This is a genomic window from Klebsiella sp. PK01 (assembly GCF_057624675.1).
On the sequence record NZ_JBYEZM010000002.1, the window covers coordinates 280,394 to 511,079 of the forward strand.

The window sequence follows — 230,686 nt, forward strand, 5'->3', positions numbered from 1 at the left end:
TAAATGATGGTTTCCATGTTCGCGTCTTCATCACCGCCGACGCCGCGCGCGATGGCGCGGTTCAAGGTGTCGCGAGTCATGTTATTGGACAACGCTTTATCTACAGCCGCGCGCAGACGCGGGTTGGATGCCGGATCGCCGCCGCCCAGACGCGCAGCGGTGACCAGCTCGCGGATGATTTTAGTAAAGATCTTACCGCGCTTGGCATCTTGTGCCGCTTTGCGGTGTTTGGTGTTGGCCCATTTACTATGACCTGCCATAAAAAACTCTCCAAAAAAGCCGTCTTCCCGCGACAAACGCCGCGGGAAGTTATCCGGCGTTAATTACAAATTCTTCAATCGCCTGCCGGTTGCTCCACGATTTGGTTAGCGCGGCGGCATCCGACGCGCTAACCCAGCGGTAATCCAGATGTTCAGTGAAAACAATCTGGCGCTCATGGGGCAGCGCAAGACGGAACCAGAATTCCGTATTGCGCTCGACGCCCGGCGCATAGCGATGACGTAAGTGAGAAAATATCTCGAACTCCACCGTACGCTGACAGTCAATTAAGGCCAGTTGCTCGCGAGCAACGTCAATGGCGACCTCTTCCTTTACTTCGCGCGCGGCGGCCTGCAACGCGGTTTCCCCCTCTTCCAGGCTGCCGGTAACCGACTGCCAGAAAGCGGGATCGTCGCGTCGCTGCAACATCAGCACCCGCTTCGTATCTTCGGCGTAAATTACCACCAGAACGGAGACGGGCAGCTTGAATGACATCTTAGTTGTTCTCCGGAGACTCTTTTGCCTCTTTCGCCACAACCTGAATCCCCAGTTCGCCTAACGCGGCAGGATTCGCGAAGCTCGGCGCTTCGGTCATCAGGCACGCGGCAGCCGTCGTTTTCGGGAAGGCGATAACGTCACGGATGTTATCGGTACCGGTCAGCAGCATGGTCAGGCGATCGAGGCCAAACGCCAGGCCGGCATGCGGCGGCGTGCCGTACTTCAGCGCATCCAGCAGGAAGCCGAATTTTTCACGCTGTTCTTGTTCGTTAATGCCCAGAATGCCAAACACGGTTTGCTGCATTTCACCACTGTGGATACGCACCGAACCACCGCCGACTTCGTAGCCGTTGATGACCATATCGTAGGCGTTAGCCACAGCGTCTTCCGGAGCGGCTTTCAGCTCGGCGGCAGTCATATCTTTCGGCGAGGTGAACGGATGGTGCATCGCGGTCAGGCCGCCTTCGCCGTCGTCTTCGAACATCGGGAAGTCGATAACCCACAGCGGCGCCCATTTGTTCTCGTCGGTGAGATTCAGGTCTTTGCCCAGCTTCAGACGCAGCGCGCCGAGGGCATCGGCAACCACTTTCTTGTTGTCAGCGCCGAAGAAGATCATGTCGCCGTCCTGCGCGCCCGTGCGCTCAAGAATAGCTTCGACGATTTCGGCGTTGAGGAATTTCGCCACCGGGCTATTGATGCCTTCAAGGCCCTTCGCACGCTCGGTCACTTTAATATAGGCCAACCCTTTCGCACCGTAGATCTGTACGAATTTGCCGTATTCATCAATCTGTTTACGGGTCAGCGCCGCACCGCCCGGCACGCGTAAGGCAGCAACGCGGCCTTTGGCGTCGTTAGCCGGGCCGGAGAAGACGGCGAATTCGACCGCTTTCACCAGATCGGCTACGTCTACCAGCTCCATCGGGTTACGCAGGTCCGGCTTATCGGAACCGTAACGACGCTCCGCTTCGGCAAAGGTCATCACCGGGAATTGACCGAGGTCTACGCCCTTCACGTCCTGCCACAGCTTACGAACCAGATCTTCCATCACTTCACGCACCTGCGGCGCGGTCATGAACGAGGTTTCAACATCAATCTGAGTAAATTCAGGCTGACGGTCGGCACGCAGGTCTTCGTCGCGGAAGCATTTGACTATCTGATAGTAACGATCGAAACCGGACATCATCAGTAGCTGTTTGAACAGCTGCGGAGATTGCGGCAGCGCGTAGAATTTACCTTTATGAACGCGCGACGGCACGAGGTAGTCACGCGCGCCTTCCGGTGTGGCTTTAGTCAGCATCGGGGTTTCGATATCGAGGAACCCGTGATCGTCCATGAAGCGGCGCACGAAGCTGGTGATTTTGGCGCGGGTTTTCAGGCGCTGAGCCATTTCCGGACGACGCAGGTCCAGATAGCGGTATTTCAGGCGCGCTTCTTCGGTGTTGACGTGGTTGGAGTCCAGCGGCAGCGCTTCCGCGCGGTTGATGATGGTCAGGTCAGACGCCAGCACTTCGATTTCGCCGGTGGCCATCTCGCGGTTGACGTTGCGCTCTTCACGCGCACGCACGGTGCCGGTGATTTGGATGCAGAACTCATTACGCAGTTCGGAAGCCAGTTTTAATGCATCCGCACGATCCGGATCGAAAAACACCTGCACGATGCCTTCACGGTCGCGCATATCGATGAAGATAAGGCTACCGAGATCACGACGACGGTTGACCCAACCACACAGGGTCACTTGCTGCCCCACGTGGGACTGACGTAGCTGTCCGCAATATTCTGTACGCATGAGATATCCCTTAACTTAGCCGCAGGCGGATGTTGCCTGCCATGCAGGCGACGAGGTCGCAGCTTTGCTGAATGTCACTACTGAATGAAAAAAGGCGGCTATTATACTGGAAATTCTGTCTGACGATAAGCCCGACGCAGTTTGTACGCTGCTTTGCTGCGCGCTTATTGCTTGTGCTCACATAAATTAACAAAATTTGTTACCCTTGAGCCGAATTAGCAACGGTATTGTAGCGGCCTGACAAGAGAACAAGATACGGGGATACCATGTTAGAACTCAATGCGAAAAAAACCGCGCTGGTCGTTATTGACCTGCAAGAAGGCATTTTACCCTTTGCCGGCGGCCCGCATCGCGCCGACGAGGTGGTGACGCGCGCGGCAAAGCTGGCTGAAAAATGTCGTCAACAGGGTTCGCCCGTCATCATGGTTCGCGTCGGCTGGTCCGCCGATTTCGCTGAAGCGTTAAAACAGCTGGTAGATGCCCAGGCTGGCGCCGCGAAGCTGCCTGAAAACTGGTGGGTCTATCCGCCGGCGCTTGGCAAGCAGGATAGCGATCTTGAAGTGACGAAACGTCAGTGGGGCGCGTTCTACGGTACCGATCTTGAACTGCAGCTGCGCCGCCGCGGTATCGACACCATTATCCTTTGCGGTATCTCCACCAATATCGGCGTGGAATCCACCGCTCGCAATGCCTGGGAACTCGGTTTCAATCTGATCATCGCCGAGGATGCGTGCAGCGCTGCCTCCGCCGATCAGCATCAGGGCAGTATGACGCATATCTTCCCGCGCATCGCCCGCGTGCGCAGTACTGAGGGCATTCTCGCCGCCTTATGATTTATATCGGGCTCCCGCAATGGTCGCACCCTAAATGGGTGCGCCTTGGCATCACCGGCCTTGAAGAGTATGCCCGCCATTTTAACTGCGTGGAGGGTAATACCACCCTGTATGCCTTACCAAAGGCCGAGATAGTCGATCGCTGGTATCAACAAACTCACGATGATTTTCGGTTCTGTTTCAAATTCCCGGCCACGATTTCGCATCAGGCGGCACTGCGCGACTGCGACGATTTAAGCCACGAATTTTTTACCCGTCTGGCGCCGCTGGAATCGCGCATCGGCCAGTACTGGTTGCAGTTGCCCGCCACCTTCGGGCCACGAGACCTCCCTGCCCTGTGGCATTTTCTCGATACGCTACCGAAAAACTTCACCTACGGCGTTGAAGTTCGCCATCCCGAGTTTTTCGCCAAAGGCGATGCCGAACAGCAGCTTAATCGCGGGCTACACCAGCGCAACGCCAATCGAGTTATCCTCGATAGCCGCCCGGTGCATAGCGCCGTCGCGCGTAATCCGGCGATGATCGACGCGCAGAAAAAGAAACCCAAAGTCCCGGTTCACGCGGTCATGACCGCGGAGCAGCCGATGGTGCGCTTTATCGGCAGCGATGATATGGCGCAGAATCGCGAATTGTTTCGCGTCTGGCTACAGACGCTGCCAAAATGGCATCAGTCGGCCACGCCGTGGCTGTTTTTGCATACCCCGGATATCGCCCAGGCGCCTGAACTGGTAGATACCTTATGGGAAGACCTACGCGCGGTGCTGCCGCAAGTCGGCGCCGCACCGTCAATTCCGCAGCAATCCTCGCTTTTCTGATATCCTGCTATGATAGTCGGAGCCACCTGACATAATTAAAGGGAGTTTTGGGTATGGTCAGCGCGCTGTATGCGGTTTTGGGTGCGTTATTGTTAATCAAGTTTTCCTTCGACGTGGTACGTCTGCGCATGCAGTATCGCGTCGGCTATGGCGACGGTGGTTTTAGCGAACTACAGGTCGCCATTCGCGTTCATGGCAATGCCGTGGAATACGTCCCCATTGGGCTTATCTTGCTGCTGTTTATGGAAATGAACGGCGCGCTAACCTGGATGGTGCACGTTTGCGGTATTTTGCTGATTGCCGGGCGCCTGATGCACTCGTACGGTTTCCATCATCGCCTGTTCCGCTGGCGGCGTTCCGGAATGAGCGCCACCTGGTGCTCGCTGTTGCTGATGGTGCTGGCTAACCTGTGGTATATGCCCTGGGAGTTGGTTTTCTCCCTGCGTTAGCGCACAATACGCCGTTTTCGTTTTTTCGGGTTTAACGTTATGTCTCACCGCGATACGCTTTTTTCCGCGCCGATTGCCAGTCTCGGCGACTGGACCTTTGATGAACGGGTAGCCGAAGTCTTCCCGGATATGATCCAGCGCTCTGTTCCTGGTTATTCCAATATTATTTCGATGATCGGCATGCTGGCTGAGCGTTTTGTTCAGCCAAACACTCAGGTTTACGATCTTGGCTGTTCGCTCGGCGCCGCGACGCTTTCCGTGCGCCGCAATATTGCGCACCCGGGGTGCAAAATTATCGCCATTGATAACTCCCCGGCGATGGTAGAACGTTGCCGTCGTCATATTGATGCCTATAAAGCGCCAACGCCGGTTGAGGTTATTGAGGGCGATATTCGCCATATCGCCATTGAAAATGCCTCGATGGTCGTGCTGAACTTCACTATTCAGTTCCTCGAACCGAGCGAACGTCAGGCGATCCTTGATAAAGTATATCAAGGGCTCAATCCGGGCGGCGCGCTGGTGCTTTCCGAAAAATTCAGCTTTGAAGATGCCAACGTCGGCGAACTGCTGTTCAACATGCACCATGACTTCAAGCGCGCCAATGGCTATAGCGAACTGGAAATCAGCCAGAAACGCAGCATGCTGGAAAACGTCATGCTGACCGATTCGGTTGAAACCCATAAAGCGCGCCTTCGTCAGGCCGGATTTGAACATGCCGAACTGTGGTTCCAGTGCTTTAATTTTGGTTCGTTGGTGGCGGTTAAATCCGAGGAACGGGCATGATCGACTTCAGTAATTTTTATCAGTTGATCGCGAAAGGACCGCTCTCCCACTGGCTGGAAACCCTGCCCGCTCAGGTCGCGGCCTGGCAACGCGAAGCGCTGCACGGTAAGTTTCGCGAATGGGAACGCGCCGTTGAGTTTCTGCCCGAGCTGGCGCCCTGGCGTCTCGATCTATTGCATAGCGTCACGGCGGAAAGCGAAACGCCACTCAGCGAAGGCCACCAGCTGCGAATTGAAAATCTGCTGCGAAACCTGATGCCGTGGCGTAAAGGCCCTTATTCGCTGTATGGCATTAATATCGATACCGAATGGCGCTCCGACCTGAAATGGGAACGCGTGCTGCCGCATCTTTCCGATCTCACCGGTCGTACTATTCTTGATGTCGGCTGCGGCAGTGGTTATCACATGTGGCGAATGATTGGCGCCGGCGCGCATCTGGCGGTCGGTATCGATCCAACCCAGCTGTTCTTATGCCAGTTTGAAGCGGTACGCAAACTCATCGGCAACGATCAGCGCGCGCACCTACTGCCGCTAGGCATCGAACAACTGCCGGCGCTGGAAGCTTTTGATACCGTCTTTTCGATGGGAGTGCTGTATCACCGCCGTTCCCCGCTGGATCATCTGTGGCAGCTCAAAGATCAGTTAGCCCCCGGCGGCGAACTGGTACTGGAGACGCTGGTCGTTGAAGGTGATGAGAACACCGTGCTGGTGCCAGGCGACCGCTACGCGCAAATGCGTAACGTTTATTTCATTCCTTCCGCCGCCGCGCTAAAACAGTGGCTGGAGAAGTGCGGATTCATCGATGTGCGCATTGTTGATACCTGCGTCACCACCAGTGAAGAGCAGCGCCGCACCGAATGGATGACGACGGAATCACTCGCCGACTTCCTCGACCCGCATGACAGCAGCAAAACGCTGGAAGGTTACCCCGCGCCGCTGCGCGCGGTGATCGTCGCCACTAAACCAGAGACGCAACAGTCGCTGGCGAAAAAAGCGGCCGCGGCCAGGGCGTAATTCACCTCAGCCGAACACTGGCGCTCGTGGGATAAAAAAAGGCCCCTGTTGAAATTGCAGGGGCCTGGTACGGGCAATCATCATATTGGGCGACATGATGTGCAGCAAAAAACGGTTAGCTTCGCGGGCTAATCCCGCGCGGCAGAAATAATCTGTTTCATTTCCGCTACCGCTTCGCCGTTAACGGCATAGCGGCAATATTCATCGGCATCTGCGTCGGTGGACATTGATAACCCCGGATTACGAAAGCGCATCGGCGATGGCAACCACTGCCCCGCTGAGCTATGCACCTCTTTGAGGCCTGCCTGCAGAAACTTTTGCAGATTGGCAGCCCGCACTCCCGCTCCGGCCATAATGATTGGAGTATCGCCCAGCGCAATTAGTTCCATAATTTTTGCAAGACCTTGTTCCGCCGTTGGCCGTTGACCGGAAGTAAGGATGCGAGCAACGCCAAGTTCAGCAAGCGAATGCCAGGCCTGACGCGGGTCGGCGCACATATCAAAGGCCCGATGGAAGGTCACCGCCAGCGGACCCGCCGCCGCCATAATTTTTCGCATACGGGGGATATCCACCTGGCCGTCAGCATCGAGTACGCCAATCACCAGACCAGCAAAACCCAGATCTCTGACCGTCGCCACATCATCCAGCATGGCGGCAAATTCACCCTCGGTGTAACAAAAATCGCCGCCGCGCGGACGGATAATCGGATGAACCGGAATCGAGATATTGTCTCGCACCGAACGCAGCACGCCCAACGACGGCGTTAACCCGCCCTCCTGCGGCGCGGCGCAAAGTTCAATGCGATCGGCGCCGCAGCGCTGCGCCTCCAGCGCGCATTCCATGCTATAGCAGCAAACTTCCAGCAACATCGATTCCTTCTCCATTTTCATCACGGGCAGCACAGCATGTCACGATTTTTCCCCGCAGACGCCGCGCGGCTTCACACTGTTAAGTATCGGTTCGCTCGCTGGCGACGATTTGCTCGATCGACCAGGGATGGAATTTGATGGTCACTTTGCCGTCCGTGACCGCAAGCGTCGGGTTCGGCAAGCGTTCACGCTCCCCTTTCGGCGAGCTGGTTTTTACGAAAATTCCCGGCTGGCTGAGCCCGTCATCGGAAAGCAAGGCCAGCGCGCGAGCGTTGAGGGTTTCCGGCTCGCCCGGCAGAACGATTTCGATATGTTCCCAGCCTTCGTGCGGATAGCGTTTTTCCCCCGGCCATGGCAACTCCACAACCGTAAAGCGCCAGTGGGCGACACAAATAGGTTCGGCAAGCTTAAATAAGCAAATGGGGCGGCCATTAATGATATTTTCCGATAGCAGCGCGCCGCAACGCTCCAGCCCCTGCCGCCAGCGTTCCGCCGTGGTATTTTGATGACAGCGCAGCGAGATATGGTCGGCGTCCAGCGGCGCAAGCTCCAACCCCAACCGTTCGGCCAGCGCTTGCAGCGCATCGCTAAAACGCGGTAAATCCGCCGAAATATCTTTCAGTTCATCAATTTGCTGCCAGTTCGCCATCTTGCGCCTCGGTCATTGCTAAAAAGGCTAATTTATCCTGTTTCGCCGCCCCGACCAACCGCCAATCCGCGCGCCTGAACAACGAATGGTTATTCATTAAGCGTGCCGCTTTACAACTTGCGCGCGGTGCTGACGGCTGGGCGCAAATGCAGTATACTCCCGCCTTAATTTGTCCATGTTCCGGCGCCGCCCCACAGGGGTTCTCGCGCCTTAAAAGTAAGGTATTCCGGTGAATATTCAGGCTCTTCTCTCAGAAAAAGTCAGCCAGGCCCTGATCGCGGCAGGCGCGCCTGCCGATTGCGAACCTCAGGTCCGCCAGTCAGCAAAAGTTCAGTTCGGCGACTATCAGGCCAATGGCGTGATGGCTGTGGCCAAAAAACTGGGCATGGCGCCGCGACAACTTGCAGAGCAGGTACTGTCTCATCTCGATCTGAACGGCATTGCCAATAAAGTCGAAATCGCCGGGCCGGGCTTTATCAATATTTTCCTCGATCCGGCCTTCCTGGCGGAAAACGTCAATCTCGCGCTGCAGTCCGAGCGCCTGGGCGTGGCGAAACCACAGTCGCAGACCATCGTTGTTGACTACTCCGCGCCGAACGTGGCGAAAGAGATGCACGTCGGCCATCTGCGTTCAACCATCATCGGCGATGCCTCGGTACGTACTCTGGAATTCCTCGGCCATCGCGTTATCCGCGCCAACCACGTCGGTGACTGGGGTACCCAGTTCGGGATGCTGATCGCTTATCTGGAAAAGCAGCAGCAGGAAAACGCCGGCGAAATGGCGCTGGCCGACCTCGAAGGTTTCTACCGCGAAGCGAAAAAGCACTATGACGAAGACGAAGCGTTCGCCGAGCGCGCGCGTAGCTACGTGGTTAAGCTGCAGGGCGGCGACGAGTACTTCCTGCAGATGTGGCGTAAACTGGTCGACATCACCATGTCGCAAAACCAGATCACCTACGATCGCCTGAATGTCACCCTGACTCGCGATGATGTGATGGGTGAAAGCCTGTACAATCCGATGCTGCCGGGGATCGTTGCCGATCTGAAAGCAAAAGGTATGGCCGTCGAGAGCGAAGGCGCGACCGTGGTCTTCCTTGATGAATACAAAAACAAAGAAGGCGAACCGATGGGCGTCATCATCCAGAAAAAGGATGGCGGCTACCTCTACACCACTACCGATATCGCCTGCGCAAAATACCGTTATGAAACGCTGCATGCCGACCGCGTGCTCTACTACATCGACTCTCGTCAGCATCAGCACCTGATGCAGGCATGGACCATTGTCCGTAAAGCCGGCTATGTACCTGAATCCGTACCGCTGGAACACCACATGTTCGGCATGATGCTCGGGAAAGATGGTAAACCGTTTAAAACCCGCGCCGGCGGTACCGTCAAACTGGCCGATCTGCTGGACGAAGCGCTGGAGCGCGCACGCCGCCTGGTGGCCGAGAAGAACCCGGATATGCCTGCCGATGAGCTGGAAAAACTGGCCAATGCGGTGGGTATCGGCGCGGTGAAATATGCCGATCTGTCGAAAAACCGTACTACCGATTACATTTTCGACTGGGATAACATGCTGGCGTTCGAAGGTAATACCGCGCCTTACATGCAGTATGCCTATACCCGCGTGCTGTCGGTGTTCCGTAAAGCCGGTATCGACGAAAGCGCGCTGGCTGCCGCGCCGGTGGTTATTAGCGAAGATCGCGAAGCGCAGTTGGCTGCCCGCCTGCTGCAGTTCGAAGAAACGCTGGCCGTCGTCGCCCGTGAAGGTACTCCGCACGTGATGTGCGCCTATCTGTACGATCTGGCCGGGCTGTTCTCTGGTTTCTACGAACACTGCCCAATCCTCAGCGCCGAAAGCGAAGAGGCCCGTAATAGCCGCCTGAAACTGGCGCAGCTGACGGCGAAGACGCTGAAGCTGGGTCTTGATACTCTGGGTATTGAGACCGTAGAGCGGATGTAAAAACAAACCCGGTGAAAGCCGGGTTTGTATTATCAGGAGCCCCGGTACGCGCGGCGTGGCCGGGGAATCTATGCCGCTATCAGAAATATTTGCGCAGATATTCCGTCAGACAAAGAATCGCCATCGCCTGGCCGTACGGCATCGACGTCAGCGGAATTTGCCGATAAAAATCGAGATCGGTGCCCATCCCGGTACCAAACGAAGTTTGCAGCAGTTCCCCCTCTGGTGAAATATTACGCACAATCCCGCGTATCGCCTTTTCGGCAACCTCGGTGTACTCCGCCCCGATATAACGCTTGCGTATCGCTTTCAGGATGCCGTAAGCAAAGCCCGCCGTCGCTGACGCTTCAAGGTAGGAATGCGGATCGTCGAGCAGGGTATGCCAGAGGCCGCTCTCATCCTGACAGTCAGCTAACGCGGCAATTTGCGCATTCAGTACCTGTAGCAGATAGCGGCGCACCGCACTCCCCTCTGGCAAATCCACCAGCTCAAGGAAGTCCGGGATAACGATGGTGAGCCAGCTGTTACCCCGCGCCCAGCGCGCACGCGCAAAGTTGTGCCGACCGTCGTAATTCCAGCCGTGGAACCACAGGCCAGTCTCTTTGTCCATCAGGTTCTGTACATGCAGCAAGAACTGATAGGTTGCTTCTTCAATGTAGTGCGGACGATTTAGTAATTTACCGATTTTGGCTAGCGGCAGCACCGTCATCATCAGCGTGTCATCCCACATCTGCTGATGGTTCTCTTCCGCCAGGGTAATGTGCTGCATGCCTCCCTGCTCGGTGCGCGGCATCTCATGCATCGCCCACTCGGCCCAGCTATCGAGCCACGGGAGATACTCCTGACGCCCGGTCTCTTCATAGCGATAAGCCAGCGTCAAAAACGGCGCCATGGTATTAACGTTTTTGGTGGTTGCCCCTTCGGCGAAGCGGTCGGCGAACCAGCCGTCAATGATATCGCGCATGGCGGTATCGCCGGTTTGTTGATAATACTGGTAGATGCCGTACAGGCCAACGCCGTGGGTCCATTCCCAACCGGCCCAACCTTTGGTATCGATGACTCGCCCGTCGTCCAGCCGCAGTAAAAATTGCCCGCTTTCATCCTTAATATTCACCAGGTTTTGCGTCACATTACGGATCAATGCCTGAAGCTCGCTGCGAGCGATAAAGCGCTCAGGCTGACGCAATAATGGGCTATGTTTGACCGGCCAAACTTTCATGTTCTTAACCTCTGGTATATGTCGAATTCAAAGCACCGCCCTGATTCAGCGCCGGGGCGGCAGGTTTATTGCGATTCAGGTAACCAATATTGTTATTGCCCCACAGGCATTCGTAAGGCATCCCCGCCAGCTGCTCAACCACCGCGCGGTTTTCCGCTGTCGCCCGCTCGGGCTGCGCGTAACCGACATCGCGCATCATTAGCGTCTCGGCGCGCAGCACGCTATGCGTATGCAGATTGAGTTTAAAGCACAGGGAGACCAGGAAGCCGCAAGCCAGCACCACCAACGTACCGACGCTAAGGATCAACAGAATGGTATGACTCACGCCTTCCGGCTGAATTTTTTGCCCGGAGACAAAGCCCGATAGTTGCATGATGATGCCAACCAGCATCACCGCCCCCGCCTGCGACGCTTTGCGGGTCAGCGTCATGATACCGGCGAAAATGCCCTCCCGACGCTGGCCGGTAATGACTTCGTCGACGTCGGCAATATAGGTGTAGGTATTCCACGGCACGTAATTAATGCCGCCGCGCCCCAGACCCGCGATAGCAGAAATGAGCAGTAATAATGAATAGACGTCGCTCAGCCCCGCGTAATAGAGCACGGCATATGAGAGTGAGCTCAAACCGAACAGCACCACTACCATGCGGTATGAAGGCGCCGGGCCAAAGCGGATGCAGAGCGGGATCATGGCGATGACCGCGATAAACTGGAAGATAGCCATCGTGCCGAGTAAGTTAGAGGCGACGGAGGCATCCTGCATCAGCACAAAGACCACATAATAGGTAAACACCGCATTGAAAACGTCCTGCGCGATGTAACCGCCCAGATACATACCAAGATGCTGGCGGAAGATTTTAATGCGCAGCGTAGAGCTAAGCTCAATAAACAGCCGGTTAAGACTCTGCGCGAGGGTTAAATTGCGTTTTTCTTCTTCTGCGCGCAGCGCCGCTTCAGACCACGCTTCCCGAGGGCGCTCCCAGGTAAAAAACCAGACGAAGGTCAGCATCAGGGCGCACAGCACCGAAAAGACCAGGCTTGCGTAAAAAAATGAGCTGGCGTTGTCTTTACCCAGTTGGGTGAGCAGAATCCCCGGTAAAAACGAGGCTAATATCGCCGACATTTGCGCCATGGAAATACGCGCGCCTGAAAATTTGGTCTTCTGTTTGAAATCATCGGTCATCTCCGGCACCAGCGTCTCGTAGGGCACCAGAATCATGGTATAGACAATATCAAACAGCAGATAAGTCGCGAGGTAATACCAGAACCCCATATCGCCTACCCACATCATTGAGTAGCTAAAGACACAGGGAATACCGAGCAAAATAAAAAATTTGCGTCTGCCGAATCGCTTACCCAGCCAGGTAGAGCCAAAGTTATCGGTTAAGAAGCCCATCAGGGGGCTAACGACTGCGTCGAGTACGCGCGCGGTGGCGAAAATGAGCGTCGCCTCAATGGGGGATAGCCCGCAGAAAGTGGTGTAAAAATAGAGTAGCCATGCTGCGGTAAGCGCGGTAGTTCCCGCGCCGAGAAAATCGCCGGAACCATAGGCGAGATAATTAGCCAAACCGATTTTTCGTGTTTTCATCGCCGTAAATCCTGTCTCTTTTTTATTAGATAACTTCGGCCTTACCAGGCTATACCGAAGTTTTGCGGATACATGGCTACAGTAAGATCATGAAAACCGGCTTACCTTTGCATTTTTGCCAGTACTAATCATTCAGTGGCAAAAAAACAAAGGGCCGGGCAACATGCGTCACCGATTTATAAAACAGCGTTTCTTTTAAAGCAAAAGAGAGAATCATTTTTGCGAGTCGGCTGCCAGAATCTGATATTACACGGTTGGAGAAAGGCGTTTTTAACCGCGCGAATACCCCTTGTGGAAAGATGGAATTAGGAGTAAAGAAAGTAGAAAGATCCCGTTGCGTATCTCAAGGAGGCTAGATGCCCTACTCTCATCTGTTAGTCGCCGTCGCCCCAACGCCGGAAAGCCGCATGTTGGTCAATAAAGCGGTGTCTATCGCACGTCCGCTTAATGCGCAGGTTAGCCTGATCACGCTGGCGACAGATCCGGAAATGTATAATCAGTTCGCCGCGCCGATGATGGAGAATTTGCGTGAGATTATGCAGGAGGAGACACGTAGCTTTCTTAATGAACTCGCCGCCCAGGCGGACTATCCCATCAGCAAAATGACCATCGCCAGCGGCGAACTTTGTCATCACGTGAAGGATTTTTGCCGTCAGCATCACGTCGACCTGGTGATCTGCGGCAACCATAACCAGAGCCTGTTTTCCCGCGCAACCTGTTCAGCGAAGAATATCGTCGGCAGCAGCGGAGTCGATGTGCTGTTGGTTTCCCTGGAATAAGCTGATGCCGAAGCATCAGCCATTTTGACTACGCGGAGGGAGTAACTACGGTTGGCTGCTGGCAGCTATCCTCATGCGACTTTACGCGCTTTAGATCGGCAACGAACTGCGCCTGCCAGTTATCAATATCATTATTCTCGATCGCCTTGAGCATTTTGCCATGGCGAATAATTCGCTCCGCAAGCGGCATAGTCAGAGCGCGGTCCAGCGCCGCCGCCACTTCATCGCGATCGTAAGGGTTGACGATGAGCGCGGAAGTCAGTTCATTCGCCGCGCCAGCGAACTGCGATAGCACCAACACCCCAGGGTTTTCAGGGTCCTGCGCGGCGACAAACTCCTTGGCCACGAGGTTCATGCCATCGCGTAGCGGCGTGACCAGCCCCACATCCGAATAACGAAATACCTTCATGAGTAGTTTGCGATCGAAGTGCTGATTCAAATAATACAGCGGCGTCCACCCCAGTTGACCATAGTGGCCGTTGATTCGCCCGGCGGCCGTTTCCAGTTGATGGCGGATATCCTGATAAGCCTGAACATCGCCCCGCGAAGTGGGCGCTATCTGGGTATAGCGAATTTTTCCACGATGCTGCGGGTAGTTTTCCAGCAGCGCCTCGTAAGCCTGAAAACGCTCCGGCAGCCCCTTGGAGTAATCCAGGCGCTCAACGGAAAAAATATTCTTAACTCCTTTTAGTTCAGCTTTCAATTGAGCCAACTTCGGCGGCAGCGGCCCGCTGGCGCTGCGCGCGACTTCCTGAGGTTCGATGCTTATCGGATAGACGGCAGTACGGAACGTCTTACCCCAGGCACGGTATTGCTGGTGACCCACTTCGCACAAGGTCGTTTGTTGGGCGACGCAATCAACAAATGCCTGCCGGTCGTTTTCGGTCTGAAAGCCGAGTAAATCATAATCACAAAGCTGTTCAAGAAGCTCCGCATGTGGAGGTAAAGCGTTGAATATTTCAGGCGTCGGAAACGGAATATGCAGGAAGAAACCGATGCGGTTTTTGACGCCGTTTTTGCGTAATTCACTGGCAAATGGCAATAGGTGATAATCATGAACCCAAATCATATCGTCGTCGGCTAGCAGCGGCAGCAGTTTTTGCGCCACGGCGGCGTTAACGCGCAGATACCCCTCCCACGCCGGACGCTGAAAATTGACTAAGTCGAGACGATAGTGAAACGCGGGCCATAGCACCGCATTGGAAAACTGATTGTAGTAGAGCTCGTGATCTTCTTCGCTAAGGTTGAATGAGGCCCAGGAAATATCCCCTTTACTCACCTTCTTCAACGGCTGGCTATCATCGCCGATCTCCCCACTCCAGCCAAACCACGTGCCGCCGCTCGCCTTCAGCGCACCTAAAATACCCACCGCCAGGCCGCCAGCGCTGGCCTTTTTATCATTCGGCGTTGCAATACGGTTAGATACTACGACTAAACGACCCATGGTCATCCCTCCCGTTAGTGAATACATCCAGGCATTGCGTATTGTCGACGACGTGACGTAACCACTGATGTACGGCGGCAACATTTGCCAGCCGCCAGCGCGCCTGTGTGTCGCCTTGTCCAACTTTTATCGATACTCCGCCTAATTGATTAACCATAGTAAAACCCGCCTCATCAGTCAGGTCATCGCCGATAAATACCGGCTTTCGTCCCGCAAAAGGCGCTTCCCGCATAAACGCGGCAATCGCTTCACCTTTGTTAATCCCGCGCGGTTTGATCTCAACGACACACTTCCCTTGCTGAATGGCCAGAATCGGATAACGCTGCACGATATCCTGCGCCAATGCCAGGATGGCGCTCTGGTGTTGTGGCGCCTGGCGATAGTGCAGCGCAAAAGCGATGCCTTTATCTTCCAGTTCACTGCCAGGCAGCGCCTGTAGCGCCGAAGTTAATGCTTCGCCGACCTCACGGCTCAGCGCCGGCGGTAGTGATACATCATGTCTTTTTCCATTGATATCGCGGCGTTCAGCCCCGTGGACGCCGGCAAGCGGCAATCGCCAGTGACGGGTAAGTGCGTCGAGCTCTGCGAGTGAGCGCCCTGAAATCAATGCCACAGCATCATGTTGCTGCTGTGCCAGTAATCGCAACATCTGAAGGACGTCTTCGGGGATAACAACCTGATCGGGATGAGGTTTGATATCGGCAAGCGTGCCGTCAAGATCCAGAAAAAATGCGTGGTTTCCGGTTAGCTCAGGCGGTACAGATATCTGGTCAGCCACCCTGTATTCCTCCTTATCATGGCCAGCATTACGCTGGTTGTTAACTAATTGTTAGCCATGTAAGTATAGACAGTGTGACCAGCCTCGCCATTTTTGATAGTCACCGCCAGCGCAGCGGGCGCTGGCGGGACATTATGAGTAGACTTAAAAGTTGCGCTCAATTAATGCGAACGTTTCGCTTTTTGCTTGTAACGGTCGAAGATAACCGCCGCCAACAATATCACCCCGCGGACCACATATTGCGAGAATGGCGAGATGTTCAGCAGGTTCATCGCATTCTCTACGGTACCCAGAATCAGGATCCCGGCCACCACATAAGAGATCTTACCGATCCCGCCTTTTAGCGATACGCCACCCAGTACACATGCCGAGATCACAATCAGTTCATAACCAATTGAGGTCATAGGCTGACCACTGGTCATGCGCGAAGCCAAAATGATCCCCGCAGCCGCCGATACCAGACCTGAAAGAACGAAGATGATAATCTTGGTACGAACCACCGGTACCCCTGCCAGACGCGCAGCCTCCTCATTGCCTCCTATTGCCAGAGTATTGCGGCCAAAGGTGGTTTTATTCAGCAGCAGTCCAAAGACGATCAGGCAGGCAACCGTCAGCCAGATAGGCGCCGGCAAACCTAACCAGTTGGCATAGCCCAGGGTGAAGAAACGTTCATCCTCAATGCCAACCGCTTTACCATCGGAAATAATATAGGCTAGCCCGCGGACAATTTGCATGGTGGCCAGGGTCGTGATTAGCGCGTTGATCTTCAAACGTGCAATAACAAAACCATTCACCAGCCCGCTGACCGCCCCTAATAGTAATCCTGCGGCAATACCAATCCACAGGCTTTCGGTGAGATTAATCACCACCGCTGTTGTCACACCGGCGCAGGCAATCACAGAAGCAACTGACAAATCAAAATCGCCTGAAGCCAGGCAGAACAGCATTCCGCAGGCGACCATTCCCGACATGGAAATCGCCAGCCCCAACCCTTTCATGTTGACGAAAGAAGCAAAATTGGGAACAAAGATCACGCAGCCGATGAATAACACGGCGAAGACCACCAGCATACCAAACTGATCCCAGATTCGGCCGAAACTGAAAGAGGATCGGGCAGCGCTGGGTGTAGTTACAGATGACATCATTCACTCCTTACTCAGGCTACGGCCTGGCTGACTTTAGGCATTGCAAGGCTCAGCGCCTGCTGTTCATTCGCGTCTTCATGCAGCAATTCACCGGCCACTTCACCTTCGCGCATGACGACGATGCGGTCGGCGACGCCGAGCACTTCTGGCAGGTCGCTGGAGGCAAAAACGACCGCCACGCCAGAAGCCGCCAGCGCATAGATAACGTTGTAGATTTCATGCTTTGCGCCAACATCAATGCCGCGGGTCGGTTCATCAAGCAGGATGACCTTCATCTCTTCCGACAACCAGCGACCAAGAATAGCCTTCTGCTGATTACCACCGGAGAGATTCATAATTAACTGCTCAGCTCCTGGGGTTTTGATATTGAGCGATTTGATATGTTGTTCGGCATTACTCGCTTCCCAGGCATTGTTAATCAGGCAGCCGGCATGAATATGCTTACGCCGGGCGCTGATATTGATGTTGTCGCGCACCGAATGTACCGGAATGATGCCCTCGGCTTTGCGATCCTCCGGACACAGCATCATTCCCGCCTGAATCGCCTGCGCGGGTTTGCGAATATTTATCGCCTGACCATCGATATAGACCTGACCGCCGGTAATTCTGCTGCCGCCAAACAGCCCCTTCATTAATTCGCTGCGTCCGGCGCCGACCAGACCAAACAGGCCGACAATTTCACCGCTGCGTACCGATAAACTGATTGGCATTCTGACGCCCGGCGCTTTAACCTCTTCGAGCCGCAACCGCTCACTGCCATATTCACGCGCTTTCCAGCCGTAGATATCGCCAAGATTACGACCCACCATCGCTTGCACGAGCGCGTCGTGGTCCACCAGCCGCATGTCATCGAAGGTACGCACGTAGCGGCCATCTTTAAACACGGTAATGGCATCGCTGAGAGCGAAAATTTCCTCCATACGGTGTGAGACATAAATAATCACTCGCCCTTCTTCACGTAGCTCGCGAATGACGCGAAAAAGGTTGTCGATTTCCCGTGCGGAGAGTGAACTGGTAGGCTCATCAAACGCGATGATCTTCGCGTTACGCGCCAGCGCCTTGGCAATTTCCACCATCTGCCACTGGCCGATCGACAAATACTTCAGCGGCGTTTCCGGGTCGATATCCAACCCCAGATGTTCTAACTGCAGCCGCGCTTCATAATTCAATAAAGACCGGTTCACAATGCCGCCTTTATGCGGCAACTGACCAAGATAGATATTTTCGGCAACGGTCATTTCCGGGATAAGATGCAGTTCCTGATAAATAATCGCCACGCCGGCATTTAGCGCCGCGGTGGTATTACTAAATGCCATCTGCTGACCATCAATTTGCAGATACCCGGCAGTCGGAATGTAGTTACCGCTGAGAATTTTTAAGAGGGTGGACTTCCCGGCGCCGTTTTCACCCATCAGCGCGTGGATCTGCCCGCGATAGCAGTCAAAGCTGATATCAGACAGCGCTTTAACGCCCGGGAACGTCATGGTGATGCCGCGAAATGAGAGATAAGGGGTAGATTGTTGCATAACGACTCCGCTCTACTACGCATAACCTCCCGCCAGGGCGGGAGGCGGAATGAACCCGGCCTTACAGCCCTTTCTTCGCCAATTCTTGCTTAAAGTTATCGCGGGTAATCAGCACCACGTCGGTCACGGCGGTAAATTTCGGCGGCTCGGTCCCTTTGGTCACCCAGTTGTAGAGCATCTCACTGGTTTTATAGCCATGAATGTCCGGGCTTGGCAGCAAAGAGCCATAGAACCCCGTCGGCTGGGCTTTCGAAAGTTCGTTCACCGCGTCAACGCCGTTAATGCCGATACCGATAACATCCGGCGCTTTAAAGCCCTGGCCTTCAGTCGCACGTACGCCACCCAACACGGTGTTATCGTTCATGCCAACAATTAACCAGTGTTTGACCTGAGGGTGCTGAACCAACATGGAGTTGCCCGCATCGAAAGCCCCTGGGATATCATTAGATTTGGTTGGCACGCGATAGATCTGTTTTTCCGGGAAACCCGCAGCTTTCAGCGCGTCGATCGAACCGGTAGTACGGCGGCGGGCGGTATCCAGTTCATCGGCGGTAATCGCCATCACGCCGGTATCTTTCACGTCCCAGCCGCGTTTTTGCATCTCTTTATACAATTCCTGCCCCTGACGAGCGCCGATTTCGCTGGCGGCCATCATGACCAGCGGCACGCTCTCCATCGGCTTACCTTTGGCATTAACAAACTGATCGTCGACGGTGATAACTTTCATGTCATAGCCGCGCGCCTTGGCAACAATCGCCGACCCCAGTTTTGGGTCCGGCGTGCAGATGACAAATCCCTTCGCGCCGCTGGCGGCGAGGCTGTCGATCGCATTAAGCGTTTTTTCGCCATCCGGTACCGCGATTTTAATGACATCAAAGCCCAGGTCCTTGCCGGCTTTATCAGCAAATTTCCACTCGGTCTGGAACCAGGGTTCCTCTGGTTGCTTCACCAGAAAACCGAGCTTGAGGTTTTCAGCCATAGCTGATTGTGACATAACCGCCGCGAGGCCAATGGCCGCCAGCGCTTTAGTAAATTTGTGCATGGTAAACTCCAGCTTTATTTCGCTTTTCTGTAGGGAAAAATCGGACTTAAATTTTTTATCGGTCTTAAAACAAGGCATTAGAAAAAACGCAATCAACATTGCCGTTGTTAAAATAGTTTTAACTGGAAATTATTTATCCATACGAGAGCGTCATCACACCGCAGAATTACAGTAATTGCGTACATAAATTCAGCAAAAAATGACATAAAAAAAACGCTAATTGTCAGACAATTAGCGTCATGCGTGACATAATAATCCATATCATCAGCAGACTTATCCTTGTGGCTGCGTCGACGCTATCCCAGGCGACTCTGGCCTTCTATTCTCAGCCAGCATAGACGTTATTCTTCTACCCCTTACAAAAACGATCTATCACAAATTCATTCTCATCTCGCTATTTTCGAATAATGAATAAGCTATGATCGATATATGAAATTATCGTTAAATCAACTTTATTAATACAAATTAACTAGCTCTACGAACAATTAAACATAAGCATTTAAATTCAGATGGTTACAATACAATAATTACAAAAAACCAATTTAAACAATCGCTAAGCTGATGTTGTAACAAATCGTAAATTACCTGTATTGAGAGTTTCCTTATTCAATATACAAGGGTATTCTTAATGTGTCGGCAGAAACAAATAAATGGTTAAGTGCAAATGGAAAGCACCGTATTTATTTCCTGCCCATTGCATTGCGCCTGCTGTATTCGCCTGTGCAAGGCGATGGTAGTGCGTCATACTTCCCTTGCGGATAAATAAGGATATTGTTATGGCAGTTCCAGGAATGGTTCAGAAATTAAATACCCAGATTAATCTTGAGTTTCACGCCTCAAATGTTTATCTACATTTAGGCGAATGGTGCGCGCAGCAGCGCCTGAACGGTACCGCAACCTTCTTACGTACCCGTGCGCAATCCAGCGTGACGTTAATGATGCAGGTTTTTGACTATATGAAAAAGGCCGGGGCCTGGCCAATAGTGAAAGCCGATGAAAGCTATCCCCCACAATGCTCAACGCTTGAAGAAGTGTTTGCCAAAACCCTTGAAGAGTATCAGCAACGTAGCAACATGCTGTCCGGTCTGGCGCAGGAAGCAAAAGCGCAGCACGATGACACAACGTGGCGTTTTTTGACGCTGCTGGAGAAAGAACAGCAGCGAGATGGACTTTTATTGCAAACCGTCCTTGATGAAATACGGACTGCAGATAAAGCCGGGCTCGGTATGGAGCAAACGGACCGTCGACTTCTCAATCTCATCTCGCCTCAACACCACTAATTGAATCCGGCCGTTCCTGACTGGAACGGCCGGGCAATCAACTGCGCAGTGATAAATCTAGTGCGCTTCACCCTGCGGGGTAAACTTCAGCTCAATCAATGCAATTGCTTTTTGTACTGCGCGCAGCGTAACCGGATCCGCCGAAGCAGGGTTGCTCGCAAAATCAATCGCCTTTAACTGGGCCGCCATTTTTTCGCGCACTTCGACCGGGGCGATAACGTCAATCACATCGAGGATTTGTTTGATGACCAGCTGGCATGCAACGACATCAGATACCAGCTCATCTTGTTCAGTGAAAGGTTGAGACATTTTTTACTCCTATTTTCAGGAGCGTAATAGTAACCTAAATCGCACCAGATAAAAAAACATGTGCGGGAGCGGCGAAAAGAAAACGTACCGCAAAGATACTTATTCACTTTGCTATGGCAACGACTCAATGGGTACAACAACAATTACGCCGAAAGCAGGCGCTTTTTCCGCCCCGGCATTATTGGTGGCTGGCGCTTTCTTTATGGAGTTTCTCGATGGCACGGTCATCGCTACCGCCCTGCCTGATATGGCGAAGGATTTTGGCGTAGCGGCGGTCGCGCTCAATATCGGCATCAGCGCCTACCTGATCACCCTCGCGGTGCTGATCCCCGCCAGCGGCTGGATTGCCGACCGCTTCGGCGCGCGAAAAGTGTTTACGCTGGCACTAGCCATTTTTACCCTCGCCTCCGTTTTCTGCGGTTTATCGCGCAACATCGAAAGCTTTGTGACAATGCGCATTCTACAGGGTATCGGCGGCGCGCTAATGGTCCCCGTCGGGCGACTGGCGGTGTTGCGCGCCACGCCCAAAGATCAGCTCATCAAGGCAATAGCCACGCTGACCTGGCCGGCATTGGTCGCATCGATAATCGGCCCGCCGCTCGGGGGCTTTATTACCAGTTACGCCAGCTGGCACTGGATCTTTTTTATAAACGTGCCGCTTGGGCTACTGGCGATGGCGCTCTCGCTACGCATCATTCCCAACATCCGTGAAGAAGAACGCCGCCCCTTCGACCTCCCCGGTTTTGTGGCGACGTCATTGGCAATGATAAGTCTGGTGGCAGCGATGGAACGGCTCGGCGACCAGCAGCCACAAAGTTGGCAAACGCCGGCGCTCCTGGCGACGGGTATGGGATGTATGGCTTTTGCGCTACGTCATTTCCGCCGCGCCGCCTGGCCAATGGTACGGTTGGACGCTCTGCAGGTTCCGACTTTCCGGATAACCATGTACGGCGGTTCACTGTTTCGCGCCTCGATAAGCGCAGTCCCGTTTCTGCTTCCGCTATTATTCCAGGTAGGGTTCGGTATGGATGCTTTTCATTCCGGGCTACTGGTGCTGGCCGTTTTCGTCGGCAATCTCACTATCAAGCCCGCAACCACGCCGCTCATCCGCTGGTTGGGTTTTCGCCGCTTATTGCTGATTAACGGTGCGCTGAATGTCGCCTCGCTACTTGCCTACGCGCTGTTAACGCCGCAAACGCCAGTATGGCTGATAATGTTGATCCTCTATCTTGGCGGGGTGTTCCGTTCCATCCAATTTACCGGCGTCAGTACGCTCGCTTTTGCCGACGTTCCTTCCGCTCAGATGAGTTATGCCAATACGCTGTTCAGCACCGCTTCACAGCTGGCGGTTGGGCTAGGTATCACTCTCGGCGCCATCGGCATCCGCATCGGTGAACAGTTGAGCGAGTGGTTTAACCTGACGACTCTACCGGGAATTGATTTCCGTATGGCGTTTGTCTTTATTGCGCTGATTTGTTTGGTAGGGATGGTTGATACGTTGCACCTTACGCGAGATGCTGGCAGCACGGTATCCAGCAAAGAAAAACCATAGCAAACAGACCTGCACATGGATGCAGGCCTGTTTGAAAAGCCCTATCAACCAATAATCTGGCGGACAAAAGCTTCGATTTCTTTATCCTGGCAGTTTTCGAAGAAGCATTGCTGGAACCGCGGCCCGGAAACGGCGGTTTTTACCAGTTCCGGATCGATCGCCCGCAGGGTATCAAGATAATTTTCTTTCACCACCGCCGCTTTCACTGTGTTGAGGATGCCCGCGTTGCGTACCTGCGGTTCTTTGCGCTCAGGCGGATAACCTTCGCCATTGCGGCCCGTAAAGGCCTTCTCGAAGATAAAGCGCACGTTCAACTCCGCCCCCCAGCCAAAGCCTTTAGCAAAAGGCAGCGACAACGCGTTACCGTTGTTGATTTGGGCAAACAGGAAGGCATCCGCAGGGTCAATACAATAACCACAGACCACCCCTGGATGAATATTCAATGACATCAACGCGCCCTGGCCTGTGCCGCAACCGGTCACCACGAAATCGACCGCTTTAGCGTTCAGCAGGATGCTGGCCATGATCCCCAGATGAATGTAGGTCAGATGATGGTCCTGTTCATCACTCATTCCCACGTTGTAAACCGGAAAGCCTTTCTCATCAGCAACGGTTTTCAACTCCTTGAGAATGATGGCGTTTTTGCTGGCCTGGCTGTTTTCCATCATCAGTGCGATTTTCATGCTTCACTCTCCTGAAAGCTGTGCGGGAGCGGCCCGCGAGTTCGTTAGCGTTATCAGGACTCTACTACTTCATAAATGCATTTTCAAACTATATGAAAAGCCGTTTTATAAATTACGTAGCGCTTCACACTTTAAGATCCGAGGCCCACGTACCGCCACCTTTGCCTCTGCGCCTAACGATGAGTATGTTGTCGTTGGGCTATCACTGACGGAATAATTATTAAATTAAAAGCATTCTCATCCTTTAATATATTGCCAATGCGTTTTATTCCCATTTGCATTTTTAATAATTAAATTTTTTAATTTACTTTTTGCAAATAAATAACTAACAAATTATAGTGGCGCCACACTATGTTTTATTCTTTATTTCCGGAGTGGACGCCATGCTGAAAGCAGAAATGATCGAAAAACTTAATGAGCAAATGAATCTTGAGCTTTATTCTTCTTTGCTTTATCAGCAGATGAGCGCATGGTGCAGCTACCATAGCTTTGAAGGCGCCGCCGCGTTTCTCCGCCGCCACGCGCAGGAAGAAATGACGCACATGCAGCGCCTGTTTGACTATTTGACCGATACCGGTAGCCTGCCGCGCATTAATGCCATTAGCTCGCCGTTTGCCGAATATACTTCACTGGATGAACTGTTCCGCCAGACCTATGAACATGAACAGTTAATTACGCAAAAAATTAATGAACTGGCGCATGCGGCGATGACCAATCAGGATTACCCGACCTTTAATTTCCTGCAATGGTATGTTGCTGAGCAGCATGAAGAAGAGAAATTATTCAAATCTGTTATTGATAAACTGACTCTTGCCGGTAAGAGCGGTGAAGGCTTGTACTTTATCGATAAAGAACTGGCAACCCTCGATACACAAAACTAATTCCCGCTGCGGCGGCTGCTGGCCGCCGCGTGTTCAATGACGGCAGATTTTACTTTCGCTGGTATTGAAGCCCTCTTCCACCGCAATAAATTTACCTTTCCGCTGCAAAAAAGCCACCAGTTGCGCCGCATCCAGACCCTGCGCCGAACAGGTGTGAAAGCGCGCATTAATACCAAATTGCGTCTTAATTGCCGCTTCGAGACTGGCAACGCTGTACGATTCGCCCGATGCGATCATCATCTGTAATACTTCATGACCGTGAATAGATGACATAGCTCCTCCTGTAAAACGTGCAGCATATATCAGCCTGCGCCTGGCGGCTTTGCGCCAGCGCAGTGTTTTCTGCCCGTCAGAAATGTAAAGTTTTAATTACACACAATGTAACCTTCATTTGACGAAATCACTCATTTCACATACTCTGCGCGGCATAATTATTTGTCCATTCATTCACAGATAGAGAAAAGCGTGAAGAACCGCACTCTGGGTAGTATTTTAATCGTTGCCGGCACCACAATTGGCGCCGGTATGTTGGCGATGCCGCTCGCTTCGGCGGGAGTGGGTTTTGGCGTCACCCTGATATTACTGATCGCGCTGTGGGCACTGATGTGCTATACCGCCCTGCTGCTGCTGGAAGTCTATCAACATGTCCCTGCGGATATGGGGTTAGGCTCACTGGCGGCACGCTATCTCGGCCGCTACGGCCAATGGGTCACCGGTTTCTGTATGCTATTTCTGATGTATGCGCTAACAGCGGCCTACATCAGCGGCGCCGGGGAACTACTGGCCTCTAGTCTGAATCAGTGGCTAAACTGGAGCCTGCCGCCTTCTGCTGGCGTATTGCTCTTTACCGGCATTGGCGGCGCGGTGGTGTGCATCGGGACCTCGCTGGTCGATCTGTTTAACCGCTTTTTATTTAGCGCAAAAATTATCTTCCTTGCGGTGATGCTGGTGCTGCTGCTGCCGCATATTCACCAGATAAATCTCCTGACCCTGCCGTTACAGCAAGGCCTGGCGCTGTCCGCTATACCGGTGATTTTCACCTCGTTTGGTTTTCATGGCAGTATTCCAAGCATCGTTAGCTATCTGAATGGCGATATTCGTAAGCTGCGCCGCGTCTTTATCATCGGTAGCTTTATTCCGCTGGTCGCCTATATTTTCTGGCAACTCGCCACGCTTGGCAGCATCGACTCTCCGGCTTTTACCGCCGTGCTGGCGAAGAATTCCGGCCTGAACGGCCTGCTGGCAGCAATCCGCGACGTTGTCGCCTCGCCGCATGTAGAAGTGGCGGTACATCTGTTTGCCGACTTCGCGTTGGCCACGTCTTTCCTCGGCGTCGCATTGGGTTTGTTTGATTACCTGGCAGATTTGTTCCAGCGTAAAAACACGCCTGCAGGACGTATTCAGAGCGGCATCATCACTTTTCTGCCGCCGCTGGCGTTCGCCCTGTTTTATCCGCAAGGTTTCGTGATGGCGCTGGGATACGCCGGCGTGGCGCTCGCCGTACTGGCGCTGATGCTGCCATCATTGCTGGTGATGAAGAGCCGTAGACTGCACCCGAAGGCGACATGGCGTGTACCCGGCGGCTCGATAGCGCTGTGGCTGGTGTTGAGCTGTGGAGTGGCGATTGTGGTCATTCAATTCTGTATTGTGGCGGGATTATTACCCGCAGTCGGATAAACAACAGGGGCCATTTGGCCCCTGTTGTTATTTAGCTAAGCAACACTGCTTATACTTTTTGCCGCTACCGCAGGGACAAGGATCATTACGCCCCACCTTGGTCTCATTTCTTACCGGTTGCTGCACGGCCGTCGGCTGAGCGTTTTCCATCCAGTAATGATATAAAGCCAGCGCCGCGGGCTTAATACTATCAATGCTTTCGACAAATTCGTCAGCCGTCAGCGTATCGAGCGCTTCGAAGCGTTCTTCCGTTCCGTGTAGCGCAATGGCATCAAGCTGCGGCTGCAGTTCAGCGGGTAACGTCGACCAATCACTGAGAGCAACGCCACGCATGTAGCCGAAGCACCACTCTTCAACAATAGTCAGCTCCTGCCCTTCAAACTCACGGGTGCCGAACAGGGGATCAAACTGCTCCGGATAGTCAGCCAGGCGTTCGGCGATGTCGCTCATATGCTGCAGGGTCAGGTTGACGAAACGGTCGCGCTCGCGATCGTTAGCCCAGCGCGGTACGTTATCCGCTCCGCCCCAGATAGCCAGCAGCCACTGCGCTGGTTCGATTTCGCTCGGTCCGGATAAGATAGCCGTCAGCAGACCATCAAGTTCAGAGACATCAAGGATGGCGCCTTCGGTGGCATATTTCGACAGGATCTCATCCAGCCACTCGAGTTCGCTTTCGTTCAGGGGTCCGGTTTTCATTAACAGGCTCATGATGGTAGAAAAATGGCGCTTACAGTAGCGAAAACGGGAGGAGAAAACCACCCGCTCTCACTATCACAGGTGAATTTATTAACGCCGGGCAGGCCCGGCGGCGAATCAGTTACATATCTTTAATGATATTAGCACGCATCACTTCGTATTCACTTGCGCTAATGACGCCGTCATCAAGCATTTTCTTAGCTTGCACCAGCCGATCTCTAACATCATCCGCGGCAGAACTCTTACCCATCGTGTTACCACCGACATTGTCGTCGTTCTGTTCATCGCCAAAGCGGTTGCTGCCAATGGTGCCACGGGTGAAAATCATCCAAATCGACATCACCAATGCGGCCAGGCCGCCCAGCGCAATCACCCATACCCATACTGCGGCTCTACCCTCTTCGACGGTGGCGGCAATACCAATCAGGCCGATTAGCATAATGCCGTACGGCGCCAGCAACCACCAACCGGACTTATTGAGATCGTGCAGACGGCGCACCGCAACCGCGATCCCCGGAATGATAATGATTAACCCGAAGATACCGCCAACGACAGGAATCAATCCCAGGATCGCGGACAAAATAAAGTTAGCAATGGTAAAAACCACATATTCCTGGCGCGCGGAGCGGCCGCGGAACGTAGCGTATTTTCGAAAACAGTTCCCGTAGCTTTCAAGCAACGTGGCCATAAGATCCCTCATATATAATTATCATTGCCATTAAGGCTTCACATACCCAAAAGATATCAATACAGCGTTAACATTAACGCCAGTGATATATTACCTTAAATAGTTTGTGAATTTCCTGATAAAAATAGGTAAGGGAAACGCGGTTAACTTCAGCGTAGACCCAGCTTATCCATAACCGATTTAACTTCGTTAATGGCCTCCGCGGAGAGTGGGACCAAAGGTCGTGGTAAACACTCTACTTCGGTCAGTTCGAGAATAGAGGCGGCGGCGGCAATCACTTTCAGACTGCCGTGCAGTCTAAACAATGCCCATAATGGCTCCAGACGCTCGCTTAATACCGATGCCAGCTGCCGATCGCCGCTCAGCGCTGCCGCGGTAATATTTTGGGCAATTTCCGGGAACAGGCCACCGCAAACTGAATACCACAAGTTACAGCCGGCGTTTAACCCTGCGGCGGCAAAAGCGTCGCCGCTGACGCCAATACTGACTCGCTGCGGCACGAGCTGACGAAGCGTAGCGACTCTGACACCAACCTGATCATCCGGCAAACCGGGGATCTTTATTGATGCAATATTAGCTAACGAGGCAATACGCTCAACAAGCGCATCAGAAAAGATCCTGTGGGTGGTACGCGGGTTATCATAAATGCAAATGGGTACCGACACATGGCGATCAACCGTCTGGAACAGGGTGAACACCTCGTCATCCGCCAGAGGCTGGTAATTCAACACCGGTAGCAGCAACGCGTCCGCCCCCGCCTGCTGAGCATCCTCTGCAAGACGTAAAATAGTATCCGTCGCCATCGCACCTATCCCGACCATCATCGGGATCCCTTGCGTATGCTGCTTTGCCGCCAACACAACCGTTTTGCGCTGCTCGCGGTTCAAATAGGCATAGCTGCCGGTCGAGCCCAGGATGCCCAGAGAATCAACTCGCGCCGAAACCAGACGATCGATAATTTTTATCAGCGCGCGGCTATCTACTTCATTGTCGCGCAGCGGCGTCAGTGGAAAAGCACACAATCCGGTAAACATATTTCCCCTACTCCTGTTGCCTGGTTCGAAAATCCCATTAAGCGTAGCAAGCACCGCAGATTTTGTCATAGGACAAATAACGCTATAGCGCTGTGAGTCTATCTCAGCGGGTGGGGGAGGATGTCAGAAATGATGTCAGGAAATGACGCTTCGGAAATGAAAAAACCACCCGGAGGTGGTTTCACGACACTGCTTATTGCTTTGATTATTCTACTTTATCCCAATGGTACCCGGAGTGGGACTTGAACCCACACAGCGCGAACGCCGAGGGATTTTAAATCCCTTGTGTCTACCGATTCCACCATCCGGGCTCGGGATATAAAGTGGAGGCGCGTTCCGGAGTCGAACCGGACTAGACGGATTTGCAATCCGCTACATAACCGCTTTGCTAACGCGCCTTTAATACTTAAACACCCGCTACTGCCGATGCTTTTAATTTGGAGCGGGAAACGAGACTCGAACTCGCGACCCCGACCTTGGCAAGGTCGTGCTCTACCAACTGAGCTATTCCCGCATCATCAAGTAGATTAGCTAATCACTTGATTTTGTTATCGTCTGGAAGACTGTGCCGCCGTTCGATGCGTTGCATTCTACTTATCTCACGCGGTGAGTCAACGGTATTTTTCGCAACTTCGTCTCGTTTGCTGAAATTTGCGTCGAAACGATCACTGTTCAAGCAAATCGCCACGCGCAGCGTTCAAATATTGTAACATTGACCACAGCGTCAACACCGCAGCAACCATGAACAGAACGATACCAGCCCATTCCACCCACATATTCGGCCGCCACAGCATCCAGACCAGCGCCGCCATCTGGGCTGTCGTTTTCACTTTACCAATCCATGATACGGCTACGCTGCTGCGTTTACCCAGCTCTGCCATCCACTCACGAAGTGCAGAAATAATAATTTCACGTGCGATCATCGTCGCTGCCGGCAATGTCACCCACCAGGTATGATAGTGCTCGGCGACCAGCACCATGGCAATCGCCACCATCACTTTATCCGCGACTGGATCAAGGAAGGCGCCAAAACGCGTGCTTTGGTTCCAGCGACGCGCCAGATAACCATCGAACCAGTCGGTAACGGCAGCAACAAAGAAAATTAACGCGCAGACGAAAGGCGCCCAGCTAAAAGGCAGATAGAACGCCAGCACGAAAAACGGTATCAAAATAACGCGAAACAGAGTGAGCAACGTAGGAATATTAAATTGCATGGTAACAGGTAACTATATGTTGTAAGTGTAAATTAGCCCTATGGTGCTACAGAGCCCCTAATGTTTCAACGAGTAGAAGATCTTTTCTGCCAGTCCGTGAGATATCCCCGGTACTTGCGCAATTTCTTCTACACTGGCTTTCTGCAAACCCTGCAGACCACCCATATATTTCAACAACATCTGTCGGCGTTTCGGACCAACGCCGTCGATCGTTTCAAGAGTACTGGTACTTTTCACTTTTGCCCGTTTTTTGCGGTGCCCAGAGATAGCATGATCGTGCGACTCATCGCGAATGTGCTGGATAACATGTAAAGCAGGAGAATCCGGCGGCAAACTAAACCCCTCGCCTTCAGGTTCAAAGAATAATGTCTCCAGTCCGGCTTTACGATCGCTCCCCTTCGCTACTCCCAGCAGCAGCGGATGATTTTTGTCCCACGGTACATCCAGTTCGGCAAATACGGTTTTGGCCTGGCCAAGCTGGCCTTTACCGCCGTCGATCAGGATGACGTCCGGGATTTTGCTCTCTTCAATGGCTTTACCATAGCGGCGACGCAATACCTGATTCATTGCCGCGTAATCATCGCCAGGCGTAATACCGGTAATATTGTAGCGGCGGTATTCCGCCCGCAGCGGACCATTGCTATCAAACACCACGCAGGAAGCGACGGTTTGCTCCCCCATGGTATGGCTGATATCAAAACACTCCATCCGCTTCACCGCAGGCAGTTTCAGTAACGTCGCCAGGGCCTGCAGACGCTGGCTGACCGTTGATTGCTGCGACAGTCTGGTGGTAAGCGCGACAGCGGCGTTGGTACGCGCCAGCTTCAAATAGCGCGCGCGATCGCCGCGGGGTTTGGTCTGCACATTCACCCGACGACCGGCAAGCTCGGAAAGCGAATCGGCAAGCAGGGTTTTATCGCCAAGGTTGAAATCGAGCAATATTTCCCCCGGCAGTGTTCGCATCTGGCTACCCTGCAGGTAGAACTGGCCTACGAAGGTTTCCACTACCTCCCCCAACTCAGTGCCACCCGGAACTTTCGGGAAATAACTGCGGCTACCGAGTACCTTACCCTGACGAATAAACAGCACATGCACACAGGCCATTCCGGCATCAAACGCCACGCCAATCACATCCAGGTCGTCGCCAGTATTGGAAACAAACTGTTTCTCCGTCACCCGACGTACCGCCTGAATCTGATCGCGGATACGGGCGGCTTCTTCAAATTCAAGCGCCTGACTGGCCTTTTCCATACGGGCAATTAGCTGGGTCAATACCTGATCGTCCTTGCCAGCAAGGAACAGGCGCACATATTCCACCTGCTGTTCGTACTCTTCTTCACTCACCAACCCGGCGACGCATGGCCCTAAACAACGACCAATTTGATATTGCAGACAGGGACGCGAACGGTTGCGATAGACGCTGTTTTCACACTGGCGAATGGGGAAGATTTTTTGCAGCAGCGCGAGCGTCTCGCGGACGGCATAACCGTTAGGGAACGGGCCAAAATATTCGCCTTTGGCGTGTTTAGCGCCGCGGTGCATCGCCAGTCGTGGATGGGTGTCGCCGCTGAGAAAAATAAAAGGATAGGATTTATCGTCGCGCAACAGCACGTTGTAACGTGGCTGGTACAGCTTAATATAGTTATGCTCAAGCAGTAGCGCTTCCGTTTCGGTATGAGTAACGGTTACGTCAATTTGCGCGATCAACGCCACCAGAGCCTCGGTTTTACGCGAAGCCAGGTTGCTGCGAAAATAGCTGCTAAGCCGCTTTTTCAGATCTTTGGCTTTACCAACATAAATGACGGTACCGCCGGCATCATACATACGATAAACGCCCGGTTGGCTGGTAACCGTCTTGAGGAAAGCTTTTGCGTCAAAAACATCACTCACTGACTTGCTAACGACTCCGCATTGCACAGGCCATGGCGAATTGCCAGGTGAGTAAGCTCCACGTCGCCATGAATGTTTAGTTTACTGAACATTCGGTAACGATAGCTATTCACCGTCTTGGGACTCAGGTTTAACTGTTCTGAGATCTCATTGACCTTTTGGCCCTTGGTGATCATCAGCATAATCTGCAATTCGCGTTCAGACAAACTGGCAAACGGCGATTCCGTTTTTTCCGGTTCAATCTGACTGAGCGCCATCTGTTGGGCAATATCGGAAGCGATATAACGCTGACCCGAAGCAACGCACCGAATCGCATTTACCACTTCCTGCGGAGCTGCGCCTTTGCTTAAGTAACCGGCGGCGCCAGCTTGCATAACCTTCGCAGGCAGCGGATTCTCAGTATGCACGGTCAACATGATCACTTTGGTATCGACAATAGAGCGCGCAATTTTACGCGTCGCTTCAAGCCCCCCGATACCCGGCATGTTCATATCCATCAGGACGACGTCCACAGGATTCGCACGGCACCACTTCACGGCATCCTCGCCGCAGCAGGCCTCACCGACAACTTTAATCCCTTTTATATCTTCCAGAATGCGTCGTATCCCTGCGCGCACTAGTTCGTGGTCATCAACAAGAAGTACGTTGATCAAAGGAATAATCTCCAGAATTAGGGATAACGCTACTGATAGTTTATCTCACATATATTACCGGGTTTTATCGTAACTTTAAAAGCCCAAAAAGTGTCCTGGAGAAGATTTCTATCCCATTTATGGCAATTTGTCTCCACACCAGGTGGAAACCTATACAGAACATATAGTTGGATTATGTTTCTTTTTTAACATTCCCCCTACAGAAGGAGCAAAAAAAGCAACAGAACAGCTCGCGGATAAATACGGTTCGAAGGATGTAACAATAATTAACTTCTCCCAAAAACAGCGGCAAAAATTAACGACGACCGTTAAGATGAACAGATATTATTCAGTAAATTTAACCGCTCAGCGCCCGAAACCTGGAACACAAATCACGCGCTCCTTTTTTTTCTACTGCTTGTGGTATACTGCGCCGCCTTAACATTTAGTATTGCGCAACAGCGCCGATAGCAAACGAGGATATCGATGAGCACACCAGATTTTTCCACTGCAGAAAATAATCAACAACTGGCGCAGGAGGTCTCCTGCCTGAAAGCGCTACTGACGCTAATGCTTCAGGCTATGGGCCAGGCGGACGCAGGCCGCGTGATTATTAAAATGGAAAAACAAATCGCGCAGATGGAAGATGAGGCTCAGGCTGCCGTATTCTCCAGCACCGTTAAGCAAATTAAACAAGCTTACCGTCAGTAAGAAAGGACCGGCTGAAAGTTATCACTGACAGCCGGTTTCACGTCTGACACGCAGAACGAACGATTCGCTCAAATTAATCCTGTTGCGACGGCATAACAGGCGATTTGCGTTTTGTTGGGCGCGTTAAATTTGCGCTGCATATTCTTCTGATGAAAATTGACCGTATTTTCTGAAATAGACAATATCATCGCCACCTCGGCGGAAGTTTTCCCTTCTGCGGTCCATTTGAGAATCTCCAGTTCGCGTCGGCTAAACTTCATCTCCGGCGGCATTACCATCTCATCCTCCAGCCGCAACAGCGCCAGCAGGCTGAGTTCGGTGAGCGTTCTCAGGCGCAATTCTAATTCGTCCTCCTGATAAGAACCCGGTTGCGCATTTTTCGCGGAAACCGATAAGAAGCCCAACGCATGATTTGGCAAGGTAAGACACTGCGTCACACCTTTATTTAAACCATGATCGCGCGCGCCATTCCATAATTCCGGCGTATCGCAAAAGAGCTGGTCATTCCACGGCAAATGCCCACGGAGAAAATTTTCTCTGCGCAATACCGGGTCAACAGCAAAATAATTCTCTGCCTGATAATGAGACATCCAGGCCTGCGGATAAGTTGATTGCAGCGTGAGTTTCGGACGCGTAAAAGGCACCGGATGGCGCACACAAAGTGCGTAGTAGTCGTATTCCAGCGCCTCTGTTTGCTGCTGGAGCAGGTTATAAACCGAATCCCCATCATGAGTTGACTGGAATTGTTGCAGCATTTCCCGCCGCCAGCTGAAAAAATCAATGTCCCTCATAACCTACCAAATAACCCCTGATTGATAATCATTATTATAAATACATAAAACTAACACATAAATCTTATTTATATGTATAAAATAACGTAGCCATCGCATTATTCGATTTTCGCTGACGATTATTTATCGAACTCTGGAGGAAAATATGCTCTCGCCGTCCTCGTCTATGCAGCTCTTTTCCCGGATGTGGCAAGACTTTAGCGCAAGCCCTGTCCCGCCAATCGAGTTCCGCCACCCAGGGGCTTTATCTTCTTTTTTTGCTGTCAGTGATTTTGCTGCCGCCTCAATGGGGATCGCCGCCGCTTACCTTACCCGCTTGTGCTCATCATCCGCCACGCCAATAGTGGATCGCCGGCTCGCGTCATATTGGTTTTCAGCCAGCGCCAAGCCGCACAATCGCCCAATACAGCAGCTTTGGGATCCATTAGCGGGAGATTATCAAACGGAAGATGGATGGATCCGACTGCATACGAATGCCGCCCATCACAGAATCGCCGTGGCGCAGATTCTGGGGCAACATGCGACGCGGCAAATGTTGGCTCAACAAGTTCGTCAATGGCGCTCGCATGTGTTGGAACAAGCTGTGGTGGAAAATGGCGGTTGCGCGGCGGCGATGCGCAGCGCGGAAGAGTGGCGAGCCCATCCGCAAGGCATCGCCGTCAGCCGGCAGCCGCTGCTGATAGAAGCAGATTTACCGCCGGGACCGTCGGTTGTTTGGCCTCTCTCCTCCTCCCGTCCTTTGTCAGGAATCAGGATACTGGATTTAACCCGGATTATTGCTGGCCCAGTCGCAACACGTTTTCTCGCGGGATTAGGCGCTGATGTATTACGTATCGATCCGGTCGACTGGCATGAACCCACGCTCGAAGAAGAGATTACGCTGGGTAAGCGCTGCGCCCGATTGAATATAAAAAAACAAATCGATAAGCAACATTTAATCACGTTACTCTCGCAAGCCGACGTCATTGTTCACGGTTACCGCGCTGACGCGTTGGATGCGCTAGGCCTTGATTGTCATACCAGAGCCGCTTTATCGCCGGGAATTGTTGATGTTTCATTGAATGCCTGGGGATGGGAGGGGCCATGGAGAAACCGACGTGGTTTCGACAGTCTGGTGCAAATGGCCTGTGGTATCGCTCATGCCGGTCAACGCTGGCGCGACGCGGATAAACCAATCCCGCTTCCGGTACAAGCCTTAGACCACGCGACGGGGTATCTGATGGCTGCTGCGGTATTAAAAGGGATAGGACAACGCATAGAGAGCGGCAAAGGTTATCGTGCGCGGCTGTCATTGGCGCGCGTCGCCGCCACCCTGATGGAGTGGCCAGGCGCACGGCATGAGATGCCTTTCGCGCCGCTGCAACGTCGTGATTTTCAACCTGCGATGGAATGGTCGACATTTGGTCTGGCTGAACGGCTCACATTTCCCATCCGCCTGTCGGGTACGCCCATTATCTGGTCACGACCGCCCTGCCGTTTAGGGTCGGCCGCGCCAGAATGGTAACATTTACTGCATTAAAAATTTCTCAAGGAACTGACGCGTCCGCGGCTGCTGAGGATTAGCAAATAGCTCTCTGGCCTTACCTTGTTCGACGATACGTCCCTGATCCATGAAAATGGCGCGGTCGGCGACATCACGAGCGAAGCTCATCTCATGGGTCACAATAACCATGGTACGTTTCTCCTGCGCCAGCTGGCGTATGGTGTTGAGCACCTCGCCCACCAACTCAGGATCCAATGCAGAAGTCGGCTCATCAAAAAGGATAACGTCCGGGCGCATTGCTAACGCGCGGGCAATTGCCACACGCTGCTGCTGCCCGCCGGATAAACGACGCGGATAGCTATTCTCTTTTCCCGACAACCCCACCTTTGCCAGCAGCTCACGCGCCAGAGAAATGGCCTCGTTCTTATCTTCGCCTTTTACGATAACCGGCCCTTCAATAATATTTTCCAGCACCGTACGATGCGGAAACAGATTGAAGTTCTGAAACACAAAGCCAACATGCTGACGCAGGCGGCGGATCAACCCTTTTTGCTGGCTAATACTACGCGACGTATCGATAGTCACATCACCCACGCGAATGGTACCGCTTTCGGGGTGCTCAAGCAGGTTAATGCTGCGCAACAGCGTGGTTTTACCGGAGCCGCTAGGGCCGATAATTGCCACCACTTCCCCTTCCTGAACCTCGAGATCGATACCGTGCAGCACGGTCTGCCCGTGGAATTTCTTCACCAGTTTTTTGACTTCAATCGCACTCATTTTGGATCACGCTCCTGGCGATTCAGCTGATTTTCAAAATAATTCTGCAAGGTTGAGAGTACGGTCGCCATCACCCAATAGATCAGCGAGGCGGCCAGATACATCGTAAAGACCTCCAGCGTACGCGAGGTAATTAACTGCGCCTGACGGAACAGTTCCGGTACCTGAATCGTCGCCGCCAGCGAAGTATCTTTGACGAGGCTGATAAAGCTGTTAGAGAGCGGCGGCAGCGCCACGCGGGCAGCCTGGGGTAAAATAGCCCGTCGTAAGGTCTGCCACGGCGTCATACCGATACTCGCTGCCGCTTCCCACTGCCCTTTATCTATAGAGGCAATTGCCGCTCGCAACGTTTCCGCCGCATAGGCCGCGGTATTCAAGGACAGGCCAATCATCGCCGCCGGAATAGGATCCAACTCAATGCCGAACTGCGGCAGGCCGTAATAGATCATAAACAGTTGAGCAATCAACGGAGTTCCGCGGAAAATGGAGATATACATCCGCGCCAGCCATCTGATCGGCCAGATGGACGACATGCGCATCAGTGCGAGGATAAAGCCCAGCAGCAGACCAAAGAACATGCCGCCGATGCTCAGTTGTAACGTAAAAACCGCGCCCTTTAACAGGTATGGTGCGGAATCAATGACCAGTTGGATACTTTCGTGCATTCTATTAATTCTGCATTAGACGTGCGGATGATAAGCAAACAGCGCGGGCGCGCCGCCAGTATGGATAAACAGAATCGGCCCCTCATCCTTAAAGCGATTCTGATTAATGCCGTCAATCAGACCGGCCATGGCCTTTCCGGTGTAGACGGGATCCAGCAGGATACCTTCCAGCTGCGCCAGTAGTTTCACCGCTTCCAGGCCTTCTTCATTGGGCGTACCGTATCCGGGAGCGAAATAATCATCCCACAAGGTAATTTCCGCTTTGGCCTGTAATTCAAGGCTATTCGCAACGGCTTGCTGCAGCGCAACCACTTTCGGCAACTGGTCGGCAACGCTACGTGACACGGTCACCCCAATTAATTCTGCGTTCGGCATTAGCTGTTCCAGGCCAACGGCTAGCCCTGCGTGAGTACCCGCGCTACCGGAGGCGACCACTACCGAGGAGATCTCCACCGCCCCTTCACACTGCTGGGCGATTTCCAGCGCGCTTTCGACATACCCCAACGCGCCAAGGGCGTTAGAACCGCCAACCGGAATGACATAAGGGCGATATCCCTGCGCTTCAATACGAGTCGCCAGCTCCTCAAGCTGCGCGTTAGGATCGGTCAATGCATCGCACATCTCGACCTGAGTATTGAACAGATCCAGCAGCAGGCGGTTACCGTTGGTCAGATAATTTTCAGCACGAGTACCTATCGGATTTTCCAACAGCGCGACGCAGTGCAGTCCCAGTTTCGCGGCGACGGCCGCCGTCTGACGCACATGGTTGGACTGAATGGCTCCAGCGGTAATCAGCGTATCAGCGCCCTCGCGCAGCGCATCAGCGGCAAGAAATTCCAGCTTGCGCAGTTTATTTCCGCCCATCGCCATGGGGGTAACATCATCACGTTTAATAAATATATCCCGCCCGAGATGATCGGACAGGCGCGGTAGATATTCGAGCGGCGTCGGCGCGCCAATAAATTCCAGGCGCGGAAAACGCGTTAAATTTTGTAGTGACATGGCACCTCCAGACTCAGTTATCCTTATTATGCACGCAGTTGCGTGCGAAATAAAAAAAGGCGCCATTATCAGCGCCTTTTTTCATCTGCAGACGTTACTTAGTGACGTCAGCACCAAACCATTTTTCTGAAAGCGCCTTCAGGCTGCCATCTTTCTGCATATCGGCAATGGCGGTGTCCACCGCTTTCAGCAGATCTTCATTACCTTTACGCAGCGCCACGCCGGATTCCTGACGGGAGAATGCTTCACCGGTTACGGCCAGGGTATTGTTGGTTTTCTTCACTAAATCCAACGCTGCCAGGCGATCGACCAGAATAGCGTCAATACGGCCTACGCGCAGGTCCTGATATTTTGTCGGGTCATCATCGTAGGTACGAATATCAACGCCCTGTACATTCTGGCGCAGCCACTCTTCATAATTGGTGCCCAGGCCAACGCCGACTTTTTTGCCTTTCAGGTCCGCTGCGGTTTTAATCACGCCTTCGTTACCCTTTTTCACCAGCGCCTGAATACCAGAAATAGTATACGGGGTGGAGAAGTCGTATTTTTTCTTACGCTGGTCGGAAATAGTGACCTGGTTAATCACCACATCAATTCGTTTGGAATCAAGTGAAGCCAGCATACCGTCCCATTTAGTAGGTTTGAGGTCCGCTTTCACACCGATGTGTTTCGCCAGCTCATTGGCAAACTCAACTTCAAAACCGGTCAGTTTGCCATCATCACCTTGATAACTAAATGGCGGGTATGTGCCCTCCAGGCCAACGCGCAGCGTGCCGCGCTCTTTGACCTGATTAAGCAGATTTTCAGCGGCGAAAGTTTTCACGCTCACACCAGCCATCAATGCTACGGCCATTGCGCCCATCAGCGCCTGACGACCCAGAAGTGCTAGTTTCATAGATACCCCGAATATGATGAGATTTTCGTGTAGTGTAAGGCGTTTAGCAGTAGCCTACCAACATCTATCCGCTACATCTTATGCCAATTTATTATATATGCAGCCATTTAGGGTATAGCGAAAAAGCAACGAAATTATTCATATTTGCCAGTTATCTCCCATACTGCAAAGGTCAGCTTGATGACGCCAGGAGCATGGAAGATGAAAAATCCCACGTTGTTGCAATGTTTTCATTGGTATTACCCGGAAGGTGGCGAGCTATGGCGGGAAGTAGAAGCCCTTGCGCCAAATCTTAACGAAATTGGCATTAATATGATTTGGTTGCCGCCCGCCTATAAGGGTGCCTCCGGCGGTTATTCGGTTGGCTATGATAGCTACGATCTTTTCGACCTCGGGGAATTCGATCAGAAAGGATCGGTTGCCACCAAATATGGCGATAAGGCCCAGTTATTGGCGGCAATTAAGGCGCTAAAAGAGCATCAAATTGCCGTCCTACTTGATGTCGTCGTTAATCATAAGATGGGCGCCGATGAGAAAGAACGCATTCGCGTACAACGCGTTGATGAACAGGACCGCACGCAAATTTCGGAAGAAATCATCGAATGTGAAGCCTGGACTCGCTATACCTTCCCTGCCCGCGGTGGACAATATTCACAATTCATCTGGGACTATAAATGTTTTAGCGGTATCGACCATATCGAAAATCCCGATGAAGATGGCGTATTCAAGGTGGTTAATGACTACACCGGCGACGGCTGGAACGATCAGGTCGACGATGAAATGGGCAACTTCGATTATCTCATGGGCGAAAATATCGATTTCCGCAACCATGCCGTCACCGAGGAGATAAAATACTGGGCCCGCTGGGTCATTGAACAGACTGGCTGCGATGGTTTTCGCCTTGATGCCGTCAAACATATTCCGGCATGGTTTTATAAAGAGTGGATTGAGCACGTACAGAGTTCCAGCGAAAAACCACTCTTTATTGTTGCCGAATACTGGTCGCATGAGGTGGATAAACTACAGCAGTATATCGATCTTGTAGACGGTAATACCATGCTGTTTGATGCACCACTGCAGATGAAATTCCATGAAGCCTCACGTCAGGGGCGCGATTACGACATGAGTCAAATCTTTACCGGCACGCTGGTTGAAGCCGATCCCTTCCATGCGGTTACGTTGGTGACGAATCATGACACTCAACCGCTTCAGGCGTTGGAAGCGCCGGTCGAAGCCTGGTTTAAGCCGCTAGCCTATGCGCTGATTTTACTGCGTGAAAACGGTGTTCCCTCGGTATTTTACGCCGACCTGTTTGGCGCAAGCTATGAAGATACCGGCGGAGATGGCCAGACTTACGCCATCGAGATGCCGGTTATCGAGCAACTTCATGAGCTCATCGACGCCCGTCAGCGTTTCGCCCACGGCGTACAAACGCTGTGGTTCGATCACCCTAACTGTATTGCCTTTAGCCGCAGCGGTACCGATGAGCACCCGGGCTGCGTGGTGGTGCTTTCTAACGGCGATGATGGCGAGAAAACGCTGCCGCTTGGCGAGAATTACGCCAATAAACGCTGGAAGGATTTTCTTAATAATCGCCAGGAGATGATTGAAACCGACGACGAGGGCAATGCCGTATTTACCTGTAACGCTGGTAGCGTCAGCGTCTGGGTCATTGAAGAGGTGCTTTAAAGCACACGGGCCGGCTTAAGCCGGCCCGCCAAAAATCGATTATGGCGCGGTTTTACTCGCCGCCAGGTTCTTTTTCCAGGCCTCTTCGCACTCCGGCGTTAAGCGCTCGACGCGGGTTAACGTCATTCGGTCATATTCCAGCGTATTTCCATCACGTTCAATAGGATAAATATCAAGGCTGCTGGTCACATTGTAGACCTGGTCATCGCGGTTCATTAATTTACCCGGCTCAGCAATCACCCGCTGCCACTGACGGCAATCGAGGGTATCCCCGTCTTTAGTGACGATAAACGTCGCAATCGCCTCAGGGCTTACCATCGCGCTTTGCGGTCCCTTCGATTGCCAGAACCCTTCCAACCCTGCAGGCGCTGGCGCTTTAACCACTGCCTGATAGGTATCAACCTGTACGCATCCGGCCAAAGCAAGCAGCGCGCCAGCCATAACAATCTTTTTCATCATCCATCCCACAAACCGATAAAAAAGTATTGTGGCATTAAAGCGTTAAGGCCGCCACCCCTGCACGATGCGCCCGTTGCTTAACCTCACCGCCAATCCCGGCATTTACTCTTACCGATTATTATTAGTTGTATGAAACATGAATGAAAAATGCATTTTTTGAATACAACACCGATAACATCCATTTAATTGACTGCCGCCTCATAAGGATAATCCGAAAATAAATTGAAATAGTCGCGACGCCATGCCCCAGCGCCGGGCATTATTACTGTCAGGAACTGATTATTCTTTTTCTATGGCTTTACTTTAAGAATATTCCTGGCAAATTATGAGTATTATTAGCAAATAGTTTAGTCTGGCTAATGCTTTCCGCATAAAGTCAGGCGTTATAAAAATGGACTTCATCACACGGCCAGGCGCCAGATGAATTATCGTTACGTGTTGATTGAGGATGGGTCATGTCAACGATTATCATGGATTTGTGCAGCTATACCCGGCTAGGTTTAACCGGATATCTGGCAAGCCGGGGAATAAAGAAGCGCGATATCATTGAGGTGCGTAGTGCACTAAGTTTGAAGGAGCGCTGCGAATCACTGCGTCCGGCGGTTGTGTTTCTCAACGAGGACTGTTTTATACATCACGAAGAGAGCAACCAACTTATCCGCGACATCATTACCACCAACCCCGATACCTTATTTGTTATTTTTATGTCCCTGGCAAACATCCATTTTGACCACTATTTACTTGTGCGCAAGAATCTACTTATCAGTTCAAAATCGTTAACGCCGAAAGACCTTGATAACATTCTGGGTAATTATCTACAAACCGATACCGCCAATCATCTAAACCAATTACGCACCCGCATTCCTACTTTATCACTCAGTCAGGCAGAATCGAATATGCTGCAGATGTGGATGGCCGGGCACGCGACTTCACATATTTCAAGACAGATGAATATCAAAGCAAAAACCGTCTCGTCACATAAAGGTAATATTAAGAAAAAGATCCAGACGCATAATAAACAGGTGATTTATCATATTGTTCGATTGGCTGAAAACATTACTTCCGGCATTTACGTCAATATGCGCTGATGGCAAACTGGCGGGTATCGCCGCCAGTTTCTGAATCGGGCCTACTCAGCTTTCTCAACAAAAATGCCGTCCGGGTGCCCCACTTCATTGAAAAACCAGATCCCCAGCGGGTAGTCTTCCAGCGCCACAAGATACATGGTTCCTTCACTAAACGACTCAATTGCCAGTACTACCCCCGAACGACGTGGGCCACCGTCGGTCTTTACCGTGACACGATCGTTTACCTGCATAACTCGCCTCCTCTCGTTTTGAGCCAGTGTAGAACAAAACCTGCCTTCACGCAGCGTTCAGCCAGCGCAACTGGCGTTTTTATAGACCGTCTATACTTAAAGAGGCCCTGTCAGAGCCGAGCGAGGTAGTGATGATGAAATCCGCTAAAGACCGCGGTGTGACGAATACAGACGGGATTGACGTTAATGTCGATGCCCTGCTGGCGGCGATCAATGAGATAAGCGAAAGCGAAGTACATCGTAGTGAAGATGATCCGCACCATGTCAGTATCGATGGTCGTAACGAACACACCTGGCGCGAGCTGGCTGAAGCTTTTGAGCTTGATATTCATGACTTTAGCGTTACTGAAGCCAATCGCTAAGCACAGGTGAAAAAAATCCCGACTCGCAGGAGTCGGGATCAAACTTGCTAATGCAAGAAGCACTTGAAAATTCGTTACACCGGGAAATCCGATGCATGGAAGACATTATCCTCAATTATTTTGCATGACAAGAAGTATTGATGATGAGAATTATTGAGAAATGCGGCTTATATGTACATCCAATTTAATAACCCAGGCGTGACAAGGCTTGCCCCTTATCGTTCTGTTACGAACGGTGCGCCGAAGCGGTGAGTTTTTTAGGAATTTTCCTATACCAAAGAATATCAACGCGGCAGAAAAGGTGAGCAATTTCACATTATCGAGTCCTATCCAGCCGAACAAACCCGGTTACGTCCATTCTGCTTTGCCAGATACAGGCGATGATCGGCAATCGACTGCAGCTCCTCAAAGTTAAACTCCTCTGATATCTCGCTACTACTAACCCCCAGCGAGGCGCTGATCCGCAGACTAACGCTGTTGTGCAATAATATCTCCCGGCTATGGATACGCAGACGAATACGCTCAGCAATCGCGCGTGCTTGCGACAGTTGCGTGTTGGGTAGAACGATACAGAACTCTTCGCCGCCAACGCGACCGGCAATATCCTCCTCGCGGATCTGCCCCATAATGGTGCTTCCCACCAGCGTTAAAACGCGGTCTCCGGCCTGGTGTCCGTGTTTATCATTAATACCTTTAAAATAATCCAGATCCAGCTGAATGACGGATATGGGCTGATTATTCCGCTGGCAGTTTCGGGCCGCCGCAATCGCCCTCTCAAACAGGGCGCCGCGATTTAACAGCCGTGTTAAAGCATCATGCCAGGCCTGCCATTCAAGCGACGCCTGTAACACGCTCATATTGATGACCATACGGCGGATAACCAACCAGGACACGATCAGCATGAGGGTAAACATTAACCACATCAGGGTCAGGGCGATGGAAATCGTCCCGAAATCACCACGCACGCCCTCCTTCAGGGTATGAATATGCAATAGTAGGCCGTCAAAGTTACGGATCTTTTCCCAACTGATATAGCGGGTTAACTGGCGTATGCCACCATGGTTATCATTGGCCAACGCATAGCGCAGTTTTTCTTGTTCCTCGGGCGAGAGCGGCGTCAGCACATCATCCGGCGCCGAAGAGGCCAGCAAGTTGAGCTGCTTGTCATACAGCTGATACTCGCCCATCTGGCCTCCTTTTACCGCACTGACGAGAAAATTCTGCAGGTCGCGGATGGAAAAATCCATCGCCAGCACGCCCAGCCAGTAGTGCTCATAATCCAGAGGAATCGAGGCCGTAACCACCTGCGGTTGCGTATACCCATCTTCCTGCTGGGTGGTTTGCCAGAGGATCCCTCGCCCCGGATTATCACGCTGGGTTTGCCGCATAAACCATGCTGACCCCGTATCTCGCGAAAACTGCGCCAGCACCTGGCTTGAACTGCGCGGAGCATCGGTGGTGGTGTAAAAGCCGCTGCGAGAAACGTAGGACATGCGCTCGCTGAAGATTCGGTTATTGTTGGTCAAACGCAGAAGATAGCCAAGCTCAAGGGTAGCCATCAATTCATTGCTGGCCTGAGGATTGTTACGCGACAACAGGTCATCTGCGTCGACAAAAGAATCGGAGACTCCGTATACCGTCAGGGTACGCCGGTTATTTAGCTCGACTGACCAGATAGGATCGTGACGTTTACTGATGTACTCCTGCTCGGCCCGGCGCAGAATGGCGAAATCCAGCGGGTTCTCCAGCGCCGATTGCATGCTGTTGCGGAAAAAGAGCAGCCGATTAAGATTAAATTGCAACAGCCCATCCATTTCATGGGCCACGTTCTCAAGATTATTACGTTGATTGGCGACGTAGGCCTCTTCCAGTACCCGGATTTCTCGCCAGATGAGTAACGTAGAAAAGAACAGCACCACGATGAAACAGATATTAACCACACGCCCTGGATTGAAGAGGCGACGGAACTTTTTTGGCCACAGCGGCTTATCCATTATTTACTCGCAGTACGGTCAAAGAAACCAACGACATCAACGCTCCTTGTCCGAACGTAATCAATATAAAAAGCGCCCGCACCAGCGGGCGCTGCACATCTAATTATGCTGCGAACGTTGCCCTTCGCCGCGGACCAGCTCATCTTCACGGAAGGCTTCACGCTGTACGACGTGACCGTCATACCACCGGCACTCCACCATGTCGCCGGCGATGCCGGTGACGACCATTCGCGGCCCGCCGCTTTTCCGTCTGACTTCATCACTGACCAACAAGACCATTTTTGCCTCCGGTATCAGGGAGAAACAGTTTCACCTTAGACGACGCCGGCCCATCTTGCGTAACCGGCGCTGGGATTTATTTCGCGTTCCCGCGCAATGCGGTTATCGCTTTTACGACGCCAAAGACGATAGCGCCAATGATAAATCCTAGCACCAGATTAGCGACCACAGGCATTATGGATGCCAGTATTCCGCTCAGCCCATGGGCAAGATTTTCGATGAAATGATGCAGCGGCGCTACGCCGTGAACCACGATACCGCCGCCAACCAGAAACATCGCCAGGGTACCGACGAAAGTCAGAATTTTCATCAACCGCGGCGCGATGGCCAGGAGAGCTTTTCCTATCCATTGTGCCAGTACGCTTTTTTTCTCTACCAGCCAATAGCCCATGTCATCCAGCTTGACGATGACGCCCACCAGGCCGTAAACCCCAACGGTCACGAGGATGGCGATACCGGATAAAATCAGGATCTGATTAAGCAATGGCGCATCAGCAACAATACCCAGGGTTATCGCGACGATTTCGGCTGATAAGATAAAATCGGTACGGATCGCTCCTTTTACTTTATCGCGTTCAAAGGCCTGCGGATCCTGGGCTGCGAGCGTTTCCAGGCGCTGCTGACGCAGTTTCGGGTCTTCCTTATTCTTACGCGCATGCAGGTTATGCAGCACTTTTTCAAAGCCTTCAAAACAGAGAAAAGCGCCGCCGAGCATCAAAAGCGGCGTAATAGCCCAGGGAATAAATGCGCTGATGAGTAACGCCAGCGGCACCAGAATCACTTTATTCAGAAACGAGCCTTTTGCTACCCCCCATACTACCGGGAGCTCGCGGTTGGCCCTTACGCCAGTGACCTGCTGCGCATTGAGAGAAAGATCATCGCCCAGTACGCCAGCCGTTTTCTTGGCCGCCAGTTTTCCCATGACGGAGATATCGTCCAGCAGCGTGGCAATATCGTCCAATAAGGTTAAAAGACTACTTCCTGCCAAAATGTACTTCCTTCAATTTCTGTTTATGAAACATAGAGTATGAGGCAAAAGCGCCCTCTCGCCCAGAGATGTCACTAGTCAACAAAAAAATAACAAAAAAATCACATTGAAAGCGCTCGCCAGCACGTTAGTTTTCACGTTAACTATATGTCCCCTTTCTATCTTTTTCGTCGTGAGGAAGTATGTCTACCCGTCAACTGTTACCCCTAATCGGCGCGCTGTTTGCGCTGTATATCATTTGGGGTTCAACCTATTTTGCTATCGCGATTGGCGTCGCCAGTTGGCCGCCGTTGATGATGGCCGGGATCCGCTTTCTCTCTGCCGGGGGCGTGTTGCTCATCTATTTGTTGGCCACCGGCCATAAACTCCCGGCCCGCCGGCCGCTACTTAATGCTGCACTGATTGGCATCCTGTTGCTCGCTGTCGGTAATGGCTTCGTCACCCTTGCAGAACATCAGCATGTACCATCAGGTATCGCTGCGGTAATGGTCGCCACCGTACCGCTGTTTACGCTCTGTTTCAGCCGTTTTTTTGGCATTGCCACACGCAAGCTGGAATGGTTCGGTATCGCGATCGGCCTGGCGGGAATTGTGATGCTCAATAGCGGCGGCAACCTCAGCGGTAACCCCTGGGGCGCATTGCTGATTCTGATTGGTTCCCTGAGCTGGGCGTTTGGCTCGGTTTACGGTTCGCGTATTGAATTACCAACCGGGATGATGGCTGGAGCGATTGAAATGCTGGCGGCAGGGATTGTGCTGTCTGCGGCATCGGGGCTCTCGGGGGAGAAACTCACTCAAATGCCGTCCTGGTCCGGTATTTTTGCTGTTGCTTATCTGGCCATTTTTGGCTCGCTTATTGCCATTAACGCCTATATGTATCTGATACGTAACGTAACGCCGGCGGTTGCTACCAGCTATGCCTATGTAAACCCGGTTGTCGCCGTGCTACTGGGAACCGGGTTTGGCGGCGAAAGTCTCTCCTTGATCGAATGGCTGGCGCTGGCGGTGATTATTTTCGCGGTCGTGTTGGTGACGCTGGGTAAATATCTCTTCCCTGCCCGTTCAACCGTTACGCCTTGTCAATCGGATCGATAATACCGATGCCGTGAGTGTCGATCTGCGCGCAATCCCCGCCGCCGCAGATCCACTCCTCCAGACGCTCGTTTAGGGCTTCATCGCTTAATTTCAGCCTCCCGCGGAGCGCGCACTCCCAGACAATAAGCACCCGCCAACCTTGTTCTACCAACAGCGCCAGGTCGCGGCGATCGCGCTGCACGTTAGCACCAATCTTTTTTAGCCAAAAATCGGTGCGCGTCGCCGGTACTTTAAACAGATAGCAGTGGTGATGATGCCAAAAGCAGCCGTGGGTGAAGATAACACAGCGGTAGTCAGGCAGCAGAAAATCAGGCCGCCCAGGAAGCGATGCCGCCTGAACGCTAAAAGTGAACCCGGCCTGCGTCAGTAGCGCCGCCAGCCGCTTCTCAATTGCCGTATCGCGGGTAGCGATAGCGCGCATATTTTTACTACGCGTGGCCTTATCGTGAACGTCCGCCATCGCTCTCTCCGGCAACACGTTGCTTTACCGCGGCGGCAATTCGTGGCACCAGCAGCTTCGCCACCGCGGCAAACACCGGAACTATCACCGAGTTGCCAAACTGGCGATAGGCCTGAGTATCGGAAACCGGAATACGAAAACGATGCTCTCCCGGCGCTTCGAATCCCATCAACCTTGCGCATTCGCGCGGCGTTAAGCGCCGGGGGCGACGCAGTTGATTCTGAGGATCGTCAAAATGCTTTTCGCCTAATGCCTTATCCCAACCGCGATCCACCAGGATCTCAGCGCCATCTTTGTAGTAGCGCGCAGAGAGCGTTCGTGCGACGCTGCCTGGATGAGTCGGGTCGACCAGACCGTAGCCAAAACCGTTGCCACGCGCCTGATGTTTACGCGCGTACCGGTAAAGATACTTCCACAGAACCGGCGTCAGGATGAATTTAGCATCGACGGTCGGATCTAATAACTCACCGAAGGTTGGCCGCTGCGGCGGATACAAACTGGCGATATCGCGCAGCGTAAATCCTTCATGCAACTGTAAGTCACGACGGAAACCCACCAGCACAATACGCTCGCGGTGCTGCGGCAGGAAATGACGCCCATCGATAACTTTGGGATCCTCGGCGCCCGCATGATCGGCATCCGCCACCTCATAGCCAAGCTCATCCAGCGTTTGCATGATAATGCGGAAGGTTCTTCCTTGATCGTGACTCTTCAGATTCTTGACGTTTTCCAGCACGAAGATCGGCGGACGGCGGGCGGCAATAATTCTGACGACATCAAAAAACAGTGTTCCCTGAGTTTCACAGGCAAAACCATGGGCGCGTCCCATGGCATTTTTCTTTGATACCCCGGCGAGGGAAAAGGGCTGGCAAGGGAAGCCCGCCAGCAGCACATCATGTTGCGGGATCGCCTCGCGGATAGACTTCGCCGCCTCTTCATCACTGATATCGCTGCGCTGGCTGAGAGTGATTTCGCGGATATCGGCGTTAAAGCTGTGCTCCTGTGGATCGCAATACCAGTTAGCTTTATAGGTACGTACAGCGTGTTTATTCCACTCGCTGGTAAATACGCACTGCCCGCCAATAGCTTCAAAGCCGTGGCGAATGCCGCCGATGCCGGCGAAGAGATCGATAAAACGAAACGCATAGTCGGGATGATGGCGCGGCGGAATCGGTAAAAGGCTCGCCAGATGCGCACACTCCGCGTTCGTCAACCTGCTCGCCGCACGGCTCACCGTCGCCACCCGTTTGAGTATCGCCGGGCTCCAGTGCTGATCGCCAACAGCAACCAGCTGTGCAACCAGGGTTTTGACATCATATATCGTCATCAGCTGGCGCAATAACGCCTGCGCGTGTTCCCCTGCCGGCTCAGACAGGAGCTTTTCTTTTGGTAAATTTTGCGGCATAACCTCAACCAGCACGGACAATTTTTGCAGAGAGTACCACAAATAGTCGCAACGGATTTAAACCGCAGGCGCAAAGCGGCGCAAAACCGCCTCATCCAACGACAGAGGGTTGCCGCGCAGTTCGGCGCTCAGCTTCGCCATAAATTGCACCAGAAATTGGGCATTATGCACCGCCAGCGCTCTCCCCTGCTCCGTTTGCATGGTCTCAGGCAGGCGTAGCAATTTACTCTGAAAATGGTCGAGGGCATATTTCTTGTCATCAAGATCGCGCTGGTCAGCAAAGGGGTCGTCAGCATCAAACAAAATAGTGTTCAACGCGCCGGAAACGGCAAAGACACGAGCCAGGCCAATCGCGCCCAGAGCCTCCAGACGATCTGCATCTTGCACAATTTTCGCCTCTACGCTTTGCGGTAATATAGCCGCACTAAAGCTATGCGCTTCAATAGCATGCATAACCGCAGGATAACGGTCGGCGGGAAAGTCGGGGAAAGCGCTTTGCAGGATAGACCGCGTTTTTTCTGCCGCCATCCGTGAGGACTGATGACGTTGAGGGTGATTTTTAGCCAGGCTGACAATATCGTGAAAGTAGCAGGCCGTCAGGATAACCAACTGGTCAGCGTCGCTATCGCCGACCAGTTGCTGCGCGGTACTCCAGACACGGCGAAAGTGAGATATATCATGAGCCGCATCTTCCTGCGCATGATGCGCATTTAACCAGTTTTCAAATCGTTGTTGCCATTCAGCTAATAACATGAGCTTTTCCTGATGCCTGGACCCGCTGTGAGCATAGCAACTTTAATCGTGCTGTTCATGTCCCTGAATTTGGGGACGCGTGTACCAGGCTATCGCCCCAAGGATGGACCCCACACCTCCCAGCACCAAGAAACCCAGTAGCGCGCCAATCCATTTGCCTGCCGTTGAACCCAATTCACCATCAATGCTGGCGCCGGGAATGCTTTGAATACGCCCCACTATCCACCAGTACCGCACCATCGCCCATACAAAGTAACCGCAAAAGGCGTAAAAAGCCCATAACGCCAGCTTTCCGCCGGGGCTCCGTTTCGCTTTAGTGTCCATTAAATCCTTCTCCATACTTCAACCACTGCGCATGATCTCCAATCACACAATTGTGATGCGCGTCACATTATACAATTATCGTGCTTATCTGGAAGCATGAGTATGGTGCTAAGCGCTTTCGGCCACCCGCGAACGCAGGATTGGGGCGCTCCCTATATACTATGGATGTGGTCATGTTTTTAAATAAGACGATTTGATGAAATGTAGCGCCATTAATTATAAAATAACATTATTCCAAATGTAATCTATCAATATATAACCTGTCATGCTTTATATTATTTACAGTGCAAATGTCATTTCAATGGGTAATTTAAAAAACATTAATATCAACAAGGAAAATAAAACACCAATAAACCACAGAAATATTAATCACCTAAAGAATAAAAAATACATATATTGAATATAAAATAAATATTTTGAAATATTTTAATATACTTTTATTACATTTTTTATTTAATTAAAAATGAACTTAAGCGGCTAGTATCAATTCGTCATTCCACAGGGAATTAGACAATTCATATTAATTATGATTAAAGGGAATACATAATGAAAAGAAAAGTATTGGCTATTATGCTGCCGGCGTTATTAGCAGCAGGCGCGGCGCACTCTGCGGAAATTTATAACAAAAACGGCAACAAGCTTGACCTCTACGGAAAAGTTGACGGTCTGCACTATTTCTCTGACGATGCTTCTGAAGATGGCGACCAAACCTACGCGCGTTTAGGCGTGAAAGGCGAAACGCAGATCAACGATCAGCTGACCGGCTACGGCCAGTGGGAATACAATATTCAGGCGAACACCACTGAAGGTGAAGGCGCTAACTCCTGGACCCGTCTGGGCTTCGCGGGTCTGAAATTTGCTGACTACGGTTCTCTGGACTACGGCCGTAACTACGGCGTTATCTATGATGTCGAAGCGTGGACCGACGTACTGCCGGAATTCGGCGGCGACAGCTACACCCAAACTGACGTCTTCATGCTTGGCCGTACCAACGGCGTGGCGACCTATCGTAACAGCGATTTCTTCGGCCTGGTTGATGGTCTGAGCTTTGCTCTGCAGTATCAGGGTAATAACGAAAACGCTGGCTCCGGCGAAGGCACCAATAACGGCGGTGATCGTAAACTGGCCCGTGAAAATGGCGACGGTTTCGGTATCTCCTCTTCCTACGATCTCGGCATGGGCATCAGCTTCGGCGCGGCGTATGCTTCTTCTGACCGTACCAACAATCAGGTGGCCGCAGCGGCCAACAGCGCTTACGCCGGCGGCGATAAAGCCGATGCCTGGACCGTGGGCGCGAAATACGATGCTAACAACATCTACCTGGCCGCAATGTACGCGGAAACCCGCAACATGACTTCCTTCGGTAAATCCACCAGCAATCTTGGCGGCGGTATTGCCAACAAGACGCAGAACTTCGAAGTTGTTGCCCAGTATCAGTTCGACGATTTCGGTTTACCGCTGCGTCCATCCGTCGCTTATCTGCAATCTAAAGGTAAAGACCTGTACAACAGCGGCGACAAAGACCTGGTTAAATACGTTGATGTGGGTATGACTTACTACTTCAACAAAAACATGTCCACCTACGTTGATTACAAAATCAACCTGCTGGACGAAGACGACTACTTCTATCGCGCTAACGGCATCGCGACTGATGACGTAGTCGCGCTGGGCCTGGTCTACCAGTTCTAAGAGCCCCGCATCACCAAAGCCTGCCACGGGCAGGCTTTTTTCGTTTTTAGCAGTCAGCCGATCGCGGCGTCGGCATACATCCAGCCATTGAAGTCATTTAAACTTTCGTCCTGGAAATGGCTCCAGCCCCCACGGTTCAGGAAAGCGGGAGATTTGCTCCCCCAATAAAGTTGCCCCTCATCCGCTGTTCAAAACCTATTCTGACGACATAAAAATCAGCTAATTAATAATTTTACTATATTACATTGATTTTACATCCAGCAATATTGGGTTGGCATACGGCTCTTAAGAACTATCTGGCAAAATGATTGGCACGATCGGACTGTATTCTCTCGCCCCTGCACTGATGATTATCCGGCAACTCTTCTATTCGATTGCTGGCTGGCTCTCTCCTCTCGCCCCCTACATCTCCCACGATTTCTGCACCGGGATGGAATACCCCTACAAAAATGATCGTTTTGACCGATCGATTTAACAAAATCGATCTGTCATAACAATTATCCACACGAAAAATACGCCTTTAAAATATCCCCTTCACAGGGAAGAACATTTTGTGACTCTTAAACAGGTAATAACCGGGCTGGTTTACGGCGTGGAAGTTATGTCGTGTCGCATCACAACACGTTAAACCTGTTATGAAGAGCATGACTACAGCAGGCTTAGCTGTCTGATATGCATTGATTGAAAAAACGACAAATTGGTATAATTGCAAAGTGAAATTATTTAAATGTAAACACTGCATGCGCTGCGGTAAAAAGCTAGGGTTCCTCGAAAGATTAATGGCTGAGAAAGATCATCTCTGTGATGAGTGTTGTTCTAAAGTAAGCAAATACATGTATGACAAGAGACAATAAGTTTCCAACCGCAAGGCAGGAAAACGACTCAAATTCGCATGGATAAGTCTTATGACATGTAAAATCTCATGACTCGTGAACAAAGTAGTGTAGTTCGTTTTCTCTTACAATTGCGACATCAATAGCGACCAATACGGATGGTCAATAATATTGATCAGGTTTGGCATTTGGTTGCGATAGCCAGGTACTAGTATTGTAAACAATCATCTCGGTTAGTTGTTAACCGTCCATTTCAATTTTTTATCGCGCTTTAAATAATCAAAAAGAGGAATAATGGAAACAGCAAAATGCTTACAGCGGTTGGTTATGCCAAACGCCAGGTTTGGGGCTTCTGAAAGCATGTACATCAGAGGGAGCCTTTTTTCATTTTCGGAAAATATCATTACCATATTTCCCGGAGGGAAAATTTCTTTTGATACCTATTACAATGGTTTTTCCACTATTCTCTGGAAAGAAAAATGCGGAATACACGATCTCGCGTTCAATGCATCAGGCACTGGGTTAGCCAAAATCAGCGCGATGCTCATTACAGAAGAAAATTCAAAATATGAGCTAGCATCGGCGACCGTGGCACTGGATAACCTCACTCGAGAAATATTCACCCTGGATTTGGGCAACACTCTCAATCGAGGCATTATATATATTGAAATAATTCCGATAGATGGAATTGTCTCCCTTAATAGCGGGGAATGGTTTACCAAACAGTCTCCCCGCAGAGAGGTTAAGCTTGGGATATCAATTACACATTTTGATAGAAAAAAATACGTTATCCCATCAATGATGAGAATAAAGCGAGAAATATTAGAAGATGATAACTATCGCGGACTAATTGATTTTACTGTTATTGATAACTCCAATAATATAACAGCTAATGAGGCTAATGGAATTAAGGTCATTCCAAATAAAAATACCGGAGGTGCGGGTGGATTTATGAGAGGCCTACTTCATTACATTGATGAAGGTGATTTCACCCATACATTATTCATGGATGATGATGCAAGTTGTGAAGCTGAATGCATTAAAAAGACATACTCGATATTGAGTTATGCGTTAAACGACAATGCTGCAGTTTCTGGTTCGTTATTCGCAGGCGCGCGCCCCGACTCTTTAGTTGAGAAGGGAGCATTTTTTGATAGGGTATGTCATCCTATTTACTCAGGGTGGCGATTAAATGATGTGGAATCCCTGGTAAAAACAGAAACTCTAATACAATTCCCTAATTATGGCGCGTGGTGGTTCTTTGCATTCCCGATAAATCACGTCAAGAGTTTTGCATTTCCTTTTTTTGTTCGCGGTGATGATATCTTATTCGGCATGATGAACGATTTTGATATATTAACAACAAATGGCATTGCTTGTTATGCGGAGGAAGATTTCTCTTCTAAGACCTCACCGTTGACCGCCTACCTTGATACGCGAAATCATCTCGTGAATATGTTATATTTTGGCCGACCAGTTAAAGACATAATTGGTACATATATTTCATTTCATCTAAAAAGCCTGCTTGCTCATCAATATGGTAGTGCAGCCGCCATCAACCTGGCTTTCAAACATGTTTATGGCGCTCCCGATTTTTGGGAAAATAATGCAGACATGAAGGATGTACGAGAAGAATTAAACTCTATTACTTTTAATGAAAAAATGAAACCGATATCTCCTCCAGATAACAGTGTAGAGTTTAAGTGTAATTTCGAGACAAAATCACGGCGACTTTTCAGAATTATTACGTTAAATGGATTCCTGGCGCCTTTAAAAAACAAAATTATTTATCAGGAAAAAACATCAGGCGTGTCGCTGAGACAGATTTTTAGGTACAAGAAGATCTTTTATTACGATCGAAGCACTAAAAATGGTTATATTGCTGAAGCATCAAAAAAACAGCAGGCCTTAGGGTTTATCAAGATACTCTTTAATACCTTAAAGATAATTATTACATCAAAAGCACAGCGAAAAAAATACTCAGAAGTGACTTGCAAGCTCACAACAGAAGGATTCTGGAGAAAGATACTTCTTCGCCAATAAATACTCTTTATCTCTTAATCGAGCGAATCATATCCCGTAAGAAAAGAGTTTTTATTCTTACTGGCTATCAACGCATCAGATCTTTTATAGTTGCAGGAGTTGAAGCATCAACAAACTGCAACTTTTTTATGTAATCCATTCACCCCGTCAAGCTGACTATACACGCTAGCATGTTTACGATGATTAATTCATTGAATCGATTTTATGCAGAACAATCATCACTGCACTACACATGAAGAGGCTCCGCTACGTGAACTATCGCTCAAGTCGTGTTGTGGCAACATGAGTTCATGACCACGTTTTTACCGGTGGGTGGCTGACAACTTACCGGCCCTGACTGACTTTTATGAGCCTGCGGGCGAACCAGCTCCCTATTCTGAAGCCTTTTAGGGTTGCCTGGTCGCGATACTTCTTACACCTGCTATTTGTGTGAAATTCACGCGAAATTAAACAACTTTCTGCGGCGATAAAACAGAGCGTCAGGTACGTATTTATGACCGCAAATTGACCGTTTCGCCGACACTGGAGCAACCGATTTTAGAGGATTCAGAAGATGATGATTGATAAAAATATAGCGACGGAATATACCAACAGTATACCAAGTGTGATGAATGTCGTTGAAGGGATTTGGCGTAAGTGATTGAATAGTGGCGGAGAGAGGGGGATTTGAACCCCCGGTAGAGTTGCCCCTACTCCGGTTTTCGAGACCGGTCCGTTCAGCCGCTCCGGCATCTCTCCGCTGTTGAGGTTGCTATAATGCCAGGTTCTTTGGCATTTTAATAGCTCCAGTCCCTTAAATTGAGTTCAAGTGACGACTTTGCGAGCGATATGATGTTTAAATGGCCGTGGAAAGCAGAAGAACAGACAGGCAATGGCGAAATCCCATGGGAACAAGCGGTTGCCATTCCGGTTTTAGCGAACCTCACTCAACAGGAACAGCAGCAGCTGTGCCAAATGGCGGCACGTTTTTTACAGCAAAAACGTCTGGTGCCGTTACAGGGATTTGAGTTAACTCCCCTGCACAGCGCGCGTATCGCACTCCTCTTTTGCCTGCCTGTACTGGAACTTGGCCTTGAATGGTTAGATGGCTTCCATGAAGTCTTGATCTACCCTGCCCCCTTTGTCGTCGATGACGAATGGGAAGATGACATCGGCCTGGTACATAATCAACGCGTTGTCCAATCCGGCCAAAGCTGGCAACAGGGCCCCATTATCCTTAACTGGTTAGATATTCAGGACTCTTTCGACGCCTCCGGCTTTAATCTGGTGGTACATGAGGTCGCGCACAAACTGGATTCACGCAACGGCGACCGCGCCAGCGGCGTTCCTTTTATCCCTCTGCGAGAAGTGGCTGGCTGGGAACACGATCTGCATGCGGCGATGAACAACATTCAGGATGAGATCGATTTGGTCGGCGAAAGCGCCGCCAGCATTGATGCTTATGCGGCAACCGATCCGGCTGAGTGCTTTGCAGTGCTATCTGAATATTTCTTTAGCGCCCCAGAGCTTTTCGCCCCCCGTTTCCCGGCGCTATGGCAGCGGTTCTGTCAGTTCTATCGTCAGGATCCGCTACAGCGTTTACGGGAAAACGATCTGCTGGATGAAGACGACGTGCGGATTGTTCATTAAAAGCTCGCTTTGAATTAAACTTAGCCATTCGAATCAGTTGCTTAAATTTAGCGTTGACACAAAAATGCGAGGCCAGTAGTATGCGCCTCGTTCACACGATTCCTCTGTAGTTCAGTCGGTAGAACGGCGGACTGTTAATCCGTATGTCACTGGTTCGAGTCCAGTCAGAGGAGCCAAATTTAAAAAGCCTGCTTTCGAGCAGGCTTTTTGCTTTTTAACGTTCATGGCTTAAAAACTGGCTTCCCCCGCTGAACTGCTAATATTCACCGGCATCCCGGATCGCCGCTGTAGTGCATAATCCGCACGACCGACGTTTACGCCCGCTCCCTGCACAAACTCGCGTATTGCCGGGGTATACGGTAGCGGCACTTTGCGGTCTGACTCAAATTCCGAACGATTACGCGACAATGGTTCATGAACTTCCAGCCAGCGGCTGCCGTCCGGCTCGGTAGTGTACTTCACCGGCTGATCGATTATCTGTACTCGCGTGCCGACCGGCACATTATCGAACAGGTATTTAATGTCATCGTTGCGCAGGCGAATACAACCCTGGCTCACCCGCAGGCCAATGCCAAAATTGGCGTTGGTACCATGAATGGCATACAGCCTGCCGATATAGATAGCATATAGCCCCATCGGATTATCTGGCCCGGGGGGCACCATCGCCGGCAGGGTTTTACCTTCTTTGGCGTACTCACGACGGGTATTCGCCGTCGGTACCCAGGTAGGTCCTTCCTGTTTACGTTCCACCGTCGTCACCCAGTTGCGCGGCGTTTCACGCCCCGCCTGGCCAATACCGATTGGCAGCACCTCGACGGTAGTGCCCTCGGGCGGATAATAATAAAGCCGCATCTCGGCGACGTTGATTACGATACCGCTCCGTACGGTGGCAGGCAGGATCAATTGCTGCGGGATAATCAACGAACTACCGGATTTCGGCAAATAGACATCGACGCCGGGGTTAGCCTCCAGCATGTTGCTGAGCCCCTGCCCGTACTGCGCGGCAAAGGTTTCCAGCGGCTGGGTATTACGCTCGGGCACGCTAATTTTAATCGGGCTGCCAACCAGACGACTCCCTTCCGGCGGTAACGGATAACTTACCGCCAACGCGCTGTAGCTGGCCAACATCATCACCAGAGAGCAAAGCAACTTCATACGCCGCACCATCATTTTCCCTTCCTCAGTCGCGACTCACGTGAATGAATTATAGCTGCTTTGGCGCCTCCCGCTGACCTGCTGTCCGCACTCAGATTTGATAATCGATAGCCACTTCCTCCGGCTCCATCGCCTGGCGTTTAATCTCATCCAATGACAACCCGGCATTGCACAGTTCAATGAAACGCCAGACATAGTTACGCTGTAACTGACCGCGTTTTAACCCCAACCAAACGGTATTAGCATCAAAGAGATGGCGTGTTTCCAGCCGGGTAAAGGTATCCGCTTCGCGAGCATCGCCGGATTGCTCCGCCACCAGCCCCACGCCCAAGCCCAGCTCCACGTATGTTTTAATGACATCGGAATCCTGAGCGCTGAGAACGATATCCGGCATCAGCCCTTTACGGGTGAAGGCTTCATCAATACGCGAACGTCCGGTGATCCCCTGCCGATAGGTAATTAACGGCCAGCGAGCAATAGCCTCAAGCGTCAGCGGTGTAACCTCAATCAGCGGATGATCTTTTGGCACTAACAAACTGTGGTGCCAGCGGAACCAGGGGAATGCCACCAGCGTCGGATCGTTACTTAAGCGCTCGCTGGCGATACCAATATCCGCCCCGCCGTTGTGCAGCAGCGCTTCGATTTCCTGCGGCGTCCCTTGCACTAACTCCAGCCGCACGTCGGGGAACAGTTCGCGAAAAGCTTTAATCACCGGAGGCAGGCTATAGCGTGCCTGAGTATGCGTGGTGGCAATGGTTAATACGCCTGAAGCGTCGTTGGTAAAAAGGTCGGCCAGTCGGCGGACATTGCTGGCTTCGTTGAGGATCCTTTCGGCAATAGAGAGCAGCGCTTTGCCAGGTTCGGTCATCCCCAGCAGACGCTTACCACGACGGATAAAGATTTCTATCCCCAACTCTTCTTCCAGCTCACGAATATGGCGGCTGACGCCAGATTGCGAGGTGTACAGCATGTTAGCAACCTCTGTCAGGTTGTAATCCCGACGGGCCGCCTCACGAATAATTTTAAGTTGCTGGAAATTCACCTTTTCCCCCAGGTCTTCAGACATAACATGATGTCTATTGTTAAAGTCTGTTTACCCGGCAAACAAATAATAAAAACCAGCAACTTATTCCTTAAAAGAATATAACCTAACTGACCAGCTGTAATTCACGATTCTCCAGGGACGGACGACTAACCAGCGACAGCAGGATATCTTTGACGGCCTGTGCTTGAGGAGATAAGCCGCCACGTGCCGAGGTATTCAGTGATAACGACAGACTCATCGACGGCGTGCTGATGCGCGCCATCCAGCCATTAGCCGTAGCACACAGCGCGCGCGCCGCCGATTCCGGCAATACGGTAACGCCCATTCCACTGGCGATTGCAGCAGTTAATGTGGTGATGGATTCGATCTCGCCAATTACTTTTGCCGACAGGCGGCGTAAAGTGAAAGCTTCGGTGACCCGGGCGCAAACGGCGCTATAGTCGCGCGGTAAAAACAGGCTCATTTCCGCGACGGCTGAAAGGTCAACGCTTTGCCCCGGACAGTTTTGCGTACCGACCAGATACAAATCCTCTTTCAGCAGCGGCTGGCTGACCACTCCCGCCACTGGCGAACGCTCATACAGCACCGCCATGTCCAGCTGACCGCCAAGCAGCTTGTCATTCAATACGCTGCCGCTGCACTCCTGCAGATATACGTTAACCTCGGGAAGTTCATTACGCACCGTTTGCAACAGCGGCATGGTGATCGCCGAAGCCGCAGTTCCCGGCGCAAGGCCAATTGCCACCTGCCCGCTCAGCGTCTGGCCAACGTTATGTACCGCCAGATGCGCCTGTTCACACTGACGTAAAATGGTCCGCGCGTGGGTATAGAGAATCTTCCCCGCTTCCGTTGGCGTGACGCCTCGCTTGGTGCGGATCAACAGTTTCTGCTCCAGTTCACCTTCCAGGGTCGCTACCTGCTGGCTCAGCGCCGGTTGTGCGATGTGCAAGACTTCAGCGGCCTGGGTCAGACTGCCGATATCGACGATTTTCACAAAATACTTCAGTCGTCTTAAGTTCATTTTGCCTCCTGTAAGGGAATGCCACTACTGGCCATTAAGTTACAGGTATTTTGCAAGATGCTTGCCAGGTTTTACGTCGCGACATCATCACCCTGCTGGTGCGGCAAAATAAGGGTTTGTGATAATACTGGTGGCTTCCATGAGCGCATGATATGCCCCATTAGGGGTATAAATGCACCATCACGGTGCATTTCGGTATGATTTATCATAAAAGGCTTTTAATTGTTGAAATTGTCAGCAGTCGCACGCTTTATGGCGATTCAGCCTTTGACAACACCGTCAGTCATCGATAATATGCGCCCCGTTCACACGATTCCTCTGTAGTTCAGTCGGTAGAACGGCGGACTGTTAATCCGTATGTCACTGGTTCGAGTCCAGTCAGAGGAGCCAAATTTAGAAAAGCCTGCCTTCGAGCAGGCTTTTTGTTTTATATTTCACACAACTCTTCTGCTTCGTTCATCACCTGCGCTATGGTAGCGCCATACTGGTTTTTCCTGATGAGTCTGCATGTTTATCGTTACCAACAGCTTTCACGATCTCCCCTTTATTCAGCACGCCGAATGCGGCTATCTTCGTGCTGACCCGGCGTTGACATTTTGTCGGGTACGTTTCGCCAGATCGCAACTACAGGACGCTCTTTTTAGCCAGTACGCCATCCCGCTCCCTCCTTCTCTTACTGGCGCCGTCGCAAAACGTAAAGCCGAATATCTGGCCGGGCGCTACTGCGCGCGCTATTTGCTGCAACAATCAGGTTGTTTCGAACCGGTGTTAACCGCTACGGATCGTGCGCCAATTTGGCCGGCAGGCTGGCGAGGAAGCGTCTCGCACAGCGAAGATATTGCCATCGCGGTGGTTAGCGCCGAGGACGACGGTTTGTATCCCGGGGTCGATATCGAGCATCTGCAACCGGGGATCATGCTGGAAAGCGCCGATATGTTTGTCTCGAGACCGGAACAGACGTTACTTTCCTGTTGTGGTCTGGATAAGGAGTGGGCGCTGCTGCTGGCTTTCTCGGCCAAAGAAAGCCTGTTCAAAGCGCTTTATCCGCGCGTACAGCAGATGTTTGATTTTGATGCCGCCGCTATGGTCGCACTCGACCCGGCAAATCAGCGTTTCACGTTGCGCCTTAATAAAACCCTCAGCGACGAGTTGCCCGCAGGTAGCCAGTTCAGCGGCGAATACCACTTCCGTGAAGGCACCGTTCTTACCTGTCTACGCTAACACACGAAAGCATGTTCATTTTGCCCCTTCGGTATTATGATGGCGCTAACTATTTGACCTGCATACAGTGATAGATAAATGGATGTCATCGGCATCATTATGTCAGCGGGGAAATCCTCCGTCGACGTAGCGCTTTATACCTTATTACCCATTATGGTCGTCATGCTGATCATAATGAAATATCTCGAAGTCCGCGGAATTCTCGACATCATCGTGCGCTGGCTGGCGCCGCTGCTTAAGCCCTTTGGGTTGACCGGCATGAGCGCCTTCGCGCTGATTCAGATAAATTTTGTGAGTTTTGCCGCCCCGCTCGCCACGCTGGCGATTATGGATAAACGTGGTGTTTCCGACCGACAAATGGCCGCCACCCTGGCGATGGTCTTCGCCATGGGCCAGGGCAATGTATTCTATCCCTTAACGCCGTTCGGCCTGCACTGGCTGGCCGCGATCGCCATTTCTATTATCGGCGGACTCTGCGCCGCAGCGGTTTGCTGGTACGCAACCGGGCGTAAGTTGTCAATTGTCGAGAGCAGCCGGGCAGAAGCGCTCCCGGAAAGCGAACAAAATAATCACGGGCTGATCGCGGTCATCAATAGCGCCGGCGCCGACGCTATCCGCCTGGCGCTTGGCGCCGTGCCGATGCTAATTTTATCATTGACTATCGTCGGACTGATGCAGGCGGCTGGCGTCATCGAGATGCTGCAGCGCGTACTGATGCCGCTGCTGCTATGGCTACATATCCCTGAAAACTTCGTCCTACCCGCGCTGGTGAAATGCGTGGCGGGCGGTACCGCCTATTTTGGGGTTATCTCCGAGCTGGCGCAGCAGGGTAAAGTGACGCTCAGCCAGATTAACGCCTCCGCAGGGCTCCTCATCCAGACCTTCGACCTACCCGGCATCGGCATTTTCCTTGGCGTCAGCTCAAGATTTGTGCGTCTTTTCCGCTTCGTCGCCCCTGCCGCCCTCATCGGTATTGCGCTGCGGACGGTACTGCACATCCTGTGGTTCTGAGAACGATGGCAGACGCTGATTGATCCGCTGCAGCAGATAGGGGAAAAACGGGTTAGAAGTAGCGCGCATTAACGTATCAAGGCCGACGCTCAGCGTCGCGGTCTCGCCGCGTAGCGAAATGGTGCCAAGGCTAATACCGCTAAGGTTTTTCTCCGTCGGCTCGCGGCCATACAGCGAATCGGTGATGGGGAATGGCACCGCAATATGCGAAAGCGAGTACATATCCTGCGGCCAGGCCAGATGCAGCGCCTGCGTTCTCTCTGCGGTTTGCCCCGCCAGCGTCAGTCGCGCGACGGTATCGAGGGTGTGCTCAGTCGCGTTCGTCACGATAGTCGTAGAGTACGGACGCGGCGCCGGAGGTAACAAGGTATTCACCGCTGAGTAGGTCGCCGGGCGAAACAGCGCCCGCAGGTTCGCCGCCTGATTAATATCGAAAATCACCAGTTCGCTGCCGTTGTCCGGCAAATAGCGGTACAACGAATCAACCACCGCCCGGGTGCTGACTGTAGAATCAATCACCGATTGAAAGGTTAACACCGGGGCGAGAGAGGTTAAGCGTTGGCTCTGCGCCGCCGCAAGAATCTGTTTTTGCAAGGCCTGGGTCAGCAACCACGACTGGCGCGCCGCCTTAACCGGAAAGGAATTGTACTTATAGGGGTTAAACTCCGGAACGACATTTAGCCACGCCGCACGCGCAAAGGCGGGAAACACCGAGGGTAGCCCGGCAAGTCCTGCGAAACGGGCAAAAGCGGTTACGCCAATCATCGGCGATAACAGTATTATCTGCTGCGGCTTGACCAGCGATTTATCGGTCAGTTCATCGAGCGCATACTTCAGCGCCAACGCGCCGCCGTTAGAATATCCCACCAGATGCAGCGGCACATCCCCACCGGCAAGTCGCGTCGCTTCCCGAACCGCCAGGCGCGTTGTCGCCAGCCACTGTTGCCAATCAACGTGGGTTAATGCGCCCGGGGCGGTACCGTGGCCGGGTAAGCGCGGCGCCACTGCAATAAACCCCTGCCGTTGATACTCTTCCGCCAGATAGCGCACGCTGTAGGGGGAGTCGGTTAAACCATGCAGTAGCACCACCGCACCACGCGGTTTGCCGGATGGCAATAGTATAAAGGAGCGATTCCAGTCAGGCGTAAAGCGTGGTGGATAGACCAGGCTGTCGCGATAAAAGCGGTTTATCGGCGTTTTGTCAGCGGCAGGCAGTTGGTCACTGACCTCACGCCGCAAATCGGCGAATATCTCATCTTCCCGTTTGAGATAGCTGGCAAAACTGGCGCGGTCGATTTCATCAGCGGTCATCTCATCGCCAGACCAGGTATGCCAGCGCTGCAATGCAGGTCCACGTTCCGATTCATATATTCGTCCGATGAAAAATACCACCACCACAATAACCGCCGCTGCCAGCGTTTTTTTCGCTAGCGAGACTATTCTTAATCCAGAATGATTCAGAAACTTGTTAAGCCGCATCAAAGCCATAAGCGTTATTTGCCTGTCCCGCTGCATCGCAGAGTTAAGATTTAACAACGTGAGCTAAACGTAAATTAAACCAATGGGTAGTTTCAGTTGTCTTTAAAGCGATAACACGTCAATTATCATGCCGAGTGTATCAAGCCAGGGTGAAAAAATGGAATGGTGGGTAAAAAAAGTACGGAAAAATTCATCTCCAGCAAGAACTTGCGTGGTTCTACAGAGCGGTCAGATCGTGGTGATTGCTGAAATCGAAAGCCGATGCAAACTGCAGGAAGGCGATAAGTTAACGCCTGGTCCTAATGCGCTTTATTACATCAACAATAACAGCGCGGCGACATTAAGAGTGATAAGCGCAAGTAATTTTAGCGCCGAACGCTGGGCACAGACTGCCTGACCCTGCGCGGCTAAGCTTTTATTATCAACGCGTTTGAATATTTACCCGGGACAGTAATTTTCCTTCGCCATTTTCACGCTGTAGCATACTATCGACAGTATCAGCAGACCTGAAACAAGGAGCGAATGATGAACCAGAAGGCCGTCAGTCTGACCCCGGAGCAGGCGCTTTCCCAGCTGGAAGCGCAGTATGAAAGAGCGGTTAACGCGTTGCGTAAGGCCATTGGCGAGTACATTCATCACAATATCCTTCCTGATGAAATAGCCCGTGCTGAAGGCTTATTCGTCTATCCTCAACTGTCTGTTTCATGGGATGGCGCCGAGCACAAAGCCTTAAAAACCCGTGCCTGGGGGCGATTCACCCATTCGGGCTGCTACACCACCACCATTACTAACCCTAAACTCTTTCGCGCTTACCTGCTGGAACAATTAACTCTGCTGTATCAGGATTACGGCGCGCATATTAGCGTTGGCCATTCGCAGCACGAAATTCCCTTTCCTTACGTGATTGATGGCTCAGCCCTGACGCTGGATCGCTCAATGAGCGCCGGATTAACACGTTATTTTCCTACCACCGAACTGTCGCAGATTGGCGATGAAACCGCCGATGGTCTGTTCCACGCTACCGAGTATTATCCGCTGTCGCATTTTGACGCCCGCCGCGTCGATTTTTCGCTGGCACGTCTGAAGCATTATACCGGCACGCCGGTTGAGCACTTCCAGCCGTATGTATTGTTTACCAACTACACTCGTTACGTCGATGAGTTCGTCAGCTGGGGCTGTAGCCAGATCCTCGATCCGGATAGCCCGTACATTGCCCTCTCCTGTGCGGGCGGGATTTGGATCACCGCCGACACGGAGGCCCCGGAAGAGGCGATTTCCGATCTGGCGTGGAAAAAGCACCAGATGCCGGCCTGGCACCTGATCACTAACGACGGTCAGGGCATTACGTTGATCAACATCGGCGTCGGCCCGGCGAATGCTAAAAATATTTGCGATCACCTCGCGGTGCTGCGTCCTGACGTCTGGCTGATGATTGGCCACTGTGGCGGCCTGCGTGAGAGCCAGTCGATAGGCGACTACGTGCTGGCGCACGCCTATTTACGTGATGACCACGTGCTGGATGCGGTGCTACCGCCGGATATTCCCATCCCGAGCATCGCCGAAGTGCAGCGCGCGCTGTATGACGCCACTAAACAGGTTAGCGGCATGCCGGGCGAAGAGGTCAAACAGCGTCTGCGTACCGGTACGGTGGTGACGACCGATGACCGCAACTGGGAGTTACGTTATTCCGCCTCGGCGCTGCGCTTTAATCTCAGTCGGGCGGTGGCTATTGATATGGAAAGCGCCACTATTGCCGCACAGGGCTACCGTTTCCGCGTTCCTTACGGCACGCTGCTGTGCGTCTCCGATAAACCGCTGCACGGTGAAATCAAACTGCCGGGACAAGCGAACCGCTTTTACGAAGGGGCGATTTCCGAGCATCTGCAGATAGGGATCCGCGCCATCGATCTGCTGCGCGCCGAGGGCGACCACATGCACTCCCGCAAGCTGCGTACCTTCAACGAACCGCCGTTCCGTTAATCCCAGGCGAGCCCTGCGCGCTATGTGCGCAGGGAAAAATTGTATGGATGCAGAAAAGCAAAAAGCCTGCTCGAAAGCAGGCTTTTTAAATTTGGCTCCTCTGACTGGACTCGAACCAGTGACATACGGATTAACAGTCCGCCGTTCTACCGACTGAACTACAGAGGAATCGTGTGAACGGGGCGAATATTAGCGAGCACGCTCAGCCATGTCAAAGATGTTTTTTATAATGGCGATCGTTTGCCTATTTATTCCTCACTTCGTCTAAAAAGTAACGCTTTTTCAGTATATTCATGACTTTTCTTCCAGCCGAGCCTTTAATCGCGGGTACTTCCACAACCAACGCCCGGTGATCATCCGACGATAGAACAACAGGCCGCGCACCGCCCAGTCAAGCACCATACCCAGCCAGACGCCGATAACGCCCATGCCCAGCATGATCCCCAGCGTATAGCCAGCAACCACCCGGCAGCCCCACATACCCAGCATCGACACCCACATGGTGTAACGCACGTCGCGTGCGCCTTTAAAGGCACAGGGCAAGGTCCACGAAAGCGACCAAATTGGCATAAATAGGGCATTGAGCCACAATAGTTCTTTAACCACTACTTTTACATCTTCTTCGCTGGTATAGAACGAAGCGATCAGGCCGGCGAAAGGTGCGGTGCCCCAGGCGATAAGCGTCAGGATAATGGTCGACAGCCAGAACACGAACCAGGCCTGACGTTCCGCCTGGCCGACTTGCCCTTTGCCCAGACGTTTACCGGTAATAATGGTGGAGGCCGATCCCAGCGCGTTACCCGGCAAGTTAATTAACGAAGCCACCGAGAAGGCAATAAAGTTTCCGGCGATGACGTTGGTCCCCATACCGGCAACAAACATTTGCGTCAGCAGCTTGCCGCCGTTAAACAGTACCGATTCGATGCTCGCCGGGATACCAATACCCATCACTTCCCAGATAATGGCAAAGTTAAACGGCTTAAAGTAACTCTTCAGCGAAATGCGCAGCGCCGGGTTAAAACCGGTCATCAGTACCCAGATTGTTGCCAACGCACCAATATAGCGGGCAATAGTCAGCCCCAGCCCAGCGCCGACAAAGCCGAGCCCCGGCCAGGAGAAGAGGCCGTAAATCAGGATACTGCTGATAATAATATTGAGAATATTCATCCCGCCGTTAATTAGCAGCGGTATTTTGGTGGTTCCCGCGCCGCGAAGCGCGCCGCTACCAATTAAAGCAATGGCCGCCGCCGGATAGCTCAGCACGGTCAGTTCGAGATAGGTTAGGGCCAGCGCTTTAACCTGAACCGTAGCGTCTCCAGCAACGATATCGATAATCTGCTGACCAAAAGCGTGAATAACCGCCGCCAGCACAATCGAGAACAAGGTCATGATCGCCAGCGACTGCCGCGCAGCCGCCCTCGCCCGCTTTCTATCGCGCTTGCCGAGGCTGAAGGCCACCACCACGGTAGTGCCAAGGTCAATCGCGGCAAAGAACGACATAATCACCATATTAAAGCTATCGGCTAAGCCCACCCCGGCCATCGCTTCTTTGCCGAGCCAGCTAACAAGGAAAGTACTCAGCACGCCCATCAATAACACGCAGGCATTTTCCAACAGGATCGGTACGGCAAGGGGACTGATTTCACGCCAGTAGAGCACCCGATAGCTCTTGCGTTTTTTAAACCAGGACGTGCGCGCTACGGCCTGGCGTACTGCTGAAGTGACGTTCAAGGGAGACCTTAGTGAGAAGAGTTGAAACAACATTTCAAATGATGATTGAGAACTGCTAATCCTGCAAAGTATTTTTCCTGATAATTTGTTGGCAATTACGACAATTTGTTGAGAGATGCAGCAAGCGAAGCCCCACCACTGAATTGATATTTGACAAATTTTTTTTCGCCGCTAAGATACCACTCCACACGATTCCTCTGTAGTTCAGTCGGTAGAACGGCGGACTGTTAATCCGTATGTCACTGGTTCGAGTCCAGTCAGAGGAGCCAATTTTAAGAAAAGCAGACGTTCAGCGACGTCTGCTTTTTTGCTTTCCACTCTCTTCTGTTCGTTCGCTTCATCCACAGACATCAAACATAACGACTAAACCTGCTGAGCACCGTCGAAATGACTATTCCTTCCAGCGTTTACGCGCCAACAGGAATAGCAAGGTTTACTGTCTTCGTGGTAGCATAGAATCAAGTTAGTCTGAAATATTTAGATACTTTGAGAAAATATTTTTAACACACATATACCAGGATTAAATACATGGATAGATCATTATTATTTTTTTATTGCCTGTGTGGGTTTTTCCTGACTTACTTTTTATTTAAATTTGCAAAAGAAAAATATAAATTACAAAGCTTAACATTTATCTTTTCGTTAATAATAAGTTTAGTTGTCGCATCTTCTTTTTCGGTTTTATCAACAGGAGAATGGTTTTTAGTAGTAATAGCATCAACGGTTACCCTTTTATTTTTATTAGGATTCTTCACGGCTCTACTAAAACAATTTGTAATGTACCGATACATTCTTCGTTGTGTTGATAATTTGAAACGTCTATCCCCTGCCGAAATGGTTGAATCTTTAATTAACAACCATAATAAAAAACAGTGGTACGTTTTATATTTTCCTGTAGAAGGCGTCATTGAGATTGGCGTTAATTTATTCGCTGAAAACCCTATTGTTGGCAGAAGATTATACATTAGAACTATGACAAACCGCCAAATGTACATTATTCCTGAGAACATCTCCAGCACTATAGATTTACAATCTAATATAGCCTGTACGTTACATGAATTTTACACCCTCGCCCCGCAAACTAAGAGTTTAATTGAAGATTATTTAACCAGAATTAAAAATGGTCATTTGCAGCCATGGCGGCTAAATGCAGAACCCGATGAAAAATAATCCATTCACGTCTCAAGTTACACCTGTATTGTAGGCTGGTGTATCCGAATGACGATTGTACTCTCATCGTCTAAATGACTCTTTAATGCAACTGCGGAATAGAGTGTTTTCCGGATCCACTTGTGAGTCTTCCCGCTTTTTTACTGCTTAAATCTTCGCTTAAGTGCTGAAAAAATCGCTGCCATTGATGATTTTACCAGCGAACAATCGCAAATGACGCAATCTCCTTTGACAACCCGTCACTCACTCGTTAACATGCGCCTCGTTCACACGATTCCTCTGTAGTTCAGTCGGTAGAACGGCGGACTGTTAATCCGTATGTCACTGGTTCGAGTCCAGTCAGAGGAGCCAAATTCAGAAAAGCCTGCTTTCGAGCAGGCTTTTTGCTTTTCTATTATGACAAGCCGGGTACCGGCGTTGCTCTAAACGCATTGACCGCTTTATCAAGCACAACCTGATCGTCACTTCCGGAATCAAGTATGGTATTACGTTGAGATGCTGCGTCGACCTGTACGGTCGTCACGTCGAGAACTTCCAACCCCTTTAATGCCAGCAGCGCTCTAACTTGTGTAGAGAAACAAGATTCTGCATGACCTTTTAACGATGATGTATCGGTGGTAGCAACAATATGATTGTCAGAAATATAGTTACTATCTCCTGATGCCAACCGTATTATCACAGGTGTAGCGCCAACGGGAACGATATACTGTTTATCAATCGATTCAGAAATATGGTTAGCAATGATCGAATTATTCTCACCCTCTATATATAGCAACCCATACAAGTCATCTAAACCATTACTATACGCCTGCATAGGTTCCCAAGGTTCATGTTCACGGAAAAAGTGGTTTGCCGTCACCAGGTTTTCTGAACAGCTTTTCTCAAAAACCAGCATCCCTGGATAGAATGAATGAAACCTGTTGCTGCTAACTGCAGAACGGACGACACCAGAAAAATGAATACTGCTTTTACCGCGGGGAAAAATGTTGTTTGCTGTAACCAGAAGGCCACCAAAGTTCTCTGCATAAATAGAATATCCTCTATAACCGGCACCTATCAAATTATCAGTTACTTTTGAAGCCTGTCCCGACCCGCGGAGTTCTATACAATTACCGCACTCGGCAATAAAGTTATTATGTATCGCCAATGCATCGGCATTATATATAGTGATGCCGTGTTCAAGATATACGAATCCCATTCCACTAATACGGAATGAGTCCTGCGCACTGGCAATATAAATACCCGTTTTACCATTGAGGTAGGTGTTTTCAGGGTCGTTATTTCCCGAACCATCATCTACAAAATGTAACCCATCAATGCAAAAATCAGCAAACTCAACTGAGCTTATTCTTGGGTCACCGCCACGCTCAATATAAAAAGCCGCCCCTTCCGCTTCCGGAGTCGTAGCTGATGGCGTTATATCAACAAGTATACGGCTACCGCCTGGCCACAATTCATGCCAGCTTGCCCACTCATTTTCCGGGGTATTAAAACGGATACTTGAAGAGGTAAACCCATGTCCGTCCCCTTTAATTTTCAAATAACTGACGTCTATTACTACCTGAGTGAGCAAATGATAGTCTCCAGGTGGAATAAAGATCACGGCCCCCGGCTTCCCGCCATCATTAACATCTGTGTCAGTCTGCCGTTTTTTAATATCAGCAATAATACTATTAATCACAAAACCGATATCTTCAAAAGGGTTACCTTCACTCCACTCTGTTACATCATAATAATTATTACTCGACATGCGTTATTTCTCCCTACATTATTAGGATAGGTAGATATTATGGTTCTAGTGACCGTCTGGACATTATAATAAGTAACACCTCCCCTGATTTCTTTCAGAAAAATTTTAACTAATGATTAACCACTGTGGTCGTATCTCGCCCGATGTCATGATGCGGTGAAGAACCGTTATTAAGTTCACGCTTAGCGAGTTCCACTTTAATTTGCTCAAGAAAGTGGTTATTCAATTTAAAGTATCTAACTACAAATGCACTAAGAAAATAGGTAATCATTGGCAGTAAAGAAAACATAATAATGATACCTTCGATAGTCTCTGTGTTTTGTTGAGGTTTATTAGCGATGTAACCCGTTAATGATAATATCCACGCAACAATCGCACCAGCAACTGCCAGGCCCATTTTTAACATAAATAAATTACCGGCAAATGAAATACCGGTAAGGCGTTTACCGTATTTCCAGTCACCGTAGTCATCAACGTCGGACATCATAGCCCATAATATTGGGCCTGATTGAATTAAATGCAGGATGTTAATGATGATAAAGAGTGTAAGTAGTGGCAGCAAAGACCTGGGATCGACAAACCATAGAGCTAAAGAAAGGAACCCAAGAACGATATTAATCGAACGGAACAGCTTAATTTTATCAAAACGATCGGTGAGTGGTTTCGCTATAACACTACCTAGCATGTTACATGTAACACCAAGAGCCAAAAAAAACGTAGTAAATCCGACGGAGGCTTGCATAACATAGGTAGCATAATAAATAGTCACTGCACCACGAATAAATGCCGGAAAAACATTAAGGAAAGTAATACATATCATCAATAACCATTGATCGTTTTTGATGATATCTTTTAGATCATTTATTAAAGAGTCATTAACTTTAATTGCAGTAACACGTTCTTTGATACTGGCAAAACAAAAGAAGAACATTAGTGTCGCAGCGCCTCCCATGATTACCATAGTCAACTGAAAACCAGCCGCTCTGTTACCGTTACCTAACCAGTCTGTTAAGGGTAAAATTGAAGAAGAGACAATTAGCGTCGCCAATCCATTGAGGAAAAATCGCCATGACAAACAGCCTAAACGCTCTTTCTGGTTTAGCGTGATCACACCAGCTACTGAGCAATATGGAATATTGATAGCAGTATAAATCAATGACATCACAAGATATGTCACCCAGGCATAAACAATTTTTCCATTCATACTTAAATCGGGCGTTGTGAACATCAGTACTGCTCCCAAACCAAATGGCAATGCCATCCATAATAACCATGGTCGGAATTTACCCCATCGGCTACGAGTACGATCGCAAATCGCCCCCATAACCGGATCGCTAAAGGCATCAAAAATACGAATGACCAGAAACAAGGTACCGACAACACCGGGAGCTAAGCCATAAACATCTGTGTAGAACCATGTTAGATATAACGCCAGTACACTCCAAATCATACAAGAACCAGCATCTCCCATTCCATAACCAATTTTTTCTTTTAAATGCAGTTTGCCGTAAACACCTTGCCTTTCGATTGAGTTTGCAGACATAGAAAACCTCTAGAGTATACAGTCATAAGTGTTCAACAGAGGTTAGTAAACCAATGTTAGTTTATATTTATAAGTTAATAATGGCGTATATAGATTAAAACAAAGTAATATTAATACTCACACTACTCTCCCGAATAATTAACCGAGAGACAATTTCGTGCATTTCAATACTGCCTTGCTTCGTTTCGTTGTTAATCATTTGAAATGCCAGATGGGCGATTTCACTTATCGGTTGCGCCACACTGGTAATTTTTTTAGTTTGTGCCAGTAAAGTATTATCAAAACTAGCGATGGCAATATCTTTAGGCACAGATATTCCTTTTTCTTTTAACCCATCAATAATATAACTAGCAGCCACATCGTTATAAACCCAGAGAGATGAGCAATGATTTATTCTCGCGGCTAGCCTGACAATAATATCATCGAGTATACTAATATGCCCTGACGTTTTCTCACCCTCACCTTTCGCTATCCAAAACTGATTTTCTTTATCTATAGACAATCCCTGGCCGGTAATTCGTTTTGCCCATGAAAAAACCTTTCGGTTATCTGCGCCTTCCTGCGCTACAAATCCAAACGTGGTATGACCGGTCTGAATAAAATGCTCAGCTATAACTTCCGCCCCTTTACTTTGATCGATAGAAACAGAATTGAAAAATCGCGATACCAGCGTAACCACGGCAACGGGGATATTAGTTGCGATGAGCCATTCTGCAAGTTCGCTTTCGGCTTCTGTTGGTACCCATAGCAAACTGTCAATACCCATACTAATAAGCGTATATATTATTTGCTTATCTAGCTGCGGTTGATTCTGATGAGTTTTGACGATAACCGTTTTACCGATGTATCTTGCCTCTTCTTCAAATGTCGCCAGCAGTTCACAAAAATGTGGGTTGACAAGGTTTGGCAGAACAACAGCAATCAGCCCAGAACATTTCCCACTCAATTGAAACGCACTCTTGCTGGGCACATAGCATAAGAAATCCATTGCCTCACGAACTGCTTTGCGAGTTTCTGGAGCCACGCTGGGATGATTATTCAGCACGCGTGAGACCGTAGCGGTGGATACTCCAGCTTTTATTGCTACGTCTTTAATGGATGCCATAGTAAATAACTGCGTCGACCAAGAATGACGTAACTATAAAGTGTGATGAAAGTCAAAAATGTAAGCCACTTCACATGTTGTCACGTTACATAAAACAGCGATTTTTCTCTCAATTCTGCTGTCACAAAATGACTAAGCGTTCACGACTTATATTTAATGGATTCACTGACAAATAGAGGAGTATGGGCACCACGCCAAAACCAAAGTCGTCGTGGTGTTACGCTTGCGTAGATGATAGGTAGGGTTTGCCATGGTCAATAACAGGCCGATTTACGACATTTCCTGCTGCCTAATTTTCACCAGCACCGCTCCCAGCAATGCCAGATCCACCAGGACCGCCAGTGCGTAGACAAAACCTCCCTTTCCCGAATCCGCATAGTGATTGGTTAGCAGAGTCGCCAGGATAATAATAACGATACCTGCTATCATCGGGATGTTCGCCATCATTCCCGACGAATATCTTGCTGTAGCATTGTTTTGCCAGACGATGCCCAGACCTAATCCACCAAAGGCGATCCCCGGCATTTGAGATAGCCAACCGTGTCCGCTATTCCACAGCACCAGTAACATTAACCAGCCCATAGCGGACAGCACAAAGGCGTAGCACGATACCCTAACGCTAAAACGTGCTGGCCACGGCTGCCAACGCGCGATTGCATAGCCAACGGCAAAAGCTCCCACCAGCGTCAGCAGAGACGACAGAGTACCGATAGCGCCAATCATGGAGGAAACGCTCAATAGCAGCGCCCCCGCCGCGAATACGCCACTTAGCGCGATAGCTTGCGTGAACGGGACTACGCAAATTGTTGCCCCACCGGCGTGCTGATTAGAATAGATACTCATTATTCACTCCTGATAATGGCAAACGCTGATGAATTAAACTCAGCGTCTATTTCACATATCAGTAGGCTACCGCCTGTATAATGAGTACAGCAAACGCATAGATTTCAGCCATAGATGAGAAAAATTCAGCCATGAGAAAAACCCGCCTTCCTCCGCTGGGCGCGCTGCGCGCCTTTCATGCCGTGGCCCGCTGCCGCAGTTTTAAACGCGCCGCCGATATGCTCGGAGTGAGCGCTACTGCGGTAAGTCATCAGATAAAACTTCTGGAATCTGTGCTGGAGTGCCGGGTCTGTGAACGCAACGCCATGGGCGTCAGCCTGACCGACAGCGGCGAAATCCTCTACGCAGGCACGCAACGCGCCTTTAGCGCGCTGGAAGAAGCGACTACGCAAATTGTTCGCTCACACCAGCCGCCGTCGCTCACCGTCACCACCACCTCCAACTTTTTGACCCACTGGCTGGTACCGCGGCTGGCAGCATTTAAAGCGGAATTTCCCGCCATCGACCTGCGGCTCCATACCAGCGTCGAGCGTGTGGATCTCAACTTGCGCAGCGTCGACGTCGCGATTCGCTATCGTGAAACGCCGGAGCGCAAACTGCACTGCACCTTGCTACATGAAGACCGCTTTATCGTCGTCGCCAGCCCAGCGCTGGGTATTACACGGCTGGAGGATTTGCGTCACGCTACCCTGTTCCACGTTGAACATCGTCACGTTCCGGCAGATTCGCCAGACTGGGAGAACTGGCTGCGCCACTACGGGCCATCACAACTGAATACCGGCGCAGGGTTAACCTTCAGCGACGAGACGCATGCGCTCCAGGCGGCTGTGGCGGGACAAGGCGTGGTTATTGCCAGCGAACTGCTGGCGCGCGATCTGCTGCAACGCCGGGTTCTGGTAGCGCCATTTGAGATGTCCTTACCCGGAGCGAACTATTATCTGGTGGCGACACCAGAGATAGCCCAGCGCGGCGATATCAACGCGTTGCGGAACTGGCTACTGCGGCAGATCGCGCTTAGTTGAAGCCTGTGAAAAGGCAGATATCGGGCGATATCTGCCAGACGGCGTATTACCAGCCGCAGACGTTAGTCTCTTCGTCAGACTCATAGCCGCGCACAATATTGATGAGCTCTTTCACCGCGTCAGCGGCGATCTGCGGGTCCTGTAAGGAGTCAAGCGAGTCAAAGTCTTTATCCACCGACACGCCATTATTATTATTCGTTACCGTCAGACTAACCCCTTTACCCTGTAAATTATCGCTCGAAATCCCAGAGAGTAATTCTGCTACGGCCTGAGCCGCGATATCAGGAACATAGAGCGCCATCGGCTTTAAATAAACTTTCTCATATTTTTCGTGATTGTTGCCATTGACTATCGCTAATGAATAACCTTTATTTTCACTGTTCATAGACATAGCTTATCCCTCAATCAGAATTTTAGGGTCAACGTAAAAATCGACATTAAATACGGTATCGTCAGATAATGCCTCAATGCAGTGCCACTTTTCCGCAGGGAAGACACCAAACTGCCCCGCTTCGATAGTCATCGTTTCAACAGGGTCTGGGCTCGTTTCATCGGCATAACCATAATAGCGTATTGCACCCTGCATCACCGACAGACGCGGATAGACGCCCTGTCGCGTGCCGGCATCAAGATGGCGTTTCCAGATAGACGCGGGTGCGGTCTCTTTGGTCCACATAGGGGTGGAACGGGTCTGAACATAATGGGTAGGTATAATGATTCGCTGCATGATTTGCCTCTCTTTCCGCGCCGTGAAATAACGCCGCGAATGGAACGATATATTGCATATCATATACCTCTTTTAATTGCTAAGGGTATTATTTTTTCGAATCTATTGCTTCTACCCCTATTTATACCCATTACGGATTAGCGTTATTTAAAATATAAAAAAGCGCCTGCGATAGTTCACAGGCGCCATTTTAAAGAGCGAGGGAAATCTTCTTTCAGTTGTTATTTAACAGCCCCGGCTTCCCGATCAAATATCCCTGGACGAGATCGCAACCTAATTGTTGCAGCGAAGTTAACTGTTCCTCGGTTTCAACGCCTTCGGCGACGATGCGCATATGCAAGCTTTTCCCCATACTGATGATCAGGCGCACAATATCAAGGTCGTCTTTTTGCATAGGTATATTGACCACAAACGAGCGATCAATTTTGATCTTATCGAAAGGGAAATAACTCAGCCGCGACAATGACGAATAGCCGGTACCAAAATCGTCAATAGAGATCTGAATCCCCTGCTCGCGCAACTGGCTGAGGATCTCCAGCGAGCGTGTATTTTCGTTAAACACATCAGATTCCGTAATCTCAAGATCAAGGCGTCGCGGGTCGAGTCCGGTCTTCTTTAGCACCGCTGCCACCGTCTCGGTAAGCGAAGTATTAATAAGTTGAATCGGTGAGACGTTAACCGAAACCTTCAGCGGCTGTTCCCAGCGGGCAGCCTCCTCACAGGCAGTTTTCAGCACCCACTCGCCAAGTTGGTTTATCAGGCCGGTTTTCTCCGCCACCGGAATAAACTCAACGGGCGGTACCATACCGCGTAGCGGATGGAACCAGCGTACCAGCGCCTCGTAGCCGTAGATTTCACGCGACACCGTGTCGGCGATTGGCTGGTAGTAAACCTTGAACTGGTCATTTTCCAGCGCATGCAGCAGATCGTCCTCAAAGGATTTGTTTTCCTGTAAACGTTGCAACATGCCAGGACGGAAAATCTCCACGTGGCCCGCGCCAGACTTTTTCGCTTCATACAGCGCCAGATCGGCACATTTGTATAAGTAATCGGTACGACTTTCACCATCGGAGATAACGATGCCGATGCAAGCGCCGATGTTAATCAATGAATCGTAGATATAGTAGGGCTGGCTGATTTTCTCGCGGATCACATCCGCCCGCTCCAGCGCCATTTCTTCGCTCAGATCCTGCGATACAAGGGCAAATTCGTCGCCGCCAAGCCGGTACAGCGTCTCTGATGTTTTACGGAAGAACGACAGGCGGCTGGCGAGCTCCTGCAGCAGTTTGTCACCCGCATCATGTCCCAGGGTATCGTTAACATCTTTAAAATTATCCAGGTCGAACAACATAACCACAGCGCAACCATTATAAGGTTTTACGTGATTAACCACTTCCTGCAGCCTCTGCCAGAAAGAGAGGCGGTTAGGCATGCCTGTTAACGAATCGTGATAAGCGTCATATTGCAAACGGCGGTTTTGTACCTGCAGTTTCTCTTTCGACAGCTGCAAATCGTTAGCTAACAACTTCATGCGCACATGCGCTCGACGCAAGTTATTATTTTGCCGAAGCATCAATAAACCCAGAGAAATACACATCGTAATCAGCAAGATTGAAATCACCGAATAGATGTAATAAAGATGCTGAATCTTATCGTGCGTAAGATTAACGACATCAAAGTCCTGCGCCAGGGTCATGGAGGCCAGTGAGGTCATCGGGCCATCCAACTTACTCATGGTATGCAACAGAGTCACCATCTGCTCAGGCGTCATGGTGTCCAGTTGCCGATCGAGTTGATCGAGGATCTGAATCAGACTGGTAACCGTGGCCTGCCGCTGCTCGCTTTTTCTGATGAACTGGCCCAGATCGCCCTGCTGTAGCAGCTCGATCTGGCTCATCATTATTTCCAGGCGCAGGCGTACCTCATCGCGGTCGGTCCCCTTCACGTTCAGCGCCAGGGCGCTTAAACGAGCCTCAAGACGCATATATTCAGAGACCATCTGGGATACGGACCACGAGTCGGTGTAACGTGTTAATTTTTGCAGCTCACTCTGCCGCTCATGCACCAGATAGGTAATGTATCCGGTGACGATAAAAAGCGACAAAATAATGGCAGTGAGTATTCGATTCAAGATCAGAGCCTTACTCAATTATAATCTTTGAAACCTGCCATGCCGAGCGGGAATAATAGATTTGGTTCTGTAACTCCGCGCTACTATCGTAGGGATAAACAATAAAAAGCGGCCCTTTGTCACGAATGCGCATATATTCGCCATTCATCTTCAGCGCGAGGATCACCGGGAATTTATGAAAATCCTCCACCGGCACCTCGGTTGTATAATCATTCAGAGCCATCACTTTCGCCGTCTTACCTTGCGCACCCACTAAGTCCATAAGTTTGCTAAGTGAAATACCGTCAAAGCGCACTTTTCCTGAATACCAGGGTGTGGTTGTGATCACTGTCTCATTGCCCAATTTTTCTAACGCGGCAACGTCAAATACGGCGGTATCGCCTTCGTTTGTATTGGTAATCTTTCCTGAAATGGTTAAAACGGGTTTGCCCGTTGGCGCAGGCAGTTTTTCTGCGAAAGCATTAGGTAAAACTAAAACATAAAATAAAACTGCAAAAATTAGACGCATATCACCCACCATATCCAGCGTTGGAGATAGTAATTGTAAACCATTTACGTGAATTCTTAAAAGCTGTCCCAGTGGGGCGACAAAAATAAAATAGCAGTCATGGTCAACAGTTAACCCGCGCCAGCGGTGGAAATTAAATGTTCGATTTAGACATTTTTTACTTTATTGTCTTTCCTGCAGGTAAAAAACTTTTCAGTTGAACTTGTGCGCGGTAATCTCCCTAACGGCGCGAAGATAAGAAAACGTCTCATTCAAATAATAACAAATTAGCAACAAACAGGACAGACATGGACTCAACGCTTATTTCACCCGACTCCGGCAAGGGGGTTGGTTCTCTTAATCGCGCTCGTCGCGCGGCATGGGGCAGCTTTGCCGGCGCCGTCGTCGACTGGTACGATTTTCTGTTGTACGGCATCACCGCCGCACTGGTGTTCAACCGCGAATTTTTCCCACAAATTGGCCCGGCGATGGGCACGCTGGCAGCCTTCGCGACTTTCGGTGTCGGCTTCCTCTTCCGCCCGCTCGGCGGCATTATCTTCGGCCATTTTGGCGACCGTTTAGGCCGTAAGCGCATGCTAATGATGACCGTGTGGATGATGGGGATCGCCACCGCCTGTATCGGCCTACTGCCTTCCTTTAACCAGATTGGCTGGTGGGCGCCGGTTTTGCTGGTGATTTTGCGCGCGGTGCAGGGCTTCGCCGTCGGGGGCGAATGGGGCGGCGCGGCGTTGCTGTCGGTTGAAAGCGCGCCGAAAAACAAAAAAGCGTTCTATAGCAGCGGCGTGCAGGTGGGTTACGGCGTCGGTCTGCTGCTCTCTACTGGGCTGGTATCGCTTGTCAGCAGTTTCACCACCGATGAGCAGTTCCTGAGCTGGGGCTGGCGCCTGCCGTTCCTGTTTAGCGTAGTGCTGGTACTGGCGGCACTGTGGATCCGCAACGGCATGGCCGAGTCGGCGGAGTTTGAACAGCAGTTGCAGAAAACGCCCGCCGCGAAGAAAAAACGCCTGCCGGTACTGGAAGCGTTGGTACGCCATCCGGGTGCCTTCTTATTAATCATCGCCCTGCGCCTGTGTGAACTGTTAACGATGTATATCGTGACCGCATTCGCCCTCAACTACTCGACGCAAAACCTCGGCCTGCCGCGTGAACTGTTCCTCAATATTGGGTTGCTGGTGGGCGGTATTAGCTGTTTTACCATTCCCTGCTTTGCGTGGCTGGCGGATAGGTTTGGCCGCCGTCGGATCTATATTACCGGGGCGCTGATCGGGACATTAAGCGGCTTCCCCTTCTTTATGGCGCTGGAGCAGCACTCATTGTTCTGGATCCTGTTTTTTGCCCTGATGCTGGCCAACATCGCCCATGATATGGTGGTCTGCGTGCAGCAACCGATGTTTACCGAAATGTTTGGCGCCAGCTATCGCTATAGCGGCGCAGGCGTCGGATACCAGGTGGCCAGCGTGGTCGGCGGCGGTTTCACGCCCTTCATCGCCGCCGCGCTGGTCACTTTCTCTGGCGGCTCGTGGCACAGCGTGGCGATTTATCTGACGGTCGGCTGCCTGATCTCTGCCGTCACGGCGATGTTGATGAAAAATCGCCATCCGGCATAAAAAAGGGGCTTCGTGATAACACCACAGAATACGGACTGCTGGCCTGACGGGTTCAACGCCGACGAATTGCCCATTGTCCGCTGCAATGATCCAACGCTCGCCGAACAGCCTTTGTTCGAGCGCGCACGCCGCGGTGAAGCCGTCGCTCAGCTCTGGCAGGCGCCGCAGGGGTTCGTAGTACCCGGCAGTTACCGGAAATTCGCCAATCTGCCCGCGGTCAGCGAAGCCTTTGCCGCCCGCGGCTGGCCGGTATGGATCCGTCGCTCCGGCGGCGGGCTGGTGCCGCAGGGGCCGGGGATCCTCAACCTGAGTCTTGCCTGGCCGGTAACCCAGCCGTTAGGCGAAGCCGCCGAACCTATTTATCTGTTGTTGTGTGGAATATTGCAACGCACGCTGGCGACCTTTGGCGTCGAAAGCCAATTTCAGGCCGTCAGCGGTTCCTTCTGCGACGGGCGCTATAACCTTGCCTGCGGCGAGGGAGAGAACGCGCGCAAGATTGCCGGTACCGCTCAGTACTGGCGGCCCGTAGCCGAAAGCCAGGGGCACATCGTTCTGGCCCATGCGGTGATATTACTGGATACCGACCTGCAGGCAGCGCATCAGGCGGCCAACAGTATTGAGGCGCAGCTCGGTAGCGGCAAGGTCTATGGCGCGGACAAAACGATTACCCTCGCCGAATTATTGCCGGGTGAAACCGACCTCATCGAGCGATTCAGGCTGTCGCTAGCTAAGACGCTGCAACGAGTGGGTTAACAGCGTCACTAGCGCGCTTTTTGATCGGCGGCAAGACGCAACCGAGCCTGCTGTTCGATATTCTCCAGTAGCTCCTGAACATCGTCCTCATCGATATCGAGGAATTGCCCCTCCAGCAGCGCGGCATGAATATCTGCACGAGTGACTGTAATCCCCATCGGTACCGCATTCGGCTTCACTTCTTCCGCAGCCAGCGGATGCGGGTAGCGGCGACCGACCAGGTTATTGAAGACAATCGCCAGCAGCGCCAGCATCATGGAGTTCAGGAGCACCGGCGTCAGTACAAACTGGTAGCCTTCACTGTGTACGCCGGCGCCGCCAAGAATAGCCGTGAGCGCCACCGCGCCGCCAGGTGGATGCAGGCAACGCAAAAAGCACATCCCGGCGATCGCCAGCGCCGCAGCCAGGCCGCAGGCGATCGCTGTATCCGGCACTAACAGCCCCACCGTGACGCCGATCAGCGCCGAAAGCACGTTGCCGCCGACGATAGACCAGGGCTGAGCAAGCGGGCTGCTGGGCGCGCCAAATAGCAATACCGCCGAGGCGCCCATCGGCGCAATAAACCACAGATTCACCTCGCCAAGCAGCCAGTGGCTGAACATGCTGGTGACGGCAAGACCCGTTCCGGCACCGATTGAGCCCAATAAAATATGCTTTTTCGCAACGGGTAAAGCGTGGGGTTTTAAACGGCCGAGGAAAATACGCGCGCGGGAAAATAGCGGGCGCTGTAAAACGCGTAACATCGAACGAATCGCTCACATCATAGGAAGAAATTATATTTCATTGTCTTAATTTAACTCTTCATTAACAACCATGTATTTATGATGCCTATTATTTGCAACTTTATCGGGCAGTGCGGGTTATGTGATTTTTACATGCTGCGTTAGAATCATCTTCCCCACCGGGGTTAAACCCACTCTACGGATTAAAGGTCACAATACGGTGAATAATAAGACAAATTTAACGAAAGAAGTGGCATGGGCCAGCCAGAATATGCCGCGTACCCTGCGCCAGGTGGCGGCCCTTCCCGACCTCAGCCATGTACGCCTGGCCTGCTGTATGCATCTGGATATGAAAATGATCCCGCTGGTGCAGGGGCTCCTGGAGAAAGGGGCGAAAGTCTTTTTGACCACCTGTAACCCAACCACCGTGCAGGATGAGGTCGTCGCCTGGCTAGTAGAACGCGGCGCGGAAGCTTGCGCCTGGCGCAATATGAGCGATACCGACTGGCAGCAATCATGGGAAAAAGCCATCGCCTGGGGGCCAACTCACCTTTGTGAGATGGGCGCAGATATTACCACCCTGCTCCACCAGCGCGGCGAGTTCGGCAATGTCGTCGCCGGCCTTGAAGCCACCGGCTCCGGCGTCAATCGTCTCGGTGATATCCGCCCCGGCTACCCTATCTTTAACTGGGATGATCTGCCGGTCAAAGAAGGGCTACATAACCGCCATATGGTTGGCCTGACGGCCTGGCACACCTTCTTCCAGACCACTCACCTTACCCTACATGAGAAAAAAGTGCTGGTGATCGGCTACGGCCTGGTCGGGCAAGGCGTCGCGGCGGCGGCAAAAGCCTTCGGCGGCCAGGTCATGGTGGCGGAAATCGATCCGGCGCGCCGTTTACAGGCCGCTTATGACGGCTGGCATGTCGTGGATTTACAGGATGCAATCGCATCAGCCGACGTCGTAGCCACCGCCACCGGCGGCAAGAAAGTGGTCAACAGCCTGGCGCTGGACAGCGCTAAAGATGGCGTGTTTATTCTCAACGTCGGCCACGTGGCGGAAGAGATTGACTGCGAACACCTGCGCCAGTTCCCGCATGAAGAGGTTATGCCCTATATCAACGCTTATCGGCTGCCGGAGAAAACAATCTATCTGATGGCCGATGGCTCAATGCTCAACCTTACCGCCGGTTTTGGCGATAGCCTGAATGCGTTTGATGTCACCCTTGCAGTAATGGCCAGCGGCATTCGTCATATCGTCACCGACGGCATGCAAGCAGAAGCGGATGTTTATCTGCTGCCGCAAAGCGTGTGGCAGCAGGCGCTGTAAGCACTATTTCGGGGGGCCGGTCGGCGCCCCGAAGCCGGTTAACGGGTTTCCGGCAGCACGATATTGCTCTCCGCCAGCGTCCCCATATCGTTGAACATTGCCCCTGCCGCCTCGACCAGATGCATCGCTAACGCCGCGCCGCTGCCTTCGCCTAAGCGCATCCCCATATCCAGATAAGGCTTCAACTGCAGATGCTCCAGCGCAATATGAGCCCCCTTCTCCGCCGACAGATGCGACGGAATCAGATACGGATGCAACTGTGGGGCAATCCGGCAGGCCGCCAGTGCCGACGCGTATGATAAGAAACCATCAAGTATCACCGGCAATCCGCAGGAAGCGGCGCCCAGCATGACCCCGGCCATCCCGAGCAAGTCAAAACCGCCCACTTTTGCCAGCACGTCGAGGCCATCGCCCGCTGAAGGCTGGTTGACCGCTATCGCCCGGCGTACGACTTCCGCCTTGTGCGCCAGCTGCGATACTGGAAGGTTCGCGCCGATGCCTACAACATCGCCGGCATCATGATCGGTCAGCACGCTGACTACTGCCGCAGCGGGGGTCGTGTTAGCCATTCCTAATTCGCCCACGCCGAACAGACGCACGCCCTGCTCCGCAAGCTGACGGGTGTAGCGCATGCTCGCCAGCAGCAGCGTTTCGGCCTGCTCCCGGCTCATCGCCGCGGTGCAGGCAATATTGCCGCTACCGCGCGCCACTTTCATATTCACCAGACCAGGGATGGGTTCGGCGTCAATCCCGACGTCAATCACCTGAACATCAGCCCCCGCCTGCGCTGCCAGCACGCAAACGCCGGTATTCTTACGGGTCATATTGACCGCCTGAATCGCGGTCACCGCCTGTGGCGAGACGGTAACGCCTTCATGCCAGACGCCGTGGTCGGCGCACATGACCACAATAGTTTTACGTGGAAAACGTAACGCGCCCTGTAGACCCGGCATGCCTGCCAACTGAATCGCCAGCGATTCCAGACGCCCCAGGCTGCCAGGCGGTTTCAACAACCCGTCAATATGCTCACCAGCGCGCGACATCGCGCTTTCGTCCAGTCGCGGGATGGCTGCTAACCATTCAGTTAATGTATTCATATGCTTCCTGTCAGCGCGATATATGCTCTATAGCAACGCCAGTAAAAAGATAACTTCGCCCAGTTCAATGGCCGCCCCAAGCGTATCGCCGGTTTGCCCGCCCAGCGTGCGCTTCAGCGCCTGACCAAGCGCCGATATCACCAGCAGCGTTATAACCGCAGCCAGCAGGCCATGCAGGCCCAGCAGCAGCGTTGCCAGCGCCAATGATAGCGCCAGGGTAATGACGGTCTGTCGGAAAGTCACCTTGCCAATAAATACGTTACCAAGCCCCTGCTCCCGGGCATAGCGCTGGCGGTACATCAACAGCACCGACATCCCTCGCGCCACGGCACAAGATGCAGCCAACGCGGCCAGCATCGAGGTGCCGCGCAGCGCCAGTTCGCTAATGACGAGAACCTTCGCCACCAGCACAAAGATCAGCGCCAGTCCGCCGTGCGTCCCCAACCGGCTATCGCGCATGATCTCCAGCATCCGTTCGCGGCGGCGGGCGGAAAAGATCCCATCGCAGGTATCCGCCAGGCCATCAAGATGAAAACCGCCGGTCAGCAGCGCCAGCGCCAGTACGGCAAACAGCGCGGCCAACGGCAGGCCGCACCAGGCATGAAGCGCCAGCATCACCAGCCCGGCAATCGCGCCAAGTAGTAACCCCACCAGTGGGAAAGTGACGATCCCGCGCTCATATTGATCGATTTCCAGCCCCTGTGACCAGCGGGCCGGAACCGGCAAGCGGCTCATAAAAGAAAGCGTGGCGAAGAACGATTTAATCATTTGATTTTGACTCCTATCCCTGAAACAACCAGCCACACCTCATCGGCGGCCGCGGCCAGCATCTGATTCACGCGCCCGGCAATATCGCGAAAATGCCGCGCCAGCCGGTTATCCGGCACTATTCCCAACCCCACTTCATTGGTGACCAACAGCACCGGCGCCGGGCAGGCGCGGCAGGCAGCAATCAGTTGAGTGATTTCTTGCATGACTATCCTTTCCAGCGCTGCATAATCCCATTCATCAGGATCCGTTTCCCCACCTTCAGCGAACAGAATATTGGTGACCAGTGTAGTGACGCACTCAAGCAAAATGGCTTCATCGGGTGCATAATCGGGGGTAATGAGTGGCGCCAGGTCACGGCTGCGCTCTGCAGTACGCCAGTGCGCCGGACGGCTATTACGGTGATGTTGAATGCGTGCGGCCATTTCATCGTCAATAACGGCTGAAGTGGCGATATAGAGCACCGACGCGCAGGATTGGAGTAAAGATTCGGCGTGACGGCTTTTGCCGCTACGCGCGCCGCCGGTAATTAGTATCATCGCGGCGGTACCTGAAGCTGGGACTGCATGTGATAAACCCTTCCGGTATCAATAAGTTCACGGCGGCAGTATAACAAACTGTCGGCTTAAAGGGCGATGCTTATACGGAGGTTTAAGGCGGGAAGATGGAGGAATCCGGCGGCCTGCAATGCCGCCGGAAGAAGTGGGTAGTTTATTCGCCGACTTTGGCTTCACCCATCACTTTGAGTTTTTTGGAGATATCGCGACGCTCTTTCGACAGCTCGGCGTTTTTGATGATGTAATCGTCAACGCGGTCTTCGTAGTCGGTTTTCATGCTGGCGATGATACCCTGAATGGCTTCAACGCTCATACCCGGCTTGATGTAATCGCTGAGGTTGTCCAGCAGCAGGACACGCTTCTGGTTATCACGGATCTTTTTCTCAACGTCCTGAATTTCACGCTGCAGTTTGTTCTTACGACGGAACAGACGAACAAACTCCAGAACGTCCTGGAAAGAAGGCTTAGTTGTTTCCATTTTTACACCCCTAATATTTGAGATTCGGATTCGCTAAAGCGACTGCCCTATAGGGCTAACATAACTGCTAGCAGTCGCTGATGACAATGTTTTTTCCTTTGCGTTTATCATAACCCTAAATGTTGCTGAATCGAAGCAACCTGTTCACTTCGCGCACGTATCTGCCTTTTATTTGCGCAGCGCGCGGCAAATAAGGTGCGACAGCAGCTCAAGCTGGCGCGCCAGCTCAATGGTCAGCCAAACATAGCCGTGAATCGGCGTTTCCGACAGATTATCGTCCTGATGCTCTTTGATAAGCTGTCGCAACTCGACCACGATCTCGTTGAGCTTCTCGGTGTTGGCGCGAACCGGCTGCGGGTTTCCCTCATACAGGGCATGGGCGATAGTCAGCAACGTTTGCTGGGTCATCCGTTGGGTTTCGCGCAAAGTCTGGGCGTTAAGCATCACAAAATGGCCCTGACGAGAGGCCCAATAAGCGTTGATTTGCAGTTCCAGCATGCATACCAGATTACGGCTGACGGTCTGGATGGCTTCGAAGATTGCTTTCTGAATATGCGTTTCTTTGCTGGCCGGGGTTATCAATCCGCGCATTTTCACCACGTCATTGAGCGCTTTCTGAAGATGTTTTTCCAGCCGCGGACGCTCAACCAGATTTGGCGAAAAACCGGCCTGATACAACCGATTAAACGTTGTAACGTAATTCGCCATCTGGATGCGCCAGTGCAAAAACGCCCGCTGCGGCCAGATACCGGTAAACAGCATCGCCAACAGTGAACCGAAGATGACATCGCCGCTTCGCCACAGCGCGGTGTTCATATCGCCCGGCGGCGCGCCCACCACCACCGCCAGCGTAATGCCGATCAGCAGCGCCTGGTAGGGCCGTTTGCCGAGCGCCAGCCAGCCGCAGAGGAACATCGCCACCGCGCACCACAGCACCATAATTGGCAGTGAGATAAGTTCGAGTTTGAGCGCCACTAGCCCCAGCACCGAACCGAGGATCGTGCCGCCAATACGTTCGAAGGCCCGCGGCACCACATTGCCCCAGAAAGAGATAGGCCCCATCACCACCACCAGGGTGATCAAAGGCCAGGTGCCCTCCGGCACGTTCAGCAGACGCACCAGCAAGAAGGTCAGAACAAAAGCCAGCGCGATGCGGATACCGTGCACAATTCGGTAATGACGATACAGTCGGATCTCAAATGGCTTAAGTGATTTATCAGCGCGCACGGCCTGCTCCGGCAAACAGAAAAAGCCAATTGTAGCCGCTTTTTTCGCAAGCGCACTGAGCTAGTGTAAGAAACCTTGTCAAAATCAGGGATAAAGGTTTATTAGCCGACGCGATTCACCGCCACATACATCTCAATATCCCAGTGACCGTCCTGGTTGCCGTCGTTAAGGTAGATTTCAAAACAGGGTTTATCAGCAATTTGAAGATCGCTGCTCTGCAGCAGGCTGTCAAAGAACTGCAGCCACGGCGTGGAGAAATCATGGTTAATGACCCGCGCGCTGGCGCAGGCGTAGTCGCCGCCGGCAATCGCGGTGAGGATGACTCCTTCGCTATTCGGCGGGATGACGTAATCATCCGCCACGGTAACAACGGTGTCACAACGCAGTTTTTCCGCGGGCACCTGCTGCGGATTATCGTAATAAACCGCCACCCACTCCAGAGCCGGCACCTGGTGGTGACTGACCCACGCCGCCAGTTGTTCAAACCCCTGCTTTACGGTCTGCTCCCACGGGCCAACCATATGAAACCCGGCAATCTTGCGGGCGTCGAGAGATTGAATGCTGTAGTTCATAGCGCCTCCAGTGTTGATAGAATACTGTATAAATATACATCAAATTTAGCAGGCGGATGAACAACAGTATGTGCGCGGATTCACAGAGTCGCCACAAGCGCGAAATGAATGAAGCCCGCCGCAGAGCGCGGCGGGCCCATGGGTGCGGAGATTAAATGCCGTGATGCAGATAATCGCTCAGACGGGAAAACATCCCGCCCTTGCCAACGCTTTCAAGCGTCACCAGTGGCCAATGACCGACCACTTTGTCGCCATCGTAAAGCGAGATTTCGCCCACGCGTTGGTTAGCGGCGATAGGCGCTTCCAGATCCTTAGTATCCAGTACATATTTTGCTTTGATACGTGGAACTTCAGATTTCGGAATCGCGAGCCAGAAGTCCTGATCGGTGCCGAGCTTGATCTGCTCTTTGTCGCCATACCAGATATGTTCGACGCCAACCTGCTTACCTTTTTGTAGCACCTGCACGGTGTCAAAATTCTGTTGGCCCCAGTGCAACAGCTTAGCCGCCTGCTCTTCTCGCCCTTTTGGACTATCGGCCCCCATCACCACGGCAATCAAACGACGCTGGCCATCGACCGCCGAGGCAATAAGATTGAAGCCCGCTCCTGAGGTATGGCCGGTTTTCAGGCCATCGACATTCATGGTTTTGTCCCACAGCAAACCGTTACGGTTCTGCTGGGTGATACCGTTCCACGTCAGGCTTTTTTCGCTATACATGTGATAGACATCCGGCTCGCCGTGAATAATCGCCCGCGACAACACCGCTAAATCATAGGCGGAGCTATGCTGGCCAGGCGCGTCGAGTCCGTGGACGGTTTCAAAATGGGTGTCTTTCAAATGCAATTTTTCAACGTAGCTATTCATCAACGCGACGAACTGCGGTTGACCGCCGGCGACATAGTCAGCGAGTGCGACGCAGGCGTCGTTACCGGAATCGACGATCAGTCCGCGGCTAAGATCGCGGACGCTAACGCGATCGCCCGCTTTAAGGAACATCAGCGAAGAACCGTTAAACACGGGATTGCCCTTGGCCCAGGCGTCTTTGCCGACGGTGACCATATCATCAAAGGTAATACGATGGCTGTCGATGGCGCGGTCGACGACGTAGCCGGTCATCAGTTTGGTCAGGCTGGCGGGGTTACGCTGTTGGTGTTCGTTACCGGCGGTCAGGATTTGACCGGTAGTGTAGTCCATCAGCACCCAGGAACCGGCCTGGATCGAAGGCGGCGTCACGGTGACGGGCAAATCAGCAGCGGCAAATGCGCAGGAAACGCTCGAAGCGAGCAAAGTTACAGCAAATAAAAAACGGCCTTTCAACGGCATATCCTCAAGATTTACAGATTCGCCGTCCTTTTTACGGAAGTTCGCCTGAGAGATCAGGGTTAAATTGCAAGAAAATATGACATGATCTTTTTATCTCATGTTATTCAAAGACGCCATGTACAGAAGCTAGTCTCTATTGTTGTTAAAAGATCAATAAAGCGCCAACAATCACCATTCAATCAATAAGGATAATTTATTGTCTTTTTATTGAATAAAAAGCTTTCATGAAAGAAATCGGAAAGAAGTACGGATGCATTACCTACTAAAATTTTGGATCACAACCATTACTCAGCGAACTCCTAAAATCATGTACAAGCCATACTGGCGTTAGACATTTGTTTCATATTATAGTAGGTATTGGAAGATCTTTTACATGTTATTACTCAATGATGGTGGAAAAATGCATCAAAATAAAAACTGGTCTCCTGAGCTTGATGGCTTGCGAGGCTATGCTTCCTTGTGGGTCCTGCTCGGTCACATTTGTATTTTGACACGATGCAACATCCCTATCCTGAGTAACCCGGATTTTGGTGTCGATCTTTTCATTTTGCTGTCCGGCTACCTTATGGCCAAGAATTACATAGAGAGGCAGCACGTCGAACCCTGGATGTCCGTTAAAACGGTAATTTCATTTTGGACAAGGCGCTTTTTCCGAATCGCTCCGCTTTATTATGTCCTTCTAATTGTGGCATTTATTTTCGGTGAAACCTTTGGTCACTACCGGGATGCTATCGCGTTGGCATGGCCTGAAACGCAAACTGAGACCGCGAGATATACCGACTCATCAATGGCGAACGTGTTAACGCACATCTCATTCACCTTTGGTTTCCTTCCTTATTATTCATTCAGGACAGTCCTTCCTGACTGGAGTATTGGGCTTGAAATGCAATACTATGCCATTTTCCCGTTTATCATGATGCTGGTCATGGGGATTGGTTTCATTAGGACTTGCCTGGCATTGATTGTAATGTGCGTAATGGCTGCATTTATTTTCCCTGGATATTTCGCAGCATTCCCGATGCCCTCGATGATTTTATTCAAGCTACCTTTATTTATATCAGGAATGTTGCTCTATAAAGCCGTAGCAGAGAACCGTAAGATCTACGTTATGGTTGCATTACTTTCTCCACTCGCTGCATTTTTGATGGGTTACTTTACTTCACCTATCCGTATGATCATTGAGGTTATGATAATCCTTGGGATGTCGATTCTTCTGATGCCTCATAGCGATAAATCGCCACTAAAAGGTATTGTCTTCTTTAGCAGAAAGTTACTTTCCGCCCGCTTCAGTCAGTTCCTCGGTGACGTATCATATTCGGTATATCTGTTGCATTTGATGATTGTTATTCCAATTATAGGGATACTTGTCAAGTATAATGGATTTGTTGATTTGGCCGCCCCATTACGTAGTCTACTTGTTGCCGTTATTTCATTACCAATTGTTTACATGATCTCATTAGGTCTTTATCAATACATTGAGAAAAAAGGAATTATGCTTGGAAGAAAAATCATTAATTCCAAAAAAATAACAACAAGTGAAGTAATGTAATTACTTCGAGCACATAATTTTCGCGCGATGTTTATTATTTAAAATAAAATCGCGCTCATTTTATATAATAATACAAGTAAGAGCTTTAAAAACTTAAAACATAAGTATAACTATTGAATTTCATCTAAAAAACAGTTGGCACTATTAACATCTAAATTCTCTCATAAAATCTTGATAGCAAATTGTCCTAAATTTTATCCCAACAAATTTTTGCAGTGGAAAAATGCGCTTACTCTTGAGATACTGAGTATAGCCATATGCCTCTTTAGCTGTGAATTCATACAGCTTAACTTATTGCTTAGAAATCATATGGTTATCTTGTAACTACTATTACTTTAGGTGAATTTTACTATGAAATCACAGACTACAGGGAACGCGCAAGTATGATGCTCAAAGTAAAGTATGCATCGTTTATCATGTTCATCTGTGCACTAGGAAGCCAGCTAACTGACGTGAGTGTGGGGGTACTGAAGCTATGGGAGTTGATGGCGATTATCATTTTCCCATTTTTCATGACTAAAATACACAAAAAGACATTACCTTTCGTATTGTTCTTTTTTTCTCTATTAGTGATATCATTAGCTACACAGCTTTTTACAGATGTTTTCTTCTGGAATTATGGCGGCCTAAAACAAAAATATGTAATATCAGTAGTTCGTTTCGCTGAACTTATGCTATGTATCTCAACCGCTATTGTAATGCTCAACGCTGCACGAAAATATAAAGTTGAACTTCCCGAGTTGATTAGTAAATTCATTACTTATAATTTCTATATGACATTATTTGTACTTGGGTTATTAACGATTGATATAGTCGCTGGGACACATATTGTTAGTTATTATCAGATCCATCGATTGAAGGGATTCTATGTTGAAGGTGGACCTTATGGTTTATATTTAGCGTCTCTGATATTTCTTGAGTTTCTTTACAAGAAAAGAAAATTGATGATGTTTACATTTGCAATAGCACTTGCGTTTTCACAGTCGAAAGCAGGAATATGTGCAATTGCGATTTTCCTCTTTGTTAGTTTTATGATGAAAAACAAATACTTAAGTGGATTCCTTAAACCAGGGAACTTCATAAGATTTTCTTTCTTCATAGCACTGAGTATTTCTATTTCGGCATTCGCAATTTTTAAGATTGCATATAACTATATTGATGATTATCAGAATGTATATTCATTAATTAAAGGGCGTGCAGGTGATCCAAGTTTGATTATGGGTCGAATTGCTGCATCCCACATTGGCCCGAAAATTTTCGAAGACAATCCTATATTTGGCGTGGGCCTCGGTGGTTATTCGTTAGTAAGAAATAACTTAGAATACAGGGAAGGTTTCCCCGTTGTATCTGGATGGGATCTCACTGGCCTTGGAGGATTTTTCAATTTAATGATTGAAAATGGTATATTTGGCGTGTTGGGTTTCATTATTATTATTTTATTGACTTACAAAAAAGATCTTCCAGGCATGTGCTTTATGATGCTATTTATTATTCCTTTTATTTTTGGCGCGCAGTTATATATGTTCTATCCTTGGGTATTTCTTGGATTCTACTTTGTATATCGTTATGGCGACCCAAAGTTGAGTGCTGATCAAAAAGCCACTGTCGATAGTGCATTAACGGCTAGTCAGGCAAACTCTAATTAAGAATACTGGAGAAACTGATGATTTTTTCGCGAAGGAATTTTCTAAGATATATACTTCCATCCGCCTTTATCGTGGATGCAACCCTTAACAAATCAGAAGCTTCTCCAGTTGCTATTGCTAACGATAACACTCATTTAGATAATAATGCAGTCCTTTCGGCCTCCCCATTACATTATAAGGCCCAATATAGTAGTCAGCCAGATGATACGGCTGCGGTTCTTACTGCGATTAACGATTGCATTAAAAACAATAAATATCTTGATCTTAGGGGAGGCCCGTGGAAAATATCGAAAACTTTAGATCTGACAGGCGTCAAATCTATTATCACAGACTGGTCAGGTCGGCTGATTATCAATACCGATAATTTTCAAGCAACTAATAATAGTAATTTTGCTGTAATTATCGGAAACCCGGACTCTGATTATAAAACTGATCGAGCAAATTATACAACGGTCAATGGCCTTTTGTGTATTATTGCTGAAGACCGAAAAATACCTTTAAATGGATTGTTTGTAAAAGGCTCACTTTTAAGCTTCGATTCTATTCGAGTCATAGGATTTAATGGTTCCGGTATAGTATTATCTTCAGTATGGGATAGTTCTTTTAAAAGTCTGTCAAGCGAGCTTTGTGGCAATGTCCATAAATACCAAATAGCAATAATTAGCGGGGGAGATACCTCAAATTGCCTTTCAATCGATAGGATACAGTCGGAAAGAGCATTTCATAAATGTTTATATATAAACGCGATCCGTTCAACACTAAACACTCTACATGCAGAGAGAACTACGATTTTAACTAGAGATGATGGCTCAAGCCTTTCATCTTCCTTGAAATATACCAATGTTTCTATAACATTGAGTAATTGCGTTCTAAATCAAGTTATTCATGACACGTCCGCAAAAAGCAATGATCTTAGCAAATCAGAGAAAATTGTTGCAGATAAATCATCCGTTGTCTTAAATTTAGTTGATACTATTCTTAATTCTGCTCATTTAAATGGATGTGTTCTATCAACCTCAATGGCAATAAGATCTCAATTTAATTCTGTTTTCTGCGAATCATGGTTCTTTGAGGATATCCAGTCAATAGATAATTCTTCAATCGACTGCTCAAACATTAGTAAAACGCTTGTAATCACTCGAAATCTATTATTACAAAACTCAAATCTGGCATCACTCACTATGCCAGAGAATGCTCATGACATACTTATTGATAAATGTAAAATCAGCAACGTTTCTATAAGTAAAAAAATTACCGGCAATATACTATTTCGTTCCTGCCTATTCCAGCCAGAGATGGAATTATTAGAAACAGGCAGCCAAAGTGATACAACACCACAAATTTCACTTTCAGCAAACATCCCTGTTTCTTTTAATGATTGTATATTCCTTGGCAAGGTTAAAGGAATGCAGAACTCCCAAGCAATTTTTAAAGGGGGGTTTATTAATGATGCAGACATCGCAAGTGGATTTGTTGGTCAATTCTATAATGTGCAAATTAAAAAATTCACTTTCTCTGGAGAAGCGGCCTTTATTACCAATCAATGCATTATTGAGGATGTTATTTCATGGAGTCCTCCTAAGAACTTAATCGCGCCATTAGGTGTAAAATCTGAAATAATGAGTGTTCAAAATGGACATTCTCAATATTACTCGCCCGGAAACAATGGTCAGTGGTTATTAAAACAAAAAGATTAATATTTTAGAGGAAGTGCCATTAGGGAGTCTACCCAAAACTCCCTTTTGAACTTGTATTATGTAAAAACATCATTTAAAAACGCGTCAAAAATGCTATAATCATTAAATTGATATTATCTATTTAATTTTAGATCTTTTCTTTCGGAAGACTATATGGATTTTATGTAACTATGATAGAAAGAGAACAACAATCCTTCCTCTTCCACGACTACGAAACCTTCGGAACCAGCCCTTCGCTCGACCGACCGGCGCAGTTCGCCGCCATCCGCACCGATAGCGATCTGAATGTCATTGGCGAACCGGAAGTCTTCTACTGCAAGCCTGCGGACGACTATCTGCCGCAGCTGCAGGCGGTAATGATTACCGGTATTACGCCACAGGAAGCGCTGGCCAAAGGCGACAACGAGGCCGCTTTCGCCCGCCGCATCAACGATCTGTTCACGGTGCCCAAAACCTGTATCGTCGGCTATAACAATGTCCGCTTTGATGACGAAGTCAGTCGCAATATTTTTTATCGCAACTTTTACGATCCCTATGCCTGGAGCTGGCAGCATGATAATTCGCGCTGGGATCTGCTGGATGTAATGCGCGCCTGCTATGCCCTGCGTCCGGAAGGTATCAACTGGCCGGATAACGAAGAAGGACTGCCAAGCTTCCGCCTTGAGCATCTGACCGTCGCAAACGGTATTGAGCATAGTAATGCCCACGATGCGATGGCCGATGTGTACGCCACCATCGCGATGGCGAAACTGGTGAAAACCCATCAGCCGCGTCTGTTTGAATATCTGTACAGTCATCGTAATAAACGCAAGCTGGCGACGTTGATCGACGTGCCGCAGTTAAAACCACTAGTCCACGTTTCCGGTATGTTCGGCGCCGCCCGCGGCAACACCAGCCTGGTCGCGCCGCTAGCCTGGCATCCGGATAACCGCAATGCGGTGATTATGGTTGATCTGGCGGGGGATATGTCGCCGTTGTTGGAGCTCGATGCCGATACACTGCGCGAACGCCTGTATACTCCACGAGATGAACTCGGTGATTTACCGGCAGCGCCAATTAAGCTGGTGCATTTAAATAAATGCCCGGTGCTGGCGCAGGCCAATACGTTGCGCCCGCAGGATGCCGACCGTTTAGGTGTTAATATTCAGCGCTGCCTGGAGAACGCCCAACTGCTGCGCGCAAATCCGCAGGTACGCGAAAAGGTAGTCGCGCTGTATGCCGAAGCCGAACCGTTCACGCCATCGGATAATGTTGACGCCCAACTTTACAACGGATTCTTTAGCGATGCCGATCGCGCGGCGATGAAAATTGTGCTGGAAACCGAACCCCGAAATCTGCCGGCGCTGGATATTACCTTTGCTGATAAACGCATTGAACGCCTGCTGTTTAACTACCGCGCGCGTAACTTCCCCGGTACGCTTGATGAAAACGAACAGCAGCGTTGGTTAGAGCACCGCCGTAACGTCTTTACGCCGGAATTTTTGCAGGCCTATGCCGATGAACTGCAGTTGCTGTATCAACAGTACGCTGACGATAGTGAAAAACAGGCCCTGTTGAAAGCGCTGTGGCAATATGCGCAGGAAATCGTTTAACCCGGGCCAGGCCGTAACCGTAGCCCGGGAATACTGACTTAACTTTTCGCGCGGCTGGCGATTATATCGTCGGCCACGTTACGCGGCGCTTCCGCGTAATGATGGAACTCCATGCTATAGGTCGCGCGGCCCTGCGACATCGATCGCAGCGTAGTGGAATAACCGAACATTTCGGCCAGCGGCACATCGGCACGAATAATCTGGCTACCGAAACGCTCCTCCATCCCCTGCACCATCCCGCGACGGGAAGAGAGATCGCCCATAATATTCCCCGCGTACTCTTCCGGCGTCTCCACCTCGACGTGCATCACCGGCTCCAGGATCACCGGGTCCGCTTTTCGCGCCCCTTCCTTGAAGCCGAAAATTGCCGCCATACGGAAAGCCATCTCGGACGAATCGACGTCATGATACGAACCAAACGTCAGAGTCGCTTTAACGTCGACGACCGGATAGCCCGCCAGCACGCCGGCGCCCATCGCTTCACGCAGCCCTTTCTCCACAGAAGGGATGTATTCACGCGGTACCACCCCACCTTTGGTGGCATCTTCAAATACAAAGCCGCTCCCCGCCGCCAATGGCTCCAGTGTCAGCACGACGTGCCCATACTGCCCCTTACCGCCGGACTGACGCACAAATTTACCTTCCACATCCTTCACCGTTTTACGGATGGTTTCCCGATAGGTAACCTGCGGACGGCCAATATTCGCCTCAACGCCAAACTCGCGTTTCATACGGTCGACGATAATCTCCAGATGCAACTCCCCCATCCCGGAGATAATCGTCTGTCCGGACTCTTCATCGGTGTGCAGGCGGAATGACGGATCCTCGGAAGCCAACCGCTGCAGCGCAATACCCATTTTCTCCTGGTCGGCCTTAGTCTTCGGTTCAATCGCCAGCGAAATGACCGGTTCCGGGAACTCCATGCGCTCGAGAGTGATGACCGCATCCGGATCGCATAGCGTATCGCCCGTCGTGACATCTTTTAGACCAACACAGGCGGCAATATCGCCGGCATGCAGCTCGTCGACTTCGTGGCGATCGTTGGCATGCATCAGCACGATACGCCCGATACGCTCTTTCTTGCCCTTCACCGGGTTAAAAACCGCATCGCCCTTTTTCAACGTCCCGGAATAGACGCGAATGAAGGTCAACTGGCCGACGTAGGGATCGGTCATGAGTTTAAACGCCAGCGCCGACAGCGGCTCATCGTCGCTCGGGTGACGTTCCGCCGGTTGCCCCTTGTCATCAATACCCTGAATAGCCGGAATATCCAGCGGCGACGGCATGAATTCAACGACCGCGTCGAGCATCCTCTGTACGCCTTTATTTTTAAAAGCGCTACCGCAGAGCACCGGCTGGATCTCGCCGCCGACCGTGCGTTTACGTAGTCCGGCCACAATTTCCGCTTCGCTCAGTTCACCGCTCTCAAGATATTTATCCATCAGCTCATCACTGGCTTCCGCCGCGGCCGAGACCATTTTTTCCCGCCACTGCCGGGCCGTCGCCAGCAGGTCATCAGGTACAGGCGCGTAACTGAACGTCATCCCCTGCGTTGCATCATCCCACTGAATGGCCCGCATCTTTATCAGGTCAACGACGCCGGTGAAATGCTCTTCGGCGCCAATGGGGATCACAATCGGCACCGGATTGGCCTTCAGGCGGTCGATCATCATTTGCACCACGCGGAAGAAATCGGCGCCCGGGCGGTCCATTTTGTTGACGAAAGCCAGTCGCGGTACATGATACTTGTTGGCCTGCCGCCAGACGGTCTCCGACTGCGGCTGCACGCCGCCGACCGAGTCATAGACCATCACCGCGCCGTCCAGCACGCGCATCGAGCGTTCTACTTCGATAGTGAAGTCCACGTGCCCCGGAGTATCAATGATATTAATACGATGGGGCTCAAAGCTGCGGTCCATCCCGGGCCAGAAACAGCTTACCGCTGCGGAAGTAATGGTAATCCCACGTTCCTGCTCCTGCGCCATCCAGTCGGTAGTTGCCGCGCCATCGTGTACTTCACCCAGCTTATGGCTCATTCCGGTGTAAAACAGAATGCGCTCAGTGGTGGTGGTTTTACCGGCATCGATATGCGCGGAGATACCGATGTTGCGATAACGTTCGAGGGGGATGGGTCGGGGCATGATGCGTCCTTAGTCATTTTGACTGTCAATGAGCGGCTAAATCCGCCGCGGTTAGGTTTACGGCATCTATAATAGTACAACTGTACGAGTATATTCGAACTGTTTTCTCTATCACTGTTATCGGTCAGGTTGCGACGGCGCGCGTGGCGCAAGAAAAGGAGTTTGGGTATATTAGCCGCCAGCCGCCGATACGGACTGCTGTTCGCGTAAACAGCACAACCGCCGACACAGGAATATTATGATCGCCAATCACCCCGAACGTGAACAAATTCGCCTGGAAAATGTCCTTTTTGCCCTCGGTAACCCCTTGCGGCTGGAAATCATTCGCACGCTCTCCGACGGCAGCGAGCAGAGTTGTAACGCGCTACGCAAAGAAGATATCGCTAAATCCACCATGACTCACCACTGGCGGGTGCTGCGCGACAGCGGCGTGATCTGGCAACGTCCTCAGGGTCGGGAAAACTTAATTTCGCTCCGCCGCGACGATTTGGATGCCCGCTTTCCAGGACTGTTGGATACGCTGCTTAACGTGATGCGACAGGAGAAGTAAGCGCTCCATCCCCTGACCCCGCCAAGGTGACAGCCGCCACCGGGGATATTCAGCGGACGCCAGAAACAAAAAAGCCGGAGGTTTCCCTCCGGCTTTTGTTAGCATAAAGCGTGATTATGCAACGTCTTCGTATTGCGGTACCGGGTTGCGGAAGCTTTTGGTTACGCACGCCAGGTAAATCAGACCGATACCGGCCCAGATCAGACCCAGGATCATCGAGCTCTCTTCCAGGTTAACCCACAGCGCGCCTACGGTCAGAGCGCCGCACATCGGCAGGAACAGATACTGGAAGTGGTCTTTCAGCGTCTTGTTGCGTTTCTCGCGGATCCAGAACTGCGAGATAACCGACAGGTTAACGAAGGTGAACGCCACCAGCGCGCCGAAGTTAATCAGCGCGGTCGCCATTACCAGGTCAAAGTTAATCGCCAGCAGCGCGATCGCGCCAACCAGGATGATGTTCATCGCCGGGGTGCGCCAGGTCGGATGCACGTAGCCGAAGAAGCTTTTCGGGAATACGCCATCGCGACCCATTACGTACATCAGGCGCGCAACGCCAGCGTGCGCCGCCATACCGGAAGCCAGCACGGTGATGGTAGAGAAGATCAGCGCGCCCACCTGGAAGGCTTTACCTGCCACATACAGCATGATTTCAGGCTGTGAGGCATCCGGATCCTTAAAGCGCGAGATATCCGGGAAGTACAGCTGCAGGAAGTAGGTAGCAAAAATGAAGATCAGGCCGCCAATCAGCGCAGTCAGGAAGATAGCGCGCGGAATAACGCGTTCTGCATCTTTGGTCTCTTCAGACAGATTGCTGATGCCGTCAAAGCCGGTAAATGAGAAGCAGAGTATCGTCGCCCCGGTAATCATCGGGATAACGTGCGCATCGCCGGACCAGAACGGACGGCTGCTGGCCAGCGTACCGGCGCCCTCGCCTTCAAATACGCCATACACCACCATGCCGAGGATCACGGCAATCAGTACCACCTGCAACACCACGATAACGGTATTGAAGTTGGCGACGGACTTGATGCTGCGCAGGTTAAAGGCGGTCATAAACGCGACCAGCGCGATAACAAACACCCACGACGGAATCGAAGGCACCAGCGCTTCAAAGTAGATTTTCGCCAGCAGGATATTGATCATCGGCGCGAACAGGTAGTCGAGCAGAGAGGACCAACCCACCATGAAGCCAACGGTCGGGCTAATGGATTTCTGGGCGTAGGTATACGCTGAACCCGCGGAAGGATAGCGGCGTACCAGCTTCCCATAGCTCAGCGCAGTAAAAAGAATAGCGATTAACGCAAAGGCGTAGGCCGTCGGCACGTGGCCGTCGGTCATACCAGAGACGATACCGAACGTATCGAACAGCGTCATCGGCTGCATATAGGCCAGGCCCATCATTACAACCGGAACTAACGTAAGGGTTTTACGTAATTCCACGCGAGAGGTATTTGGAGTAGCGTTATGCGACATAGTTATCCCCTTTTACGGCGAAGGCCAGCGCGTAAGCAAAAAATTGCCCCATTTCTTTCTATTCCTCAGCGACAACGACTGTCGGTTTTTAGTAAATATCTATCCGGTACGAAGCCCGGCCTCTTGGTATTGAATGATGTGTCTTTCGACCAAAAAAATAACCGACACTTTAAAAAAAGCGTCGGCTAGTCTCTGGTTTTCAGGCTGCGTATTTTGCAACAACTTCTGGCTTAATGACAAGATGTTGTAAGGTTTATTAATAGGCTAAGAATTCTAACCGCCTAATATTCATACTATTTTAGTATTGTAGATCTGACGAATAGCACTATTTGCTAATATCGCTTGTAACCACCATTGCGCGGCAAGGCCAAAAACGTCTTCATTCCAGCCAATCCATGCCCGATGCAGCCGCGCGGGTGTGGTAATGCGTTTCTCGACCAATTTGCCCTTCTGCAGCCAGGCCTTAGCCAGATAACGCGGCAAGTAGGCCCAGCCCAGCCCGGCGCATACCAGCTCCAACAGGCCGTTCATATCAAAAACCGTCACACTCTCCTGCTTTTCGCTTTGCAGCAAACCGGCATCGCAGATAATCGCCCGATATCGCTGTAACACCCGCAAATTCAGCGGTTCCTTAGCCTGCGCCAGCGGATGATTAATCGCGACCACAAAACACAGATCCAGCTCGCCAAGCAGACTAAAACCATAACCCACCAGCGTTGGCGGCTCGTTAAGCGCGCCCAGCACCATGTCGGCCTCGCCTGCCACCAGAGCATCCCAACCTCCAGCATTGGTGAATTGCAAACGGGTCACGTTGTGCTGTTGATAAAACTGTTCCATGAGTGAAGTTAAAAGAGAGAAAGGAAAAGTCATATCGACGCTGATGGTCAGGGTATTTTCCCAGCCCTGATGTAACCTGATAGCCTGCAGCTCAAGTTCACGAGCGGTATGAAGTAGCTCACGCCCCTTTTCCAACAGCATCTGCCCGGTGCAAGTAAAGCGCGCCCGATGGCCGCTACGATCCAGCAGTTGGATATTTAGATCGCTTTCTAGTTTATGGATGGTGTAGCCCAGCGCCGAGGGGGTTTTATAGAGCTTTGCCGAGGCCGCGGCAAAGCTCCCCTCTTTTTCTAAGGCATCAAGAATAACGAGGACATCCAGCAGTGGTTTCATCGCCCCCCCCTTACGGTACGCGAATGCCTGCTGGTGGTTACTCCATCGGCATCACCAGCGGATCGGGGTACTGGTATTCAAAGCCAAGCTCATAGCAGATCCGGTTGCCATCAATGATTTTACCTTTACCGCCTTCCGGGTTATCGGTAAATACCGGTAACGGCAGCCCAAGTTCACGGGCCATCTGCGGATAAAAGACACCTCGCGCCGGATGCATTGGCGCACATATATTATAGATGTGTCCGCCTTTCGGAGCCTGAAGCAATAACTCAATCGCGGCAATAACATCCTGCAGATGCACCAGATTGACCCCGTGCTGCCCATCCGGAGCCGATTTACCGGCAAAGAAACGCCCCGGGTGGCGAGAAGGCCCCACCAGCCCGGCGAGACGCAGAATATCCACCGAGGTACCCGGCAACGCATGCAGCCAGTCCTCCAGCTCTTTCAGAACCCTGCCGCTGGCGGTTTGCGGATCGCGCGGCGAATTTTCCTTCATCGTCCCTTCAGTATTGCCATAAACCGAGGTCGAACTGGTAAAAATAATGCGTGGAATATGCCGCGAGAGCGCGGTATCGACAATCTCCTGCACCGCCTGTAGATAAAAATCTTCCCCGGGGCCCGTGCGCCGCGCTGGTAACGTGATGACCAGCGCATCGACGTTCATCATCGCGTCCAGATCCTCAGCATCACAGATCAGCTGGGGGTCAAGACGCAGCGGATATCCTTCAATACCGCACATCCGCGCCGCCTCTACGCCATCCTGCGTCGTTTTACTGCCGGTGACATGCCAACCACGCGCGCGCAATGACAACGCAAGCGGCATGCCCAGCCACCCTAATCCGACAATCGCGACCTTTTTCATACCCTGGCTCCTGACTCATTCGCTGTGCTGATACTAGGCTACGCCAGCCTGCGAGACCTGACAATTTGTTCGACGAATATGAAATGAATTAATGATGGAAAAAAGGGCTTGCTTTATGCGCCGGAACTGGTTTAGGTTAAAAGACATCAAATGCATAGTCATTCAAAGAGAATTTTATGAACAGCGTTCAATTTAAAAACCACCATCATCACCATCATCCTGACTAGTCTTTCAGGCGATGTGTGCTGGAAGACGTTTGGATCTTCCAGTGGTGCATGAACGCAAAGAGAGCCCCCGGAAGATTCACTTCCGGGGGCTTTTTTTTGGACCGAATTCGGACAGATTCAGACAGGTATTCAGAGGAAAACAACAATGTTAGACAACACCCGTTTACGCATAGCTATTCAGAAATCAGGCCGTTTGAGTGAAGATTCACGCGAACTGCTCGGCCGTTGCGGCATTAAAGTCAACCTGCACACCCAGCGTCTGATCGCCCTTGCGGAAAACATGCCGATCGACATTCTGCGCGTTCGCGATGACGATATTCCGGGGCTGGTGATGGACGGCGTTGTCGACCTTGGCATTATCGGCGAGAACGTGCTGGAAGAAGAGCTGCTGAGCCGCCGCGCGCAGGGCGAAGACCCGCGCTATTTCACCCTGCGCCGTCTCGATTTTGGCGGATGCCGCCTGTCGCTGGCGACACCGGTGGATGAAAACTGGAATGGCCCGGCGGCGCTGGACGGTAAACGCATCGCCACCTCTTACCCGCACCTGTTAAAGCGCTATCTCGATCAGAAAGGTATCTCCTTTAAATCCTGTCTGCTGAACGGCTCCGTCGAAGTCGCTCCGCGCGCAGGCCTTGCCGATGCCATCTGCGATCTCGTTTCTACCGGCGCAACCCTCGAAGCCAACGGCCTGCGCGAAGTTGAAGTGATTTATCGTTCCAAAGCCTGCCTGATCCAGCGCGACGGTGAGATGGACGATGCGAAACAGCAGCTGATCGACCGTCTGCTGACCCGTATTCAGGGGGTTATCCAGGCCCGCGAATCGAAATACATCATGATGCACGCGCCGACCGAACGGCTGGAAGAAGTGGTGGCGCTGCTGCCGGGCGCAGAGCGGCCAACTATTCTACCGCTGGCAGGCGACAAACAGCGGGTAGCGATGCACATGGTCAGCAGCGAAACCCTGTTCTGGGAAACCATGGAAAAACTGAAAGCGCTGGGCGCCAGCTCCATCCTGGTGCTACCGATAGAGAAAATGATGGAGTAATCCAGCAATTCGTTTACGGGACAAACAGGGGAAATGACCATGAGCTTCAATACCATTATCGACTGGAATAGCTGCAGCGCCGCACAACAGCAACAACTATTAATGCGCCCGGCGATTTCAGCTTCTGAGAGTATCAGCAAAACGGTAGCCGGGATCCTCGCTAACGTAAAAGAGAATGGCGATGCCGCCTTACGCGAATATAGCGCCAAATTCGATAAAACCACCGTCACAGCGCTCAAAGTGTCTGACGAAGAGATTGCTGCCGCCGGCGCGCGCCTCAGCGACGAGCTCAAACAAGCGATGGCGGTGGCGGTCAATAATATCGAGACCTTTCACAACGCGCAGCAGTTGCAGGTTGTCGATGTTGAAACCCAACCCGGCGTTCGCTGCCAGCAGCTTACCCGCCCTATCGCCTCCGTCGGCTTATATATTCCGGGCGGTTCGGCGCCGCTGTTTTCAACGGTGCTGATGCTCGCCACACCGGCGCGCATTGCCGGCTGTCAGGAAGTGGTACTTTGCTCGCCGCCGCCGATTGCCGATGAAATCCTTTATGCGGCGCAGCTTTGCGGCGTGCGTAATATCTTTAACGTCGGCGGCGCGCAGGCTATCGCGGCAATGGCCTTCGGCACGGAATCGGTGGCGAAAGTCGCTAAAATCTTTGGCCCTGGCAACGCCTTCGTCACCGAGGCCAAACGCCAGGTCAGCCAGCGCCTTGACGGCGCGGCTATCGATATGCCCGCTGGCCCGTCGGAAGTTCTGGTGATTGCCGACAGCGGCGCGACGCCGGATTTCGTCGCCTCCGATTTACTCTCCCAGGCGGAACATGGCCCGGATTCCCAGGTTATCTTGCTGACCCCGGACGCCGACATGGGCTCCCGGGTCGCCGCAGCGGTTGAACGTCAGCTAGCGGCCCTGCCGCGTGCCGAAACCGCGCGTGAAGCGCTTTCCGCCAGCCGTATTATTGTCGCCCGCGATCTCGCCCAATGTGTAGAGATCTCAAATCAGTACGGACCGGAGCACCTGATTATCCAGACCCGTAACGCCCGTGAACTAGTTGACGGTATCACCAGCGCCGGTTCGGTATTCCTCGGTGACTGGTCGCCAGAATCGGCAGGTGATTACGCCTCCGGCACCAACCACGTGCTGCCGACCTACGGCTACACCGCGACCTGTTCCAGCCTCGGTCTGGCGGATTTTCAAAAGCGCATGACCGTACAGGAGTTGACGCGTGAAGGCTTCGCCGCCCTCGCCCCGACTATCGAGATCCTGGCCGCAGCCGAACTGCTGACCGCCCACAAAAACGCCGTAACGCTGCGCGTAGCCGCCCTTAAGGAGCAAGCATGAGCATTGAAGACTTAGCCCGCGCCAATATCCGCGCGCTGACACCGTATCAATCCGCCCGCCGTCTTGGGGGGAAAGGCGACGTGTGGCTGAACGCCAACGAATTCCCCACCGCCGTGGAATTCCAGTTGACCGAACAGACATTAAACCGCTATCCAGAACCACAGCCGAAGGCGGTTATCGAAAACTACGCGCAATATGCCGGCGTAAAACCAGAACAGGTACTGGTGAGCCGCGGTGCTGACGAAGGCATCGAGTTGCTGATCCGCGCCTTTTGCGAACCGGGCGAGGACGCTGTCCTTTATTGCCCGCCAACCTACGGCATGTACAGCGTCAGCGCCGAAACCATCGGCGTTGAGTGCCGTACGGTGCCGACGCTCGCCGACTGGCAGCTCGATTTGCCGGGTATCGAAGCGAATCTCACCGGCGTGAAAGTGGTGTTTGTCTGCAGCCCCAATAATCCGACCGGGCAGATAATCAATCCGCAAGATTTCCGCGCCCTGCTGGAAATGACGCGCGGTAAAGCAATCGTGGTAGCGGATGAAGCCTATATTGAGTTCTGCCCCCAGGCATCTCTGGCGAACTGGCTGAGCGAGTACCCGCACCTGGCTATCCTGCGCACTTTATCGAAAGCCTTTGCGCTGGCCGGGCTGCGCTGCGGTTTTACGCTGGCTAACGCAGAGGTGATTAATGTACTGCTGAAAGTCATCGCGCCTTATCCGCTCTCGACGCCGGTCGCCGATATCGCCGCCCAGGCATTAAGCCCGGCAGGCATTGCCGCTATGCGCGCGCGCGTGGCGCAGATCATTGATGAACGCGCATACCTGGTCAATGCGCTGCGCGAGATCGCCTGCGTCGAGCAGGTTTTCGATTCCGAGACCAACTACCTGCTGGCGCGGATAACCGCCTCCAGCGCGGTGTTTAAATCTTTGTGGGATCAGGGCATTATCTTACGTGACCAAAATAAACAACCCTCATTAAGCGGCTGTTTGCGTATCACTATCGGTACCCGTGCAGAGAGCCAGCGCGTGATTGACGCTTTGACTGCGGAGAATGTATGACCCAGAAGTTTCTCTTTATTGACCGTGACGGTACGCTTATCTCTGAACCGCCGGTTGATTTTCAGGTAGACCGGTTTGAAAAACTGGCCTTCGAACCGCAGGTGATCCCGGCGCTGCTTAAGCTACAGCAGGAAGGCTATAAGCTGGTGATGATCACCAACCAGGATGGCCTTGGTACCGATAGCCTGCCGCAGGAGGAATTCGACGGCCCGCACAACCTGATGATGCAGGTCTTCTCCTCGCAGGGCGTTAACTTTGAATCCGTCCTGATTTGCCCGCACATGCCTGGTGATAACTGCGACTGCCGCAAGCCGAAGACCCAACTGGTATTGCCGTGGCTGGAAGAGGGCGTAATGGATAAAGCCCACAGTTACGTCATCGGCGACCGCGCCACCGATATAGAGTTAGCGGATAACATGGGCATCATCGGCCTGCGCTATAACAGTGAAACGCTGAACTGGCCGACCATCTGCGAACAGCTGACCCGTCGCGACCGCTACGCTCACGTTGAGCGCATCACCAAAGAGACCCAGGTTGACGTTAAAGTCTGGCTGGATCGTGAAGGCGGCAGCAAGATCCACACCGGCGTGGGTTTCTTCGACCACATGCTCGATCAGATTGCCACCCACGGCGGCTTTCGCCTGGAGATTAACGTCGGCGGCGATCTTTACATCGACGATCACCACACCGTAGAAGATACCGGCCTGGCGTTAGGCGAAGCGCTGAAGCTGGCGCTGGGCGATAAGCGCGGCATTAACCGCTTTGGCTTCGTGTTGCCGATGGATGAATGCCTGGCGCGCTGTGCGCTGGATATCTCAGGTCGCCCACACCTCGAATATAAAGCTGACTTCACCTATCAGCGCGTCGGCGACCTGAGCACCGAGATGGTCGAACACTTCTTCCGCTCGCTCTCCTATACCATGGCGGTGACGCTGCACCTGAAAACCAAAGGTAAGAACGATCACCACCGCGTCGAGAGCCTGTTCAAGGCCTTTGGCCGTACGCTGCGCCAGGCCATTCGGGTCCAGGGCGACACGTTGCCATCTTCAAAAGGGGTATTGTGATGAACGTGGTGATCCTCGATACCGGGTGCGCCAACCTCAACTCGGTGAAATCTGCAGTGAGCCGCCATGGCTATGAGCCAGTGGTCAGCCGCGAGCCGGATGTTGTTCTGCGTGCCGATAAACTTTTTCTGCCCGGCGTCGGCACCGCGCAGGCTGCGATGGATCAGCTGCGCGAACGCGAGCTCATTGACTTGATTAAAGCCTGTACCCAGCCGGTGCTGGGGATTTGTCTCGGCATGCAGTTACTCGGTGCGCGCAGCGAAGAGAATAACGGTGTTGAGCTACTGGGCATTATTGATGAAGAAGTGCCGAAAATGACCGACCACGGACTGCCGCTGCCGCATATGGGATGGAACCGGGTCTATGCCAAAGCCGGCGATCGCCTGTTCCGCGGCATTGAAGAAGGCGCTTATTTCTATTTCGTCCATAGCTACGCCATGCAGGTCAATCCGTACACTATCGCCCAATGCAACTACGGCGAGGCCTTCACCGCGGCGGTACAGAAAGATAACTTCTTTGGCGTACAGTTCCACCCTGAGCGCTCAGGTAGCGCCGGTGCGCAGCTGCTGAAAAATTTCCTGGAGATGTAATGATCATTCCAGCTTTAGATTTAATTGACGGTACCGTGGTGCGCCTGCATCAGGGCGACTATGGCCAGCAGCGCGACTATGGCAACGATCCGTTACCGCGCCTGCAATCCTATGCGGATCAGGGCGCGGAAGTATTGCATCTGGTTGATCTGACCGGGGCGAAAGATCCGGCAAAACGCCAGATTCCGCTGCTTAAGACCCTGGTTGCCGGCATTACGGTACCTGTGCAGGTCGGCGGCGGCGTACGTACGCAAGAAGACGTTGCCGCACTGCTTGATGCCGGCGTGGCGCGCGTGGTGGTCGGTTCAACGGCAGTGAAATCGCCGGAGGAGGTCAAAGGCTGGTTTAAACGCTTTGGCCCCGAGCATCTGGTGCTGGCGCTGGATGTACGCATTGATGCCGAGGGTCATAAACAGGTGGCGGTGAGCGGCTGGCAGGAAAACTCTGGCGTCACTCTGGAAGAGCTGGTGGAAAGCTATCTGCCGGTCGGCTTGCAACATGTGCTGTGTACCGATATCTCCCGTGACGGTACTCTGGCGGGTTCCAACGTCTCTCTATATGAAGAGGTCTGCGCGCGTTATCCGCAGGTGGCGTTCCAGTCTTCCGGCGGGATCGGCGGTCTCAGCGATATCGCCGCGCTGCGCGGAACCGGCGTTCGCGGGGTGATCGTCGGCCGCGCGCTACTGGAAGGTAAATTCAACGTAACGGAGGCCATTCAATGCTGGCAAAACGGATAATCCCCTGCCTGGACGTCCGCGACGGTCAGGTAGTAAAAGGCGTGCAGTTTCGCAACCACGAAATTATCGGTGATATCGTTCCGCTGGCAAAACGCTATGCCGATGAAGGCGCGGATGAACTGGTGTTCTACGATATTACCGCCTCCAGCGATGGCCGGGTAGTCGATAAAAGTTGGGTATCGCGCGTAGCGGAAGTGATTGATATTCCGTTCTGCGTAGCCGGTGGAATTAAGTCGCTGGAAGACGCGGCGCAGATCCTCTCCTTCGGCGCCGACAAAATTTCAATTAACTCGCCTGCGCTTGCGGATCCAACGTTAATCACCCGTCTCGCCGATCGCTTTGGCGTGCAGTGCATCGTGGTAGGGATTGATACCTGGTTTGATGAACAGACCGGAAAATATCACGTTAATCAGTACACCGGCGATGAGAGCCGAACTCGCGTCACTCAATGGGAGACGCTGGATTGGGTACAGGAAGTACAAAAGCGCGGAGCGGGAGAAATTGTCCTCAACATGATGAACCAGGACGGCGTGCGCAACGGTTACGATCTGGATCAGCTCAGAAAGGTCCGTGAAGTGTGTAACGTTCCGCTGATTGCCTCCGGCGGCGCCGGTACCATGGAGCACTTCCTTGAGGCATTCCGCGACGCCAACGTCGATGGCGCCCTCGCCGCTTCCGTGTTCCATAAACAAATTATTAATATTGGCGAATTAAAAACGTTCCTGTCAGCCCAGGGCGTGGAGATCAGGGTATGTTGAGTGAACAGCTGGATTGGCAAAAAACCGACGGCATGATGCCGGCCATCATACAGCACGCTGAATCTGGCGAAGTGTTAATGCTAGGATATATGAATGAGGACGCGCTGGCGAAAACGCAAGAAAGCGGCAAAGTAACCTTCTACTCGCGCACCAAACAGCGCCTGTGGACAAAGGGTGAAACCTCCGGCAACTTTCTTAATGTGGTCAGCATTACCCCGGATTGCGATAACGATACCTTGTTAGTGTTGGTCAACCCGATAGGCCCGACCTGCCACAAAGGAACTTCAAGCTGCTTTGGGGAAACCGGACACCAATGGCTGTTCCTCTATCAACTGGAACAACTGCTGGCCGAGCGCAAACATGCAGACCCGGAGAGCTCATACACTGCGAAACTGTATGCCAGCGGCACCAAACGTATTGCGCAAAAAGTTGGGGAAGAAGGCGTAGAGACCGCCCTGGCCGCGACGGTAAATGACAAGTTTGAACTGAAGAATGAAGCGTCAGACCTGATGTATCACCTGCTGGTGCTACTTCAGGACCAGGGGCTGGATTTAGGGGATATTATCGATAATCTTAAGTCCAGACATAAGTAAATCGAAACATGCATTGAAGGGACTCTGGTTTAATATGATCATCCTTTAAACCAGAGTCTATGTATTAACCGCCGATTAAGGATGTTGCGGTAAGGGCACATCCCTTAATTCAGAGAAACGAATAGCGTCTTCTTTTTCATTCAGCACGAAATCAGAATTTTTTACCGCGTCTTTCATATGCTCATCAGAAACAGCATAACCCATCATTTCTAACACCAGGAATTTGGTTAAATCAGATGAGAAGTAGTGGTTGTTGTTGCGCAATTGTTCAGCCTTCGCACACCAGGACGCATCATTCATCAGCAATGGAATTTTATACATTTCATTATCACTGGATGGAAAACCATGTCCCTGCCCCACAACTTCCCCATGGTCTGATACATAAACCAACTTGTAATCTTTAAGATAGGTATCAGCAAGGGTAAAAATACTCTTTAAGGTATCATCGACGTTATAAATAGACGCATCATAATCATCAACCATCGGGTTGTCCGCTTCCCCTCTACGGTCAGAATAAGGCAAATGGTTACCCATCAGATGAATGACGTAAAAATTTCTCTCTTGCGATTGCTTAAAATAATGCTTGATTGCCGGTAATAACTTTTCGTCCTGCCCCTCGTTAACTGGGAAACGGGTATTATTATCTTCCGGAGTTTGCAGTACTTCAGCATATTTTGCCAGATAACCGAAAGGCTTGTTCCACATGTTGTTTTGCATCTGAGAGTCGAACCAGTACGTATGGTAGCCCTGCAATTGTGCCATCTCGATAAGATTCTTAAATTTAAACAAGTTGCCACGCTGCAAGGGCGTTTCAAAAGAAACCAGCATCGGTACAGCAAGTCGTGTTTGCGCAGCCGGAGAGTGAACGTTATTAACGACACATATTTGTCCATCTCTATCCATCTGCGATAAGTTTGGCGTAGTATCTTTTCCATAGCCGTAAATACCATAGCGGCCAGGGTTAGATGATTCGCCAATCACATATATAATGTTCTGGCTACCTTCAGTCTCTTTTTTAATATAATCAGGATATTCTTTATGCTCTATCTTTTTGTATTTAACATCATCAACTATATTTTCAGCGATAATCGACACTGAGGAAACAAGAGGTCCAAAAAAAATCTTGTACTGATCGATGTATGGCTGCGAAATAAAAGTTGGTGAATATTCGATATTATTGATAAAGAATTTAGTCCCCCAAAAACTAACACCATCTATCACAGGCTTTGAAAGAATAAGGATAAGACTAATAGTCAAAATAACACGTTCTTTAACAGAATAGCGTGCTTTTGGTATTTTAATCGATAACAACGAAAGTGCAAAAAGTATGAAAAGAAAACCTACCAGAAATTTTAGACCAAAGGTTTGTACGGTACCTAATGAAACGGAAAGGCCAACCCCGAAGGTTGACATGACCATACTGGTTGAGAGTCCACCATATTTCTGATAGATAAAGTAAGTCAAAAACGTGATCAATGAAACAAAAACCACCAGACTGTTTCTGATTATTTTATTACGAATACAAAAAATCAAACGCAAGAAAATAAAAACAGAGAAGAAAGTGGTAAAAAATATATTTGTAGGTTCAAACCAACACAACACAAGGGACAGAAAAAACAGTATAAAATATAAAAAACGTCTGGTTTTTAAATACTCTAAACATCTAAAAAAAACGCTCATGCAAACTCCGAAATAAAGCAACTTATTATTGTGCATTGTAATGTTGCTATTTTAACACACTGAACCTCACTGACAAATATCACTCCATTGATCCTGGATAATGAAAGCGTTTAAAAATAATTTATTCGGCATGATGGGTGCTGCACTCCGGGCTTAATTTCACATACTTAAGCAAATTTAATGTTAAATCAACTATCGTGAGACCGATCACAACAACAAAAAAATAACTACCAGTTAACATCAGTGTGGTAATATAAACAAATACCGTCAGGTTCTGCTTCTTGACGCGTTGGTTATGGAACACAACAAAAATAAAGCCAAACAGGCTACGGGGTCTCACTTGCAACATTATAAACATCTCGACGGACTCCGCGGAGTCGCGTCGCTTGTCGTCGTGCTTTACCATATGGATGTATTTATGGGGGTGCTGGTATCGCCAAATGGATTATATTCGCAAAACTCAGTATGGTGGCAGATATATCGAAGGATTTTGGATGGGAACTTCTCAGTTTGTCTATTTTTCGTAATGAGTGGTTATGTGTTGCTCATTGGCTTTTATAAGCGGCAAAACGACCTTTCTTATCTTAAAGAAAGCTTTATAAAAAGATACTTTAGACTTACCCCACTGGTACTCGCTTCAGTCATTCTGGCTGTTGTTTTACAAAATACGATAGGCTTCCATAATGCCGAAATGGCGGCGATCGTAGGTGGGCACGAGTGGTTAAAATCTAACTATCAATCAGAACTCACACTAACTGGAGCCATATACAATGGTCTGTATTCTGCTTATATAGGCGATACCTCCTATAATGGCCCACTCTGGACGATTAAAATAGAGTTAATGGGGTCACTTTTTCTGTATCTCTATGCCGCATTATTTTTTGTCAAAAAAAACGGTGCCCACATCATAATATCAGCAATACTTATCTATCTGATTGAACCGACACTTGGCTGCTATTTGATACTATTTATTATTGGCGGTACTATTTTGGTATATAACATAAAACTTGAACCTAAGTTTATTCTTCCAGCCAGTATATTAACAGTTGTTCTTGCAACAGAAAATCCGTGGACAATTGAAATTAACTTCTTAAATGAACTCACAAGTTTTAGTAAAGAAGGTTTGGCCACGTTGTGTCACTCAATCGCAGCAGTAGTTTTATTATTAATAGCTAATACATCATCAAAACTTTCAAATTGTCTGTCCAGACCTGTATTTACTTTTCTGGGTAAGATCTCATTTTCCTTATATGTATTTCATATCCCTATTATCATGAGTATTGGAACGGCATTATTTGTTTATTTACATGATGCAGGTATTACTAACCAATTTGCTAGTATAATAAGCACATTAGTCAGTTTATTATTTTGTGTGCTTATATCATGGTTTGGCTATACATTCATTGATAAACCATCTACAAAAATTGCATCTTTAGTAGGCGACAAGCTGAATATGAGAGCCAGCCAATTATAAAAAAAAACCGCGAAAGAAATCTTTCGCGGCTTTTAATAAGGTAGAAGAGTTAGAATGTTTTGGCTTTTAGTAGCTTTAAATAAAACATAAATCTTTCTCTTCCTTTATTTTTGGCTATTACCAGCATATCAAATTTAGACAAAATCTTCTTAGATGCAAAAATTTGCGCCAGGACCTGCTTAAAATATTCATCCTTGAATTTCGCTTCAATGACACTCCAGGCCCAGAAGTGGACATCGAGTTCTAACTCAAATAATTTACGCTCTTCATCATAGTTGAACGTATCCGAGTTACGACTGTAGATCCAATCAAAAATAGGGAAATGAACATAAAGTCGGTCATCTCGCACAGAAATATCCTGACCTAAGCGCCCTTGACGATAATAGTAATAATCAAAAGGTATATTAGCAATAATCTTGGCGTTTAAAAAAGTCTCGAACTGGAAAGGTAAATCATCAAACCGACGAATATGCTCAGGGAAAGAAATTCCTTTGTTTTTCAGCATGTCAGCAGAGTAAATACGACGCCACATTGTTGGGCGCTCGCGTAGTAAATCCAGACGGCTGAGATTAATGTCCAGGGGGAATTTAACTATTTCACCAGTCTCATAAGCTTCTTTATAGCCACACTGGGAAATGTCAGCATTTTTCATCACCGCGGCACGGAACAAATCTTCATACATCTGAAGATCGCACCAATCATCGCCGTCAACAAAACCAATATATTGCCCTTTGGCCTGGCTAACGCCGGCATTTCGTGCCGTCGCGCACCCACCATTGGCTTTATGGATAACTTTCACTCTACCTGGGTATCTCGCAGCCCAGGCGTCAGCTTTCTCACCGGAATCATCCGGTGTACCATCATCGACGACTAAAATCTCTATACTTTCAATAGACTGATTCGCCAGGGACTCAATGCACTGGTCGATATAGGCGCTGATATTGTATGCGGGTACGACCACTGAAACTTCATACTCATACTTCTGGCGACTACCCGTGAGAGGTTGGTGTTGATCCTGAATGCGCCAGTAAAAAGTATCCGCAGCGCGCGCGCATTGACGATAAACAATTAACGGATCAACATCGTACTGATTGAATTCACCACAAATATGGTCAAGTTTCCACTGTGCAGTAACATACTCCAGAGCTGCCCGGGTAAATGCAGGAAGAGAAATACGAACGCTAACGTGACGCTCACCAATCAACTCATTAATTTCAGGATTGGAGAAATTATCAAACAGATAGACACGTTCTTTCAATTCAGGGTTTTTATTTAATAGTTCCTGAATACGTTTAAACTTGCTTGCATTAGATTCAACAACAATTATCGCGCGCGGCTTGCTGTTATAAAATGCAACCAGAAGCTCCAGACCAGTATAAGTACCGACAAAAGCTAAAACATCACTTTCGCAAGAAAACAAATCTACGCCAAAAAAGCTTCGCTCGATGATATGCTTGTGTTGTGCTAACTCATCATGGCTAATTGCCGAAGGTAGTTTATTTAGATATGCATTCAATTGTGTTCTATTGATCATTTTATTAACCTACTACCCGTTTTCCGAACTTATTTTTTGCAAAACGCAAAGCTTTTTTGAAGATCAATTTATTGACATCAATGTTTGCAGTAGAAATAGCCTTCAACAGTTTAAATTTTGTTGATAGCGTTTGCTTACCAGTACTGTACTCTGTGAGAAAATCCGTTGCGCCATTGAAAAATGCCAACATGAGAATAAACTCTCTGTTACGCTCCGCAAAACCTAAGGAAGTTTTCAAGCGCGAACGCACGCCCGGATTAGATACAGAAAACAGATCCACACCTTGCTGGAAGTAACGACGTCGATCACTCAAAGTTGTATATCTACCACACCAGAAAATCATTTTAAATAGTAGCGACATTACACAATATTGCTGATATGCATTGAGACCTTTAACTTCAGGCTTCTGCAATAACTCTTTCGCGGTCTTAATTATATCAAATCGCTTTTCGCTTTTTTGATCCGTAATCTTCCCTTCACGATTAACTCGATAAAAATAGCCGACAGTATCTATCATGCCAATTTTTGTTGCGTTAACCAGACTTACAATATGAGGAGTAACGTCTTCAAAATGAATCCCTACCGGGAAGATAGTTATATACTTGTCAAAAAACTCTTTCTTAAGGATACGGTTATTGGTATTAGGTTCAAGACTGAGGATTTGCGGATATGCTGCAACATTTACTGTCTTCTTCAGCTCGCCACCTAAAATATGATCCCAAGTCGCTGCATCATAGAACGGATACGAATCTTTTGTTTGGTTGTCGTAAACGTATGAACGATATAATACAATATCAAGATCGTCAGACTCGGCAAATTCCAGGGAATCAAGAACAGCTTTTTCGTTCAACCAGTCATCACTATCACAGAAAGAAATATATTGGCCATTCGCGTAGCGTAAGGCCGTGTTTCTGGCCTCTGATAGCCCTTTATTTTCCTGTGATACGAAAATTGCGTTACCTTTATAGGTATCAAGCCATTGCTGAACAACTTCGACACTATTATCAGTACTGCCATCATTTACAATGATAAGTTCTATTTGATCATTACCATTTTTATCAAATGAAGATAAAGTCTTCTCCACAAAACCAGAAGTATTATAGACTGGTACTATAATAGACAATTTTGGTATAACCTTTGATTGTCGAGTATCACAAACTATCATGTCGCTCATTACTGTCTCTTGTATAAATATATTTAACTTCAGACTAGATTGTAGAAACTAGCCAAATCAAAATGAGTATCTTCCGTATAAATAAATATCCCAAACCCTATCAGCAAGAAGAAATATTTAACTATGACAATATTATCATTACGAATAAAGAACAAGCCATCAATATTTAAATAAAATATTTCTTCCAAAAATTCTCAGACGTTAAGTACGAGATCTTCTTTCCATACACTTCTGCAACAGCATTATAGGTAAAGAACCCTTTGCTAATGGCCCACAATGTTTTGATGATCAACTTAGCACAGCGTAATTTATCCTGCTTCAGTACGATAAAACTACCCTCAGTAGTTTCATAGTAAACTTCAGCATTCAAAAAAACCTGTTTTGTCGGATGAATTTCTGTGTTAGGGATTCGTACCCTATTTCCAGCCGTAATAAACCCAGGAACCAGATGACCATTGAGAAGAAACAGCCTGATTATCTTCGCCCATTTGGACTCAGGACTATCACGGTCAGTTTTTTTCACGTCGTTACCCTGCTCGACTTCACATGGCAATTCATCTTTCGACAGCTCACTAATCCGTCTACGCGCTTTTTGCGCATCCGCATCGTCAATCCAGAAATCAGGGCCTTGCATAACATCTGAATAAGCTTCAATGATAGCCTCAGCCGAAGAATAACGGTATGAAAAGCATAGCAAAAGTACTTTTGCTAATATCCAAAAAGCTATCTGTCTTCTTTTCTGTGATGACGGGTATACAAATGCAGGAACCAACAGACCTCTAACGCTCAAATATTCAACTAATGCGCTATATTTTTGATTAAAATTCATCTGCCACGACGCAATGCCATTGAGAGTAACGATCGGGTAAGCATGCATTATCCCGAATAAAATGTCATCGCCGCGGACGAAGAAAGGAAAAGCATAGTATTTTATCGCTGATACTTTAAAAGCGCAGAACCACCATGCTGCGTAATTGGCTTGTCCGTCCTCTTTATTAAACACATCCAGGCCACTTGGTGTTGAGACATCAACACCATTTTTTAAAGGCCGCATTCGTATCTGTTTATAAGGATAAATAGCACCAGCCTCGTAAACCGTTTGAGGTTTATCCTCATATAGCATACTGCCTGCTATCATCTGTTCATCTTTTTTTGAAAAACACATGAACCAATATGCTCTATTAATACTTTCGATTTCACAGGATGCGTCATCATCCATAAAGATACAATAAGTTTCTTTATTGTTCTTTTTCACCTCAAATAAACCACGAGTGAAACCACCGGCCCCCCCCATGTTTTTATTTTTTATATAAGTAACATTAGGTCTTGGCTCTAAATCTAAATTGCATCCATTATCAATAACATATACATGAAATTTTGACTGACCGACACTATCGGAAAATAAGTTTTCCTCAAATCTCGACATTGTCGATAATAATGCTGCCTGTCGATTATAAGTCGTGATGACAATCGCTAACTTACCAAAATCCTCTACTGCCCCATATGTAGTAAAAGAAAAACTCCTGATTTCACTATCATCAATTGACGACCAGTAAAAATAAAGCCTACCGTCACGACATTCATTTAATTCTAAATTATCTAGTGTGAATGCCCCTTCAATTTCGCGTTGAAATACTTTCTTTAATATATCTTTCGTTTTTAAGAAAATTGTGGCGATACCTCTGCCAACAACATCAACTTTGAACCCAATCTGTTTAACTGTTGTGTATTTCGACCACTTATGGAGATCAAATGAATTATAAAAAGTATCAAAGCAAATGTCATGATTCCTCGATACTCTGACGTACCCTGCATCACTATAGCATGTAGATACATTATCAGATAAAAAATACAGAGAGCTAATTTCACGGTGGTGTATATCAGGGAATACTGATGACTGTAATGCAATATTATTATTCATAACCTAACCGCATGAGTATTTTTCAGCGCTGAAACAGCTCTTCATATACTTGTAATGTTTTATCAATAACAATTTCTGATGTATAATGATTGACAATATTTTCCCTGGCATTGATACCCATTTTTTGTCTGTCATCATCTTCATTTATCAATGCTTTAATTCTCGCGGCCAGTTCTTTGACATTTTTGCGTTCAACTATATAACCATTATAGCCGTCTTTAATTAGTGAATTGCACCCACCATTATCATAGACAACACAAGCTCTACCCACAGCACCAGCCTCAAGCAGAATTCGCGGTACACCTTCGGGATATACAGAAGGAAGAGCAACAATATTTGCCCCAGCAATCAATTCTCTAATATCATCTCGAGTACCTAACCAGACGATATCACCTGCTGCGTGCCATTTTTCTATTTGCCCCAAGGTAATTCCATCGTCATCATTCTCAACAATGATACCTGCTACCTGAATAGTACAATCTATCCCTTCTAACTTCAGGATCCTTTTTGCCTTAATGAGATCAAGTAATCCTTTACTATGTAGCATACGACTGGCAAAAAGTATTATTCCATGAGTCAATTTCGGTTCTTGCTGGTATGAAAAATAACTGATATTAACCCCGGCGCCATCAATGACCTTTGCTTTCTCTTCTTTGACTCCCAGCAGAGAAAGTATTTTTCTTTTATCTTCTCGATGTTCAAATATTATTTTACAATCAACATTTGAGAACAAATATCGATACAACCTGAGGACAAGCCAACGTAATATTTTAAAAATGAGTTGCTCACTCTCAAACACTCGCCCTAGCCCTACAAAACTATAAACAAGTTTAGTTTTGTGATATTTGGCCCACAGACAACTTATGATCCCAGGTTTAATCGTAATGCAATGAAGGATATCAGGATTAATGCCTTTCAATATCCTCGAGGCATTAATAAAGCCTTTGATAAAAGCAAAAGGATTGATGCTTTTCTCATTAATTTGACTATTAACGCAGTGAAATCCTAATGCGGTGAGTCTGTTTGAAATTGCATCATCTACAAAATTTGCAATAACATAGACATCATATCCATTATTTAATGCAGCAATTCCTCTTTCGAGCCAATGAAGTTCAAAATACCAGGCAGAGTTAACAAAATAGCATAATTTCTTTTTCATAGCGGATTATGCACCTCTACCTTTTGGCTTCCAGAAACCATCCTTGATTCCATTATAGACATTAATCATACATTCTTTCCGCTTTTCATGCTTCAGTGCTGTAAATATATACTTCAACAACCTTAATGAAACATCAAATAAGGTGAAAGGCGAATTGTCCTGGAATATTTTACGGGACAAGATAAGGTTTCTACTTAAATAATATAGTTTCCATGGGGCTATTAATTGATTAGTAGTATCAATATCATGGACAATACATAATTCAGGAAGGTAAATAATAGGCGTACGTTGCAGGACCAGATGATGACCAAAATAAACATCGTCAAAATAGATAAAAAGCTCATCATATATAAACGATATAGATTTCTTTAGTGTCTCCTGACTTATCAACATTCCTACAAATGAAACGCTCACCACGGTCTCTTGCTGGCTTCCGTCAGGAATAAAACGTGCAGGATTAACTCTGTAAGCGATATTTCCCCAAAAACCATTAGGAATTTTCTTCCAGGGTATATTCATCTTGCAGCATTTGTCTGATGTATCCACCACCGTGCAGACATAGACATTTTCACTCGATAAATCAAGTGACTGAAAAGCTACGCCAAAATTTTTCTTCGGATACGCATCATCATCGTAAAATAGAACCCAATTAGTGTTCAAATTTTGCGTTATCCATTGCGCTCCATATTTAAAACCGCCAGCCCCGCCATCATTCATCTCCCGATGTAAAACTATAACTCGTTCATCGCAAACAGAATTAAGATAGGCTTGAGTGTCGTCGGTTGATGCATTGTTAACCACAACTATATATTGAAAAGGCAACGCCAGCGTTGCCTCTATTGTTGTTTTTAACTTTTCTAACCGATTATAAGTGACGATTAGAGCAGCTACATTCATCTGACTTTGACCGTGAACACAGGCATCACAGAATTCTGTTCTAATGACTTAAGATAAGTTCGCCCAGTTTCCAGAGCTTCAGCAATAGTTACATCCATATCAAGATAGCGGTATGTACCCAGACGACCAACAAAGGTAATATTTGCTTCTTTTTCGGCGCGATCGAGATAATTTTGCAGCATAGCCATCTCCCCTACCTGACGAATTGGGTAATACGGAATATCCTCAGGCTCACATGAGCGACTAAACTCGCGATAGCAGATTGATTTTTCATGGCTTTCCCATGGCGCAAAGTACTTATGCTCAGTAATACGAGTATAAGGCACTTTTTGCTCACCATAATTCATTACCGCACATCCCTGATAATCACCGTCGGTTCGGAAAGCATCGAAATCCAGGGTGCGATAGCCCAGACGTCCCATATCATATTTATAAAAACCATCCAGCGCGCCACTATAAAATACATGGTCATATTCGCTACGAGTGGTTTCATCAAACAGGGTGTTTAAAGCCACTGAAATATTTTTATGATCTAATATCTTATCTACGATTACCGTGTAGCCGTCTTTTGGCATCCCCTGATATTTATGATTAAAGTAGTTATCATCGTAATTGAATCGTACAGGCAGACGCTTAAGAATGGAAGCCGGGAGCTCCGACGGAGACATCCCCCACTGTTTGATTGTGTAACCTTTAAAAAAGGCTTCATAAAGTTCTTTGCCGACAAAACGCAGTGCCTGCTCTTCAAATGTTGCAGGTTCTTCTATCGTTTTATCACTCTTTTCATCAATTAATTTACGTGCTTCGGTTGGGGAGCACGTGGTATGGAAGAACTGATTAATTGTGTGTAAGTTAATTGGTAAGGAAAATACTTGCCCATTGACCGTCGTCTTCACCCGGTTCACATAAGGCATCATTTCCGTGTATTGGTTGATGTACTCCCAAACCTCAGCATTGTCAGTATGGAAAATATGAGGGCCATAGGTATGAACCATAACGTTGGTTTCACTATCCCGCTCACTATAGCAGTTACCAGCAACATGCGGCCGGCTGTCAATAATCGTCACCTGATGACCTGCTTCAGCCAATAAGCGACCAATAACCGCGCCTGAAAATCCTGCGCCGACAATAAGTACATTCTTCTGCATTAGTTTTTCCATCAAGCCATTGAGGCTACATATTCATCAACAATAGAGCTTGCCTCACCGATAGCTTTCAACCGGTGATTTTCAACCCACACAACTTTATCGCAAATCTGCATAACATCTTTCATGCTGTGGCTAACAAACAGGATTGTTACCCCACGTTTTCTGAACTCATTGATTGTTTCAATACATTTCCGTTGAAATGCGATATCCCCAACCGCGAGAACTTCGTCGATAATCAATACATCTGGATCAACCTGGCTAATAACGGAAAAGCCCAGCTTCGCCAGCATGCCACTGGAGTATACGCGAATAGGCTCATCAATGAACTCACCTAGCTCTGAGAACTCGATAATTTTATCAAGCCGTTTATTAACTTCTGCTCTGCGTAACCCCAGTAAGGTGGCATTAAGTTTGATGTTTTCACGCCCGGTAAGTTCCGGATGAAAACCGCCTCCCAGCTCCAACATCGAAGCCACGCGGCCGACAACTTTTACCTCGCCCTTACTTGGCTTTAGCACACCAGCAACGAGACCAAGGGTCGTACTTTTGCCAGCGCCATTGCGGCCAATCAATGCAACTGATTCACCCTTATTGACGGTGAATGACACATTCTCGATAGCCAGATACTTACGGCCTTTTAGCAAATTAAAGGCCCGACGCGGATGAAAAAACAAGTCTTTAATGCCAGAGCCAATATGATGATATAGAGGATACTCTTTTGTTACATTGCAAAATTCAATAACAGCGGTCATCACAAAATCTCTGCAAATCGATATTTTAATTTATTAAAGACCCACACTCCTAGCAGCAACACAACCATGCCTGATGAGTATAGATAAGTGATATGCACATAATCCAGGTTGCCATTCATAAGCAGATCTCGCCAGGCCATAATCATGCTAGCCAGTGGGTTATAATCAATGATCCAGGTAAATTGTTGCGGGATCATATCTGAATTATAGAGTATCGGGGTACAGTAGAACATCAACATAATGCCCAAGGCGACAAATCGCTCCAGGTCACGGAAAAACAAATTCAGCGTTGAGAAAATTAGAGCAAATCCAAATGTAAAAATAATCTGTCCGATCGCCAGTAGAGGAATGCCCCAGAACCAACTCAGCGACGGTGACATACCATAAACATATAGAAACACAGCGATTACAGGAATTGTACACAAGAAGTGCAGCCCTTCCATCATCACATTACTCAAAGGAATAACCGAGCGCGGAAATACTGTTTTTTTAATGATCTGCGCATTAGAAATAAATGAGTACAATGAATTGGTTGCCGAACTTGCGAACCATTGCCACGGGAACAACCCAGTAATCAGGAAAACGGTATAATTTGGAATTTGTACTCTCATTACCATTTTAAAAATAAAATAGTAAATCATCGCAAATAATAAAGGGTTTGCGATAGACCATAAATATCCAAAGATGCTACTTTTATAGCGAACTTTTAAATCTTTATTAGTTATCACAACAAGTAGATCAAATAAATATCCTAATTTAAACTTCATTATTTGCACTCATTTTTTTGAAATCGACCACGCAATCATTCTTTCCTCTGGCACCTTGAGGAAATTGTGCACAGCTATAATATCAACATAATTATAATAAATTAGCCAAAAGCAGTCGTTGCCTCTATATCCACGGTATAGAGTAGCCCTTCTTAGCAACCATAAGCGGTTCCATATAATAGCGTACTCTATACCATCATTTGGAGTATGTTACGGGGGTGACTATACGACTACAAACGATTAGCTTTGTCTAGTTGACTCGCAACAGCCAACGATCACATCAATCAGAGACACGCTACCGCCATTGGCTATCGCAACCAAAGCGCGCAAAACAAGCTTAGCATTTGATAAATCGTCATAAACCTCAAAGCATTACTACCGCAAGAGTCCATGATTTTGCTCTGTCTCAAGCCTCAAGTTGAGCTCAATCCGAGAGCGGTCACTCTCGCCGCTTCAGAGGCAACTTGCCATCAGGTTAGTCTCATTTCAGGCAACGGACCTGGCAACTGAGTTACTTAACTTTATACAAGTTGCCCTATTCAGCAGCGTCATTAATGTCAGTGGCATACCTGCCTATTATGGTAATAAAATCAGAAAGTTGCAATGTGGGCATCTTAAGTTAATACCATATGAATGAAACAGCAGCATAGTATACTCCCGGACTATAAGATTAAAAGCGAAAAAGCAGTATTGGCTGGCAAAGAAGAGATATATACCAGGTAAGTACAATGCCGTTTAAACATTTGTCTACAACTAAAAACACTTGCTAACCAATGCGAGTGATTTTCACTCTCATATTGGAGATGGCGTCCTTGCTACGGTAGGTTTAGCTTTAAATGTTATTCTCTCCAACCTTTCCGAACCAATCAGTAAACAAGATGATCGATACCTCCCCCCTGTGTAAAATAGGCCCTTATAGGCAGTGGGACATAATGATCCTGGAGGATATAAATGAAATTTTTAGTCACTGGTGCTGCTGGCTTCATCGGCTTTCATGTATGCAAACGCCTGCTGGAAGCTGGTCATGAGGTTGTCGGAATCGACAATATGAATGACTACTACGATGTGAGCCTCAAACAAGCCCGCCTGGATCTTCTGAAAGCACCTTTGTTCAGTTTTCACAAAATTGATCTCGCCGATCGGGTCAGCATGGAGCAGCTTTTTGCTACGGAGAAATTTAACCGCGTAATCAACCTTGCCGCTCAGGCCGGCGTGCGTTACTCGCTGGAAAACCCACACGCTTACGCTGACGCTAACCTGATGGGCTTCCTGAATATCCTTGAGGGTTGTCGCCATACTAAAGTTGAGCACCTGGTCTACGCGTCATCCAGTTCCGTCTATGGCTTAAACCGTAAGATGCCGTTTTCAACCGATGATTCGGTAGATCATCCTGTATCGCTATACGCGGCAACCAAAAAAGCCAACGAATTGATGGCACATACTTATGCGCATCTGTATGGAATTCCAACAACCGGGCTGCGGTTTTTTACCGTCTACGGACCCTGGGGACGCCCGGATATGGCACTATTCAAATTCACGAAAGCCATGCTCGAAGGGCAATGTATAGACGTCTACAACTACGGAAAAATGAAGCGGGACTTCACCTATATTGACGATATAGTTGAAGCAGTTGTTCGTGTTCAGGATGTTGTTCCGCAACCGAATCCAGACTGGACGGTTGAAGGCGGGTCTCCGGCGACCAGTTCCGCCCCCTATCGGGTATATAACATTGGTAATAGTTCGCCTGTAGAACTGATGGACTACATCACTGCGCTTGAAGAGGCGCTGGGAATGGAAGCTAAGAAAAACATGATGCCGATGCAACCAGGCGATGTTCTGGAGACAAGCGCTGAAACCCAACCGCTATATGATCTTGTTGGTTTCCGGCCACAAACCACAGTTAAGCAAGGCGTGAAGAACTTCGTGGATTGGTATAAAGACTACTACGCAATTTGATAGTTTCTTATCTTCTATTTTACCGCAATCAAAAGATTGCGGTATATTAACCGCCAATAGTGTAATCAGCCTAGTATTATCCCGACGCTATATATTTCTAATTCGACAGACGTTTCTTTCGATGTAGAAGACAGAGACAGTCTCGCAAATGCCACGGTAGCATTAGTATTTTATTTCAGCACATAATGATGCTGCGTTTTTTCTTTATAAAAAATTAAGACAGGTAATTTTGCAAACTACCTGTCATTATGGAAAGTTAATCGTTACCAAAGAGGTCACGCGTATATACTTTATCTTTCACATCCGCCAATTCTTCTGCCATGCGGTTAGAGATAATAACATCTGATTCCTGCTTGAAAGCATCAAGGTCGCGAATAACGCGTGAGTTAAAAAACTCATCTTCCTTCATCACTGGCTCGTAAATAATTACAGGTATACCTTTCGCTTTTATCCTTTTCATTATACCTTGAATAGAGGAAGCACGGAAATTATCAGAGCCGCTCTTCATAATTAACCGATACACACCAACAACTTTCGGGTTTTTCGCCAGAATAGAGTCTGCAATAAAATCTTTTCGGGTGCGATTAGCATCAACAATTGCCGAAATAATATTATTGGGCACCGACTCATAATTCGCCAGCAACTGTTTGGTATCTTTCGGTAAGCAGTACCCACCATAGCCAAAAGAGGGATTGTTGTAATGATTACCAATTCGCGGATCCAGACATACACCCTCAATAATTTGTTTACTGTTTAGTCCCTGGCTTTCGGCGTAGCTGTCTAACTCATTAAAATAGGCAACACGTAGTGCTAAATAAGTATTAGCAAAGAGCTTAATAGCTTCAGCTTCAGTTGAATCAGTAAAAAGGGTCGGAATGTCTTTTTTTATCGCACCTTCTTTCAATAGGTCTGCGAATCGCTCAGCACGAGCAGAACGCTCACCAATGACAATCCGTGATGGATATAAATTATCGTACAAAGCACGCCCCTCGCGGAGAAACTCCGGCGAGAAAATGATATTTTCAATGCCAAGGCGTTCTTTTATGCCACGAGTGAAACCAACTGGGACCGTTGATTTTATAACCATAACAGCTTTCGGATTGATAGCAGTCACATCACGGATGACAGCCTCAACAGAAGACGTATTGAAGTAATTTGTCTTGGGATCATAATCTGTCGGCGTAGCTATAATAACGTAATCAGCGTCATGATACGCATCAAGTTTGTCTGTTGTTGCACGAAAATTAAGCTTTTTTTCCGTTAAATATTGTTGGATCTCATTATCTGCTATAGGTGAAATTTTCTGGTTAAGCAAATCTACTTTGGCCTGAATGATATCCAAAGCAACCACTTCATGGTTCTGGGCAATCAGAACACCATTCGATAAACCAACATAGCCTGTACCGGAAATAGTAATTTTCATAGAGCAACACTTCTACAGTTAACGGGTGATGGCAAATCGCCACAGTAATCATGGATACTGCTGGCGTTTTACTCTTTGCGAATAGTGAAGTCAAGACGGGGACGGGTCTTAAGGGTCCCCTTCATGTGAGCATACAGATTGAAGCGTAGTATCGATACGGGTTTCAGAGATGCAAAAAACAAACTATTTTACACTCTTTCTGTTCCCGACTTCATAGCTTAACTCAAGAACGATGGAAATACCCCGCGACTTGCATAATATCTTTTTCGCTCAGCGTACCTGAATCTCCAAGCAACGTAATCCAGGCCTTAATATACGTGTATTTGGCCTCTGCTAAATCTCGCTGTGCAGCGTAAAGCTGCTGCTCCGCATTAAGCACATCAACGTTAACCCTTTGCCCTGCAAGCACACTTTGCCGCGTGGCCTCAACCTGCGTCGTTGCAGACTTTACAGCCAGTTCGTAAGCCCTAAGCTTCGCCTGGCTACTAATACATTGATTAAACTGTTTACGCAGATCGTTCATTATCGAACCGACCTGGGCGTCCAGTTCATACTTGGCCTGACCATAACGTGCCGCGGCCTGCCTTGTCGAGGCAGCAACCCCTCCGCCAGAATAAATTGGCATTGATACCTGAACCCCAACGCTATCTGTTCGATATTTTTGATTTACGGTGTTGTCGCTGCTGGAATCATTTTCCGAATGTGATGCGTATAGCTGTACCTGAGGCATAAATCCAGCCCGATTGCGTTCTACATCATAACGCGCTGCATCCACGCCATGACGTGATGAAGCTAGTTGGGGATTTCGTTCCATGGCTAATTTTTGCCAATCATCGAATGCTGTATAACGTAGCGGCGAGACCTGAAATTTGCCTTGCCGTAACGTCTGCAATGCATCTAACTGATCAAGTGGAATTCCGATGATGACTTCAAGTTCCCGCTGAGCTGAGTCTAAGACATCCCGAGCCTCGATAACCTGAGCTTCGGCCAAACTGTACCTTGCTTGAGTCTCAGCAACGTCCGTTACAGTACCCTCGCCAGCGGACATCAGGCGATCATTTAGAGCAAGTTGTTCTTTATAAGCAGCTTTCTGCGCCTCAGCGAGTGCAATTTGATCTTTTGCATATGCAACACTGACATAAGCCGAAATGACCCGGACTGCAAGATCGAGATATTTACTGCGATATTTTTCGTCGGCCATCAAACTTTGTGCGACTCCCGTTTTATATTTCGCATAAGCCTCATAATCAAATAGAGGTTGCGTTAAGGTCACGGAACCAGCATAACTGCGGTACTGCTGTCGTTTAGTCACATCGCTGACATTGCCAAAAATATCACTCGTCTGATATTTTTGAGTTTGCCAATTTCGTGGTGCATTCTGATAATTGAGAGAGACTTTTGGTAGCAACCCTGCTCGTCCGATATTCCTTGCCTCATCACCGGCTTCTTTTTCTTTAATCGCCGCCTGAAATGTTGGGTCTTTTTCCAATGCAAGCGAATAAGCATCCAGAATACCCAATGCATGCACCGGTGAGGATATCACCCACACTATCGAACTAAGGGCTAGATTAATCATCTTCCTTTTCATGAAAATCACGATTATTCCTCGGTCAATGAAGTACGCGCACGATCCATAATAGGTTTAAAGAGATAACTTAACAACGAACGTGACCCCGTCCTTACGAACACCTCGACAGGCATCCCAGGTTTTATTTCCTCGCCCTGGAGCATTTTAATGCCTTCCGGAGTGACGGTTACCTGCATCTGATAATAAGCTTCCCCATTTGCTTTATCGATTAAACGGTCTGCAGAAACGAGCGTTACAGTACCAGGTATTTTAGGGGTCCTGTTCTGGTTAAAAGCAGTAAACATAAGCTCAACGGGAAGTCCGGTATATACTTTATCGATTAATTGTACTTTTAATTGAGCATCCACAACCAGCGCAGCTTCACTGGGAACCACATCCATAAGATGGTCGCCTGCACCCACTACTCCCCCTTGGGTAAATATATTCAGCCCAACAACTGTTCCATCAACTGGCGAAATAATTTCCGTATTCCCTAGTTCAAAATTAGCCATATCAAGTTTGTTTTTATAATCATTTACATCCATTTGCGTTTGCGCTAACTGTGTTCTTACTTCACGCTGATAATCCGCATAACGCTGGTCTATTCGCTGTTGCGACTCTAGCAGTTGTTTTTGAAGCTGTCCGATCCTGCCAATCGTCTCATCAATGCTGCTACTGATCTCTGCAAACTGACGTTGAGCCTCCAGATAACGATTCCTCGGCAAATACCCTTCAGCAGAGAGCTGTTTCATACTGGTCATCTGCTCACGGATACTGTTTAGCTGGATCTGTTTATTCGCCCGGGAATCCTGTAATCCCTTAAGCTGGAAACGGATGCCATCAATAGATTGTTTAAAACCATCAACTTCACTACGTAATGCCTGTCGGCGCGAAATGAAAAGTTGTTGCTGCAAGGCAATGATTTCCGCTGCACGAGGCTTGTCTTTGATAGCATTGAAAACGTCAGAGAATTTTATGGTATCCAGGTTATCTCTTTCGGCCAACAAACGCCCTTCCGTTGCCAGAGTGGTATAATATTGAATCTTCAGAGAATCCACCTGCGCCTGCGCCTGAACCTGGCTCATTTGAACCAGTACCTGCCCGGCTTTGACCTTATCCCCTTCTTTAACCGCAATATTGCTAATAATACCGCTAGTTGGAGACTGGATTGTTTTACGGTTTCCTGAAACTGTTACCGACCCTTGAGAAGCAACGCCTTTATCCAATGGGGCAAAAGCTGCCCATAAAAGGAAACCGCATAAACCAATGGCGATCACCAACCAACCGAAACGCGTATACTTCCGCTCATCAGTAGAATCTGATGAGGTATCGCCACGAAGAGACTGATTAATGTGAGAAGACATATTCCCCCCTTTAACAACAGATAGTTGCAGCTATTATTTGAGAAGCCGTTTTTTAGTTTATTTGTGTTTTAGGGGGTGCCCCGTTGCCGTCATGCGATTCATTATTAACTGCATGCATTGCCTGTTGCTGTGCTGACTGAGTTCTCTGAGCATTATTCAAAGCCTGAAGTACCTGCTGGGTGGTACCAAATGCGTTAACCTTACCAGTGACTAACAATAACAACTTACTGGTCATTGAAAGCAAGTTAGTTCGATGCGTAATCAGTACCACCGTTTTTTTCCGCTCTCTAAGAAAGGCAATAGCCTTATTAAGGGCTAATTCGCCAGCGTCATCCAGATTAGAATTAGGTTCATCAAGAACAATCAACGAGGGATCGCCATATAAGGCCCTTGCAAGACCAATTCGTTGTTTTTGACCTCCGGAAAGTCCGTTTCCTCCGTTGCCAATAACTGAGTCATAGCCATGTGGAAAACGTAAAATCAGTTCGTGTACCCCTGCCAGTTTCGCGGCAGCAATCACTTTCTCAGCATCGACATCATTAAATCTCGCAATATTCTCCGCTATGGTTCCGGCGAACAATTCAATGTCTTGTGGTAAATAGCCAATATGGGGGCCCAGTTCATCTTTATTCCACTGATAAATATCTGCGCCATCCAAACGAACAATTCCTTCACTTACCGGCCAAATCCCAACTAATAATCGTGCCAGGGTCGATTTTCCGGATGCACTAGGGCCAATAATGCCAAGCACATCACCCGCCTGTAAATTAAATGACACAGCGTGTAGTACCGGTTCACCCTGCGCGCCCGGCGGTTTCGCAGATACATTTTCTACGCTCAGTACTCCTTCAGGCTTCGGTAGAGACATCCCGGTGCCACGGGGTGGATTACTATCGAGTAACTTCACCAACCGGCCATAAGATAGTTTTGCCGAACTCCAGCTTTTCCAGACGTTAATCACTTGTTCTATCGGAGCAAGCGTTCTTCCCATCAAAATAGAACCTGCGATCATCATCCCCGGAGTAATATGGCCATCAATGGCCAACCAGCCCCCCAGCCCGAGCACCAAAGATTGCAAGGAAAGACGCACAAACTTTGTAATAGAATTGATACGTGAAGCTCGTTCGCTCGCGACTCGCTGACTGTTCAGAAATCGTTGATGTAAACTAAACCATCGTCCCTTGATATTTGGCAACATTCCTAATGCTTCTATAACTTCCGCATTACGCAAGTTGGTGCTGGCAAGACTTCCTGATTGCAACGCAAGCTTACTCGCTTCAGCCAATGGTTCTTTTGAAACTATTTCATTCACCACGGCCAACGCTATCAGTATTAGTGAGCCAATTAATGCAAACAACCCCAACCAGGGATTAAACAGAAAAATGACCAACAAATAAATCGGGAACCAGGGCGCATCAAAAAAAGCAAAAAGCGCGCTGCCGGTCAAAAACTGACGCATGTTAGTAAGATCGTTAAGCATTTGCCCGGCATCAGCAGATTTGTTTTTGAGATTATCTTCGTATGCTGCGGTATAAATACGTGTATTTAAACGCATATCTAGCTGTGCGCCAATCCGTATTACCACCATGCTACGGACGTACTCCAGCAATGCCATCATACCAAACATGGCAAGCATGATAAGGGTTAGCATCAGCAGAGTAATTTCATTACCAGAGGGTAGCACCCGGTCATAAACCTGGAGCATATAAATCGAAGGTACTAACATTAAGATATTAATGAATGCGGTGAAAACACCAACTGTCCAGAATATTTTACTGCGAGTGCGTATTACGTCCGCAATTTCATTGCGCGGTAAATAGTGCTCCACTGCTTTTTCCCTTAATTTTGTGTACCTTCAGCCACACCTCTACCGACAGTAGAGCAATCAGATCCCAACAACTCAGGCTGGAGATATTTATAATATATAGATAGGAAAGTACTAAAATATCAAGCTACCAAAAAATATTTTTTAATCCATACGAAAATTAATGTTAATAAAAATACGACAGAGATCACAATAAAAAGGGGAAGAGCGACCTCCCCCTTTCTTTATAAAACATCCATCACATCACGCTACTTAAGCGTAGTGCAAAGTATCAACCAACTGCTGATGGGTTTGCCCGTTGAGATACACTACTGTATCGTTCGCATCCAGAGTATGGTTGTTGTTGTTATCAACAATCAGGTAGTTACTAGCCTCGTGGGAGTTATCAGTCCAGATAACCGACGCTACACCCACCTTAGCAGTAAGATCCCCATTCCCACCAATACCAAGGATTTGCCCTAACAAGCCGACAACGCCGCCAACCACACCACCAACCAACGTACCCAGCAACGCATCAACAACATCCGACGTACGTGTACCATAATCTGCTACTTGGGTATGTGTGACATCATTGTTAATAGTCAGACCTGAGGCCGTGTCAAAGATACTATCTTTACCGCTATTAAAATCCGAAATGGTCACACCAGAATTGACAGTGCTCGCTTTCAGTTGGTAGAGATTCGCCCCATTACCTCCTGAAACAACGGTGTTACCCAGGACCTTGAAAGTATCCGCAGCGCCAGTTCCTTGCACCGTTAAGTTGTGACCACCATCCAATCCCAAAAGTGTAATAAGGGTTGTTGTCACACCGGAGCCAGGAAGAAGAGTCAGGAGCTGATAAAGAATACCTTTACCGGTCCCCCCCACATTGGCATCCAGATTCAACCCTGCAGTATTTGCAGAAGCATTAATAGTCTCCAGGTTACCATAACCGGTGCCTACCGTCAGATTAAGCAAATGATCGCCGGTGACATTGATGGTTTGTAGCTGACTACCGGTTCCCGCCAAGGTGATGGCGTTAGCGAAGCTACCGGTACCACCCGAGCCGACATTCAGGGTTGTCAAAGCAGTGGCACCACTGCTGTTTAGGGCCAGCGAGCCTGCATTGATATCGCTATTACTGGTTGCGGTGAAGTTAACATTGAAATGATCGGTGATACCTGGACGGAAAGTAATATCGACACTACTTGCCGCAGTCGCATTACCTGTGACTTCAAGTTGCGCAGCACTACCACCTGCCGCATTTATCACATGGACGTTATTAGCCAGACCTGACAGAACAAATCCCTGTGAACCGACGGTTGAGGTTGCTGCCTGAGTAACGTTAGAAGGAAGAGTAGTCAAGCTTGATTCGGTGGATGCATTACCAGTTAATACACCAAAATCGAATGTATGGGCTTGAGCGGTAGAACTAGCGCTAACAGTTGCTTGCCCTATATAGCCAGCAAGGTCCAGCTTTTCGAAGTTACTAAATTGCGCGGAGTTAGAAGTGATGACCGCAGTTCTGTTTAGAATAGTCCCACCCATAACGACATTTTTCGTAATAAAGTTAGCCGAAATGGTATCAATCCCAGCTCCACCATCAGCGGTGACAGATGTGCTCACCGTATTTGCCCCGCCAGAAGAGTTACCGGCCCACTTCAGCGTATCGTTACCCGTTCCGAGGTTAAACTTAGCCGTGGCGGTGGTCATATTAACCAGGTTGCTTACAATAACGTCATCAGCGCCGGAACTGGCATTGAGGATCACGCTGCCGTTGTTAACAACGATGTCCACTCCAGGGTTTACCCCATTATCGGACAGGTTAACAGTGGCTGCGCTTGAACCATTAATGGTGAGATTAGCCAAATGATCCGCGAATTTGAGGTTAACGGTGCTCGCCACGTTAGCATTAAGTTGCGCGTTAGTCAGAACCGCAGTTTCAGCATTGGTGAGCTGATGGCTGGCATTAGTGTTAACAGTCCCTGTCGCGTTGCCGCCTGCGGCGCTGGCGCTGAGGACTGCGCTGGTTTTATAAAGTAGCCCGGTACCAATCTGGTATTCAAAAGCATGCTGATTGGTTACAGTTGCCGCATCTGTAGCCGTAGAACCGCGTAAATCGTTAATGATTGCCTGAGTAATGGTTGCCTTATTGGTACCAAGAGCGCTGTATTGCGCTAAAACCGCTGCGCTAGGCGCGACGCCGTAAATTCCTTGATAAACATGTGTGATAAAGGCATCACCAGTTAAGTTAGATCCCTTGCTTTGAAACTCGGAAGATGCGATTAATTTTGTCAGTAATGAACTATATGTATTCCCACCGGTGGCGAGATAATTAGTCCAGTCGCCAAGCCCACCCATATCAACTGAACGGCCAACTAAAGAAATGTACGCAGCTTCGACTTGCTCCTTGCTACTTAAAGCGACGCTCCATGTATTCCAGTTCGCTGAGCCATAGTCTTTGTACATGACTTTATTCAGTGCATTATCAAAGCTATTTTGTGCAGTTAGCGTCGCAGAATCGAATCCTGTATAATTAAGAACGCCATTAATTACATTATTAAGTGCAGCATTTAAATTTGAGCCTGTTAAAAAGGTTTGGGCGACACTATCTGCTGGGGTACTTCCCCAAATGGACGCATAGACAAGTTTAACTATCTCAAGGTCAGTTTTGCCAGAATACAAAGTCTGACCCGCTGTGGATGCTAACAGGTTAGAAATATATTGTTCTTGGCTAATCGCCCCCGTACGAAACTGGCCTGCTACGGCATCATAGGTGGAAGCCGTCGTATAGGTGTTTTTCCCAAGAATTGCAAATTGTATAGCTGCAACTGCTTTTTGTGTGAGTAGCACTTGAGTAACCATTTAAGAATCCTCAAAATTTCGTATCAGGAGCAATCCAGGCCCAGAGTTATTGGGAGTACATTGGAAGCGTTTGCATCAGCATAGATGCACCTTCCCCTTAATAAGAAAAGTCTAAAAAAATCACACCGTCAACATGCCCGAATAAAAAAATAAATCACGAATAGTTTCCATAAGTTATACAGCTATAAATTAAAACCAGAGCTTCCCTCCCCCACTAAATTCAGTAGGGGAAAACGCAAGGAAGATAAATTCAAATTAGAAACAACAAATACCACCACTTATAACAAGGGTATTTTATATGTTAACAGAATTGCGGAATTTTTTGAGGATAGGGCCAGAGGATGGTGTAGTAAATGCAGGCTTAGCAGATGTAGCCTAATTGAGGTCAGAGCAAGTCAAGGCGGGTAAAATGTTAATTAACTGAAATAATTAACACCATTATTTATAAAGCAACTTTGTTGATAATGAATAACTTGTAACACACTCGATAGTGTATAGTGAATAAGCTATTCAACTTTAGTAATAAGCATATTCAGTGTTTCAGCGGAACGCTCCCAGGAGTATCTCAGCACATTTTCTCTACCTTTATTAATCAACAAGTTACGGTCTTCAGCGCTATTGTTTAATTTTATGATAGCTTTGATAAGCTCATATTTTGAGTCTGGATCAAAGTACAATGCACTATCACCTAAGGTTTCTTTGAGGGAGGCTCTATTTGAAGAAATAACTGGGCAAGAGCATGATTGAGCTTCCAGTGGGGGTATACCAAATCCTTCATAAAAGGATGGAAATATAAAAGCTTTCGCACCTTTATATAATGAAATAAGTTCATCATCAGATACACGCCCTAAAAAATCTATTCTTGGATCATTAGTTTTTATATTTACACAATTAAACACTGTGTTCCTGTCACCTATTATCTTCAAGTTTATATTTAAATCTGCAGATAGTATAGTTTCAATAAGACCATGAATATTTTTATGATGATTAACCGAAGATACAGTCAGGAAGTAGTCGCATCCACGAATCTCATTAGTCTTAACCATACTGTCATGTGGTTTAAAAAAACTATTACTCACAGCATTCGGAATGATATGAATCTTACTGGCATCACAATTATAATAATTTACTAGCTCACTTTTAGAAAAATCACTAACCGTCACTATTAATTTAGAGTTCTTGAGTAAAATAGGGGTTATTAATGAATATAACCATCTGAAGCCAAATGAAAAGCTTTCTGGGTAACGAATATAAGTAATATCATGTTGCGTAATAATCTGCCTTTTGAAAAGCAAAGGACCAGTGTTGCATAAGTTGATTAGCATGCAATCTTTCTGTTTTTTTAAAAAAAGAGGTAATGTGAATTGTTCCCAGAAATGGCCTCTCCCCCCTGAGATTTCTTTAATATTAAAACCTGAAATGTTATAGTTTTTATCAATGGCGGACATGTTGGGTACCAAGACCACAACATTATGTCTCAATTTCGATAACCGAAGAGTCATTTCATAAGCAAATCGCTGCACACCGGTAAGTTTTTGAGTAAGAAAACGACCATTAACATAAATCATTAGCGACCTACTTGAGGTTTATTATTATAAGACACTCATTATGACAGGATTATAAATTGAAAAAAACCATTTTCGAACAAAATATAATATCTAAACAGATATAGATAAAAAAAAAGCCCTGTAAAAACAGGGCTTAGAAAGCAAATCTTTACTAAGTTAGTTAATCCATTCAGTATGGAACACACCGTCTTTGTCAGTGCGCTTATAAGTATGTGCGCCGAAGTAATCGCGCTGAGCTTGAATTAGGTTCGCTGGCAAAACAGCTGAGCGATAGCTGTCATAATAAGCAATAGCAGCTGAGAATGTCGGAACAGGGATCCCATTTTGCACCGCATAAGCTACGACATCACGTAATGCCTGCTGGTAATCATCAGCGATCTGTTTAAAGTACGGGGCTAATAACAGATTGGCTATTTTATCATCCTGATTATAAGCATCGGTGATCTTCTGAAGGAACTGAGCACGAATGATGCACCCTGCACGGAAAATTTTAGCAATTTCACCGTAGTTGAGATCCCAATGATACTCATTCGAGGCAGCTCGCAACTGAGAAAAACCTTGGGCGTAAGAAACAATCTTACCTAAATATAATGCTCTACGGACTTTCTCGATAAATGCAGTTTTATCACCGGCAAGTTTAGCCTGTGGGCCCGTCAAGACTTTAGACGCTGCAACACGCTGCTCTTTTAGGGATGAGATATAACGAGCGAAAACTGATTCAGTAATAAGGGACAAAGGTTCACCTAAATCGAGAGAACTTTGGCTTGTCCACTTACCGGTGCCTTTATTCGCGGCTTCATCAAGAATAACATCTACCAGATAGTTACCTTCTTCATCTTTCCTGGTGAAGATATCTTTTGTAATATCAATAAGATAACTGCTTAGCTCACCTTCATTCCATTTGGTGAAAGTTTCCGCCAATTCGTCGTTAGAAAGATTTAAACCACCTTTCAACAATGCATAGGCTTCAGCGATAAGTTGCATATCACCGTATTCGATACCATTGTGAACCATCTTAACATAATGGCCAGCCCCATCAGCTCCGATGTAAGTTACGCAAGGTTCACCGTCTTCCGCAACAGCAGCAATTTGTTTAAGAATTGGCGCAACAAGTTCATAAGCTTCTTTTTGACCACCCGGCATAATTGAAGGGCCTTTCAACGCACCTTCTTCTCCGCCGGATACACCTGTCCCGATAAAATTGAACCCTTCAGCAGAGAGTTCACGATTACGACGGATAGTATCCTGGAAGAAAGTATTACCCCCATCAATAATGATGTCGCCTTTTTCCAGGTATGGCTTAAGAGATTCAATAGCACTATCAGTGCCGGCACCGGCTTTAACCATCAACAGGATGCGTCGAGGGGTTTCCAGAGATTCAACAAACTCTTTCACTGTGAAATAAGGGACTAATTTTTTGCCTGGATTCTCAGCAATAACTTCTTCAGTCTTTTCACGGGAGCGATTGAAAACAGAGACGGTATAGCCACGACTTTCGATGTTGAGCGCAAGGTTTCGGCCCATCACCGCCATACCAACAACCCCAATCTGTTGCTTGGACATTACTTACTCCTGTCTGGTGTGGTCACTGCGACACGTTCGCAGTTTAAATGTGATGTTTATATTAGCTCAAAGCCTGTATGACGTATAGTGTAAAAATGTTCACAAATGAAGAATGGCAGTCATAACCTATTGAAAATTATTGGTTTTAATTCTGCCTTTTAATACCATTACCGCAACAAAAGCCAAGTGGCACAAAATTGCTTAGTTTTTATTCATTTATTAATAGATGATTTTTTTATTTTCCACAAATTCGCAATATTTAGAATTGACGTATTCAGAAATTTCCTGATTAAACCGCTCGGTTGAAAATTTTAACGCATGAGCACGACAATCATTAGGAAGAATTTGATCCTGCATAGTTTCAAACTTTTGTACAGCATCAATGACAGAATCTATATCCTGTTTGTCAAAAAGGATACCTGTTGGATTATCTACACCAAATGGTCTTACTGTTTCAAGTGAACCACCTTTACCAAACGCAATTACAGGCGTCCCACAAGACTGCGCTTCAACAGGAGTAATACCAAAATCTTCTTCTGCCGCAAAAACAAATGCTTTAGCATTTCTCATATGCTCTTGCATGACTTCATTTGATTGATAGCCCAGGATTTCAATGTTAGCCGTGGCTTTAGACTTTATCTTTTGCATTTCCGGCCCATCACCAACAACAACAAGTTTACGGTTTGGCATGTGACTGAAAGCCTCAACTATCAAATCAATACGCTTATATGGAACAAGGCGTGATGCGGTAAAGTAATAATCTTCTTTAGCTTCATTCAGAAGAAAGCGATTGACATCAACAGGCGGATAAATGACATCAGCCTCTCGCCCATAAACTTTTTTAATCCGCCGTGCGATAAATTGTGAGTTAGCAATAAAATGATCAACGCCATTTGCAGTACGGTAGTCCCACATGCGCATTTTATGCAAAATCAATTTTGCAATCATTCCTTTGACTCCATGATCTAAACCTGCTTCCCGCAGATATTGATGCTGGAGATCCCATGCATATCTTATAGGGGAATGAACATAACTAATATGCAGTTGATCGGGTCCCGTCAAAACCCCTTTAGCAACAGCATGGCTGCTAGAAAGAATGACATCATGGCTGGATACATCAAGTTGCTCAATCGCTAATGGCATTAAAGGAAGATATGTTTGATATTTTTTCTTCGCTTTTGGGAGGCGTTGAATGAATGTTGTGGTTATTTCTTTATTCTGAAAGTGTTTTTTATTTTCAGAGGAAAGAAAATCCACAACAGAATACAAGTGTGATTCTGGATATGATTTAATAAGTTCCGCTACTACTTTTTCAGAACCAGCATAAGTAATAAACCAATCAGCAACAATACCAACATTTAAATCGCGCATAAAAATCCATCGTACATTTATAATTTAACATGCAAAATATAAAGGTGCTCCAGATTTGAAAAGCACCTTTAGTAATTTAAATTTAAGCCCTTAACAAGGCTAAAATCTCTGCAGTTTTTTCTTTCATTAAAGCAACATCACTTCTGGATTCCACATTTAAGCGAACGACAGGCTCAGTGTTAGAACTACGTAGATTGAAGCGCCAGTCCGCAAATTCAAGGCTTATACCATCCGTGTAATTAATATCAAGAGCTTCATTCTGATAGCGCTCAAGAACCCGTTTGATCGAGGATTGTGGATCGCTAAGGGAGCTGTTGATTTCTCCAGAGGCAGGATAAGCTTGCATCCGTGCACTAACTAATTGGTTTAGCGTTTTATCCTTGATACAGAGTAACTCAGCGACAAGGAGCCATGGTATCATTCCGCTATCGCAATAGGCAAAATCGCGGAAATAATGGTGGGCGCTCATTTCGCCGCCGTATATTGCATCTTCTGCACGCATACGTTCTTTAATGAAAGCATGACCTGTTTTAGACATCACAGGAATACCGCCAGCATTTTTTACAATATCAATTGTATTCCAGCTTAAACGCGGGTCATGAATAATACGAGAACCAGGATTCTTTTCAAGAAATGCGTCAGCCAAAAGACCAACAATATAGTAGCCTTCGATAAAGTTACCCATATTATCGAACAGAAAGCATCGATCGAAATCACCATCGAATGCAATACCCATATCAGCATTATTTTTTATGACAGCGTCAGTGGTATCTTTTCTACACTCTGGTAATAATGGATTTGGTATACCATTTGGGAAGGTCCCATCGGGTTCATGGTGCACCTTTATAAATTCAACAGGGACATTATGTTTTATAAAGCGCTTCTCAAGGGCATCAATAACATGACCAGCGGCGCCATTACCAGAGTTAACAACTAATTTTAGCGTTCTATTGATATTATGAAGATTGATATAGCTCAATAACTTATCAATATATGCATCTAATACAGAAATGGATTGATAACTACCTTTAGGCTGCGATGAATTTATAGCAAAATTATTCTCTTCGGCAAGACGCTGGATCTCCCTTAGCCCAGTATCACCACTGATTGGCTTTGAGTTCTCGCGGACGAGTTTCATTCCATTATAATCAATTGGGTTATGACTGGCTGTTACTTCCACTCCGCCATCAACGCCGAGGTAAGATGTAGCAAAATAAATCTCCTCAGTACCCGATAAACCAATGTCTAAAACATCAGTACCAGCATCCTGCAATCCTTTGGCAAGGGCAAGTTTAAGGGATTCACTAGTTAGTCTAACATCGCCTCCGACAACCATTTTTTTAGGCTTAAGATACTCACCATATGCACGACCAATACGGTATGCGATGTCCTCTGTAAGTTCCGAGCCTAACTTGCCGCGAATGTCATACGCTTTAAAGCAGGTTAATAATTCCATCATTTTCCCCGTTTAATCAAATTCCATAATGATCTTTTAGACGAACAATATCATCTTCACCTAAATATGAACCAGATTGAATCTCAAGGATTTCAAGATCTATTTTCCCTGGATTTTCCAGCATATGAGTCGAACCAGCAGGAATAAATGTTGATTGGTTTTCAGTAAGCAAAAACTCACGTTCGTTTAAGGTAATCTTCGCTGTTCCTGATAATATAATCCAGTGCTCGGCCCGGTGGTGGTGCATTTGCAAAGAAAACTTACCGCCCGGTTTAACTGTAACTTTGTTAATGTGATATTTAGTTGTATTAACCACTTTATCACTATGCCCCCAAGGGCTATAGGATTCACGGTGGATCCTATACTCTCTACGCGAAGTCATTTTAAGATGTTCAACTACACGTTTAACGTCTTGCACCTGTGATTTATCTATAACGAGCACAGCATCTTTGGTGCTGACTACTACCAGATTGTTAACCCCAACGGCAGCTACTAGTTGTTCTTCGCTATTTATATAACAGTTAGAAGAATCATGAACAAAAACATCCCCGGAGAGTGAATTACCTTGACCATCCTTATCGTTGACTTCCCACAGTGCTGACCATGAACCAACATCATTCCAACCTGCATCCAGTGGTACTACAGATGCAGATTGCGTTTTTTCCATTACAGCATAATCAACTGACTCATCAGGGCAAGCAATAAAAGCATCTTTATCAACACGAATAAAATCACGTAAAGAATCGGTATGCACAGTCTGCATTGCCTTTTTACATGAGCTAAGAATATCTGGACGGAACTCATCCAACTCTTGCAGAAAGCGTCTTGCTCGAAACATGAACATACCGCTATTCCAGTAATATTCACCGCTGTCCAAATATTCTTGTGCTGTATGCAAGTTAGGTTTTTCAACGAAACGTTTTACATCATAAGCTATATGATTATCGAAATGTTCTTCGTTACCACGCTGGATATAACCATATCCCGTTTCAGGGCCAGTAGGCACAATACCAAACGTTACAAGCTTCCCTTGATTTGCATAAACTACAGCGCTGTTGATTGCAGCTTGAAAAGCATCGTTATTCTCAATAACGTGGTCCGCGGCCAAAACAAGTAGCAATGGATCATCATCATCATGTGCTACTGCGTGTAATGCAGCAAGTGCAATTGCTGGAGCCGTATTACGTCCAATTGGTTCAAGGATAATGTTATTAGATAGCTTTTCGATTTGACGTAGTTGTTCTGCGACTAAAAAACGATGTTGTTCGTTACATATCACAATAGGTTCTCTAGTCTCTAAACCATTAAGGCGAGTAATTGTCTCCTGAAGCATTGATTGCTCGCCGTGTAAACGTAAAAACTGTTTTGGATATAGCTCTCGCGACATCGGCCATAAACGACTACCAGTACCTCCAGCCATTATCACTGGGAGAATCATGACTTAACCTCATTTAATATATTTACAGTTCGATAAAGAGACATTTAGAATAAAATTACACAACAAAACTTCTGCATTTATCCGCTAATTCATTAGCATATTGTTCATGCAATGTTTTATTTTTAATAATAGTATTCATACCTATTTTCTTACCATCAAATTCGAAGTTAGCAGTCGCATTGGCATTCATATCGACGTCAATTCTATTAAAGAAGTCAAATAACCCATCGAAACGGCAGTTATCAACTTTATTTTTAAAACCACCATTTACAAAAATAACTGGAGTGCCCATAGCCAGGCATGGAAGAGCAGTATGAATCCTGGAGGTTACTACCAGTTTTGCATTAGCCAATTTCCTCAGAAAATCATCGGCTAATTTAAAACCTTCGTCAGCGGAAAGGTACGGAATGATCTGTTTTTCATGTTTAGCATGCTTGAGTAATTCACTATCAAAAAACTGGTTTAGTACTTTGCTTCTATGATTAAATTCAAATGCCCGACCATTTAGCAAGCGTTTTCCGAAACGTAATGGTTGGCTCATTAACTCTGGTAATGACATTGAGTCATACATCACATCGATAAAATAAATATCATCAGTAACATTATCCCGTTTATATTTATTCCCCAACGTAAGTGTCATACAGCCTGAGTAATACGCATCAATCCCTTTTGAGATCAGCAAATCACGAGTGTAAAAATCACGGCAACCTATCGGCGCATGTTTTTTAAAGTGCGCAATACTCGCAGGTGTGAAAATTTTATCTACAATAGTAGAGTTAATATGGATTGACACATATAAAGGAGTTATATCTTCAGATGGCGGAAAGTTTTCTGGTATATCCATATACCACGCATTCATGATCATTTTTACTTTATTACCACTATAAGTATTCATATGATCTCGTGGTATATACTCATTCACGCAAGGTAAAAACTGGCGTGCTGCTGTACTTTGTACATAATCACCCAGATTGATCCAGTTTCTTTTGACATAGATGTCACTTTCGTACGTCAGGACGCCATATTGAGTATTGTTTACTTGCATGTTATTTCCTACCTAATTTTTTCTTTATTAAAGATGTTAAATATTTTCTTTCTGAACTAATTAGCACCAAATAGAAAAAGAGTATAGCCACTGAGATTGCGTTTAAGGCGATTAGAAGCAGTAATCCTAAAAAACCTACAGGAAGTACGGTGTTAATGTAAAATGAAATTGCAAATGATATTACAGAAACAGAAAATAAGCGCGGGAAAATATTAAGGAAAAATATTTTACTATTTAATCCAGTTACTTTTTCCACATACAAAACTCTGAACATAAGCATTGCAACTGCACAAAGTATACGACTAGACACCGCCACAACCAATGCAAAACCCAAAGAGTAAAGAGCATATGTTAATACCAAAGTTAAAAGCATTATTAATGATGCTATTAACTGATAGTTCCGCAACTTTCCCACTGCATATGCTACGGTAACAAAAGGTCCTGATAGAGAATCAATGATGACATACAGTATGACAATTCTTACCAACACCACCAAATGTTCTGGAACTTGTTTCAACCATAAGTTAATAACAAAAGGCGCATCTACAAAGGCGGGTACTGCTGCAATCAGTACGATAAAGCCAGTCAACTTGCAGGATAAAGATAGAAGAGACGAAACCTCTTCGTGATTTCCAGTTGAATGCTGCTTTATCAGTTGAGGATTGAATGCGGTTTGCAAAGTACCTATGACACGGTTAAATGCAATCAGCACCTGCTCCGCTAACCAAACAGAACCATTTGCCACAACTCCGACAAAGAAATATGTCAGGAGAGCAATACCTTGAGAAAGTCCGACTAAACTCAATGAGCCCATCATTGACCAACTCGAGAAGGATAGTATTTCCTTGAGCAGTTCTTTATTTTCTTTGAAACTTACCTTTACAGTACATATATCTATTTTCTTAATGCAACTAACAAAATAGACAAAAAACACTGATATATATCCAAAAAGCAAGAATGCAGCATACCATATTAATTTCGAGTCGAATTCGAACAAGGTAAATAAATACACCATGCCCCAGCGCTGAATAGCATCAAATATCCCTATCTTAGCAAACAAATCCATCTTTTCAGTTGCAATTAACGCTGCAATAAATGGTGTTTGCATGATCTGAATAAGCAGAGATATGACAGACAACTGGTACACCCAAAATATTTCTGTCATACGCTCAACGGGAACTCTTAATTTATAGATTAAGAACCATAACCCAATTGTTTCAGCGAGGAATAAAACGGCACCACATATTATGAAATGGACCAATATACTTGTCGAAAAGACTCTTTTAGTCCAGGAAAAGTCCCTTCTACCTAAACCAACTGACAGGAACCTTTGAGTTGCCAAAGCTGATACGTTTTGAATGAACGAAAATAAAACGATAATACTGCCAATGACACTGTAAAGCCCAAAGTCATAAACCCCAAGCGCATTTAAAACTAAGCGTGAGGTATAAAAAGTTGCAAACATTATTAGTAACATCCTGCCATAAAGCATGAATGTGTTCTTTGCAACTATTTTTTTATTTGTAGCGTATTTTTCACTCATTTTTACCAACATTATCGTCAACACAGAAAAATTTCATTCTTGTTTTACGATTTCTATACTCTCAACTACTTGTTAGATACTTATTAACAAGTTCTGCGGTAGCACTCCAGGAATATTTACCGACCTGTTTTGAGCCTTTACTAATGAGTTGGGTTTTAAGTTCAATATCAGAATGTAATTTAGATATTGCAGTTGCTATTTGCTGTATATTCTCAGGGTCAACTACAAGTGCTGCGTCGCCAGCAACCTCACCGAGGGAGGTTGTTTTGGAGGTAATTACAGGTATACCACTTGCCATTGCCTCAATAACAGGGAGACCAAATCCTTCATAGAAGGAGACGAAAATCAATCCTTCTGCACCACGATAAAGCTCAGGTAATTCTTCGTTTTTGACAAAACCAGTAAATACAACCCTATCAGTAAGCTCATTGATTTCGATGAGAGTCGCTAACTCATCTGTTTTCTTGCCAGTAAAAACAAGTTTTACGTTTTTAGGGATATCTGCTCTGGCAAACGCCTGAATTGTTCCAACCTCATTCTTATGACTTTTCCTGTTACTGACACATAAATAATAAGGATATCCAAAATCTTTCTTTTGTCCATTTGGTCGAAAATCGTCGGATACTCCATTCCCTACATTTATAACTTTATCAGCAGGAACCCCGGACCATTGGATGATTTTTTGTCGAGAAAATTCGGAAACAGTAAAAATATACTTTGCTTTTCGACATCCTCTTTTTATAACAACCTTATAGAATATTTTTTTTAATAGACTTGAATTTTCAGGACGCTCCAAATGATTCAAATCATGGATTGTAAACACAAATGGTACTCTGGAAAATAGTGGAGGAATATAGCCTGGAAAAAAAACTATACCATCACGCATCTTCATCATTTTTAATGATGTTTTTATGCAATCAACAGGGCTGAATGGTTTGCCGGTGAAACCCGCACTCTTATAATTTGTTATTTTATTAATTTCTTCAGCAAATGTTCCGATTCCGCCTGAACCTGACCATCGGTCATCAATTAGAATGTTTTTCATATATTCCTTGATACATTTCAGTGGTTATTTATTATAGTCTGGATCTTTTTAGCCAGTGCCGCAGCTTCAGAGTCACGACTACCTGGCTCATATAAATTTGTTGGAGGAAGAAAATCAATCATTCCATCACGTGCAGGGGCGATAATCGGGATATTGGCTTGCTTTGCTTCTAGCATCAGAAGCGGCACCCCTTCAAACCGAGATGGCAAGGTAATAAGATCAACATCCTTGCTATACTCCCATACATTTGGCTGCCAGCCATAATAATTTACTCTAATATTATTACGTGAACATTCTGTTATAGTTTTCAGCTTCTCAAGATCAGGACCATCTCCAATAACCTTAAGCACTATTTCTTTAGAGGTCGAAATAGAATTTAACGCCTGAAGTAAAATATCCTGTCCTTTTTGTCTAAATGAAACTCTCCCTGCCATTAAGATAGTAAATTTATTCTCATCTTTCTTATAGATATATCCCTTACCTCTAATGTATTCTATTGGTAACTTAGAGGAAAAGTTATGTAATACTCTAACTTTGGCATTTTTGTTTTTAAGGGAAATTTGTTCGGCAAAAACTTTGCTAATCGTAATATAATTCTCGCACTTCTTGTAAACAAATTTCGATAATATGTCTTTTAACCACCCTAACTTGCTACCCATCAAACGAAAACTATGCGCATAAGGTATATAACTAACTAAGTTTTTGACTCCCGCAGCCTTCGAAGTATTAACAAATACAGAGCCTAACTCAATATCACCTTGCACAAGGATAATAGTTTTATGTTTCCCCTTCAGAGATACTAGTAGTTCTTTAGCTTTTTTTCGAAAAGGATAATTAAAAGTAGAATGAAGTATTTCAAATTTTTTATGTAACACTTCATGATTCTCATATGAAATATTATGATCAGTGAGAATTTTTTTTAACGCTATATTATCTGAAGGGACAAAGCATGCAAACCTAAACCCTTTATTTCTAAATTTATTTAAATGAGCAATCGTCATCAATTCATGACCACCGACGATTGCTGCAGTAAATACAACAGCGATTACTTCTTTTTTATTCATAGATAGTCCATGGACAATGCAGTTCGCATACCACCCATTTGTTAATAATTAAAATACTATTTAATCTATAAGTAATATGCGAAACTTTTTTATTTTCCACCTTTAAGATGATTTAATATGCGCCATCTTTTTTTAATACAACTCCTACAGTTTTAAAAAGGATAGCTATATCGTTCCACATAGACCAGTTTTTAACATACCATGCATCCAAATAGACACGAGTATCATAATCAACGTCACTCCTGCCACTCACTTGCCATAGTCCTGTCATTCCAGGTTTACTAAGTAAATAATAATCGACTTCTTCATTATATCTTTCTAACTCTGCGGTAATAATAGGGCGTGGGCCAACCAGACTCATCTCCCCTTTTAATACATTAAACAATTGAGGGAGCTCATCAAGACTTGTACTACGTAAAAATTGGCCAATTTTGGTGATTCTGGGATCATTTTTCAATTTAAATGTTGCATCCCATTCGGCTCGAGCTTCTGGATCGCTCGCCAGTAAGTTATCCAGGACCTCTTTTGAGTTAACTACCATTGATCTAAACTTCAGGCATTTGAAAGGCTTACCATCTTTCCCAACGCGCTCATGACCATAAATAGCAGGACCGCCATCCTTTTTAACTTTATTATATATATAAAATAAAAGTGGAGATAAAATTAGAATAATACCCATCGAGCCAAATATATCAAAACCTCGTTTAATAATTCGCGAAGATAATTTAGCCAGATTCTGCTGTACTCTAAATATCATAACTTCATGGCTAAATATGAATGACATATCCGTACTATCTAATGGTACGCCCCGTAGGGTTGGAATTACCGAGACAAAACGATACCCTTTGATCATAAACTCGCGAAGCCAGTTATTTCGGATTTCACTTTGATTTGATTCGACTGCAACAATGAACTGCGTACGCTTATCAATGCCAGCTAACCAATTTTTATTAGCATCTAGCACTACTGTTTTATTAGTATGTTCAACAGTTCTAGTTTCACCATCGCAAGAAATAAAACCAATGACGTCTAAACCGAGATTTCGTTCGCTATTTATTGCGTTGTAGGCATCGATAGCGTTTTTACCATTTCCCACTATCCATGTATCTCGCAACCAAAGGCCCATTCGATTCAACAGCCATTTAGTAAACATCCTGGTTAATGGTAGCAAAATAGCTGCAATTACCCATGTTAAAAGCCATACATACCGTGAAAAATACCATTTTGCAAATGCTATTACAGCAATTTCAATAACAGCAAATATTACCAAAGTACGGAGAATTTCTTTTAACTCAAACCAAAAAGTTTTACGATAAAAATAATGCCGCAGACGAATTCCGTACCAACTAATGCAACAAATACCTAAAAGCCAATGTAAAGCAACCCACCCTTCAATCTGCTCATTAGGAACTCTTTCGTCAAAATGACTCATTGTAAGCGAAAGAATTCCGAGAGATAAATATAGAGATAATACAAAGCTTAAAAAATCAGATACCGCTAAGGATACACTGCACCCAACATTTCTAGCAAAACGGGTCATGATTCCCTCTGCTTATACCACGCTTAACATGGAGAAAGTTACTATGGAATAGAATACGGACTCTATAAATAGAGCCCGTTTTGTTTTAACCTTTCAAATTTTTAACTTTTTTCTTTATCTGAATACGAATAACCGTAATAACTATAGCCATAGCCATAATAGCTACTTGCTTTTTTAACGACTCCGTTCAAAATAGCACCCTTAACATCAATGCCACTTTGCTCAAAACGTCTTACACTAACTGCAATTTCTTTGACAGTATTTGATTCAAATCTTGCTACTAGTAATGTTGTCCCTGCATAACGACCAATAATTGCAGCATCGGTGACTGCTAAAATAGGAGGAGTATCTATAACGACCAAGTCATAATTAGATGAAGCCCACTTAAGCAAATCTGAGAATCTTGAATGCATTAGCAGTTCGGCAGGATTTGGTGGAACTTGACCACGTCCAATATAGTCAAATTCGCCACTGGTAACCTTCTCTATTGTACTTTCTACAGAACTTTGGCCAGAAAGTATATCTGATAATCCTTTTGTCTGTTTATGGCCGAGCATCTTATGCACATAACCTTTTCTGAGGTCAGCATCTATAAAGAGAACTTTCTTCCCAGTCAGAGCAATGATCGCAGCCAAGTTAGTACTTATGAATGTCTTACCAGCATTTGGGCTTGCTCCGGAAATCATCAGTATATTATTTTCGGCTTCCATCATCGCAAAATGTAAGCTCGTCCGAAGACTCCTAATTGCCTCTACCGCAAGGTCTGCAGGGTTTTCTACAGCCAGCAGTCTATCCGATTGATTTTTGTTTCGTATATTGTTCTTCGCAGAATGTTTAGTTAACCATTCAGATACTGGAACGCTCGCATACACGCTTACTCCCAGCTCCTCTAACTGTTCTGGAGATTCAATACCACGACGCAGGAATACTTGTACAAAGACCATAGCTATTGACACGATAAAACCAAGTACAATGCCAGCTAATATTACAATTATTTTTTTAGGTTTAACTGGTTTCGGATCGGTTACAGCATCATCAATGATTCTGACGTTACCAATTGCGCTTGATTTAGCAATATTCAACTCTTGCTGACGGTTGAGTAATTGCATATATACAGCCCGACCAGATTCAACATCCCTACTAAGGCGCAACACTTCTTGTTGAGTCGAGGGCATTCCACTGACACGTTTATTTAGCTTATTTTTTTCATCTTGAAGTGTTTTCCTTTTTTCCATCAGTGCTTTGTAAGTAGGATGTTCTTTTGTATAAAGTTGAGAAATTTCTGCTTCACGAAATGTTAATTCGTTCAATTGATTATCAACGTTAACAATCTGATCCAGAACTGATTTTGCCTCCATGGTAAGGTCAACAGAGTCTTTTTGTTGTCGATATTGATTCAACTTGTTTTCAGCTGAATCTAAATCTCCACGTACCAAGGGTAATTGATTATTAAGGAACTCCAGGCTTTTAGCATCCTGCGCGGCTTGACGCGCAACGTTTTGAGCCAGATAATTTTGACTGATACTGTTTAATACTCGTGAAATGAAATCAGGGTCTTCACCGGTCAAAGTTAAGTTAAGCATTCCCGTATCTTTGCCCTGATCTAAAGCGCTAAATGACTCCTGCAGATTCGTGATTGCTTTCAGTCGAGAATAATATTTAACCTCAAATTGCGTTCCAGGTTTTGCATCAATCGATTTTATATCGAGAGCAATACCTTTCTCATCCAGTGGTACACCAACGGTCCCCTGTAAAACGATACCGTCAAAATCGACAGTGTAATGTTTATCATCTTTTACTGTTACCAAAATTTCAGGTACTTTTCCCCCAGCATCTTTCGGCAAATAAAGGCGATTAATCTCCAGATTACCTTCTTTCTCACCTAATAATCTAGCAACCCCCTTTCCTAATAGTGGAAAATGTTTCTGTTCAACAAGAGCCTGAAGATTAAGATCATCAACAGTCTTTCCTAGAATCATACGTGACTGCAGTAATGCTATTTCTGGCGCAGATTGAGGTTGACTATCCGGCAACATTTGGCTGAGGCTATCTATTAATGCGTTACCCTGCTTTTGTTCAACCTGTATTAATGCATTAGCTTCATAAATTGGGGTGGCAAACAGAGCATATAAAACTGCTATAACTGTAAAGCCAGTGGTTATAGAAATAATGAGTTTGCGATGGTCAATTAATTCACCGAACAAACGTCCAAAATCAATCTCATTATTTTCTTGTGGTGTTACTTTTTTATCAATTACCGATGTCATGCGGTTTTTCCCGATATTATTGCCCTAACTTCTCAGCCCAAGAACGACAACTTAAGTCAATCAACTGATAAACTGATTCGAATGCTTCATCGCTCTTCCTGTAAGGGTCTGGTATCTCTTTACCTGATAGCCAATGCCCAAGAAGCATTGTTTTCCCCCTAACTTCTGGAGCAATCCGACTGACTTGTTCTAAATGAACTTGCTCCATTACTAAGAGCAAATCATATTGGCGCCCAAGACTTGCGCTAAATTGCTTACCTTCATGTCCTTCCAAAGAAAGACCATGACTTTCAGCAATTCGTATCGCTGAGGGATCTGCAGGATGACCGATTAAGGCACCAACACCCGCTGAGTCTATTTTCTTAGTCGGTAATGCCTTACGTAATAATCGCTCTCCAATCGGAGAGCGACAAATATTACCGGTACAAATAACTAATATTGAGTCAAACATATTATGGCCACGTTTTGATATATCGGACAGTTTCGGTCATATCATGTACCCCAGTAATTGTCGGAACTAGCTGAGATATCACGCGATTCCATCGCACCAATGGGGCTGTTGTGACATATACGATGTCATACGGCTGTAGCTGGAATTCTGTACCTAACACCATGGCCGATGCATCCTGTGCATTAAGCTGGTAAATATTGGCGATTTTACCCTCTTTATCGCCTTTTAACTGCCGCACGACAAAGACCCCTGTGGCATCACTAAACGCCTGTGACATCCCTTCAGCATTACCCAATGCCTCAGCTAATGTCATGCCGCTTCGATCCATTTTCATGGTACTTTGTTTACCAACTTCCCCCATGACAAACACTTTCAGATCATCATTTCTTGGTACGAACAATATATCGCCCGGGTAGAGTAAATGGTTTTCTGTCAAATCACCTTTTTGCATTAATGCAAACAGCGATATTTTTGTGTCTTTGCCGTTGTGAGTTAAAACAACGTTACGCCAGTCTGCATCAGGAGCTAATCCACCAGCATTATTTATTGCATCCATTACGGTTAGCGGTATATTTGTGATCGGCTGTTGTCCAGATTTAACAACCTCTCCGGTGACATAGGCTTTTTGTGAACGAAATGCAGCAATACTCACGTCTACTTGCGGGCTTTCAATATAGGTTGTTAATCGACTCGCTATGTCGTGACGTACTTCGCTCAACGTTTTACCTGCGACCTGAACCTTACCTATATAAGGATAAAAGATTGTTCCATCGGAGTTTACCCAGTTACCCGTATCGCTAGCACTACGATACTGACCTGCAGGAGTCGTTAGTTCAGGGTGATCCCAGACAGTCACCATCAGTACATCGCCAACACCAATTCGGTATTCATAGCTATGAAGCAACTGGTCGAGTTGCGGATTTGGGCGAGCAAGAATGGTCTCCGGTCGAAGCTTTTCAACCAAACTCGGCGTCATTGGATAAACGTTCACCAACTTATCCAGGTCATAATCGCTATCCGGAAGTTCAACTACATTTTTGCGTAAGCTGTTCAGCCCCTGACCCGGAACAATAGTACACCCTGTCAAAAAGCTAATTGCCAATGCCACTGCTGAAACCCTAACAATTTTTTTCTTCATAATGTCACATCATCAATAAACCAAATTTTTCAATTACTGATTTGCCGTCTGAGTTTTTACCGATTAACAATTCACAATCAGTAATCCCTACCCTCTTCTCAGCATCCAGCCTATAAACTAAATGGAATCTCTATCCCTGCACTGGCACCAACATCGTCGCTATCGCTGTTATCGGCATTGGTGTACCAAAGATTAGTATTCAATCGAACAGATTTATAGACATCGCCACTCCAGCCCAACTGTATCCCTTTTAAGGTGTCTGAATTAGGAAACGCTTTATTGATAGTCTGATTTTCCGGGTTCACTTTCGCGTACACCAGACGGGTACTCCAGCGCTGATTATCTTCAGTCACCAACTCAACTTTGCCTGCAAACAACTGGCCATCGCCCCCCATCGCGTCACCTAGTGGATAGCCTTGCTGATAATAACCATCTTTATAGATGTGATGGGTATAACTGTAATTAGTGCGACTCATATTGGTACGGGTATCATGCGCCTCCACATACCAGTTAATCGCATCTTTACCCCAGCCGTGGTGACCTTCAATACCACCAAGATACATATTCGCGGAAGGTAGGAATCCTGACTCATCTTCGCCAATCATTTGGCCATAGAAACTCACCGGCCAGCCCAGGGTAGGTTCGAGCTTAAACTTAAAATCAAAGCCGGCAAGTTGGTTACCCGGTTCATTTGGGTCGTTGGCTGACGAGTTGTCTTTGCCAGTAAAGCCATCCCAAAAACTGCTAAAGGATTCAGGACGCCCTTCTCCCCCCCACTGCATTATGCGTGAAGCGCCAAGCTCAAGTGACTGAAAAGGTGTGAAAGTAAGACGCCCACCAAGGATCTTAGCATGAGGTACGGCCGTATATTGGTTCATCTGGCTTGCGGAAATCTGATACTGCCACGGACCAATCCAGCGCAACCACCATGTCTCAGGAGCAGCTTGTTCAGCGCGTTGCATTAAAAAACCGGTCATCGGTCTTGCCGCATCGCCACGAATCAGGCTTCCTTCATAACCAGGGCCCCACCACTGAGGCACCTGACCGAATGATAACCATTGATTCCAGAACTTGACTGCGCCATACGCGCCGTTGGCATTAAAGCGCGATCCATTGCTAATACGCTCGCCGCCTTCGACATTCCCCTGCAGATGCACATCCCACCATTCACCGCTGTTATTGAAGGCAAGAGAGAGAGAATTATCTGCTGGTTGGCTTTGGCCGAATCCCTGAGGTGTTCCAGGCTGGTCAGTTGACGTATAGCCGCTTACGCGAAAATCCGCCTTCAAATTAGAAAGGCGTTGATTGATGCGCGCCAGGACAACTTGTTCAGAGGAATATGAAGGTTTTGCTTTTTTCAGTGCTCGGGTAATTTCTTCCTGGCTGAGCGGCCAGGTGGAGAGACTTAGATGAATGACTCCGCGATCGGATAACCACGCCAGGTCGTTGCGAAGTTCATTATCATTTTGCACCAACCCTGCTGCATATACCTGCGAGCTAACTGATGCAACCAGACCCAAAGCAAGTGCGATACGAGCAATTTTTATCATTGTTCAAGTTCCATTTACGAGTCCCTTCCCACCAGGTGGGTACGGCAATGGGGATTTTTAAGAATCAGGAGCTTATGAGTTCGACAAGCCTATTTTTTACAACAGCGATCCATTGCCTCGATGGACAACATCCTCAGGTACGAGCGGTTTGCTGCAAACGGATGTGAACTTAATGCATTCATAATGTAAGCGATATTGGTTGCCAAGGCTACTTTCATGGGCTCAATAATGTGCACATGATCAGAAGTCTGACAACGTCGCTATGCGTATGGTGAGTATTCAAAACATTGGGTACCGTGAGTGTCAGGATACGCTACCGCCCTTGGCTTAACAGCTACCAACGCACTGTACCTCTTACCCAGGAATTTTCTTTACATCGACTGTTGGTGAATTAACCACAGCAATTATTTTTACCGCCTCGAGTTTACGAGATTCTTCTGTTAATTGGGAGTATAAATTCACCCCCACGAAGCGGATAAAACGATATTTTTCATTTTTACTGGCAAGGGTTCATCTGTTAATAAGATTATTTAATGGCATCCCTCACCAACTGACCACTTTATTACCATCCTAAGAATGAACCATGGTAACTATATGATTTTAAAGCAATTAAAATAAATGCTATGTTTAAGTGAAAAAATACCCATGCAGTAGTCAACTACAAAATATGATAGATATCATCACCCACTTCTTTTTTGGGTTCCAGAACGATAACTCTGATTTCCGTTATTCTCTTTTCATTTAAGAATCATCTTATCCGTAATAACATACCGAACCGCGCTTTCAAAGATCCTGTTAACATTATTATGTTTCACCATTATGAAAGCCACGATTCTAAAATCCCTTAGTTAACTATGGATACGCCATTTATCATACTAATCACGCCAACTGTTAACCCGTAAACTTATCGAAATAGTATGATTAATATATATGCTTATGTAGATCGGCTCTGGTAAACGGCTTCTCAAATGGTCCGATCATGGTTGCAACCTCGCCTAACAACGACTGCGTCGGTGCTTTAACCCCAGTGTTTAATAATATGAGTGGGATAATTACCACGCTCAACGCCCCCATCCATGAAATCTGCGCAGAACGAAAAGCCGACGTACGCCATTGCAACAGCAGAAAAGTCAAACTTCCACAAGCCCCCAGAATAAATCCACTCACCACTTCAGATACCGAATGTGCATGAATCATCAATCGGGAATAACCCACAATACCCGCCAGAATAAAGCCCAGAAGCACGGCCCCCCAGCGCAGGGATGATGAAGCACGAGAAGTTAACAGCCATAAGAGTATTGGCCAAAAGGCGGTTGAGAGTGCGGTATGTCCGCTGAAACCGGTAAAATCGATTTCCCGTATGCCAATTCCCCAGCCCATAAAGGCCAGTTTTGAAATGCACACGACAGTCCCCGTAATCCCAAAGAGCAGCGCCCATTGCCAGGCCAGAGTCCGGGATGTTTTACGCAGCACCAGCACCGCGAACAGCACCACTGCGCTAGGAAGCAACACGGTACTATCGCCAAAAAACGAGACAAATTGCCAGTTCATTTACGCTTCATCCTCTGACGATACATCCCTTTTCCCTGTATCTTATCCATGAATTCCTTATGGGCATATTCATCCATTAACGTTACGTTTATATGCATACATCACCGTTGTTTAATGGCTAAACATGATCTCAGTCAAGTTTTATTTCGCATCTCTAACTGTGCTACAGTGCGCTTGCTTAAGAAAGAGCGCACTAAGCAACTATCAGTTAAGCAATTTTCTGACTCATCTGACCAAATGACTGCTTCACGCACGACAATCATCAATCAGCCATCGCATCTATGTACTCAATAAGATTCAACTGAGATGAAAACTCTTCATTGCAATTAATGAACCGAATAAATAAGAATCTCGGCTTCATTTCAGTTGGATCTTCTAACGCTGGCGTGCCACTCAACAATATGATGTTATCTGCACGCCAGCTTTCGTTCGTATTAAGCGCCTGGTTTCACGCCAGCAGCTTTTTGATGCTCTCGCGGAACTTAGTTCCTTCTTTATGGTTACGTAAGCCGTAGCTTACAAACGCCTGCATGTAGCCCATTTTTTTACCGCAGTCGTAGCTCTCACCGGTCATCAACATGGCATCAACAGACTGTTTCTTCGCCAGTGCGGCTATAGCGTCAGTCAGCTGGATACGACCCCATGCGCCAGGTTCGGTACGCTCAAGTTCTTCCCAGATATCAGCAGACAGCACATAACGGCCAACGGCCATCAAATCGGAATCGAGCGTTTGCGGTTCGTCTGGTTTTTCAATAAATTCAACAATACGGCCAATCTCCCCTTCCACTTTCAACCCATCTTTGGTTTGAATGACGGAATACTCGGAAAGGTCCCCTGGCATGCGTTTGGCCAGAACCTGACTGCGCCCGGTTTCATTAAACCGCGCTACCATTGCCGCAAGGTTATAACGCAGCGGATCCGCGCTCGCACCATCAAGAATGATATCCGGCAACACTACTACAAACGGATTATTGCCAACGGCCGGACGCGCACAAAGGATAGAGTGACCCAGGCCCAGTTGCTGACCTTGTCGAACGTTCATTATCGTGACGCCTGGCGGACAAATCGCCTGCACTTCTGCTAACAGTTGGCGTTTAACTCGTTGCTCCAGCAGCGCTTCCAGCTCATAAGAGGTATCGAAATGGTTTTCTACAGCATTCTTAGATGAATGGGTGACCAGCACAATTTCTTTGATTCCGGCGGCGACAATTTCATCGACGATATACTGAACCATCGGCTTATCAACGATCGGCAGCATCTCTTTCGGTATCGCTTTGGTTGCAGGCAACATATGCATCCCTAACCCTGCTACCGGAATAATTGCTTTCAAACTCACCATTATTTCATCCACCTATATGGTTATAAACTTTCGAATTTTTGTCAGAACGTTGATGTCACTGGCATTTGTTTGTGATGGTACAGCATCGTACCGTGCACGACTTTAACCAAAATCCTAAATTACTCTCTTAGTCCAAGAATACACGCAAAAAATGCTAGCTGACAGGTAGCTTTAAGAAAATTCTCACACATTTGTCCTGGTCAATTGGCATTCATGGGAACAGAGCAAAAGCAGCGCTTAATGCATTGTTATTTAACAATAATAATTGGAAAACGATCCTGGCGATAAGCAACTTCCTTTGCAGATTAAACACCTTCTTTCTTAAAAATCGCCATGGCAAGACACTTCAGTAAAAGTCAAATACCATGTGAAATAGCAATTTGGTGATAGTAATTAGTAAAATCGTCTAAACTTTGGACAAAAAGCTAACTTGACTAACCTTCTTACCCGCAGATTAACCCATTATCCATCGCTGATACTGCTGCTTTTATGCAACAATGAGCCATCTTAAGGGTCTTATTAAACGAGAGGCCTGACAAGCTACGGAATTCAGTAGGAATTTTCCCCTAAATAACAACTTGGTGAAAAATACGCCAATATTTTGGTGTTGGCTACGGTTAATAATCTTTTCTTATCCTTGCTATTACCGCACAGTAATTGTGTGGATTTCTAATTAATTCCAAATCAGCCCAAATAGATCTTAAAGGCCCGATATTTAACCATCGCTTATTACGTTATAACTTTCGTTTGTACGCTAACCCGCTACGCATCGCCACCATAAGTCGTTGCATTTTACCTGGCGCTTATCCATGATCGATAGATGATACGATTATGTTGTAAAGGTTCTTATTGATTATGGAATGGATTGCCGATCCCTCTATCTGGGCTGGTCTCATTACGCTCGTGGTTATCGAACTGGTTCTGGGGATAGATAACCTGGTATTCATTGCTATCCTTGCCGAAAAGCTTCCCCCTGCCCAGCGCGATCGCGCGCGTGTTACCGGTCTGTTGTTGGCAATGGTGATGCGTTTGGTTCTGCTGGCGTCAATTTCCTGGTTAGTCACCCTCACCACGCCGCTCTTCAACTGGCATGACTTAAGCTTCAGCGCCCGCGATTTGATCATGTTATTCGGCGGGCTGTTCCTGTTGTTTAAAGCCACCGTTGAGCTTAATGAGCGGCTGGAAGGGAAAGACAGTAATAATCCCACCCAGCGTAAAGGGGCGAAGTTCTGGGGCGTGGTGGCGCAAATAGTCGTGCTAGATGCTATCTTCTCGCTGGATTCAGTCATTACCGCGGTTGGTATGGTTGATCATCTGGCGGTAATGATGGCCGCAGTTATTATCGCCATTACGCTGATGTTAATGGCCAGCAAAGCCCTGACCCGCTTTGTCAACAGCCACCCCACGATTGTCATCCTATGCCTTAGTTTCCTGCTGATGATCGGTTTTAGCCTGATCGCCGAAGGGTTTGGCTTCCCAATCCCGAAAGGTTATCTGTATGCCGCTATTGGTTTCTCGGTGATGATCGAATCATTCAATCAGTTAGCTATCTTTAATCGCCGGCGCTTCCTCTCGGCAAATCTCACTATGCGGCAGAGGACGACTGAGGCGGTGATGAATCTACTAAGCGGACGTAAGGAGAATGCTGAGCTTGATGCCGAGACGGCAACCATGGTCGCCGATCAGGGGGAAAACCCGCTGTTTAATCCGCAGGAACGCTTAATGATTGAGCGCGTACTGAATCTGAATCAACGCACCGTCAGCAGCATCATGACTTCACGTCACGATATTGAACACATCGACTTAAGCGCGCCCGAAGAGGAAGTCCGCGCGCTGCTGGAGAAAAACCAGCATACCCGTATAGTCGTCACCGGCGGCAACGATAACGAGGATCTGTTAGGGGTTGTTCATGTTATCGACCTGCTACAGCAGTCGTTGCGCAATGAGCCGCTTGATTTACACGTTCTGCTACGCCAACCGCTTATTTTTCCGGAAACCTTGCAGCTACTCCCGGCGCTGGAGCAGTTTCGTCAGGCGCGGACGCACTTTGCTTTTGTGGTCGACGAATTTGGCTCCGTTGAAGGGCTGGTGACTATCAGCGATGTTATGGAAACCATTGCGGGTAATCTGCCTAATGAAGTGGAAGAGATCGATGCTCGTCATGATATTCACAAAAACGCCGATGGCAGTTGGACCGCTAACGGCCATATGCCGCTGGAGGATCTGGTTCAGTACGTTCCGCTGCCGCTGGATGATAAACGCGAATATCACACGATAGCCGGATTATTGATGGAATATTTGCAGCATATTCCAGCCGCAGGTGAAGAAGTGAAGATTGGCAGTTATACCCTGCGAACTCTGGAAGTTGAAAGCCACCGAGTGCAGAAAGTACAGATTATCCCGCCGATTGAAGTAGAAGATGAATTAGATTATGAAGTGTGAATAAAGCGGTTCAGCCGCCGCGGGTCACCTGCGGCGGCTGATGATGATTACAGCTTATCGAGCAGTTTCTTCACATCTTTGCCGTTCTGACTATTACTATTGCGTTCAGCCCACTCGTTCAAACGCTGTCTGGCTTCGTCCTGCAACTGCTTACGCAGGATCTGATCTACCTGTAGGCTATAGCTTAACGACTGCCACTTACCATAGATACGCAGCGGGATTGCCGTCTGCTTGAGGCGGTCAATCAGCTTGCTTTCACCTTTCCAGCCGCCTAACACCCGCACGTTGAAATGCATGTCGCAATCCTCTGCTTGCAGATTCAAATTACCTTGCCCGTTCAACGCCATCATTGCCGACTGTCCCTGCAAGCCGTTAAGCGTTATCTGGCCATTATTCAGGGTTAAATCACTGCTTAACGCGTCAAGCTGAGTCGCATTATCGAAGTTTTCTTGCGCCTGTACGTTGGTGCTCCTCGCTACAGCCTGCTGTACGAGCTGCTGGAAGTTGAGCCCTTCAGTACGCGTATCCTTCATTCGCAGCTGTGCCTGTCCCTGCCAGTTACGACGGAAGTCATCTGCATCAATGCGCGGGCCGGAGAAATCGCCATTCAGGGATAATTTTCCCGTCAGGCTAATCGGGTAGTGGAACGCCTGCAAAATGGTACCGATTTCCACATTATCTAACTGCGGTTGGAAAGCGGCATGGGACGTATTGCCCCGAACATCCAGCACTCCAGGTAAAGATATACGCCCCTCGCCCAGACTGCCCTGCAGTTGTTTCACCGTCAGCAGCCCCTGCTGGTTCGTGATATCACTCTTCACCTGGCTGAATCGCATACCACGCCACTGCACCTGATCCGCCGACAGCGCGAGCTGGCCGTTAAAGCCAAGCAAACTATGATAATCCTGCTGGATATCGCTATCGGCAATCACGGGGCGCAGCTGTCTCGGCTGGCTTTGCCCACGCTGATCGGCATTGCCTTCATTGGCCGCCGCGTTTTGCGCAAGCAAACTGTCCAGATTCAGGGTGGTCGCCTGCAGGTTTAGCACCCAGTCAGGTTTATCCCCCAACACAACGCTACCACTACCGGTAATTGCGCTGCCATTAGCCGTGAGATTGAGATTGTCGAAATTGAGTTTTTTCGCCTCTTCAATCCAGCTGGCTTGCAGACTTCCTTGCCCGTTGAGGCCATCCGGCGGCAGCTCCGCTCCGCGTACCTGCCAGTTGAGCTGCGAAAAATCAGCTTTCAGAGAATGAGGGTAATCACCGCCCTGAACCTGTGCAGTAAAGGACAACGCCAGGTCACGCTGATCGCGATTGACCCTGCCGGAGAAATCAACCGTCGCCAGATGGTTGTCATCCTGCTCCATTTGTAAGCGTATGTCGCGCACGGTGATCTGTTCGCCATTTTCATGCTGGAAGAACAGGACACTATCGGCTACCTGCAGCTTACGGACATCGTAGGACCAACCGCGATCTTGCGGCGCCTGAGGCAACGTATTGTCATGCGGCACCACCGGCGCGTTCTGGTCACGCACCGCTTCCGTTTTCGCGGTAAGCTGAATGACCGCGCCTTTCAGCATCACCTGCTTGACCTGCAGTTGATGAGAAAGTAGCGGCATCAGCGCAACATCCAAACGCATATTATCAGCACGCACGACCGGTTCGGAAGCACCTGGCGCCGTTAGCGCCATACGGCCGGAGAGAATACTCAACTGCGGCCAAACATGCCAACGCAGCGGACCATCAAGCTTCAGTTGATAGCCGCTACGCTCCGCCACTTCCTGCACCATATAGTTGCGGAAGTCATTAGGGTTGACCAGCAACACCAGCGCAGTGAGTCCCGCGACAATGACGGTCAACAAGATCATCAGCGTGGTCAGAATTCGTCTCATGACATCCTCTATAAGCCGCTTACTTTATCAATCCTTGTCGATTCGACTAGCCACCGCGCCCTGCTGGTCGCGATATTTGGCGTCTTCACGGCGGTTGTATGGCCGCGCCGCCGGGCCAGAAAGCGGCTCGAAGCTCAACGCGCCAATGGGCATTCCCGGGCGCAGCGCCAACGGCAGCTTGCCGGAATTATAGAATTCCAGCACGATGCAGCCAGACCAGCCCGGGTCAATACGGTGCGCAGTGACGTGAACCATAAGTCCGAGACGCGCCAGTGACGAGCGGCCATCAAGCCAGCCGACGAGGTCTGCCGGAAGCGTTACAGACTCATAAGTCACCGCCAGCGCCAACTCTCCAGGATGAAGATAGAAAGCCTCACCTTCCGGCAATACGATCTCTTCGCTCATGACCCGGTCCAGCGCCGCGCTCACTTCCGCCTTAGGGCCGCTCAGGTCAATAAATGGCGCCGTATGACCGCGGAAGGTACGGAATTTATTGCCTAAGCGAACGTCAACGGTCGCACCGTTAATTCGGTCCACCGGCGGACGTGGGCTGATTGCCAGGCGCCCTTCATCCAACCAGGCTTCTATATCTCGGTCACACAGACGCATGAGCTTTCTCCTTTAAGGCATCTAGCCCTTACGCTTTCCGGGAATAAGGGCAATTGGGATTCTCTTTGCACGTTACACAATTAGTACGTGTTATTCAAAGAACTGACTGATTTTGGCCTTCAGAATATCGATGGCAATACGGTTTTTACCGCCGCGCGGGACAATAATGTCGGCATATTGCTTGGAAGGTTCAATAAATTGCAGGAACATTGGCCGCACCGTCTTCTGATACTGCGCCATCACCGAGTCCATGGAACGACCACGTTCGTTAACATCACGCTTGATGCGGCGCATCAGGCAGATATCCAGCGGCGTATCGACGAAAATAGAGAAGTTTAATTCATTGCGGAGTCTGGCATCCGTCAACAGCAGGATCCCTTCCAGAATGATCACTTTCTTCGGTTGAACATGAATCGTTTCCGGCATACGCGTATGTTCAACGTAGCTATACACGGGTAATTCAATTGGCTGGCCGCTTTTCAGCGTCTGTAAATGCTGGAACAACAAGCTATGGTCCATCGAGCTCGGATGGTCATAGTTGGTTTTTACACGCTCTTCCATCGACAGATGGCTTTGATCTTTGTAATAGCTGTCTTCTGGAATAACGCCAATATGCTCATCGCCAACTTGTTCACGTAATTCACGATAAAGTGTGCTGGCGATAAGGCTTTTGCCCGAAGCCGATGCGCCGGCGATGCCTACAATGACGCACTGATGAGACGTATCAGTCATAAATTTTTGCGACCTGATTAACCTGGATGTAGATGGAGGGTGACGTTTGACCGTCAAACGCGGCAATTATAGGGATTTCAGGGCGGCGATACCAGTGATATGCGCCCTGTACGCCTATTCCTCGTCCGGCGTCCAGCCTTCGGTATACCAGATATGCAACAACGCATAGGAGCGCCAGGGTTGCCAGCGGCTGGCATAGCGCGCGATACGCGCGGGCGTCATTCCAGGAAAACGCTGTTTAATCAGATAGTCATCGGGCAGAAAAATATCTTTTGCCTGCCAACCACGCAGCGCATAGTAATTCGCCGTCCAGCGACCAATGCCCGGCAGACTCTGTAATCGCTTCATACCGGTTGCAATATCAGCAGGCGCCGTCAACGGCAATTCACCGCTCAATGCCGCTTTGCCAAGGTGAATCAAGGCTTCCGCGCGGCGAAGGGGCATACCTAGTGCTTTGAGCGCCAATGGATCGGCTTGCGCCAGTTTCTGTGGGTCAGGGAAGAGAACATAGCCTGGCGCTTCGCTTAACGGCTGCCCGTAGGCCGCAGCCACTTTGGCCGTCAGCTTCGCCGCCATCGCTACGCTCACCAGTTGCCCCAATACCGCGCGCACCGCCTGTTCAAACGCATCCAGCGCGCCCGGCAAGCGTAACCCAGGCCGCGGCTGCGCCAGTTTGCCTAAGGTTTGCGTGACCTCAAACGGATCGCATGCTAAATCAAACAGTTGTGCTACGCGCGCCAGGCACTGGTCTGCTACCGGTAATAGTCCGGGAGAGAGCATCACCCGGAAACCCTGCTCGCATTCATCCGCTTTAACGGTAATCAATCCGCTGTGCCCATCGATACTAAAGCTGCGGGTATATTCATCTTCATGGAAGCTTTCAATTCCCGCTACCGCACGCGCGCTGAGAAACGCGAACATCCATCGCCAGTCATAGGGTGGTTGCCAGGGTAATAATGTCATGCACTCTCCTTATTGATCGCAACAAGCATAGATGCTCTGCGCCAGATACGCCTTGCTTTTAAATTCCAGTTGTCGGCATGGCGGCAATCCGCTAAAGTCGCCCCCCTTCTTCACTGGCATGGGGATTTTTCCGGTTATGTTTATTGGTTTTGACTATGGTACCGCCAACTGTTCGGTCGCCGTTATGCAGGGTGACAGCCCACGGCTTTTAACGCTGGAAAATGGTAGCCCGCTGTTGCCATCGATGCTTTGCGCTCCAACGCGCGAAGCGGTCAGCGAATGGCTATACCGCCACCACAATGTCCCGGCCGACGGTGCGGAAAACCAGGCGCTGCTGCGTCGCGCCATTAATTATAACCGTGATGAAGATATCGAAGTCCTGGGCAACAGCGTTCAGTTCGGACTCGCCTCTCTGCATCAATACGTTGACGATCCGGAAGAGGTCTACTTCGTTAAGTCGCCAAAATCGTTTCTTGGCGCCAATGGCCTTAAACCCCAGCAGGTCGCGTTATTTGAAGATCTGGTCTGCGCGATGATGCTGCATATTAAGCAGCAGGCGCAGTCTCAGCTTAGCGAACAAATTACCCAGGCGGTCATTGGTCGACCGATTAACTTCCAGGGGCTTGGCGGCGATGACGCCAACGCTCAGGCACAAGGAATTCTGGAGCGGGCGGCGAAACGCGCTGGATTTTACGATGTCGTATTTCAGTTTGAACCCGTCGCGGCGGGATTAGATTTTGAAGCCACCCTCGATGACGAAAAACGCGTGCTGGTCGTCGATATCGGCGGCGGCACCACCGACTGCTCGCTGCTGTTGATGGGGCCGCAGTGGCGGCAGAAAGCTGACCGTCAGGCTAGCCTGCTCGGCCACAGCGGCTGCCGTATCGGCGGTAACGATCTGGATATCGCCCTGGCCTTCAAATGCCTGATGCCGTTACTCGGTATGGGCGGTGAAACGGAAAAAGGCATTGCGTTGCCGGTACTGCCCTGGTGGAATGCAGTGGCGATTAATGACGTCCCGGCGCAAAGCGATTTTTATAGCGCCGCCAACGGCCGTATGCTCAATGACCTACTGCGCGACGCCCGCGATGCCGACAAGGTCGCACTGCTGCTTAAAGTATGGCGTCAGCGTCTGAGCTATCGCCTGGTGCGCAGCGCGGAAGAGAGCAAAATAGCCCTTTCCGCCCAGCAGGATTTCAACGCCGAACTGCCGTTTATTAGCGATGAGCTGGCGACCGCTATCAGCCAGCAGGGGCTGGAAGAGGCGCTCAATCAACCGCTGGCCCGCATTATGGAGCAGGTAAAGTTAGCGCTGGAAAGCAGCCATGAAACCCCGGACGTTATCTATCTCACCGGCGGTAGCGCGCGATCGCCATTAATTAAGAAGGCGCTTGCCGCACAGCTGCCGGGGATACCGATCGCCGGCGGCGATGATTTTGGTTCCGTGACCGCCGGGCTTGCCCGCTGGGCGCAGGTGGTTTTCGCCTGAAACGCGAGCGCCATTCGGTAACCTGAGTTGACTTTGCCGCTTTTTCGTCCTAATTTTCAGGATGAAGGGTAAGGGAGGATTTCTCCTCCCCCTGGCGTCTTAGTAAGCCGGTAAGCTAATCACTAAGAGTATCACCAGTATGATGACCAGGTTCATCATAACCCTTTCCTTATTTAAGGCCCCTTCCTCAGGAGGGGCTTTCCTGTATTTAGCCTCCGCTAAATCAAGCTGACGTTACCATGCCGCGTCCGACACATTTCTTTTCAGCGTTCGGCTTTGCGAGCCTCCTCGTGAAAGCCCGCCAATTCAGACCTTTCCATACGCGCTTTTCATAATTCCTCCATTTTTGCGGGGCGTTCCGTTACTAAACTAGTATCATTCAGCGAAAGCTTCAGGATGAGATAGCAAAATAATGAAAAGCAGTAACACACTTCGTTGGGGAATAGTCCTGACGGTAATTTTGGCGGCGGGAGCCGCCTATTGGTTCTGGCACGATCGCTCCGTAGAGACAACCGCAGGCGCTGCTGGCGCAAGTCAACAAGGAGCAAAAGCGCCTGCCGGGGGGCGCCATGGCCGCTTCGGCGCGGCGCTGGCCCCGGTGCAGGCGGCAACCGCCACCAGCGAATCCGTCCCCCGCTATCTTACTGGCCTGGGGACTATCACCGCGGCGAACACCGTGACCGTGCGCAGTCGGGTTGACGGTCAGTTGCTGAGTATTCATTTCCAGGAAGGTCAGCAGGTGAAAGCCGGCGATCTGCTGGCGCAAATCGATCCCAGCCAGTTCAAGGTCGCGCTGGCCCAGGCGCAGGGCCAGCTTGCCAAAGATAACGCTACCCTCGCAAACGCGCGCCGCGATCTCGCCCGCTATCAACAACTGGTCAAAACCAACCTTATCTCCCGTCAGGAGCTGGATACGCAGCAGTCGCTGGTGGTTGAATCCGCCGGTACGGTTAAAGCCGATCAGGCCGCCGTCGCCAGTGCGCAACTGCAGCTGGACTGGACCCGCATCACCGCGCCGATTGACGGACGTGTGGGCCTGAAACAGGTCGACATCGGCAACCAAATCTCCAGTGGCGACACCACCGGCATTGTCGTACTCACGCAAACCCACCCTATCGATTTGGTCTTTACCCTGCCGGAAAGCGATATCGCCACCGTGGTACAGGCGCAAAAGGCCGGGAAAACGCTGACCGTTGAGGCCTGGGATCGTACCAATAAACAGAAGATCAGCACTGGCAACCTGCTGAGCCTCGATAACCAAATCGATGCCACCACCGGCACTATTAAGCTTAAGGCGCGCTTTAATAACCTCGATGATGCTCTGTTCCCGAATCAGTTCGTCAACGCCAGAATGCTAGTGGATACCGAGCAGGATGCGGTCGTGATCCCCACCGCCGCGCTACAAATGGGCAACGAGGGGCACTTCGTGTGGGTGCTGAACAGTGAGAATAAAGTCAGTAAACATACGGTCACGCCGGGTATTCAGGATAGCCAGAAAGTGGTGATTAACGCCGGGCTGTCAGCAGGCGACCGGGTGGTGACCGATGGTATCGACCGCCTGACCGAAGGGGCCAAGGTCGAAGTCGTCGAAGCTCACAGCGCCGCGGAGGAACAACCCGCCGCCCGCCAGAGTGGTAAAAACGGAGCGGGCGCCTGATGCAAGTCTTACCCCCAAGCAGTACGGGCGGTCCGTCCCGGCTGTTTATTATGCGTCCGGTAGCGACAACGCTCTTGATGGTCGCCATTCTGCTGGCCGGCATCATCGGCTATCGCTTCCTGCCGGTCTCCGCGCTGCCGGAAGTGGACTACCCCACTATTCAGGTGGTGACGCTTTACCCCGGCGCCAGCCCGGATGTGGTGACGTCGTCGATTACCGCGCCGCTGGAGCGCCAGTTTGGCCAGATGTCCGGCCTTAAACAGATGTCCTCACAAAGCTCGGGCGGCGCGTCGGTCATCACCCTCCAGTTCCAGCTGACCCTGGCGCTGGATGTTGCCGAACAGGAAGTGCAGGCGGCTATTAACGCCGCCACCAACCTGCTGCCGTCTGATTTACCCAACCCGCCGGTTTATAGCAAAGTGAACCCGGCGGATCCGCCGATCATGACCCTGGCCGTCACCTCCAGCGCAATGCCGATGACGCAGGTCGAAGATATGGTGGAAACTCGGGTGGCGCAGAAGATTTCTCAGGTTTCCGGCGTCGGTCTGGTGACGCTGGCCGGCGGCCAGCGCCCTGCGGTGCGCGTTAAGCTCAATGCCCAGGCGATCGCCGCGTTAGGTTTGACCAGCGAAACCGTGCGCACCGCCATTACCAGCGCCAACGTGAATTCAGCGAAAGGTAGCCTTGACGGTCCGGCCCGCGCGGTCACTCTTTCCGCCAACGATCAGATGCAGTCGGCGGAAGATTACCGTCGACTGATTATCGCCTATCAGAACGGCGCGCCGATCCGCCTTGGCGATGTTGCGACCATCGAACAGGGCGCCGAGAACGCCTGGCTCGGTGCGTGGGCCAATAAGCAGCGGGCGATCGTAATGAACGTCCAGCGCCAGCCGGGAGCGAATATCATCGCCACCGCCGACAGCATCCGCCAGATGTTGCCGCAGCTCACAGAGAGCCTGCCTAAATCCGTTAAGGTACAGGTGCTTTCTGACCGCACCACCAATATTCGCGCGTCGGTCAGCGATACGCAGTTCGAATTGCTGCTCGCCATCGCTCTGGTGGTGATGATCATTTATCTCTTCCTGCGCAATGTCCCGGCAACCATCATTCCCGGTGTCGCCGTGCCGCTGTCGCTGGTCGGCACCTTCGCGGTTATGGTGTTCCTCGATTTTTCAATTAATAACCTGACGCTAATGGCGCTGACCATCGCCACCGGCTTCGTGGTCGATGACGCCATCGTAGTCATCGAAAACATCTCCCGCTACATTGAAAAAGGTGAGAAACCGCTTGCCGCCGCGCTGAAAGGCGCGGGGGAAATCGGCTTCACGATTATTTCATTAACCTTCTCGCTGATTGCCGTACTGATCCCGCTGCTGTTTATGGGTGATATCGTTGGGCGATTGTTCCGCGAATTCGCCATTACCCTCGCGGTGGCGATTCTGATTTCGGCGGTGGTCTCGCTGACCCTGACGCCAATGATGTGCGCGCGGATGTTAAGTCACGAATCGCTGCGCAAACAAAACCGCTTTTCGCGGGCCAGCGAGCGATTCTTCGAGCGGGTGATTGCCGTGTATGGTCGCTGGCTGAGCCGCGTGCTGAACCACCCGTGGTTAACATTGAGCGTGGCGTTAAGCACCCTTGCGTTATCGATTCTGCTATGGGTCTTTATCCCGAAAGGCTTCTTCCCGATCCAGGATAACGGCATTATTCAGGGCACCTTACAGGCGCCGCAGTCGGTATCGTTCGCCAGTATGGCGCAACGCCAGCAGCAGGTATCCGAGCTGATTCTGAAAGATCCGGCGGTTGAAAGCCTCACGTCGTTTGTCGGCGTTGATGGCACCAACCCGGCGTTGAACAGCGCGCGTCTACAGATTAACCTCAAGCCGCTGGATGAGCGTGACGATCGGGTACAAACGGTCATTAGTCGCCTGCAACACGCGGTGGCAAGCGTACCGGGCATTGAGCTCTACCTGCAGCCAACGCAGGATCTGACCATCGATACCACCGTCAGCCGAACGCAGTATCAATTTACCCTGCAGGCTAACTCGCTCGATGCGCTGAGCAACTGGGTGCCGCAATTGCTGTCGCGCCTGCAATCCTTACCCCAGCTTGCCGATGTCAGCAGCGACTGGCAGGATAAAGGGCTCGCGGCTTATATCAATGTCGATCGCGATAGCGCCAGCCGGCTGGGTATTTCCATGGCGGATGTCGATAACGCGCTGTATAACGCTTTTGGCCAACGGCTGATCTCGACAATTTATACCCAGGCCAACCAATATCGCGTGGTGCTGGAGCACGACACCCAGGCGACGCCGGGGCTGGCGGCGCTGGATAATATTCGCCTCACCAGCAGCGATGGCGGCATTGTGCCGCTGAAGTCTATCGCCAGCGTCGAGCAGCGTTTTACGCCGCTGTCGGTCAACCATCTCGATCAGTTTCCGGTTACCACTATTTCATTCAACGTGCCGGATAACTACTCTCTTGGCGAAGCGGTAGAGGCTATTTTGTCCACCGAGCAGTCGCTGGATTTCCCAAGCGACATCCGCACTCAGTTCCAGGGCAGTTCGCTCGCGTTCCAGTCGGCGCTCGGTAGCACCGTCTGGCTGGTGGTCGCGGCGGTCGTCGCCATGTATATCGTGCTCGGTGTGCTGTACGAAAGCTTCATTCATCCCATCACCATTCTTTCTACGCTGCCGACCGCTGGCGTCGGGGCGCTACTGGCGCTATGGCTGGCCGGTAGCGAGCTGGATGTGATTGCCATCATCGGCATCATTCTGCTGATTGGTATCGTGAAGAAAAACGCCATCATGATGATTGACTTTGCCCTCGCCGCCGAGCGCGAACAGGGAATGCCGCCGCGGGAAGCCATTTATCAGGCCTGCCTGCTGCGCTTCCGTCCGATTCTGATGACCACCCTCGCCGCCCTGCTTGGCGCGCTGCCGTTGATGCTCAGTACCGGCGTCGGCGCCGAGCTGCGTCGTCCGCTGGGGATTGGCATGGTTGGCGGCCTGATGCTCAGCCAGGTACTGACGTTATTCACCACGCCGGTGATTTATCTGCTGTTCGATCGGCTATCGCTGTATATGAAGAGCCGCTTCCCGCGCCGTGAAGAGGAGGCGTAAGTGAAGTTTTTCGCTCTCTTTATATATCGCCCGGTGGCGACGATTCTTATCTCGCTGGCGATTACCCTGTGCGGGATCCTCGGATTCCGCCTGCTGCCGGTCGCACCGCTGCCGCAGGTGGATTTCCCGGTGATCATGATTAGCGCCTCGCTGCCCGGCGCCTCGCCGGAAACCATGGCCTCGTCGGTGGCAACACCGCTGGAACGCTCGCTGGGGCGCATTGCCGGGGTCAATGAAATGACCTCGTCGAGCTCGCTTGGCAGTACCCGCATCATCATGGAGTTTAATTTCGATCGCGATATTAACGGCGCCGCCCGCGACGTGCAGGCGGCGATTAATGCCGCGCAAAGTCTGCTGCCGAGCGGGATGCCCAGCCGCCCCACGTATCGCAAAGCTAACCCGTCCGATGCGCCGATCATGATCCTGACGCTCACCTCGGATACCTATTCGCAAGGCGAGTTGTACGATTTCGCGTCAACCCAGCTGGCGCAAACCATCGCGCAGATTGACGGCGTCGGCGATGTCGACGTCGGCGGCAGCTCACTGCCGGCGGTGCGCGTCGACCTTAACCCGCAGGCGCTATTTAACCAGGGCGTCTCACTGGACGCCGTGCGCAGCGCCATTGATAACGCCAACGTGCGTCGCCCGCAGGGCGCGCTGGAAGATGAAACCCACCGCTGGCAGGTGCAGACCAACGATGAATTGAAAACCGCGGCGGAATATTTGCCGGTGATCGTCCACTACAATAACGGCGCGGCGGTACGCCTTGGCGACGTGGCAAAAGTGACGGATTCAGTGCAGGATGTGCGTAACGCCGGGATGACCAACGCCAAACCGGCGATCCTGTTGATGATCCGCAAGCTGCCGGAAGCCAACATCATTCAAACGGTCGACAGCATCCGCGCCCGCCTGCCGGAACTACAGCGTACTATCCCGGCAGCCATCGATTTACAGATTGCCCAGGATCGTTCGCCCACCATCCGCGCATCGCTGGAAGAGGTCGAACAAACGCTGGTGATCTCGGTCGCGCTGGTGATTCTGGTGGTCTTTCTGTTTTTGCGCTCCGGGCGCGCAACACTTATCCCGGCTGTCGCCGTACCGGTATCGTTAATCGGTACCTTCGCAGCGATGTATTTATGCGGCTTCAGCCTCAATAATCTGTCGCTAATGGCGCTGACCATCGCCACCGGTTTTGTCGTTGATGACGCCATCGTAGTGCTGGAAAACATTTCCCGCCATCTTGAGGCCGGAATGAAACCGCTGCAGGCCGCGTTACAGGGCAGCCGTGAAGTCGGCTTTACCGTGCTGTCGATGAGTCTGTCGCTGGTGGCGGTGTTCTTACCGCTGCTGCTGATGGGCGGCCTTCCGGGCCGTCTGCTGCGCGAGTTCGCCGTCACGCTATCGGTAGCGATCGGCATTTCGCTCGCCGTATCGCTCACGCTAACGCCGATGATGTGCGGCTGGCTGCTGAAAAGCGGCAAACCTCATGAACCAACGCGCAATCGCGGCTTTGGCCGCCTGCTGGTCGCTATTCAGGGCGGCTATGGCAAATCGTTAAAATGGGTGCTGAAGCATAGTCGGCTGACTGGCCTGGTCCTGCTCGGTACGATAGCGCTCAGCGTGTGGCTGTATATCGCCATTCCGAAAACCTTCTTCCCGGAGCAGGACACCGGGGTGCTGATGGGCGGCATTCAGGCGGATCAGAGCATTTCTTTCCAGGCGATGCGCGGCAAACTGCAGGACTTTATGAAGATCATCCGCGAGGATCCGGCGGTCGATAACGTGACCGGCTTTACCGGCGGCTCGCGGGTGAATAGCGGTATGATGTTTATCACCCTGAAACCGCGCGAGCAGCGCCATGAAACCGCGCAGCAAATCATCGACCGGCTGCGGAAAAAGCTGGCGAAAGAGCCCGGCGCTAATCTGTTCCTGATGGCGGTACAGGATATCCGCGTCGGCGGGCGTCAGTCGAATGCCAGCTATCAATACACTCTGTTATCGGACGATTTGTCGGCGCTGCGTGAATGGGAGCCAAAAATCCGCAAGGCACTGGCGGCGCTGCCGGAACTGGCCGACGTGAACTCAGACCAACAGGATAACGGCGCGGAGATGGATCTGGTCTACGACCGCGACACCATGTCACGACTGGGTGTCAGCGTACAGGATGCCAACAGTCTGTTAAACAACGCTTTCGGCCAGCGGCAAATCTCGACCATCTACCAGCCGCTGAACCAGTACAAAGTGGTGATGGAAGTCGATCCGCTTTATACCCAGGACGTTAGCGCGCTGGAACAAATGTTTGTCATCAGTAAAGACGGCAAACCCATTCCGCTGTCGTATTTCGCCAAATGGCAACCGGCGAACGCGCCGCTTTCGGTCAATCATCAGGGGCTATCGGCCGCCTCGACCATCTCCTTCAACCTGCCGACCGGCAAATCGCTATCGGAAGCCAGCGACGCCATTGACCGGGCGATGACCCAGCTCGGCGTGCCGTCGAGCGTCCGTGGATCGTTTGCCGGCACCGCGCAGGTATTCCAGCAGACGATGAACTCACAGGTGATCCTGATTATCGCCGCCATCGCCACGGTGTATATCGTGCTGGGGATCCTCTACGAAAGCTACGTGCATCCGTTAACTATCCTCTCTACCCTGCCATCGGCGGGGGTTGGCGCGCTGTTGGCGCTGGAGTTGTTCGGCGCCCCATTCAGCCTAATCGCCCTGATAGGGATCATGCTATTAATTGGCATCGTAAAGAAAAACGCCATCATGATGGTCGATTTCGCCCTTGAAGCGCAGCGCAGCGGTAATCTGCCGCCGGAAGAGGCCATCTTCGAGGCCTGCCTGCTACGTTTTCGCCCGATCATGATGACCACCCTGGCGGCGCTGTTCGGCGCACTGCCGCTGGTGCTGTCGGGCGGCGACGGGTCAGAACTGCGGCAGCCGTTGGGGATCACCATCGTCGGCGGGCTGGTCATGAGCCAGCTGCTGACGCTGTACACCACCCCGGTGGTCTATTTGTTCTTTGATCGTCTGCGGCTGCGTTTTACGCGCAAGTCTGCTCAACCGGTAAGCGAATAAAATGACAGATCTGCCCTCCAGCGTACGCTGGCAGTTATGGATTGTGGCCTTCGGCTTCTTTATGCAGTCGCTGGATACCACCATCGTTAACACCGCCCTCCCCTCGATGGCCAAAAGCCTTGGGGAGAGCCCGCTGCACATGCATATGGTGGTGGTCTCATATGTGCTTACGGTGGCGGTCATGCTGCCGGCCAGCGGCTGGCTGGCGGACCGGGTTGGCGTGCGCAATATCTTCTTCAGCGCCATTGTATTGTTTACCGTCGGCTCGCTATTCTGCGCCCAGGCCAGCACTCTCGATCAGTTAGTGATGTCCCGCGTGCTGCAAGGCGTCGGCGGAGCGATGATGGTACCGGTCGGGCGTCTGACGGTGATGAAAATCGTTCCACGCGATCAGTATATGGCGGCGATGACCTTCGTCACCCTGCCCGGCCAGGTTGGACCGCTGCTCGGCCCGGCGCTTGGCGGCGTGCTCGTCGAATATGCTTCCTGGCACTGGATTTTCTTAATTAACATCCCGGTAGGTATCATCGGCGCTATCGCCACGTTATGCCTGATGCCAAACTACACCCTGCAGACCCGGCGTTTTGATATTCTTGGTTTTATTCTGCTGGCGGTGGGAATGGCCGCCCTGACGCTGGCGCTTGACGGCAAAAAAGGGCTGGGTATCTCGCCGCTGCTGCTCGCCGTGCTGGTCGTCGGCGGCCTGATGGCGATGGGATTCTATTGGTGGCACGCCCGCGGTAACGTTAACGCATTGTTTAGCCTCAAACTGTTTCGCAATAAAACCTTCTCGCTCGGTCTTGGAGGCAGCTTCGCCGGGCGTATCGGCAGCGGGATGTTGCCGTTTATGACCCCGGTATTCCTGCAAATTGGCCTCGGCTTCTCGCCGTTCCACGCCGGGCTGATGATGATCCCGATGGTGCTGGGCAGCATGGGGATGAAACGCATCGTGGTGCAGGTAGTGAATCGCTTTGGCTATCGCCGCGTGCTGGTTTTCGCAACCCTCGGCCTGGCGCTGGTGAGTTTGCTGTTCATGGCCGTCGCACTGGCCGGCTGGTACTGGCTGCTGCCGCTGGTGCTGTTCCTGCAGGGCATGATTAACTCCAGCCGTTTCTCGTCGATGAATACTCTGACGCTAAAAGACCTGCCTGATGAGTTGGCCAGTAGCGGTAACAGCCTGCTCTCGATGGTTATGCAGCTCTCGATGAGTATCGGCGTGACCATCGCCGGGCTACTGCTCGGCATGTACGGCCAGCAGCATATCAGCGCCGATGCCCCAGCCGTTCATCAAGTTTTCCTCTACACCTATCTGAGCATGGCGGTGATTATCGCCCTCCCGGCGCTTATCTTTTCCCGCGTACCGAACGATGTCGGCAGCAACACCGTCATCCGCCGACGCAAAAGGAGTGAATCGTGAAACTTTGGCGCCCGGGTATCACCGGTAAGCTGTTCCTGGCTATTTTCGCTACCTGTATCGTGCTGCTGATTAGCATGCACTGGGCGGTGCGTATCAGCTTTGAGCGCGGCTTTATCGACTATATAAAACGCGGTAATGAACAGCGATTAACGATGCTCGGCGACGCGCTGAGCGAACAGTACGAGCAGCATGGCGACTGGAAGTTTTTACGCAATAACGATCGTTTTATCTTCCAGTTACTGCGCACCTTCGAGCGCGATAACGACGAACGCCCGCCGGGTGGTCCGGGCCCACACGGCGAGCCAGGGCCAATGCCCGGGCCTGGCCCGCGTCCCGATATGCCGCCGCACGGTTGGCGCACGCAATTTTGGGTTATCGATCAACAAGGGCGCGTGCTGGTAGGCCCGCGAGCGCCGGTACCGCAAGATGGCACCCGGCGCAACATTGTCGTCAACGGCGTGACCGTCGGGGCGGTGATCGCCTCGCCGGTCGAGCGACTCACGCGCAACACGGATATCAATTTCGACCGCCAGCAAAAACGCACCAGCTGGCTTATCGTCGCCCTCGCCACCCTCCTCGCCGCTCTGGCCACCTTCCCGCTGGCCCGCGGGCTGCTGGCGCCGGTCAAACGGCTGGTGGAAGGTACCCATAAGCTGGCGGCGGGCGATTTCTCTACCCGCGTCACGGTCACCGGCGGGGATGAACTGGGTCGTCTGGCGCAGGATTTCAACCAGCTTGCCAGTACGCTTGAGCGCAACCAACAAATGCGCCGCGATTTGATGGCCGATATTTCGCATGAACTCCGCACGCCGCTAGCGGTGCTGCGCGGCGAGCTGGAAGCTATTCAGGACGGCGTGCGTAAATTCACCCCGGATTCAATTTCTTCGCTGCAGGCGGAAGTCGGCACGCTCACTAAGCTGGTAGACGATCTGCATCAGCTATCGATGTCCGATGAAGGCGCGTTAGCCTACCAGAAAGAATCGGTAGATTTAATTGCGCTACTGGAGGTCGCCGCAGGAGCGTTCCGCGAACGTTTCGCCAGCCGCGGGTTGACCATCGGCGTCTCGCTGCCGGATAACGCTATCGTGTTCGGCGATCGCGATCGGCTAATGCAGCTGTTCAATAATCTGCTGGAAAACAGCCTGCGCTATACCGACCGCGGCGGACGCCTGCTGATTAGCGCCAAACAAAACGGCCGCATGTTGACGCTCGATTTTGCCGATAGCGGCCCCGGCGTTAGCGACGAGCAGCTGGCGCGGCTGTGTGAACGTTTTTACCGCACCGAAGGTTCGCGTAACCGCGCCAGCGGCGGATCCGGCCTTGGGCTGGCAATCTGTATGAACATCGTAGCGGCCCACGGCGGCAGCCTGAACGCCAGCCATTCGCCTTTTGGCGGGGTTAGCATTAAAGTAGAATTACCTCTGGAACAGGATTTATCGAGGGACGTATGAGCGAATTACCCATTGATGAAAACACGCCGCGTATTTTAATCGTGGAAGACGAGCCCAAGCTCGGTCAGTTGTTGATCGACTATTTGCAGGCCGCGAGCTACGCGCCAACGCTAATTGCTCATGGCGATCGGGTACTGCCCTACGTTCGCCAGACGCCCCCGCATTTGATTCTGCTGGATTTAATGCTGCCCGGCACCGACGGCCTGACATTGTGCCGTGAAATCCGCCGTTTTTCCGATGTACCGATCGTGATGGTCACCGCCAAAATCGAGGAGATCGATCGCCTGCTGGGGCTGGAGATCGGCGCCGACGACTACATCTGCAAACCATATAGTCCGCGTGAAGTTGTGGCTCGCGTGAAGACGATCCTGCGTCGCTGCAAGCCACAGCGCGCTCTGCAGGCGCTGGATGCGCAAAGCCCGCTCATCGTTGATGAGAGCCGTTTCCAGGCCTCGTGGCGCGAAAAATTACTGGACCTGACTCCCGCCGAGTTTCGGCTATTAAAAACGCTGTCTCAGGAGCCGGGTAAAGTCTTCTCCCGCGAACAACTGCTCAATCATCTGTACGACGATTATCGCGTGGTCACCGACCGCACTATCGACAGCCATATTAAAAACCTGCGCCGTAAGCTTGAATCGCTGGATGCCGAGCAGTCGTTTATTCGCGCCGTCTACGGCGTCGGCTATCGCTGGGAGGCGGACGCCTGTCGAATAGCCTAACCTCTGCGCCTCTCAGAGCAGAGAGGCGCAAAGGTTTACTCCCTCTTTCCACGGCGCTACAATGCCCGCCCTTAATGTGGGGACACTCCCCCGAATCGCCGCACCTGGTGCGGCGAGTCTGACCTGTCATCAGAACGAGAAAATCATGTTTAAACCGGAACTCCTTTCCCCGGCGGGAACGCTGAAAAATATGCGTTACGCTTTCGCTTATGGCGCCGATGCGGTCTACGCCGGCCAGCCGCGTTACTCACTGCGCGTGCGCAACAATGAATTTAACCACGAAAACCTGCAGCTCGGCATCAATGAGGCCCACGAGCTAGGGAAAAAATTCTACGTGGTGGTTAACATCGCGCCGCATAACGCCAAGCTGAAAACGTTCATTCGCGATCTCAAACCGGTAGTGGAAATGGGGCCGGACGCGCTGATTATGTCCGATCCTGGTTTAATCATGCTGGTGCGGGAAAACTTCCCTGATATGCCAATTCACCTGTCGGTACAGGCCAACGCCGTCAACTGGGCGACGGTGAAATTCTGGCAGCAAATGGGGCTAACCCGCGTGATCCTCTCCCGCGAGCTGTCGCTGGACGAGATCGCCGAAATTCGCAGCCAGGTGCCGGAGATGGAAATCGAGATTTTCGTCCATGGCGCGCTGTGCATGGCCTACTCCGGCCGCTGCCTGCTCTCCGGCTATATCAACAAACGTGACCCTAACCAGGGTACCTGCACCAACGCCTGCCGCTGGGAGTACAACGTCCAGGAAGGCAAAGAAGATGACGTAGGTAATATCGTCCACAAGCATGAGCCTATCCCGGTGCAGAACGTTGAACCGACTCTCGGTATCGGCGCGCCGACCGACCAGGTGTTTATGATTGAAGAAGCCAAACGTCCGGGCGAGTATATGACCGCCTTCGAAGACGAGCACGGCACCTACATCATGAACTCCAAAGATCTGCGCGCAATCGCCCACGTGGAGCGCCTGACCCAGATGGGCGTGCACTCGCTGAAGATTGAAGGCCGCACCAAATCCTTCTACTACTGCGCCCGCACCGCCCAGGTGTACCGTAAAGCGATTGACGACGCCGCCGCCGGTAAACCGTTCGATACCAGTCTGCTGGAGACGCTGGAAGGTCTGGCTCACCGCGGCTATACCGAAGGCTTCCTGCGCCGCCACACCCACGACGACTATCAGAATTACGAGTACGGCTACTCGGTTTCCGAACGCCAGCAGTTTGTCGGCGAATTCACCGGCAAGCGTAATGGTAATCTGGCCGAAGTGGCGGTAAAAAATAAGTTCTCGGTCGGCGACAGCCTCGAGGTCATGACTCCGCAAGGCAACGTCAACTTTACGCTCGAACATATGGAGAACGCCAAAGGCGAAGCAATGCCGGTCGCGCCGGGAGACGGTTATATCGTCTGGCTGCCGCTGCCGGAGGATATGGCGCTGGAGTATGGTTTGCTGATGCGTAACTTCAACGGCGAGTCGACGCGCAATCCGCATAAAAATTAGTTTATTGGCGTTATTTTTTCACTATGTATGGATATTAGAATCGGATCACATACCGTTACGTTCGAAGCAGGTATCATCCATTTCGCTGAAAAACATAACCCATAAATGCTAGCTGTACCAGGAACCACCTCCTTAGCCTGCGTAATCTCCCTTACGCGGGCTTATTTTTTATGCATCCTATTTTCCCGACTTTCTTATTCCATGACGCCATTCATGCGATACACTGAGGATGACGACTAAGAATGAGGCGATAAAGGATGACCCAATTTCCAGCCAGCTTATTAATTCTCAACGGTAAAGGCGCGAATGAGCCCCAACTGCGCGAAGCCGTTAATCTCCTGCGCGAAGAAGGTATCGAGATACACGTCCGCGTGACCTGGGAGAAAGGCGATGCGATTCGTTTTGTCGAGGAAGCCGAAACGCTCAGGGTGGCGACGGTGATTGCCGGCGGCGGCGATGGCACGATTAATGAAGTCGCCACTGCGCTGGTCCAGCGCGGCAACAATATGGCGCTGGGAATACTCCCCCTCGGCACAGCCAATGATTTCGCCACCAGCGTCGGCATCCCGCAGGACTTAGCCAGCGCGCTGAAGCTGGCGATAGCCGGGCGCGACGTCCCTATTGATGTGGTTCGCGTGAATAACGAGGCCGGATTTATCAATATGGCCACCGGCGGCTTTGGTACCCGTATCACCACCGAAACGCCGGAAAAACTAAAAGCCGCGCTCGGCGGCGTCTCCTATCTGATTCACGGCCTGACGCGCATGGATACCCTGAAGCCTGACCGCTGCGAAATTCGCGGCGAGAACTTTCACTGGCAGGGCGACGCGCTGGTTATCGGCATCGGCAATGGCCGCCAGGCCGGTGGTGGTCAGCAACTGTGTCCTGAAGCATTAATTAACGACGGGCTACTGCATCTGCGTATTTTTACCGGCGAAGAGTTGCTGCCTGCGCTGTTTAGCACCCTCGCTAATCCCGATAATTCGCCAAATCTGATCGACGGCGTATCGCCGTGGTTTGAAGTCACCGCCGCCCATGAAATGACCTTCAACCTGGATGGCGAACCTCTGAGCGGCAAATCCTTCCGGATGGAAATCCTCGGCGAGGCGCTACGCTGCCGTCTGCCGCCGGACTGTATGTTACTGCGTTAAAACATCAGGGCGGGATATACCCGCCCTCATAACGTTATGAATATTCTACCCCTTCCCTGACGCCGCTTGCCTTACGGGCAAAGCCCGGCTGATCGACGCGAATAAACGGGCACAGACAAAACGCCAGCAGATAGAGCGCGGTATAGGCCACCACCACGCCGATGGTGCTGAAGTGCGGCAGCAGCACCACCGCAATTGCCGGCGCGAGGAAGTTCGACAGCCCGGCAGACAGGTTGTAGACCGAAATCGCCGCCCCTTTATGCTTTGGCTCCAGCGCCGGGAACACCGCCGCCATCGGCACGAACGCCGCGACGAAAATCCCCAGCGCAATCGCCGGCACCAGCGCCATAGCGAAGTTATGCCCGAAGTGCTGCGGCAGGTAGTAAAACGCCAGGCTCGACAGCGCCATGCCGATGCAGCCGAACCAGCGCACCACTTTCATCCAGCCCAGTTTCTCCGCCACAATCCCCCAGAAGACGTTGGAGAAAATGGTGGTGAAGAAGAACGCCGCCCACACCTGCAGCCATTCGGAAGTGGTGAAACCGAGCTCATCGACGAACATCATCGGCATGACCACCGCGAAGCCGAACAGCGACAGGGTGTTGATAATGCGCACGATGCTGGAGAGCATAATGCTGCGGTTGGTGTAGATAAGGGTCACCGCGCGCCCCAGCTCGGAGAACTTCTCGCGGGTGGTGAGGTTCTGCATATGGCGCGGGGTTTCGGTGTTGCGCAGCGCCGCCAGGGCAATCAGTCCGCCGGTGACGCAGAACGCCAGCGCCAGCCACAGAGTGCCCATCTCGCCAATGTGCGGGATGGTGAAGCTCGGGATATAGCTGCCGAACACGCCGATGCCGACGGAGTAGACCGCCCAGAACCAGCCCAGCGCCGAGCTGGAGCTGTCGCTGCGGACGTTATGGATAATGGCGACGATGAACGAGTAGAGGAACAGCGGATAGGCCAGACCGCGGATACCGTAAAACAGCAGGATTAAGGCGTAGTTGGCGCGGCCGAGACCGAAGACGAGGAACAGGACGTGGAACACGCACCACAGCACAAAACCGATAAACATGGTTTTACGCGGGGTGATGATTTCCGCGACCACGCCGGAGACCCAGGCCGAGAGGGCGGCGGCGAGGCCGTAGAGGGTGAAGGCGAAAGAGGCCTGCGCCGGGCTGAAGCCCAGCTCCTTGATGTAGTGTGAGAGGAAGGCGAGTTCAAAACCGTCGCCGGTCATAAACACGGCGATGGCGACGTATCCCCAGATAAGGTTCAGCGGCAGACCGAGCCACTGTTTGTGATTAACGGACATGGTGACCTCGTTGTTGTAGGGTGCAGGAGAATCACTCCGGCAGTTTCGCCGGAGCGTCAGATGTCTTATTGCTGTCGACAATGTCGGTCGTTGAGGTACAGAGACTGAAAATGGGCGTAACGCGGCATCAGCGTCTGATGACGCTGCGGATCCGCCTGCCAGGTTTGCCAGATTTCCGGCTTATGACAAACGCTTGCCAACGGCTTGCCCGCCGCCAGACAGGCCAGCCGCGCCGCTCCCAGCGCGCCGCCGGTTTCCCCGCCTTTATGCGTTACCACCGGCATCGCCAGGATATCCGCCAGCAGTTGCGCCCAGAATGGACTGCGGGCGCCACCGCCGACCAGGGAACACTGGTCGATACGGGTTCCGCTCTCCTGCAACGCGCGCAGGCCGTCAGCAATGCCGAAGCTCACCCCCTCCAACACCGCATATCCTAGTTGAGCGCGCTGGCTGGCATGGGTCATTCCCCAGAACATACCGCGCGCCAGCGGATCGTTATGCGGGGTACGCTCGCCGGAAAGATAAGGCAGGAAGTATGGCGCATTGGCTTTTTCGTCTTCGCTTAACTGGGCTATCTCCTCCAGTAGCGCCACTTCGGTGGTGCCGGTCAGACGACAGAACCACTGCAGACAGCTGGCGGCGCTGAGCATCACGCTCATCTGGTGCCACAGGTTCGGCAGTACGTGACAGAAAGCATGCACCGCCGACTGCGGCGCCGGACGATAGCGGTCGGTGACGACAAACAGCACGCCGGAGGTCCCCAGCGAGATAAAAGCGTCTCCCGACGACACCGCGCCAACGCCAATCGCACTGACCGCATTATCGCCGCCGCCCCCCGCCACCAGCACCGAAGGATTAAGCCCCCAGCGTTCGGCAATGTCTGCCGCCAGCGTGGCGGAAACGTCGCATCCTTCAACCAGTTCCGGCATTTGTTGCCGCGTCAGGCCGCACTTTTGCAGCAGCGCGTCGGACCAGTCCCGTCGCGCAACATCCAGCCACAGGGTGCCGGCGGCATCCGACATATCGGAGACTTTTTTGCCGGTCATCTTGTAGCGCAGAAAATCCTTCGGCAGCAGTACGCAAGCGGTACGGGCAAAATGCTGCGGCTCGTGACGCCGCACCCACAGCAGTTTCGGCGCGGTAAATCCCGGCATCGCCAGATTACCGGCCACCTGATGCAGCTCCGGCGCCATCTCCTCAAGCTCGGCGCACTCCTGCGCGCAGCGGGTATCATTCCATAAAATCGCCGGGCGAATCACCTCGCCGCTGGCATCCAGTAGCACGGCGCCATGCATCTGTCCGGAAAGGCCGATGGCTTTAATCGCCGACCAATGGCTCGCGCACTTCTCGCGCAGAGTGGCAATCAGGTATTCCGTCGCTTCCCACCACGCCTGCGGCGATTGTTCAGACCACTGCGGATGCGGCCGTTGGATGGTCAGCGGCGCGCTATGGCTGGCGACGACCGCATTGTTTTCATCCAGCACCAGCGCTTTAACTTCCGAAGTGCCGAGATCGATACCTAAATACATAGCGCCTCCTGCTGGGTCAGCGCGTAAACGGCGGCGATTTGCTCACGCAGCAGCGCGTGGAAATCCGCCGATTCCGCCAGCTCGCCAAACAGGGCTTTATCACCGGCGTACCGGGCGATCGGGTCAGGCGAATTAAACATGGCGTGTACCGCCGACTCATCAAGAATTCCGTCCTGGTACTGATACGGTAAAGCCCCTTTATGCCACTGCTGCATAAAGACAAAGAACAGCGCCGGCAACATAGCGGTAGCCTGCGGGCGCACGCCGCGCTGGTAGCACTCCTGCAGGGTTGGGGCGATCATCGCCGGGATTTTTGAGAATCCGTCTGCCGCCACCCGCTGGTTGGTGTCCTGGATATAGGGGTTGGTAAAACGCTTAAGTACCACGTCGCGATAGGTTGCCAGGTCGATACCGTTATCGCCCAGACACGGGATCACATCTTCACTGACGTAACGGTCAGCGATGGCGTAGATGGCATCGGTAAGCGTACTCTCGTGAATATATTGCTGGCCCAACAGGGTTCCCGCCCAGGCGATACAGCTATGTGACGCGTTAAGAATGCGAATCTTCGCCTCTTCATAGGGGATAACCGACGCCACCATCTCCACGCCTACCGTCTCAAGCGCCGGGCGCTCAGCGCGGAAATTATCTTCCACAACCCATTGAATAAAGGTTTCGCCCATCACCGGCGCTTTATCGTCGATGCCGGTTTGCGCTTTGATACGTGGCGCCAGATCGGCGGCCGGGCGCGGCGTGATACGATCGACCATGGTGTTTGGACAGGTCGCGTTCACCGCCAGCCAGTCAATAACCTGCTGTTTACCGGTCAGCTGCAGAAATTCCACCAGTCCATCATGGAAACGTTCGCCGTTGTGGCGCACGTTGTCGCAGTTAAGCAGCGTCAGCGGACCAGCATCGTCGGCGATGCGTTTTTCAAGGATCCGGGTGATGGTGCCATAAATGGTTTTGCAATCCCCCTGCAAATCGGCCTGCAGATCGGCGTTGCTGGTTTCCAGGCGATGTTGCGTATTGAGGTAATAGCCCCCTTCCGTCACCGTGAAAGCAATGACTTTGGTCTGCGGGTTCGCGCCTTCATCAATCAGCGGCTGCAGCCCCGCCTGCCACGGCAGTAATTTTTGAATTGAGGCGATCTCTTCGTATTCTCGCTCCCCTTCCGGGCTCACCGTCTCGAGGACATAGCGCCCTTCCTGCTCCGCCAGCGCATGCACCACATGCTCGGCGTCATTACGAATATTCCCCGCCGCGATATGCCAGCGCGAATCGCCGGAAACCCGCAGTCGATGCAGATACCACGCCTGATGGGCGCGATGAAAAGACCCGAGACCAATGTGAAGCCATGTGAATTGCGTATTCATGTTCTGCTCTCCTTGAGGTGATGCGGCTCACTGTAGATGATCATTTGAATCAAATAAGAGCTACAGATCACAAAAGAACAATTACCCAATAAAATTACAAATGACCAATTCAGAGCAAAAGCTTGCCTGTTTGGAAAACCGCAGCCAAAATGCGGGTATCTGCGCTACTGCGCCCGCGTATTTAAGGCAGGATAACGTGAGTAAAGAAGACGACATCAGGCTGGATCAGAAGGTCCGCGCCGCATGGATGTACTACATTGCCGGTCAGAATCAGAGCGAAATCGCCAGCCACCTCGGCACCTCAAGGCCGGTGGTCCAGCGCCTGATCGCCGCGGCGAAGGAAGAAGGCATTGTGTCGATTGGTTTACATCATCCGGTGGCGAACTGCCTCGATTATGCGCAGTTGTTGCAGGAAAAGTATCAACTCATCGAGTGCAATATCGTGCCGACCTACAACGAAGAGAGCACGCTGGATAGCGTTTCCTTCGGTTGTTATCAGCTGATGGCCCGCTACCTGCAGAGCGATAACGCCAAAATAATCGGCATTGGTTCTGGATTAACGCTGAAAAAAACCATCCAGCGCATTGATTTCGATAGCCCCAACAGCCGCTGCGTGGCGCTGATTAGCGCAATGAACGATGAAGGGAAATGCAACTACTACGACGACGTGCCGTTGCTGCTGGCGCGGAAAATTCAGGCCAACTACTACCAGTGGCCCGCGCCGCGCTATGCGCAAACCCGTCAGGAACATGAGATGTGGTGCGGCAGCCGCCTGTTCAGCAACGTATCTGCCGCCGCACAGCAGGCGGACGTTATTTTCGTCGGTATCGGCCCATTGGGGACCCAAAGCCCGATCTTCAAAGACGGATTTATTAATAAGGCCCAACTGGATGAACTGACGGCGCACGGCGGCATCGGCGAGATCCTCGGCCGCTTTATCGATGCCGACGGCGGCGTCGTCGACAGCGAAATTAATCGCCTGATCACCAGCTACGATATCCGCCAAAATCAGTGCCCGCGGATAGCCGTCGCCTGTGGCGAGAACAAGCGCCCGGCGATCCTCGCGGCGTTAAAAGGCGGCTGGATTAACGGCCTGGTGACCGATGAACATACCGCCCGCTGGCTGCTGACGCGCTAGCGCCAGCGGTTTTCACGCCAGATGCTCGCGGCTGCTAATCAACAGCGGCGGGATCTCTACCCGCTGCTGGCTGGCCTCGCCAGCGTCGATGATATTGAATACCGCTTCCAGCATCGCCGGTACGTTCTGCTGCACCATGTCAATGTCGTGACCCAATAGATAAACAAACGGATCCCAGTCAAAACAGCCCATTGGTGGCTGTTCGGCGCCGGTCAGCCCTAGCTGGGCCAGCCATCGCACCACCCCTTCCAGCGAGATGGTCGAGTTAACGAAGAACCCCTGAAGATGTTCATCAGCGCTTTTGAAACGCGCCTGCATGCAGGCTTCTACTTTGCCTTTTGAGTAGCCTGGAGAAAGAATATTTTCATCCGGCACGCTCATGCCGCGCGCCGCATGGGCATCGCGAAATCCGCGCAAACGCTCCAGGGTGTTGTGGTCGCTGCTGCGCCCGCCGACAAAAAACAGCGGCGCCAGTTTGCCGTGGCGATTGAGGCTGTTATCAAGAATTTTATCGGTCAACGCGCGGGCGCCCGCGTAGTTATCGGAGATCACCGACGGTGCGGTGGAGCCCGGCAGGTCAAGGTTGACCGTCGGCACCCCCGCCTGCTGACAAAGCTCGGTAATTTTATCCGGATTAGTCGCCCCGGTCGCCACCACCCAGTCCACCTGCCAGGAAAGCATCGCTTTCACCGCTTCGATTTCCAGCTCCGGTCGACGGCGAGTACAGGTAATAATCGGCAGCAGGCCGCGCTCACGCGCCATCTCTTCAAAGCCTTCCGCCACGGAACCAAAATAGCGGTTGTCGTATTTGGGGACAATCATCCCGATGACATGCGATTTTTTACTGCGCAACATGCTGGCCTGGCGATTAATCGCGTAGCCCTGTTCTTGCGCAATCCGCGTCACTTTTTCCGCAAGTTTGGCGCTGATACGGCGTTTTTTCCAGTTGCCATTGAGGATCGCGCTCACCGCGCTTGCCGAAACGCCGGATAATTCCGCCAGATCGTAGATAGTGATTTTTTTCATTTTCCCAACTTGCGTCACAAATTCATTTCGCTGTTAATTTCCCCACTTGCTCAATCGATGAAGCTGGCGCAACATTAGCTTCATCGATTGAGCAACCATGACGCTCGCTAGCGTATACACTCAATAATCGTTCAGACATCAGCAAATTGAAATAAATGGTGCTGATATTCAATAGCTTAACTTAGTTACTCCTGCTCTGACAGGCCAGATTGTTGTAGCAGGTAACCGCTCCTCAAGCTCGTCGAGACCCGCTTGATGAGCAAAACAGACAACATGAAGGATTATAAAATGAACCACTCTGTATCCTCTATGAATACTTCTCTTAGCGGCAAAGTCGCCGCGGTCACCGGCGCCGCTTCCGGCATTGGTCTTGAATGCGCAAAAACCCTGCTTGGCGCGGGCGCGAAGGTGGTTCTGATCGACCGCGAAGGCGAAAAGCTCAACAAGATTGTGGCAGAGCTTGGCGAAAACGCTTTTGCTTTACAGGTCGATCTGATGCAGGGCGATCAGGTGGATAAGATCATTGACGGCATCCTGCAACTTGCCGGCCGTCTCGATATCTTCCACGCCAACGCCGGCGCTTACATCGGCGGCCCGGTCGCTGAGGGCGACCCGGACGTCTGGGATCGCGTGCTGCACCTCAATACTAACGCCGCCTTCCGCTGCGTGCGTAGCGTGCTGCCGCATATGATTGCGCAAAAATCCGGCGATATTATTTTCACCAGCTCCATCGCCGGCGTGGTGCCGGTTATCTGGGAACCTATCTATACCGCCTCAAAATTCGCCGTACAGGCATTTGTTCATACTACCCGCCGCCAGGTTTCCCAGCACGGCGTCCGCGTCGGCGCGGTACTGCCGGGCCCGGTGGTCACCGCCCTGCTCGATGACTGGCCGAAAGAGAAAATGGAAGAAGCGCTGGCCAACGGCAGCCTGATGCAGCCTATCGAAGTTGCCGAATCGGTGCTGTTTATGGTCACCCGTTCGAAAAACGTCACCGTGCGCGACCTGGTTATTCTGCCTAACAGCGTTGATTTATAACCCCCGGTATCGGTGACTAAAAGGACGATTTTATGAATGGCGAGACTCAAACCCTCATCGGCGTCGATGTCGGCTCCGGCAGCGTGCGCGCCGGGGTATTTAACCTCAGCGGCGAACTGCTGGCCCACGCCACCCGGGAGATAACCCTCTTCCGTAGCGCCGGCAGCGTGGTGGAACAATCCAGCCGCGAAATCTGGCAGGCGGTTTGCGACTGCATTAAACGCGCGGTCGTAAAGGCCGCCGTCTCTCCGCACTCGGTAGCCGGTATCGGCTTCGACGCCACCTGCTCGCTGGTGGTAATCGGGGAGAATGACGCGCCGCTGGCCGTCGGCCCCAGCGAAGAGGCGGACCGCAATATCATCGTCTGGATGGATCACCGCGCCACCGAACAGGCGGAACGCATCAATGCCACCCACCATCCGGTGCTGCAATACGTCGGCGGGACTATCTCTCCGGAGATGGAAACGCCGAAGCTGCTGTGGCTGAAAGAAAATCGCCCGCAGACTTATGCCCGTGCGCGTCACTTCTTCGACCTGGCCGACTACCTCACCTGGCGCGCGACCGGCGATCTGGCCCGCTCCGTCTGTACCGTCACCTGTAAATGGACCTATCTGGCCCATGAAAAGCGCTGGGATGCCGACTACTTCCGCCAGATTGGCCTCGCAGAGCTGGCGGAAGAAGACTTCGCCCGTATCGGCCAGCGTATTGTCGATCCGGGAACGCCCTGTGGTGATGGGTTAACCGCGGCGGCGGCCGAAGAGATGGGTCTGCCTGTCGGTACGCCGGTGGCGGTCGGGATGATCGACGCCCATGCCGGCGGCATTGGCACCGTTGGCGTACTCAACGGCGCGGTGAATAATATGGCCTACGTCTTCGGCACCTCCTCCTGCACCATGACCACCACCGAGAAAGCGGTGTTCGTCCCTGGGGTCTGGGGGCCTTACTATTCGGCGATGGTGCCGGGTTACTGGCTGAACGAAGGTGGACAAAGCGCCGCCGGCGCGGCTATCGACCAGTTACTGAGCTTCCATCCGGCGGCGGCCGAAGCGCGCGAACAGGCCAAAGCCGCCGCCGTTCCACTGCCGGTCTGGCTGGCGGATCGCGTGCTGGCGCAGGTTGCCTCGCCGTCGGAGGCGGTGAAGCTGGCAGATGGACTGCACGTCGTGCCGGAGTTTCTCGGCAACCGCGCGCCGCTTGCCGACCCCCACGCGAAAGCGCTGATTGCCGGGCTGGGGATGGAGCGGGATCTTGATAACCTGACCGCGCTGTATGTCGCCGGATTATGCGGGATTGGCTACGGCCTGCGGCAGATCCTTGATGCCCAACGCGCCTGTGGTATTGAGAGCGAAAATATCGTTATCAGCGGCGGCGCGGGGCAGCACCCGCTGGTACGCCAGCTATTGGCCGATGCCTGTGGCGTAACCGTGGTCAGCACCGCCAGCAGCGAACCAGTATTGCTGGGTTCCGCCATCCTCGGCGCCGTCGCGGGCAACGTCGCCGCCTCGCTACCGGACGCCATGAAGCGGTTCACCAGAGTGGATAAAACCTATCGTAGCGAAACGGCGTTTAGCTCGCTTCATCAACGCAGGTATGAGGCCTACAAAGCGCTACAACAGGCCGGTCGGCTAATCCGCGAATAACATACCTCTTTAATTTAATAACAATAATGCTCCGCTGTTGTGCAGCGGAGCCGCTCCTCTGCATCCTGAAATCGAGGTTAACATGTCCGTTAATAACAAACAGTGGTTCGGTCTGCCGCTGAACCTTATCTGGGGATACGTCGCCATCGCCGTGTTTATGACCGGCGACGGTTTTGAACTCGCCTTCCTCTCGCACTACATCAAGGAGCTGGGCTTCAGCCCGGCGCAGGCCTCTTTCGCCTTCACCCTCTACGGCCTCGCCGCCGCCCTCTCGGCCTGGGTCTCCGGCGTGGTCGCGGAAATCATCACCCCGCGTAAAACCATGTTTATCGGTTTTGTGCTGTGGTGCGTGTTCCACGTCCTGTTCCTCGTCTTCGGTCTCGGCCGCGCCAACTATGCCTTAATCCTGCTGTTTTACGGTATCCGCGGTCTGGCCTATCCGCTGTTCCTCTACTCGTTCATCGTCGCCATTATCCATAACGTCCGCAGCGACAGCTCCAGCTCGGCCCTGGGCTGGTTCTGGGCGGTCTACTCCGTCGGCATCGGCGTGTTCGGCAGCTATATCCCGAGCTTCACCATCCCGCACATTGGCGAGATGGGCACCCTGTGGCTGGCGCTGGCGTTCTGCGTCACCGGCGGGCTGATTGCCCTGGCGGCGCTGCGCAACACCGAAACCCCGCGCCATATGCAGAACCTCACCACCTGCGAGAAGTTCTCCGAGCTGGGGCGCGCGGTGACCCTTATCTACACCAACCGCAGCATTATGCTCTCCAGCATTGTGCGCATTATCAACACCCTGTCGCTGTTCGGCTTCGCGGTGGTCATGCCGATGATGTTCGTCGATGAGCTCGGTTTCACCACTTCCGAATGGCTGCAGGTGTGGGCGGCGTTCTTCTTCACCACCATTTTCTCCAACGTCTTCTGGGGTATCGTGGCGGAGAAACTGGGCTGGATGAAAGTGGTGCGCTGGTTCGGCTGCATCGGCATGGCGCTGTCGAGCCTGGCGTTTTACTACCTGCCGCAGCACTTCGGGCATAACTTCGCTATGGCGCTGGTGCCGGCGATTGCGCTGGGGATTTTTGTCGCGGCGTTCGTGCCGATGGCGGCGGTGTTCCCGGCGCTGGAGCCAAAGCATAAAGGGGCGGCGATTTCGGTCTACAACCTGTCTGCCGGGCTGTCGAATTTCCTCGCGCCGGCGATTGCGGTGGTGCTGCTGCCGCACTTCAGCACCATCGGCGTGGTGGTGGCCTATACCGCGCTCTATATTCTCGCCTTCTTCCTGTGCCCGTTTATTCGCGTTGAACAGCCAGGGTTTGCTACCAGCGAAGCGGCTAAACCGCTGACCGTCAGCGCAGCAAAATCATAAAAAACCCCGGAGACCGGGGTAAGTAAAAGAGTCAATCCGGGCCTCACGCCCGGATTTTTGCCTTATGCGATAGTGACTTTGCCGTCCAGATAGACGTCCTGCACCGCATTGATCAGCTTCACGCCTTCGCTCATCGATTTCTTAAACGCTTTACGACCGAGGATCAGCCCCATGCCGCCGGCGCGTTTATTGATCACCGCCGTGCGCACCGCATCGGCGAGATCGGTTTCGCCGCCCGCCGCGCCGCCGGAGTTAATCAACCCGGCACGGCCCATATAGCAGTTTGCCAGCTGATAGCGCACCAGATCGATCGGGTTATCACTGGTCAGCTTGCTGTAGACGCGATCGTCGGTATAACCGAAGTTCACCGCCTTATAGCCGCCGTTATTCTCGGCCATTTTCTGCTTCACGATATCAGCGCCGATGGTGGCGGCCAGATGGTTGGCCTGGCCGGTCAGGTCAGCGGAAACGTGGTAATCGACGCCATCTTTTTTGAATGCCGGGTTGCGCAGATAGGCCCACAGCACGGTGACCAGGCCGAGCTCGTGCGCGCGCTCGAAGGCGGCGGAGATCTCTTCAATCTGCCGACGCGACTGCTCGGAGCCAAAATAGATCGTCGCGCCAACCGCAACCGCGCCCATGTTGAACGCCTGCTCAACGCTGGCGTACAGGGTCTGGTCATACTCGGTCGGGTAGCTCAGGGTTTCGTTATGGTTGAGCTTAACGAGGAATGGAATGCGGTGCGCGTAGCGGCGCGATACCGAGGCCAGTACGCCATAGGTAGAAGCCACGCAGTTACAGCCGGCTTCGATGGCGAGTTCCACAATATTCTTCGGATCGAAGTAGAGCGGGTTGGCGGCGAATGACGCGCCCGCCGAATGCTCTACGCCCTGGTCGACCGGCAGAATGGAAAGGTACCCCGTTCCGGCCAGACGCCCGGTATTGTAGAGGGTCTGCATATTACGCAGCACCGCAGGCGGGCGGTTGTTATCCACCATCACCCGGTCGACGTAATCCGCGCCCGGTAAATAGAGTTGATCGGCTGGAATAGTCATACAACGGTGCTGTAAAAGGCTGTCGGCATCTTTGCCAAGCAACTGCGTAATATCAGTCATAGCTATCTCCCGTAAGTGCTGGCCGCAGCCAGCATGTTTTATCCCAACCCAAAAATTTTGGGCAGGTTAAGCCTGGTACCGAGTTAGCATATTTTCCAGCCGGGAGCGCATTTTTTCAGTAGATTCTGCTGTCTCGTTTCACTGCCATTTACCACCAGGCGTGGAAATGATGTACCGGGCCGATACCGTGCCCCACTTCCAGCGAATCGGCCTGCGCCAGCGCCGCCGATAGCCAACCCTTCGCTTCGGCGACGGTTTGTCCCCAATCGGCATAGCGAGGACGCAGCGCCGCCAGCGCGGCAGATAACGTACAGCCGGTACCGTGGGTATTTTTGGTCTGCACACGCGGCGCGGTAAAGCGCTGTTCGCCTTCGCGGGTGAACAGCCAGTCCGGGCTTTCGGCGTCGTCCAGATGTCCGCCCTTCATTAATACCGCCCCGCAGCCTAATGCCAACAGCGCCCTGCCCTGTTCCAGCATCTCGCGCTCGCTTTGCGCATGCGGCGCATCGAGCAGCGCCGCGGCCTCCGGCAAATTCGGGGTGATCAGTGAAACGTGCGGCAGCAGGCGCTGGCGCAGCGTCGCAATTGCCGAGTGGGATAACAGCGGATCGCCGCTTTTCGCCAGCATCACGGTATCCAGCACCACGTTGGCAATTTGATAGCGGGCAAGACGTTCCGCCACCGCTTCAACGATATCGGTTTCCGCCAGCATGCCGATTTTCGTCGTATCGATTCGCACGTCGCTAAACACCGAATCCAACTGCGCCGCCACGAAGTCCGGCTCAATGCGGTATACCGACTGCACGCCGCGGGTATTCTGCGCCACCAGCGCGGTGATCACCGAGCAGCCGTAAGCGCCGAGCGCGGAGAAGGTTTTGAGGTCGGCCTGGATCCCGGCGCCGCCGCTGGGATCGGTGCCGGCGATGGTTAAGGCGTTAATCCGCTTCATGCCGCCACCTCCGCGTATAACGCGTCGAGGAATGCCGGGATAAAACTGCCGGGACCGCCGTGTCGCGCCGCTTCACCTCCCGCCATTTTCATCAGGCCGCAGGCGGCTGCTACGTTTTGCAGCCGATCGCCGGGCATCGCGGCGCTTGCCGCCACCACCGCGGATAACGCGCAGCCGGTCCCGACCACCCGCGTCATCAGGACATCACCGCCGCTCACGGCAAGCGTGCGCTCGCCGTCGCTGATGTAATCCACCTCGCCCGTCACCGCGACCACGGTATTGAGCTTGCGCGCCAGCACCTGGGCTGCGGGTAACGCCGCGGCGGCGCTGTCGGTGGTATCGACGCCGCGCCCACCGCCGCTATTCCCCGCCAGCGCCATGATTTCCGAGGCGTTGCCGCGAATCGCCGCAGGCCGCAGTTCCAGTAGCTCGCGACAAAAATCGGTACGCAGCGTCAGCGCGCCGACGGCAACCGGATCCAGCGTCCAGGGTTTTCCCGCCTGGCGGGCGCTCTGCGCCGCCGCTCGCATCGCGTTGGCGCGCTCAGTGGTTAAGGTCCCGACATTAATCAATAGCGCATCGGCAATGGCGGCAAACTGCGCGGCTTCCGTAGGATCAATCACCATCGCCGGCGAGGCGCCAATAGCCAGCAGGACGTTAGCGGTGAAAGTCTGGACCACATCGTTGGTCATACAGTGAACAAGCGGCGAAGAGGTGCGGAAAAGCTGCTGCAGGTGCGCGATATGCGCCGGATTTAGCGGTTCATGCATGGTTTGCTCCCGCCAGATGAGGAAGCAGCGCAGACCATGCGGTCTCTGACTTCCCTACGCTGGCATTATCCAGATCAGGTGGTACGGGTATTTCTCAGCCTTCACAAAGAAGGGCACCCCGAGTCATTTGGTACAAAATGGCGACTAACGTTCCGTTAATCTCTCTTCAGGATAGTAATGCCAGCGGTAAGTCTTGTAAACGGTAAAAGCGGTATGTCTCCCGGCGATATGTCCCTTAATCGTACAGCCATTCACCCGCTTTTGCGGACTCTACCAACATTTGTACTGTTAGCGGTTTAAGCGGCTTCTCTGGAGGCATGGAACCTAAAAACTCAGGTTCAAAGTAATAGATAATTTCGAAGCCATTCATTTTTACATTCCATTGTTTGAAATAGTAATCTAAAGTATCTTCTGCATCTTCCCAGATGATATTCAGCCCCCCCTTTGTTAATTCAGTATCTAACGTGACTTCTGGACGATCGCCAAAAAAACAGTATTTCTTATGGCTATGATGAGTATATATATAATCAATAATTTCTTGTTCAATGCTCATTAGAAGTATGTCCATGCAACTTTATGTTCTGGTTTAACAATCTTATTAAAATTTTCACCAGTATCAATTAGTATTGCTCTCGCATAATAAAATGCCATTGCCCACCCTATCCATGGTATGTAGCGGCCTATAACCGCGCCTAACTTATTAGTTTTCGACCAATGAAAGTCTTTCAGACCTTTACCCATAGGAGTGATCAACGAAATACCAACCGGCAAACGTACATTACTGAGTAGCTTACGAGACATTATTGAAACAATACTCGTTCCTTTAATTGCTGTACCTGGTTTAGTTCGCGTTGGTATCCAGGGTTGTCCGGTTAAGATAGCAGTTGCGGCTGTTGCCTCAATTTCAAGATGCTGACTCATCGCATCGATGAGAATCAACAGGAATAACTCCTCTGGTTTCAGATTCCAGTATCCTTTATAGAAGTACCCACTAATTTGTTCAACAGTATCCACTTCATAATCCCTTATGATCCTTGCATAAAGCGCCATCATAATGGCTGATTGGCACACCGTCATTACTCGTCATTGTATCATCCCCGTACGCTTGCCACAGAGACGCTCTTTTCGCCGCATTGTAAACGATTACACTATTTTTTAGTTATCCGTACGGCGGTTGATGTAGATCACAATTTGCTTAATCACCCTACGACATAGTTACCACGCGTTACGAATTAAGCACGCTAACGATCCCCGGACGATCGCCGCTGTCATGAATGTTCGTCGCATGTATAAAATAATATCTACGATAAGGTCGTTAATGATGAAAGTGAAACACGTCTCGATAATACTGCTGGCACTCAGCGCAGCCATCGCGGCCGGTTGCAGTTCGCCGGCGCAGCGTATGGCCGAGTGTGAAGCCCAGGGGGTCAGTAAAGACGCCTGTTATATTGCGGAACAAAACAAACAGGCTGCGGTGAACGCCGCAGCGGAGAAGCAGGCGCTGGAAAATGCACAGGCTTTATATCCCGTGCAGAAAGCGCAATCCAGCAAAAAAGTGAAGATCTTCAATGGCATGAAGCTGGTCACAAACTCAACCGGGCTGACAGTTGATGGCAAACCCGCGGCCTTAGACGAAAGCAATGCTGACGCGAAAACCTATTCTCAGGGTTTATACGTTTTTATTGTCTACCAATCAGGAAAAATTGCCGTCATGCAGGACGGTAAATTTTTAGGCTACGCCAAATAGCGCCGCTTCCTTGTTAATTTAAAAGCGGCCTAAGAGCCGCTTTTTTCTCCCCTTCCCCGCAGTAACCGACACGTCTGACACCGCGCTAAACAAGCGACATTAATCCCATTGGATAAATCTCATTTTACCTACGAGTGAGTAGTTTTTTAACTAATGTAGTTTTTTTGTAACCATAACTTGCTCAATGTAAACAACTGGTTATAGTTCAAATAAGCGTTACAAGTTGTAACACCACGTCAGATCGGAATTAACGAGTGAATTGCCATCATGGTAAGAGGATTCCAATGAAATTGACCCCCGTAGTGAAAGGTTTAGCCATCGCCGGCTTGCTGTCATCGATCAGCTTGTCAGCATGGGCGGAAGTCGCCGCAAAAGAAGCGACCGCCGCCACCAAACAAGCCAACGACGCTCTCTATAATCAACTCCCCTTCTCAGATAACACCGATTTCACCAACGCCCATAAAGGGTTTATTGCCGCCCTGCCCACCGAGATCATTAAAGGCGAACAAGGTAACGTAGTATGGGATCCGCAGCAGTACTCCTTCATCAAAGAAGGTGAAAAAGCCCCGGACACCGTCAACCCGAGCCTGTGGCGTCAGTCTCAATTGATCAATATTAGCGGCCTGTTTGAGGTCACCGATGGCGTCTACCAGATCCGCAATCTTGATCTCTCCAATATGACCATCATCGAAGGTAAAGAAGGCATTACCGTCGTGGATCCGCTGGTGTCGGCAGAAACCGCCAAAGTGGGCATGGATCTGTATTACCAAAACCGCGGTAAGAAACCGGTCGTCGCCGTTATCTATACGCACAGCCACGTTGACCACTACGGCGGGGTGCGCGGCGTAGTTGATGAGGCGGATGTGAAATCCGGCAAAGTGAAAATTTACGCGCCGTCCGGCTTTATGGAAGCGGCCGTGGCAGAAAACATCATGGCCGGTAACGTCATGAGCCGCCGCGCCAGCTACATGTACGGCAACCTGCTGAAACCATCGGCCACCGGTCAGGTCGGCGCCGGCCTTGGCACCACCACCTCGGCGGGCACGGTTACCCTGATTGCGCCGACCAATATCATCGAAAAAGACGGGCAGAAAGAAGTCATTGACGGTTTGACCTATGACTTTATGCTGGCGCCGGGTTCGGAAGCGCCGTCGGAAATGCTGTGGTTCATCGAAGAGAAAAAACTGATTGAATCCGCGGAAGACGTGACACACACCCTGCACAACACCTATTCGCTGCGCGGCGCGAAAATCCGCGAACCGCTGCCGTGGTCGAAGTACATCAACGAAGCAATTGTACGCTGGGGCGACAAGGCCGAAATTATTATGGCTCAGCACCACTGGCCGACCTGGGGCAACGAAAACGTGGTTAACCTGCTGAAGAGCCAGCGCGACCTGTATCGTTACATTAACGACCAGACCCTGCGTATGGCCAACGAAGGGCTGACCCGCGATGAAATCGCCGCTAAATTCAAACTGCCGGAGAGCCTTGCCAACACCTGGGCTAACCGCGGTTATTACGGTTCCGTTAGCCACGACGTGAAGGCCACCTACGTGCTGTATCTCGGCTGGTTCGACGGCAACCCGGCGACCCTCGACGAACTGCCGCCGGAAGAAGCGGCGAAGAAATTCGTCGATTACATGGGCGGCGCCGATGCCATCATGAAGAAAGCGAAAGAGGATTATGACCAGGGTAACTACCGCTGGGTAGCCCAGGTCGTCAGCAAAATCGTCTTCGCCGATCCGAAAAACCAGGATGCGCGTAATCTGGAAGCCGATGCCCTTGAACAGTTAGGCTACCAGGCGGAATCAGGCCCGTGGCGTAACTTCTACCTCACCGGCGCGCAGGAGCTGCGTAACGGCGTGGTGAAAGGTCCTACCCCGAACACCGCCAGCCCGGATACCGTGCGCGCGATGACCCCGGAAATGTTCTTCGACTATCTGGCGGTACATATCAATGGCGAGAAAGCGGGTAACGCGAAATCGGTGTTTAATATCGATCTCGGCAGCGACGGCGGCAAGTATAAGCTGGAGCTGGAAAACGGCGTACTGAACCATACCGCCAACGCGGAAGCGAAAGATGCCGATACCACTATCGCCCTCAACCGCGCCACCCTGAATAAGATCATCCTCAAAGAGGAGACGCTGAAACAGGCCGTCGATAACGGCGACGCGAAAATCACCGGTAACGCCGATAAGCTCAATGAAATGCTGGGCTATATGGACAAGTTCGAATTCTGGTTCGACATCGTCACGCCATAATGCCCTGCTCCCGCGGCGCCCGGTCGCGGGAGTTTCCTTTCTACTAGTAAGCTTCCGGCAGCGGTCGGTCGATCGAAACCAGTTTGCCGCGCTTCATCGTGATATAGCCCCCGGCTTTTAGATCCGCCAGTACGCGAAATACATGCGTGCGCGACAGATTAGTGCGCTTAATAATAAACAGCGCCAGGCCTTCATTTTCCCCCTGATGCGTACTCTGGCGATAAAGATAACGAAACAGCATCGGCCTGATGGTCTGGTAGCTGGTCATTTGCCGGCGTTCGTTGTGAAGATCGATAGTAAAAATCGACATATAGGTCAGAATGGTCGCCAACTCCTGCACGCGTTCAGGACCGCCGCGTAAAAAGATTTGGTCAAAAACATCATAAGTGACTTTGACCAGCTTCACCGCCGCGCTGCCGATGTATTCAAACTTCGCCAGCGGGCAGTATCTTTCCATAAGACCAATCGGCATATACTCAATGGAATTTCCAATATAAAGGCCATTCTCCGGCATTAATATTGAAAGCGAACCTTCAGTGCAAAAATAAATATATTCTGGCTGGATTGCTAATTTTTTATTTGCCGCAACCGTCAGGGGCTCCCCTTGTGCCATTATTTGCGGAAAAAAGGCATCAATGTTGAGTTGCTGATAATAGCTATGGATATCCTGAAAATTCACGCTATGCCCCTTGCTGCGCCGTCTGCCGTGGTATCGAGTATAGCAGCGAAGTGATAGCGGATTCGAGATGATTATTTTTTCACGAATGACCAGTCCCATATGGGACTATCAACGCAAAGTATTCGCTTTAAAATGGCCAGTAATTAGTCCGCATTTGAATTATCCGCTGATATTAAACATTGATAGCGGAACAAATAATCTAAGAGGCCATGCAATGAAATTAAATCAGATCGCTAAACATCTGGCTCTGGCCGGTGTTTTAACTTCACTGTCGCTTTCCGCCTTCGCTGCCGCCCAGCAACAGGACGCCACTCCGGCAACTCAGCAGGCAAATAACGCGCTGTACAACAAACTGCCGTTTGCCGATAAAACCGATTTCGATAACGCGCATAAAGGCTTTATCGCCGCGCTGCCGCAAACCATGATTAAAGGCGAGCAAGGCAACGTTATCTGGAACCCGGCAAAGTATGACTTCGTCAAAGAAGGTGAAAAAGCCCCGGATACCGTTAACCCAAGCCTGTGGCGCCAGTCGCAGCTGATTAATATCGGCGGCCTGTTTAAAGTCACCGACGGGGTTTATCAGATCCGTAATCTCGATCTCTCCAACATGACTATCATTGAAGGTGAGAAAGGGATAACCGTTATCGACCCGCTGCTGAGCGCCGAGCCGGCGAAAGAAGCGATGGATCTCTATTACGCCAACCGTGGTAAAAAGCCGGTTGTCGCCGTGCTGTTCACCCACAGCCACGTTGATCACTACGGCGGTATCCGCGGCGTGGTTGATGAAGCCGACGTGAAAGCGGGTAAGGTGAAAATCTACGCCCCTGCCGGATTTATGGAAGAAGCGGTTTCCGAGAACATCATGGCCGGTACCGCAATGAGCCGCCGCGCCAGCTACATGTACGGCAACCTGCTGAAGCCTGACGCCAAAGGGCAGGTCGGCGCCGGTCTTGGCACCACCACCTCCGCAGGTACCGTGACGCTTATCCAGCCGACCAACTACATCACCAAAACCGGCCAGCAGGAAGTGATAGATGGTCTGACCTACGACTTCATGATGGCGCCGGGTTCCGAAGCGCCGTCGGAAATGCTGTGGTATGTCAAAGAGAAGAAAATGATTGAAGCGGCAGAGGATGTTACCCATACCCTGCACAATACCTACTCGCTGCGCGGCGCGAAGATCCGCGACCCGCTGGCGTGGTCAAAATACATCAACGCCGCGATCGACCGCTGGGGCAACGATGCTGAAGTCATTATCGCTCAGCACCACTGGCCAACCTGGGGTAACGACAACATTATCAAGCTGATGAAAGGTCAGCGCGACATGTATCGCTACATCAACGACCAGACCCTACGCATGGCCAACGAAGGCCTGACCCGCGATGAAATCGCCGCTAACTTCAAGCTGCCGGAATCGCTGGAGAAACAATGGTCGAGCCGCGGTTATTACGGCTCCGTCAGCCACGATGTAAAAGCAACTTACGTTTACTACCTCGGCTGGTTCGATGGCAACCCGGCGACCCTCGACGAGCTGCCGCCGCAACAGGCTGCGAAGAAGTTCGTTGAATACATGGGCGGCGCCGATGCCATCATGCAGAAAGCCAAAGCCGACTATCAGCAGGGGAACTACCGCTGGGTGGCGCAGGTGACCAGTAAAATCGTCTTCGCCGACCCGCAGAATACCGATGCGCGTAATCTCGAAGCGGATGCTCTGGAGCAGTTAGGTTACCAGGCGGAAGCCGGTACCTGGCGCAACTTCTACCTGACCGGCGCGCAGGAACTGCGTAACGGCGTACAGAAACTCCCGACGCCTAACACCGCCAGCCCGGATACCGTGCGCGCGATGACCCCGGAGATGTTCTTCGACTACCTGGGCGTACATATCAACGGCCAGAAAGCCGGCGCGGCGAAAGCGGTCTTCAATATCGATCTGGGTACAGATGGCGGGAAGTATAAGCTGGAACTGGAAAATGGCGTACTGAACCACACTGCTAATTCGGTAGCAGACAAGGCTGACGCCAGCATCACTCTGAATCGCGATACCCTGAACAAGATCATTTTGAAACAGGAAACGTTGAAGGAAGCTGAAGACAAGGGCGACGTCAAGATTAGCGGCAATAGCGCTAAGCTCGATGAAATGCTGAGCTACATGGACAAGTTTGAATTCTGGTTCAACATTGTCACCCCGTAAGCGATAATCGCTGAATCTCCCTCGCGCCCTTTCTGGCCGCGGGGGATTTATTTATCCTGCAGCGCTACGCAGCTCGGCCTGTAGTAAGGAGAAACAATCTTCAATGAGCGGTGGTAGCGCCTGCGGCCCGCGCATCAGGGCCACAGTCCGCGTGAGCGCCGGCTGCTGCAGTTGCGCCACCTTTAACGCCGGATCGTGCAAATAGGTCGTATACAGCGCCGGGAGAATGGCCACCGCCAGCCGCGAACGTACCAGCCCATAAAGGGTTTCGATATAGTCTACCTGGTAACGCGTCGTTAAGGTCAAACGTTGGCTTTCCACCAGCGCCGCCACCAGCCGCTGAATATTCCCCTTTGAGAAAACGGCAATATCACGGCCTACCAACTGCTTCCACGGTAAATTTGGCTGCGCAGCGAGCGGATCGTCGCGGTGCAGTACCGCCACGAACGGATCCTCGCGTAGCGGATAAACCAGTAGCTCAGCCGGCAGCGAACTGTCGATCGCGCCGATACCAAAATCAATCTCACCGCTTTGCAGCGCCCGCATTAACGCATCGTTGGTCTGGTCATGAAATTCGATGCGCAGACGCGGAAAGGCCTGCGCCAGAGTCTGCGGCAGTAGCGGAAACAGCAGCGAGCTCACCGACGGAACCAGGCCTATCCGTACTGTGCCATCGCCGCCCGCTTCCACGATCTGTTGCATATCAAAAAAAGACGCCTGGGCCACGCTCAGTATCCGCTGGGCATGAGGTAAAATCGCCGCCCCCAGTTCCGTCAGGGTGACCGCCGAGGCGGTACGATTGACCAGCTTACCCCCAAGCACTGCTTCTATCTGGCGCAGCGCGCTGCTGAGCGCCGGTTGGCTAATCGCCAGCCGATTGGCGGTATCGGTAAAATGGCGCAACTGAGCCAGGGTCACAAAATACTGCAGTTGCTTTAGTGAGAGCGCGGGCAGACGTTGCCAGGGTTCGTTCATTGTCAGTTTCGCTACCGGTGGTCATAAAGAATAACCCGAGCTTATCGGGCGATAAATTTATTCATCTGGGCAAACGTTTGCTGTGCCCCTAGAGTATCCGCATTATCCTTGTGGCGGAGTTGTTATGTCCAGCAATGCTGAAGTCCGTCGTCGCGCCGTACAGGCCGCGCGCGGCGAGTCCCCGTTTGATCTGTTGCTTATCGATGCGCAGATAGTCGATATGGCCACTGGCGAAGTCCGCGACGCTGACGTCGGCATTGTGGGTGAAATGATTGCCAGCGTGCATCCGCGCGGTAGCCGCGCCGACGCCCATGAAGTGCGCTCGCTGCAAGGCGGGTATCTGTCGCCCGGCTTGATGGACACCCACGTACACCTTGAAAGTTCGCATCTACCGCCCGAGCGCTACGCCGAAATTGTCCTGACTCAGGGTACCACCGCGGTGTTCTGGGATCCGCATGAGCTGGCCAACGTGCTCGGCGTCGATGGCGTGCGCTACGCGGTTGACGCCAGTCGCCATCTGCCGCTACAGGTGATGGTGGCCGCGCCGTCCAGCGTCCCCTCTACGCCAGGTCTCGAAATGTCCGGCGCTGATTTCACCGGCGCTGAAATGGAAACCATGCTCGGTTGGCCGGAAGTACGCGGCGTGGCGGAAGTGATGGACATGCACGGGGTGCTTAACGGCAGCGAACGGATGCAGGAGATTGTCCAGGCCGGGCTTAACAGCGGCAAACTGATTGAAGGCCATGCCCGCGGGCTCAGCGGCGCCGATTTGCAGGCATATCTCGCCGCCGGCGTCACCTCCGATCATGAACTGACTTCAGCGGCCGATGCGCTGGAAAAACTGCGCGCCGGGCTGACTATCGAAATTCGCGGCTCACACCCCTATCTGCTGCCCGATATCGTTACGGCGTTAAAAACGCTGCCGCATCTCTCTTCGCAAATCACCGTCTGCACCGATGACGTCCCGCCGGATATGCTGCTGGAGAAAGGTGGCATTATCGCCCTGCTCAACCTGCTGATTGAACACGGTTTGCCAACGGTCGATGTGCTGCGTTTCGCCACCCTCAATGCGGCTATTCGCCTGCAGCGTAACGATCTTGGGCTGATTGCCGCAGGACGGCGCGCGGATCTGGTGGTGTTTGATTCGCTGGAGAAACTCGAGGCTCAGGAGGTCTATGTCGGCGGCAAACTTATCGCTCGCAGCGGTCACCTGCTAACCCCCCTTGCCGCCGCGCCCGACGTGACGCCGCCGCGTGATACTCTGCAGTTAGCGCCCCTCGCCGCGGAAGACTTTATCCTGCGAATTAAGGGCATTCGTCATGGCGTCGCCCGCCTGCGCCACATCAGCGGCGCGCGCTTCACGAAATGGGGTGAAGTAGAAGTACAGATCCGCGACGGCGAAGTACAACTGCCCGCGGGCTTTAGCCTGATTTGGGTTAAGCACCGCCACGGCCGCCATCAGGCAACGCCGCAAATCGCCCTGCTCGAAGGCTGGGGCGAGCTGCGCGGCGCCATCGCCACCAGCTACTCGCATGATTCACATAACCTGGTGGTGCTCGGGCGCGATGCTCAGGATATGGCCTTAGCGGCAAATCAGCTGATCGCTTCCGGCGGCGGGATGGCGCTGGCGCAACAGAGCGAGATCCTGGCCCATGTGGCGATGCCAATTGCCGGCATGCTCTCCGATCTTCCCACCGCCGAGCTGGCGCGGCAGTTCCGCGAGCTGCGAGATTTAAGCAGTAAAGTCGCCGACTGGGAGCCGCCATACCGGGTATTTAAGGCGATTGAAGGCACCTGCCTTGCCTGCAACGCCGGGCCGCATTTAACCGATTTGGGTTTAACCGACGGCGGCAGCCGCCAGATAGTTGACCCGTTGATAGCCTGCCGGGAGACACCGGCGCCAACTCATCACAACAATAATCCTCAGGGAGCCTGAGCATGGCCGATAACACACTTCATACTTCTGCCCGTAGCCACTGGCTGGAGCGCCGCTTTGCGCTGCGTTCACGGGGCGGTTCGCTACGCACCGAATGCCTGGCTGGGATCATCGGCTTTCTCGCCGCCGCCTATTTACTGGTGGTCATTCCAGGGCTGCTGGCGATTGGCGGAATGGATAAAGGCGCCGCCACCACCGGCACTATACTGGTTTTTGTCGCCGGTTCGCTATTAATGGCGTTTTACGCCAACCTGCCGTTTATCGTCGGTCCGGGCATTGGCGGCTCGGTATTGGTAGGTGTGACGCTGGCGGGCAGCGAAGGTATTGGCTGGCAGATTGGCCTCGGAATTGCCTGCTGGTCGGGGATCCTCTTCTTCCTGTTGACCCAATTCGGCCTACGCGAAGTGGTCACCCGCTCGGTACCGCAATCAATTAAGCTGGGGCTGACGGCCTCGATCGGGTTGTTCGTTGCGGTGCTCGGCTTTCGCAATGCCGGGCTGGTGTTGGCGAATGCCAAAACCAACGCCCTGATGCTCGGCGATTTTCTTGCCCCCGGCGCGCTGGTGGCGCTGTGTGGCCTGTTTCTGGCGATAGCGTTACAGGCGCGTAAAGTGCCCGGCGCGATACTGTGGGCCATTCTGTTCGCCACCCTGGTGGGTATTCCGTTCGGGGTAACAAAACTGCCGGGCAGCTTTATTGATGTTCCGCACTCGCTGGCTCCGGTGTTCGGGCAAATCGATCTGTTGGGGGCATTAAATATCGCCTTTCTGCCGTTCCTGTTCGTCTTTTTCGCGTCCGAGTTTTTCTCGACCATGGGCACGACCCTGGCGGTCGGCGGCGAAGCGGGATTACTGGATGAAGAAGGTAACATGCCGCAGATTAATCGCCCGTTTATGGTCGATTCGATTGCCGCCGCGCTGGGCCCGTGGGTCGGTATTCCGGCGGCTACGGCGCTGATTGAATCATCCGCGGCAGCGGAAGCCGGCGGCAAGACCGGCCTCACCGCGCTGGCGGCGGCGGTGATGTTCCTGCTGATGTTGCTGTTTACGCCGGTGGCGCTCATGATCCCTAAAGAGGCCACCGCGCCGGCGTTAATTTTGATAGGCCTGAACATGTTTAGCGGCCTGCGCAAAGTCGATCTGGGGAACTTTACCGATGGACTGCCGGTCCTCATGATGGTGATGATTACGCTCATCGCCAACAGCTTCGGCACCGGTATTGCCGGCGGACTGCTGTTTTACATTGTCATCAAAGCGATCGCCGGCAAGTGGCGTGAAATTCCGATTGGCCTGTGGGTGCTGGCGATCCCGCTAATCTATTACTTCGCGACCTTAGTTAAGCACTAAGCGCTTCACAATGTGATTTCACCTCTTGATATAATAAACGCACCGCGGCAGAGAGCTGTTTGCGGTGCGGACAAATCATGTTCAGCGGCGTTAAATCGCCCTGAAAGTCCGGCAGCAACCGCACCAGACGCCCTTCCCGCAGGTCGTCGCTGACATCAAGAAACGATTTATAAGCGATCCCCTCTCCGGCTACCGCCAGCCGACGGATCACCTCCGCATCATCGCTCATAATCGCGCCGTTCATCTCCACGGTATGTACTTCATTACCTGAAATCAGCGGCCAGCGGTCAAAAGGCCGGCCGCGTAATACATACAGTAGCGCACTGTGCCGGGATAACTCCTCCAGACTACTGATTTGACCGTGGCGGGCAATCCACTGCGGTGAAGCGACTAACACCCGGCGATTCTCCGGCGCGACCGGCAGCGAGATAAACGAAGCGTCTTCGTGGTAGCCGTAGCGAAAAGCGACATCCACCGGATCTTTAAACACGTCGGTCAGATGATCGGAAAAGTGCAGCCGCAGACTCAGCGCCGGATGACGTTCGCGAAAAGCGCAAAATACCTTGAGCAGCAGGTTGCGCCCAAGGTCGGATGGCACAGAGATTTGCAGCGTGCCGCGCACTTCATCTCCCGGCGCCTGAATTTTCTGTAACCCGGCCTGTAGGGTATCAAGCATCTGGGTGGCGTAGGGCAGCCAGGTTTCGCCCTCCGGGGTCAGGCGCAGGCTACGGGTCGAACGGGCAAAAAGGCGAATGTTGAGCGTCGTCTCCAGGCGTTTGATCGCCGCGCTCACCTGCGCTGGCTGCTGCCCCGCCTCCCGCGCCGCCTCGCTAAAACTGCCTAACGCCGCCGCGCGGACAAATAAGGTCAGATCTTCCAGCCTGAACATGCCAATTCTCCAAAGCTTCAGAATGCTCCCAAAATAGCGATTTACCGCGTAACAACGCAAGCGGCACAAGACTTCAGCCGTGTTTTGCTTACACTTTTTAAAAAACCAGTGCTTGCCATTTCAGCAGCGCTTCAGGAATGATACGAGGCTGCTATTTTGAGTCCAGGTAATATTGAGGAAAATATGCGTAAAACAAAAATGATGCTTCTGGGCGTACTTCTTGCCAGCGCCAGCGCAAGCTGGGCGGCGCCGGCCTCCGGGATTGAACAGTATGCGATGAAAGAATTCACCGCTGATTTTACCCAATTTCATATTGGCGATACCGTGCCGGCGATGTACCTCACTCCTGAGTACAACATCAAGCAGTGGCAATTGCGTAACCTGCCCGCGCCGGATGCCGGTAGCCACTGGACCTACATGGGCGGCAACTATGTTCTGATCACCGACACCGAAGGCAAGATCCTGAAAGTGTATGACGGCGAGATCTTCTATCATCGCTAAGCCCTCACTGCCGCCGCAGTTGCGTATTCGTCCTGGCCGCGACAGCGACTACCCTCGCCTGCGTCAGCTGTTTCTTGACGCGCGTCTTGCGTCGTGGACATGGCTTAACGGCGATCAATGGCGGTTGGAAGATTTTGATGCCGTAGTGCAAGACGAACAGCTATGGGTCGCCGAATGCGGCGATGTGCTGGCAGGATTCGCCTCGGTGTGGGTTATCGACAACTTCCTGCATAACCTGTTCGTGGATCCGCAGTGGCAGGGAAAAGGCGTCGGTAGCCTGCTGCTGGAACAGGTTCAGCGCTCATTTAAGCGCAGCGGCACGCTGAAGTGCCTGTCGCGAAATGAAAACGCCCTGCGCTTCTACCAGCATCACGGCTGGAAAGTCGAAGCGCAGGGCGCGTCTCCTGACGGAGATTATTGGCTGATGCGTTACACCCAGCCTTAAACGGCGCGGAAGGCGATCTCGCTCGGGATAACTTCGCCCTGCCAGTACATCTGCGCCGCCACGCGTCCCGCCAGCTGGCGGTAGATATCGGTAAACTCGCTTTCCGGACGCGCAATGACCGTCGGCGTGCCTTTATCCAGGTCTTCACGCAGCGTGATATGCAATGGCAACTGGCCTAGCAACTGGGTGTGATACTTCGCCGCCAGCTTCTCGGCGCCGCCAGTGCCAAAGATAGGTTCGTGGTGGCCACAGTTGCTGCAGATATGCATGCTCATGTTTTCCACGATCCCCACGACCGGCACTTCCACCTTCTCAAACATCACGATGCCTTTTTTGGCGTCGATCAGCGCGATGTCCTGCGGCGTCGTCACCACTACCGCGCCGGTCACCGGAATGTTTTGCGCCAGGGTCAGCTGGATGTCGCCCGTTCCCGGCGGCATATCCAGTACCAGGTAATCCAGATCCGGCCACAGCGTCTCTTGAAGCATCTGCATCAGCGCCTTGCTGGCCATCGGGCCGCGCCACACCATGGCGTTGTCGTCGGTTACCAGATAACCAATGGAGTTAGTCGCCAGGCCATACTTCATGATCGGCGCCATATGGGTGCCGTCCGGCGACGTCGGGCGGCTGTCTTCGGCGCCGAGCATGGTCGGAATCGACGGACCATAGATATCGGCATCGAGAATACCCACTTTGGCCCCTTCCGCCGCCAGCGCCAGGGCGAGGTTCACGGCGGTAGAAGATTTACCCACCCCGCCTTTACCGGAACTCACGGCGATGATGTTTTTCACGCCATTAATGCCCGGCTGGTTTTTCACTCGCTTCAGGGTGGCGATACTGTGAGAGAGCTTCCAGTCGATGGCCTTCGCGCCGGTAATGCGCAGCAGCTCGGCGCTGCATTGCTCCTTCAACGCCTCAAACGCGCGGGTCCAGACGAACGGCATTTGGATCTCGATATGCACGGTATCGTCAAGCCAGGCAACATGATGCAGCGCCTTTAGCGTGGTGAGGTTATGCTTCAGGGTTGGGTGCTGGAAATTAGCCAGAGTCCCGGCGACCATCGCACGTAGACGTTCGGGGGATTTGGCCTGGGATTGCGAACTCATCCCGACTCCTTTGTTATTGTGAGTTGATTCTTGTCCGTTAAGTTTACCTGAAAGGGAATAATTCCCCCACAATAAGCTTTGGGCTTACCAAATTATTGCCTTTCAGGTAACATCAAAAGCCCTTTTTACAACAGAAGATGTAATGCCCACTATGACTCAAGTCGCGAAAAAAATTCTGGTAACGTGCGCGCTGCCGTACGCCAACGGCTCTATCCACCTCGGCCACATGCTGGAGCACATCCAGGCTGATGTCTGGGTCCGTTACCAGCGAATGCGCGGCCACGAAGTCAACTTCATCTGCGCCGACGACGCCCACGGCACCCCGATTATGCTGAAAGCGCAGCAGCTTGGCATCACCCCGGAGCAGATGATTGGCGAGATGAGTCAGGAGCATCAGACCGATTTTGCCGGTTTCGATATCAGTTACGACAACTACCACTCGACGCACAGCGACGAGAACCGCGAGCTGTCGGAGCTTATCTATACCCGTCTGAAAGAAAACGGTTTTATTAAAAACCGCACTATCTCTCAGCTCTACGACCCGGAAAAGGGCATGTTCCTGCCGGACCGTTTCGTCAAAGGTACCTGTCCGAAGTGTAAATCTCCGGACCAGTACGGCGATAACTGCGAAGTCTGCGGCGCGACCTACAGCCCAACTGAACTCATCGACCCGAAATCCGTGGTGTCCGGCGCGACGCCGGTGATGCGTGAATCTGAGCACTTCTTCTTCGACCTGCCGTCCTTTAGCGAAATGCTGCAGGCGTGGACCCGCAGCGGCGCGCTGCAGGAGCAGGTGGCGAACAAAATGCAGGAGTGGTTCGAATCCGGCCTGCAGCAGTGGGATATTTCCCGTGACGCGCCGTACTTTGGCTTTGAAATTCCGAATGCGCCGGGCAAATACTTCTACGTCTGGCTGGATGCGCCGATCGGTTACATGGGTTCCTTTAAGAATCTATGCGATAAACGCGGCGACACAACCAGCTTCGATGAATACTGGAAGAAAGATTCCAGCGCCGAGCTATATCACTTCATCGGTAAAGACATCGTTTACTTCCACAGCCTGTTCTGGCCGGCCATGCTGGAAGGCAGCAATTTCCGTAAGCCGACCAACCTGTTCGTTCACGGCTATGTCACGGTAAACGGCGCCAAGATGTCCAAATCTCGCGGCACCTTTATCAAAGCCAGCACCTGGCTGAACCATTTTGATGCCGATAGCCTGCGCTACTACTACACCGCTAAGCTCTCTTCGCGCATTGATGATATCGACCTGAACCTGGAAGACTTTATCCAGCGCGTCAACGCCGACATCGTTAACAAAGTGGTGAACCTGGCTTCGCGTAACGCCGGCTTTATCAATAAGCGCTTCGACGGCATGCTCTCTGCCGAGCTGGCTGACCCGGCGCTGTATAAAACCTTCACCGATGCGGCTGCCGCTATCGGCGAAGCGTGGGAAAGCCGCGAGTTCGGTAAAGCCATCCGCGAAATTATGGCGCTGGCCGACGTCGCTAACCGCTATGTCGACGAGCAGGCGCCGTGGGTGGTGGCCAAACAGGAAGGCCGCGACGCCGACCTGCAGGCAATCTGCACCATGGGGCTGAACATGTTCCGCGTGCTGATGACCTGGCTGAAGCCGGTTCTGCCGGGGCTGAGCGCGCGCGCTGAAGCGTTCCTCAACACCGAGCTGAGCTGGGACGCCATCCAGCAGCCGCTGCTGGCGCACAAGGTTAACGCCTTCAAAGCGCTGTACAATCGCATTGAGATGAAACAGGTCGAAGCGCTGGTGGAAGCCTCTAAAGAAGAAGTTAAAGCCGCCGCCGCGCCGGTGACTGGCCCGCTGGCCGATGATCCGATCCAGGAAACTATCTCCTTTGACGATTTCGCCAAGGTGGATATGCGCATCGCGCTGATTGAAAACGCCGAGTTCGTCGACGGTTCCGATAAGCTGCTGCGCCTGACCCTCGATCTCGGCGGCGAGAAGCGCAACGTCTTCTCCGGCATCCGATCCGCCTACCCGGATCCGCAGGCGCTGATTGGCCGTCTGACGGTGATGGTCGCCAACCTGGCGCCGCGTAAAATGCGCTTCGGTATCTCCGAAGGGATGGTGATGGCCGCCGGCCCTGGCGGGAAAGATATTTTCCTGTTAAGCCCTGACAGCGGCGCACAGCCGGGTCAGCAGGTTAAATAACCCTCCGCAAAAGCGCTGCTCCGGCAGCGCTTTTTTTATTCCCTTCACGCCTTCTGTTGCGACAACGTGTAATCGCCATAATAATCATTACTGTCTGCTCCTCTCTGGACGCGCAATACCACTCAACATAGGGAATCGTGATGAAATTTAACCGCAAGATGGCTAGCGTGCTGGCCGTATCCGTTCTGCTGGCGGCCCTCGCCGGCTGCGATAATAAAAAAGAAGAGACTAAAACCTTTGCGCTGAATACTAACGGCGTCGAACTTAGCTTTACCTACCACTATGACGGCGACAAAGTGCTGCGTCAGGATGCCGACAATACCATTCCCTATAAATCGATCGGCGCGGAAAATAAAGAACAGGCGCGGGCGATTATCGAGCCGATCAGCAGCGTCTATCGTAATCTGCAGGGCGTTGAGCAGACCATCGACTATAAAGACTCCTACGCGCTTGAACATCTGACCGTGGATTTCAGCAAAGCGAAAATCAGCGAGCTGTGCAAGCTGCCAGGCTCGATGTTCACCGACTGCTCACAGCAGTTTGTTTCGCTATCAGTATCGACTAAGCTGCTGGAATCGCAGGGTTTTAAAGAAGTGAAGAAGTAAAGAGATACAGGGCCCGGGCGCAGGCCCGGGTCAAGTCAGGCGCTTAGCCTTTGGCGTGCTCGCGCTCGGTAAGACCGCGCAGGAAATAGCGCAAAAACTGATCGCCGCATTCACGGTAGTTTTTGTGGTCCGGCGCGCGCATCATGGCGGTAATTTCAGGCATCGACACGCGGAATTTTTGCTGAGTCAGGATAGCCAGAATGTCGTCGGTCTTCAGCGAGAAGGCGATACGCAATTTTTTCAGTACGATATTGTTATTCACCCGGCGCTCGACCGCCAGCGGCGGCGCCGACTCATCTTTACCACGCTTGTCGTAAATCAGACCGTTGAGGAAATTCGACAGTACGACATCCGGGCAGCGCGCAAACCCTTCTTCGTCTTCTTTTTTCAGCCAGGGTACCAGTTGTTCCGCACTCACCGGCGCATCCGCCAGCGCAAAGATACGTACCAGACCGTTATTATTCGTTTTCAGGGTGTAGCGCAGGCTACGTAAAATGTCGTTACTGATCATAATGCCTTCATGATGAAAAATGCTGGCGCTAAGTCTACCATGATTCCGCGTTTTTACAGACCAATCGCCTCTTTCAGGCTTTTCAGATAACGACGGCTGACCGGCACCGTTTGCCCGGCGCGCATCAGTAGCTCCGCCTGGCCGTTCTCCTCAAGGCGGATCTCTTTCAAATGCGCCATGTTAACCAAATACTGACGGTGGCAGCGCAGCAGCGGCGTTCGGCTTTCCAGAGTACGCAAAGTCAGCTCGGTAAAACCTTCTTTGCCTTCGCTATCGGTGACGTAAATACCGCTCATTCGGCTGCTCACAAAAGCCACATCCTCCATTTGCAGTAGCCAGATGCGGCTGTGACCGGTGCAGGGAATGTACTTCAGCGCCTGCTGGGCATCCTCCAACAGTGATACATCCTGCAGACTGCGCTCCTGGCGCAGGCGGCCCAGCGTTTTCTCCAGCCGGACGTTCTCAATAGCCTTGAGGAGATAATCGAAAGCGTGCTCTTCAAACGCCTTCACCGCATATTCATCGAAGGCGGTTAAAAAGACGATATAGGGGCGATGTTCAGGATCGAGCATGCCAACCATCTCCAGCCCACTGATACGCGGCATTTGAATGTCCAGAAACAGCACGTCGGGACGCAGCTTATGCACCGCGCCAATCGCTTCGACGGCATTGCCGCATTCGCCAACGATTTCTATATCGCTTTGCTCCTCCAGCAGGATGCGCAGGTTTTCCCGCGCCAGCGGCTCATCATCGACGATTAAAACTTTTAGCATGCATTTTCCTCCACAGGCAGTCGCAGCGTGATGCGGGTAAAATGTTCCGCTTCGCAAGCGACGCTAATTCCGCAGTCGGCGCCGAAGCGCGTGCGCAGTCGTCTGTCCACCAGACTCATCCCAAGCCCGCTGGCATTAGGGTTATCACGGTAAAGCCCGGCATTGTCTTCCACATCCAGCTGTAGCCAACGCTCATGCTGACTGGCGCGAATGGTAATTTCGCCCACGCCAAGATGCTGAGAGGTGCCGTGCTTGATCGCGTTTTCGACTATCGGCTGTAACGTAAATGCCGGTAGCTGGAGATGCTCAAGCGACGCTGGCACCTGCATGCGTATCTGCAAATTATCCTGGAATCGCGCCTTCTCAATTTGCAGATAGGCATTCACATGTTCAATTTCGTCCGCCAGGGTGACAATCTCCGTTGGTCGCTTCAGATTTTTGCGAAAGAAGGTCGATAAATACTGCACCAGTTGCCCAGCCTGATCGCTATCACGGCGGATCACTGCCTTCAGCGTGTTCAGGGCGTTGAACAGAAAGTGCGGGTTAACCTGCGCGTGCAGCAGTTTAATTTCCGACTGGGTCAGCAACGCTTTCTGTCGTTCATACTGGCCGGCAAGGATCTGCGCCGACAGCAGTTGCGCTATCCCCTCCCCCAACGTGCGGTTAATCGAGCTGAACAAGCGGTTTTTCGCTTCATATAGCTTAATAGTGCCAATAACCCGTTGATTCTCACCGCGCAGCGGAATGACCAGCGTCGAGCCCAGTTTACAGCCAGGATGAATTGAACAACGGTATGGCACCTCGTTGCCGTCGGCATAAACCACTTCGCCGGTATCAATCGCCTTTTGTGTATAGGATGAGGAGATAGGTTTACCTGGCAGATGATGATCGTCGCCGATACCGGTAAACGCCAGCAGCCGATCGCGGTCGGTAATCGCCACGGCGCCGATATCGAGTTCCTGAATCAGCACCTGAGCGACCTTCATACTGTTCTCTTCGTTGAACCCCTGGCGCAGGATCCCCTCGGTGGAGGCCGCCACCTTTAACGCGGTGGCTGAAAAAGCCGAGGTGTATTTCTCAAACATCGCCCGCTTATCCAGCAGAATGCGCATAAACAGCGCGGCGCCGACGGTATTAGTGACCATCATCGGCGCGGCGATACTCTGCACCAGGTGCAACGCATCCTGGAATGGCCGCGCAATGAGCAGAATTATCAGCATCTGTACCAGTTCAGCGAAAAAGGTAATCGCCCCGGCGGTAAGCGGGCTGAACACTTTATCCGGACGTCCGCGTTTGATCAGAATGCTATGCACCAGGCCGCCGAGCAGCCCTTCGACAATGGTCGACACCATACAGCTTAACGCCGTCATGCCGCCCAGCGAATAGCGATGCAAGCCGCCGGTCAACCCCACCAGACCGCCGACCACCGGGCCGCCGAGCAGGCCACCCATCACTGCGCCAATAGCGCGAGTATTAGCAATAGAGTCTTCGATATGCAGACCGAAATAGGTCCCCATAATGCAAAAAATCGAGAAGGTGACATAGCACAGCAGCTTATGCGGTAAACGCACGGTGACCTGCATCAGGGGAATGAACAGCCGCGTTTTACTCATCAGCCAGGCGATAACCAGAAACACGCACATCTGCTGGAGCAGCAGCAAGACCAGATCGAACTCGTACATACCCGCCAACCACACAACCTTTGAAAGCGCGTAACATACACTGCCCGTCCATAACTTTCTTTGAAGCGATACAAGAAAATGATAAATCATGGTGACGATCACACTTCCCACCGTCTCGCCGGCGCCGTAAAGCGCAAAAAATGAACAATTGATAAACCCCTTCTACAGTTAAATGAGGAGCACACGGCGGGAGGGGAAAATGGCGCTGTATACGATAGGCGAAGTGGCTCAGCTTTGTGATATCAATCCCGTGACGCTGCGAGCCTGGCAGCGACGTTATGAACTCATCAAGCCGCAACGCACCGATGGCGGCCATCGTTTATTCAATGACAGTGAAATCGATCGCATCCGCGAAATTAAGCGCTGGATTGATGCCGGCGTTCAGGTCAGCAAAGTAAAAAACCTGCTGCCCGATCGCGAAGCGGATGTCGAAGACGGCTGGCGCGAACAGCAGGAAATCTTGCTCGGTTTTCTGCAGGAAGGTCATTACCAACGCGTGCGGCTATGGCTCAAAGAGCGTAGCCACAGCTATAGCGCACAGATGCTGGTGCATCATCTGCTCAATCCGCTTCGCCACCGCCTGCTAAGCCCTCAGCCGACTTTACTGGCGCTGCGTAGCCTGCTCGATGGTATCTTAATCAACCACATCGCCCAATGTCTCGCCCATGCCTGGAAGCGCCCCGGCCATCACGCGGTGGTGGTGGGCTGGAACACCGATGACACCACTCAATTATGGCTGGAAGGTTGGATCGCCTGCGAGCAGGGCTGGCGGGTGGATATCGTCGCGCACTCGCTTAATCAGATCCGCCCGCAGCTATTTCCTGACAGCACCCTGCTGGTGTGGTGCCCCGCGCCGCCGGGTAGCCCGCAGGCAGCGCAGCTCCGCGAATGGGAACAGCGGGAAAATCTGATCTGGCTAAATAGCAATTAATGTTTCATTAACACCTGCGCTTCACCGTATAATCCCTCCGTTAACAAAAGGAGCCTATCATGAAGCCTGCGAAAATCGCGGTCATTACCCTCTTCTTATGCATGGCCATCGGCGGGATCGGCGGCGTCATGCTGGCAGGTTACTCGTTTATTGTTCGCGGCGGTGTCGGCTGATCCACTGGTTCAGCCGTTCAAAAAAGCGGTCGATTATGATCGCGGCGAGCGCTACCAGCAGCGCCCCCTGTAGCACATAAGCGGTATTAAAGCCGCTGAGACCGATTATTATCGGCGTGCCGAGGGTGTTGGCGCCCACCGTTGAGGCAATGGTTGCCGTACCAATATTGACGATGGTCGAGGTGCGGATCCCGGCCAGCATCACCGGCGCCGCCAGCGGCAGCTCCACCTTGCACAACCGCTGCCAGCCGCTCATCCCCATCCCCTCGGCAATATTCAATACCCCAGGCGATATCGAACTTAATCCAGCCAGCGTCCCCTGCAGCACGGGCAATATTCCGTAAAGCGCCAATGCGATAAGCGCCGGCTGCCAGCCGAAGCCCATCACCGGTACCGCGATCGCCAGTACCGCTACCGGCGGAAATGTCTGTCCCATAGCGGCAATGGTTTCCACCAGTGGACGAAACTCTCGCCCGGCGGGTCGGGTGACGATAATCCCTGCCCCCACGCCGATAACCGTCGCGGCAATGCTTGAGAGCGCCACCAGCCAAAAGTGGGCCAGCGTCAGCGCCAGAAAACTCTCCTGCTGATAAACCGGGCGCGGCAGCTCCGGAAACAGCCAGCTAAACAGCGGCGCGCTGTGGGGCAATACCAGCAGCAGCGTGATAAACAGCGCTACCAGCCACAGTAGCGGATCGCGAAGCGCCTTCACTTCGTGCCCCTATCGTGTAGCAGGTCTGCAAAGTGCAACGTACCGCACGCTTCGCCCTGTTCATCGACCACCGGCAAAACGTCGCGGCGGTGAGCGACAAACTGCGACAGCGCCTCGCGCAACGTCATCGAGACCTTCAGCGCATCGCCTGCCAGCCGTTCATCCCGGCGCAGGTAATCCCCAACGCCGCGTAGCGAGAGCAGCCGAACGCCCAGTTCGCTACGGCCAAAGAAGGTTTCAACAAAGGCGTTTTTCGGCTGCAGTAGCATCTGCATAGGTTCCCCCTGCTGCACCACTTCGCCGCTGTCCATCAGCACCAGGTGATCCGCCAGGCGTAGCGCTTCGTCGATATCATGGGTGACGAGCACGATCGTGCGCCCAAACAGACGATGAATGCGCAGCATCTCCTGCTGCAGCGCTTGGCGGGTGACCGGATCCAGCGCGCCAAATGGCTCATCCATTAACAGCACCTCCGGATTGGCCGCCAGCGCCCGCGCCACGCCAACGCGCTGCTGCTGGCCGCCGGAAAGCTGATGCGGGTAGCGATCGCGTAGCAGAGGTTCCAGGCCAAGTAACGCCATGAGTTCATCAACCCGCTCGGTAATTTTTCCGCGCGGCCACTTTTGCAGCTGCGGCACGGTGGCGATATTCTGCGCCACCGTCCAGTGTGGAAACAGGCCGATAGACTGAATGGCGTACCCCATACGGCGGCGCAGCGCCAGCAGCGGCTGTCGACGGATATCCTCGCCGGCGAAGCGTATCACTCCACTATCCTGTTCCACGAGTTGATTAATCATCTTCAGAGTGGTCGATTTTCCGGAGCCGGAAGTACCAATCAGCACGGAAAACGCGCCTTCGCGCAGATGCAGATTAAGATCCTTCACCGCCGGCTGTCCGGCGAAGGCCTTGTTCACCCCGGCGAATTCAATCATGCGCCTCTCCTTTTAATAACGCGCCCCACAGTGCAAACACGGCATCCACGGCTACCGCCAACGCAATCGTCGGGATGACCCCCAGCAGCACCAAATCCAGCGCGCTGCTGAGGAGCCCCTGAAACACCAAAGCGCCGAAGCCGCCCGCGCCTATCAGCGCCGCCACCACCGCCATACCGACGGTCTGCACGCTGACGACCCGCAGGCTACGCAGCAGAATCGGTAGCGCCAACGGCATTTGGACCTGGCGAAAACGCTGTCCGCCGCTCATTCCCATCGCCATCGCGCTTTCCAGCGCCTCCCGCGGCACCTGCTGTAGTCCGGTCACCACCCCGCGCACCAGCGGCAATAACGCGTACAGCACCAGCGCGATCAGCGCCGGCGCCATCCCGGTTCCAGAAATACCTATATTCCCCAACCACGGAAAATGGCGGGTCAAACCGGCGAGCGGCGCGATCAACAAACCGAATAGCGCCACCGAGGGAATAGTTTGAATCACATTAAGGAAGGTAAATACTGGCGCCTGCCAGTGCGGTCGCCGCCAGAGGGCGAAGCCTATCGATAAACCCAATAATAATCCGGGCAGCAACGTCCCGAACAACAACCATAGATGCTGACGCAGCGCGTCATTAAAGACATCCTCGCGGTTAGCATATTCTTTCAGCAAAGAGAGTTGATCGAGGGCCCCATGCCACAGCAGCAGGCACGGTAGCAACCAAAGCTGCGCATTCAGCAGCCAACGCCATAAAGCGTGCGGAGTCAGTCGGCGGATAGTATCGCTGGCAAGCAGCAGGCATAGCGCGAGAGCAAGCCATAATCCGCTGCCGGGAGAGGTACGCGCCAGCGGGGAGCCCTGTTGAACCAGATGTCGCGCGATGTCTCCGGCGCCCCACATTAGTAGTGGCAGGAGCAAATCGGCAATCAGCAGGCTTCCTAACAGCGCCAGACGGCCAGGGATCCAGCACAATAACAACAGCAGCAGCCCGCCCGCCAGCTGCGCCGCCGCCAGCCACGGCATTTGCGTCCAGAGCCAGCGCGCTTCACCGGAGAGCAGACGATTAGGGGCATAAGTAACAAACGGCAGCGCCGCCACGGCCAACAGCAGTAGCGTAAGCAGCAGCGCCACGCGGTTATAACAACGAATAGTCACCAGTCCTTACTTCAGCAGCCCTTTTTGTTGCAGGTAATCGGCGGCCACGCTCTTCGCGTCACGCCCTTCAACGGCAATACTGGCGTTTAATTTCTGCAATGTTTTTTCATCGAGGCTGGCGAACACCGGCTCCAGCCACTGCGCCATCTGCGGATACGCCTTCAGCACCGCGTCGCGCACCACCGGCGCCGGCGCGTAAATGGGCTGTACGCCTTTTGGATCGCTCAGGGTTTGTAATCCCAGCGCCGCCACCGGCCCATCGGTACCATAGGCCATCGCCGCGTTAACGCCGGAGGTTTGCTGTGCCGCCGCTTTGATCGTCACTGCGGTATCGCCGCCAGCCAGCGACAACAGCTGATTCTGATTAAGCTTAAATCCGTAAGCTTTTTCAAATGCCGGCAGGGCATCGGCGCGCTCGATAAACTCCGCGGAAGCCGCCAGTTTAAAGTCGCCGCCCTTCTGTAGATAGGCGCTAAGATCGGCCAATGAAGTAAGATGATTTTGCTCTGCCACTTCCTGTCGCACTGCGATAGTCCAGGTATTATTTGCGGGGGCCGGGGTCAGCCAGATCAGCTTGTTTTTTTCCGCGTCCAGCTTCTTAACTTTTTCATAGCCCTGTTTGGCGTTTTTCCACGCCGGGTCATTTTCATCTTTAAAGAAGAAAGCGCCGTTGCCGGTATATTCCGGATAGATATCCAGCTCGCCGGCGGTAATCGCGCCGCGAACCACCGGCGTGGTGCCGAGCTGGACTTTATTGACCGTTTTCACCCCATGGCTTTCCAGCACCTGCAAAATGATGTTGCCGAGCAGCGCCCCTTCTGTATCGATTTTCGAGCCCACCTTCACCGGTTCCGCCGCCTGCAGCGGCAGGCTAAGCAGGGCTGCAAGCGCCATTACACCTGACCATTTCATTGCCATCATCATCCCGCTTCCCTCATTTTTATACGCTTCGCTTACAGAAGCTTAAGAGAAAAGCGTAGTCCATTTGGCCATTTAACGAAAAAGAAAAGGCCGATTAATCGGCCTTTCAGGTGTAACACCCGGTTTATCCCTTTTTACTGGGCTCGCGACTACAGCAGCTCAAATTCGCTCTGCTTAACGCGGGCGGAATCGACGCCGATAAAGACGTTAAATTTGCCCGGTTCGGCAACGTATTTCATCTGCTGGTTCCAGAACTTCAGCGCTTCAACATCAATCGGGAAGCTGACAGTTTGCGTCTCGCCCGGCTTGAGATTCACCTTCTTAAAGCCGCGTAGCATTTTCACCGGCCGGCTCATCGACGCGGTCACGTCCTGCAGATAAAGCTGGATCACCGTCGCCCCTTCACGTTTGCCGGTGTTGGTCACCTGCACGCTGGCGGTCACGCTGCCGTCGCGCGGCATCGTCGGCGCCGACATTTTGACATCGGAAACGCTAAAGGTGGTGTAGCTCAGGCCATAGCCAAATGGATACAGCGGGCCGTTCGCTTGATCGAAATAACGCGAAGTGTATTTATTCGGTTTTTCCGGATTATACGGACGGCCGGTATTCAGATGGCTGTAGTAGGTCGGGATCTGCCCCACCGAACGCGGGAAGGACATCGGCAGCTTACCGGACGGGTTGTAATCGCCAAACAACACATCGGCGATCGCATGGCCGCCTTCAGTACCGGCAAACCAGGTCTCCAGCAGCGCATCCGCCTGCTGATCCTCTTTCACCAGCGCCAGCGGACGCCCGTTCATCAGCACCAGCACCAGCGGTTTACCGGTCGCTTTCAGCGCGCTAATCAGATCGCGCTGACTTTGCGGCAGGGTGATATCGGTACGGCTGGAAGCCTCATGCGCCATACCCTGCGCTTCGCCCACCACCGCAACGACCACGTCGGACTGTTTCGCCGCCGCCACGGCCTCATCGATCATCTCCTGCGGCGAGCGCGGGTCGACCTGCACCGCTTTCTCATACAGGTTAAGGAAATCGACAATGCCTTTATCGTCAGTAACGTTAGCGCCTTTGGCATAAATCACTTTGCCTTTATCGCCCAGCGCCTCTTTGATGCCGGTCAGCACGGTGACCGACTGATCGGCCACGCCCGCCGCCGACCAGCTGCCCATCATGTCGCGCTTGCTATCCGCCAGCGCGCCCACCACCGCGATGGTGCCGGATTTTTTCAGCGGCAACGTATCGAGACGATTTTTCAGCAGCACCAGGCTTTCTCGCGCCACTTCGCGCGCCTCTTTACGATGCAGACGGCTTTCGGCGTTGGTGTCCTGCGGGTCGGACGCTTTCGGCCCCAGATGGCTGTACGGATCGTTGAACAGCCCCATGTCATACTTGACGTTGAGCACGTGGCGGGTAGCGTCATCCAGTTCAGCCATCGTCACCTTGCCGGATTTCACCAGCCCCGGCAGATATTTGCTGTAGTACTCATCGCTCATGCTCATGTTGATACCGGACTTCAGCGCGACGCGCACCGCGTCTTCCGGGTCGGAGGCGACACCGTGTTTAATCAACTCTTTGATGGCGCCATGGTCGGAAACGGTGATGCCTTTGAAGCCCCACTGGTCGCGCAGGACGTCTTTCAGCAGCCAGGAATCGGAAGTGGCCGGGGTACCGTTGAGCGAGTTTAGCGCCACCATCACCGCGCCGCTGCCGGCATCGAGACCGGCTTTATACGGCGGCATGTAGTCATTGAACAGGCGCTGCGGGCTCATATCGACGGTGTTGTACTCTTTACCGCCTTCAACCGCGCCGTAGGCGGCGAAGTGTTTAACGCTGGTCATCACCGAATAGCGGTCTGCCGGGCTCTTGCCCTGCATCGATTCCACCATCGCTTTACCCATCACGGTGGTCAGGTAGGTGTCTTCGCCAAACCCTTCAGAGGCGCGGCCCCAGCGCGGGTCGCGAGAAACGTCGACCATCGGCGCCCAGGTCATATTAAGGCCATCGTCAGCCGCTTCGTAGGCCGAGATACGCCCGACGGTATTCACCGCGTCGAGATTAAAAGAGGAGGCCAGGCCGAGGCTTATCGGGAAGACGGTACGCTGGCCGTGCAGCACATCGTAGGCGAAAAACAGCGGGATCTTCAGGCGGCTTAGCTGCATCACCTGATCCTGCATCACGCGGATATCAGGCCGGGTCACGGTATTAAAAATCGCCCCTACCTGACCGTCTTTGATCATTTCCCGGATCGCTTCTTTCGGGTTATCCGGGCCAACGCTGATTAAGCGCAGCTGACCGATTTTTTCATCGACCGTCATTTTTTTCAGCAGTTCGCTAACAAACGCATCTCGCGCCTCAGGCGTCAGCGGATGGTTACCAAACAGTTCATCGGCCAGCGCGGGTTGCAGCGCCAGGCTCACGGCGACGCCAACAGTACACAACCATTTCATTATTATGTATCCCTCTTTGATTCGGTGCTAATAGCCCAGCGAAAACGCAGCAAAAACCGCAGTTTGCCATATATATAAACAACGCGCCCGTAGAATGCTAAGGTTCTTATCTGATTTATAGAAACATTCATACACCAAATTGTCATACAAAGCGGTATGCTAACAGCGATATAGCTTTCCTGTGCCCACAAGGAGTGAATCATGTCATCTGCAACAACAATAAATAACCCTCCCTTTTTGGCGGAACTGGCGCGGCTGGTTGGCTCCTCGCATCTGTTAACCGATCCGGCGAAAACCCAGCGTTACCGAAAAGGTTTCCGCTCCGGCCACGGCGATGCGCTGGCGGTGGTGTTCCCCGGTACCCTGCTTGAACTATGGCGGGTGCTCAGCGCCTGCGTACAAGCTGACAAAATTATCCTGATGCAGGCGGCGAATACCGGCTTGACCGAAGGCTCCACCCCGAGCGGCAATGATTACGATCGCGAAATCGTCATTATCAGCACGCTGCGTCTGGACAAGCTGCACCTGCTGGATAAGGGCGAGCAGGTGCTGGCCTACCCTGGTACCACCCTCTATTCACTGGAAAAAGCGCTCAAGCCGCTGGGCCGCGAACCGCACTCGGTGATCGGCTCTTCCTGCATCGGCGCATCGGTTATCGGCGGTATCTGTAACAACTCCGGCGGTTCCCTGGTACAACGCGGACCGGCCTATACCGAAATGTCGCTGTTTGCGCAGATTGATGCCGACGGCAAACTGAAATTAGTCAACCATCTGGGAATCGATTTAGGCGCGACGCCAGAGCAAATTCTGAGCCGCCTCGACGACGATCGTATCACCGATGCCGACGTGCAACACGATGGCCGCCACGCCCACGATCACGATTACGTCACCCGCGTGCGCGATGTTAACGCCGATACTCCGGCTCGCTATAACGCCGACCCGGACCGCCTGTTCGAATCCTCCGGCTGCGCCGGCAAGCTGGCGGTCTTCGCCGTCCGTCTCGATACTTTTCCAGCGGAAAAACGCCAGCAGGTGTTCTATATCGGCACTAACCAGCCGGAAGTGCTCACCGAGATCCGCCGCCACATCCTCGCTGAATTCAATAATCTGCCGGTGGCCGGCGAATATATGCACCGCGATATTTACGATATCGCCGAAAAATATGGCAAAGATACCTTCCTGATGATCGATAAGCTCGGCACCGACAAAATGCCGTTCTTCTTCACCATGAAGGGGCGCACCGACGCGATGCTGGAAAAGGTTTCCCTGTTCAAGCCGCACTTCACCGACCGCTTTATGCAGAAGCTCGGTCATGCCTTCCCGGCGCACCTGCCGGAGCGTATGAAAACCTGGCGCGATAAGTACGAACATCATCTGCTGCTGAAGATGGCCGGCGACGGCATCGAAGAAGCGCAGAAGTGGCTTACGGACTATTTCCAGCAGGCTGAAGGCGATTTCTTTGTCTGTACCGCGGAAGAAGGCAGCAAGGCATTCCTGCACCGCTTCGCCGCCGCCGGCGCGGCGATCCGCTATCAGGCGGTACATGCCGACGAAGTGGAAGATATTCTGGCGCTGGACATCGCCCTGCGCCGCAATGACACCGAATGGTTCGAACATCTGCCGGCGGAAATCGACAGCCAGCTGGTCTACAAGCTCTACTATGGCCACTTTATGTGTCACGTCTTCCACCAGGATTACATCGTGAAGAAAGGGGTCGACGCGCACGAACTGAAGGAAAAAATGCTGGATCTGTTGAAAGCGCGCGGTGCGCAGTATCCGGCGGAGCACAACGTCGGCCATCTGTATGAAGCGGCGGAGAGTTTAAAGCGCTTCTATCGCCAGAACGATCCCACCAACAGCATGAATCCGGGTATCGGCAAAACCAGCAAACAAAAATACTGGGGCGAGGCGCAGAAGCCGACGGAAGCACAATAATCGTTAACCAGGACTGTTCAGCCGCGGGGCTTCTGTATTACGCTGCATGCCGGAGAAAAAGACTCTCCGGCCAATTAGCTTGAGGAGCCCCCATGTCCGCCAAGGATAAGTTACAAGACGCCGACTTAGAGATCCGCGAAGCGCTGCCCGATGACGCACATGCGATTGCCGCGCTGTACGTCTGGCACGTGCTTAACGGCCGCGCCTCGTTTGAAGAGATCCCGCCTACCGTCGACGAAATGCGCAAGCGAATTAAAACCGTGCGCGATAACGGGCTTCCGTGGCTGGTCGCGCTGTGGCGCGGCACCATTGTCGGCTACTGCTATGCCACCTTTTACCGCCCTCGCCCGGCCTATCGCTATACGCTGGAAGAGTCGATTTACGTCGAGTCCGGTATGGGCGGGCGCGGCATCGGCAGCGCGCTGCTGACGCGCCTCATCGCGCAGTGTGAACAGGGGCCGTGGCGGCAAATGCTGGCGATTATCGGCGACGGCCACAACAACGCCGGCTCGATTGCCATTCATAAGAAATTTGGCTTTACCGTTGCCGGACAGTTGCGCAGCGTCGGCTATAAGATGGGCGACTGGCGCGATACCCTCATTATGCAGCGCCAGCTTGGCGACGGCGACTGGACGTTACCGGAGTGATATTAGAATTCCCGGATTGCGGCGCAATCCGGGGAAGGACAAATTAATCGTTCTGCGCGGTCTGCGTGCCGCCTTTCAGCATCGCTTCCGCCATCTGCGCTTCGCGCTGCTTTTTATAGCTCAATGCGGAGGCCGGAACCGGCATCACCTTGCCGGTTTCAATCCAGGTCCGTAAACGGCTGGCGTCGGCAAAATGGGTGTATTTGCCAAATGCGTCCATTACCACCAGCGCCACCGGGCGTTGATTAATCACCGTACGCATAATCAGGCAGTGGCCGGCGGCGTTAGTAAAGCCGGTTTTGGTCAGCTGAATATTCCAGTTATCGCGATACACCAGGTGGTTGGTATTGCGGAACGGCAAGGTATAAGCCGGATGCGCAAAGGTGGCGGTATCTTCTTTGGTGGTGCTTAGCTGGCCGATCAGCGGATATTGTTCGCTGGCGATCAGCAGCTTAGTCAGATCGCGCGCCGTGGAGACGTTATGCACCGACAGGCCGGTCGGCTCAACATAGCGTGTATGGGTCATCCCCAGCGCCTGCGCTTTGGCGTTCATCGCGCGGATAAAAGCGTTATAACCGCCAGGATAGTGGTGCGCCAGGCTGGCGGCGGCGCGGTTTTCCGAGGACATCAGCGCCAGCAGCAGCATATTGCGGCGGCTGATTTGGCTGTTAAGACGCACGCGGGAATAGATACCTTTCATCTCCGGCGTCTGGCTGATATCAACGGTCAGCATCTCGTCCAGCGGTAAATGCGCATCCAGCACTACCATAGCGGTCATCACTTTGGTAATAGACGCCATCGGGCGCACCAAATCGGGCTGGCTGGCGTAAATGATTTTCTTGGTCGCCAGATCGACGATCATCGCGCTACCGGAAGCGATATCCGGCTGTGAAGCGGCGGTTACCGCAGTGGTTTTTGCTATCGCCTGGGGCGCAAAAGGCACAGCCAGCAGCAAAGTCAGGCTGAGCAAAGAAATTCGAAAATTCGGCATCATGGGCATTCTGAAAAGTATTTTTGCACGTTATAGAACGTACGCCGCGGCGTAAAGTGGGCTACGCCGCTGGCAAACGCCATCATACCGCGTCATAACACCCTGAGGCCAATAAGAATCGTGAGTAAATGCTGCATTGCCGACATAATTATTCATTTCTGCCGGCAATGCATCTGATTAGAAGAGTCGGTACCCGTAGCCCCACAGCACGACGGTGATCGCCAGCAGCACTTCCAGCACCAGCACCCCGATAGCCAGGGTTGAGCTGGCGAAGCTGAGCCCCTCTTCCTTATTAATACTCAGGAAGGTCGGAATACCCAGATACAGCAGATAACCGGTGTAAAACAGCGCGATGGTGCCTATTAACGCGCACAGCCATACCAGCGGATAGAGCGCCACGATCCCGCTTAAAAACAGCGGCGTCGCGACGTAACCGGCAAAAACCATACAGCGTTTCAGCGACGGCTGTTGCGGATAGCTCCTGGCCATCCACCAGATCACCCGCCCCATCACCGCCACCCCGGCCAGCATCACGGCATAAAACAGTACCGCTAATACCAACCCGGTCATCAGTGAAAGCTTAATCACCGTGCCGTCGCCGAAGTTCCAGCCGAGCTGCGTCGTACCGATAAAGGCGCAGATAACCGGAACCGCCGCCATCACCAGCACATGGTGGGTATAATGGTGCGAAATGGTTTCATTTTCACTCTTGATCACGCTCATCTCTTGATTAGGATGAGAGAAGAGTCCCCAGACATGGTTCATAGCGTCCCCCTTGTCACGGCTTCGTACAGCACTGATCCAAGTATAATTCACTCTGTAGATTATTTTGTGTACAGCGATAAAAATGCGCTTCAGACCGTTTTAATCATCAGGGTGTATGATTAAGGGACTGGTAATAGTAGGAGTTTATGTTTATATGGATATCAATCACCTGATTTCCCAATACGGCTACGCGGCGCTGGTTATCGGCAGCATCGCAGAAGGTGAAACCATCACCATCCTTGGCGGCGTGGCGGCGCATCAGGGTCTATTGAAGTTTCCTTTGGTGGTCGTTGCCGTAGCCTTAGGCGGCATGATCGGCGATCAGCTACTCTATTTTCTGGGGCGCCAGTTCGGCGGCAAGCTACTGCGTCGCTTCTCGCGGCAGAAGGCGCGGATCCGAAAAGCGCAGCGCCTGATTCAGCGGCATCCCTATCTGTTCGTTATCGGCACCCGCTTTATGTACGGCTTTCGGGTTATCGGCCCGGTCTTGATCGGCGCCAGCCGCTTGCCACCGAAAATTTTTCTGCCGCTGAATATTTTCGGCGCCATCGTTTGGGCGCTGATTTTTACCACCCTCGGCTACCTTGGCGGCGAGGCGATAGGCCCGTGGCTACATCATCTCGATCAGCACATCAAACACTGGGTCTGGCTGATCCTGGTGGTGGCGCTGGTAGTCGGAGCTCATCTGTGGCTGAAACGCCGGGAAGCGAAAAGAAAAGCGCAAGATACAGAGGATGATAATGAATAGCGGCGCCGCGCGCCGCTATTGACGCCGTTATTTCGTCGTCTGGTGATAACCGCCGCCCAGTGCGGAAGTCAGCTGAATGCTGGCGTCCAGCCACTGGCCGTGCAGGCGCAGCGCGGTAATTCGCTCCTGTAGCGCAGGTAGCTTCGCCATGCTCACGCGGGAGCCGGGTAAGATACCGGCGTTCATTCGCGCCTGGGCGAGATTGACCACCCGCTGCGCGTCTTTCTCCACCTGCTGCTGCTGCTGGTTTTTCTCCATCAGCGTCTCTACCTGGCTTGCGGTTTTCGCCACCTGGTTCACCGCATCGACTACGGCTTTGTTGTATTTAGCGATCGACAGGCCGTTCTGCGCGCTGGCGATATCGAGATTGGCGTTCAACCTGCCGCTATCAAAGATAGGCAGCGTCAGCCCGGCGGTCACGCCCATCTGCTGCGCCGAGTGGCGGAACAGATCGCTTAAATGCAGCGCATCCTGCTGCAGGAACGCCATCAGGTTGATATCCGGATAAAACGCCGCTTTCGCCGCATCAATTTCGCTCAGCGAGGATTCGATATACCAGTGGGCTTCCTGCAGATCCGGACGGCGGGCCAGCAGTTCATAGCCCAGTTCGCTCGGCATCTGCGCGCTGACCGCGGGCAGCGGCGCCGCTCGCAGATTGAGCGACTGGCTTTGGCTGTTGGTTAACGCCATCAGCCGCGCTTCAATCTCTTTCATATTACCCGCCACGTCGGCCAACTGCTGATCGGTTTTGCTGACGTTAATGTCGTTCTCCGCCCCTTCGGCGGAGTTGGTGATGCCACGCTGATAGAGAGCGGTATCGACGCTAACAATATTATTCTGTTCGCTTTTAACCTGCTGCAGCACCGTTTTTACCGCCGCTTCGGTCTGCCACTGCCAGTACAGGCGCGCCACGCTGCTGGCCAGCAGCTCGCGGGTCTGCGCCTGCTCGGCGAGCTGGGCTTTCACTTCGCCGATGCGCGCTTTCACCAGCGCGCGGTTTTTCCCCCACAGGTCCAGATCCCAACCGGCGGTCAGGCCAAAGGTACCGTTGGTATACCAGGGTCCGGTATTGCCGTCGGTGTCGGTGGCGAATGGCCCCATCAGGCCTTCCGCGGACATTTTCTGTCGTTCGATATCGGCGGAGAAATCCATCTCCGGACCGAGATTCGCCTGAGACATTCGCGCCTGCGCTTCGGCCAGCTTGATGCGCTGCGCGGCAATTTGCATATCCGGAGCATTGGCTAACGCGCGCTGAATCAGATTATCCAGTTGGGCATCGTGGTAATCTTTCCACCAGTCGGTCTGCGGCCAGCCATTTTTTACGGCGGCGGGCAGATCCATCGAAACGTGAGATGCCGGGGTTTGCTGCTTTAAAGGGCCGCCAATGTCATGCGATGGCGCGCAGCCAGCCAGCGTGATGGCCAGTGGCAGTGCCGCCAGCACGCTTTTGCTCAGTGTAAGATTCATTCTTCGGGTCGGGTTACTTATAAAGGTTGGTCATCATAAATTAATTGAATGACGGTCGTTAAGTAAAGCGTGTGCATTGACAATGAGTCAGCTAAAAATAAACAAAGTTATTATTGGAGTTGTAATGAGTCAGAACATTTATGACGATCCCGGTTTCTTTGCCGGTTACGCCACCCTTGACCGCTCGGTGAAGGGGCTTGACGGCGCGCCGGAGTGGCCGGCAATTCAGCACCTGCTGCCGGCGTTAGATGGCCTGCGGGTGGTCGATCTCGGCTGCGGATACGGCTGGTTTTGCCGCTGGGCGCAGCAACAGGGAGCAAAACAGATAATCGGTTTCGATCTCTCCAGCCGGATGCTGGAGCGGGCGCGGGAGATGACCACCGGCGAGACTATCGAATATCGCTGCGCCGACCTGCAAACCCTTACGCTGCCCGCGAATAGCTGCGATCTGGTCTACAGTTCGCTGGCGCTGCATTATCTGCCGGACGTCGCGCCGCTGTTCGCCATGCTCTATCAGGCGCTGGTTCCCGGCGGTACGCTGGTTTTTTCCGCCGAACACCCCATCTATACCGCGCCGCTGCAGCAGGGTTGGCAGGTAGATGAACAGGGGCAAAAACGCTGGCCGGTGAGCCACTATCAGCAGGAAGGCGAACGTATCAGCAACTGGTTTGCCGAGGGGGTGATTAAACAGCATCGCAAACTCTCAAGCTGGATTAACGCGCTTATCGCCGCCGGTTTTGTGCTGGAGCAGCTTGATGAGTGGGGCCCGAGCGCCGAGCAAATCGCCGCCCAACCGGCGCTCGAGGAAGAGAAAGAGCGTCCGATGATCTTTTTACTGCGCGCCGGTAAACCGGCTTAAACGGCATGCGGCCCGGAAAAAACCGGGCCGCCGAACAGCTTATTCCTGCAGACTACCGCCGTTGCTGGCAATCACCGCCTGATACCAGGCGAAGCTTTTCTTCTTACGCCGTTCGAGCGTCCCCTGCCCGCGATCGTCACGATCGACATAGATAAAACCGTAGCGCTTTGACATCTCTGCCTTTGACGCGCTAACCAGATCGATTGGCCCCCAGCTGGTAAAGCCCATCAGTTCGACGCCGTCAGCAATGGCTTCGCGCGCCTGCACCAGATGATCGTTGAGATAGCTGATGCGATAGTCATCGTTGATGCTGCCGTCGGCTTCGATTTTATCCTTCGCCCCCAGACCATTTTCAACGATAAACAACGGCTTCTGATAGCGGTCCCACAGTACGTTCAACAGCGTACGCAGCCCCAGCGGGTCTATCTGCCAGCCCCACTCCGAGCTTGCCAGATGCGGGTTCGGCACCATGCTGAGAATGTTGCCGCGCGCCTGCTGGTTCAGCGCTTCATCGGCGGTGACGCAGCCGGTCATATAGTAGCTAAAGGAGATAAAATCGACGGTCTCTTTCAGCGCTTCCCGGTCGTCGTCGGTGATGGTTAGCGTAATATCGTTTTCGCGGAAATAGCGCTGCATGTAGCCCGGATAGGCGCCACGGCACTGCACATCGCCGAAGAACTGCCAGCTGCGGTTTTGCTGCAGCGTTTCAAAGACATCTTCCGGCTTGCAGCTCAGCGGATACATCAACCCGCCGAGCAGCATATTGCCAATTTTCCCTTGCGGTACCAGTTCATGACAGGCTTTGACCGCCAGCGCGCTGGCCACCAGCTGGTGGTGGATAGCCTGATAGACTTCGCCTTTACTGCTACCGGCCGGCAGGCCGACGCCGGTCATTGGCGCATGCAGCGACATATTAATTTCGTTAAAAGTGAGCCACAGCTTGACCTGATTTTTATAGCGACTGAATACCGTCCGGGCGTAGCGCTCGAAAAAGCCAATCACCTCGCGGCTGCCCCAGCCGCCATAGTTTTTCACCAGCGCCCATGGCATTTCGTAATGAGATAGCGTCACCAGCGGAGTGATGTTGTGCGCGGCCATCTCGGCAAACAGCTTGTCGTAGAAGGCCAGCCCGGCTTCATTCGGCTCGGCGTCATCGCCGTTCGGGAAGATACGCGTCCAGGCGATCGAGACCCGCAGACAGTTGAAGCCCATCTCAGCAAACAGCGCGATATCCTGCGGGTAACGATGGTAAAAATCGATCGCCACATCTTTAATACCGCTGTCGCCGGCGACGCGCTCCACGACGTCGCCGAATACCCCCTGCGGCTGCACGTCGGAGGTGGATAAACCTTTGCCATCTTCCAGATATGCGCCTTCGACCTGATTTGCCGCGGTGGCGCCGCCCCATAAAAAGCCCTGCGGGAATGTTTTCATCGCTCTCTCCTGTGATTAATGGCTAACGGACAACAGCGGCTGGCCGGCATCCACGACGCTCGCGGACACAATCTCAACGCTACGGTAATCATCGCTGTTGCTGATAATAATCGGGGTCGCCAGGTCGTAACCGGCGTCCAGAATGGCCTGACGATCGAACTCCAGCAGCAGATCGCCGGCCTGAACTTTGTCCCCCTCTTTGACATGGGCGGTAAACGGTACGCCGTCGAGTTTGACGGTATCAATGCCGACATGGATCAGTAGTTCAATGCCGCTGTCGCTCAGCAGGCCGATGGCGTGTTTAGTCTGAAACAGTGAGGCGACCTCGCCAGAAAACGGGGCAATGACCTTACCCACCGCCGGAATAATGGCTACGCCTTTGCCCAGCAGGCCGCTGGCGAAGGTGCTATCCGGCACCTGATCGAGGGCCAGTACGCTGCCGGACATCGGCGCCAGAATATCGTTTTCCGCCGCAGGCGCGACGACGACCGCCTGTTCTGCCTGGCTGCGCGGCAAGCCGGCGAAGAAGGTCAATACGCAGGCGAGAATGAAAGCCACGCCGGTGCCAATGAGACCGCCCCACACGCTAAAATCAATGCCGCCGGGCGGGATCATCTGTGCCGGAAAGAAAATGTTCGGCACCCCAAAGGAGTAGGCGTAGCTATTACTGAAGGCGGTAATCGCGCCGCCAATCGCGCCGGCGATACATCCGAAGATAAACGGGCGACGTAACGGAAGGGTCAGGCCATAAATGGCAGGCTCAGTGATGCCAAATAGCCCGGCGGAAAACGCGGAACCGGCCAGCATCCGCTGACGCGAATCGCGCGTGGCCAGCAGTATCCCCAGCACGGCGCCCACCTGGGCTATCACCGCCGGCAGAATGATCGGCAGCATAGAATCATGCCCCAACACGGTCATGTTATTGATCATCAGCGGTATCAACCCCCAGTGCAGGCCGAAGATAACGCATACTTGCCATAGCGCGCCCAGCACTGCGCCTGCCAGCCATGGGGCAAAAACGTAGATAACCTGATAGCCATTGGCAATCATGTGGCTCAGCCAGGTCGCCAGCGGGCCTATTACCAGAAAGGTCAGCGGCACAACCACCGCCAGACAGATTGCCGGGGTAAAAAAGTTCTTCATCGCCGACGGCAGCACCGCGTTACTCTTCCGTTCCAGCCAGCAGCAGAACCAGGAGGCGAGAATAATCGGGATCACCGAGGAGCTATAATTGATATAGGTCACCGGTATACCGAGAAAATGCTCCACGGGCGCTCCCGTCTGACTGGCTTCAAAGGCCTGCATCATTAGCGGGTGGGTTAACGCGCCGCCGATCACCATTGAGATAAACGGGTTGCCGCCAAACTTTTTGCCGGCGGTGTAGCCAAGAAACAGCGGGAAGAAAAAGAACAGCGCGTCGCTGGCGGCAAACCAGATTTTATAGGTCCCCTGCTGCGGCGTGAGCCATCCGCAGGTTAGCGCCAGCGCCAGCAGTCCTTTCAGCAGACCCGTCGCCGCCATCACGCCAATAAAAGGGGTAAAGATGCCGGAGATGATGTCGATCAGCTGACTTAATACCGAGCTTTTCGCCGCTTTCTCCTGCGGCACCGGTTCGCTGTCGTCACTTAACCCCGCCTGCTGGCGCACTGCCAGCCAGACATCGTGCACATGGTTACCGATGACCACCTGAAACTGGCCGCCGCTTTCGACTACCATGATCACACCAGGATTCGCCTTCAGCCCTTCGGCATCGGCCTTCGCGTTATCTTTCAATTTGAAACGCAGACGTGTCGCGCAGTGAACCAGACTCACAATATTCTCTTTGCCGCCGACGCGGTGAAGAATATCCTGCGCGAGTGCTTTATATTCCATGCTCTTTTCCTTACTGCCGCTGCCCACAGACAACCGGCGACTGAGTAGTAAAAATAAAAAAACCCGAGAACCACGCCGGTTGGCGTCGCGCTCAGGTTTTGCCTGCATCATGCAGTAACAATCCAGTTTTGTGGGGGAATTAACGCCCCTCTTTTCTTACCCGCTCGATATGAATGGCAAGAAACATAATCTCTTCGGTGGTCAGCGCCCGTTGATAATTCTTTTGCAGGTGCTTCGCCACCGTTTCCGCGCACTTCCACGCTTTGGCGTAGTTATCTTTCACCGCGCTGTGCAGCGTGACGTCGTCATCCTGCACTACCGTTCGCGTTAACATGCGCTGGGCGAAAAACTTCAGATGGGTCACAAAGCGCTGGTAGCTGAGCGACTCTTCATCGTAGTTAAGCTGCAGCTGGTACTTCACCAGTTGCAGGATCTCCTGCATCACCCGCGTTACGTGCATCACTTCCGGCATTTCGCTGTTGAGCTGCGCCGTCACCAGATGCAAAGCGATAAACCCGGCTTCATCCTCGGCAAGCTCGACGCCCAGCCGGCGGGCGATGATGGCCCTCGCCTCCTGACCCAGTTCAAACTCCTTCGGATACAACCGTTTAATCTCCCACAACAGCACGTTGCGAATCGCGACGCCGTTTTTCTGCCGCTCAATGGCAAAGTGACAGTGGTCAGTTAAGGTGATGTACAAACTTTCCTGTAACTTTCCCAACCGCCCGCGGGCCAGCTCGATGATACGATCGCAGGTGGTCATTACTTCTAACGGTATCTGACTGAGTAATTCGCCTAAGCGGCCAACCAGTTCATCGCTTTGTAAGGCGAAGACTTTTTCAATTTTACTTTCGTCCAACGAGTCGCCCACGCGCTTTTGAAAGGCCAGCCCTCGCCCCATCACCACCTGTTCGCGCTGCTGCTCGTTGACCACTACCACCACGTTATTATTAAGTACTTTGGCGATTAGCATATGAACCCCAGAAACAAAAAAACCTGACCCCCGACAAATGCCAGGTGATCAGGTTTCGCCTGCCGAAGCAGTAGCAATCCAACTATTGCACTGTATCAACTTCTTGTGACGACTCAAGCGCGAGGGAATAAAAACGTGATACAGCTCGCGTCGTATCGTGCAGGAATAAGTGCTAATTACTAAAGTGCGTACGGAATAACACCGCCTTATCTAATAACGTGCAATCGCTTTCGCTATCTCTGCTGAGGTTTGCAAGGTGCGAATTTCATTAAAGAGGCCAAGCGCTTCCGTGTATTCTTTGCGTAAATAGCCCAGCCACTGCTTAATGCGCGCTACGTGATATAAACCGGTATCCCCCTGCTTTTCCAGCTGGGTATATTTTTTGAGTAACTCAACCACCTGCGGCCACGGCATACGCGGTTCATTGTATTTGATTACCCGGCTGAGATTCGGCACGTTGAGCGCGCCGCGGCCAATCATCACCGAATCACAGCCGGTAGCGGCCATGCACTCCTGCGCGCTTTGCCAGTCCCAGATTTCGCCGTTAGCAACCACCGGAATAGTCAGGCGCTGGCGGATTTCGCCGATGGCCTGCCAGTTGATGCGTTCAGCTTTGTAACCATCCTCTTTGGTGCGGCCATGCACCACCAGCTCGCTGGCGCCCGCCTGCTGTACCGCGTCGGCGATTTCGAAGCGCCGTTCGCCGCTGTCCCAGCCGAGGCGAACTTTCACCGTCACCGGCAGGTGATCGGGAACCGCTTCGCGCATGGCTTTCGCCCCGCGATAGATAAGCTCGGGATCTTTCAGTAACGTTGCGCCGCCGCCGCTGCCGTTCACCAGCTTCGATGGACAACCGCAGTTTAAATCCACGCCCCAAGAGCCAAGCTCCACCGCGCGGGCGGCGTTTTCCGCCAGCCATTGCGGGTATTGCCCCAACAATTGCACGCGCACCCGGGTACCGGACGGAGTGCGACTTTGATGGTGCAGTTCCGGGCACAGTCTATAGAACGATTTTACCGGCAGCAGTTGATCCACCACGCGCAGAAATTCGGTGATGCACAGATCGTAATCATTAACCTCGGTCAGCAGCTCGCGCACCAGCGAATCGAGCACGCCTTCCATTGGCGCCAGTAATACACGCATATCGTTACCCGGAAAAAAAAGAGGCGCTATGGTAGCGCCTCTGTGCGTCGGTTTAAAGATCTCAATATCAGACCTTAGCGTGGTGCGAGGCAGTTATCCTCTTTCCAGCCGTAAAGCCACTCGATCCCGCGGTAAAATTCATCCTGCGTTTTGCCCTTCCATAGAAGATTACGTACCTGCCGTTCGACCCCCGCCGCGTGATAAATCCGCCCCATTTCACGAGTTGACCAGACAATTCGCGCGGTACGCGGAATACGCACCGACTCGTACAGCGCGAAGGCGCGAGCGGCGTCGCCGTCGCACTGCTGCAGCGCTTTACCTATCGTTACCGCATCCTCCAGCGCCATGCAGGCGCCCTGCGCCATATACTGCGCCACCGGGTGGGCGGCATCGCCGACCAGGGTAATGCGATCGTTGCCCCACTTTGCAACCGGCTCGCGGTCGGCGGTAGACCAGCGGCGCCAGGACGTTGGTTTGTCGAGCATTTGCCGCGGGCGGGGATGAATCCCTTTAAAGTAAGAAAGTACCTCTTCTTTGCTACCGTCGCGCACGCCCCACTCTTCGCTTTCGCGGCTATGGAAGGTGACCACCAGGTTGTACTGTTTGCCGCCGCGCAGCGGATAATGCACCAGATGACAATGCGGCCCGGCCCACAGCACCGGCGCGTTAATCCGCAGGTCTTCCGGCATGTCGGCCGCCTCGATCACCGCGCGGTACACCACGTGGCCGGTGACCCGCGGCGCATCACCGAGCAGACTCTGGCGCACCACTGACTTCACGCCGTCGCAGCCCAGCAGAATATCGGCGGTCCAGCTATTGCCTTTGTCATCAAAGACCGTCACGTCATCGGCGGTCTGGCGGATATCCACCACCTGAGTTGAAGTCCGGTATTCCACGCCGGGATGGGTCAGCGCGGCTTCCCAGACGGTGGCGTGAATGTCCACCCGATGGATCACCGCATACGGGCCGCCGAAATGGTCACGGAAGGCCTGGTCGGTCTCGATACGCACCACCTCTTCCCCATTCACCGCATCCATCATCGTGATATGGTCGGTAAACACCGCGCGCTGGCGCGCCACTTCGCCGACGCCGAGGCTATCCAGCGCTGAAAACGCATTCGGCCCCAGTTGAATACCGGCGCCGATTTCACCGATTTCATGCGCCTTTTCCAGCAGCATTACTTTGATTCCCTGGCGCGCCAGAGAGAGCGCCGTCGCCGCGCCGCCAATGCCGCCGCCGACGATAATTGCTCGCGTCACTTTCGCCATTTTCCTTCCTCCCTAGGCCGGAATTTTGTCTTGTTGATTTTCCGGCGCGGCGGCAATAAACGCCGGTAGCCGGGTACAGGCGTCGTAAACCGCCTGGCAGCGCGGATAATGGCTCAGATCGCACCCCATTCGCTGCGCGTTGGCCCACTGCGGCACCAGGCAACAGTCGGCGAGCGTTGGTCTATCGCCGACGCAGAAAGCGCCGGATTTCGATTGTCGCAGCAGTTGCTCCAGCGCACTCAGCCCTTGCTGGATCCAGTGAGCATACCAGCGTTTTTTGTCCGCTTCGCTGACCTTCAGCTCGTCGCTAAGGTAGCGTAAAACCCGCATGTTATTAATCGGATGAATATCGCAGGCGATGGCGTAAACCATCTCCAGCACCCGCATCCGCGCCGGATCCTCCTGCGGCAGCAGCGGCATCTGTGGGTAGTGGCGGTCAAGCCAGTCAACTATCGCCAGCGACTGGCCCAGCGATTCACCGTCATCGGTGATAAGCGTCGGCACCAGCCCCACCGGATTGAGCCGCCTGTACTCCAGCGCATTCTGCGCCCCGATGCGGATATTCACCCCCACGCTCTGATAATCGATACCCTTGAGGGCCAGCGCGATGCGCACCCGGTATGAGGCAGAGCTATTAAAAAAACTGTACAGCTTCATTGTTCACCTCACACCACGCGAACGGCGATAGGCGTCAGTCCGTCTACGTTGCCGGTAATCACATCGCCCTTCACCACCGCGCCGACGCCTTCCGGCGTGCCGGTGAAAATCAGATCGCCGGGCTGCAGTTCAAAAAAGCCCGACAGATAGCTGATGGTTTCATTTACTGACCAGATGAGGTGGCGTATATCGCTACGCTGATGATCTTCACCATTCACCTGCAGCCAGATCCCGGCTTGATTCACCTCGCGCGCCTCGGCGGCTTTATGCAGCGGCGCGACAGGAGCGGAAAGATCGAATGCTTTACCTATTTCCCACGGGCGCCCCATCTGGCG

202 protein-coding genes, 9 tRNA genes, 1 riboswitch and 1 other annotated feature (2 of these 213 cut by a window edge) are annotated in these 230,686 nt (G+C 51.1%); of the genes, 78 read left to right on the forward strand and 133 right to left on the reverse strand.

The window, feature by feature from the left end; translation table 11 throughout:
* The 3 genes in view from AC22LX_RS06590 to aspS are tightly spaced (at most 49 nt apart) and all read right to left on the reverse strand, a layout consistent with a single transcriptional unit that may run on beyond the window.
* On the reverse strand, positions 1-260 hold the start of the coding sequence (locus AC22LX_RS06590) for a YebC/PmpR family DNA-binding transcriptional regulator (protein ID WP_015365987.1). The gene continues 481 nt to the left of window position 1, outside the view; 260 of the gene's 741 nt are visible here — the first part of the coding sequence; it begins with the start codon at positions 258-260; the stop codon falls past the left edge of the window.
* 49 nt (positions 261-309) lie between these two features.
* Positions 310-753 carry a dihydroneopterin triphosphate diphosphatase gene (gene nudB / locus AC22LX_RS06595; protein WP_015365986.1) on the reverse strand — a complete coding sequence of 148 codons (444 nt, stop codon included), beginning with the start codon at positions 751-753 and terminating at the stop codon, positions 310-312.
* A gap of 1 nt (position 754) precedes the next feature.
* Positions 755-2,542: an aspartate--tRNA ligase gene (gene aspS, locus AC22LX_RS06600; RefSeq protein WP_032705959.1), complete on the reverse strand. Its 1,788-nt coding sequence runs from the start codon at positions 2,540-2,542 to the stop codon at positions 755-757.
* A gap of 266 nt (positions 2,543-2,808) precedes the next feature.
* Between aspS and AC22LX_RS06605 the strand changes: the two genes are divergently transcribed.
* Genes AC22LX_RS06605 through cmoB form a run of 5 tightly spaced genes read left to right on the forward strand, consistent with a single transcriptional unit; the run spans position 2,809 to position 6,435 of the window.
* A complete protein-coding gene (locus tag AC22LX_RS06605) occupies positions 2,809-3,375 on the forward strand; it encodes a hydrolase (RefSeq protein WP_063448032.1) in 567 nt (188 codons plus the stop codon).
* Positions 3,372-4,190 carry a DUF72 domain-containing protein gene (locus AC22LX_RS06610; RefSeq protein ID WP_047066811.1) on the forward strand — a complete coding sequence of 273 codons (819 nt, stop codon included), beginning with the start codon at positions 3,372-3,374 and terminating at the stop codon, positions 4,188-4,190. Before AC22LX_RS06605 ends, AC22LX_RS06610 begins: the two co-directional genes overlap by 4 nt.
* Before the next feature lie 53 nt (positions 4,191-4,243).
* On the forward strand, positions 4,244-4,639 hold the full coding sequence (locus AC22LX_RS06615) for an MAPEG family protein (protein WP_015365982.1): 396 nt from the start codon (positions 4,244-4,246) through the stop codon (positions 4,637-4,639).
* 39 nt (positions 4,640-4,678) lie between these two features.
* Complete coding sequence (gene cmoA / locus AC22LX_RS06620; RefSeq protein WP_015365981.1) at positions 4,679-5,422, forward strand: carboxy-S-adenosyl-L-methionine synthase CmoA; 744 nt, start codon at positions 4,679-4,681, stop codon at positions 5,420-5,422.
* A complete protein-coding gene (cmoB, locus tag AC22LX_RS06625; RefSeq protein ID WP_045390306.1) occupies positions 5,419-6,435 on the forward strand; it encodes a tRNA 5-methoxyuridine(34)/uridine 5-oxyacetic acid(34) synthase CmoB in 1,017 nt (338 codons plus the stop codon). The genes cmoA and cmoB overlap by 4 nt, the downstream gene beginning before the upstream one ends.
* A gap of 128 nt (positions 6,436-6,563) precedes the next feature.
* Here the strand turns inward: cmoB and cutC are convergent, their stop codons facing one another.
* Together cutC and AC22LX_RS06635 are read right to left on the reverse strand one after the other, a co-directional pair.
* Positions 6,564-7,304, reverse strand: coding sequence for a copper homeostasis protein CutC (cutC, locus tag AC22LX_RS06630; RefSeq protein WP_047077749.1), 741 nt, complete (start codon positions 7,302-7,304; stop codon positions 6,564-6,566).
* Positions 7,305-7,383: 79 nt separating this feature from the next.
* Positions 7,384-7,953 carry a VOC family protein gene (locus AC22LX_RS06635; protein WP_047045558.1) on the reverse strand — a complete coding sequence of 190 codons (570 nt, stop codon included), beginning with the start codon at positions 7,951-7,953 and terminating at the stop codon, positions 7,384-7,386.
* A gap of 229 nt (positions 7,954-8,182) precedes the next feature.
* Between AC22LX_RS06635 and argS the strand changes: the two genes are divergently transcribed.
* Entirely contained in the window at positions 8,183-9,916 is a 1,734-nt protein-coding gene (gene argS / locus AC22LX_RS06640) for an arginine--tRNA ligase (protein WP_045390301.1), read from the forward strand.
* A gap of 79 nt (positions 9,917-9,995) precedes the next feature.
* On the opposite strand, the gene bglB is transcribed toward argS, so the two are convergent.
* Positions 9,996-11,135, reverse strand: coding sequence for a beta-galactosidase BglB (gene bglB / locus AC22LX_RS06645; RefSeq protein ID WP_063448031.1), 1,140 nt, complete (start codon positions 11,133-11,135; stop codon positions 9,996-9,998).
* A gap of 4 nt (positions 11,136-11,139) precedes the next feature.
* A complete protein-coding gene (locus tag AC22LX_RS06650) occupies positions 11,140-12,723 on the reverse strand; it encodes an MFS transporter (RefSeq protein WP_063448030.1) in 1,584 nt (527 codons plus the stop codon).
* A gap of 356 nt (positions 12,724-13,079) precedes the next feature.
* Between AC22LX_RS06650 and uspC the strand changes: the two genes are divergently transcribed.
* Positions 13,080-13,502, forward strand: coding sequence for a universal stress protein UspC (uspC, locus tag AC22LX_RS06655; RefSeq protein WP_045376202.1), 423 nt, complete (start codon positions 13,080-13,082; stop codon positions 13,500-13,502).
* A gap of 28 nt (positions 13,503-13,530) precedes the next feature.
* Here the strand turns inward: uspC and otsA are convergent, their stop codons facing one another.
* The 5 genes from otsA to AC22LX_RS06680 all read right to left on the reverse strand — a co-directional run bounded on the left by otsA (position 13,531) and on the right by AC22LX_RS06680 (position 19,437).
* Positions 13,531-14,946 carry an alpha,alpha-trehalose-phosphate synthase gene (gene otsA / locus AC22LX_RS06660; RefSeq protein WP_045390293.1) on the reverse strand — a complete coding sequence of 472 codons (1,416 nt, stop codon included), beginning with the start codon at positions 14,944-14,946 and terminating at the stop codon, positions 13,531-13,533.
* Positions 14,921-15,724: a trehalose-phosphatase gene (otsB, locus tag AC22LX_RS06665; RefSeq protein ID WP_045390291.1), complete on the reverse strand. Its 804-nt coding sequence runs from the start codon at positions 15,722-15,724 to the stop codon at positions 14,921-14,923. Before otsB ends, otsA begins: the two co-directional genes overlap by 26 nt.
* A 161-nt stretch (positions 15,725-15,885) precedes the next feature.
* Positions 15,886-16,866, reverse strand: a complete 981-nt coding sequence (gene araH / locus AC22LX_RS06670; RefSeq protein WP_045390289.1) for an L-arabinose ABC transporter permease AraH — start codon at positions 16,864-16,866, stop codon at positions 15,886-15,888.
* Between the two features lie 14 nt (positions 16,867-16,880).
* The gene (araG, locus tag AC22LX_RS06675) at positions 16,881-18,395 is read right to left on the reverse strand and encodes an L-arabinose ABC transporter ATP-binding protein AraG (protein ID WP_045390287.1); all 1,515 of its coding nucleotides are present in this window, start codon (positions 18,393-18,395) and stop codon (positions 16,881-16,883) included.
* A 61-nt stretch (positions 18,396-18,456) separates the two neighbouring features.
* Positions 18,457-19,437: an arabinose ABC transporter substrate-binding protein gene (locus tag AC22LX_RS06680; protein WP_045390492.1), complete on the reverse strand. Its 981-nt coding sequence runs from the start codon at positions 19,435-19,437 to the stop codon at positions 18,457-18,459.
* 776 nt (positions 19,438-20,213) lie between these two features.
* On the opposite strand from AC22LX_RS06680, the gene AC22LX_RS06685 reads away from it, so the two are divergent.
* Positions 20,214-20,717, forward strand: coding sequence for a non-heme ferritin-like protein (locus AC22LX_RS06685; RefSeq protein ID WP_045390285.1), 504 nt, complete (start codon positions 20,214-20,216; stop codon positions 20,715-20,717).
* Positions 20,718-20,774: 57 nt separating this feature from the next.
* Here AC22LX_RS06685 and AC22LX_RS06690 read toward each other — a convergent pair whose 3' ends face one another.
* Complete coding sequence (locus AC22LX_RS06690) at positions 20,775-21,026, reverse strand: DUF2766 family protein (protein ID WP_045390283.1); 252 nt, start codon at positions 21,024-21,026, stop codon at positions 20,775-20,777.
* Between the two features lie 127 nt (positions 21,027-21,153).
* On the opposite strand from AC22LX_RS06690, the gene AC22LX_RS06695 reads away from it, so the two are divergent.
* Entirely contained in the window at positions 21,154-22,578 is a 1,425-nt protein-coding gene (locus AC22LX_RS06695; protein ID WP_487333886.1) for an MFS transporter, read from the forward strand.
* Positions 22,579-22,622: 44 nt separating this feature from the next.
* Here AC22LX_RS06695 and AC22LX_RS06700 read toward each other — a convergent pair whose 3' ends face one another.
* Entirely contained in the window at positions 22,623-23,261 is a 639-nt protein-coding gene (locus AC22LX_RS06700) for an RpiB/LacA/LacB family sugar-phosphate isomerase (RefSeq protein WP_045390278.1), read from the reverse strand.
* Between the two features lie 383 nt (positions 23,262-23,644).
* On the opposite strand from AC22LX_RS06700, the gene ftnA reads away from it, so the two are divergent.
* Positions 23,645-24,142 carry a non-heme ferritin gene (gene ftnA, locus AC22LX_RS06705; RefSeq protein WP_045390275.1) on the forward strand — a complete coding sequence of 166 codons (498 nt, stop codon included), beginning with the start codon at positions 23,645-23,647 and terminating at the stop codon, positions 24,140-24,142.
* A gap of 33 nt (positions 24,143-24,175) precedes the next feature.
* On the opposite strand, the gene AC22LX_RS06710 is transcribed toward ftnA, so the two are convergent.
* Positions 24,176-24,415 (reverse strand): YecH family metal-binding protein, encoded by a 240-nt coding sequence (locus AC22LX_RS06710; RefSeq protein ID WP_045390272.1) that lies wholly within the window; start codon positions 24,413-24,415, stop codon positions 24,176-24,178.
* Positions 24,416-24,607: 192 nt separating this feature from the next.
* Here AC22LX_RS06710 and tyrP point away from each other — a divergent pair, with 192 nt between their 5' ends.
* Positions 24,608-25,819: a tyrosine transporter TyrP gene (gene tyrP, locus AC22LX_RS06715; protein ID WP_045390269.1), complete on the forward strand. Its 1,212-nt coding sequence runs from the start codon at positions 24,608-24,610 to the stop codon at positions 25,817-25,819.
* A 27-nt stretch (positions 25,820-25,846) separates the two neighbouring features.
* On the opposite strand, the gene AC22LX_RS06720 is transcribed toward tyrP, so the two are convergent.
* The 9 genes from AC22LX_RS06720 to uvrY form a co-directional block, all read right to left on the reverse strand.
* On the reverse strand, positions 25,847-26,527 hold the full coding sequence (locus tag AC22LX_RS06720; RefSeq protein WP_413771762.1) for a YecA/YgfB family protein: 681 nt from the start codon (positions 26,525-26,527) through the stop codon (positions 25,847-25,849).
* Between the two features lie 109 nt (positions 26,528-26,636).
* Positions 26,637-27,203: a DUF805 domain-containing protein gene (locus AC22LX_RS06725; RefSeq protein ID WP_063448027.1), complete on the reverse strand. Its 567-nt coding sequence runs from the start codon at positions 27,201-27,203 to the stop codon at positions 26,637-26,639.
* A gap of 149 nt (positions 27,204-27,352) precedes the next feature.
* A complete protein-coding gene (locus AC22LX_RS06730; RefSeq protein WP_320482771.1) occupies positions 27,353-28,237 on the reverse strand; it encodes a dihydrodipicolinate synthase family protein in 885 nt (294 codons plus the stop codon).
* Between the two features lie 224 nt (positions 28,238-28,461).
* Positions 28,462-28,548 (reverse strand) — tRNA-Leu (locus tag AC22LX_RS06735).
* Between the two features lie 13 nt (positions 28,549-28,561).
* A tRNA-Cys gene (locus tag AC22LX_RS06740) sits at positions 28,562-28,635 on the reverse strand.
* A 40-nt stretch (positions 28,636-28,675) separates the two neighbouring features.
* Positions 28,676-28,751, reverse strand: a tRNA-Gly gene (locus AC22LX_RS06745).
* 151 nt (positions 28,752-28,902) lie between these two features.
* On the reverse strand, positions 28,903-29,451 hold the full coding sequence (pgsA, locus tag AC22LX_RS06750; RefSeq protein ID WP_045390257.1) for a CDP-diacylglycerol--glycerol-3-phosphate 3-phosphatidyltransferase: 549 nt from the start codon (positions 29,449-29,451) through the stop codon (positions 28,903-28,905).
* Between the two features lie 57 nt (positions 29,452-29,508).
* On the reverse strand, positions 29,509-31,341 hold the full coding sequence (uvrC, locus tag AC22LX_RS06755) for an excinuclease ABC subunit UvrC (RefSeq protein WP_047045524.1): 1,833 nt from the start codon (positions 31,339-31,341) through the stop codon (positions 29,509-29,511).
* On the reverse strand, positions 31,338-31,994 hold the full coding sequence (gene uvrY / locus AC22LX_RS06760) for a UvrY/SirA/GacA family response regulator transcription factor (RefSeq protein ID WP_015705978.1): 657 nt from the start codon (positions 31,992-31,994) through the stop codon (positions 31,338-31,340). Before uvrY ends, uvrC begins: the two co-directional genes overlap by 4 nt.
* A 465-nt stretch (positions 31,995-32,459) precedes the next feature.
* Between uvrY and AC22LX_RS06765 the strand changes: the two genes are divergently transcribed.
* A complete protein-coding gene (locus AC22LX_RS06765; RefSeq protein ID WP_015365908.1) occupies positions 32,460-32,684 on the forward strand; it encodes a DUF2594 family protein in 225 nt (74 codons plus the stop codon).
* A gap of 68 nt (positions 32,685-32,752) precedes the next feature.
* On the opposite strand, the gene sdiA is transcribed toward AC22LX_RS06765, so the two are convergent.
* Positions 32,753-33,475, reverse strand: coding sequence for a quorum-sensing transcriptional regulator SdiA (gene sdiA, locus AC22LX_RS06770; RefSeq protein WP_045390253.1), 723 nt, complete (start codon positions 33,473-33,475; stop codon positions 32,753-32,755).
* A 145-nt stretch (positions 33,476-33,620) separates the two neighbouring features.
* On the opposite strand from sdiA, the gene AC22LX_RS06775 reads away from it, so the two are divergent.
* Positions 33,621-34,979, forward strand: coding sequence for a CoA transferase (locus AC22LX_RS06775; protein ID WP_052667962.1), 1,359 nt, complete (start codon positions 33,621-33,623; stop codon positions 34,977-34,979).
* A 3-nt stretch (positions 34,980-34,982) separates the two neighbouring features.
* Here the strand turns inward: AC22LX_RS06775 and tcyN are convergent, their stop codons facing one another.
* The 4 genes from tcyN to tcyJ all read right to left on the reverse strand — a co-directional run bounded on the left by tcyN (position 34,983) and on the right by tcyJ (position 38,297).
* A complete protein-coding gene (gene tcyN / locus AC22LX_RS06780) occupies positions 34,983-35,735 on the reverse strand; it encodes an L-cystine ABC transporter ATP-binding protein TcyN (protein ID WP_045390250.1) in 753 nt (250 codons plus the stop codon).
* Positions 35,732-36,400, reverse strand: a complete 669-nt coding sequence (gene tcyL, locus AC22LX_RS06785) for a cystine ABC transporter permease (RefSeq protein ID WP_020078444.1) — start codon at positions 36,398-36,400, stop codon at positions 35,732-35,734. Before tcyL ends, tcyN begins: the two co-directional genes overlap by 4 nt.
* A gap of 15 nt (positions 36,401-36,415) precedes the next feature.
* Positions 36,416-37,402, reverse strand: coding sequence for a D-cysteine desulfhydrase (gene dcyD / locus AC22LX_RS06790; protein ID WP_045390247.1), 987 nt, complete (start codon positions 37,400-37,402; stop codon positions 36,416-36,418).
* Positions 37,403-37,496: 94 nt separating this feature from the next.
* Positions 37,497-38,297, reverse strand: coding sequence for a cystine ABC transporter substrate-binding protein (gene tcyJ, locus AC22LX_RS06795; RefSeq protein WP_045376245.1), 801 nt, complete (start codon positions 38,295-38,297; stop codon positions 37,497-37,499).
* 201 nt (positions 38,298-38,498) lie between these two features.
* Between tcyJ and amyA the strand changes: the two genes are divergently transcribed.
* The gene (gene amyA, locus AC22LX_RS06800; protein WP_045390244.1) at positions 38,499-39,986 is read left to right on the forward strand and encodes an alpha-amylase; all 1,488 of its coding nucleotides are present in this window, start codon (positions 38,499-38,501) and stop codon (positions 39,984-39,986) included.
* 39 nt (positions 39,987-40,025) lie between these two features.
* On the opposite strand, the gene yedD is transcribed toward amyA, so the two are convergent.
* Positions 40,026-40,445, reverse strand: coding sequence for a lipoprotein YedD (yedD, locus tag AC22LX_RS06805; RefSeq protein WP_162184048.1), 420 nt, complete (start codon positions 40,443-40,445; stop codon positions 40,026-40,028).
* A 455-nt stretch (positions 40,446-40,900) separates the two neighbouring features.
* On the opposite strand from yedD, the gene rcsA reads away from it, so the two are divergent.
* Positions 40,901-41,533 carry a transcriptional regulator RcsA gene (rcsA, locus tag AC22LX_RS06810; RefSeq protein WP_045390238.1) on the forward strand — a complete coding sequence of 211 codons (633 nt, stop codon included), beginning with the start codon at positions 40,901-40,903 and terminating at the stop codon, positions 41,531-41,533.
* 41 nt (positions 41,534-41,574) lie between these two features.
* Here rcsA and dsrB read toward each other — a convergent pair whose 3' ends face one another.
* Positions 41,575-41,763: a protein DsrB gene (gene dsrB, locus AC22LX_RS06815; protein ID WP_015365898.1), complete on the reverse strand. Its 189-nt coding sequence runs from the start codon at positions 41,761-41,763 to the stop codon at positions 41,575-41,577.
* A gap of 134 nt (positions 41,764-41,897) precedes the next feature.
* On the opposite strand from dsrB, the gene yodD reads away from it, so the two are divergent.
* Positions 41,898-42,125 (forward strand): YodD family peroxide/acid resistance protein, encoded by a 228-nt coding sequence (yodD, locus tag AC22LX_RS06820; RefSeq protein WP_045390235.1) that lies wholly within the window; start codon positions 41,898-41,900, stop codon positions 42,123-42,125.
* A 326-nt stretch (positions 42,126-42,451) separates the two neighbouring features.
* Here the strand turns inward: yodD and dgcQ are convergent, their stop codons facing one another.
* The 3 genes from dgcQ to AC22LX_RS06835 form a co-directional block, all read right to left on the reverse strand.
* Entirely contained in the window at positions 42,452-44,119 is a 1,668-nt protein-coding gene (gene dgcQ / locus AC22LX_RS06825) for a cellulose biosynthesis regulator diguanylate cyclase DgcQ (protein WP_045390232.1), read from the reverse strand.
* Between the two features lie 99 nt (positions 44,120-44,218).
* Positions 44,219-44,398, reverse strand: a complete 180-nt coding sequence (locus tag AC22LX_RS06830) for a YodC family protein (protein ID WP_045390229.1) — start codon at positions 44,396-44,398, stop codon at positions 44,219-44,221.
* Between the two features lie 76 nt (positions 44,399-44,474).
* Positions 44,475-45,386, reverse strand: a complete 912-nt coding sequence (locus tag AC22LX_RS06835; RefSeq protein ID WP_045390227.1) for a DUF808 family protein — start codon at positions 45,384-45,386, stop codon at positions 44,475-44,477.
* Between the two features lie 182 nt (positions 45,387-45,568).
* Here AC22LX_RS06835 and yedA point away from each other — a divergent pair, with 182 nt between their 5' ends.
* Entirely contained in the window at positions 45,569-46,480 is a 912-nt protein-coding gene (gene yedA, locus AC22LX_RS06840; protein WP_045390224.1) for a drug/metabolite exporter YedA, read from the forward strand.
* Here yedA and AC22LX_RS06845 read toward each other — a convergent pair.
* The 4 genes from AC22LX_RS06845 to drpB are packed head-to-tail and all read right to left on the reverse strand — an operon-like array spanning position 46,455 to position 49,422.
* Entirely contained in the window at positions 46,455-46,940 is a 486-nt protein-coding gene (locus tag AC22LX_RS06845) for a very short patch repair endonuclease (protein WP_045390221.1), read from the reverse strand. The two genes, yedA and AC22LX_RS06845, sit on opposite strands and share 26 nt — an antisense overlap.
* Positions 46,921-48,345 (reverse strand): DNA cytosine methyltransferase, encoded by a 1,425-nt coding sequence (locus AC22LX_RS06850; protein ID WP_047050684.1) that lies wholly within the window; start codon positions 48,343-48,345, stop codon positions 46,921-46,923. The genes AC22LX_RS06845 and AC22LX_RS06850 overlap by 20 nt, the downstream gene beginning before the upstream one ends.
* A gap of 57 nt (positions 48,346-48,402) precedes the next feature.
* A complete protein-coding gene (locus AC22LX_RS06855; protein ID WP_045390215.1) occupies positions 48,403-49,098 on the reverse strand; it encodes a phosphohydrolase in 696 nt (231 codons plus the stop codon).
* Between the two features lie 42 nt (positions 49,099-49,140).
* Positions 49,141-49,422, reverse strand: a complete 282-nt coding sequence (drpB, locus tag AC22LX_RS06860) for a cell division protein DrpB (protein ID WP_045390212.1) — start codon at positions 49,420-49,422, stop codon at positions 49,141-49,143.
* A 546-nt stretch (positions 49,423-49,968) separates the two neighbouring features.
* Here drpB and ompC point away from each other — a divergent pair.
* Positions 49,969-51,111: a porin OmpC gene (ompC, locus tag AC22LX_RS06865; protein ID WP_045390209.1), complete on the forward strand. Its 1,143-nt coding sequence runs from the start codon at positions 49,969-49,971 to the stop codon at positions 51,109-51,111.
* Positions 51,112-52,238: 1,127 nt separating this feature from the next.
* Positions 52,239-53,987: a hypothetical protein gene (locus AC22LX_RS06870; protein ID WP_487333887.1), complete on the forward strand. Its 1,749-nt coding sequence runs from the start codon at positions 52,239-52,241 to the stop codon at positions 53,985-53,987.
* Positions 53,988-54,635: 648 nt separating this feature from the next.
* Here AC22LX_RS06870 and AC22LX_RS06875 read toward each other — a convergent pair.
* A tRNA-Ser gene (locus AC22LX_RS06875) sits at positions 54,636-54,725 on the reverse strand.
* A gap of 90 nt (positions 54,726-54,815) precedes the next feature.
* Here AC22LX_RS06875 and mtfA point away from each other — a divergent pair.
* Both mtfA and AC22LX_RS06885 read left to right on the forward strand, forming a co-directional pair.
* Positions 54,816-55,616 carry a DgsA anti-repressor MtfA gene (gene mtfA / locus AC22LX_RS06880; RefSeq protein WP_161801904.1) on the forward strand — a complete coding sequence of 267 codons (801 nt, stop codon included), beginning with the start codon at positions 54,816-54,818 and terminating at the stop codon, positions 55,614-55,616.
* A gap of 100 nt (positions 55,617-55,716) precedes the next feature.
* Positions 55,717-55,792: transfer RNA gene (locus tag AC22LX_RS06885), tRNA-Asn, on the forward strand.
* A gap of 52 nt (positions 55,793-55,844) precedes the next feature.
* Here AC22LX_RS06885 and ldtA read toward each other — a convergent pair.
* The 3 genes from ldtA to nac all read right to left on the reverse strand — a co-directional run bounded on the left by ldtA (position 55,845) and on the right by nac (position 58,837).
* The gene (gene ldtA / locus AC22LX_RS06890; protein ID WP_045390203.1) at positions 55,845-56,786 is read right to left on the reverse strand and encodes a L,D-transpeptidase; all 942 of its coding nucleotides are present in this window, start codon (positions 56,784-56,786) and stop codon (positions 55,845-55,847) included.
* A gap of 76 nt (positions 56,787-56,862) precedes the next feature.
* Positions 56,863-57,813, reverse strand: a complete 951-nt coding sequence (gene cbl, locus AC22LX_RS06895; RefSeq protein ID WP_045390486.1) for an HTH-type transcriptional regulator Cbl — start codon at positions 57,811-57,813, stop codon at positions 56,863-56,865.
* A gap of 106 nt (positions 57,814-57,919) precedes the next feature.
* The gene (gene nac / locus AC22LX_RS06900; RefSeq protein WP_045390201.1) at positions 57,920-58,837 is read right to left on the reverse strand and encodes a nitrogen assimilation transcriptional regulator NAC; all 918 of its coding nucleotides are present in this window, start codon (positions 58,835-58,837) and stop codon (positions 57,920-57,922) included.
* Positions 58,838-59,151: 314 nt separating this feature from the next.
* On the opposite strand from nac, the gene AC22LX_RS06905 reads away from it, so the two are divergent.
* From AC22LX_RS06905 to AC22LX_RS06915, 3 genes are all read left to right on the forward strand, one after another.
* Positions 59,152-59,227, forward strand: a tRNA-Asn gene (locus tag AC22LX_RS06905).
* A gap of 117 nt (positions 59,228-59,344) precedes the next feature.
* Entirely contained in the window at positions 59,345-60,058 is a 714-nt protein-coding gene (locus AC22LX_RS06910; RefSeq protein WP_045390199.1) for a 4'-phosphopantetheinyl transferase family protein, read from the forward strand.
* A gap of 78 nt (positions 60,059-60,136) precedes the next feature.
* Positions 60,137-61,069, forward strand: coding sequence for a nucleoside recognition domain-containing protein (locus AC22LX_RS06915; RefSeq protein WP_047050690.1), 933 nt, complete (start codon positions 60,137-60,139; stop codon positions 61,067-61,069).
* Here AC22LX_RS06915 and AC22LX_RS06920 read toward each other — a convergent pair.
* Positions 60,980-62,557: an alpha/beta hydrolase gene (locus AC22LX_RS06920; RefSeq protein WP_487333888.1), complete on the reverse strand. Its 1,578-nt coding sequence runs from the start codon at positions 62,555-62,557 to the stop codon at positions 60,980-60,982. The two genes, AC22LX_RS06915 and AC22LX_RS06920, sit on opposite strands and share 90 nt — an antisense overlap.
* A 148-nt stretch (positions 62,558-62,705) precedes the next feature.
* Here AC22LX_RS06920 and AC22LX_RS06925 point away from each other — a divergent pair, with 148 nt between their 5' ends.
* Positions 62,706-62,945, forward strand: coding sequence for a histidine kinase (locus AC22LX_RS06925; protein ID WP_045390193.1), 240 nt, complete (start codon positions 62,706-62,708; stop codon positions 62,943-62,945).
* A 128-nt stretch (positions 62,946-63,073) separates the two neighbouring features.
* The gene (locus tag AC22LX_RS06930; protein WP_045390191.1) at positions 63,074-64,528 is read left to right on the forward strand and encodes an AMP nucleosidase; all 1,455 of its coding nucleotides are present in this window, start codon (positions 63,074-63,076) and stop codon (positions 64,526-64,528) included.
* A gap of 92 nt (positions 64,529-64,620) precedes the next feature.
* On the opposite strand, the gene AC22LX_RS06935 is transcribed toward AC22LX_RS06930, so the two are convergent.
* The 3 genes from AC22LX_RS06935 to AC22LX_RS06945 form a co-directional block, all read right to left on the reverse strand.
* Positions 64,621-64,696, reverse strand: a tRNA-Asn gene (locus AC22LX_RS06935).
* Positions 64,697-64,819: 123 nt separating this feature from the next.
* The gene (locus AC22LX_RS06940) at positions 64,820-66,259 is read right to left on the reverse strand and encodes an EmmdR/YeeO family multidrug/toxin efflux MATE transporter (protein WP_045390189.1); all 1,440 of its coding nucleotides are present in this window, start codon (positions 66,257-66,259) and stop codon (positions 64,820-64,822) included.
* Positions 66,260-66,354: 95 nt separating this feature from the next.
* Complete coding sequence (locus tag AC22LX_RS06945) at positions 66,355-66,447, reverse strand: DUF5951 family protein (protein WP_221694692.1); 93 nt, start codon at positions 66,445-66,447, stop codon at positions 66,355-66,357.
* Between the two features lie 5 nt (positions 66,448-66,452).
* On the opposite strand from AC22LX_RS06945, the gene AC22LX_RS06950 reads away from it, so the two are divergent.
* The 3 genes from AC22LX_RS06950 (at position 66,453) to AC22LX_RS06960 (ending at position 67,780) form a co-directional block, all read left to right on the forward strand.
* Positions 66,453-66,528: transfer RNA gene (locus AC22LX_RS06950), tRNA-Asn, on the forward strand.
* Between the two features lie 259 nt (positions 66,529-66,787).
* Positions 66,788-67,429 (forward strand): hypothetical protein, encoded by a 642-nt coding sequence (locus tag AC22LX_RS06955; RefSeq protein ID WP_045390187.1) that lies wholly within the window; start codon positions 66,788-66,790, stop codon positions 67,427-67,429.
* 275 nt (positions 67,430-67,704) lie between these two features.
* A tRNA-Asn gene (locus AC22LX_RS06960) sits at positions 67,705-67,780 on the forward strand.
* A gap of 43 nt (positions 67,781-67,823) precedes the next feature.
* Here AC22LX_RS06960 and AC22LX_RS06965 read toward each other — a convergent pair.
* The 4 genes from AC22LX_RS06965 to AC22LX_RS06980 form a co-directional block, all read right to left on the reverse strand.
* Positions 67,824-69,179 (reverse strand): NosD domain-containing protein, encoded by a 1,356-nt coding sequence (locus AC22LX_RS06965; protein ID WP_045391617.1) that lies wholly within the window; start codon positions 69,177-69,179, stop codon positions 67,824-67,826.
* A gap of 109 nt (positions 69,180-69,288) precedes the next feature.
* Positions 69,289-70,722: a glycoside-pentoside-hexuronide (GPH):cation symporter gene (locus AC22LX_RS06970; protein ID WP_063447755.1), complete on the reverse strand. Its 1,434-nt coding sequence runs from the start codon at positions 70,720-70,722 to the stop codon at positions 69,289-69,291.
* 94 nt (positions 70,723-70,816) lie between these two features.
* Entirely contained in the window at positions 70,817-71,827 is a 1,011-nt protein-coding gene (locus AC22LX_RS06975; protein WP_045391623.1) for a LacI family DNA-binding transcriptional regulator, read from the reverse strand.
* A 270-nt stretch (positions 71,828-72,097) separates the two neighbouring features.
* Positions 72,098-72,670, reverse strand: a complete 573-nt coding sequence (locus tag AC22LX_RS06980) for a hypothetical protein (RefSeq protein ID WP_045391626.1) — start codon at positions 72,668-72,670, stop codon at positions 72,098-72,100.
* A gap of 131 nt (positions 72,671-72,801) precedes the next feature.
* Between AC22LX_RS06980 and AC22LX_RS06985 the strand changes: the two genes are divergently transcribed.
* Entirely contained in the window at positions 72,802-73,692 is an 891-nt protein-coding gene (locus tag AC22LX_RS06985) for a LysR substrate-binding domain-containing protein (RefSeq protein ID WP_045391629.1), read from the forward strand.
* Between the two features lie 46 nt (positions 73,693-73,738).
* Here AC22LX_RS06985 and AC22LX_RS06990 read toward each other — a convergent pair whose 3' ends face one another.
* From AC22LX_RS06990 to AC22LX_RS07005, 4 genes are all read right to left on the reverse strand, one after another.
* Complete coding sequence (locus AC22LX_RS06990) at positions 73,739-74,077, reverse strand: DUF1869 domain-containing protein (RefSeq protein ID WP_045391899.1); 339 nt, start codon at positions 74,075-74,077, stop codon at positions 73,739-73,741.
* Positions 74,078-74,086: 9 nt separating this feature from the next.
* A complete protein-coding gene (locus AC22LX_RS06995) occupies positions 74,087-74,419 on the reverse strand; it encodes a TehB family protein (RefSeq protein ID WP_045391632.1) in 333 nt (110 codons plus the stop codon).
* 214 nt (positions 74,420-74,633) lie between these two features.
* Positions 74,634-76,550 carry a putative bifunctional diguanylate cyclase/phosphodiesterase gene (locus AC22LX_RS07000; protein WP_045391635.1) on the reverse strand — a complete coding sequence of 639 codons (1,917 nt, stop codon included), beginning with the start codon at positions 76,548-76,550 and terminating at the stop codon, positions 74,634-74,636.
* 10 nt (positions 76,551-76,560) lie between these two features.
* Positions 76,561-77,058, reverse strand: a complete 498-nt coding sequence (locus AC22LX_RS07005; protein WP_045391638.1) for a putative pterin-binding protein — start codon at positions 77,056-77,058, stop codon at positions 76,561-76,563.
* Between the two features lie 287 nt (positions 77,059-77,345).
* Between AC22LX_RS07005 and shiA the strand changes: the two genes are divergently transcribed.
* Positions 77,346-78,665: a shikimate transporter gene (shiA, locus tag AC22LX_RS07010; protein WP_045391641.1), complete on the forward strand. Its 1,320-nt coding sequence runs from the start codon at positions 77,346-77,348 to the stop codon at positions 78,663-78,665.
* 12 nt (positions 78,666-78,677) lie between these two features.
* Positions 78,678-79,418, forward strand: a complete 741-nt coding sequence (locus AC22LX_RS07015; protein ID WP_074165846.1) for a lipoyl protein ligase domain-containing protein — start codon at positions 78,678-78,680, stop codon at positions 79,416-79,418.
* 8 nt (positions 79,419-79,426) lie between these two features.
* Here AC22LX_RS07015 and AC22LX_RS07020 read toward each other — a convergent pair whose 3' ends face one another.
* The gene (locus tag AC22LX_RS07020; protein WP_045391644.1) at positions 79,427-80,161 is read right to left on the reverse strand and encodes an HPP family protein; all 735 of its coding nucleotides are present in this window, start codon (positions 80,159-80,161) and stop codon (positions 79,427-79,429) included.
* Between the two features lie 199 nt (positions 80,162-80,360).
* Here AC22LX_RS07020 and AC22LX_RS07025 point away from each other — a divergent pair, with 199 nt between their 5' ends.
* Positions 80,361-81,470, forward strand: coding sequence for an adenosylhomocysteinase (locus tag AC22LX_RS07025; protein WP_047050694.1), 1,110 nt, complete (start codon positions 80,361-80,363; stop codon positions 81,468-81,470).
* Positions 81,471-81,508: 38 nt separating this feature from the next.
* On the opposite strand, the gene cobT is transcribed toward AC22LX_RS07025, so the two are convergent.
* From cobT to dacD, 7 genes are all read right to left on the reverse strand, one after another.
* Positions 81,509-82,567 (reverse strand): nicotinate-nucleotide--dimethylbenzimidazole phosphoribosyltransferase, encoded by a 1,059-nt coding sequence (gene cobT, locus AC22LX_RS07030; protein WP_045391648.1) that lies wholly within the window; start codon positions 82,565-82,567, stop codon positions 81,509-81,511.
* A gap of 27 nt (positions 82,568-82,594) precedes the next feature.
* Complete coding sequence (gene cobS, locus AC22LX_RS07035) at positions 82,595-83,335, reverse strand: adenosylcobinamide-GDP ribazoletransferase (protein WP_045391650.1); 741 nt, start codon at positions 83,333-83,335, stop codon at positions 82,595-82,597.
* The gene (gene cobU / locus AC22LX_RS07040; RefSeq protein WP_045391652.1) at positions 83,332-83,874 is read right to left on the reverse strand and encodes a bifunctional adenosylcobinamide kinase/adenosylcobinamide-phosphate guanylyltransferase; all 543 of its coding nucleotides are present in this window, start codon (positions 83,872-83,874) and stop codon (positions 83,332-83,334) included. Before cobU ends, cobS begins: the two co-directional genes overlap by 4 nt.
* 172 nt (positions 83,875-84,046) lie before the next feature.
* Positions 84,047-84,370: a DUF496 family protein gene (locus tag AC22LX_RS07045; RefSeq protein ID WP_015365834.1), complete on the reverse strand. Its 324-nt coding sequence runs from the start codon at positions 84,368-84,370 to the stop codon at positions 84,047-84,049.
* A gap of 168 nt (positions 84,371-84,538) precedes the next feature.
* Positions 84,539-85,597 (reverse strand): FUSC family protein, encoded by a 1,059-nt coding sequence (locus AC22LX_RS07050; RefSeq protein ID WP_045391654.1) that lies wholly within the window; start codon positions 85,595-85,597, stop codon positions 84,539-84,541.
* Between the two features lie 101 nt (positions 85,598-85,698).
* Positions 85,699-86,169 (reverse strand): DNA gyrase inhibitor SbmC, encoded by a 471-nt coding sequence (gene sbmC / locus AC22LX_RS07055; RefSeq protein ID WP_045391656.1) that lies wholly within the window; start codon positions 86,167-86,169, stop codon positions 85,699-85,701.
* Between the two features lie 151 nt (positions 86,170-86,320).
* A complete protein-coding gene (gene dacD, locus AC22LX_RS07060; RefSeq protein WP_015365831.1) occupies positions 86,321-87,487 on the reverse strand; it encodes a serine-type D-Ala-D-Ala carboxypeptidase DacD in 1,167 nt (388 codons plus the stop codon).
* A 406-nt stretch (positions 87,488-87,893) separates the two neighbouring features.
* Between dacD and AC22LX_RS07065 the strand changes: the two genes are divergently transcribed.
* The 4 genes from AC22LX_RS07065 (at position 87,894) to sbcB (ending at position 93,977) form a co-directional block, all read left to right on the forward strand.
* Positions 87,894-89,042: an acyltransferase family protein gene (locus AC22LX_RS07065; protein ID WP_045391658.1), complete on the forward strand. Its 1,149-nt coding sequence runs from the start codon at positions 87,894-87,896 to the stop codon at positions 89,040-89,042.
* A gap of 383 nt (positions 89,043-89,425) precedes the next feature.
* Positions 89,426-90,688: an O-antigen ligase family protein gene (locus AC22LX_RS07070; protein WP_052667984.1), complete on the forward strand. Its 1,263-nt coding sequence runs from the start codon at positions 89,426-89,428 to the stop codon at positions 90,686-90,688.
* A gap of 17 nt (positions 90,689-90,705) precedes the next feature.
* Positions 90,706-92,385, forward strand: a complete 1,680-nt coding sequence (locus AC22LX_RS07075) for a hypothetical protein (RefSeq protein ID WP_152906360.1) — start codon at positions 90,706-90,708, stop codon at positions 92,383-92,385.
* Positions 92,386-92,555: 170 nt separating this feature from the next.
* A complete protein-coding gene (gene sbcB / locus AC22LX_RS07080; protein ID WP_487333889.1) occupies positions 92,556-93,977 on the forward strand; it encodes an exodeoxyribonuclease I in 1,422 nt (473 codons plus the stop codon).
* Positions 93,978-94,015: 38 nt separating this feature from the next.
* On the opposite strand, the gene fusA is transcribed toward sbcB, so the two are convergent.
* Positions 94,016-96,118 (reverse strand): elongation factor G, encoded by a 2,103-nt coding sequence (fusA, locus tag AC22LX_RS07085; protein WP_047045925.1) that lies wholly within the window; start codon positions 96,116-96,118, stop codon positions 94,016-94,018.
* 238 nt (positions 96,119-96,356) lie between these two features.
* On the opposite strand from fusA, the gene AC22LX_RS07090 reads away from it, so the two are divergent.
* Positions 96,357-96,668 carry an ArsR/SmtB family transcription factor gene (locus tag AC22LX_RS07090; protein ID WP_015365828.1) on the forward strand — a complete coding sequence of 104 codons (312 nt, stop codon included), beginning with the start codon at positions 96,357-96,359 and terminating at the stop codon, positions 96,666-96,668.
* Between the two features lie 114 nt (positions 96,669-96,782).
* On the opposite strand, the gene plaP is transcribed toward AC22LX_RS07090, so the two are convergent.
* The 4 genes from plaP to AC22LX_RS07110 all read right to left on the reverse strand — a co-directional run bounded on the left by plaP (position 96,783) and on the right by AC22LX_RS07110 (position 100,173).
* On the reverse strand, positions 96,783-98,141 hold the full coding sequence (plaP, locus tag AC22LX_RS07095; protein ID WP_015365827.1) for a putrescine/proton symporter PlaP: 1,359 nt from the start codon (positions 98,139-98,141) through the stop codon (positions 96,783-96,785).
* Entirely contained in the window at positions 98,131-98,193 is a 63-nt protein-coding gene (yoeI, locus tag AC22LX_RS07100) for a membrane protein YoeI (protein WP_098949253.1), read from the reverse strand. The genes plaP and yoeI overlap by 11 nt, the downstream gene beginning before the upstream one ends.
* Before the next feature lie 236 nt (positions 98,194-98,429).
* A complete protein-coding gene (locus AC22LX_RS07105; protein ID WP_487333890.1) occupies positions 98,430-99,311 on the reverse strand; it encodes a LysR substrate-binding domain-containing protein in 882 nt (293 codons plus the stop codon).
* A gap of 37 nt (positions 99,312-99,348) precedes the next feature.
* Positions 99,349-100,173 (reverse strand): SDR family oxidoreductase, encoded by an 825-nt coding sequence (locus tag AC22LX_RS07110; RefSeq protein WP_045391752.1) that lies wholly within the window; start codon positions 100,171-100,173, stop codon positions 99,349-99,351.
* A 176-nt stretch (positions 100,174-100,349) separates the two neighbouring features.
* Between AC22LX_RS07110 and hisL the strand changes: the two genes are divergently transcribed.
* The 9 genes from hisL to hisIE all read left to right on the forward strand — a co-directional run bounded on the left by hisL (position 100,350) and on the right by hisIE (position 107,589).
* Positions 100,350-100,400, forward strand: a complete 51-nt coding sequence (gene hisL / locus AC22LX_RS07115; protein WP_009654477.1) for a his operon leader peptide — start codon at positions 100,350-100,352, stop codon at positions 100,398-100,400.
* Positions 100,376-100,498 (forward strand) — a sequence feature (His leader region). Its footprint overlaps the gene before it by 25 nt.
* A 47-nt stretch (positions 100,499-100,545) precedes the next feature.
* Positions 100,546-101,445: an ATP phosphoribosyltransferase gene (gene hisG / locus AC22LX_RS07120; protein ID WP_045379285.1), complete on the forward strand. Its 900-nt coding sequence runs from the start codon at positions 100,546-100,548 to the stop codon at positions 101,443-101,445.
* A 39-nt stretch (positions 101,446-101,484) separates the two neighbouring features.
* Positions 101,485-102,789 carry a histidinol dehydrogenase gene (gene hisD / locus AC22LX_RS07125; protein ID WP_063447759.1) on the forward strand — a complete coding sequence of 435 codons (1,305 nt, stop codon included), beginning with the start codon at positions 101,485-101,487 and terminating at the stop codon, positions 102,787-102,789.
* Positions 102,786-103,847 carry a histidinol-phosphate transaminase gene (hisC, locus tag AC22LX_RS07130; protein WP_049061318.1) on the forward strand — a complete coding sequence of 354 codons (1,062 nt, stop codon included), beginning with the start codon at positions 102,786-102,788 and terminating at the stop codon, positions 103,845-103,847. Before hisD ends, hisC begins: the two co-directional genes overlap by 4 nt.
* Positions 103,844-104,911: a bifunctional histidinol-phosphatase/imidazoleglycerol-phosphate dehydratase HisB gene (gene hisB, locus AC22LX_RS07135; protein WP_047066723.1), complete on the forward strand. Its 1,068-nt coding sequence runs from the start codon at positions 103,844-103,846 to the stop codon at positions 104,909-104,911. Before hisC ends, hisB begins: the two co-directional genes overlap by 4 nt.
* A complete protein-coding gene (gene hisH / locus AC22LX_RS07140; RefSeq protein WP_045391767.1) occupies positions 104,911-105,501 on the forward strand; it encodes an imidazole glycerol phosphate synthase subunit HisH in 591 nt (196 codons plus the stop codon). The genes hisB and hisH overlap by 1 nt, the downstream gene beginning before the upstream one ends.
* A complete protein-coding gene (gene hisA / locus AC22LX_RS07145) occupies positions 105,501-106,238 on the forward strand; it encodes a 1-(5-phosphoribosyl)-5-[(5-phosphoribosylamino)methylideneamino]imidazole-4-carboxamide isomerase (RefSeq protein WP_045391770.1) in 738 nt (245 codons plus the stop codon). Before hisH ends, hisA begins: the two co-directional genes overlap by 1 nt.
* A complete protein-coding gene (gene hisF, locus AC22LX_RS07150) occupies positions 106,220-106,996 on the forward strand; it encodes an imidazole glycerol phosphate synthase subunit HisF (protein ID WP_045391773.1) in 777 nt (258 codons plus the stop codon). Before hisA ends, hisF begins: the two co-directional genes overlap by 19 nt.
* The gene (hisIE, locus tag AC22LX_RS07155; protein ID WP_045391776.1) at positions 106,990-107,589 is read left to right on the forward strand and encodes a bifunctional phosphoribosyl-AMP cyclohydrolase/phosphoribosyl-ATP diphosphatase HisIE; all 600 of its coding nucleotides are present in this window, start codon (positions 106,990-106,992) and stop codon (positions 107,587-107,589) included. The genes hisF and hisIE overlap by 7 nt, the downstream gene beginning before the upstream one ends.
* A gap of 75 nt (positions 107,590-107,664) precedes the next feature.
* On the opposite strand, the gene AC22LX_RS07160 is transcribed toward hisIE, so the two are convergent.
* Positions 107,665-109,269: a phosphoethanolamine transferase gene (locus tag AC22LX_RS07160; protein ID WP_063447760.1), complete on the reverse strand. Its 1,605-nt coding sequence runs from the start codon at positions 109,267-109,269 to the stop codon at positions 107,665-107,667.
* Positions 109,270-109,564: 295 nt separating this feature from the next.
* Here AC22LX_RS07160 and AC22LX_RS07165 point away from each other — a divergent pair, with 295 nt between their 5' ends.
* Complete coding sequence (locus tag AC22LX_RS07165) at positions 109,565-110,743, forward strand: acyltransferase family protein (RefSeq protein ID WP_072047966.1); 1,179 nt, start codon at positions 109,565-109,567, stop codon at positions 110,741-110,743.
* A gap of 49 nt (positions 110,744-110,792) precedes the next feature.
* On the opposite strand, the gene AC22LX_RS07170 is transcribed toward AC22LX_RS07165, so the two are convergent.
* The 8 genes from AC22LX_RS07170 to AC22LX_RS07205 form a co-directional block, all read right to left on the reverse strand.
* On the reverse strand, positions 110,793-112,277 hold the full coding sequence (locus AC22LX_RS07170; protein ID WP_049061320.1) for a glycosyltransferase: 1,485 nt from the start codon (positions 112,275-112,277) through the stop codon (positions 110,793-110,795).
* A 4-nt stretch (positions 112,278-112,281) separates the two neighbouring features.
* Positions 112,282-113,451 carry a glycosyltransferase family 2 protein gene (locus tag AC22LX_RS07175; protein WP_063447762.1) on the reverse strand — a complete coding sequence of 390 codons (1,170 nt, stop codon included), beginning with the start codon at positions 113,449-113,451 and terminating at the stop codon, positions 112,282-112,284.
* Between the two features lie 166 nt (positions 113,452-113,617).
* Complete coding sequence (locus tag AC22LX_RS07180) at positions 113,618-115,372, reverse strand: glycosyltransferase family 2 protein (RefSeq protein WP_045391791.1); 1,755 nt, start codon at positions 115,370-115,372, stop codon at positions 113,618-113,620.
* 22 nt (positions 115,373-115,394) lie between these two features.
* On the reverse strand, positions 115,395-116,531 hold the full coding sequence (locus AC22LX_RS07185) for a glycosyltransferase family 4 protein (protein ID WP_045391794.1): 1,137 nt from the start codon (positions 116,529-116,531) through the stop codon (positions 115,395-115,397).
* A 6-nt stretch (positions 116,532-116,537) separates the two neighbouring features.
* Complete coding sequence (locus tag AC22LX_RS07190) at positions 116,538-117,428, reverse strand: glycosyltransferase (protein ID WP_045391797.1); 891 nt, start codon at positions 117,426-117,428, stop codon at positions 116,538-116,540.
* Positions 117,425-118,576: a UDP-galactopyranose mutase gene (gene glf, locus AC22LX_RS07195; RefSeq protein WP_045391800.1), complete on the reverse strand. Its 1,152-nt coding sequence runs from the start codon at positions 118,574-118,576 to the stop codon at positions 117,425-117,427. The genes AC22LX_RS07190 and glf overlap by 4 nt, the downstream gene beginning before the upstream one ends.
* A gap of 11 nt (positions 118,577-118,587) precedes the next feature.
* Positions 118,588-119,328 (reverse strand): ABC transporter ATP-binding protein, encoded by a 741-nt coding sequence (locus AC22LX_RS07200; protein ID WP_045391802.1) that lies wholly within the window; start codon positions 119,326-119,328, stop codon positions 118,588-118,590.
* On the reverse strand, positions 119,328-120,095 hold the full coding sequence (locus tag AC22LX_RS07205; RefSeq protein ID WP_045391805.1) for an ABC transporter permease: 768 nt from the start codon (positions 120,093-120,095) through the stop codon (positions 119,328-119,330). The genes AC22LX_RS07200 and AC22LX_RS07205 overlap by 1 nt, the downstream gene beginning before the upstream one ends.
* 951 nt (positions 120,096-121,046) lie before the next feature.
* On the opposite strand from AC22LX_RS07205, the gene AC22LX_RS07210 reads away from it, so the two are divergent.
* Positions 121,047-122,051: an NAD-dependent epimerase gene (locus tag AC22LX_RS07210; protein ID WP_045391808.1), complete on the forward strand. Its 1,005-nt coding sequence runs from the start codon at positions 121,047-121,049 to the stop codon at positions 122,049-122,051.
* A gap of 256 nt (positions 122,052-122,307) precedes the next feature.
* Here AC22LX_RS07210 and ugd read toward each other — a convergent pair whose 3' ends face one another.
* From ugd to galF, 21 genes are all read right to left on the reverse strand, one after another.
* A complete protein-coding gene (gene ugd, locus AC22LX_RS07215) occupies positions 122,308-123,474 on the reverse strand; it encodes a UDP-glucose 6-dehydrogenase (protein ID WP_045391811.1) in 1,167 nt (388 codons plus the stop codon).
* Positions 123,475-123,697: 223 nt separating this feature from the next.
* Positions 123,698-125,062 (reverse strand): TolC family outer membrane protein, encoded by a 1,365-nt coding sequence (locus AC22LX_RS07220; protein ID WP_228339515.1) that lies wholly within the window; start codon positions 125,060-125,062, stop codon positions 123,698-123,700.
* Positions 125,063-125,073: 11 nt separating this feature from the next.
* Positions 125,074-126,405, reverse strand: a complete 1,332-nt coding sequence (locus AC22LX_RS07225) for an HlyD family type I secretion periplasmic adaptor subunit (RefSeq protein ID WP_045391817.1) — start codon at positions 126,403-126,405, stop codon at positions 125,074-125,076.
* A gap of 52 nt (positions 126,406-126,457) precedes the next feature.
* A complete protein-coding gene (locus AC22LX_RS07230; protein ID WP_045391820.1) occupies positions 126,458-128,233 on the reverse strand; it encodes a type I secretion system permease/ATPase in 1,776 nt (591 codons plus the stop codon).
* Between the two features lie 249 nt (positions 128,234-128,482).
* Positions 128,483-131,074, reverse strand: a complete 2,592-nt coding sequence (locus AC22LX_RS07235; protein WP_045391823.1) for a beta strand repeat-containing protein — start codon at positions 131,072-131,074, stop codon at positions 128,483-128,485.
* A gap of 506 nt (positions 131,075-131,580) precedes the next feature.
* Entirely contained in the window at positions 131,581-132,642 is a 1,062-nt protein-coding gene (locus AC22LX_RS07240; RefSeq protein WP_487333891.1) for a glycosyltransferase family 4 protein, read from the reverse strand.
* A 156-nt stretch (positions 132,643-132,798) separates the two neighbouring features.
* Positions 132,799-134,205, reverse strand: coding sequence for an NADP-dependent phosphogluconate dehydrogenase (gndA, locus tag AC22LX_RS07245; RefSeq protein WP_045391829.1), 1,407 nt, complete (start codon positions 134,203-134,205; stop codon positions 132,799-132,801).
* Positions 134,206-134,424: 219 nt separating this feature from the next.
* Positions 134,425-135,576, reverse strand: a complete 1,152-nt coding sequence (locus AC22LX_RS07250) for a glycosyltransferase family 4 protein (RefSeq protein ID WP_045391832.1) — start codon at positions 135,574-135,576, stop codon at positions 134,425-134,427.
* 82 nt (positions 135,577-135,658) lie between these two features.
* Positions 135,659-137,032 (reverse strand): phosphomannomutase CpsG, encoded by a 1,374-nt coding sequence (gene cpsG / locus AC22LX_RS07255; protein ID WP_113771558.1) that lies wholly within the window; start codon positions 137,030-137,032, stop codon positions 135,659-135,661.
* A 16-nt stretch (positions 137,033-137,048) separates the two neighbouring features.
* Positions 137,049-138,470, reverse strand: coding sequence for a mannose-1-phosphate guanylyltransferase/mannose-6-phosphate isomerase (locus AC22LX_RS07260; protein ID WP_487333892.1), 1,422 nt, complete (start codon positions 138,468-138,470; stop codon positions 137,049-137,051).
* A 55-nt stretch (positions 138,471-138,525) separates the two neighbouring features.
* Positions 138,526-139,515 carry a polysaccharide pyruvyl transferase family protein gene (locus tag AC22LX_RS07265; RefSeq protein WP_045391841.1) on the reverse strand — a complete coding sequence of 330 codons (990 nt, stop codon included), beginning with the start codon at positions 139,513-139,515 and terminating at the stop codon, positions 138,526-138,528.
* Between the two features lies 1 nt (position 139,516).
* Entirely contained in the window at positions 139,517-141,058 is a 1,542-nt protein-coding gene (locus AC22LX_RS07270) for an MATE family efflux transporter (protein WP_045391916.1), read from the reverse strand.
* 61 nt (positions 141,059-141,119) lie between these two features.
* Entirely contained in the window at positions 141,120-142,103 is a 984-nt protein-coding gene (locus tag AC22LX_RS07275; protein ID WP_045391844.1) for a glycosyltransferase family 4 protein, read from the reverse strand.
* Between the two features lie 17 nt (positions 142,104-142,120).
* Positions 142,121-143,167: a glycosyltransferase gene (locus AC22LX_RS07280; protein WP_045391847.1), complete on the reverse strand. Its 1,047-nt coding sequence runs from the start codon at positions 143,165-143,167 to the stop codon at positions 142,121-142,123.
* Positions 143,168-143,279: 112 nt separating this feature from the next.
* Complete coding sequence (gene wbaP, locus AC22LX_RS07285) at positions 143,280-144,707, reverse strand: undecaprenyl-phosphate galactose phosphotransferase WbaP (protein WP_045391850.1); 1,428 nt, start codon at positions 144,705-144,707, stop codon at positions 143,280-143,282.
* A gap of 101 nt (positions 144,708-144,808) precedes the next feature.
* Positions 144,809-146,974: a polysaccharide biosynthesis tyrosine autokinase gene (locus tag AC22LX_RS07290; RefSeq protein ID WP_045391853.1), complete on the reverse strand. Its 2,166-nt coding sequence runs from the start codon at positions 146,972-146,974 to the stop codon at positions 144,809-144,811.
* Positions 146,975-146,990: 16 nt separating this feature from the next.
* Complete coding sequence (locus AC22LX_RS07295) at positions 146,991-147,425, reverse strand: arsenate reductase/protein-tyrosine-phosphatase family protein (protein WP_072047967.1); 435 nt, start codon at positions 147,423-147,425, stop codon at positions 146,991-146,993.
* Position 147,426: 1 nt separating this feature from the next.
* Complete coding sequence (locus tag AC22LX_RS07300; RefSeq protein ID WP_045391856.1) at positions 147,427-148,563, reverse strand: polysaccharide export protein; 1,137 nt, start codon at positions 148,561-148,563, stop codon at positions 147,427-147,429.
* 110 nt (positions 148,564-148,673) lie between these two features.
* Positions 148,674-150,113, reverse strand: a complete 1,440-nt coding sequence (locus AC22LX_RS07305) for a capsule assembly Wzi family protein (protein ID WP_045391859.1) — start codon at positions 150,111-150,113, stop codon at positions 148,674-148,676.
* A gap of 921 nt (positions 150,114-151,034) precedes the next feature.
* Positions 151,035-151,664, reverse strand: coding sequence for a phosphatase PAP2 family protein (locus tag AC22LX_RS07310; protein WP_045391862.1), 630 nt, complete (start codon positions 151,662-151,664; stop codon positions 151,035-151,037).
* Positions 151,665-152,112: 448 nt separating this feature from the next.
* On the reverse strand, positions 152,113-153,003 hold the full coding sequence (gene galF, locus AC22LX_RS07315) for a UTP--glucose-1-phosphate uridylyltransferase GalF (RefSeq protein WP_015706060.1): 891 nt from the start codon (positions 153,001-153,003) through the stop codon (positions 152,113-152,115).
* Between the two features lie 855 nt (positions 153,004-153,858).
* Here galF and AC22LX_RS07320 point away from each other — a divergent pair.
* The gene (locus AC22LX_RS07320) at positions 153,859-155,445 is read left to right on the forward strand and encodes a TerC family protein (protein ID WP_045391864.1); all 1,587 of its coding nucleotides are present in this window, start codon (positions 153,859-153,861) and stop codon (positions 155,443-155,445) included.
* Positions 155,446-155,492: 47 nt separating this feature from the next.
* On the opposite strand, the gene asmA is transcribed toward AC22LX_RS07320, so the two are convergent.
* The 4 genes from asmA to alkA form a co-directional block, all read right to left on the reverse strand.
* Positions 155,493-157,340, reverse strand: coding sequence for an outer membrane assembly protein AsmA (gene asmA / locus AC22LX_RS07325; protein ID WP_045391866.1), 1,848 nt, complete (start codon positions 157,338-157,340; stop codon positions 155,493-155,495).
* 27 nt (positions 157,341-157,367) lie between these two features.
* On the reverse strand, positions 157,368-157,949 hold the full coding sequence (dcd, locus tag AC22LX_RS07330; RefSeq protein WP_015365790.1) for a dCTP deaminase: 582 nt from the start codon (positions 157,947-157,949) through the stop codon (positions 157,368-157,370).
* A 90-nt stretch (positions 157,950-158,039) separates the two neighbouring features.
* Positions 158,040-158,681, reverse strand: a complete 642-nt coding sequence (udk, locus tag AC22LX_RS07335) for a uridine kinase (RefSeq protein ID WP_045391869.1) — start codon at positions 158,679-158,681, stop codon at positions 158,040-158,042.
* A gap of 114 nt (positions 158,682-158,795) precedes the next feature.
* Complete coding sequence (alkA, locus tag AC22LX_RS07340) at positions 158,796-159,644, reverse strand: DNA-3-methyladenine glycosylase 2 (protein ID WP_213292415.1); 849 nt, start codon at positions 159,642-159,644, stop codon at positions 158,796-158,798.
* Between the two features lie 136 nt (positions 159,645-159,780).
* Here alkA and yegD point away from each other — a divergent pair, with 136 nt between their 5' ends.
* Entirely contained in the window at positions 159,781-161,133 is a 1,353-nt protein-coding gene (gene yegD, locus AC22LX_RS07345) for a molecular chaperone (RefSeq protein ID WP_045391919.1), read from the forward strand.
* Positions 161,134-161,232: 99 nt separating this feature from the next.
* Here the strand turns inward: yegD and AC22LX_RS07350 are convergent, their stop codons facing one another.
* On the reverse strand, positions 161,233-161,292 hold the full coding sequence (locus tag AC22LX_RS07350; RefSeq protein WP_108418926.1) for a type I toxin-antitoxin system Ibs family toxin: 60 nt from the start codon (positions 161,290-161,292) through the stop codon (positions 161,233-161,235).
* Positions 161,293-161,545: 253 nt separating this feature from the next.
* Between AC22LX_RS07350 and AC22LX_RS07355 the strand changes: the two genes are divergently transcribed.
* The 8 genes from AC22LX_RS07355 to yegS all read left to right on the forward strand — a co-directional run bounded on the left by AC22LX_RS07355 (position 161,546) and on the right by yegS (position 175,235).
* Entirely contained in the window at positions 161,546-162,790 is a 1,245-nt protein-coding gene (locus tag AC22LX_RS07355) for an MdtA/MuxA family multidrug efflux RND transporter periplasmic adaptor subunit (RefSeq protein WP_487333893.1), read from the forward strand.
* Positions 162,790-165,912, forward strand: a complete 3,123-nt coding sequence (locus AC22LX_RS07360; protein WP_045391878.1) for an MdtB/MuxB family multidrug efflux RND transporter permease subunit — start codon at positions 162,790-162,792, stop codon at positions 165,910-165,912. The genes AC22LX_RS07355 and AC22LX_RS07360 overlap by 1 nt, the downstream gene beginning before the upstream one ends.
* Positions 165,913-168,990 carry a multidrug efflux RND transporter permease subunit MdtC gene (gene mdtC / locus AC22LX_RS07365; RefSeq protein ID WP_063447771.1) on the forward strand — a complete coding sequence of 1,026 codons (3,078 nt, stop codon included), beginning with the start codon at positions 165,913-165,915 and terminating at the stop codon, positions 168,988-168,990.
* 1 nt (position 168,991) lies between these two features.
* Positions 168,992-170,407, forward strand: coding sequence for an MFS transporter (gene mdtD / locus AC22LX_RS07370; protein ID WP_047078107.1), 1,416 nt, complete (start codon positions 168,992-168,994; stop codon positions 170,405-170,407).
* Complete coding sequence (gene baeS, locus AC22LX_RS07375; RefSeq protein WP_063447772.1) at positions 170,404-171,858, forward strand: envelope stress sensor histidine kinase BaeS; 1,455 nt, start codon at positions 170,404-170,406, stop codon at positions 171,856-171,858. The genes mdtD and baeS overlap by 4 nt, the downstream gene beginning before the upstream one ends.
* Positions 171,855-172,577 (forward strand): envelope stress response regulator BaeR, encoded by a 723-nt coding sequence (baeR, locus tag AC22LX_RS07380; protein ID WP_045391890.1) that lies wholly within the window; start codon positions 171,855-171,857, stop codon positions 172,575-172,577. Before baeS ends, baeR begins: the two co-directional genes overlap by 4 nt.
* 145 nt (positions 172,578-172,722) lie before the next feature.
* Positions 172,723-174,084, forward strand: a complete 1,362-nt coding sequence (gene trhP / locus AC22LX_RS07385) for a prephenate-dependent tRNA uridine(34) hydroxylase TrhP (RefSeq protein WP_032714942.1) — start codon at positions 172,723-172,725, stop codon at positions 174,082-174,084.
* Positions 174,085-174,341: 257 nt separating this feature from the next.
* Positions 174,342-175,235, forward strand: a complete 894-nt coding sequence (yegS, locus tag AC22LX_RS07390) for a lipid kinase YegS (RefSeq protein ID WP_045398058.1) — start codon at positions 174,342-174,344, stop codon at positions 175,233-175,235.
* Between the two features lie 34 nt (positions 175,236-175,269).
* Here the strand turns inward: yegS and AC22LX_RS07395 are convergent, their stop codons facing one another.
* The 3 genes from AC22LX_RS07395 to dalD all read right to left on the reverse strand — a co-directional run bounded on the left by AC22LX_RS07395 (position 175,270) and on the right by dalD (position 179,452).
* The gene (locus tag AC22LX_RS07395) at positions 175,270-176,547 is read right to left on the reverse strand and encodes an RbtT/DalT/CsbX family MFS transporter (RefSeq protein ID WP_163310952.1); all 1,278 of its coding nucleotides are present in this window, start codon (positions 176,545-176,547) and stop codon (positions 175,270-175,272) included.
* A gap of 65 nt (positions 176,548-176,612) precedes the next feature.
* Positions 176,613-178,076, reverse strand: coding sequence for a xylulokinase (xylB, locus tag AC22LX_RS07400; protein ID WP_063447953.1), 1,464 nt, complete (start codon positions 178,074-178,076; stop codon positions 176,613-176,615).
* Positions 178,067-179,452, reverse strand: coding sequence for a D-arabinitol 4-dehydrogenase (gene dalD / locus AC22LX_RS07405; protein WP_045398221.1), 1,386 nt, complete (start codon positions 179,450-179,452; stop codon positions 178,067-178,069). The genes xylB and dalD overlap by 10 nt, the downstream gene beginning before the upstream one ends.
* A 196-nt stretch (positions 179,453-179,648) precedes the next feature.
* Between dalD and AC22LX_RS07410 the strand changes: the two genes are divergently transcribed.
* Positions 179,649-180,590: a sugar-binding transcriptional regulator gene (locus AC22LX_RS07410; RefSeq protein WP_049061588.1), complete on the forward strand. Its 942-nt coding sequence runs from the start codon at positions 179,649-179,651 to the stop codon at positions 180,588-180,590.
* 12 nt (positions 180,591-180,602) lie between these two features.
* On the opposite strand, the gene AC22LX_RS07415 is transcribed toward AC22LX_RS07410, so the two are convergent.
* A complete protein-coding gene (locus AC22LX_RS07415) occupies positions 180,603-181,616 on the reverse strand; it encodes a LacI family DNA-binding transcriptional regulator (protein WP_045398223.1) in 1,014 nt (337 codons plus the stop codon).
* 288 nt (positions 181,617-181,904) lie between these two features.
* Between AC22LX_RS07415 and AC22LX_RS07420 the strand changes: the two genes are divergently transcribed.
* The 3 genes from AC22LX_RS07420 (at position 181,905) to AC22LX_RS07430 (ending at position 185,660) form a co-directional block, all read left to right on the forward strand.
* Positions 181,905-182,654 carry an SDR family oxidoreductase gene (locus AC22LX_RS07420; protein ID WP_045398225.1) on the forward strand — a complete coding sequence of 250 codons (750 nt, stop codon included), beginning with the start codon at positions 181,905-181,907 and terminating at the stop codon, positions 182,652-182,654.
* 32 nt (positions 182,655-182,686) lie between these two features.
* Entirely contained in the window at positions 182,687-184,294 is a 1,608-nt protein-coding gene (locus AC22LX_RS07425; protein WP_063447952.1) for an FGGY-family carbohydrate kinase, read from the forward strand.
* Between the two features lie 82 nt (positions 184,295-184,376).
* Positions 184,377-185,660, forward strand: coding sequence for an RbtT/DalT/CsbX family MFS transporter (locus AC22LX_RS07430; protein WP_163310953.1), 1,284 nt, complete (start codon positions 184,377-184,379; stop codon positions 185,658-185,660).
* Positions 185,661-185,722: 62 nt separating this feature from the next.
* Here AC22LX_RS07430 and fbaB read toward each other — a convergent pair whose 3' ends face one another.
* The 5 genes from fbaB to AC22LX_RS07455 all read right to left on the reverse strand — a co-directional run bounded on the left by fbaB (position 185,723) and on the right by AC22LX_RS07455 (position 189,508).
* Positions 185,723-186,775 carry a class I fructose-bisphosphate aldolase gene (fbaB, locus tag AC22LX_RS07435; protein WP_015365768.1) on the reverse strand — a complete coding sequence of 351 codons (1,053 nt, stop codon included), beginning with the start codon at positions 186,773-186,775 and terminating at the stop codon, positions 185,723-185,725.
* 148 nt (positions 186,776-186,923) lie between these two features.
* Complete coding sequence (gene thiD / locus AC22LX_RS07440) at positions 186,924-187,724, reverse strand: bifunctional hydroxymethylpyrimidine kinase/phosphomethylpyrimidine kinase (RefSeq protein ID WP_015706078.1); 801 nt, start codon at positions 187,722-187,724, stop codon at positions 186,924-186,926.
* Positions 187,721-188,494: a hydroxyethylthiazole kinase gene (gene thiM / locus AC22LX_RS07445; RefSeq protein ID WP_063447989.1), complete on the reverse strand. Its 774-nt coding sequence runs from the start codon at positions 188,492-188,494 to the stop codon at positions 187,721-187,723. Before thiM ends, thiD begins: the two co-directional genes overlap by 4 nt.
* Before the next feature lie 34 nt (positions 188,495-188,528).
* Positions 188,529-188,625: riboswitch (TPP riboswitch) on the reverse strand.
* Positions 188,626-188,729: 104 nt separating this feature from the next.
* The gene (locus AC22LX_RS07450; RefSeq protein WP_045391193.1) at positions 188,730-189,047 is read right to left on the reverse strand and encodes a DUF1493 family protein; all 318 of its coding nucleotides are present in this window, start codon (positions 189,045-189,047) and stop codon (positions 188,730-188,732) included.
* Positions 189,047-189,508, reverse strand: coding sequence for an STM2901 family protein (locus tag AC22LX_RS07455; protein ID WP_049059507.1), 462 nt, complete (start codon positions 189,506-189,508; stop codon positions 189,047-189,049). The genes AC22LX_RS07450 and AC22LX_RS07455 overlap by 1 nt, the downstream gene beginning before the upstream one ends.
* A 307-nt stretch (positions 189,509-189,815) precedes the next feature.
* On the opposite strand from AC22LX_RS07455, the gene AC22LX_RS07460 reads away from it, so the two are divergent.
* Together AC22LX_RS07460 and AC22LX_RS07465 are read left to right on the forward strand one after the other, a co-directional pair.
* Positions 189,816-190,241, forward strand: a complete 426-nt coding sequence (locus tag AC22LX_RS07460; protein WP_045391196.1) for a hypothetical protein — start codon at positions 189,816-189,818, stop codon at positions 190,239-190,241.
* Between the two features lie 284 nt (positions 190,242-190,525).
* A complete protein-coding gene (locus AC22LX_RS07465; RefSeq protein ID WP_045391199.1) occupies positions 190,526-192,502 on the forward strand; it encodes an alkyl/aryl-sulfatase in 1,977 nt (658 codons plus the stop codon).
* Positions 192,503-192,545: 43 nt separating this feature from the next.
* Here the strand turns inward: AC22LX_RS07465 and AC22LX_RS07470 are convergent, their stop codons facing one another.
* Positions 192,546-193,181, reverse strand: coding sequence for a helix-turn-helix domain-containing protein (locus AC22LX_RS07470; protein WP_049059780.1), 636 nt, complete (start codon positions 193,179-193,181; stop codon positions 192,546-192,548).
* 214 nt (positions 193,182-193,395) lie between these two features.
* Here AC22LX_RS07470 and AC22LX_RS07475 point away from each other — a divergent pair, with 214 nt between their 5' ends.
* Positions 193,396-195,372, forward strand: a complete 1,977-nt coding sequence (locus AC22LX_RS07475) for an alkyl/aryl-sulfatase (protein WP_063447988.1) — start codon at positions 193,396-193,398, stop codon at positions 195,370-195,372.
* Between the two features lie 51 nt (positions 195,373-195,423).
* On the opposite strand, the gene AC22LX_RS07480 is transcribed toward AC22LX_RS07475, so the two are convergent.
* Positions 195,424-196,347, reverse strand: a complete 924-nt coding sequence (locus AC22LX_RS07480) for a LysR family transcriptional regulator (protein ID WP_049061090.1) — start codon at positions 196,345-196,347, stop codon at positions 195,424-195,426.
* 124 nt (positions 196,348-196,471) lie between these two features.
* Between AC22LX_RS07480 and AC22LX_RS07485 the strand changes: the two genes are divergently transcribed.
* Positions 196,472-198,283, forward strand: a complete 1,812-nt coding sequence (locus AC22LX_RS07485; RefSeq protein ID WP_049061089.1) for an adenine deaminase — start codon at positions 196,472-196,474, stop codon at positions 198,281-198,283.
* 2 nt (positions 198,284-198,285) lie between these two features.
* Positions 198,286-199,629, forward strand: coding sequence for an NCS2 family permease (locus AC22LX_RS07490; RefSeq protein ID WP_487333894.1), 1,344 nt, complete (start codon positions 198,286-198,288; stop codon positions 199,627-199,629).
* On the opposite strand, the gene AC22LX_RS07495 is transcribed toward AC22LX_RS07490, so the two are convergent.
* Positions 199,619-200,518 (reverse strand): LysR family transcriptional regulator, encoded by a 900-nt coding sequence (locus AC22LX_RS07495; protein ID WP_063447986.1) that lies wholly within the window; start codon positions 200,516-200,518, stop codon positions 199,619-199,621. The two genes, AC22LX_RS07490 and AC22LX_RS07495, sit on opposite strands and share 11 nt — an antisense overlap.
* A 183-nt stretch (positions 200,519-200,701) precedes the next feature.
* Here AC22LX_RS07495 and AC22LX_RS07500 point away from each other — a divergent pair, with 183 nt between their 5' ends.
* Positions 200,702-201,019, forward strand: coding sequence for an RcnB family protein (locus tag AC22LX_RS07500; RefSeq protein WP_015365753.1), 318 nt, complete (start codon positions 200,702-200,704; stop codon positions 201,017-201,019).
* A complete protein-coding gene (locus AC22LX_RS07505) occupies positions 200,991-201,464 on the forward strand; it encodes a GNAT family N-acetyltransferase (protein ID WP_063447985.1) in 474 nt (157 codons plus the stop codon). Before AC22LX_RS07500 ends, AC22LX_RS07505 begins: the two co-directional genes overlap by 29 nt.
* On the opposite strand, the gene apbC is transcribed toward AC22LX_RS07505, so the two are convergent.
* Complete coding sequence (apbC, locus tag AC22LX_RS07510; RefSeq protein WP_015365751.1) at positions 201,461-202,570, reverse strand: iron-sulfur cluster carrier protein ApbC; 1,110 nt, start codon at positions 202,568-202,570, stop codon at positions 201,461-201,463. The genes AC22LX_RS07505 and apbC overlap by 4 nt on opposite strands.
* Positions 202,571-202,721: 151 nt before the next feature.
* Between apbC and metG the strand changes: the two genes are divergently transcribed.
* Together metG and AC22LX_RS07520 are read left to right on the forward strand one after the other, a co-directional pair.
* On the forward strand, positions 202,722-204,755 hold the full coding sequence (gene metG / locus AC22LX_RS07515) for a methionine--tRNA ligase (RefSeq protein ID WP_045377042.1): 2,034 nt from the start codon (positions 202,722-202,724) through the stop codon (positions 204,753-204,755).
* Between the two features lie 140 nt (positions 204,756-204,895).
* Complete coding sequence (locus AC22LX_RS07520; protein ID WP_045391226.1) at positions 204,896-205,360, forward strand: YehR family lipoprotein; 465 nt, start codon at positions 204,896-204,898, stop codon at positions 205,358-205,360.
* Positions 205,361-205,403: 43 nt separating this feature from the next.
* On the opposite strand, the gene AC22LX_RS07525 is transcribed toward AC22LX_RS07520, so the two are convergent.
* Genes AC22LX_RS07525 through AC22LX_RS07535 form a run of 3 tightly spaced genes read right to left on the reverse strand, consistent with a single transcriptional unit; the run spans position 205,404 to position 208,326 of the window.
* Positions 205,404-205,871, reverse strand: coding sequence for a YehS family protein (locus tag AC22LX_RS07525; protein WP_015706088.1), 468 nt, complete (start codon positions 205,869-205,871; stop codon positions 205,404-205,406).
* Between the two features lie 53 nt (positions 205,872-205,924).
* Positions 205,925-206,644, reverse strand: a complete 720-nt coding sequence (gene btsR / locus AC22LX_RS07530; protein WP_487333895.1) for a two-component system response regulator BtsR — start codon at positions 206,642-206,644, stop codon at positions 205,925-205,927.
* The gene (locus AC22LX_RS07535) at positions 206,638-208,326 is read right to left on the reverse strand and encodes a sensor histidine kinase (protein ID WP_045391232.1); all 1,689 of its coding nucleotides are present in this window, start codon (positions 208,324-208,326) and stop codon (positions 206,638-206,640) included. Before AC22LX_RS07535 ends, btsR begins: the two co-directional genes overlap by 7 nt.
* A 199-nt stretch (positions 208,327-208,525) precedes the next feature.
* Between AC22LX_RS07535 and AC22LX_RS07540 the strand changes: the two genes are divergently transcribed.
* Positions 208,526-209,257 carry a MerR family transcriptional regulator gene (locus AC22LX_RS07540; protein ID WP_045391234.1) on the forward strand — a complete coding sequence of 244 codons (732 nt, stop codon included), beginning with the start codon at positions 208,526-208,528 and terminating at the stop codon, positions 209,255-209,257.
* Between the two features lie 59 nt (positions 209,258-209,316).
* Positions 209,317-209,430, forward strand: coding sequence for a protein YohO (locus AC22LX_RS07545; RefSeq protein WP_015365743.1), 114 nt, complete (start codon positions 209,317-209,319; stop codon positions 209,428-209,430).
* On the opposite strand, the gene AC22LX_RS07550 is transcribed toward AC22LX_RS07545, so the two are convergent.
* The 5 genes from AC22LX_RS07550 to bglX form a co-directional block, all read right to left on the reverse strand.
* Entirely contained in the window at positions 209,405-210,142 is a 738-nt protein-coding gene (locus AC22LX_RS07550; protein WP_045391237.1) for an ABC transporter permease, read from the reverse strand. The genes AC22LX_RS07545 and AC22LX_RS07550 overlap by 26 nt on opposite strands.
* The gene (locus AC22LX_RS07555) at positions 210,139-211,074 is read right to left on the reverse strand and encodes an ABC transporter ATP-binding protein (RefSeq protein WP_045391240.1); all 936 of its coding nucleotides are present in this window, start codon (positions 211,072-211,074) and stop codon (positions 210,139-210,141) included. Before AC22LX_RS07555 ends, AC22LX_RS07550 begins: the two co-directional genes overlap by 4 nt.
* Positions 211,067-212,224 (reverse strand): ABC transporter permease, encoded by a 1,158-nt coding sequence (locus AC22LX_RS07560; protein ID WP_045391243.1) that lies wholly within the window; start codon positions 212,222-212,224, stop codon positions 211,067-211,069. The genes AC22LX_RS07555 and AC22LX_RS07560 overlap by 8 nt, the downstream gene beginning before the upstream one ends.
* 6 nt (positions 212,225-212,230) lie before the next feature.
* A complete protein-coding gene (gene osmF / locus AC22LX_RS07565) occupies positions 212,231-213,148 on the reverse strand; it encodes a glycine betaine ABC transporter substrate-binding protein OsmF (protein WP_045391246.1) in 918 nt (305 codons plus the stop codon).
* A 146-nt stretch (positions 213,149-213,294) separates the two neighbouring features.
* Positions 213,295-215,592 (reverse strand): beta-glucosidase BglX, encoded by a 2,298-nt coding sequence (bglX, locus tag AC22LX_RS07570; RefSeq protein WP_015706093.1) that lies wholly within the window; start codon positions 215,590-215,592, stop codon positions 213,295-213,297.
* A 201-nt stretch (positions 215,593-215,793) separates the two neighbouring features.
* Here bglX and dld point away from each other — a divergent pair, with 201 nt between their 5' ends.
* Both dld and AC22LX_RS07580 read left to right on the forward strand, forming a co-directional pair.
* Positions 215,794-217,527: a D-lactate dehydrogenase gene (gene dld, locus AC22LX_RS07575; protein WP_045391249.1), complete on the forward strand. Its 1,734-nt coding sequence runs from the start codon at positions 215,794-215,796 to the stop codon at positions 217,525-217,527.
* A 92-nt stretch (positions 217,528-217,619) separates the two neighbouring features.
* A complete protein-coding gene (locus AC22LX_RS07580; RefSeq protein ID WP_015365736.1) occupies positions 217,620-218,174 on the forward strand; it encodes a GNAT family N-acetyltransferase in 555 nt (184 codons plus the stop codon).
* A 43-nt stretch (positions 218,175-218,217) separates the two neighbouring features.
* Here AC22LX_RS07580 and pbpG read toward each other — a convergent pair whose 3' ends face one another.
* Together pbpG and AC22LX_RS07590 are read right to left on the reverse strand one after the other, a co-directional pair.
* On the reverse strand, positions 218,218-219,168 hold the full coding sequence (pbpG, locus tag AC22LX_RS07585) for a D-alanyl-D-alanine endopeptidase (RefSeq protein ID WP_161798740.1): 951 nt from the start codon (positions 219,166-219,168) through the stop codon (positions 218,218-218,220).
* A gap of 174 nt (positions 219,169-219,342) precedes the next feature.
* On the reverse strand, positions 219,343-219,930 hold the full coding sequence (locus AC22LX_RS07590) for a Yip1 family protein (RefSeq protein ID WP_045391252.1): 588 nt from the start codon (positions 219,928-219,930) through the stop codon (positions 219,343-219,345).
* A gap of 154 nt (positions 219,931-220,084) precedes the next feature.
* Here AC22LX_RS07590 and AC22LX_RS07595 point away from each other — a divergent pair, with 154 nt between their 5' ends.
* Positions 220,085-220,678, forward strand: a complete 594-nt coding sequence (locus AC22LX_RS07595; RefSeq protein ID WP_045391255.1) for a DedA family protein — start codon at positions 220,085-220,087, stop codon at positions 220,676-220,678.
* Between the two features lie 27 nt (positions 220,679-220,705).
* Here AC22LX_RS07595 and mdtQ read toward each other — a convergent pair whose 3' ends face one another.
* A complete protein-coding gene (mdtQ, locus tag AC22LX_RS07600; protein WP_063447984.1) occupies positions 220,706-222,145 on the reverse strand; it encodes a multidrug resistance outer membrane protein MdtQ in 1,440 nt (479 codons plus the stop codon).
* A gap of 124 nt (positions 222,146-222,269) precedes the next feature.
* Between mdtQ and AC22LX_RS07605 the strand changes: the two genes are divergently transcribed.
* Positions 222,270-223,004 carry a class I SAM-dependent methyltransferase gene (locus AC22LX_RS07605; protein ID WP_045391261.1) on the forward strand — a complete coding sequence of 245 codons (735 nt, stop codon included), beginning with the start codon at positions 222,270-222,272 and terminating at the stop codon, positions 223,002-223,004.
* Positions 223,005-223,043: 39 nt separating this feature from the next.
* On the opposite strand, the gene AC22LX_RS07610 is transcribed toward AC22LX_RS07605, so the two are convergent.
* The 7 genes from AC22LX_RS07610 to AC22LX_RS07640 form a co-directional block, all read right to left on the reverse strand.
* Positions 223,044-224,438: a glycoside hydrolase family 1 protein gene (locus AC22LX_RS07610; protein WP_045391264.1), complete on the reverse strand. Its 1,395-nt coding sequence runs from the start codon at positions 224,436-224,438 to the stop codon at positions 223,044-223,046.
* A gap of 15 nt (positions 224,439-224,453) precedes the next feature.
* Positions 224,454-226,421: a PTS beta-glucoside transporter subunit IIABC gene (gene bglF, locus AC22LX_RS07615; protein ID WP_163310954.1), complete on the reverse strand. Its 1,968-nt coding sequence runs from the start codon at positions 226,419-226,421 to the stop codon at positions 224,454-224,456.
* Positions 226,422-226,449: 28 nt separating this feature from the next.
* Positions 226,450-227,283 (reverse strand): transcriptional antiterminator BglG, encoded by an 834-nt coding sequence (bglG, locus tag AC22LX_RS07620; protein ID WP_032712035.1) that lies wholly within the window; start codon positions 227,281-227,283, stop codon positions 226,450-226,452.
* Between the two features lie 210 nt (positions 227,284-227,493).
* Entirely contained in the window at positions 227,494-228,426 is a 933-nt protein-coding gene (dusC, locus tag AC22LX_RS07625; RefSeq protein WP_045391272.1) for a tRNA dihydrouridine(16) synthase DusC, read from the reverse strand.
* 74 nt (positions 228,427-228,500) lie between these two features.
* Positions 228,501-229,694, reverse strand: a complete 1,194-nt coding sequence (locus tag AC22LX_RS07630) for a 3-hydroxybenzoate 6-monooxygenase (RefSeq protein WP_045391274.1) — start codon at positions 229,692-229,694, stop codon at positions 228,501-228,503.
* A gap of 12 nt (positions 229,695-229,706) precedes the next feature.
* On the reverse strand, positions 229,707-230,351 hold the full coding sequence (gene maiA / locus AC22LX_RS07635) for a maleylacetoacetate isomerase (RefSeq protein WP_015706104.1): 645 nt from the start codon (positions 230,349-230,351) through the stop codon (positions 229,707-229,709).
* Positions 230,352-230,359: 8 nt separating this feature from the next.
* On the reverse strand, positions 230,360-230,686 hold the final stretch of the coding sequence (locus AC22LX_RS07640) for a fumarylacetoacetate hydrolase family protein (protein ID WP_045391276.1). 375 nt of this gene lie beyond the right edge of the window; 327 of the gene's 702 nt are visible here — the last part of the coding sequence; its start codon lies off the right edge, out of view; the stop codon is at positions 230,360-230,362.

Excerpts from the sequence above, each read along its gene's own strand:
- ldtA (WP_045390203.1), bottom strand. The coding sequence starts at position 56,786 with ATGATGGTGCGGCGTATGAAGTTGCTTTGCTCTCTGGTGATGATGTTG.
- AC22LX_RS07490 (WP_487333894.1), top strand. The coding sequence starts at position 198,286 with ATGGCCGATAACACACTTCATACTTCTGCCCGTAGCCACTGGCTGGAG.
- AC22LX_RS07630 (WP_045391274.1), bottom strand. The coding sequence starts at position 229,694 with ATGGCGAAAGTGACGCGAGCAATTATCGTCGGCGGCGGCATTGGCGGC.
- AC22LX_RS07265 (WP_045391841.1), bottom strand. The coding sequence starts at position 139,515 with ATGCAAGTAAACAATACTCAATATGGCGTCCTGACGTACGAAAGTGAC.
- dalD (WP_045398221.1), bottom strand. The coding sequence starts at position 179,452 with ATGAATACGCAATTCACATGGCTTCACATTGGTCTCGGGTCTTTTCAT.
- dsrB (WP_015365898.1), bottom strand. The coding sequence starts at position 41,763 with ATGCAGGTAAACGATCGTGTCACGGTAAAGACCGACGGTGGCCCACGT.
- tcyJ (WP_045376245.1), bottom strand. The coding sequence starts at position 38,297 with ATGAAACTAGCACTTCTGGGTCGTCAGGCGCTGATGGGCGCAATGGCC.
- AC22LX_RS06605 (WP_063448032.1), top strand. The coding sequence starts at position 2,809 with ATGTTAGAACTCAATGCGAAAAAAACCGCGCTGGTCGTTATTGACCTG.
- AC22LX_RS07220 (WP_228339515.1), bottom strand. The coding sequence starts at position 125,062 with ATGAAAAGGAAGATGATTAATCTAGCCCTTAGTTCGATAGTGTGGGTG.
- plaP (WP_015365827.1), bottom strand. The coding sequence starts at position 98,141 with ATGTCGCATAACGCTACTCCAAATACCTCTCGCGTGGAATTACGTAAA.
- AC22LX_RS07545 (WP_015365743.1), top strand. The coding sequence starts at position 209,317 with ATGAAGCCTGCGAAAATCGCGGTCATTACCCTCTTCTTATGCATGGCC.
- AC22LX_RS06765 (WP_015365908.1), top strand. The coding sequence starts at position 32,460 with ATGAGCACACCAGATTTTTCCACTGCAGAAAATAATCAACAACTGGCG.
- apbC (WP_015365751.1), bottom strand. The coding sequence starts at position 202,570 with ATGAGTTCGCAATCCCAGGCCAAATCCCCCGAACGTCTACGTGCGATG.
- asmA (WP_045391866.1), bottom strand. The coding sequence starts at position 157,340 with ATGAGACGAATTCTGACCACGCTGATGATCTTGTTGACCGTCATTGTC.
- AC22LX_RS06955 (WP_045390187.1), top strand. The coding sequence starts at position 66,788 with ATGGATAGATCATTATTATTTTTTTATTGCCTGTGTGGGTTTTTCCTG.
- rcsA (WP_045390238.1), top strand. The coding sequence starts at position 40,901 with ATGTCAACGATTATCATGGATTTGTGCAGCTATACCCGGCTAGGTTTA.
- araG (WP_045390287.1), bottom strand. The coding sequence starts at position 18,395 with ATGCAACAATCTACCCCTTATCTCTCATTTCGCGGCATCACCATGACG.
- AC22LX_RS06990 (WP_045391899.1), bottom strand. The coding sequence starts at position 74,077 with ATGAACAGTGAAAATAAAGGTTATTCATTAGCGATAGTCAATGGCAAC.
- drpB (WP_045390212.1), bottom strand. The coding sequence starts at position 49,422 with ATGGACACTAAAGCGAAACGGAGCCCCGGCGGAAAGCTGGCGTTATGG.
- ompC (WP_045390209.1), top strand. The coding sequence starts at position 49,969 with ATGAAAAGAAAAGTATTGGCTATTATGCTGCCGGCGTTATTAGCAGCA.
- AC22LX_RS06610 (WP_047066811.1), top strand. The coding sequence starts at position 3,372 with ATGATTTATATCGGGCTCCCGCAATGGTCGCACCCTAAATGGGTGCGC.
- AC22LX_RS06975 (WP_045391623.1), bottom strand. The coding sequence starts at position 71,827 with ATGGCATCCATTAAAGACGTAGCAATAAAAGCTGGAGTATCCACCGCT.
- AC22LX_RS06650 (WP_063448030.1), bottom strand. The coding sequence starts at position 12,723 with ATGAAAACACGAAAAATCGGTTTGGCTAATTATCTCGCCTATGGTTCC.
- AC22LX_RS07170 (WP_049061320.1), bottom strand. The coding sequence starts at position 112,277 with ATGATCAATAGAACACAATTGAATGCATATCTAAATAAACTACCTTCG.
- AC22LX_RS07295 (WP_072047967.1), bottom strand. The coding sequence starts at position 147,425 with ATGTTTGACTCAATATTAGTTATTTGTACCGGTAATATTTGTCGCTCT.
- AC22LX_RS07235 (WP_045391823.1), bottom strand. The coding sequence starts at position 131,074 with ATGGTTACTCAAGTGCTACTCACACAAAAAGCAGTTGCAGCTATACAA.
- araH (WP_045390289.1), bottom strand. The coding sequence starts at position 16,866 with ATGTCATCTGTAACTACACCCAGCGCTGCCCGATCCTCTTTCAGTTTC.
- AC22LX_RS07260 (WP_487333892.1), bottom strand. The coding sequence starts at position 138,470 with ATGATTCTCCCAGTGATAATGGCTGGAGGTACTGGTAGTCGTTTATGG.
- xylB (WP_063447953.1), bottom strand. The coding sequence starts at position 178,076 with ATGTATTTAGGTATCGATCTCGGCACTTCGGAAGTTAAAGCGCTGGTG.
- bglG (WP_032712035.1), bottom strand. The coding sequence starts at position 227,283 with ATGCTAATCGCCAAAGTACTTAATAATAACGTGGTGGTAGTGGTCAAC.
- AC22LX_RS06775 (WP_052667962.1), top strand. The coding sequence starts at position 33,621 with ATGCTCTCGCCGTCCTCGTCTATGCAGCTCTTTTCCCGGATGTGGCAA.
- AC22LX_RS07210 (WP_045391808.1), top strand. The coding sequence starts at position 121,047 with ATGAAATTTTTAGTCACTGGTGCTGCTGGCTTCATCGGCTTTCATGTA.
- AC22LX_RS06690 (WP_045390283.1), bottom strand. The coding sequence starts at position 21,026 with ATGTCTCAACCTTTCACTGAACAAGATGAGCTGGTATCTGATGTCGTT.
- AC22LX_RS07580 (WP_015365736.1), top strand. The coding sequence starts at position 217,620 with ATGTCCGCCAAGGATAAGTTACAAGACGCCGACTTAGAGATCCGCGAA.
- AC22LX_RS07495 (WP_063447986.1), bottom strand. The coding sequence starts at position 200,518 with ATGTTCAGGCTGGAAGATCTGACCTTATTTGTCCGCGCGGCGGCGTTA.
- AC22LX_RS07110 (WP_045391752.1), bottom strand. The coding sequence starts at position 100,173 with ATGAAAAAGGTCGCGATTGTCGGATTAGGGTGGCTGGGCATGCCGCTT.
- AC22LX_RS07430 (WP_163310953.1), top strand. The coding sequence starts at position 184,377 with ATGTCCGTTAATAACAAACAGTGGTTCGGTCTGCCGCTGAACCTTATC.
- cmoA (WP_015365981.1), top strand. The coding sequence starts at position 4,679 with ATGTCTCACCGCGATACGCTTTTTTCCGCGCCGATTGCCAGTCTCGGC.
- AC22LX_RS07485 (WP_049061089.1), top strand. The coding sequence starts at position 196,472 with ATGTCCAGCAATGCTGAAGTCCGTCGTCGCGCCGTACAGGCCGCGCGC.
- AC22LX_RS07045 (WP_015365834.1), bottom strand. The coding sequence starts at position 84,370 with ATGGAAACAACTAAGCCTTCTTTCCAGGACGTTCTGGAGTTTGTTCGT.
- AC22LX_RS07275 (WP_045391844.1), bottom strand. The coding sequence starts at position 142,103 with ATGAAAAACATTCTAATTGATGACCGATGGTCAGGTTCAGGCGGAATC.
- dcd (WP_015365790.1), bottom strand. The coding sequence starts at position 157,949 with ATGCGTCTGTGTGACCGAGATATAGAAGCCTGGTTGGATGAAGGGCGC.
- AC22LX_RS07475 (WP_063447988.1), top strand. The coding sequence starts at position 193,396 with ATGAAATTAAATCAGATCGCTAAACATCTGGCTCTGGCCGGTGTTTTA.
- AC22LX_RS06730 (WP_320482771.1), bottom strand. The coding sequence starts at position 28,237 with ATGTTTACCGGATTGTGTGCTTTTCCACTGACGCCGCTGCGCGACAAT.
- AC22LX_RS07165 (WP_072047966.1), top strand. The coding sequence starts at position 109,565 with ATGGAACACAACAAAAATAAAGCCAAACAGGCTACGGGGTCTCACTTG.
- hisH (WP_045391767.1), top strand. The coding sequence starts at position 104,911 with ATGAACGTGGTGATCCTCGATACCGGGTGCGCCAACCTCAACTCGGTG.
- fbaB (WP_015365768.1), bottom strand. The coding sequence starts at position 186,775 with ATGACTGATATTACGCAGTTGCTTGGCAAAGATGCCGACAGCCTTTTA.
- AC22LX_RS06995 (WP_045391632.1), bottom strand. The coding sequence starts at position 74,419 with ATGCAGCGAATCATTATACCTACCCATTATGTTCAGACCCGTTCCACC.
- dusC (WP_045391272.1), bottom strand. The coding sequence starts at position 228,426 with ATGCGTGTATTACTGGCGCCAATGGAAGGCGTGCTCGATTCGCTGGTG.
- AC22LX_RS06680 (WP_045390492.1), bottom strand. The coding sequence starts at position 19,437 with ATGCACAAATTTACTAAAGCGCTGGCGGCCATTGGCCTCGCGGCGGTT.
- AC22LX_RS07555 (WP_045391240.1), bottom strand. The coding sequence starts at position 211,074 with ATGATTGAATTCGCCGGGGTGAACAAGGCCTTCGCCGGACAGCCGGCG.
- AC22LX_RS07460 (WP_045391196.1), top strand. The coding sequence starts at position 189,816 with ATGAAAGTGAAACACGTCTCGATAATACTGCTGGCACTCAGCGCAGCC.
- AC22LX_RS06685 (WP_045390285.1), top strand. The coding sequence starts at position 20,214 with ATGGCAGTTCCAGGAATGGTTCAGAAATTAAATACCCAGATTAATCTT.
- AC22LX_RS06930 (WP_045390191.1), top strand. The coding sequence starts at position 63,074 with ATGAACCAGAAGGCCGTCAGTCTGACCCCGGAGCAGGCGCTTTCCCAG.
- yegD (WP_045391919.1), top strand. The coding sequence starts at position 159,781 with ATGTTTATTGGTTTTGACTATGGTACCGCCAACTGTTCGGTCGCCGTT.
- tcyL (WP_020078444.1), bottom strand. The coding sequence starts at position 36,400 with ATGCACGAAAGTATCCAACTGGTCATTGATTCCGCACCATACCTGTTA.
- galF (WP_015706060.1), bottom strand. The coding sequence starts at position 153,003 with ATGGTGAGTTTGAAAGCAATTATTCCGGTAGCAGGGTTAGGGATGCAT.
- AC22LX_RS06915 (WP_047050690.1), top strand. The coding sequence starts at position 60,137 with ATGGATGTCATCGGCATCATTATGTCAGCGGGGAAATCCTCCGTCGAC.
- hisF (WP_045391773.1), top strand. The coding sequence starts at position 106,220 with ATGCTGGCAAAACGGATAATCCCCTGCCTGGACGTCCGCGACGGTCAG.
- dcyD (WP_045390247.1), bottom strand. The coding sequence starts at position 37,402 with ATGTCACTACAAAATTTAACGCGTTTTCCGCGCCTGGAATTTATTGGC.
- AC22LX_RS07240 (WP_487333891.1), bottom strand. The coding sequence starts at position 132,642 with ATGATTTATGTTAATGGTCGTTTTCTTACTCAAAAACTTACCGGTGTG.
- glf (WP_045391800.1), bottom strand. The coding sequence starts at position 118,576 with ATGCAGAAGAATGTACTTATTGTCGGCGCAGGATTTTCAGGCGCGGTT.
- AC22LX_RS06870 (WP_487333887.1), top strand. The coding sequence starts at position 52,239 with ATGGAAACAGCAAAATGCTTACAGCGGTTGGTTATGCCAAACGCCAGG.
- otsA (WP_045390293.1), bottom strand. The coding sequence starts at position 14,946 with ATGGGTCGTTTAGTCGTAGTATCTAACCGTATTGCAACGCCGAATGAT.
- AC22LX_RS07605 (WP_045391261.1), top strand. The coding sequence starts at position 222,270 with ATGAGTCAGAACATTTATGACGATCCCGGTTTCTTTGCCGGTTACGCC.
- AC22LX_RS07065 (WP_045391658.1), top strand. The coding sequence starts at position 87,894 with ATGCATCAAAATAAAAACTGGTCTCCTGAGCTTGATGGCTTGCGAGGC.
- AC22LX_RS07320 (WP_045391864.1), top strand. The coding sequence starts at position 153,859 with ATGGAATGGATTGCCGATCCCTCTATCTGGGCTGGTCTCATTACGCTC.
- AC22LX_RS07205 (WP_045391805.1), bottom strand. The coding sequence starts at position 120,095 with ATGAAGTTTAAATTAGGATATTTATTTGATCTACTTGTTGTGATAACT.
- gndA (WP_045391829.1), bottom strand. The coding sequence starts at position 134,205 with ATGTCCAAGCAACAGATTGGGGTTGTTGGTATGGCGGTGATGGGCCGA.
- AC22LX_RS06695 (WP_487333886.1), top strand. The coding sequence starts at position 21,154 with ATGGGTACAACAACAATTACGCCGAAAGCAGGCGCTTTTTCCGCCCCG.
- trhP (WP_032714942.1), top strand. The coding sequence starts at position 172,723 with ATGTTTAAACCGGAACTCCTTTCCCCGGCGGGAACGCTGAAAAATATG.
- AC22LX_RS07160 (WP_063447760.1), bottom strand. The coding sequence starts at position 109,269 with ATGAGCGTTTTTTTTAGATGTTTAGAGTATTTAAAAACCAGACGTTTT.
- AC22LX_RS06635 (WP_047045558.1), bottom strand. The coding sequence starts at position 7,953 with ATGGCGAACTGGCAGCAAATTGATGAACTGAAAGATATTTCGGCGGAT.
- mdtQ (WP_063447984.1), bottom strand. The coding sequence starts at position 222,145 with ATGAATCTTACACTGAGCAAAAGCGTGCTGGCGGCACTGCCACTGGCC.
- yodD (WP_045390235.1), top strand. The coding sequence starts at position 41,898 with ATGAAATCCGCTAAAGACCGCGGTGTGACGAATACAGACGGGATTGAC.
- yegS (WP_045398058.1), top strand. The coding sequence starts at position 174,342 with ATGACCCAATTTCCAGCCAGCTTATTAATTCTCAACGGTAAAGGCGCG.
- fusA (WP_047045925.1), bottom strand. The coding sequence starts at position 96,118 with ATGCCCCGACCCATCCCCCTCGAACGTTATCGCAACATCGGTATCTCC.
- AC22LX_RS07300 (WP_045391856.1), bottom strand. The coding sequence starts at position 148,563 with ATGAAGAAAAAAATTGTTAGGGTTTCAGCAGTGGCATTGGCAATTAGC.
- thiM (WP_063447989.1), bottom strand. The coding sequence starts at position 188,494 with ATGCATGAACCGCTAAATCCGGCGCATATCGCGCACCTGCAGCAGCTT.
- amyA (WP_045390244.1), top strand. The coding sequence starts at position 38,499 with ATGAAAAATCCCACGTTGTTGCAATGTTTTCATTGGTATTACCCGGAA.
- AC22LX_RS06970 (WP_063447755.1), bottom strand. The coding sequence starts at position 70,722 with ATGTCTGCAAACTCAATCGAAAGGCAAGGTGTTTACGGCAAACTGCAT.
- cpsG (WP_113771558.1), bottom strand. The coding sequence starts at position 137,032 with ATGGAATTATTAACCTGCTTTAAAGCGTATGACATTCGCGGCAAGTTA.
- wbaP (WP_045391850.1), bottom strand. The coding sequence starts at position 144,707 with ATGACCCGTTTTGCTAGAAATGTTGGGTGCAGTGTATCCTTAGCGGTA.
- AC22LX_RS06850 (WP_047050684.1), bottom strand. The coding sequence starts at position 48,345 with ATGCCGCAAAATTTACCAAAAGAAAAGCTCCTGTCTGAGCCGGCAGGG.
- ugd (WP_045391811.1), bottom strand. The coding sequence starts at position 123,474 with ATGAAAATTACTATTTCCGGTACAGGCTATGTTGGTTTATCGAATGGT.
- AC22LX_RS07180 (WP_045391791.1), bottom strand. The coding sequence starts at position 115,372 with ATGAATAATAATATTGCATTACAGTCATCAGTATTCCCTGATATACAC.
- AC22LX_RS07225 (WP_045391817.1), bottom strand. The coding sequence starts at position 126,405 with ATGTCTTCTCACATTAATCAGTCTCTTCGTGGCGATACCTCATCAGAT.
- sbcB (WP_487333889.1), top strand. The coding sequence starts at position 92,556 with ATGATAGAAAGAGAACAACAATCCTTCCTCTTCCACGACTACGAAACC.
- AC22LX_RS06910 (WP_045390199.1), top strand. The coding sequence starts at position 59,345 with ATGTTTATCGTTACCAACAGCTTTCACGATCTCCCCTTTATTCAGCAC.
- AC22LX_RS07415 (WP_045398223.1), bottom strand. The coding sequence starts at position 181,616 with ATGAAAAAAATCACTATCTACGATCTGGCGGAATTATCCGGCGTTTCG.
- mtfA (WP_161801904.1), top strand. The coding sequence starts at position 54,816 with ATGATGTTTAAATGGCCGTGGAAAGCAGAAGAACAGACAGGCAATGGC.
- maiA (WP_015706104.1), bottom strand. The coding sequence starts at position 230,351 with ATGAAGCTGTACAGTTTTTTTAATAGCTCTGCCTCATACCGGGTGCGC.
- AC22LX_RS07540 (WP_045391234.1), top strand. The coding sequence starts at position 208,526 with ATGGCGCTGTATACGATAGGCGAAGTGGCTCAGCTTTGTGATATCAAT.
- AC22LX_RS07075 (WP_152906360.1), top strand. The coding sequence starts at position 90,706 with ATGATTTTTTCGCGAAGGAATTTTCTAAGATATATACTTCCATCCGCC.
- bglX (WP_015706093.1), bottom strand. The coding sequence starts at position 215,592 with ATGAAATGGTTGTGTACTGTTGGCGTCGCCGTGAGCCTGGCGCTGCAA.
- hisG (WP_045379285.1), top strand. The coding sequence starts at position 100,546 with ATGTTAGACAACACCCGTTTACGCATAGCTATTCAGAAATCAGGCCGT.
- AC22LX_RS06830 (WP_045390229.1), bottom strand. The coding sequence starts at position 44,398 with ATGGTCTTGTTGGTCAGTGATGAAGTCAGACGGAAAAGCGGCGGGCCG.
- cutC (WP_047077749.1), bottom strand. The coding sequence starts at position 7,304 with ATGTTGCTGGAAGTTTGCTGCTATAGCATGGAATGCGCGCTGGAGGCG.
- btsR (WP_487333895.1), bottom strand. The coding sequence starts at position 206,644 with ATGCTAAAAGTTTTAATCGTCGATGATGAGCCGCTGGCGCGGGAAAAC.
- AC22LX_RS07200 (WP_045391802.1), bottom strand. The coding sequence starts at position 119,328 with ATGACCGCTGTTATTGAATTTTGCAATGTAACAAAAGAGTATCCTCTA.
- AC22LX_RS06710 (WP_045390272.1), bottom strand. The coding sequence starts at position 24,415 with ATGTCATCTATTCACGGTCATGAAGTATTACAGATGATGATCGCATCG.
- thiD (WP_015706078.1), bottom strand. The coding sequence starts at position 187,724 with ATGAAGCGGATTAACGCCTTAACCATCGCCGGCACCGATCCCAGCGGC.
- AC22LX_RS06845 (WP_045390221.1), bottom strand. The coding sequence starts at position 46,940 with ATGGCGGACGTTCACGATAAGGCCACGCGTAGTAAAAATATGCGCGCT.
- AC22LX_RS07480 (WP_049061090.1), bottom strand. The coding sequence starts at position 196,347 with ATGAACGAACCCTGGCAACGTCTGCCCGCGCTCTCACTAAAGCAACTG.
- hisIE (WP_045391776.1), top strand. The coding sequence starts at position 106,990 with ATGTTGAGTGAACAGCTGGATTGGCAAAAAACCGACGGCATGATGCCG.
- AC22LX_RS06725 (WP_063448027.1), bottom strand. The coding sequence starts at position 27,203 with ATGGCCACGTTGCTTGAAAGCTACGGGAACTGTTTTCGAAAATACGCT.
- yedA (WP_045390224.1), top strand. The coding sequence starts at position 45,569 with ATGTCTACCCGTCAACTGTTACCCCTAATCGGCGCGCTGTTTGCGCTG.
- sdiA (WP_045390253.1), bottom strand. The coding sequence starts at position 33,475 with ATGAGGGACATTGATTTTTTCAGCTGGCGGCGGGAAATGCTGCAACAA.
- cobT (WP_045391648.1), bottom strand. The coding sequence starts at position 82,567 with ATGAATACATTAACTGAATGGTTAGCAGCCATCCCGCGACTGGACGAA.
- AC22LX_RS07305 (WP_045391859.1), bottom strand. The coding sequence starts at position 150,113 with ATGATAAAAATTGCTCGTATCGCACTTGCTTTGGGTCTGGTTGCATCA.
- AC22LX_RS07420 (WP_045398225.1), top strand. The coding sequence starts at position 181,905 with ATGAACCACTCTGTATCCTCTATGAATACTTCTCTTAGCGGCAAAGTC.
- AC22LX_RS06925 (WP_045390193.1), top strand. The coding sequence starts at position 62,706 with ATGGAATGGTGGGTAAAAAAAGTACGGAAAAATTCATCTCCAGCAAGA.
- AC22LX_RS07290 (WP_045391853.1), bottom strand. The coding sequence starts at position 146,974 with ATGACATCGGTAATTGATAAAAAAGTAACACCACAAGAAAATAATGAG.
- pgsA (WP_045390257.1), bottom strand. The coding sequence starts at position 29,451 with ATGCAATTTAATATTCCTACGTTGCTCACTCTGTTTCGCGTTATTTTG.
- tcyN (WP_045390250.1), bottom strand. The coding sequence starts at position 35,735 with ATGAGTGCGATTGAAGTCAAAAAACTGGTGAAGAAATTCCACGGGCAG.
- alkA (WP_213292415.1), bottom strand. The coding sequence starts at position 159,644 with ATGACATTATTACCCTGGCAACCACCCTATGACTGGCGATGGATGTTC.
- AC22LX_RS07425 (WP_063447952.1), top strand. The coding sequence starts at position 182,687 with ATGAATGGCGAGACTCAAACCCTCATCGGCGTCGATGTCGGCTCCGGC.
- AC22LX_RS07360 (WP_045391878.1), top strand. The coding sequence starts at position 162,790 with ATGCAAGTCTTACCCCCAAGCAGTACGGGCGGTCCGTCCCGGCTGTTT.
- baeR (WP_045391890.1), top strand. The coding sequence starts at position 171,855 with ATGAGCGAATTACCCATTGATGAAAACACGCCGCGTATTTTAATCGTG.
- cobS (WP_045391650.1), bottom strand. The coding sequence starts at position 83,335 with ATGATTAAATCGTTCTTCGCCACGCTTTCTTTTATGAGCCGCTTGCCG.
- cobU (WP_045391652.1), bottom strand. The coding sequence starts at position 83,874 with ATGATACTAATTACCGGCGGCGCGCGTAGCGGCAAAAGCCGTCACGCC.
- mdtD (WP_047078107.1), top strand. The coding sequence starts at position 168,992 with ATGACAGATCTGCCCTCCAGCGTACGCTGGCAGTTATGGATTGTGGCC.
- AC22LX_RS07590 (WP_045391252.1), bottom strand. The coding sequence starts at position 219,930 with ATGAACCATGTCTGGGGACTCTTCTCTCATCCTAATCAAGAGATGAGC.
- AC22LX_RS07505 (WP_063447985.1), top strand. The coding sequence starts at position 200,991 with ATGACGGCGAGATCTTCTATCATCGCTAAGCCCTCACTGCCGCCGCAG.
- dld (WP_045391249.1), top strand. The coding sequence starts at position 215,794 with ATGTCATCTGCAACAACAATAAATAACCCTCCCTTTTTGGCGGAACTG.
- uspC (WP_045376202.1), top strand. The coding sequence starts at position 13,080 with ATGCCCTACTCTCATCTGTTAGTCGCCGTCGCCCCAACGCCGGAAAGC.
- AC22LX_RS07520 (WP_045391226.1), top strand. The coding sequence starts at position 204,896 with ATGAAATTTAACCGCAAGATGGCTAGCGTGCTGGCCGTATCCGTTCTG.
- pbpG (WP_161798740.1), bottom strand. The coding sequence starts at position 219,168 with ATGATGCCGAATTTTCGAATTTCTTTGCTCAGCCTGACTTTGCTGCTG.
- AC22LX_RS06615 (WP_015365982.1), top strand. The coding sequence starts at position 4,244 with ATGGTCAGCGCGCTGTATGCGGTTTTGGGTGCGTTATTGTTAATCAAG.
- dgcQ (WP_045390232.1), bottom strand. The coding sequence starts at position 44,119 with ATGGATAAGCCGCTGTGGCCAAAAAAGTTCCGTCGCCTCTTCAATCCA.
- hisC (WP_049061318.1), top strand. The coding sequence starts at position 102,786 with ATGAGCATTGAAGACTTAGCCCGCGCCAATATCCGCGCGCTGACACCG.
- hisD (WP_063447759.1), top strand. The coding sequence starts at position 101,485 with ATGAGCTTCAATACCATTATCGACTGGAATAGCTGCAGCGCCGCACAA.
- AC22LX_RS07395 (WP_163310952.1), bottom strand. The coding sequence starts at position 176,547 with ATGTCCGTTAATCACAAACAGTGGCTCGGTCTGCCGCTGAACCTTATC.
- AC22LX_RS07535 (WP_045391232.1), bottom strand. The coding sequence starts at position 208,326 with ATGTACGAGTTCGATCTGGTCTTGCTGCTGCTCCAGCAGATGTGCGTG.
- hisB (WP_047066723.1), top strand. The coding sequence starts at position 103,844 with ATGACCCAGAAGTTTCTCTTTATTGACCGTGACGGTACGCTTATCTCT.
- AC22LX_RS06855 (WP_045390215.1), bottom strand. The coding sequence starts at position 49,098 with ATGTTATTAGCTGAATGGCAACAACGATTTGAAAACTGGTTAAATGCG.
- hisA (WP_045391770.1), top strand. The coding sequence starts at position 105,501 with ATGATCATTCCAGCTTTAGATTTAATTGACGGTACCGTGGTGCGCCTG.
- shiA (WP_045391641.1), top strand. The coding sequence starts at position 77,346 with ATGGACTCAACGCTTATTTCACCCGACTCCGGCAAGGGGGTTGGTTCT.
- AC22LX_RS07185 (WP_045391794.1), bottom strand. The coding sequence starts at position 116,531 with ATGAAAAAGAAATTATGCTATTTTGTTAACTCTGCCTGGTATTTTGAA.
- AC22LX_RS07525 (WP_015706088.1), bottom strand. The coding sequence starts at position 205,871 with ATGATCAGTAACGACATTTTACGTAGCCTGCGCTACACCCTGAAAACG.
- AC22LX_RS07105 (WP_487333890.1), bottom strand. The coding sequence starts at position 99,311 with ATGAAACCACTGCTGGATGTCCTCGTTATTCTTGATGCCTTAGAAAAA.
- AC22LX_RS06965 (WP_045391617.1), bottom strand. The coding sequence starts at position 69,179 with ATGTCGAGTAATAATTATTATGATGTAACAGAGTGGAGTGAAGGTAAC.
- AC22LX_RS07280 (WP_045391847.1), bottom strand. The coding sequence starts at position 143,167 with ATGAATAAAAAAGAAGTAATCGCTGTTGTATTTACTGCAGCAATCGTC.
- AC22LX_RS07020 (WP_045391644.1), bottom strand. The coding sequence starts at position 80,161 with ATGTTACGCGTTTTACAGCGCCCGCTATTTTCCCGCGCGCGTATTTTC.
- sbmC (WP_045391656.1), bottom strand. The coding sequence starts at position 86,169 with ATGAACTACAGCATTCAATCTCTCGACGCCCGCAAGATTGCCGGGTTT.
- AC22LX_RS07175 (WP_063447762.1), bottom strand. The coding sequence starts at position 113,451 with ATGAGCGACATGATAGTTTGTGATACTCGACAATCAAAGGTTATACCA.
- AC22LX_RS07005 (WP_045391638.1), bottom strand. The coding sequence starts at position 77,058 with ATGCGTCTAATTTTTGCAGTTTTATTTTATGTTTTAGTTTTACCTAAT.
- AC22LX_RS06980 (WP_045391626.1), bottom strand. The coding sequence starts at position 72,670 with ATGAGTATCTATTCTAATCAGCACGCCGGTGGGGCAACAATTTGCGTA.
- AC22LX_RS07610 (WP_045391264.1), bottom strand. The coding sequence starts at position 224,438 with ATGAAAACATTCCCGCAGGGCTTTTTATGGGGCGGCGCCACCGCGGCA.
- AC22LX_RS07595 (WP_045391255.1), top strand. The coding sequence starts at position 220,085 with ATGGATATCAATCACCTGATTTCCCAATACGGCTACGCGGCGCTGGTT.
- AC22LX_RS07355 (WP_487333893.1), top strand. The coding sequence starts at position 161,546 with ATGAAAAGCAGTAACACACTTCGTTGGGGAATAGTCCTGACGGTAATT.
- nudB (WP_015365986.1), bottom strand. The coding sequence starts at position 753 with ATGTCATTCAAGCTGCCCGTCTCCGTTCTGGTGGTAATTTACGCCGAA.
- cmoB (WP_045390306.1), top strand. The coding sequence starts at position 5,419 with ATGATCGACTTCAGTAATTTTTATCAGTTGATCGCGAAAGGACCGCTC.
- AC22LX_RS07465 (WP_045391199.1), top strand. The coding sequence starts at position 190,526 with ATGAAATTGACCCCCGTAGTGAAAGGTTTAGCCATCGCCGGCTTGCTG.
- AC22LX_RS06700 (WP_045390278.1), bottom strand. The coding sequence starts at position 23,261 with ATGAAAATCGCACTGATGATGGAAAACAGCCAGGCCAGCAAAAACGCC.
- nac (WP_045390201.1), bottom strand. The coding sequence starts at position 58,837 with ATGAACTTAAGACGACTGAAGTATTTTGTGAAAATCGTCGATATCGGC.
- AC22LX_RS07090 (WP_015365828.1), top strand. The coding sequence starts at position 96,357 with ATGATCGCCAATCACCCCGAACGTGAACAAATTCGCCTGGAAAATGTC.
- AC22LX_RS07450 (WP_045391193.1), bottom strand. The coding sequence starts at position 189,047 with ATGAGCATTGAACAAGAAATTATTGATTATATATATACTCATCATAGC.
- AC22LX_RS07190 (WP_045391797.1), bottom strand. The coding sequence starts at position 117,428 with ATGAATGTAGCTGCTCTAATCGTCACTTATAATCGGTTAGAAAAGTTA.
- udk (WP_045391869.1), bottom strand. The coding sequence starts at position 158,681 with ATGACTGATACGTCTCATCAGTGCGTCATTGTAGGCATCGCCGGCGCA.
- AC22LX_RS07270 (WP_045391916.1), bottom strand. The coding sequence starts at position 141,058 with ATGAGTGAAAAATACGCTACAAATAAAAAAATAGTTGCAAAGAACACA.
- AC22LX_RS06720 (WP_413771762.1), bottom strand. The coding sequence starts at position 26,527 with ATGAGCCTGTTAATGAAAACCGGACCCCTGAACGAAAGCGAACTCGAG.
- AC22LX_RS06985 (WP_045391629.1), top strand. The coding sequence starts at position 72,802 with ATGAGAAAAACCCGCCTTCCTCCGCTGGGCGCGCTGCGCGCCTTTCAT.
- AC22LX_RS07070 (WP_052667984.1), top strand. The coding sequence starts at position 89,426 with ATGATGCTCAAAGTAAAGTATGCATCGTTTATCATGTTCATCTGTGCA.
- aspS (WP_032705959.1), bottom strand. The coding sequence starts at position 2,542 with ATGCGTACAGAATATTGCGGACAGCTACGTCAGTCCCACGTGGGGCAG.
- AC22LX_RS07500 (WP_015365753.1), top strand. The coding sequence starts at position 200,702 with ATGCGTAAAACAAAAATGATGCTTCTGGGCGTACTTCTTGCCAGCGCC.
- osmF (WP_045391246.1), bottom strand. The coding sequence starts at position 213,148 with ATGATGATGGCAATGAAATGGTCAGGTGTAATGGCGCTTGCAGCCCTG.
- ftnA (WP_045390275.1), top strand. The coding sequence starts at position 23,645 with ATGCTGAAAGCAGAAATGATCGAAAAACTTAATGAGCAAATGAATCTT.
- AC22LX_RS07310 (WP_045391862.1), bottom strand. The coding sequence starts at position 151,664 with ATGAACTGGCAATTTGTCTCGTTTTTTGGCGATAGTACCGTGTTGCTT.
- AC22LX_RS07250 (WP_045391832.1), bottom strand. The coding sequence starts at position 135,576 with ATGCGCGATTTAAATGTTGGTATTGTTGCTGATTGGTTTATTACTTAT.
- AC22LX_RS06920 (WP_487333888.1), bottom strand. The coding sequence starts at position 62,557 with ATGGCTTTGATGCGGCTTAACAAGTTTCTGAATCATTCTGGATTAAGA.
- yedD (WP_162184048.1), bottom strand. The coding sequence starts at position 40,445 with ATGATGAAAAAGATTGTTATGGCTGGCGCGCTGCTTGCTTTGGCCGGA.
- bglB (WP_063448031.1), bottom strand. The coding sequence starts at position 11,135 with ATGAAAGTTTGGCCGGTCAAACATAGCCCATTATTGCGTCAGCCTGAG.
- metG (WP_045377042.1), top strand. The coding sequence starts at position 202,722 with ATGACTCAAGTCGCGAAAAAAATTCTGGTAACGTGCGCGCTGCCGTAC.
- bglF (WP_163310954.1), bottom strand. The coding sequence starts at position 226,421 with ATGATGCAGGCAAAACCTGAGCGCGACGCCAACCGGCGTGGTTCTCGG.